The following is a 230686-nucleotide window of genomic DNA, read 5'->3' as shown; positions in this document are numbered from 1 at the left end:
GACCATCCGGGGTTCCAATACCGCTCCGCCGTTTCCGAGCAGGGCGATGGAATCGCCGTCCTTGATGTACTCGGCGGCCTGCGGGCCACTGAGGAACTGCACCATGTACTACTCCTTTGTCTTGCTGAGATTGACAGCGTCGTCCGGCAGCAGGACAGGCCACGCTGCCTTGGCTCCAGCCGGTCCGGTCGGACGACGTCTGGGCCAGGCGGCGTGGCCTGTGGTCGGCGGGGTGTGGGTCAGCGTGCGGTGACCTTTCCGCCGATCGAGGCGATCGGTTGCAGGAACATCGGACGGGCGAGCACCCAGCCGATCACAACGACCACCATGGATGCTGCGAAGTACCAGAATCCCGTCCAGCTGACGTCGTCGGTCCCGGTATACATGTGATTCAGGTTGCGCAGCGCGCCGGTAGCCATGACCAGCGTCACGTGCACCACGATGAACAAGAGGTAATACACCATTACACCGACGTGGATCTTCCGGGTCACCTCGAGCGGCAGGAGCTTTCCTGCCCGGGTCCAACGCGTTGACCACGATGGCGACATCCGGAAGCCGCTGATGAGGCTCAACGGTGCGGCGATGAAGATCGTGATGAAGTAGGTCAGCAGCTGCAGCGCGTTGTAGTGGGCCCAGCTGTGTTCGGTGGGCCAGTCGAGCGACAGGTACTGCAGGCCTACGGACACCGCGTTGGGGAAGACATCCCAGTTGGTCGGCACCACCCTCATCCACTGGCCGGTGACGAACAGCAAGATGATGAAGATAACCCCATTCAGCACCCAGAAGACATCGAAGGCGAGGTGAATCCACAGGTTGAAGCTGATCTTCGTCGGCTCTCCCGCGGTCTTGATGAACTTCGTGTTGTCGCGGGTCCAAAACGCCTTGGGACGCTGAGTCGTGCGGACCAGCCACCCCGCCCGGATGATCATGATCATGAAGAACATGTTCAGGAAGTGCTGCCATCGCAGCCATCCGGGCAGGCCTACCGGAGAAGACTCCGGAGCAGTGGCGACCCCCGGATAGCGCTCGATGAACGCTGCAACCGTGGGCAGGCTGATCAAGAAGCGGGCGAGCAGCACCGCAAGCGCAAGGGCGGCCACAGCGGCGACCGACCAGATAGTGACCTTGCGCCAGCTGACACCTTCAGGCAAGACAGCCATGACAGTCCCTCAAATTCTTGTCTCGGAGCGGAAATACCGGATATGACGTGGGCACATGCGCCGGTCAGTCGCCCTGGGACGCGTTCCGCGCGCTGACCTGGCTGATGAGTTCGGGCAGGATGGTCCGCAGATCGCCGACCACGCCGAGATCGGCGACCTCGAAGATGGGAGCATCGGCGTCCTTGTTGATCGCGATGATCGTCTTCGCGGACTGCATGCCGGCCAGGTGCTGCATGGCACCGGAGATGCCCAGCGCGATGTACACGTCGGGTGTCACGGTCACGCCGGTCTGCCCGACCTGAAGCCGGTGGTCGCAGTAGCCGGAGTCGACGGCTGCACGCGAGGCGCCAACGGCGGCGCCGAGCGAATCGGCGAGCTGCTCGACCAGCTGGAAGCCCTGGGCCGACCCGAGCCCACGTCCACCGGACACGACCACCTTGGCGGTCTGCAGATTCGGCCGGTCGGAGCTGGCCTGCACGTGGTTGCGAGCAGTGACGCGAGCGGAACGGGCCGAGACCGGCTGGGGCGCCAGATCCACGATCGCCGGGGAAGCCACGGCGGGGGCGGCAGCGTCGCGGACCGTCAGGGTCACGCCGATGACCGGGATGCCCGCAGCGCCGGCAGTGGAGGTGATCGTGTAGTCGCCGCCGAGCACCACCTGAGTAGCGACCAGCTGGCCGTCCACTCGCTGCACGTCGCTGGCGTCGGTGATCAGGCCCGATCCGAGCCGGACGGCCAGCCGTGCGCCGGCTTCCCGAGCCTCGAGGCTTGCCGGCAGAATCACTGCGCCCACCTCGCCGGCCGCGGATACGGCCGCCTGCAGCGCATCGACCAGCGGCGTGACCAGGACATCGTCAGCGGTGGCAACGTAGACCCGGGATGCTCCGAGCGCGCCCAGCTTCGCGGCCAGCGGTGCTGCGTCTGCGGCCGAGTTGACGACCAGGACTGCGGCCGCTTCGCCGAGTTCGCTGGCGACGCTCAGGGCAGGTCCGACAGTGGGGTTGATCTCTCCGGCAGCGTGTTCGGCCGGGACAAGAATGATAGACATGGCGCTCACTTCCCGATGATTTGGAGATTGGCGAGGTAGTCGGTGATCTGCTGGGCGGCGGTGCCGTCATCGGTGATGGTGTGGCCCTTACCGCGGGGCGGCTTCGGCGTCACGGAAGTGATCGTCCAGCCGCCGCCGGCAAGCGAGGAGGCATCGAGACCGAGATCGGACAGCTGCAGAGTGCGGCGAGGCTTGCGCTTGGCCGTCATGATGCCCTTGAAGCCCGGCACCTTCGGCTCGGCGATCTTTTCGGTGACCGATACCACGGCGGGCAGATCAGCGGTGAGTTCGTAGCTGACGTCGCCACCGTCTCGGGTGGCGGTGATGGTCTGCCCGGCGACGCTCGCAGCCGTGACATAGGTGAGGTGGGGGACACCGAGGCGCTCGGCCAGCATGGCGGGCACGGCGCCGGTGCTGCCATCGGTGGACGCGTCGCCTGCGACGACCAAGTCGAATCCGATCTGCTTGATCGCGGCCGCCAGCACGGCGGAACTCGCAATCGCATCTGGGCCCGGCTGCGCATCGTCGATGATGTGCACGGCCTCGTTCGCGCCGATGGCGAGCGCTGCGCGCAGGCTCTCGGTGGCCGCCTTGGGCCCCATCGTGAGCGCAATCACCTCGCCACCTGCGGCGTTGCGCAGATCAAGAGCCCAGGTCAGCGCCCGGGAGTTGATCTCATCCAGGACATTGTCCCCGGACATGTCGATGGCCCCAGTCGCGGTGTCCAGGTGACGGGGTAGCTCGGTGTCGGGAACATGCTTCACCAGCACTATCGTTCTCATGGCTCTCCTCGGTTGGCGCTCACATCCTTGAGAAAGCGCTTTCTGAAACGAGATTAGCTGGAATTCTGAGCTTGCGCAAGACGGCCAGCATCGATGCCGAAGCAGTTACAGTTTGTCGCGGATGTAGCGTGTCGAATCAGGTGGAGGGAGTGTAATGGTCAGGCAGGTCACCATTGGCGACGTCGCGAAGGAGGCCGGAGTGTCCATCGCGACCGTGTCGCGTGTCCTCAATGGTCAGTCCACCGTCAACCAGGCCATGGTGGACGATGTCCGGGCTGCGGCCGGTCGTCTGGGCTATCGGCCGAATGCTGCTGCCAGGGGTCTGGCCTCGGGCGCGTACCGGGTGATCGGCGTGGTCGTTCCCGACCTGCGCAACCCGTATTTCACCGACATCTTGGAATCGATCGTCGCGCAGAGCAAAGGCGACGGATATCGAGTTCTCGTCTCCGATTCCGGCGGTGACGTCAAGGAAGAACTCGATGCCTGCCGGCGTCTGCGCACCAGCGTCGATGGTCTGATTCTGGTTTCGCCGCGGATGCCTGGTGACGACCTTCGGGCGCTGTCCGCGGATGGGTTCCCCATGGTGCTGATCAATCGGCAGGAACCGAGCATCGCGTTGCCCATGGCGCTTGCGGACACCCGCTCGGCGACCTTGGAGCTGTGCCGGCATCTGAGTGGTCTCGGTCACTCGCGGGTTGTGTATATGGCGGGTTCGGCCTTGTCGTGGCAGAATCGCGAACGACTACGCGGGATCCACGACGCGCGGGAGTTCGGCTTCGAGGCGGCAGTCGTGGAGGGAGAGCCCACCATCGAGGCCGGCTATCGCGCCGCCTCGGCCGCTCTGGATTTCGAGCCGACCGCAATCATGGCCTACAACGATTTGGCGGCCCTGGGGGTCATCGCCCGGCTCCGGGAAATCGGATTCAAGGTGCCGAATGACATCTCGGTGACCGGATTCGACGATATCGAGATGGCGCGATATGTCCGCCCGACGTTGACGACCGCGGTCAGTCTCAAGACCCAGTTGGGAGAGCACGCCTGGAATGCTCTCAGGCAGGTGCTTCGAGGTCAGCCGCCGATCGCCGCGAGCCTGATCCCCTCGCCGGTAGTGGTCCGCGAATCGACTGGGCCGGCCCTCCGAGAGGCGACGCCGATCAGCTGACATGGACTTGCGCTGAGGACCGCAGGCGGGCAAGATGTGAGAAAACGCTTTCTGGGCGTCCAATGCCAACATGGAGGTTCACAATGGACCAAGCAGACACTACGCGGAAGGAAGAACTCGCCGCGTTGACCGCTATGGTGCGGGAGTTCGCGGCCGACAACATCGCACCGATCGTGGCGGATCTCGACGAGACCGAGCGGTTCCCGGCTGAGATCTATGCACAGCTGGGTGAGCTGGGGCTGCTCGGCATCACCGTGCCGGAAGAAGACGGTGGCGTCGGTGGTTGCGTGGCCGACTACGTGACCGTGATGGAAGAGCTGGCCTATGGCTATGCCAGCGTTGCCGATCAGTGCGGGCTCGTCGAGCTCGTGAGTTCGCTGCTGGTCAAGCATGGGACCAGCGAGCAGAAGGCACGTTATCTCCCCGGGTTGCTCGCCGGCACGCAGCGCTGCAGCTATGCCCTGACCGAGGCCGACGCCGGCTCGGATCTGGGTGGCCTGAAGACCAATGCGCACCGCGACGGCAGCGACTGGATTCTCAACGGCGAGAAGATCTTCATTCACAATGCACCGATCGCCGACTTCGCCATGGTGCTCGCCTTGACCGATCCCGAAAAGCGTACCCACGGTGGCATGACGATGTTCCTGGTGCCCGTCGACACCCCAGGTGTTGAGCGTGCCTACCACGAGCACAAGATGGGCCAGCGCGCATCCCAGGTCGGCGGGTTCGTCTTCACCGATGTCCGGCTGCCTGCCGACGCGGTGCTCGGGGCCGAAGGCGCCGGCTTTGCGGCGGTCATGTCCGTTCTGGAGAAGGGCCGCCTCGGCATCGGTGCTTTGGCAAACGGGATTTCGCACGCGGCTCTGGACACTGCCACTGAGCACGCGAAGACTCGCCGCCAGTTCAAGAAGCCCATCGGCGCCTTCCAGACGATCGCGTTCACGCTGGCCGATATGGCGACCGACTACCGCGCCGCTCGCCTGCTGCTCGACGCGGGCGCCGAGCTGCTCGACACCGGACAGGACGCCGGCACCGCCTGCTCGATGGCCAAGCTGTTTGCCAGTGAGGCTGCGATCCGCAATACCGGCAAGGCGGTTCAGATCCTCGGTGGCTCCGGCTACATCCGCGGCGTCGTTGCCGAGCGTCTCTACCGTGATGCTCGCATCACCACCATCTACGAGGGCACCAGCGAGGTGCAGCGCCTGATCATCAGCAGGAGCCTGCTCGGCAGGCTGTGAGTCCGGTCTCCTTACCGCGCTGATGCCGGCGGCACCGCCATGGGACGGGGCCGCCGGCATCAGCCTTATCCGGCTATCTGTGCAGGGCCGCCGGCCGGTGGGTCACTGCGTGCTGCTCCGGGACGACCCGGTCGGGGTGTTGCTCAGAGGGGATCGTGGCTGGGAGCCCGCGAATCCACTGGCCGCATCCGGGCCACGATGCCGGGTAGTCCTCCGCGATCCGTGGTCGCCAGGAGGGCGACGATGCCGGCCGCCGCGAAGACCCAATCCAGGGGCGAGGCGAACGCGACGAGCAACTGCCAGCCGCCGACTCCGCACAGATAGCGCAGCAGACGGGCGAGAAGTCGCGGACGGATTCGGCTCTGCCAGCAGATGAGCACTGCCAGATCGCCCGCACTTCGTCCGGTGGCCAGTGTGAGCGCTGCCGTCAGGACCAGGGGGACTGCCACTGTGACTGCCGATGTCACGCTCTGATTGAGATCGGTGGCCGGGATCGCGAGCACATACAGCTGCCAAGCATTCGAGATCACGCCGGCAAGTGCGCTGGTGAGCCAGACGACCATCGCATCGCACAGCATGCCCAGCAGGCGCCGCCAGACGGTAATCGGTGTCGGCTTGCCCGGCAGGACGGTCGCATCGCGACGGGCGAGCCAGGGGCGCAGCGCCAGGGAGCACAGCCCGCCGAGCAGGGCTCCCGCGGTATTGGCGAGTAGGTCATCGACATCGAAGATCCGGTACGCGCAGGGGTAGATGCCCCAGACGCCGGTCAACTGCGTGGTCTCGATGAGCAGCGAGATCACAAATCCGATGGCTGTGGTCGCCACGACTCCGCGGCGCAGTGTGAATCTGAGAAAGAAACCGAGCGGGAAGAACAGCAGCACATTGAGCGCCACCTGCATGATCGCTGGATTCCGGAGGATCTCGCCGATCGATCCGATCGGATAGCCGAGGACATCGTCGATGAACTGGAGCGGGCGCAGCTGCTTCGGCGCGCAGCGGATCTCCTCCGGCACCGGCAGCGGCAAAAGGGTATAGGTCCACAGCGCCAGCCCGTAGACCAGAAAGCCCGCCCACACCACGGTCTGCGTCACGGTCAGCCGTCCCTGGCGGCGGTATTGAATCGCGACGAACGGGACGAACAACAGCACCCCGGCAAGGATGCCGAGCAGGATCGCCATCAGGGCGGGTAGCAGCTGGCCGGTCACGGGAGCCCACGATACACAGCGACCGGGCGCCGGACTGTCGTGCAGATCAACTGTCCAGAAGCGGGCCGACCAGCAAATTCACCGACCGTTCGACGCTCGATTCCAGATCGGCGATGCTCGCATGTCCGATACCGACCTTGACGAGGTCGAGATACAAGACGGCATAGATGATGTGTGCGATATCGCCGAGCTGTGCGGAGGGGTCGCGGGGGAGCGCCTGGTGCAGCTGCAGGACCTCGAGGATGGCCTCTTCGACGCGCGAGACGCTCGCGGTGGCTGAATCGCGGTGCTCGGCGCTGCCGAAAAGCGCCTCGCGTTCATAGGCGATCATGTTCTCGGGATGAGTCATGGACTCTTCGCTGAGCGGACGCAGGATGGCCAGAATCGACTCGGTGATCGTCCGGCCACCTTTGGCCTCGGCGAGACCCGCCTCGATGCCTTCGGCGAGCCGGTCATTCATCACCGAAACCAGCAACTCGGCCTTCGACCCGGCATAACGGAACAGGGTGCCCACTCCGACATCGGCCGCTGCGGCGATCTCCGAGGTGGTCACAGCGGCATAGCCCTTCTCGGCGAACAGCCGGGCGGCCGCGTCCAGGATTCTGCTCTGCTTCGCTGTCTTCTTGCGCTCACGTAATGAGCGCACCGGCGCCGAGGACAGCTCCTGCGCATCCATCATCTCACCTCGTTCTTCCGCAGGGGTTTCCCCGAAAGATCCCTATGTGCGGCATAGTAGCATTTCGGACTGCACTCTAAATAGAGTACAGTCAGTTTTGTTAGTCCGCAAAGGACGTCGCTGCTAGTGAAAGTTGAGACAACTCGCATGACTCGCAACGCATACATGATCGGGACGGGGATCGGGAACCTCGCGGCCGCTGTCTACTTGATTCGCGACGGTGGCTGGGACGGCCACCAGATCACGATGCTGGGGCTCGATACCCACGGCGCGAACGATGGCGCCGCGACCAAGGACTTCGAAACGGAATACGGCTATGGCCCACTGAGCAATTCCCGGGGCTACCTCAACCGCGGTGGGCGCATGCTCAACGAGGAGACCTACGAGAACTTCTGGGATGTCCTGGGCAGCGTGCCCTCGCTTGACCACCCCGGCAAATCGGTCACCGAGGAGATTCTTGATTTTGACCATGCCCATCCGACCAAGGACATCGGTCGGCTGATTGACTCGAACGGGCTGCGGGTGAGCGGACCGAACGGATACCGGCACATGCAGTTCACCAACAAGCAGCGCTATCTGCTGACCAAGCTCATGATGCTGCCCGAGTCGCGCGAGCATGAACTCGACGACATCTCGATTCGCGAGTGGTTCGCCGAGACCCCGGAGTTCTTCGAGACGAACTTCTGGTGGATGTGGCAGACCACGTTCGCGTTCAAGGATGTCTCCTCGGTAGCCGAACTGCGCCGCTACATGAACCGGATGATCCTGGAGTTCTCGCGGATCAACACGCTGGAAGGCGTCACCCGAACCCCGTACAACCAGTACGAATCGGTCATCTTGCCGATGCGCAGCTACCTGCAGGGACAGGGTGTCACTTTCATCAACAACCGGAAGGTGACCGAGTTCGTCTTCGCCGACACCCCGCTGCGCGACGACATCATCGTGACCGGCCTCAAGTACGTCGAGGTCCACAACGCCGACGCCGAGGCCATGATCGAGGTCGGCCCCGACGATCTGGTCTTCGACACCAATGGCTCGATCACCGATTCCACCTCGATCGGCGATCTGGACACCGCAATCGTCGAGGACCAGCGGTATGCACCGTCGGCTCTGCTGTGGAAGCAGGCCGCGGAGCGCTTCTACAATCTGGGCAACCCCGACAAGTTCTTCAACGATCGCACTCAGTCGGAGTGGACGAGCTTCACCGTCACGACCTCCGACCACCGGCTGATCAACGAGATCTCCCGGTTGACCCGGCAGCTGCCCGGCAATGCGCTGAATACCTTCGTCGACTCGACTCCGCTGATCTCGCTGGTCGTGCATCACCAGCCGCACTACCATGCGCAGAAGCCGGAGGAAGGCGTCTTCTGGGGCTACGCGCTGTACCCGCGCCGCCACGGCGACTTCATCGACAAGCCGTTCATCGAGATGACCGGGCGGGAGATGCTGCTGGAGACCCTCGGACATCTGGGGCGCATCGACACCACGGCTGATCCGATCTCGAACCGCACCGATGAGTTGATGGCGACGGTCGTCAATGTGGTGCCGGCCCACATGCCGTACGCGTCAGCCTTGTTCAACCAGCGCACGACGCTCGATCGTCCGCTCGTCGTACCGGCCGGCTCCAAGAACCTGGCCTTCATCAGCCAGTTCGCCGAGATGCCGTTCGACATGGTCTTCACCGAGCAGTACTCGGTGCGCTGCGCACAGGTCGCCGTCTACACACTGCTCGGACTCGATCTGCCGCTGACCAAGCTTCACCACTACGAGAAGGATCCACGGGTGCTCGCCAAGGCCACCCGCGTGATGTTCCGCTGAGCCGATCGACGCGCCTACTGCAGGGCGGAGGTGAGCCGGGCCAGGCCGTCCAGCACCTTTCCGCCCAGCGGTCGGCGCGCCCATTCGTCCGCGTCGAGACGAAAGCTCTGCGCCCGGTAGTGGTCTTCGACGATGCGCATGCGGTCGGTGAACTCGCGGCTGCTGACCAGTACCGACACCTCCATGTTCAGGCTGAACGACCGGATGTCCATATTGCTCGACCCGATCACGGCGATGTCGTCGTCGATGGTGAAGTGCTTGGAGTGCAGGACGGTTGGCGCGCGGTAGAGCCAGATCGCCACGCCGGCATCGAGAAGTTCGGCGTAGTACGAGCGCTGCGCGTGGGCCACCAGGAGCTGATCGGCGATCTCCGAGACGAACAGCTCGACATCGAGGCCGCGTGAGGCCGCGGTGACCAGTGCCATCATCGTCGACTCGTCGGGGACGAAATATGGGCTGGTGATGCTGATCCGTTTGCGGGCGTTGTGGATCAGCATGATGAACAACTTGAGGTTGTTGTCGTTCTCGAAGCTCGGGCCGCTCGGAATGACCTGCGCATCGACGCTTCGGACCAGCTCGGCGCTGCCCGAGCCCGAGGGTGCGTCTTCGGATGCGCCGGACGCGTGGGTTTCCAAGGACAGCAGCTCTTCGGTCTCGGAATACCAGTCGGTGACGAAGACGGCGTCGAGTTCGCCGACGATCGGACCCTCCAGACGCACCATGAGTTCGAGCCAATGCAGCCCGCGCTTGACGTTCTTGGGTTTGAGGTAGGTCTCGTCGATGAGGTTCTGCGATCCGGTGTAGCCCACCCGTCCGTCCACCACCACGAGCTTGCGGTGATTGCGCAGATCGGGGCGCTGCCACTGGCCTCGCCAGGGACGCAGCGGCAACATCGGATGCCACTGCGCTCCCATCTCGCGCAGCGCCCGGATGGTCTCCTTTCGCCGGGGGAACATCAGCCCCGAGACAAAATCCGACAGCACCCGGACGGCGACGCCGCGCTCAACTGCGCGGGCGAGCGCATCGAACAGCGGGCGCGTGGTCTGATCGCGGACGAGGATGTAGAACTCGACGTGGACGAACTCCTGCGCCGCATCGATGTCGGCGATCATCGCATCGAGGGAACCCTGGTAGTCCTCGATGAGGATCGTGCTGCTGCCGGTCACCATGGGCAGCGCGCCCAGCCGCTGGTTGAGCACGACGGCGGTATCGAGCCAATCAGGGACGCCCGGCCCGGCGACGTGGTCCGACACGCCGGAGCGCTCGAGCATCCGGGTGCTCACCGCGCGCTGCTTGTCGCGGCGCGCTTTGGGAAGCCTGCCGAAGCCGACCAGGAAGAAGGCGACCGCGCCCAGAATCGGGATGAACACGATCGTCAGGATCCAGGCGATCGCTGTGGCGGGCTTGCGTCGCAAAGAGATGACCACCGCGGCGACGAATCCGAAGATGATGTGTGCGCACAGTGCAAGCAGCCTGATGATCTCCGCCGTGGTCATTGCCGTTCCTCTTCCGCTTGCCTGTGCAGGACCCTACCGCACCTTTGATGTCGTCCTCGGCACGGCCGAGGCGGTGGTTGATCTCTGGTGGTTCACAGCCGACGGGGTTCTTGACCGGTTCGACAGGGTCGAAATGTCTCACCGATGTATGTCAATCGATTGGCAGTTTCAGCTATAGTAACCACCGTGATAGGAGTTACTGACGACTCGCCTGGTTTGCCAGTGATGCTGACCAGCACCGATCCTGATTATCCATGCTTTCACCTCGCGCCGGCGCGGGGGCGGCTGAACGATCCCAATGGCCTGGTGGTGGCCGACGGCGTCTACCACGCCTTCTTCCAGTACGGACCCGGCTTCCCGCAGGACAAGCTGGTGCACTGGGGACACGCCTCGTCCGAAGACCTGGTGCATTGGCGCCATCATCGGCCGGCGATCTATCCGGACAGCTGGTACGACCGCTGCGGCGCCTATTCCGGGGGCGCGATCGTCCACGATGGTGACGTCTGGTTTCACTACACCGGCAATGTGAAGACCGACGCCGGGGAGCGAGAAAGCTACCAGTGCCTGGTGACCAGCTCCGACCTGGTGACTTTCGTCAAGGACGCGGACAATCCGCTGATCGCCGGACCGCCGCCCGGCTACACCGCTCACTTCCGTGATCCCCAGGTGGTCGCCGAAGGCGACCACTGGCGGATGTGCATCGGTGCCCAGCGGGACGATCTCACCGGCTGTGTCCTGGTGTATCACTCGCACGATCTGCGGGCCTGGGACCTGGTGGGCGAGCTGGAGCTGCCCGACGCCGATGGCCGCTTCGACAGCTTCGGATACATGTGGGAGTGCCCGAACCTGCTGCGCATTCCCGACGAGGTCACCGGCAAGTACTGGGACGTGCTCATCTTCTGCCCTCAGGGCGTCGGACCGATCGGCGACAGTTTCCGGAACATCTTCCCTTGTGGCTACATCATCGGGGAGTGGGATGGCCGGGCCTTGCGGGGCGCCGGTGAGTTCGTGGAACTCGATCATGGTTTCGAGTTCTATGCGCCGCAGACGTTTGCCCGGGCCGGCCACGAGGACGCTGCGCCGGTGCTGCTCGGCTGGCTCGGCAATGCCTCGGAGGATGACCAGCCGTCGCTGAGTGAGCACGGCTGGGTGCACACGCTGAGTGTCCCGCGCAGGCTGACCGTGCGTGATGGCCGGCTGCGTCAGCGGATTGCCGCGCCGGACCTCGATCCGTCGAGCGCCACGACCGCACAGAGGCTGGCTGTCGCAGGCTCGACGATGCGTGACTGTGCGGTCGAGATCGCGGAGCTGACCGATCAGCGATCCTTCGTGCTCGATCTGGAGGTCGATCAGTCGGCTGCGTCCGGCTGGCAGCTGCAACTCGCGAGCGGCGCGAGCGAGGTGACCTGCCACTTCGAGAAGGGCCGGTTGACTGTCGACCGCAGCGCCACCCGCTACCCGCACGGTGGGACGAGGACGATCAGCGTGCCGGGCGATGACCGGCTGCGCGTCCAACTGGTGCATGACCGTTCCGTCACCGAACTGTTCGTCGGCGACGGCCAGGCCGTCTTCAGCCTGCGCAGCTACCTGGAGCCCGGCGAGTTCACGGTGTCCGTCGCTACCAGTGGGACGCTCGCCGTGGGTTCCGCTGCTGCGATCACCGTGAGCTGACGAGACCGATTTCGGAAGAGACGTTGACAAGTATATCAATCGATTGACATACTTCTTCCCAAGAAGCAATCCACGTGATTCATCGATGGGTGCACTGTTCGAGGAGGAACATATTCCATGGACCACGCCAGAGTCGCCCAGACCGTTCTCCAAGCGGTCGGCGGTCCCGACAACATCACAGCGGCAGCGCACTGCGCTACGCGGCTGAGGCTCGTCCTCAGAGACGATCAACTCATTGACACCGCAACCCTCGACGAGGACCCCGACATCAAGGGCACGTTCTCCGCGGGTGGCATGTTTCAGATCATCATCGGCCCAGGTGACGTCGACACCGTCTACGAGAACCTGACCAAGTCCGGCGTCCGGGAGGTGAGCAAGGACGAGGCCAAGCAAGAGGGCGGGCAGAAGTCCAACGTGGTCATCCGGTTCATCAAGGTGCTGGCCGACGTCTTCGTGCCGATTCTGCCGGCATTGATCGCCGGTGGCCTGATGATGGCGTTGAACAACGTGCTGACAGCCCCGGGGCTGGTCGGACCGCAATCGGTCGTGGAGATGGTTCCCGCCATCACCGATGTGGCGGCGATGATCAACCTGTTCGCGAGCGCACCGTTCGCATTCCTGCCCGTGCTGATCGGCTTCTCCGCCACCAAACGCTTCGGCGGCAACCCCTACCTCGGTGCTGCGATGGGCGCGGCAATGGTGATGCCTTCTTTGGTGAACGGCTGGAACGTCGCCGCCGCCGTCAACGACGGAACGATGACCTACTGGAATCTCTTCGGCTTGCAGGTCGCTCAGGCTGGCTATCAGGGCCAGGTCGTCCCGACACTGGCGATCAGCTTCCTGCTCGCCACCACCGAGAAGTGGTTGCACCGCAGGCTCAAGGGCACCGTCGATTTCTTGCTGACCCCGCTGATCACCATGATCGTGACCGGCTTCCTGGCGTTCGTCATCGTGGGCCCGCTGACCCGGTCCCTCGGCGACGGGATCACCTTCGGATTGCAGTGGCTGTATGACTCCACCGGCTTCCTGGGCGGGCTGTTGTTCGGCTTGGTTTACTCGCCGATCGTGGTCACCTGCTTGCATCAGAGCTTCCCGGCCGTCGAGCTGTCCCTGATCGCTCAGGGCGGTTCCTTCATCTTCGCGATCGCCTCGATGGCCAACGTCGCCCAAGGCGCGGCAACGCTGGCGGTCTTCCTCTGCGCTCACGAAGGCAAGCTGAAGGGCCTGGCCGGTGCATCCGCCGCCTCGGCGTTGATGGGCATCACGGAGCCCGCGATCTTCGGCGTGAACCTGCGACTGCGCTGGCCGTTCTTCATCGGTATCGGTTCGGCCGCCGTCGGAGGCGCCTTGGTCAGCATCTTCAATGTGAAGGCGATTGCGCTCGGCGCAGCCGGGCTCCTCGGCTTCGTCTCGATCAGAGCCTCGGACATCCCGATGTTCCTGGTGGCCCTCGGGGTGACCTTCGCGCTCTCGTTCGGCATCACCTTCACCTATGCCCGCTCTCGTGGCAAGGCCTCGCTCGCCGGTACCCATGTCGATGAGACTGTTGAGGAGGAGGAAGCAGAGCAGGCTGCCTCCGAAGCGGCTCTGGAGACGGCGGCGATCTCGCAGGTGCCCATCGGTGGCCCGGTCGACCTGAAGATCACGGCACCCATCAAGGGCCGGCTCGTCGGGCTGACCGACGTCAAGGATCCGACATTTGCCCGTGGACTGCTCGGCCCAGGTGCTGCAGTGGTTCCTGAGGGCGGACCCGTGGTTTCCCCGGTGGACGGAGTGGTGATCGTTGCCTTCCCGACCGGTCATGCGGTGGGCCTGCGGGCTGACAGCGGTGTGGAACTACTGATCCACATCGGCATGGACACGGTTCAACTGAAGGGCGAGCACTTCGCGTCCAAGGTCAAGGTGGGCACCCGCGTGCACCGCGGACAGGTGCTCGTGGAACCGGAATGGGACGCAATTGCTGCTGCCGGCTACGACCTCACCACCCCCGTGGTCGTCACCAACGCGCAGAAGTTCGGTGGCGTGACAGCAGCCGCTTCCCGGCCGGTTGAGGCGGGCGACGAGATGCTCGAGGTCACGCAGAAGGATCTCGCGCTGGTCTAGCAGCCAGCATCAGACGCCTCTGTCCGGCCGATGGCGAGGACTCACCTTCGGGTGTGAGCCCTCGCCATCGGCTTTTGTCCGGTCATCGGCGCGTCTTCGCTCGATCTCGCCGCCGTGTACACAGTCGGGAGTCCGGAACATGGCTAGGTCGTTCGTCCCTCGAAAAGACTGACCGGGAACTCCAGGGGTTTGATTCGCTGTTGGTCGCCCGCGCTGAACGCGTGGTTGTCGATCTGGGAAAGCAGGAGATCGGTCGCCCCGCGACAGATGAGGCGGATCGGCTGGCGCACTGTGGACAGTCCCGGCAAGGCCCGCCGGATCGCCTCGGTGCCATCGAAGCCGACCACGCGGAGCTGATCGGGGACCGCGACGCCCGATTGCGCGGCCCATTCCAGCACGGTCCCGGCCATCAGATCGTCGGTGGCGAACACCCCGTCGACGTTCGGCAACCAACGGCTGAGCCAGGCGTCGATCTGCTGGGTTCGGCGCGGCTCGGGCGTGTGAAAGTTGACGGTGCCGACGATCGGTTCGATGCCGGCCTCCGCAAGCACCGCGCGGTATCCGGCTTCGCGCATGTTCCGCGGTGACGAGGTCGATGTCAACAAGGCGGGATGCCGGCACCCGCGACGAAGCAGCAACTCCGTGGCCATGCGTCCGCCGGCTTCGTTGTCGCAGCGGACGTTGGGAATCTGCGGGGCGAGTTGCCGGTCAATGGTCACCAGGGGCAGCTTGATGTCGGCGTACTCGGGAATCGCGTCATTGTGGGCACCCGAGATGATGCCGTCCACCCTGTTGCTGATCAGTAGATCGAGGTATTCGCGCTCAAGGTCGGCCCGTCCGAGGCTGTTGCACAACAAGAGCCGGTACCCGTGTTGCTCCAGCGCATGCTCCAGCGAGACCACAACCTCGCCGAAGAAGGGCAGCGCCACGGTCGGGACGATGACCCCGATCATCTTCGTTCGCTGACCCAACAGGGCCCGGGCGACTTCATTCGGTCGGTAGTTGAGTTCCTCGATGGCCTGGGCCACCCGATCCTTGGTGCGCTGACTGAGATAGCCGCGGTTGTTCAGCACCCGGGACACGGTCGTGGGGGAGACGCCGGCCCGCGCGGCCACGTCAACCAGACTGGGCGTCTGGTTCGGTTCAGCCACTGTCCGACCTCCCTCAAGCTCTGTGCCAGTTTATCCTGCCCGCTCGCCGGGCCGGTGCCCAGTTTGATCTTGTGGGGATCAGGCGATCTGCTCCGACAGTTCGAGCCAGCGTTCCTCCAGTTGCTCGACCTCCGACTCGAGTTCTCGAACCTCATCGGCGCGTTGCTGCAGTCGCTCGTAGTCGCTCGGATCGTCCTCGGCCATCTGCTGATGGACGGCCTCAATGGTGGCCGTCAACTTGTCCAGGCGGCGCTCGATCGAGGAGATCTCCTTCTGCGCGGCGTGGCGTTGCGCGCCCGACACGGCTCCGGTGGGCTGCTCGCTGCCGGGCTGCGAGGCCACATCCGGACGATCGGTGGCGTGCGCGGCATCCTGCTCGCTACGAAGCCGGAGGTACTCGTCCACGCCACCGGGGACGTGGCGTAGGCGTCCGTCCAGAATCGCATACTGCTGATCGGTCACGCGCTCCAGCAGGTATCGGTCGTGCGAGACCACGATCAGCGTCCCCGGCCACGAATCGAGCAGGTCCTCCATGGCCGTGAGCATCTCCGAATCGACGTCATTGGTGGGTTCGTCCAGGATGATCAGGTTGGGCTCGCTCAACAGCAACAGGAGCAGCTGCAGCCGTCGCTTCTGGCCGCCGGACAGCTCGTCCACCCGAGCAGCGAGATGCTCACGGGCGAAGCCAAGGCGTTCGAGAAGTTGCGCCGGGGTGTGGTCCCTGCCGTCTATCGTGAAGGTCGTCTTGGTCTGGGCCAAGACGTCGCGGACGCGCTCGGCGCCGATTTGGGACAGCTGCGAGAACTGCTGATCGAGAGTCCCGATCCGCACCGTCTTGCCGCGCTTGACGCGTCCGCTGGTCGGCTTGAGCGCGCCGCTGATCAGTCCGAGCAGGGTCGATTTGCCGGCGCCGTTGGCGCCGAGGATGCCGGTGCGTTCACCCGGGCCGATGCGCCAGGTGACTTCTCGTAGCACTTCGTGCTCACCGAAGCGCATCCCGACGCCTTCGAGATCGACCACGTCCTTGCCGAGTCTGGCCACCGCGAGGCGCTGGAGTTCGATGGGGTTGCGGATCGGCGGCACGTCCTCGATGAGCAGGTTCGCGGCATCGATGCGGAACCGCGGCTTCGAGGTGCGTGCCGGGGCGCCCCGGCGTAACCAGGCCAGCTCCTTGCGCAGCAGGTTCTGGCGCTTGGCTTCGCTGGCGGCAGCCATCCGGTCCCGCTCGACGCGCTGCAGGACGTAAGCGGCGTAGCCGCCTTCGAACGGCTCGACGACCTCGTCATGGACCTCCCAGGTCTGGGTACAGACCTCGTCCAGGAACCAGCGATCGTGGGTGATCACCAACAGACCACCAGAATCCTTCGGCCAGCGATGTTTCAGATGGTCGGCCAGCCAGGCGATTCCCTCGACATCGAGATGGTTGGTCGGCTCGTCCAGCGCGATCAGGTCCCAGTCGCCCACCAGCAGGGCGGCCAGCGCCACCCGGCGACGCTGCCCACCGCTGAGCTCGCCGATTCGTGCCTGCCAGGGGATGTCGGAGACAAGTCCGCCGATCACGTCGCGGATCGCCGGGTCGCCGGCCCACTCATGCTCGGCACGCTCGCCGACGATGACCTGAGCCACCGCGGCAGCCGGGTCAAGATCATCACCTTGGCCCAGCACACCGAACCGGACGCCGCCGCGGCGCGTCACACGCCCGGATTGTGGTTCGATTCGCCCCGCCAGCATCCCGAGCAGCGAGGTCTTGCCGTCGCCGTTGCGGCCGACGATGCCGATGCGGTCGCCTTCGTTGATACCGAGGGTCACCGAGTCGAAGACAACGCGAGTCGGATATTCCAGATGAAGGGCTTCAGCCCCGAGAAGATGCGCCATCCGGTCAGCGGCCGCGCATTGCCTTGCGGGAGCCCTTCATGTTGGTCGGCATCGGACCCTTCGGGATCGGAATGCGCGATTTCATCGCGTCCAGAGCCTTCAGCCGGCTCTGCACCTCGGCGATCTCCACCTTGTCGAGCTTGGCCGGGAGCTTTTCGATCTGTTTCTGCACCTTCTCCATGGGTACCTGGCCGGCGCCGTCGCCCATCATGATGGTGGACACCTCAATCCCGTAAAGCACCTGCTGATGCCGTTTGACTTCGGTGTTCAGCAACGGCTTCAGACGTCCGGGATCGCCGTCGGCGACCAGCACGACACCAGGAGCGCCCACCACGCGATGGATGCAATCCTGCTGACGGGTCACCGCGATGGCCGGCTGGACGGTCCACTTCTTCTTGTTGAGCATGCTGAGCGGAACCTCGCCTGCGCCAGGTACTCCCTTGTAGCGGGTGTAGCTGGCCTTCTTGGTCCGCCAGGTGAGGGTGTAGAGGGCGGCGGTGACGCCGAGCAGTATGCCCATCACCAGACCCCAGATCCACTGACTCATTGCCAGACCCACCCCGAGGCCGACCAGGGTGGCCAGCAGGAAGGCGCCGACCAGCCAGTAGATCAGCTGGGGATCGACTTCGCGGGTGATCTTGAACGATTCGCGGATCTGCCTGAAGGTGCTCCAGTCGCGCGGATTGTCGGAGTTGCGCTTCTTCTCGCGCAGCGCCTTGGCCTCCGCCTTCTGCTTCGCAGCCAGCTCCTTGGCCCGCTCGCTCTTCGCCATGATGCTCCGTTGTTCGTCAATCAAGTAATGAGCCGGACGCACGACCGTGCAGCGTCCGGAGTTCCATGTTACCGGCTGTGTGTGGCCACGAATAAACGGACGCCCACCAGCCGAGGCTCGTGGGCGTCCGTCTTGGTCGGTCTACCGGCTACTCAGATCACAGGCCGAACTCGCCGCCGAAGGCGCCCTCCTCGAGACGGGCCTTGATCGCCGACAGGAAGCGGGCCGCCACGGCGCCGTCGATCAGCCGGTGGTCGTAGGTCAGCGAGATGTACATCATGTCGCGGATCGCGATGGTGTCGTTGCCGAACTGATCGGACACGACGACCGGGCGCTTCACCAGTGCGCCGGTACCGAGGATGCCGGAGTTCGGTTGGTTGATCACCGGGGTGTCGAACAGGGTGCCTGCCGAACCGTAGTTGGTGATGGTGAAGGTCGCGCCGGACAGCTCATCGGGACCGAGCTTGTTGTCGCGTCCACGCGCTGCCAGATCGGAGATCTGCTTGGCGATGCCACCGACGTTCAGATCGCCGGCGTTCTTGATGACCGGGACGATCAGGCCGCGCGGGGTGTCGACCGCAATGCCCAGGTGCTCGGCATCGTGGTAGACGACATTGCCACCATCGATGGACGCGTTGATGGCCGGGAAGGCCTTCAGCGCCTCGGTGGCGGCCTTCGAGATGAACGCCAGGTAGGTCAGGCCGGTGCCTTCGCGGCGACGGAACTCGTCCTTGACCTTGCCGCGCAGCTTGCTGATCGCGGTCAGGTCGACCTCGACGGTGGCAGTCAGCTGTGCAGCGGTCTGCAACGACTCGACCATGCGACCGGCAATGATCGAGCGCAGCCGGCTCATCTTCTCGGTGGTACCGCGTTTGCCGGACTCGTCGGGGGCCGGCTTCGCTGCCGGAGCGGCAGGTGCGGCCGGTGCGGGCGCCGGAGCCGGCGGCTCGGCGGCCTTACGGGCGGCTTCCTTGGCGGCTTCGGCGGCAGCCAGCACATCCTGCTTGCGGATGCGTCCGCCAACGCCGGTGCCGGTGATCGAACTCAGGTCGACACCGTTGTCGGCGGCCATCTTGCGGACCAGGGGAGTGACATACGGGCCGTCCTCGCCGGTCGCGCGCGGGGCGACAGCAGCGGGTTCGGCGGGCTTTGCGGCGGGAGCGGCCGGTGCCGCGGGAGTCGGTGCGGCCGGAGCGGCAGGTGCGGCCGGAGCGGCAGGTGCGGCCGGAGCGGCAGGTGCGGCCGGAGCGGCAGGTGCGGGTGCCGGTGCAGCGGCGGGCGAACCCACCAGGCCGAGCACGGAGCCAACGGCAGCGACCTCGTCCTCATGGACGCGGATCTCCAGCAGTACACCGGACGCCGGGGAGGGGATCTCGGTGTCGACCTTGTCGGTGCTGACCTCGAGCAGCGGCTCGTCGGCATCGACCTGCTCGCCGACCTCTTTCAGCCAGCGTGAAACGGTGCCCTCGGTCACCGACTCGCCCAGAGCCGGGAGCACGACCTCGGTGGCGTCGCCCGCCGATGCCGGCTTGCTCGTGGGAGCGGGCTCGCTGGGAGTCGGGGCTTCCTCAGCCTGCTCCACCGCACCAGGGGCCGCGGTCTGCTCGACGCCCTCGGTTGCCGGAGCGGTCGACTGCTCGGATGCATCGCCGATGACGGCCAGCACAGCGCCGACCGGGGCGACATCGTCCTCGTCGTATTTGATCTCCAGCAGGACGCCGGATGCTGGTGAGGGGATCTCCGTGTCGACCTTGTCCGTGCTGACCTCCAGCAAGGGTTCGTCGGCATCGACATGCTCGCCGACTTCCTTGAGCCAACGTGAGACGGTTCCTTCTGTGACGCTCTCTCCCAGGGCGGGCAGGGTGACTTCAGTCGACATGGGTAAGGCTCTCCTTCGAAATGCCGGTGGTACCTCTTTGTAGCCTAGCCCGATTGGCTCATCCGTGCGGTGGGCGTGAACCCGCGATAGCCGGATTTGTTCGCCGCAAGCTGACCCCGTGCAGGACGCGCCCAGATCCCGCCGGTCGCGGCCGGCGGCACAGCGGGTGATGCGTGTGGGCAGTCGATCAGGTCGCCCACGCAATAATGGACAGCGTGAATGCGATCGGACGGTTCTTCTCGCGGACGCGCCGCCGAGCGTCCACCGCCAAACAGGACCGCGGGCTGGACGATGCCACCCGCTCGGTACTGGGCGACTTCATCAAGCAGCGCCGCGGGGTCGAGGGCTGGGTCGAATCGGCTACCCGGTTCAACAAACCGTCGCTGTTGCTGATTGCCTACGACGGTGAATGGATCCGCCGCAGCATCCCGTCGGCGGCCTGGGCCTTCGACTTCTGCGCCAAACACGACATTCCCGCCTATCAGGCCGGCGTGGTCCCGTACCCGCAACGCAAACGCGACTGGGACGCCAGGCACCGCTGAGCGGTCGGAGCGCACGCAGCAACGCCCAAGACGCAATCAGCCGGCCATCGACGCCGCCAAGGCGATCAGCGTCCGCACGCCCATGCCGGTCGCCTGCGCGGGTACGTAGTCGTGCGCCGTATCACGGTTCCATGCCGGTCCGGCGACATCCAGATGAGCCCAGCTGGTCTGATCGGCCACGAAATGCTGCAGAAATGCCCCCGCGAACAGTGCGCCGCCATACCGGTCGGCTTTCGACCGAAGATCGGCCACCTCGGAGGGCAATTGGCTGCGGACATGCTCGGTGATCGGCAACTGCCAGAACTCTTCGCCCGCGGTCTCCGCCGCATCCAGGAGCCGGTCGGCGGCGGCATCATCGCTGGCCATCAACCCGGCCACCCGGGTGCCCAGCGCGACCATGCAGGCACCGGTTAGCGTCGCGATATCGACGACCATGTCTGCCTGATCGGCATTCGCCCTGGCCAGCGCATCGGCCAAGACGATGCGTCCTTCACAGTCCGAATCGATGTTCTCGACGGTGGTGCCGTCGAAGATCGTCAGCACGTCGCCGGGACGATAGGCGCTGCCCGAGATCATCGACTCGGCCAGCGGGGCATAGGCGGTGACGCGAACCGACAAGCCCAGATCGGCGATCGCGCGGGTGGCGACGATCACCGAGGCAGCACCGGCCATGTCGCATTTCATCGTCTTGAGGCTTTCGGCCGGTTTCAGGTTGTAGCCGCCGGAATCGTAGGTGATGCCCTTGCCGATCAGCACCAGATGCCGGTTCGCGCCGCGCGGACGGTAGTCCAGACGGAGCAGTCGCGGCGGTCTGGCCGAGCCGGCGCCCACCGCCAGGATCCCGCCATAGCCGGCCTTCTCCAAGGCTCGTTCGTCGAGGACCTCGATCTCGACCCGGGTGTCCTTCAGGTAGCCGCGCGCCTGCTCGGCCAGATCGTTCGGTCCCAGCAGATTGGCGGGCAGATTCGTCCAATCGCGGGCCGTGCACACGGCCTGGGCAGTGACGCGTGCGGTCGCCAGAGCCTGCTGGGACGACCGTGACGAGCCGACGATGCCGATCGACTCGATGGCCGGCGGCGCGGGCCGATGGGTGAGCTTGCGGAAGCCATCGGCGGCGAGCAGGGCGCCCTCGGCCACCGCCTGCACCTGGGCGTCGGTGCCGGCGTCCAGACTGATCACGATCCGGCGCTGGCCGGCAGCATCGGCGCGCAACGCTCGGCGCACACCCAGGCCGGCGGCGCGGCGCAGGTCCTCGGGCTGCAGATCCAGATCGGCACCGATGCCCACCGCGAGAACCCGCAATCCCGGCAGATTGAGCTCGGTCACCTGGTCGATCGCGTGACCCGGCCCCTGGTTGAGCAATCCCAGCAGCGCGCCGCCGGCCTTGCCCGCCTTGCTCTCCAGTTCGGAGCCTGCACCCACCAAAGTGGTGCGGCCATTCGATTCGGCCACCCCGATCACCACGTCGGTGGCCTTGCCCAGGCCGCGCACCAGTTCGATGTCAGGGAGCACCACCCGTCCCGGATCGAAGCGGGTCGGGTCGAACAAAGGCTGCGTCGCCATCGATGTGAACCTCCGGGTGCGATCGAAACTCTGTCCCTCAGGCTAAACCCAGCGGCGCCTTGCAGTAGCCTGACGCTCAACCTGCAGAAAGGAACGACAATGCTCGTCGAGGCCCTGCAACACTCCCCGCTGTACGACTGGCATCTGGCCGCCGGCGCGAAAATGGCCCCGTTCGGCGGCTGGGAAATGCCCGTTGAATATGCCGGGGCGGGTGTCTTGGCCGAACATGCCGCGGTACGCGAACGCATCGGGATCTTCGATGTATCGCATCTCGGCAAGCTCCAGGTCAGTGGTCCGGGCGCCGTCGACTACCTCGATTCCAGACTTGCCAATGATCTCGCCAAGGTCGCCCCCGGCCATGCGCAATACACCCTCTTGTGCAACGAGGCCGGGGGAGTGATCGACGATCTAATCGCCTACGTGTTCGGCCCCGACGAGGTGCTGTTGATCCCGAACGCGGCCAACGCGACGACGGTGGCGGCGGTCCTGGCCGAAGGTGCACCGGCCGGGGTCGAGATCGCCGATCTCCACCATGACCGCGCGGTGATCGCGGTTGCCGGGCCCCGATCCGATGAACTGCTGGCTGCGGTCGGCCTGCCGATCCGGCTCGACTACATGGCCTTCCTGCCAGTCGGTGAGCAGACGATCATCTGCCGCACCGGTTACACCGGCGAACGCGGATGCGAACTGGTGATCTCCAGCGGGCTGGCCGAACAGTGGTGGGGACGACTCCTCAAGGCGGGTGCGCAGCTGGGTGTTCAGGCCTGCGGGCTCGGCGCCCGCGACACGCTTCGGACCGAGATGGGGTACTCGTTGCATGGCCATGAGCTGTCACCGGAGATCGATCCAGTGAGCGCGGGGTTGAGTTGGGCGATCGGCTGGAAGAAGGCCGCCTTCGACGGGCGCGAGGCCCTGCTGGCGATCAGACAGGCCGGGCCCATCCGCCGGTCATGGGGAATCAAGGCTCGTGGACGCGGGATTCCGCGTCCGGGCATGGATGTCGTCGATGCCGAGAGCGGCCAGGTCATCGGGACAGTGACCTCCGGCACCTTTTCACCCACGCTGCACACCGGGATCGGCATGGCGCTGGTGGACGCAAGCCATGGCGCAGGCGAGCTGGTCGGTGTCCAGGTGCGGCGGCGCGTCGAACAGTTCGACCTTATCAAACCGCCTTTTGTGGCCCCGCGGTTACGCTGAGGCCGGGCGGGTCGTTCGAGCGGAGGCGGCTCTGATCTGTGTCGTCAGGCCTGGTCCAGACTCATCGGGCCGTACACCTTCGTATCGTCGTCGAACAGCGTGACCGACACCACGCCCAGGTCAGCCAACTCGAGGTAGTTGTCGCTCAGCCACTCCTCGGCGTCGATCTGATCGTCGAAGCGCGACGACAGGCCGGCCGCAGCCAGGTCATCGTCGGTTGCGGTGGCATCGGATGCGAGTTCGGGTTCCCACCAGAAGCTCATCAGTACTCAGCTCCCCGATCGATGGCGGTAGGCGGACGGCGGAAGCGCCGCGGCGTGATCGTACGGGAGATCATGTACATCATCAGGCCCTTGCGGTAGGCGTCGGGCAGGCGCTGATCGAGCACTTTGCGGAAGCGGCTCCACAGGTAGGTCGCCTCGAGCAGGATCGCCACGATGAGCCCCCACATTCCGTAGGTTGCCCATACGGACAGCTGCGGCCAGAAGGCGCCGGCGATGAAGACCGCGAAGCTGACCAGCAGGATCGGCCAGACGAACTCACCGAAGGTCCAGCGGGCGTCGATGAAATTGCGCAGCAGCACCCGTTCCGGGCGCATCTCGGTCTGCTGGTAGGCGCGGTCGTCGTTCTGTCGCTTGATTTCGCGTTCGCGGGCCTTGTGTTCCTTCTTTGTGAGAGTAGGACGAACGCGCTCGCGGCGGGCCAGTTCGGCTTCCTTGCGGCTGGGTGTGGGAGCGGACTTGCGATTCACGCCGCCGCTCTTGGGTTCTTCGGAGTGGGCGAGATCGTCGGAGGTCTCGGCGGCGTCGTTGCGCTGGTACGGGCGAAAGAGTCCCACGGGTGTCCTTCTCGGTTGTAGCTGCTGGCCCACATCCTAGTTGCCGCGGCCGCTGAAGCCACCTCGTGGGTCAGCCGATTGTATTCGCCACGCCGAAGCCGAGACCACAGACCTCGCTGTGGAGCCTCTAGACTGTGGGGATCAGATATGGGAAGGACCCCGAGGCTCATGCCAGGCATCATTGACCGCATAGCACGGGCATTCGGATCGCAGAGTGATGATTCGAAGCCGGCTGGCGACACCCGCAGTGAGCTGGAAGACGCATACGCGCAGCAGACCGAGCTGCTGCAGCAGGTCCGCCGAGGCGCGGCCGGCGTTGCGTCCAGTCGCCGCCAGCTTGCCGCCCAGCAAGCCGATCTCGCCGCCGAGATCGACTCACTGACCGCTACCGCGCACCGTCTCCTGGACCAGGGACAGGACTCTTTGGCGCACGAAGCGCTCGTCCGCAAGCAGGCGCTGCTGCAACAACTGGCCGGCCTGGAGACCCAGCACGCGCAACTGCAACGCGAAGAGGAGAACCTGATTCTCACTGCCACGCGGCTGCAGGCCAAGGTCGATTCGATCCGGACGAAGCAGAGCACTGTCTGGGCGCAATACTCCGCGGCCGAGGCCTCGGCCAGAGTGACCGCCGCCCTGGGTGGCATCGACCTCGGCGCGGCCGGCGCGGTCGTACAGCGTGCCGATGAGCTATTGCACGCCACCGCGGTGCCTGAACCCCTGGCAGCCGACGAGTTGCGGGCGGCAGCTGCTGACGAACTCGCAGCCATCAGGGCCGCACTGGCTGACCGCGCTCCGGCTGCCCCGGGCGAGGGAAGCTACCAGCAGCCCGGAGGGTATCCTTCGACGGGCGTAACTGATTCGACTGGCGAACGCGCCTAGGGGTAGTAAGAAGATGATTGTAAGAATCATGGGCGAGGGTCAATGGCAGACTCCCGGCCGGCTGGTACAACGCCTGAATGTCCTGGATGACCTGGTGATGGGGGCGGTCAACACCCGGGACAGTGACTTACTGGCTGAGTTGCTGGAGGAGATGGCCGACACGGTCAAGAAGGCGGGCACCAAGCTACCGAGCGAACCGGTGGTGCTGTCCGACCTGATCGTGCCGGACCCCAGGACTCCTCTCGACGAGGTCGCGGACTGGCTGCAGGAGAGCCGGACCGACGACGGCCTGATTCCCGGCTGAGCCCCGCCGGTAGCGGGCTATCGGCGCACCCCGGTGTCGGCGCATCGCCTGCGGTGAAACGGCTTGGCCGGTTCTTGAGCAGGAACGTAAGCTGAACCTAGCCCGGGTATGTACGGGCGCACGGCAGATGACTGAGGAGCCCGAGAGATGACCGATACCACCGTGGGCGCCACTGGCGTCACTCTCACCGAAGCAGCCGCGGCGAAGGCCGCGTCTCTGCTCGCCATTGAGGGACGCGATGATTTGGCGTTGCGCATCGCAGTGCAGCCTGGCGGCTGCTCGGGGCTGCGCTACCAGTTGATGTTTGATGATCGCGAGCTTGAGGGCGATCTCGTGGACCCCTACGAGGGCGTCAGCCTGGTAGTCGACCGGATGAGCGCGCCTTACCTCGGCGGCGCCACCATCGACTTCGTCGACACCATCGAGGCGCAAGGCTTCACCATCGACAACCCGAATGCCACCAGCTCCTGCGCGTGTGGCGATTCGTTCCACTGATCACCAACCTCTGAACGACCAACGAAGGTCGCCGGCTTGATAGCTCGGCGACCTTCGTGGCGTTCCGGGCAGCTGGCGTGAATCACGACCAACTGGTGACCAGCGGACGACCCTCGTCGTAACCGGAGGAGGACTGGACGCCGATCACTGCACGGTCGGCGAACTCGTCCAGATTGCGGGCGCCTGCGTAGGTGCACGACGAGCGCACGCCCGAGGTGATCCAGTCGACAAGGTCTTCGACGCCGGGACGTTGCGGGTCGAGGTACATCTTGGAGCCGCTGATCCCCTCCTCGAAGAGCGCTGCTTTCGCGCGGTCGAAGCTCGACTGGCCCCGGGTGCGGCTGCGCACTGCGCGGGCACTGGCCATGCCGAAGCTCTCCTTGTAGGCCCGGCCATCGGGATCATGCAGCATGTCACCGGTCGACTCGTAGGTGCCGGCGAACCAGCTGCCGATCATCACATTTCCGGCTCCGGCGGCCAGCGCCAGGGCGACATCGCGCGGATAGCGGACCCCGCCATCGGCCCAGATCGCGCCGCCATGATTGCGGGCGGCCTGAGCGCATTCCATTACAGCGCTGAACTGCGGGCGCCCGACCCCGGTCTGCATGCGCGTGGTGCACATCGCGCCCGGGCCGACACCCACCTTGACCACATCGGCACCCGCCTCCAGCAGGTCGAGTGTGCCCTCGGCGGTCACCACGTTGCCGGCAACGAGTGGGGCCCGGCGGCCGGTCTCGGCCTCGAACTTGTCGCGGACCGGGACGACCGATGCCAAGGCGTCGATCATCCGCTGCTGGTGACCATGAGCGGTGTCGAGCACCAGCACGTCGGCGCCGGCCTTCAGCAGGGCATCGGCGCGCCCGGCCGAATCGCCGCTGATGCCGATCGCCACCGCGGCCCGCAGACGGCCCTCGGCATCCAGCGCAGGATGGTAGATCGCCGAGCGCAGTGCGCCCTTCGCCGACATCACACCGACCAGCGAGCCGTCCTCAGCGACGGCGACCGCCAGCCGCTGGCGACTCGCCGTCAGCGTGTCGAAAACCTCCTGAGGAGTGGATTCGGGGCTGACCAGAGCGAATCCGGTGGTCATCACCTCGTGCACCTGGGCGTACCGGTCGACGCCTACCGTGTCGGATTTGTTGGTCAGACCGATCGGAACACGGTTCTCATCGAGCACCACGACCGCGCCGTGGGCACGCTTGGGCATCAGATTGAGGGCCTCGCCGACCGTGGTGGTCGGGGTCACGGTGATCGGTGTTTCGAAGACGGTCGGTGCCGCCTTGACCCTGGCGATCGCCTGGGCGAGCACATCGACGGGAATGTCTTGCGGCAGCACCGCAAGGCCACCGCGACGGGCGATCGTTTCGGCCATCCGGCGTCCCGAGATGGCGGTCATGTTCGCAACGACCAGGGGCAGCGGCAGATTGATGCCATCGGTGGAGGTCAGGTCGACATCGAGTCGGGAGGTTACCGTGCTGCGGGTCGGCGCCATGAAGACGTCGTGATACGTGAGGTCGTAGGCGGGCCTGTTGGTGAGAAAACGCACGTGTCCATTGTCCAAGCCGGGCCCAAATGGCGGTGAGGGTGTCCACGGGCGGCAGCCCTCCGACCGGGTTCGACCGCCCAAGCAGGCATAGCGGTGTGACCTGGGCGGGTCAACGCGATAGCATCACCATGACCAGACATGCCGCGACCAACGTCGAGCGGCCGGCGAGGTGAGGAAGAATCATGAGTGCGAACGCTTCGGCACCGTCCACGTCCGACGACGTGCTTAAGGTGGTCATCTACTCGGACGACCGACTGGTGCGCAACCAGATCAAGCTTGCCTTGGGTCGCAAGATCGCCTCCGACCTGCCCGAGATCGAGATCACCGAGTTCGCGACTGCTGATGCCCTGCTCAGGGCGCTGGACAAGGAGAAGTTCGACGCGGCCGTCTTCGACGCCGAAGCCCGCCCCGGCGGAATGGGAGTCTCGCATCAGATGCGCGACGAGATCGCCGATTGCCCGCCGGTGGTGCTGCTGATCGCCCGGGCCGCCGACGCCTGGATGGCCACCTGGTCGCGGGCCGAAAGCATCTCCCCGTATCCCGTCGATCCGATCCGGCTGCCCGACGACGTGGCGAACGTGGTGCGCAACGCCCGCACCGGCCGCAAGAACGCGCTTTCGTCGTCCCTGGTGGAGCCTGGCGTCGGTAGCCGTCACCCGATCGCGGACTAGCCGGCACATTCCGGCACGCAGGCTGAGACCCCGGGTCAATCCGGACGCCTGCGCGCGCCCAGGTAGCACAGGGATAATGTGGCAAATATGAATCACACGTGGCCCGATGTCTTAACCAGTCTCGTCCGTGGCGAGGATATGGACACTGAGACGACCCGATGGGCGATGAGTGAGATCCTCTCGGGGAACGCCAGCGCGGCCCAGATGGCCGCATTCATGGTGGCGTTGCGGGCCAAGGGTGAGACGGTCACCGAGATCGATGCCTTGGCCTCGGGGATGCTCGACAAGGCGACACCGATTGAACTGCCCACCGACGCCGTCGACGTGGTGGGCTCCGGTGGTGATCGCGCCAACACCGTCAACATCTCGACGATGGCTGCCATCGTTGCCGCCGCAGCGGGCGCGAAGGTGGTCAAGCACGGCAACCGGGCGGCCAGTTCCATGAGTGGCACCGCCGACTGCCTGGAGGCGCTCGGTGTGGCATTGAACGTGCCCCCGGAGCGCCAGGGCGGCATCTTTGACGAATGCGGCCTGGTTTTCCTGTTCGCCCCGCTGTACCACTCCTCGTTGCGGCACACCGCTCCGGTGCGCAAGGAACTGGGCATCCAGACCACCTTCAACTTCTTGGGTCCGCTGGCCAATCCCGCTCGCCCGCAGGCGCAGGCAATTGGCGTGGCCAACCTGGAGCTGGCCGACCTGGTCGCCGGTGTGCTGGCCGCGCGGGGCAACCGCGGCATGGTCTTCCATGGTGAAGACGGCCTGGACGAGCTGACCACCACGACAAGCTCCGACATCTGGTTGATCAGTGACGGACAGGTCGTGCGCACGGAACTGGACCCCAACGACCTGGGTGTGACCCCGTCGCTGCCCACGGATCTGGTCGGTGGCAAGCCGGAGCACAATGCGCAGGTCGTACGAGACGTCTTCGCCGGCGCCACCGGGCCAGTACGCGACATCGTGCTGGTCAACGCGGCTGCGGCACTACTGGCCTTCGACGGCCCGAGTCTGATGACACCGGTCGCCGAGCAGCTGCGCAGCAAGCTCGGCCGGGCGGCTGCCGCGATCGATGAAGGCAAGGCGACGGCGCTGTTGGACAGCTGGATCGAGGCCACCCAGCGGGCGGTAGCTGCCGGGCGCTGAAGCACTTCGGTGTGACGGGCCATCTCGGCCCCGGCCACGCCTTGTGCTATCCGGCTGCCACCGGGATGCTGCCGGTGGCAGCGAGCCATGCCCAGGCCAGCCATGGCCCCAGCCACAGGCCAGGACCATAGGGGAAAGCGCGTCCGTAGGGTGATGGATGTCGGCGACGCCACAGCGCGGTGATCAGACCCCAGCAGGCGGACGCGACAGATCCGGCGAAGATCGCCAGGAACCACCACTGCACCGAACCCAGTGCCGCCAGTGCGCCGGTCATCGCCGCCAACCGCACATCGCCGAATCCGAGGGAATTGCTCAGCCGCCACGGCAGCCAGAACAGTCCGCCGGCCGCCGCGGCGCCACCTATCGCACGCAGCGCAGCGGCGGGCCACCCGGCGGGATCGATGATCAGACCTGCCGCGACAGCCGCGATCAGGCAGGCTGCGGCGAAGTGATTGGCGCGTATCGGCAGCCAGGTCGTCCGCGCATCGACGTAGACGAGCACCAGAACCGCGCTGGTCCACACGACCCACGCCGGACGTACCGCCGGCGGCGCGGCGGCGATCGGCAGGCAGCCTGTCACGGCCAGTACCAGGAGCACACTCACGCCACCGGGCCGCACGAGATCGGCATACCGGGGCTTGAGGTGAGCGTCCGGTTCATCATCGCCGGGTTCCGGGTGAGTGGCCACGATGATCGCCTGGGCAACCACGAGTGGGATGGCCACCGCTGAGAGCAGCAGCCACTGGGTCACCGGCGCGCTCATCGACCGATCCTGGCTGCCGGAGCTCTCTTGCGCACCACCATGTCCGGATTGATCCCCCAGGCCTCGCAGGCGGCCTCGGCGCGCACCTGCTGCAGACGCGAACACCAGGCTCTGTCGCCGGTCATCAGGACGCGGACGGTGAGGGTGTCGATGCCGCTGAACTCGGCAATCTGGCGGTTGCTGCAGCCTGCCATCGCCAGCGACAAGAGCAGCAGCCGCACCTGTTGCGGGTCGGCGGGCTCCTGTTGCAGGTAGGCCAGACGGTGATGATCGAGCCGGAACAACCGTTCCGCCTCCAGCTGGGGGAGGGTCGCCATGCTGCGCTGATCCTGGCCGCGGAGCAGCGCATAGACGGTCGCCGAGGGCACCCGGGAGGCCCGTGCGATGACCCGCCAGGGCAGCCCGGTATCGCTCATCAGTTGCCGCACCCAGGCGCGGAACGGTTCGGCGTTCACCCGGCAGTCGGCGCTCGTGCAGGGTGCGGCAGTCGTGCTTGAGGTCCGGGTAGTCCTGCGAGCCGGTGCCGGAGCCGGCGGAGCGAGAATCGTCATGGTGTCTCCTGAGGGTGAGCCGGACGCAGACTTCGCGTCCTCTTGACACCACTTCAGCCCAACCCAATGGACTGTGACAAGCAGGTGAGCAGTAACGGACAACACCGGGGGCAAAACGGACAACACCGACCGGGGTACGGACAACACCGGTGGGCCCTCGGACAACACCGGCGAGTCCCACGGGCGGCTGCGATGCCGGCTCCGCCGATGCGGCGCCACCATCACAAGGAGCGGGGCCGGTCACTGCTCACGCACTGACCGGCCCCGTTCGTTCAAGCTGTGTTACAGAATCAACGCTGGGCCTTGGTGAACCCGGCCGCGACAGCCGCCTCCTCGCTGTTGAACCAGATGTCGGCGTTGGTGCGCTCGTATCCCGCAGCCTGGGGAGTGTGGTACTTCATGGAGCGCTCGTTGCCCTTGATGACGTAACCGGCCGGGGGCTCGGTACCGACGTAGGCGCCCTCCAGGGCACCGAGGCCGGCTTCCGGCTCAGTGGCCGGGCTGCCCTCGGCGATCATGTCTTCCTCGGCGGCTGCTTCGTCATCCAAGACGGTCTCGTCCTCGTCGGCGAACGGGCTCTCGCCCCACGAGTCGTCCTCGACGTCCTGATCCGGGCGCATCGGCTGCTGCGGCGACCAACCATCGTCGTCATTGCCCAGCACCGCGCGTACCACCACCACGATCGCGGCTACCGCGGCGGCAATACCGAGAATGGTGAAGAGCCGACCGAGCACACGGTGCTTACGTGGCTTGTCGACGACCACCTCGGGTACTGCCACGGCCTCGGGGAGCTGAAGATCGCCACGCAGCGCGGCAACGACCGAGCGCCCACGCTTCGAAGCCTCGATCACCGACGGATTCTCGTTGGCCTCGTCCCAGAACTCTTGGAGCTTCGGGTACCACTCATGCTGGACCTTGTCCGAAACGGTCTCATAGGCCTGAGTGACGGCCGGCTGGAGCCGCTCGACGACCTCTTCAACCTTGGGCGTGATGCGCTCACGAGCATCTTCGAAGGCCGGGACGACGTAGTCGGCGGCCTGGCGACCGAGATCGGCGGCCTGATGACTCAGATCGGCGACCTGGCGGCTGGCTTGTTTGGCGATCGGCGTCACGTGGCTGACGGCTTCGTCGAAGGCGTTGGTGCCTTGCTCAAGCGCCTCTTCGGCGGCCTTGTGGGCGGCCGTGCGGGCTTTCTTGTACTTGCAGGACATAATCTCTCCGTTTCGTTGCTGGGCTCGTACTCGAGCTGCTCGTGATCGAGCTGAGAGGTTCCGCTGCAGACGGTGCCTGCGCTACGGAAGCTCTGCATCATCAACGCTACGTGGTCGGGTGGTACATATCCGGTGAACCCACTGAATCCCGCAGCCCATTCAGGGCGTCTGCAAAGATGGAGACGACAAGCCTCAACAAAGCATCTCCGAAAGGTGGGTTCGCATGACCCAAGCCACCCTGCACACCACCAAGGGCGACATCGTTGTCGAGTTGTTCGACGACTACGCCCCGAAGACGGTCGCCAACTTCGTCGGCCTGGCCGGCGGCACGCGCGAGTACCGTGATCCGAAGGACGGCCAGACCAAGCAAGGCCCCTACTACGACGGCACGATCTTTCACCGCGTCATCGACGGCTTCATGATCCAGGGCGGTGACCCCACCGGCACCGGACGCGGCGGTCCCGGCTACACCTTTGCCGATGAGTTCTACCCGGATCTGGTCTTCAACCGCCCGTATCTGCTCGCGATGGCAAATGCCGGCGCCGGCACCAACGGCAGCCAGTTCTTCATCACCTTGGGCCCCCAGCCGCATCTGAACCGTCGGCATTCGATCTTCGGAGAGGTCACCGATCCGGCCAGCCAGCAGGTCGTGGACGCTATCGGGTCCACTCCCACCGGCCGGGCCGATCGTCCGCTGGAAGATGTGGTGATCACTTCGGTCGACATCGCCTGACCTCGACATCGCCCGACCACTACGCGACCTCGAACGCTCGCCGTAGAGTCATTCGCTCCCATTGCAGCAGAAGCGGACTGATCCTGCGGCGAGGGTTCTGGGGACCGGTCGAAGCGGCTGGGTCAGTCGCTGATGCCGATGGAGAACGTGGCGTCCAGATCGTGGCGGCTGTAGGCGCGGAAGGCCAGATGAGTCTCGGTCTGCCGCACCCCCGGCACCTTCGCCAGCGCGTCGGCGACCACCGGGGCGACGTCGTCGAAGGACGCCACCCGCACGATGGCGATCAGATCGATTCGTCCGGTCACCGAATAGACCTCGCTGATGCCGTCGATGGCTGCGATCTGCTCAGCCACCTCCGGGATACGGTCGTTGTCGACATGGACGAAGACGATGGCGGTGATCATGGCATGAGTCTAGTGCCCCACTGCTGCGGGCAACGCTGACCGAGCTTTCAGGCGACCGCCGGCGCCGGGGAGGACGTCCCCAGCGCCAGCCGCGGGAGATCAGCGCCGTCGATTCCGCTGTGCAGCGGCATCGACCACTCGCCGTCGATATCCATCAAGCGGACTCCTGGACGCTCCAGCCAGGCTGCGATTCGCTCGGCCTCTTCCACCGAGCACGACGGCAGGCCGTGCGGGGAGGGCAGCACGGATTCGGCGAGCCGGATCGCCTGGTCTGCTGTGGCCATGGGGTCCTGCCCGGGGGCTGCGGTTGCGGCTGCGGCGAGCCTGCCGTAGCGGATCACGTGAATCTGCCAGCCGGGATTGGCGGAGGGGCCCGGAACCCACTGAGCAGCCACAATCTGCCGACAGCGCGAGAACCCCACCAGCCGGTGGAAGCGCTGTGTCGTGGCAACATAGCTGCGCAATCTGGCGGTGAGCACGTCGGCTTGTTCGTAGCGCTGCTGGGCCGACAGCTGACCGATGCGCTGCCCGACCCGTGCCACGGTGGGACGCAGATCAGTGGTCAGGGCTTCGCGAACCTGCTCCACGACTTCGTGGTAGCCGTCCGGATCGATGCCCTGGCATGGAGCCAGGCACTTGCCGAGTTCGCTGAGGACGCAGCCTGCGCCCGCGGCCTTCCTGCCGATCCGCATCGTGCACTGCCGCAGCGGATAGCTGTCGTAGATCACCTCGCAGGCCTCCTGGGCGGCCGACCGCGAACTGAACGGGCCCCAGTAGGTGGCCTGGTCGTCGCCCGGCGAAGTGACGATCGACAAGCGCGGATATCGGTCACAGGTGAGCTTGACCCATGCCACCTTGTCCTGGCGGCGGGAGCGCCGGTTGTAGCGGGGGGAGTGGGCCGCGATCGTGCGCAGCTCTCGCACCTCGGCCTCGAGTTCGGTGGCGCAGACCACAGCCTCCACCCCGGTCGCCACGCGGACCATCTCGTCCATCCGTGGCCGGGTCTCCGACGACGTGAAGTACGTGCGTACCCTGCGGCGGATGTTGGTGGCCTTGCCCACGTAGAGCACCTGCCGTTGCTGCCCGGGGCGGCGCGCATAGAAGATGTAGATGCCTGGTGCCTCGGGCAGGTCGGTGGCCCAGGTTCGCTTGGCACGCCGTTGCGGCGACACCCGATGCTCGAACTCCTTGAGGTCATCGACGGTCAACAAGCCCAGATTCCCGACCCGCTCCAGCAATCCGTGCAGCACATCGACTGTCGCGCGCGCATCCGAGAGGGCTCGATGGTTGGGTTGCGTGGAGGCATGGAAGTGATCGGCCAAGGTATGCAGCTTGACGTTGGGCACCTCGCCGGGCAGCAGCGCCTGACGCGCCAACCCGACCGTATCGACGACCATCTGGCCGGGCCAGGGGTAGTCGAACTGCTCGCAGGCCCGCTTCAAGAAGCCGATGTCGAAGCGGGCGTTGTGGGCCACCAGGACGGTGCCTCGCGAGAACTCGAGCCAGCTCGGCAGCACCTGGCTCAGTGTGGGCGCATCGACCACCATCTGGTTGGTGATGCCGGTGAGCACAGCGATGAATCCGGGAATGTGTGTACCCGGGTTCACCAGCGTGCTGAACTCGCCGAGCACCTCGCCGCCGCGGACCTTGACCGCGCCGAACTCGGTGATCGTCGCCTCCGGGCCCGAGCCGGTGGTCTCCAGATCGACAACGCAAAAGGTGGCCTCGGCGAGCGGGGTTCCGAGATCGTCCAAGCTGGGCTGCAGCGTGGCATTTCGCGATGTGTGGATCATGCAGGTGACGCTAGCGACCGGGTCTGACGTTTTCGTTCGCGGGGAGCATCCGGGCGCGATGGCGGGCGGACGGGGTCCCGACGGTGGTCGAAACCGTGCTGAAACCGGGCTCGAGGGCTGACCTGCGGATGAGATACGGGTGAAAATCCGTGGTGAATCTCTCCAAATGATTTGGCGATCAGTGGGCGAACCCTTAGAGTCTCTTAGGAAGTCTTAATAATCTCTCATCAGATTCCCTGTACGAAGGTGGCTGAATGTCCCTCTCGCGTCGAATGCTGACGACAGTGATCGGATCGGTTGCGGCGATCGCACTGACCATCGGGCTGGTACCCGCCGCGCACGCTGAAGACGCGGTAGGTGCGGCTCAGAAAGATCTGACGCAACTCCAGATCGAGGCGGCCGAGGTTCAGCGGAACCTCGAAGCGTCCAAGCAGGCGCAGGTGAACTCGCAGCGCCAGTACGACCTGACCACCGAGGACCTGGCCGATCAGCGGACGCTGGTCGAAGCCATGCGTACTCAGGTCGGACGAGTGGCCGTGGCGGCCCATCAGCAGGCGGCCGGACTCGGCACCGCCAAGCTGCTGTTCACGTCGGACTCCGAGGACAGTTTCCTGGCAGATATCGCCGTGATGCAATCGATTACCTCGATCACCGACGAGCAGATGATCCGGCTGGCCGCCGAGCAGTCGCGTCTCACCGAACTCGAGACCACCCAGGCTGCCGCTTTGCAGAAGGTCACCGATGAGGTTGCACAGCAGACCGAGCTGGCTGCCGAATACGACAAGAAGGTGGCGAGCGCCCAGCAGGTCGTCAATCGGCTGACCGAAGCCCAGAAGGCTGCGCTGGCCGATGCCCAGAACGCGGCGATCCTGGCCGCAAGCGCTGCACTTTTCTCCAGTGGCGACAGCGGCGTCAGCCGATCCGGCCTGGACCTGCCGACCGGATCGGGCCAGGGTGTCTGGCCGGCCACGGGGCCGATCACCTCACCGTTCGGATACCGCACCAACCCGATCGGTGGCTACTCCGAACTGCACGACGGTACCGATGTCGGTGCTGCCTGCGGCACCCCGGTAGTCGCGTCCTGGACCGGTGTGGTCACCAGCGCGCGCTTCGAGAGCGGCTGGGGCAACCGGATCGTCGTCGACAGCGGTATCTACAAGGCCGCCTACAACCACTTGCAGTCCATGTCGGTCGTGGCCGGACAGACCGTGACGGCCGGTCAGGTGATCGGCGCGGTCGGCACCACCGGGTACTCGACCGGATGCCATCTGCACTTCAGCACCTGGGTCAACGGGCAGATCACCGATCCGATGTCGATCTTCTGATCGCATCGCTCACTCGCTTGGTGACCGCGGGGCAGCGCCGTTCGACAAATTGTCAGGGGACCGCGCTTTGATGTGTTCATGGGGACAATGCGAATCGACTGCAACCGCTGCGTTGTGCGTGGAGACGCCTGCGGCAGCTGTGTGATCTCGGTGCTGTGCGGGCCGCCGGAAACCGTCGACTTCAGCTCGGACGAGCAGACGGCCATCGTTTGGCTGGCCGCCGCCGGCCTGGTCCCACCGTTGCGCATGCAGACCGGGAATCAGGCCAGTGGCACCGAAGGCTAGAGCGCACCGCCCGCACCTGTTGAGTTCGGTGCTGGCTGTTGCCGGTGTGCTGCTCAGCGTCGTCACCGGCTGCTCAGCCACGGCTTCGCAGGCTTCCCCCGACACGGCGACCACGGCGGGCCACATCCTCGCTGCGTTGAGTGCTGCCGATGAGGCCGCATTCGACCGCGTGTTCGCCACCAGCGCCGACGCCGCGCGCGTTGGGCTCTGGTGGGACAACCTGCGACAGATCGAGCTGCTGAGCATCGTCGATGGTGCCGGCGGGTCCTGGCAGATCGGCTGGCGAGTGCCCGGAGAACAAGGCGTGGCGACCAACCTCATCGTCCCCCAGTGGCAATGCGATGCCCAGCAGTGCCTGCTCGGCGATATCGAGCAGCGGCCCGATTCGCCGGCCCCGATCTGGCTGACGGAGGCCATCAGTGTCGAGCAGGACGAAGCAGTCACACTCATCGGCGGAGGTGATCTGGATTCCTGGCGCCAGGCCGCCGAGCAGTCAGCCGAGTTCGTGCGGTCCACCGAGGCCGCCGGGCTGATCCGTCCATCGAGCCGCCAAGTCATCGAGGTCCCGGGCAACAGCCAGGCATTCGAACAGGTGATGGCCGCATCGGCGTTCGATTTCATCGGAACCGGAGCCATCACCTGGACTGCTGACAGCGGCGGCCCCGGCCCGACAGGCCAGCCGGCCCCCGCCCGTATCGTGATCAACCCCGACGCGACCAGCGACGCCGGCACCGAATCCCGTTATCTGCTGCTGGTCCATGAACAGACCCACGCGGCGACGAACTGGCTGGGGCACCCGGCGGCCGGACAGCTGTGGGTCAGCGAGGGTCTGGCCGAGTGGGTGATGCTGCAGGCATCGCCCCAAGCTCAACAAGGCAGTACCCAGACCCTGATCGATGCCTGTCCGGCGGCGTCCACACCGCCGGCCGATGCCGACTTCACCGATCCGGACGATCTCGAGCTTGCCTACGCCTGGAGCGCTGCGGCGCTGGATCGGCTGATCACCGGACGCGATGCTGCGTCAACCATCAGCACGCTGTGGCAGACTCCGGGCGCCCAACCGGATCTGGAGTCACCGCTGGTCGCCTGCGGGTGAACGGTGCCCTGCACCGACGTGCCCAGCCGATCGTGCCGGCACCTCGTGAGGACGTGCTTGCCCGGATCGGACCGCGGCGACGAACCGGACTCATCGGCGGTCCGAGGTTAGAGCTGCGCGCCGTCCGAGCCGATCTCGGGCTGCCGAGGAAGGCTGCTCAGTAGCACCGCCAGGCCAGCGCCGGCACAGACCAGGGTCAGGACTCCGACCCACAGATCAGGACGCCAGCCCGCCAGCACCATGATGCCGACGACCAGCGCAGCAACGATCAAACCGGTGCCGAGCACATGCCGGTATTCCGGCCGTCCGACGGCCGGAGGCTCCGGAGGGGTCCAGTGCTCGACGTCGTCGTCGTTCAACTCGACCTCTTCGATCGCACGCTGCAGATCGAAATAGCCGTCGATCACCGGGCGGGAGGCGGGTGCGGATCGAGGCGGCCGTGGCAAACCAGTCATCCGGGTGCCGAAAAGCTCCGGTCCATCCGAGTTTCCGAACTCGGCCTTGATCAGCTCGGCAAACCGCTGATCGGTATCGTCTGAATGATCGCTGTCGGTCATCGTGGGGCTCACAACCTGTCAAGCACCAAACTCCTTGGTACGCGCCCACACTAGTCGCGGTGGGCCCAAGATCACCAGACACGGCGCGGGTTGCCCGGGGTACAACCAAATCCGTCATGACTAGAGTGGTGCGGGTAGTTCTAGCCCAAGGAGGATCCCGTGACCGCGTGGTACAGCTTCTTCAAGGCGACTTTGGTGCGTCCAGCGGTCAAATGGTGGTTTCGCGTCAAGATCGAGGGCACCGAGAAGATTCCCGACGGCGGCTGTGTGCTGGCCGCCAACCATTTGGACGCCGGCGACACCTTCAGCCTGCCCTCACTGATCAAGCCGAAGGTCACCTTCCCCGCCAAGAAGGAACTGTTCATGGGCAAGAGCCTCAAGGGTCGAGTGGTCGCCTGGTTCCTGACAGCTGTCGGGCAGGCCCCGATCGACCGTTCCGGCGGACGCGCCAGTGTGGCTGGTCTGGGATCGGTCGAGGATGTGCTCGACGCGGGCGGCGTCGTGGCGATCTTCCCGGAGGGCACCCGCAGCCCGGACGGCCGGCTGTACAAGGGGCACACCGGCGTCGCGAGACTGGCCCTGACCAGCGGCCGGCCGGTGTTGCCCGTGGCGATGATCAACACCCGGATGGTCAAGTCGAAGGTGGGGATTCCCACCATGCGGGATGCTCGCATCATCATCGGTGATCCGATGGATTTCAGTGAGTACCGCGATCAGGTCAATGATCTGCATGTGCTGCGCTGGGTCACCAATGAGGTGATGGGCGCCATCCAGCAGATGACCGGGCAAACCTATGTCGATGTGTATGCCTCGCGGGTCAAGCGTGGCGAGCTGAAGGGCACCGAACTGAGCAAGCAGTTGCTCGCCTATCCGAACCAGAACCAGACCCGGCCCGTCCCGGCCACGCAGTTTCCCGCCGGCGCCCCGGTTCTCGATGACCCGACCGTGAGGGAGTGACCGGCAGTGCCCGATCTACCCCGTGATCTGACAGGCTTCCGGCAGTTGGCCGACCGGCTGCGGCACCCGTGGAGAATCGACGCCGACGACATCGACAAGCTGCCCGAAGGCGCCTGCATCGTCGCGGTCAACAGGGTCAGTCCGTTCGATCATCTGAATGTCGCGGCGTCCCTGGGACGCGAGGCCACCGTCGTTTTCGAACCAGACAGCGGACGCCACCTCGTTCCCGGTATCCGGCACACCCGCTGGCTTGCCGATCCGGATTCCGGGAACAGCCCGGCTGCGGTGCTCGACCGAGGCGAAATCCTGATCGTTTTTCCGGAGGGCGCCACTGATGGTGACGGCACCCTGCACAAGGGGCACGCACAGTTCGCCGCACTTGCCTTGTCAACGGGGGTGCCGATCGTGCCTGCCGCACTGATACCGCTGAGCGTCAACGACCTGCTCCCCGAATTGCGCTACCGGTTGCGCATCGGTGAACCTATCGAGACCGGGCGCTTCGCCGAGGCTCAGCTGTCCAGCAACGTGCTGGACGGGTTCATGCTGCGTGGCCTGACAGATCTGGTGATGACCAGGATCGGCCAGCTCGCCGGACGTCGCTACGTCGACTCGTACACCGGTACGGCGAAGAAGGTGCGTATCCCCGGGGAGCCGGTCAAGATCTCCGAGTGGCGCGATCAGCGGGCCGAACGCCGCGCGGCCGAAGAACAGCGTCGCGCCTCCGAAGCAGAGCTGGCTCGGCTGCTCGACGAGCAGGATGCGGCGATCATCGACGAGGCGGTCGAGGCCGCCCGGCAGCAGGCCGAACGTGCCGCGCTGGCCGAACAGCGGGCACGCGCGCAACGACGCCGGACGAACAAGCAACCGCCGGACAGTGATGAGTAGCGCCCAGACCTTTCCACGCGATCCCAACCTGCTGCGCACGATCTATCGCGCGGCCGGCTGGGCGCGGATGGCGTTGGTGGTGCACATGATCGTCGTTAACTGCATGCGGCTGTCCCAGGTGCAGCGTCCGGTGCTACTGGTGGTGGTCTGTGTGGTGGTGGCAGGCTGGTCGGTCATTGCCTGCCTGCTCAATGTGCGGTCGAGATGGCGCACCAGCGGGCTGATGATCCTCGACATGGCCATCACGCTCGCCGTGGTCGGCAGCTCCCGCTACATCCTCGGCATCGACGTCTTGCGCGAGAGCTATCTCGGTGTCGCCTGCTACTGGATGCTGGCCGCCCCGGCGGTCCTGGGGATCTGGCGAGGAGCGGTGGCCGGGCTGGTCGGTGGGATACTGGTCGGCACCGCGCAGTTCTTGCAGGCCCCCTCGGTCGCGCCCCGGGCCTGGGGTGACGTACTGCTGATGGCGGCGATCCCGTACTTCATCGGTCTGCTCGTCGAGCAGCTGAGCGCGACGATCGCTGAACGTGACCGCAACCTGTCCACCTTGGCAGCGCTTGAGGAGCGTGAGCGGCTGAACCGGATCGTCCATGACGGCGTCCTTCAGGTGCTGGCGATGGTTGCCCGTGAGGGCAACGAACTCGGCCCGCGTGGCAGACTGCTGGCCTCGCTGGCCCTGCGGCAAGAAGATCAATTGCGTGCCACCTTGCAGGACCGCAGTGTTGACCTTGTGGGCGGCGGACTTCTGGACACCGACAAGACCGACGTCACCATCATGCTGGAAAAGCACCAGAGCGACACCGTGACGGTCTCCACGATGGCCGGCCAGCTCAACATGGCGGCGTCTCGTGCCGACGAACTGGACCGCGTGATCAGCGAGGTGCTGGCCAATGTCGGCAAGCATGCGGGTCCGGGCGCGCACGCCTGGATCCTGCTGGAGCAGGAGGGCAACGAGCTGATCGTCTCGGTGCGCGACGACGGAGTCGGGGCGACCCAGGAACAGCTGGACGCGGCCGCCGCCGCCGGTCGGCTCGGAGTGAAGGAGTCGATCGTCGGACGCGTCCTCGACCTGGGCGGCGGCTCCAAACTGACCACATCACCCGGATCGGGTGTTGAGTGGGAGTTTCGTATTCCGCTTGAGTGAACCTGTGTCAGCTTGTCAACAGTTACAGGCTCGCGGCAGCCAGGAGTGGCCCCGCGGCGAGCCACAATGGGGAAGCCGTCATCGTCGGTCAGCAAGTCCAGGAGGCGTCTGATGCCCACCGGTCCCGTCCCGACCAGCATCCGCGTCATGCTGGTGGACGACCACCCGTTCTGGATCGATGCGTTGGGCGAAGACCTGACCGAAATGGGCTGTGAGGTGGTAGCGGTCGCGCACGAGGGCAAGCAGGTGATGGTCCGGGCCACCGCGACGCGTCCCGATGTGGTGGTGATGGATCTCAACATCCCCCAGCCCGACGGAGCGACCTGCACCCAGCTGCTGACCAGCGAGTTCCCGGATCTCAAGGTGCTCGTGATGTCGGCGTCCGGGGAACGCGACGATGTACTGCGGGCGGTCAAGGCCGGCGCCAGCGGCTATGTGCTGAAGTCAGCCACGAAACAGGAGCTTCTGGATGCGGTGCGCAAGACCGCCGAGGGCGAGGCCGTCTTCACTGCCACCCTCGCGGGTCTCGTGCTCGGGGAATACCGCCGGATGGCCAACAATCCGGCATCGGCCGACGACAGCCCGGCCCTGACCCCCCGCGAAGCCGAAGTACTGCGGCTGGTCGCCAAGGGCCTGAGTTACCGCGACATCGCTGAGCTGTTGTTCGTCAGCCACCGAACCGTGCAGAACCATGTGCAGAACGTGCTGCGCAAACTCCAGCTGCACAACCGCGTCGAACTCACCCGGTATGCGATTCAACAGGGCCTGGACACCTGAAACGGTCACTGACCCCGACATTGGGCATGACGGATTATCCTTGGCTGCGTGTCTGAGCTGATCCCGTCCTTAGCCGAGTTGCATGCGATGCCGCAGGTGCAGCAGCCCACCTATGAGGATGCCGACCGGCTGAACTGGGTGGTGAACCGGCTGCGCGAACTACCGCCGCTTGTTTTTGCGGGCGAATGCGACGATCTGCGCGACAAGATCGCCCGGGTCGCCAATAGCCAGGCATTCATTCTGCAGGGCGGCGACTGTGCTGAGACCTTCGACGGCGTGCGCGCAGACAACATCAAATCCAAGCTTCGGGTCTTGTTGTCCATGAGCGTGGTGCTGACGTACGCCGCGCAGGTTCCGGTCGTCAAGGTCGGACGCATCGCCGGCCAGTACGCCAAGCCCCGCTCCAAGGACACCGAAACGCGCGGGGCCATCACACTGCCCGCCTACCGCGGCGATGCCGTCAACGGCTTCGACTTCACCCCCAAATCGCGCCGCCACGATCCCGATCGCCTGATACAGATGTACAACGCGTCTGCCGCCACCCTGAACCTGGTGCGGGCCTTCGTCACCGGCGGTTTCGCCGACATCCGGCAGCTGCACGCCTGGAATGCCAGCTTCGTGCAGGATTCGCGCATCGAGCATCGCTACGAGCAGATGGCCGGTGAGATTGAGCGGGCGCTCGGCTTCATGCTGGCCTGCGGCGTGAAGGACGACACCTTGTCGGTCGTCGACTTCTACGCCTCCCATGAGGCGTTGTTGCTCGACTACGAGTACGCCATGACCCGCATCGACTCCCGCAGCCACCGGCCCTACGACACGTCCGGCCATATGGTCTGGATCGGGGAGCGCACCCGTCAGCCGAACGGCGCCCAGGTGGAGTTGCTGCGCCGGGTGTCCAACCCGCTCGGCATCAAGCTCGGTCCGAACACTGCCGGCACGGATGCGATCGAGCTGGCTGACCGGCTCGACCCGAACCGGGTGCCCGGCCGCATCACCTTCATCGCCCGAATGGGCGCCGACAAGGTGCGTGAGAAGCTGCCGTCGATCATCGAGGCCGTCGAGCAGACCGGGCGCAAGGTCGCCTGGGTGTGCGATCCGATGCATGGCAACACCTTCGAGACCGCCAACGGCTACAAGACCCGCAGCTACGCGGCCGTGGTGGAGGAACTGAACGGCTTCTTCGACGTACACGATCAACTGGGCACCTGGCCCGGCGGCGTGCATGTCGAACTGACCGGCGAGGATGTCACCGAGTGCCTGGGCGGAGCCTTCCAGCTTTCGGAGACCGACCTGGACGCGCGCTACGAGACGGCCTGCGATCCGCGGCTGAACCGCAGCCAGAGCCTGGAGTTGGCCTTCATGATCGCTGAGCGGCTCAACCAGAGCAGGCTGCTGCGCCGGGTGCCGCAGCGGGTGCCTGACTGGAACGAATGAGAGTGATGATCGATCTGAGGTCTGACACCGTCACCCGGCCGACCGCTCAGATGAGGCAGGCGATGGCCACGGCGCCCGTCGGCGACGATGTCTACGGCGAGGACCCGTCGATCAACGAACTCGAAGCGCGCACCGCAGAACTGCTCGGCCACGAGGCCGGACTGTTCTGCCCGAGCGGTTCGATGGCGAACATGCTGGGCGTCTGGTCGCTGGTGCCGGTCGGACGCGAGATCCTCTGCGATCGGCGGGCCCACATCGTCCGTGCCGAGATGGGCGCCCATGCCGCACTCAACGGCATCACCATGCGTACCTGGACGTCCAGTTCCGGCACGCCAGGCATCGCACGGACCAGCGACATCACCGACCTGCTGGAGCTCGGCTGCGGCCCCTACCTGGTGGAGACCGCCGCGATCGAGATCGAGAACACCCACAACTTCGGTGGGGGCACCATTCATCCCATCGAGACGCTGCGCGAGATCCGCGAGATCTGCCGGCAGGGTGGGGTGGCCATGCACCTGGACGGTGCCCGGCTGTGGAACGCGCACGTCGCCACCGGCGTCCCGATGCGCGAGTACGGGTCGTTGTTCGACACCGTGAGCGTCTGCTACTCCAAGGGCATGGGCGCGCCGGTGGGCTCGGTGCTGGTATCGAGCGCACAACGAATCGCGGAAGCCCGAGTGCAGCGCAAACGCCTGGGCGGTGGCATGCGGCAGGCCGGCATCCTGGCCGCGGCCGCGCTGTACGCCCTGGATCACCACATCGACCGGCTGGCCGATGACCACGCCAACGCCCGGCTGTTCGCCGAACAGGTCACGGCTGCGGTACCGGCAGCGATCGATCTCGAGCATCTGGCGACCAACATCGTGGTGATGGACGCCGGTGAGCGGCTGGCGGCCGACGTCATCGCTGCCGCGGCAGACCGGGGTGTGCGGATCAGCAAGGTGGGCGCCCATCAGCTTCGTGCGGTGACCCATCTGGGCATCGACGCCGACCAGTGCCGCGAAGCCGGCCGGATCGTCGGCGAACTACTCGCGTCCTGACAGCGGGCGCGATTTCCGGGAGCCGCTGGGCTGTGACTGCCATAGTGGAGACATGCAGATCACCCATCTCGGACATTCCTGCGTACTCATCGAAACCGCCGGCCAGCGGGTGCTGGTCGATCCCGGAGACTTCAGCACGGCCTGGCGTGGCCTGACCGACCTGGACGCGGTACTGGTCACTCATCAGCATCCCGATCACGCCGATCCCGTCTGGCTGCCGAGGCTGCTGGACGCGAATCCGAATGCCATGGTGGCGGTGGAGTCGAGCGTGGTCGACATCGTCGACCTGCCAGATCGGACCCGGCGGCTCGGTCCCGGCGAGACGATCGACATCGGATCACTGACGGTCGAGACCATCGGCGGTCAGCATGCGGTGATTCACCGTGACTATCCGCGGATCGGCAATGTCGGCTTCGTCTTCCGCGCGGAGTCAGAGCCCAGCGTGCTGCATCCCGGCGACAGTCTGGACGCGGTCGCCGAGGGCATCGATATCGCGCTGATTCCGGCGTTCGGCCCGTGGGCGGCGACCAGGGAGACCATCGACTTCGCCCGCGCCGTGGCCGCACCTCGGGGCTTCCTCATCCATGACGGATTGCTCAATGAGCGGGGTCTGGGTCTGATCGATAAGCATGTGTCAGCGCTGAGTTCGACCCAGCTGATCGACGTCCGCGATACCCGGCCCTGGGCGGTGTGACGGTTTGTGCCGGCACAACGACGGGCTCGCGCATCATGGACCGATCCGGCAATGACGACAGGATCATCGCGATCACCATCGCTGTGCCGCCCAGCAGGGTGCGCATGCTAAAGGGCTCCTGGCCGGCCATGATCGCGAAGGTGGCGGCCCAGATCGGTTCGGTGCTCATGATCACCGCGGCCCTGGTGGGGGAGACCTTCGACTGCGCCCACACCTGCAAGACGGCGGTGAGCGCGCCGCACAACAGTGCCATGTAGAGCACCGCCCACCAGTCGGACGCCCGCTGAGGCAGCCCGATGCCACCCGGCAGCGCGGCGATCGTGCAGACCACCGCCACACCGGCAGTCTGCACGACGGCCAGGGTCACGGCCTTGTCCTGGGTGGCGACCCGGCCCGTGTAGATGATGTGTATCGCGTAGACCAGCGCGCTGGCCACCGTCAGCGCCTCACCGATGCCGAACTTTGTCGTCCCCGCGCCGGGGACGATGGTCAACGCGGCCAGACCGACCGTGGCCAGCGCCACCGCCAGCCAGACCCGCTGACGCACCCGGGCCTTCAACAGCACACCCTCGAGAATGGGGGTGACCACGACATAGAGCCCAGTCAGGAATCCCGAGATGGACGCGCTGGTGTGCGCCAGGCCGTAGGTCTGCAACAGCTGCGCCGAGCCGAAGATCAGGCCGAGGATGGCGCCCTGCCGGACCGTGGTGCGCGACCAGAGCAGCTTGCGGTGCACCACCGCGCCGAAGACGACCGCGGCGATCGTGAACCGGACCGCCAGCAGATCGGCGGCATCGATGCGATCGAGCATGTCGTGCAGCACGAAGAAGGTCGAACCCCACAGCACGGCCATGAACAGCAGACTGAGCGGGGCAAGCCGGTCTGCTGGGCTGTAGAACAAGCGGTCGCGGCTGGTAATCACAAAGAAACGTACACCTTGACTTTGGCGCCTTCAGGCAGCTCGGAATCGGCGGTCAGCACGTTATCGTCCTCGTCGGTGACCTTGGCGATCTTGCCGACATTCGGACCCAGGTTGGCGCCGCTGTAGACCAGTTCGGGCGCGAACTTCGCCGCCGTCAGCCGGTCGTAGTAGGTGGCCGGCTTCTCGTTGGTGGCAGGGGCCGGCACCTTGGTCAGGTTCGCTCCCTTGCTGATCACCAGGGTGATGGTGTCCGAGCGGTAGCCGGTGCCGGACGCAGGGTTCTGGCTGATGACCGAGCCCGCGGGCACCGTCGCGCTGACCTGTTCGTCCCCGTAGGCGACCTGGAATCCCAGATCGGTGAGGGTCTTGGCGGCCTCATCCTTCGGCTTGCCGACCACGCTCGGGATGGTCAGCGGTTCGCGTCCGATCGACACCGCCAGATCTACTGGCGTATCACGTTTCAGCTGCTCGCCCGCGGTGTAGCCGGCCGAGATCACCAGTCCGGTGGCGACGGTCTCGCTCCACTGCTCGGTGATCGTCCCGGTCGCCAGGTTGGCCTCACTGAGGGCCTGCTTCGCATCGTTCAGGGTCATCCCGGCCACTTGCGGGACCGCGAAGCGTTCGGGGCCCTTGGAGATCACGGCGCTCATCTGGGAGCCGCGGACGATCCGGTCACCAGGTACCGGGTCGGAGCTGATCACCAGATCGGTCGGAACGGTCTCGGAGTACTCCTGGGCGAACGTGATGGTCAGCCCTGCCTGGTCGGCGACACCCTGGGCCTCGGCCTGGGTGAGATTGATCACCGAAGGGGCCGCGACATATCGCCCGGAGGTGAACCACCAACTGGTGAGTCCGACGACCAGCGTGAGCAGCACCACCAGGATGGTTGCGGTGAAGGCGCGGCGCCGACGATAGGTGGCCGTGCGCGACAGGCTCGGGTAACGCTGGCTGGCGGGCATCGGCACATCCTCGGTCGGCGGCAGGGGCGGTGGAGCGGGCGGCCCAGCCGGATGAGTCGGCGCGGAGGAGTAGGTGCTGGCCGTCGCCGGGCGCGCGGTCACCTGCTGATCGGTCATCGCCGGCATGACACGAGTGGACCGGACGGGATCCGGCCGGAAGGCCGTTGGCGGGCTCGGCTGCGCCTGGGGCTGCGGCGTGAGGGTCGGCTGGGAGGGGGCAGACGCGGTTGCGGCCAGCACCGAGGTCGCCATGGAGTCGGGATCCAGTGCCGTTGTCACCTCCTGCGCCCAGGGCAGTGCCGAGGCCGGGAAAACCAGGGCACACAAGGCCTCGTCGGACCGCACGCCGCGTTCGAGTGCCCGGCGGACGCGGCGGATCCGGCGCAGCAGTTCGCGGCCGTCGACCGGCCGGGATTTCGGGTTGCGGCGGGTGCAGGAGGCCACCAGCGCGTCCACATAGTCGGGTATCGGGTCGCGGCGGGCCTGCCCGGGGTGTCTGGCTGTCAGTACCTGCGATGGCAGGGGGACATCCTCGTTGACGTGCTTGTAGGCGACGGTGATCGGGGCGTCGCCGGTGTACGGCTTGGTGCCAGTCAGCATCTCGAACAGCACGATGCCGGTGGAGTAGACATCGGACCACGAATGCGCGCGCCCGGTGGTGAGCAATTCGGGTGGCAGGTAGCTGACCGTGCCGATCAGCAGCCCCTGCGTGCTGGTGGATGTCTGCGAGCTGACGGTACGAGCCAGGCCGAAGTCGGCAACCTTGACCGCGCCGCGATCGCTGATCAGCACGTTCTCGGGTTTGACATCACGGTGCACCAGGCCGGCATCGTGCGCGACGGCGAGGGCAGCCGCCACCGGTTCGATCATCTGGATGGCACGCAGCGGGGTCATCGGGGCGTCGCGGGTGATGATGGAGCGCAGCGTCGAGCCCTCGACGAACTCCATGACGATGTAGGGGCGGCCGTGATCGTAGCCCTGATCGAAGATCGAAACGACATTCTGGTCACACAGCCGGGCGGCGGCACGGGCCTCCCGGTCGAACTTCGCCACGAAATCGGCATCGTCACCCAGGCCGTCGTGCATCACCTTGATGGCGACGATGCGTTCGAGGCGGCGGTCCCAGGCACGGTAGACGGTGGCCATCCCGCCTCGTGCGAGCCGCTGCAAGACCTCGTAGCGCCCGTCCAGCACATCACCAACGAGTCTGTCGGTGGTGGTCCTGGTCACAATGGCTCCATCTGTCGGTCAGGGAAGTTGACGGTTCCGCGCGGCGGACGTTATTCAGTGTAGGTGGCCCCCGGATCGGGCCAGTGCACCAGGGCTACTCGGCGGGTCGTGTCGGGCGAGCGCCCGTTGTGCTGATCCGGCAGATCGTAACCCCGCGCCTGGCTAGGGTTGGGGCGTGAGTGCGCGGATGGGATTGACGACACGGCTTGCACTGGCTCGCACGCTGGTCTGGACGGGCCTGCAGAATGAGCCGAAGACACTGGCCGAACGGGTGCGGCAGCTGTGCAGTCAGCGCGCCGACCTGATCGTCATCTCGCAGCCCGACGCGATCGGGGACGATCTGCTGATCGGCTACCGGGCAGCACGACAGGCGGCCGACGGCCGCGCGATCCTCGGCATCCGGGCGGACGCCCGACTCGCAGCAAGGTCAACCGCCGACCTGGTCGTCTCCGACGCGGGAACGCGGATCGCTCCCGGACATCCCCACGGCCTGGTGATGGCGGTAGCGGAAGGAACGCAGGCCGCGCGCCAAGCGCTGGCCGATGCCCGCGTCGATGCAGTGGTGCTGCCCGCCGGCGCGGTGACCGAGGCGGCGCGGCTGGCGCCGCCGGCCGACCCCGGCTCCAAGCCGTGGTTCGCCGCCGTGGATTCGGTGAGTAGTGGCCGCACGGTCGTCGAGGCCGGAGCCCGACGGCTGGCCTTCCCGCTGCCCGGCGAGACCGGCGTCCGGGCCTACCGCCAGCTCCTGGACGCAGCCTGGCGTGACGAGATGGAGCAGGTCAGCCTCGCCGCCTTCGCGAAGCGGTAGCTCAGAAGGCGCGAAGCACTAGCTCAGAAGGTGCGTTCCACGCACTGGCGGGCCAGCTCGGTCAGCGCGAGATAGCCGGGCTCGGTCAGTTCGCACTCGGAAAGCGCCGCCGCGGCAGCGGCATAGTCCGCATCGATCAGCGATTCGACCTGGTCGACGGCCCCGGACGAGCTGATCAGCGCGCGCGCCTCGGCGATCTGATCGTCGGTCAGCGGTGTGCCGATCAGGGATTCGAGGCGCCGCCGGGCGGCTTGATTCAAGCCGTCCAGGGCGCGAGCCAGCAACACGGTGCGCTTGCCCTCGATCAGGTCACCGGCCGCCGGTTTGCCGGACTGCTCCTGATCGGCGAAGACCCCGAGCAGGTCGTCTCGCAGCTGGAATGCCCGGCCCAGGACCAGCCCGAAGCGTCCGAGCGCCGCCAGCGCGTCATCGCCGGCTCCGCCGGCGGCCGCGCCGAACTGCACCGGACGTTGCACGGTGTAGCGCGAGGTCTTCTCCTCCAGCACCTTCGCCGCGATCTGTTCGGCGCCGAGGGTGTCGTCCGAGCCGACCTGGTACTGCGCCCACAGGTCGAGCACCTGACCGCTGTTCACCTCCGTGCGCACCCGATGCCAGTACGGGCTGGCCCGCCGCCAGCTTTCGGGATCCAGCCCGGCGCCACAGGCCAGCTCGTCCGACCAGACGAGCAACTGGTCGCCGAGTAGCACAGCCATCGCCCGGCCGAACTCGGCGGCATCTCCGTGGCCACCGGACGAGCGGTGCCAGGCCTCGAACCGGCGGTGCACCGTGGGGCGTCCGCGGCGCGAATCGGCCTGGTCCAAGACGTCGTCATGGATCAGGACACCGGCGTGCAGCAGTTCGAAGGCGCTGATCACCGGCCAGATCGCGGCAGGGACGTCGTGATCGCCGGCCGCGCCGACATAGCCCCAGTAGGCGAACGCCGGACGCAGCCGCTTGCCTCCCGAGGCGAAGTCTGCGGCCACCTCGGTGAGTTCGGTCAGCGCGGGGCTGACGTCGGCCAGCGCCGCGCTCTTGGCGCTCAGGAAGGCGGCGAGCTCGGCGGTGATGGCGTCGCGAAAGCTGCGCGAGGTGGGATCAGACGGATCAAGACGCATGGTGCTCAGGCTACCGGTCGACGCCGCCGCACGGCGGCGGCGAGGCACGCTGCGGCGCACCGTTAGAATCGCAGGCATGTCTTCGCACGAATCGATCGGTGAGCTGCTGGCGAACACCTCACAGGCGACCTTCAGCTTCGAGTTCTTCCCCCCCAAGGACGAGGCCGGCCAGGAGTTGCTCACCCGCACGATCGCCGAACTGAAGCCGTTGAAGCCGGACTGGGTGTCGGTGACCTACGGCGCCAACGGGTCGAGCCGGCAGCGCACCCTCAACGCGACGATGGCGATTCTTGCGACGACCGATTTCCGGGTGATGGGCCACCTCACCTGCACCGGGCAGACCGTCGACGAGATCAAGGCCGTCATCGATGCCTACGGGGACGCCGGCGTGACCAACATCCTGGCGATCCGCGGCGACATGCCGGGCGGCGCCTCGGAGCCGTGGCGGGCCCATCCGGGCGGACTGCACAATGCCACCGAGTTGGTCGAACTGATCGCCTCCCGCGGTGATTTCAGCATCGGCGTGGCGGCGTTCCCCGATGGTCACGCCACCTCGACGCCCGAACTGGACGCCCAGATCTTGCTCGGCAAGCAGCAGGCCGGTGCATCGTTCGCGGTCACCCAGCTCTTCTTCGAGCTGGGCCACTATTTCGAGATGGTCGGACGCGCCCGCAGTGCGGGCTGCACGATACCGATCGTGCCGGGCATCATGCCGGTGACCAGCGTCAAACAACTCGGACGCTTCGCGGAGATGTCCGGGGCCGACATCCCCGCCGAAGTCGCCAGGCGACTGCTGAGCGTCGCCGACGACCCCGACCAGGTCCGTCACACGGGTGCGCAGATCGCCGCCGAGCTGTGCGAGCGGCTGCTGGCCGGATGCGCACCCGGCCTGCACTTCTTCACTCAGAACCGTTCGCGGGCAACTCGAGAGATTCTCGCCATGCTCCGGGCCGACCGTCCGTCAGGTCGAGGGTGACCAGCCGCTGAGTCGCGCGCGTGAGTGCGACGTACAGTACGCGCACCCCACCCGCGGTCTGCTGAACGATCTCGTCGGGGGCGAGGACGATCGTGGCGTCGAACTCCAGGCCCTTGACCTGTAGGGCGGTCAGCACCGTCAGCCGATTCCGGAGTTCGTCGGGTAACGGCATGGAGGCGATGGTGTCACGTACCGAGGCGAGACGTCCGGCGGCGCAGATCACCGCGATCGAGCCGTCGACCTCAGCGGCCAGCCGGGTGAGGACGCGGCCCAGCCGTTCCCCTCTGGGCGCGTCGGGCAATGCCAGCAGTTCTGGCTGGACGCCCGTCCGGCGCACCGACGCCGGCACATCGGCGTCCGGGTAGACCGAGGTGATCACCCGTCCCGCGAGGTCCATGATCTCCGCCGGAGAACGGTAGTTGGTCGACAGCCGGAAGGTGCGCGAGGCTCCGCGTCCGATCAGATCGCGCATCGCGCGGCGGGTTTCGTCGTCGCTCGGATAGGAACTCTGGGCGGGGTCGCCGACCAGGGTCCAGGACGCCTGCGGGCCGCGGCGGCGCAGCATCCGCCACTGCATCGGCGTGATGTCCTGTGCCTCATCGACCAGGACATGAGCATGGGTCACCACGCCGTCGTCGTCCGGGTCGATCTCACGGGTGGTGGTCAGCGTGTCGGCCAGAGTGACCAGTTCGGCAACCTCGGTGCCGTCGTCGAGGAAGAGGGTCGGATCGACCTCGCGCTCGATCGGTGCTGGGCCGATCATCGCCGCCAGTTCGTCGAGCAGCGCGATGTCGCTGATCGACCAGTCGGGATGCTGCCGTTCGCCGCCGGGGACGAAGCCGCGCGCGTGCGCGAGACTGTCTGCCAGTACGTGGCGTTCGTCGGCGTCCAGCACGTCATGGCCGAACTTGCGCAGCAGGGCCGGGTCGGCCAGCCGCGCGAGCACCAGTTCGGGAGTCAGCGTCGGCCACCAGGCGTTGAGGAACATCGCGTAACTGGCCTGTGAGGTGACGATCTCGTCGAAGACCTCCCGCGACAGATCGAGCAGCGCAGCGATGTCGGTCGGCAGCTTCTTCCACAGCGCATCGGTGAGCGCCTTCTCGGTGGCAGGACGGGCGCGGTTGGCCTTCTGGGAAGCCAGTACCTCGCGCCGGATCGCGCCGAGCTCCGGTGCTTCGAGGGTGAGGATCTCGCCCTTGACGCTGACTCGCAGCCGGATGTTCTCCGGAGTCATCGGCTCATGCACGGCGCGACGCAGCACCGGGAGCATCCGCAGGCTGCCCTTGACCAGGGTTGCCTCGGCTTCGTCCACCCGCTGGCTGCCGAATCCGAGCACGTCGGTGGCCAGCTCGCCCACCGACTTCAAGGTCACCGAATCCTCGCCGAGCCCGGGTAGCACACGTTCGATGTAGCTCATGAACAGATCGGTCGGGCCGACCACGAGCACACCGCCGGCCTCCATGCGCTTGCGGTAGGTGTACAGCAAGAACGCGGCCCGGTGCAGTGCCACGACGGTCTTGCCGGTACCCGGGCCTCCCGAGATGATGGTCACGCCCTGGTGAGGGGCGCGGATGGCCATGTCCTGCTCGGCCTGGATGGTGGCGACGATGTCGCGCATCCTGGGGCCGCGGGCGCGCTGCAGTGCGGCCAGCAGGGCGCCCTCGCCGATCACCACGAGGTCGGAGCTGCCCGCCTCGTCGAGCAGATCGTCTTCGATTCCGATGACCTTGTCATCGCGGCAGCGCAGTACCCGGCGGCGGGAGACGCCCATCGGATCGGCGGCGGTTGCGCGATAGAAGGCCTCGGCGGCGGGGGCGCGCCAGTCGATCACCAGCGGCTCGTAGTCGTCGTCGCGCACGCCGAGGCGTCCGATGTAGCGCTTGTCCTCGTCGTCGATGAAGTCCAGGCGCCCGAAGACCAGGCCTTCGTGTTCGGCATCCAGGACGGCGAGCCGTTTGGCGGCCTGGTAGGCGAAGGCGTCGCGCTCGAACAAAGCGGTGCCGTCTTCTTCGCGCATCCAATCGGCGCGATCGGTCAGGTATTTGGCGCGGCTCTCGGCCTGCACGTTGCGTGCTGCCGCGGTCGCTGACGCGAGATAGCGGTAGACCGTGTCCACATGAGCCTGCTCGACGGCCAGCTCATGAGCCAGGATCTCGTTTGCACTGGGGGAGTGTTCTTCGGTCAAGTGGGTCCATCCTCAGAAAAGCCGGAAGAGCAATCTTACTCCGCCGCGATGAGTGTCTCCCGATCGTCCGGGGTGGAAAAAGAGGCGCTTGCATTCAGGCTAAATACTCAATTAGAGTAAAAGCATGAACCAGATCACAGCGGCCGAGGCCATCGAGCGGATTACACAGGCCGGATCGGCCCGCGACCTGTTCGCCGGTGACTACACCCAGCCGGCCGCGGCGCGCCGTGCGCGGCGCACCTACCGGCTGCTGATCGCGCTCATTCATCCCGATCTGGCCACCAGGAACGGCATTGATCCCGCTCGGGCCGGCGAGGCGGCAGCGAAGCTCAACGATCTCTACCTGCACTGGTGGGCCGGCACCGAGCGACAGGACACCACCCGGACTCCGCACGTCGTCGGCGAGTACGACCGCTACCTGCTGGGCGCCCGGATTCGCCGGACCTCCCAGATCAGCACTTACGCCACCGGCCAGCAGGGCCTGTTCGTCGCCATCTCTCGGACGCAGGTCGCCGACACCGATCGGCTGATCGCTGCTTCCCGCGCGCTAGCCGCTCGCGGGCTGGCCGCTTTCGGGCCCGAGCCCGTCGATCACGGTCTCGTGAGCGGCCGGTCCTGGGTGGCCTACCGGTTGCCCGCAGGGCTGTACTGCCTGCGCGAGGTGCGCACGGGTTATCCCGAAGGTCTGGATGGACGCGACTGGGCGTGGATGGCCCGGCGCATCCTGATGGCGCTGAACGGTGCAGATCAGCCGCGGGCCGGACTGAGTCTCGACGCCGTACTCGTCCACCCCGGCGAGCACGGCATCGTCCTCACCGGATGGGGCAGCCAACCCGCCCGGCCGATGCCGGCCGAGTCGCGCACAGATCCCGACGGCGACGATCTTGCCCGTCTTTTCGACCAGATGCTCGACCACCGGCCCGATGCCCGCAGACAGCGGGCGTGGGCCACGGCGGCCGCGCAGACCGCCATCGGCGGCCCCCGCGGGTGGCTGGCCGAATACGACCTCCTGCTGCGCCGTATCTACGGCGAACGCAGGTATCGCCCGTTCGCGATTCCGCAAACGGCGTAAAACACGGGCCGTGGAGCGGCCCACAACCGAAAGGAGCCCATCATGGGCCGAGGATATTGGGACACCAGCGCATACACGCAGGCAGCGGCGGCGCGCCGCGCGGCCGGGCGGCAGGACTTCGGCTACACCGCGGCCATGCGCAATCTGCCCCGTAACCAGCGCAGGGCGGCGGCGAGCCTCGACGCATACGGTGCGGCGGCCCGCGAGGCCTGCGACAGCGCCGAGCACCCGGCGTCCACCCCGATCGCGGTCATGTTCGACGTGACCGGTTCCATGGGCCAGGTGCCCGTCACCTTGCAGAAGCGGCTTCCCGACCTGTTGGGACTGCTGACCCGTGGCGGTTACGCGACCGATCCGCAGATCCTGGTCGGCGCGATCGGGGACGACCGGTACGACACGGTGCCGCTGCAGGTCGGGCAGTTCGAGTCCGACAACCGCATCGATGAGCAACTGCGGGATATCTACCTCGAACGCGGAGGCGGCGGCGACCGGATGGAGGGCTATGCGCTGGCGGCGTACTTCCTCGCCACTCGTGCTCGCCTGGACAGCCTGGACAATCGCGGGCGCAAGGGCTACCTCTTCATCGTCGGCGACGAGATGAACAAACCGCAGCTGTATGCGGAGTCGGTCCGCCGCTTCATCGGCGATGAGGTCCGCCAGGACATGGCTGTCGACGAGGTCTACCGGATGCTGGACGAGAAGTTCTTCACGTACTACATCGTCCCGAGGCTGACCTCGTACTACAACGAGCCCTGGCTGGAGGACCACTGGCGCCGGATCGTCGGCGAACGTTTCCTGCGGCTGGAGGATCCGCAGGCGGTCTGCGAGTTGATCGCACTCACCGTGGGCCTGATGGAGGATTCCATCAGCCTCGAGGAGGGGCTGGACGATCTCCAGCGAATCGGCTCGACCGGTACGGCAGCGGTCGGCAAGGCCCTGGCGAGGATCAATCGCGGCGCAGCGGTCGCCGTGGCCACCGGCGGCGTGCTTCCCGCCGATCTGTGAGCGCTGGCATCCGAAAGGAGTCCGGATCATGACACTGACCACCGCACCGCGGCAGACCATCATCGTCGCCGGCTTGGGGTACGGCGACGAGTCCAAGGGTGCGACCGTGGACTATCTGGCCGCGGCCCTGCCCGATGTGGTCGCCGTGGTGCGGTGGTCGGGAGGCGCTCAGGCCGCGCACAACGTCCGGCACGGCCACCGCCATCACACCTTCAGCCAGTTCGGCTCGGGCACCTTCTGCGATGTGCGCACCATCCTGCGGGCTCCGATGCTGGTCAATCCCATCCTGCTGGTCGCCGAGGCCGACGCCCTGGAGTCCCAAGGGGTCGTCGACCCGCTGGGGCTGGTCACCGCGGACGCGAACTGCCTGGTCACCACGCCCATTCATATCGCGATGAACCGTGCCCGTGAGATCGCGCGTGGCGCGGCCAGGCACGGGTCGACCGGCCTGGGCATCGGAGAGACCGTCGCCTACGATCTCGCGGTGCGTGCCCACGCGAAGGCCGGCGAGACGATCGGCAACTTCGCCGCACCCGCGGACGCGCCCAGTGTGCCCGCGCTCAGGGTCGGGGATCTGCGCGACCAGGCGGCGACCGTCCGGGCACTGGACGCGCTGGCCCGCTATGCAGATCCGCTGCTGCAGGCCGTCGACGACCCGGACGCAGTCTGCGGGACGGTCCAACAGCTGGCGGACGAGCTGTGCGCGAGCGCCGAAGACATCGCGATCGTCGACGACCTGGCTGGTGTGCTCGGGGCGGCCATGGACGCCGGCACGGTGATCTTCGAGGGCAGCCAGGGCGTGCTGCTGGACGAGTGGCACGGCTTTCATCCGCACACGACCTGGTCGACGATCACCCCGCGGCATCTGGTCGGCGAGCTCGAGGCGGCCGGGCGCCGGCCCTTCGTCCTCGGGCTGACGCGTGCCTACTCGAACCGGCACGGCGCCGGACCGATGCCCACCGAGGACCGCCGGCTGCAGCTGCCGGAACCCGACAACCGTGAGGGCCGTTACCAGGGCGGCTGGCGCACCGGGCATCTCGATCTCCCGGCACTGCGCTATGCAGCGAAGGTGGCCGGACGCGTGGACGGGGTGGCGCTGAGCCACGTCGATATGCTCCCGTTCGCATCGCGGTCAGGTGTGCCGCTGCTGGTCGCCGACAGCTGGAACAGCCGGCGTGAGCCGCTCGGGTCGCCGACCCACCATGACCTGGCAGGCCTGCAGGCCCTCACGCGCACAGCGCAGCATGCCCGTCCCGATCTCATGCCGCTTTCCACCGACCCCTGCGAAGTGGCTAGGCTCATCGATGCAGCGGTGGGCGCACCCGTGGTGCTCATCGCTGACGGGCCGCAGCGCAGCAATCGGGTGCTGGTGGGCGAGATGGGGAGCAACAGGAGGGCCGGATGAACGACGCCAGCATTTTCAGCGTTGTCTCTGTCGACGTCGTCGCGCTGGCCTACGAGCGGGAGAACCGGCAGATCCTGCTGGGTGTACACCACCGCGCGGCACCACCGTTCGAGGGCGAGCTGGCGCTGCCCGGGGTCGTGCTGCGCAGCGGCGAGCGCCTTGAGCGCGCCGCCTCGCGTGCGATCGCGAAGCTGGGCCTGCCGTCGCCCGGCCAGGCGCTGGGCCAGCTGCGCACCTTCGATGAGCCCTCCCGGGATCCCAGAGGTCCGTCGCTGTCGGTGGCGATGTGGGCGGCCTATCCTCCGGAGACCCTCGCCCATCCCGGGCCGGTCTGGCTCCCGCTGGACTCAACCGACCACCTCGCATTCGATCATGATGAGATCGTCGCCGACGGACGCCGGATTCTGGCCGGAATGCTCTGGCGTGATCTGACCTTCACCCGCGCACTGACCGGTGACCAGTTCACCGCCACGGATGCGGTCGCGATCACCGCGCAGCTCACCGACCGCAGTGTGCACCGAGCGAACCTCAACCGCGAGCTCGGCAAGCTGGACGGACTCACCGAGGCCGGCCTGGCGCCGGCGTCGGGTGGTCGTCCGCCGAAGATCTGGCGTTGGGCAAGCTAGCGTAAGCCTGTCGGCCGAGGAAGGACGTCAACGTGACCACTGTCAGCATCATCGGATTGGGAGCGATCGGTGCGGCGCATGCAGCGCGCATCGCCGAGGCGGCACCACTCACACAGATCCGCGTGATCGCCACCGAACCGCGCGCCGAACGGCTACGCGCCGAGGGCGTGACCGTGAACGGGATTCGATACGACTTCCCGGTGGTCGAGCCCGCAGAGCCGGTCGAGCCGGCCGATCTGATCATCGTCGCGGTGAAACACCATGATCTGGCCGAGGCGATCGGACAGCTGGCCGGCCACGTCGGCCCGCAGACGGTCATCTGCAGCCTGCTCAACGGGATCACCAGCGAGGAGGAGCTGTCGGCGGCCTATCCGCAGGCGAGTGTCCCGCTGGCGGTGAGCGTCGGCATCGATGCCGTGCGTGACGCCGACGGAGTGCGCTTCACGACGGTGGGCCGCATCGAGTTCGGTGACGCGGTGCCCGGCGAGCCGAGCGAGGGAGTCCGGCGTCTGGATGAATTGCTCACCACTTTCGAGATTCCCCATCGGATCAGCTCTGATGCGCCACGCACGCTGTGGTGGAAGCTGTTGCTCAACGTCGGTGCCAACCAGGTCTCGGCGCTGCTCGAGGCGCCCTACGGGCTCTTCCAATCCGACGGTCCGGCCCGCGATCTGATGGTCTCGGCTCAGCGGGAGGTGGTGGCGGTCGCGCGGGCTCGCGGGGTGAATCTCAGCGAGGACGACATCGATCAGATGATCGGCATCATCGGCACTCTCGGGCCGTCCAACTACACGTCGATGGCTCAAGATGCGCTGGCACACCGCCGCACCGAGGTCGACCAGTTCGCCGGCACGGTGGTTGCTCTGGGCGAGCAGTACGGTATCGACACCCCGGTCAACCGTGTCCTGTTGCAGGCGTTCGAGGCCAAGCATCAGCTGTGGGGCGTGGCCTGATCGCTACTTCGCGACGAACACCGGCCAGCCGAACTGCAGGGTGACTCCGAAGCCGTGGCCCACGATGATCCCGATCCCGGCCAAGATGGCGAGCACGACCACCGCGAAGCAGGCGCCGGCGAAGACCTTGGCCACCGGGTGCGGATGATGCTCGACGACGTCGTCCACACCGCGCGCGCCGAACGACAACGCCCAGACCCCGACGGCGAACAGCGCCGGCAGGCCGGCCCCCAGAATCACCGCATAGACCAGGACCTCCCCGGCGCCTTCCATCAGCTGCGCGAGAATCTGCATCGTCCTACCTCGCCTCCGCCAGTTCCAATTCGGTGTGCGGTTCGAGCTTTTCCAGCTCGGCGAAGGCGTCCTGTGCTGCGGCGTGGGCTGCGACCGGCAGCGGCTCAGCAGGCTGCGGCGCAGTCACCGAGCCGTTGTCGGACCATTCCTCGTTGACGTTGTTGTGGTCGACCCGGGTGCGCAACGAATGCCGGTACATCCAGATCGCGGAGGCCACCAGCAGGGCCGAGATGACCAGCGCCCCGGCTAGCCCGCCGATGGTGTGCCCGATGAGCCACATCAGTGCTCCCATCAGTGCCGCAGAGGGCAAGGTGATGCACCAAGCGGCCATCATCTTGGCGGCGACCCACCAGTTGACCTTCGCGCCCTTCTTACCGACTCCCGAGCCGAGGATCGAGCCGGTCGCCACATGCGTGGTTGACAGGGCGAAACCCATATGACTGGAGATCAGGATCACCGAGGCGGTGGAGAACTCGGCGGCCATGCCCTGGGGTGGGGTGAGTTCTACGAGGCCCTTGCCCATCGTCCTGATGATGCGCCAGCCGCCGGTATAGGTGCCCAGCGTAATGGCCAGCGCGCAGGCGACTTTCACCCAGAGGGGCACCTGCTGCAGGTCGGTCCACCGCCCGGACGCGATCAGCGCCAGGGTGATGATGCCCATCGTCTTCTGGGCATCGTTGGTTCCGTGCGCCAGGGCCACCAGGGACGCCGAGCCGATCTGCCCCCAGCGGAATCCCGTGTCGCGGTAGCGCGCCAGTACGTGCCGGGTGATGCAGTGCACCAGCCAGGTGCCCACGGTGGCGACGACGATGGCGATGAGCGGGGACATCAGGGCCGGAAGCACGACCCGGCCGATGACCCCATCCGGTTTGGTTCCGTCTCCGAGCCAGTTGACGCCGCTGGCACCAAGCCCCACCAAGGTGGCGCCGATCAATCCCCCGAAGAGTGCGTGTGAGGAGCTGGACGGCAACCCCAGCAGCCAGGTGATGAGATTCCAGATGATCGCGCCCACCAGACCGGCGAGCACGATCAGCAGGAGCTCCTGTCCTCCGTCCTGCAGGAGTTCGGGCCGCGGTGCACCAGAGGAATCCTGGATATTGACCACAGAGTTCGTGACGGTCAGCGCGACTTCGACGGAAAGGAAGGCGCCGACGAGATTGAGGATCGCCGACAAGGTGACAGCCGTTTTCGGCTTGAACGCCTTGGTGGCGATGGACGTGGCCATGGCATTGGCCGTGTCGTGAAACCCGTTGGTGAAATCGAATGCGAGAGAGGTTACGACCACCAACGACAAGATGACGAGCTCTGGAGGCACGACTCAAGTTTGCCTCTTTCCCGTGCTCAGACGGTAATTGAGGGCAACACCTAGACAACTTCACAGCTGAGAAATGCGACCGTTGATTCGGTCCACGGATGCGCTGCGCCTAGTCGCTCGCGTGTCGAATCCGCGACCGCTGAGACCCGCGAATCGACCGCCGAAACCAACGGTTCACAACTTGCGGCGCAACCCGGCCAGCATTCGCTCGTGATTGACTGCCGCAACAGCCGCCAATGGCACCTTGGCCGGGCAGGCACGCGCGCATTCGCCGTAATACGAACATGGCCCGAAGATCTCGTCGGTCACCCGGATCATGGACCGGGCTCGCTGCTCCCGTTCGTCCGCCGGAATCGGCAGCATCGACAGGTGCGCCAGCTTCGCCCCGGCGAACAGGTGCGCCGAGCCGTTCGGACAGGCCGCCACGCAGGCGCCGCAGCCGATGCAGGCCGCGAAGTCCAGGGCGGTCTCTGCCACCTGCTCGGTGATCGGAAGCGCATCCGCATCCGGGGCGGTGCCTGCGCTGATCGAGACGTAGCCACCGGCCCGGATCAGCTCGTCCAATCCCGACCGGTCGACGATCAGATCGCGCACGACCGGGAAGCAGGCCGACCGTAGCGGTTCGAGATGGATGGTGGCGCCGTCGTTCAGCCCCACCAGCCGCTGGTGGCAGGCCGGCAGATTGTCCTCGGGGCCGTGCACCTGACCGTCCACCGTGATGCCGCAGGCGCCGCAGATGCCCTCCCGGCAGTCCGACTCGAACGCGACCGGCTCCTGACCGGCGTCGATGAGTTGTTCGTTGAGCGCGTCGAGCATCTCCAGCACCGACAGATGCGGCTCCAGCCCGTCCACCTCATGGGTCTCGAAATGGCCTTCGGTATCGGGGCCGGCCTGCCGCCAGACTTCGACTCGCAGTTTCACTTGTAGCTCCTCGTGGCCAGCTGGACGGCTTCGAAGTGCAATGGCTCGGCATGCCGGACGAAGCTCAGCGCGTGGTCGGCGGCGCCCTGGGGAGCTCCGTCGACCTCCCAGGCGGAGACGAAAGCCCAGTGCGCATCGTCACGTTGCGCTTCTCCGCTGTCCTGATACTCGGTGCGGAAATGGGCGCCGCAGGACTCCTGGCGGTCCAGTGCATCGACACACATCAACTCGGCCAGTTCCAAGAAGTCGGCGACCCGCCCGGCCCGTTCCAGTCCCTGATTGAGCTGTGCACCGGATCCCGGTACCGACAGATCGTCCCAGAATTCGGCGCGCAGGTCTGCGATGTCCGCTATCGCCTGTGTCAGGGACGCCGCCGACCGCTCCACCCCGCAGCCGCGGTACATGATCTCGCCCAGTCTGCGGTGGAACTTCGATGCGGCCTGGCTACCTCCGACGCCGAGCAGAGCCGCAGTGCGCCGCTCAACGCGAGCCACGGCGTCCCGCACGCACGCGTCCCCGGCGCCCGGCAACGGCTGCCCGAGCAGCGGATTGAGATAGTTTGGCAGCGAGAACGGCAGCGTGAACCAGCCGTCCACACAGGCCGACAGCAACGAGTTGGCACCGAGCCGGTTCGCGCCGTGATAGGCCCAACCGACCTCCCCGCCGACGAAAAGCCCGGGCAGCGCGGTCATCTGGTTGAAATCGCTCCACAGGCCACCCATGGTGAAATGTGCACCAGGAGCAATGCGCATCGGCACGACATACGGGTCTTCGCCGGTCGCCCGTTCATACATCTCGAAAAGATTGCCGTAGCGCTGCGCGATCGCCTCGCGTCCGAGGGAATGCAGTGCATCGGAGAAATCCAGGTAGACCGAGTTCGACAGCGGGCCGACGCCATGACCGGAATCGATCTGCTCCTTCGCGGCGCGCGACGAGATATCGCGAGGCGCCAGATTTCCGAACGCCGGATACTTGCGTTCCAGATAGTAATCCCGGTCCTTGTCGGGGATCTTGCCGGCCGGACGGGAATCGCCCGGGGTTTTCGGCACCCAGATGCGTCCGTCGTTGCGCAGCGATTCGGACATCAGAATGGTCTTGGATTGCCAGTGGCTCGAGATCGGCAGGGCGGTCGGATGGAACTGCACGAACGACGGATTCGCCAGGAAGGCGCCGTGCCGACAGGCCCGCCATGATGCCGATGCGTTGCAGTTCATCGCCAGCGTCGAGTGGAAGTAGACCGATCCGTAGCCGCCGCTGGCCAAGATGACGGCATGCGCCGGTTGCGCCCACACCTGGCCGGAGACCAGATCACGCACCACCACGCCCCGGCAGACGCCGGCATCGACGATCAGGTCGAGCATCTCGGTGCGAGTGTGCAGCTTGACCGTGCCGCGGGCGACCTGGCGCTGCAGGGCCTGGGCGCCGGCGACCTGCAACTGCTGGCCGGTCTGGCCGCGGGTGTAGTAGGTCCGCGAGACCTGCACGCCGCCGAACGACCGGGTGGCCAGGGTGCCCCCGTATTCGCGGGCGAACGGCGCGCCGATGGCATTCATGTGGTCGATCACCCGCACCGACTGGGCGCCGAGCCGGAACGCGTCGGCCTCACGTGCCCGGAAATCGCCACCCTTGACGGTGTCGGTGACGAATCGCTGCAGCGAGTCACCGTCCACCTTCTTGGCACGGGCCGAGTTGATGCCACCTTGCGCGGCCACCGAGTGTGCGCGGCGAGCGGCGTCGTGGTAAGTGAAGGCGTGCACGTCGTAACCGAGTTCGCCCAGGGCGGCCGCCGCGCCCGAACCGGCCAATCCGGTGCCCACCACCACGACGGTCATCTTCTTGGTGTTGAGGGGGCTGACCAGCTTGTACTCGGCTCGCCGCCGGTCCCAGGCGGTCGACGGATCGCCGGCGGGAACCCGGCCGTCGAGGTCGTATCCGACTCGCGCCCCGGGGACCGTGCTCGCGGGTGCGACGAAGACGGACGTGTCGGCGGGGGTGCGGCTGGTGATTCGTCCGAGCTGGTCGCGGACCCTATTGCCCAACGTCATGAGATCACTCCCGTCAGCACCAGCACCGGTATTGCTCCGTTGCCGATCAGGATCGCCACTGCCAGCAGTCCGCCGATGACGGCGAGCGTCGCTCGCCAGCGGTGACCCATGGCACCCAGATCGGAGGCCACCGTGGTAAATCCCTTCGCCACATGGATGGCCAGCACCGCCATCAGCGCGCTGTAGAAGATCGCCATCTGCGGACGCTGGAAGCTCGCCACCAGGTTCTGATAGGCGAAGCTCTCGTCTGCGGTGGCTTGGCTGAAGCCGGACGACTGCACGCCCCAGCCGAGCGTGAGATCGAGCACATGCAGCGCGATGAAGCACAAAATGAGGATGCCGGTGACCGGCATCAACCGGGCACCCCAGGCCCGCGGCCCGCGAATCTTCACCCGGTGAGTGCCACGGGCCTGGCGTCCACGCCGCCAGATGATGGCTGCGCAGCCCACATGCATCAGCAGGGCGGCCCCGAGCACAGCACGCATGGCCAGCAGCACCGACTGCTTGGGCATCAGCGGATAGAACGCCTCGCGCAACCAGTGCGCGTAGTGGTTGTAGGCCTCAGGGCCCTGGAAGATCTTGAGATTGCCGAACAGATGAATAGCGACGAAGGCCGCCCAGACGACACCGGTGACCGCCATGGTGACCTTCAGCGCCCACGACGGCAGCCGATGACGGTGCCGGGGGCTGCTCGTGGCGGGCGGCGGTCCCACCTGGATCGCGCCTCGGCCTGGCTGCGCAACCGTGTCCACTCGAGCGCGGGCTGACATCATCGTCCTCCTGGTCGCGTTGCCTCTAGGCGTGGCTGTGTGCCCACTGAGAAGACTAGTCAGCTGTCTGAGCCCAGGAGCGGATCCGAGGGAAAAGGTCAGGCCATACGGTCGCGGGCCGGCGTCCCCGGTCAGCTGATCCGGAGCAGCGCGCGGATGAGTTGTGCCGAACGCTCGGCGATCAGAGGCTCGAAGCTGTTCTCACCGGTGAGCATGGCGCTGGTTGCCAGCGCCTCCTGATAGGCGGTCAGCAAGATGACCAGTTGCCCGGGCGGCACGGTCATGACGACTCCATGCCGGTCCACCACGGCCTGGATCGCCTCGATCAGCAGTTCGTCCAGGCTGCTGTCGACCAGCCGGACGGCCTGGCGCACCGAGGGGTTGCGCAGGGCATGCAGCCGGATCTCGCTGCGGGCGAGCAGCCATTGCTCGTCGATCGGATGGGTTGCCTGGAAGATCAGCAGCGCCTGCTTGATGATCTCGTCCAGCGTCTGCGGCTCGATGGGCTCGTCGGGAATCGAATCGATGGCGTCGGTGGCCGCTTTCAGGATCGCCTCACGCTTGCGCTGCACGACGGCGAGCAGGAGTTCGTCCTTGGATTCGAAGTTGGAATAGAACGCTCCCCGGGTGAATCCCGCCCGCTCGCAGATCTCCTCGACCGAGGCAGCGAGCACACCCTTCTCGGCGAACAGGGCAGTGGCGGCGTCCATCAGCCTGTCCTGCGTCTGGGCGCGCTTGGTGCTCATCGGTGCCGTTGCCGTCATGGTTCCTCCGCTGGTTGGCCCCATCAGTCTATCGGACGCCGCGGCGCGCGGATACAAAGATGTATCGGATACACTTCCGTATCGGAGCTCGGTCGATGGGAGAGCATCAGTGTCAGCATTCTTGTACCGCCTGGGACGCGCCTGTTTCCGGCTCGGAGGCCGCGTGCTGGCGATCTGGCTCGCACTGCTGGCACTGTTCGGCGTTCTCGCGCTGACCATCGGCGGTGCCTTCGACGACACTTTCACCATTCCCGGATCGAGTTCGGGGCGCGCCCTCGAGATGCTGTCGGTCACCTTCCCCGAAGCCGCCGATGCTTCGGCCACGATCGTCGTCGGGGCGCCGGACGGTACCCGGATCGACTCGGACCAAGCACGTCAGGCGATGGAGTCGTACGTCGACTTCCTCGACAGCGATCTCGACTTCGTCAAGGGTGTCCAACTCCCGTACAGCGACTACGTCAAGGGCCTCGTCTCGGACGACGGCTCGCACGCCCTGGTGCGCGTGCTGGTGGAAGGTTCGACCTCCACGTTCACCGACGAGCAGCGCGCCGAACTCACCGATGCCGCCCAGAAGATCACCGAGTTGCTGCCCGGTTCGACCGTGGCGGTGGGCGGCGACGTCTTCTCGGTCGAGATGCCTCACATCTCCGTGGTCGACGGGCTCGGCGTGCTGGTGGCGATCATCGTGCTGACCGCTGTCCTGGGGCTGCTGGCCGCCTTCATGCCGATCGTCTCGGCGCTGATCGGGGTGGGCATCGCGGTGTGCATCGTGATGATCGCGGCGGGCATCACCACGGTGAGTTCGACCGCGCTGATCCTCGTGGTGATGCTGTGCCTCGCGGTCGGCATCGACTACTCCTTGTTCATCATCTCCAGGCACCGCGACCAGCTGCTCAAGGGCATGGACGCCCAGGAGTCCGCTGCCCGGGCCGTCGCGACCAGTGGGTCCGCGGTGGTCTTCGCCGGCCTGACCGTCATCATCGCCCTGGTCGGCCTGAGTATCGTCGGACTGCCGTTCCTGTCGGTCATGGGCATGTTCACCGCGGTCGGTGTGGGGATCGAGGTCTGTCTCGCGCTCACCCTGCTGCCTGCGCTGCTCGGACTCCTCGGCGACCGGCTGCGCCCCGGCGCCCGCAAGGCACGTCGGCTGGAAAATCGCAGGCCCGGACGGCTGGCACGGTGGTGGGTGCGCGTGGTCACCAGATGGCCGCTGGTAACGGTTCTGATCGTCGTGGTGGGCCTGGGTACGCTCGCTCTGCCCGCCCGCAATATCGAAATGGCGCTGCCCAACTCCGGCCGTTCGTCGGTAGGCGCGCCCGACCGGGTAGCGTTCGACCTGGTCAGCCGGGAGTTCGGGATCGGATTCAATGGCCCGCTGGTGATCACCGGATCGATCGTCGAATCCAATGACCCGATGGCGATCCTCGACGGCATGCGCGCCGAGGTGGAGGCGATGGACGGCGTCGAGATGGTGGCGGCGGCCGTACCCAACGCCAACGCCGACACCGCCATGATCCAGGTCATCCCGACCACCGGGCCCGATGACCCCGCTACGGCCGATCTGGTGCACAATCTGCGCAACCAGCACCAGCACTGGCTGGACGAGTACGGTGTCGATACCGCGGTCACCGGACTGGTCGCCGTGCAGATCGACATCACGGCCAAGCTGGGTGCCGCGTTGCTGCCCTTCGGTCTGTTCGTGGTCGGCCTGTCGCTGATCCTGCTGATGATGGCCTTCCGATCCATCGTGGTGCCGATCAAGGCCGCGGTCGGCTACCTGCTCAGCGTGCTGGCCGCGTTCGGGCTGGTCACCGTGGTTTTCAATGACGGTGTCGGGGCTTCGTTGATCAATCTCAGCGAACCCGGACCGATCATCAGTTTTCTGCCGATCATTCTGATGGGCATTCTGTTCGGCCTTGCCATGGACTACGAGGTCTTCCTGACCTCCCGGATGCGCGAGGAGTACATGCACGGCAACCGCAGCTGGATCGAGGACGGCTTCGTCCACTCGTCCAAAGTCGTGATCGCCGCGGCGCTGATCATGGTGTCGGTCTTCATTTTCTTCGTGCCCACCGGCATCGGTGCCATCAAACCGATTGCGCTCGGCCTGGCTCTCGGTGTCGCCATCGACGCCTTCTTGGTGAGGATGACGCTCGGCCCCGCCCTGATGAAGCTGGCCGGTTCCCGGGTCTGGTGGCTGCCGGCCTGGCTGGACCGCAGGCTGCCGGTGATCGATGTCGAGGGCGAGGCGCTCGCCCACCAGACCAAACTCGCGGCGTGGCCTTCGTCCGACGATGCCTCGGCGATCCACGCCGAGCGGCTGCTGGCTGCGAGCGGTGACCGGGTGCTCTTCTCGAACCTCGACATCAGCGTCGACCCGGGCGAGCTGCTGGTCATCGAGGGCGACCGATCGGCGCGACTCGCGTTGATGTTCGGTTTGTCGGGCCGCGCAAGGTTCAGCGACGGCGAAGCCAAGGTGCTGGGTCATGTCCTTCCGGAGGAGGGCTCCCTGGTGCGCACCCGTGCGCCGCTGCTGCTGGCCACGACCGCCGACCCTGCCGGTGAACTCGACTGTGGCAAGGGCGGAATCGTTTTCGTCCCGGCGCTCGACGAATTGCCACGGGCGGTGCTTTCGGCGCTGTCCGAGGCCCTCGCGGTGCCCATCGACAAGGATGCGCCGCCGACTACCTGGGTGCTGGGTGTGGGGCCCGGGACCGACCCCGAGAGCTATCTGCCGGGCGACTACCGCGTGCTGCGGCTCAGCCCACAACTCGCGGCGCTTGCTGGAGGAGTAGTGCGATGACCATCGAACGAGTGAACGCCGCCAAACCGAGCCGCTGGACGACCTGGCTGGGCCTGATCCTGGTTCCGGTGCTGGTGCTCGGCGGACTGCTGTGGGCGACCTGGAGCAGCGACCAGCGGCTCGACACCGTACGGGCAGCGGTGGTGAATCAGGACGAGGCGGTCGAGCTGGCCGGGCAGATCGTTCCGATGGGACGCCAGCTCACCGCAGCACTGGTCGACTCGGACCGAGTGCAGAACCTGGCCTGGGAGCAGGCGACGCTGGACGGCGCCCGGGCCGGCCTCAAGACCGGCAAGTACGCGGCGATGGTGGTCATCCCGCAGGAGTTCTCGGCGGCCGCAACCTCATATGCAGGGCCCGCGGCCGACGCACACCAAGCGACGATCCAGGTGGAGACCTCGCCGGTCGCCGGCATCGCCGATGCCACGCTGGGCAAGGTGGTCGCTCAGGAAGCGGCCCGGGTGCTCAATGGAACGCTGACGACGGCCTATCTCGATCAGATCTACATCGGCTTCAATCAGATGGGGGAGCAGTTCGTCACGATGGCCGATGCTGCCTCTCAACTGGCCGAGGGCAGTGCGCAGCTGGCCGATGGTCTCAACCAGAGCGCCGGCGGCGCGGGGCAGCTCGCCGCCGGCGTCGGGCAGGCGGCGGACGGCGCGGCACAGCTTTCCGGCGGAACATCCCAGCTGGCCGGCGGCCTGAACACCATGGCCGGTTCGGTGGCGGCCCTGCCCGATGGTGCCGCTCAGCTGGCCGACGGCTCAGCGCAACTGTCCGACGGTGTCGGGCAGTATGTCGATGGAATCAATCAGATCGTCGACCCCGCGATCGATGTGCTCGCCGACTACCCGCAGCTGGTGGAGATCGTCCAGCGGATCTCGGGCGACCAGGAGGGCCTGGACCAGGCGGTCGCGACGATGCGGCAGGTGCAGGACGGTGTCGCCCAGTTGGAGGCCCTCAATGACATGAGCAGGGACGAACTCGCGCGGCGATTCCCCTGCCCGCCGGACCTGCAGGCCGTGGAAGGTGGCTGCGATTCGTACTACGAGGCGATCCGGCTCGGTATCGGCAGTGCCAACGACACAATGAACCAGGTGCGCGCCGACGACACCCTCGGTCCGGTTATCGAGACACTGGACGCGCTGCCGGATCAACTGGCCGGCGTCCAGCTTCCCGAAGGCGGTATCAACGTCTTGGATACCTTGACTCAGTTGCGCGACGGTGGCGAGGAGCTGAAGACGGGCGCCCAACAGCTGTCGGGTGGGGTGAGCGAGTTCGCGGCGGGAATGGCACCGCTGGTGGACGGCATCCAGCAGAGTGCTGATGGTGCGAGCCAGTTGGCCGATGGTGCCGCGCAGCTCAGCGATGGCATGACGCAGCTGAACGACGGTGCCGGACAACTGGCGGACGGTATGGCTCAACTCGCCGACGGCGGGGCACAGCTGGCCGATGGCACCAGCCAGTTCGCCGATGGACTTGCCGCGGGCAAGGACCAGATCCCGTCCTACAGCGATTCGGATCGCCAGAACCTGTCGGAGGTGGTCTCCTCGCCGGTGGCCACGGGCAATCTGCTGGGTACCGCGACCGTGGGCACCGGTTGGGCGACGGCGCTGATGGTGCTCGCGCTGTGGGCAGGGGCGATGGCCACCTTCGTGGTGGTGCGGGCGCTGAGCAAGCAGCTGCTGAGCTCGGCGCGTCCATCGGCCTATCTGGTCGCCGAGGCGATGCTGCCGGGGGTGATCGTGGTCGGCATCCAGGCAGTGGCAGTCACCGCGATCGGTCAGATCGCGATGGGTCTGCCGTTCGGCACGCTGATAGGACTGCTTGGGATCACGCTGCTTGCCGGGCTTGCTTTTGTGGCGGTCAACCATGCGTTGGTCGCATGGCTCGGCAGCGCCGGACGATTCGTCTCGCTAGGCCTGGTGATCGTGGCCATGGCGCCGATGATCACCAATGCGATACCGGGGGTCTTCGCCACTGTGAGAGCGATCTCCCCGATGGCGCCCGCCCTGGACGCGATGCGCTCCTTGATCACTGGGTCCAGCGGCACGGTTGTCAGTGTCTTCCAGCTGGTGTTCTGGCTGCTCGTCGGTCTGGCAGCGAGCGCGGTAGCCATCATCAGACGCCGGACGACCACCATTGCCGAGCTGATAGATCCCTAGCCGCGCGGCAACGAAGCTCGGCAAATCGTGGGATCACTGACAGGTCACGGTGCAAATAACACGATCGACGGGGCCGCTCAGAGTGATACCCGGCTCAGAACGTAGGCTCCCGCTGGATTGGGCTAGGGTGACGCCATGAGCAGTGTGCTGGTCGGAGATAGCGCACTCAGCGAGCTTCGTCGACGCGAACTACGTGCTCTCACAGCATCCCTGCTTTTATCAGTGGTGCTGGCGATCGCCGCGCTGGCCGTGGGCGTCGTGAGCGGCATACGCATCATCGTGTTCGACGGCGCCTATATGGCGGTCGGGCTGATCCTCTCGTGGGCGTCCCTGCAAGCCGCTCGCCGCAACGGCGGGGCCCACTCGCCGCTTCCCGTTCGGCCGCGACGCGCTTGCCCCGCTGATGGTCGTGATTCAAGGGCTCGCGCTGGCCGGGACGCTCGTACTGGCGCTCGGAGATGCACTCGTGGTCATCCGCGACGGCGGAAGCGAGGTGAACGTTGTCGTCATATCCTTGTACGGACTTGTCACCGGGCTGGTCGGATTCGGCGTCGCACGGTGGCTGCGCAGGTCGGCTCCGGGATCCGACCTGATTGCCGCCGAGGCGTCGCAATGGCAGGCGGGATCAGTGCTCAGCGTCGTCATGTTCGTGGGTGCGATCGCGGTAGCCATCCTCCTCACAACGCCACTACGCGATGTCGCCCGTTTCGCGGACCCGATCCTTGTCATCATTGCCTGCCTGGTGCTCGCCGCGGTGCCGGTGCGACTCATCCGGTCGGGGATGAACGAACTGCTCGAGGGCGCACCGCCGCCAGAGTTGGCAGCCCGCATCATCACCGTGATCGAGACCGTTCGTGCCGAGTTCGGCCTCCCCAGCCCGATTACTCGAGCCGGTAAGGTGGGGCAGAAGATCTACGTCGAAGTGGACTTCGTCGTCGCGCCGGACACCTGGAGCATCGCGCAGGAAGACGAGGTCCGCCGCGCCGTCATCAACGGGCTCTCTCCGCTCGGGTTGGACGTGTGGGCATACGTGGCCGTGACGTCAGATCCGGTCCTCGCCGACTGATCCACGAGTCGGTGCGTGGCGCGCCTGATACGCGTTCCGGACATCTCGCAAGGCAGTGCGGGATGTCGTACGCGGATTGGCCCGGGCGTCCGGGTGTCTGCGGGGCTTTCGTCCGCTACCTCAGGGGAGGTCAGGGACCGCCGCAACCACTGCGCGGGTGGGCGGTGGTCACCTCTTGGTAACAAGCCGTCGTGAGAGCGACCTTCGGGCCTCTACACTTATAAGACCATCTACACTTATAACAAGACGTTTGGTGACCGCACAGGTGGTCACCGCGGCGAGGCAAAGGAGGGGAGGAAATGGCGCTTTCAGAAGAGGAGCAGCGGCTCCTAGAACAGCTCGAAGCTTCCTTGGCTGCGGACGATCCGAAACTCGCTCAGACCCTCGGTTCATCCAGCACCCCTCGTCAAATACATGGGCGCCGGGCAACATTGGCTGGCGTGCTTTTTGTGGTTGGCCTGGTCTTGCTGGTTGTGGGTATGCAGACGAGCTGGGCTGTCAGCGTGATCGGTTTCATCGCCATGCTGGTTGCCACCGTGATCGCCTTGGGCTCGTGGCGCAAAGCCACGGATTCGGATGCGCGCGGTAAGCGCACTCCGCCACCCAATTCTGAGCCCTTCATGGGCAAGATGGAGGACCGTTGGCGTCGTCGCCAAGAGGGCGGCTTCTGACAATCTGAGGCAAGCAAGTAGGTAGCGTCGCAGATCGTCTGACGACACAGGTCCGCAAGGGTGCGGAGATAACGGGTAACAAGAATGAAAGTTGTTGTGGCGCCGGACTCGTTCAAGGAATCGATGACCGCAGCCGAAGCGGCGGCAGCGATCTCTGCAGGCGTACGTACGGTGTTTCCGGATGCGCAGTGCGTCGAAGTCCCGATGGCCGATGGCGGCGAGGGAACCACCGACGCACTGGTCTCCGCATTGGACGGCCGGTGGCGGATGATCTCGACGCACGACGCGCTCGGCCGCCCCATTGAGGCTGGCTATGGCCTGACACCCGACGGTCTGGTCATCATCGAAGTCGCCAGTGCGGTCGGGATCGGGCAGATCAACCCGGACGAACGAGATGTGCTGCACAGTAGCTCATTGGGTGTGGCCGATCTGGTCCGTGACGCCTTGGACAACGCGGCCAACCGCTTCATCATCGGGCTCGGTGGCAGCGCGACCACCGACTGCGGGGCGGGCATGCTGGCCGGCCTGGGAGTGAAATGGCTGGCGGCCGACGGCAGCGAGCTGGCCCCGAACCCGGCCGCTCTGGCCGATCTTGACCGAGCTGATCTCAGCGGGCTGGATCCTCGGCTGGCCGATGTCGAGATCGACCTCGCGTGCGACGTCACCAACCCGCTGCTCGGCCCGCATGGGTCGGCGGCGGTTTTCGGTCCGCAGAAGGGGGCCGGCCCCGACGATGTCCGCTACCTCGACGGGATTCTCGAGAAAGTGGCCGAGGCGCTGGTGGCCGCTGGAGCTCCCGATGTGCGTGAGGAACCGGGAGCCGGTGCGGCCGGGGGCCTGGGCGCGGCATTCTTGGCCATCGGCGCCCGGATGCGTCGCGGGGCCGAGGTCGTCGCGGAGGCCGCTCACCTCGCGGAGGCGATCGACGGCGCCGACTTCGTGCTGACCGGTGAAGGCGGCATGGACTTCCAGACGCTGTCGGGCAAGACTCCGGCCGGGGTTGCCGATGTCGCCGGACGCTACGGCGTCCCCGTCATCGCCTTCGCCGGCACGCTGGGTCGTGGCGCCGACGACCTGGTCGGCCGGGGTTTCGAAGCGGTCGTCCCGATCATGCCCGGGCCAGGGACTCTGGCGGATGCACTGGCCGACGGCCCCAACAATCTGGAACGGGCCGCGGCGACCGCGATGCGCCTGATCAAGCTCGGTGCGGCTGGCTGAAGCCGCCGACCGGCCGCTCAGACGCGCCTCTTGCGTCCGAGAAACAGCGATCTGGGCAACATGCGGGCGGCCAGCCGCCTGCCCTTGCTGACCGACGAATACCACTGCGCGCTGATCAGGCCCACATCGGTGGCCACCTCGGCCACCGGCGGCGGGGCAGCGGCGTAGCGTCGTCGTTCCACCAGTAGGGCGATGCGGCGCAAAGCGGCTCGTCCCTCGGCATCCAACCCGGGCCACGCCATGGCGGCCACCTGCCGCGGGGTCGCCGCGGGCCAGGGCATGCCCAGATCCACCGCAGTTGCCTGCAGTTCACGCCAGGCGCCGGCCACCCGGTCGCCGGCGTCGCTGGACGCCAGCCGCTTGCGCCGGATGCCCATCCGCGCCAGCGCTGGGCTTGCCAGGGCCACCAGGCCGGCCAGTATGCCAGCGAGCACCCGCGGATCGATCGATATTCGCGCGACCGGCGAGGGCAGCGGGGCCGGCACATCGGGAGCGGGAGTGTCTTCGGGGTTCTCCGGCGCCTGCGGAGTCGGCTCGGCCTCGGGGGTCTGCGGAGTGGGCTCGGTCTGCGGCGGCTGCTGGCTGCCCAGCGAGACCGTCGGTTCGAAACCGACCCAGCCGAGGCCGGCGAAGTAGAGCTCCGGCCAGGCATGCATATTGTGCGAGGTTACCAGCCAGGAGCCGTCCGCCTGCTGGGTGCCCGCGGTGAACCCGACCGCGACTCGGGCCGGGATTCCCACGGCTTTGGCCATCAGCGCCATCGACGAAGCGAAATGGATGCAGTATCCGCGACGGTCGTTGAACAAGAAGTTCACCAGCACCTCGTAGCCGGTGCCCTCCGGCGCGTTCAGATCGTAGGTGAACCGAGCGGGATCGTTCAGCCAGTTCTGCAGCGCCAGCGCCTTCGCGCCGTCGCTTTGCGCGCCGTCGGTGATCTGATGGGCGAGGTCGATGATCTCGGAAGGCACGTCGTCGTCCAGGCCGGTGTCATCGATGCTGTCCGCCGTCGCATTCGCCAATTCGTCGGCGTCGGGCTGGGCCAGCAGGCTGTCGACCGAGTACGAGAGTCCGGCCACGGCCTGATTGTTGCGGCGCCGGTCGACATTGAGCACGGTGAGGGTGCGCGGATCGTAGCTCCACGATCCATCGACATCCCAGCTCAGCGGGAGATAGGGGGCCGGGAGATAGTTCGACTGGAAATCGCCGATCGCGATCTGCGTGGTGACAGGGGTCTGTGTGCCACTCAATGAGGGTGCCTCCGGGGTGCCCGGCAGCAGGTCCATCTGTTGCAGCTGCCAGCCATCGGCATTCATCGCGGTCAACGCGGTGCTGCGCAGCCGCACGCCGTCCGGGGCCGAGGTGGTGTACGACAGTACCGGTCGTTCGTCGGGACGATGCAGGTTCTCGTTGAGCTGGATCGTGGGGTCGATCAGATCGATCGACTGATTGTTGCCCACGTTGCCCCGGGGCAGCCAGCTCTGGCCATCGGGCGGTATCGCCAAGCCCGCAACCACTGCGGTGGCGATCGAGACGATCCCCAGGCCGGCGGCAAGCCCGGTGAAGCCGCGCGCATTGAACTTCGCGTCGTCCTTGCTGCTGAGTCCGCGTGGCCAGCGCTGCTCGTGATCGATCGTGCGGGAGGCCAGCAGTAGCAGCCAGCCTGAGCAGACCGCCACGATCGAACCGATGCCCACGGCCTCGTCCAGCACGATCATCGAGGTGAGATAGCCGCCCAGCAGCGGCAGTGCCGCCAGCAGAACGCTGCGCACTGCGATGAAGGCCAGATCGATCGCGATCGTGAGCACGCCGACGCCGGTCAACAGCAGCACGAGAGTGGCGTCGTCGGCGGCCATCGGGACCGACTGGCCGTAGATGTGCGCGCCGGCCTGATTCCAGGTCAGAGCGAAGACCTGCCAGGGCCGGGTCTGGCCGGCCGCGCCGGACGCGGACGCCGATCCGATCCACACCATGATGAAGCCCGCCAGCAGCTGTGCCACTGTGCCCGGCCAGGTCAGGCGGGACAGCCGGCGAGCCAGCCAGCCCAGCCCGGTCAGGACGACCACCACCACAGCCGCGCCGGGCAACAGCCGGGGGTCGGCACTCAGCTGGACCAGGGGAACCGCGCCCAGAAAAGCAGCGACAGCCGTGGCGATCGAGTTGCGCAGCGAGCCGATCATGCCAGCACCTCGGTGGCCTCGTGCAGGGCCGTCCAGGCCTGCGGCACCGTCGTTGAACCGGTCACCAGAGTGACCATCCAGCCGCGGTTGGCCAACTCGACGGCGTATCGGGCCTGCGCCGAGCGGCTGCTGCCTCCCGCGAACGACTGCACGTCCAGCAACAGGGCGTGTGCCGAGCCCGATCGTGGCGTCGCCTCGATCAGGGTCGCCAGATCCGCATCGGTCAGCTGACCGAGCACTGCCAGCACCGATGAGCTCGGCAGCCGGTTCTCGCCGCCGGCGAACAGTCCGGCGGCCAGCGACTCTGCGCTGGTCAGGGTGATATCTGTCAGTTCGTACAGCAATTGCTGCGAGCGGACGCTGCGATCCGAATCCGGGCTGAGGCTCAGCCCGTCGGCATCGGCCAGTTCCAGGATGGAACCGGCGCCGAGCAGCGCGAGCCCGGCCGACGCGGCAGCCGACACCGCCCATTCGAACGAACTGTCGGGACCGCCACCCACATGAGCGCAGCGCCGGTTGTCGACCAGCAGCCGGGTGGTGGGCTGCCACGATTGTTCCTCGCGGCGCACCATCAGTTCTCCCGCCCGCGCCGTCGAACGCCAGTGCACCCGCCGCACGTCATCGCCGCGCCGGTATTCGCGGACCAGCACGTCGTCTTGACCGACCAGCCCGGCACGCGCACTGCGGGCTTCGGCCGACGAGCCCGAACTGCCCGCCCGCAAGCCGCCCAGCTCGTAGATCTTGGGAGTCACGGCGATCTCGGTGGTGGTCACGAACGCCATGTCATTGCGCGCCAAGCCGAACGGATCAAGGCTGCGCACCAGCAACGGGCCGATCCGGAAGCGGCCGCGCTGGGCTCCGGTGAGCCGGTAGCCGACTCGGTAGCCGTCCGATGGAATCCCACCCGATAAGGCGAAACGCGGACGAATACCCATCGATGGCGGCACCACGTCCTCGAAATGCAGCATTCTCGGCAGGCCGCCACCCGAACTGGTCAGCGTGAGCCAGACTCCGAACTCGGTGCCGACCGGGACACTGGTCACCGCGAGACGGCGTTCGTGGCGCAGCCCCTTGACCGGCCAGGAGACCATCAACAGCGCACCGATCACCACCGCGAAGGCGAAAGCCCCCAGCCAGAACAGATCGCGCTGGGTGAACACCACCCCGGCCAGACCGGCCAGCAGGCCGAAGACGCCGACGATGCGTCCGCGCGGGGTGAGGCGGCGCCAGGCCTGCACGATCAGATGCTCCGCGGCAGCGCCACGGTAGCTGCGGCCGCGGTCACCGCGTCCGCACCCGAGCGTCCGGCCAGCCGGGCCGCTGAGGTCAGCAGCACGCGATGCGAAAGCACTGAGGCGAGCAGCGCCTGCACATCGTCGGGAATGACATAGTCGCGGCCGGTCACTGCGGCCCGCACCCGCACCGCACGCAGCAGCTGCAGCCCAGCGCGCGGAGAGGCACCCAGCCGCAGATCGCTGCTGGAGCGGGTGGCGTCCACGATGTCGACGATGTATTCCTTGACGGCCTGCGAGACGTGGACCTCGCCGATGCCCGCCGCAAGTTTGGTCAGCGTGGCGCCGTCGGTGACTGGCTGCAGGCTGGCCAGCGGATTGGCCGCGCCGTGGGCGCTGAGCATCTCGAGTTCGGCGCCGCGGGTGGGGTAACCCATCTCGATGCGGGCCATGAACCGGTCGCGCTGGGCCTCGGGGAGCGGATAGGTGCCTTCCATCTCGATCGGATTCTGGGTGGCGACCACCATGAACGGCGGACGAAGCCGGTGCGTCTGGCCGTCGACGCTGACCTGACGTTCCTCCATGGCCTCCAGCAACGCCGATTGGGTCTTGGGTGAGGCGCGGTTGATCTCGTCGCCCACCACGATGTTCGCGAAGACGCCGCCCGGTTTGAATTCGAACTCGCGGGTCTCCTGGTTGTACACCGAGACGCCGGTGATGTCGGAGGGCAGCAGGTCGGGGGTGAACTGGATCCGGCGCACCCGGCAGTCGATGGCACGTCCCAGGGCCTTCGCCAACATGGTCTTGCCGACTCCCGGCACGTCCTCGATGAGCAGGTGACCGCCGGCGAACAGCACCAGGATCGCCAGATCGATCTGTTCGGTCTTGCCCTCGATGACACTCGCGATGGCCGTCCGCATGGCCTCAGCGGTCCGCTGCACCTGCGGGACGTCGAGTTTTGGGGTCAAGACACGTTGAGCTGTCACGGAACCGGGATCCCCTCGGTAGATGAGTTGGCGGTCACGCAGCGGACTTTCGGTCCTGCCTGCGGAACCTGCCAGGCCGCCAATCATCGTACCCGCGCCCGCCCAACGTCCCCGCGTCGTGCGGCGGCCGCGGCCGGTCGTGGTGGTGAAACAGCCGAGATTGTGGCAGCGAGTTGGATGCAGGTGGAGCTAAATGGAGTAAGGTGGGGCCAAGTGGAGGACGAGGTCCCGATGTGGAGCTGGGGGTGGTGCCGATGTTTCTCGGAACGCACACTCCCAAGCTCGACGACAAGGGCCGATTCTTCCTGCCTGCGAAGTTCCGGGACGAGCTGGCCGAGGGGCTGGTGGTGACCAGGGGACAGGATCGCTGTCTGGCGATCTATCCCATGGCCACGTTCGTCGCGAAGACTCAGCAGATGGCCTCAGCTCCGGCCACGGTGCGTCAGGTGCGTGATTTTCAGCGCATGCTGGCGTCCTCGGCCAGCGATGAAGTGCCGGACAAGCAGGGCCGCATCTCGGTGCCGGCCGTGCTGCGTGACTACGCGGGTCTGGACAAGGACATCGTCGTGGTGGGGGCCATCGATCGGGTCGAGGTCTGGAACCCGCAGGCATGGGAGGAATACTCCGCTGCGCAGGAGGCCTCCTTCGCCGAGCTGAACGAAGAGATCTTCCCGATCCTGTGATCGGGTCGCTTCGTCCAGAACGGAGAAAGGCAATGACACTGCTGTGTCGTCCGGCTTCAATCCGGGCTCACAGCTTCCTGGCATCACTTCCCCGATGCCAGGCGGCTCTGGGTTCTGGAGTCCGGATTGAAACCAGGCGGCACAGCCGACGACTACTGCTCGGGAGGAACGATGGATGTGAGCGAGCCCGTCGCCGCCCGTAACCCGCCCGATCCTGCACCGCTGGCCGTCGATGACCACGGGGCAGTCGTGCACACCCCGGTGATGCGCGAACGCATCACCGCACTGCTCGGACCTGCTCTCCAGACGCCCGGAGCCATCCACGTGGATGTCACTCTCGGCATGGCCGGCCACGCCAGCGCGATCCTCGCCGACTGCCCGAATGCCCGGCTGATCGGCATCGATCAGGACGCCGACGCTCTGGCGATCGCAGAGCGCACCCTGCACCGGTTCGCCGGACGCTTTGAGCTGGTGCAGGCCCGCTTCGACGAACTCGCCGACGTGCTGGACGATCTGGGCATCGCCGAGATCAATTCGCTGCTGGCAGACCTCGGACTGTCGAGCCTGCAGATCGATCAGCGTGATCGCGGCTTCGCCTATGCGGCCGATGCGCCGCTGGACATGCGGATGGACGCCCGCAACCCGCGGACCGCCGCTCAGGTGCTCAACACCTCCAGCCAGGCCGAACTCGTGCGGATCCTGCGTCGCTACGGGGAGGAACCGCATGCCGAGCGGATCGCCCGGGCCATCGTCACCGAACGCGCCCGCGAGCCGTTCAGCAGATCGGCCCGTCTGGTCGACGTGATCTCCGCTGCGCTGCCGGCCGCCGTCCGGCACGGCGGGGGACATCCGGCCAAGCGCACCTTCCAGGCCCTGCGCATCGAAGTCAACGGTGAATTGGACGCCCTGGCCGGGCTGCTGCCCGATGCCCTCGGCAGGCTCGCGGTCGGCGGACGCATAGCCGTGCTGGCCTACCACTCGCTGGAGGACCGCCTGGTCAAGCAGACCTTCGCCGCGGCCATCAGCGACGCCGCGCCGCCGCGGTTGCCGGTGGTTCCCGAGCCGCTGCTGGCCCGATTCGAGCCGCTCACCCGGGGAGCCGAGAAGCCTACCGCCGACGAGATCGCGAGCAACCCGAGGGCCGCATCGGCCCGGCTGCGCGTGGTGAAGCGCATCCGTCCCGGTCATGTGCCCATCCTCAAGGAGGCCCGATGAGCGCTTTGCACGCACCGATCACGCCCGGATCGGACAGCCAGCCGACAGTGCTGCGGGCCGTGCCCAGGCAGTCTCATCAGCTGGCTCAGTTGCCGTTCATTCTGTTCATCGCAGTGCTGCTCGGCGGAGGACTCACCGGAGTGCTGGTGCTGTCGACCACGATTCAGACCCAGTCGGGTGAGCTGGCGGCGCTACAGAGTCAGGAAGCCGAGCTGCGCTACCAGGAAGCCGCTCTGGTCGCGCAGGCGCAGGATCTGCGCTCGTCCCAGAATCTGGCCGACCAGGCGTGGGCACTGGGCATGCGGCCCAACCCGAATCCGGCGTTCATCAAGATGCCGAGTGGCGAGATCCTCGGGGTGCCCACCGAGGTGAGCGGTAACGAGTTGCCGGGCATGGTGCCGCCGGCGCCGGTCAGCGTGCCCGTCACGACGCCCGCGCCCGAGCCGACCTCCACCACCGAGCCCTCCACCGAGCCCTCCACCGAGTCCTCGACCGAACACACGACCGAACCCACGACGACGGCTGGCGATCAGGACGGCACCGAGCAGACCGACGAGTCCACGAACTCCGAGACCACTCAGCCGGCGGCGGGGGAGGTAAACCCGTGAGTAGCCCACGCAATACCCGATCCTCCGCTGCCAGCCGCTCGTCGACAGCCGGCAGGTCCCGCACGGCGACACCGATGGGCAAGAACTCCCGGCGCCGCGCGCGTCCCGGATTGCCCATCGCTTCCACCAACAAGCGGATCACGATCTTCTTCGTTTTCGTTGCGATCATGATCAGCCTGGCGTCGGGTCGCGCCCTGCTGCTGCAGGGCATCGATGCGGACGCCAATGCCCAGGCTGCGGCCGCCCAGCTGAGCCAATCGCAGGTGCTGAAGGCCGATCGCGGGGTGATCTACGACCGCAACGGTGAGGTGCTGGCCGAGACGCAGCCGGCGTTCTCGGTGATTGCCGATCCGTACTCGATCTCGTCCAATGGGTATGACCCGGACCACATGACCAGTGACCAGCGCGCCAAGGCCGACAAGGCACCTGCAGCGATCGCGGAGATCCTGGTCAAGTATCTGGGCGGGAACAAGGACGATTACCTCACGCAGCTGACCGACACCCGTACCGCCGACGGCGGACCCAACCAGTACGAGCTGATCGCCCGCAAGGTCTCGGCCGCGGTCTACCAGCAGATGGCAGCCGAGCTGACCGCCGGTGGCTGGTACGGGATCTATTCCGCGCCCGACCCGGTGCGCTACTACCCGAATGGGACGCTGGCCTCCAATGTGCTCGGCTTCGTCAACTACGACGATGAGGGCGCCGCGGGTCTGGAGTACGGCCAGAACCAGTACCTGAGCGGCACGGATGGCAAGCAGACCTACCAGTCGTCGCGCTACGGCACCATTCCACTGGGCGACAGCACCCTGATCGAGCCGGTCAACGGCGCCACCTACACCTTGACGATCGACTCCGAACTGCAGTGGATGGCCGAGACCAGCCTCGCCAACGCGGTGGCCAGTGCGCAGGCCAAGAGCGGCACCATCGTGGTCCAGGCTGTCGACACCGGAGAGATCCTCGCGATGGCCACGGTGCCCACCTTCGACTCCAACAATCCGGGCTCGGCCGACGCGGACGATCTGGGCAACCGCGTGGTCACCGACGCCTACGAACCGGGTTCGGTGCAGAAGGTGCTCACCATGGCCGCCCTGCTCGATGCCGGCTTGATCACTCCCGACACCAAGGTGCAGGTGCCCGAGCAGATCCTGTCCGGTGATGCCCCGATCCGGGATGCCTGGTCGCACGGCACCCTCGATCTCACGGCTCGCGGTGTGCTCGCGCAATCGTCCAACATCGGCACCGTCGAGTTGGCGCGCCAGATGGACAAGGCGACCCTGTCGAACTACCTGGCGTCGTTCGGGCTGGGTACCTCCACCGGTATCGAACTGCCCGGCGAGACCGGCGGCGCGCTGGGCATCCTTCCCGGCACCGATATGGCCGACTACACCCGCGACCAGATCTCCTTCGGCCAGGGCCTGTCGGTGACCGCTCTGCAGGAAGCGTCGGCCATCTCCGCGATCGTCAACGGTGGCGTCTATCACCAGCCGACGGTCATCGCCTCCGCCACCACGGCGGCCGGAGACGCTATCAGCTTCGACCGCGCCGAGCCTCGCAGAGTCATCAGTCCGGAGGCATCGGCGGCCGTGGTCAACATGATGGAGGCCAGCGTGGCTTCGCCCGAGATGACTACGGCGGATTCGAAGACGATCGACGGTTACCGGATGGCCGGCAAATCCGGAACCGCGCAGAAGGCCGATCAGTACGGCAACTACAACGGCGGCTACACGGGTTCTTATGTCGCGGTCGCCCCTGCGGAGGATCCGCAGATTCTGGTCTACGTCGTGATCGACGAACCGGTCAATGGCTACTACGGTGGCACCGTGGCCTTTCCAACCGCACGCCAGATGATGATGCAGGCATTGCCCCGATACGGCATCGCTCCGTCGACCGATGTGCCCGCCTACACCGACCCCCTCACCTACTGACCGTGGCAAGCGAAGAACAGCACAGCCAGGCGCAGCCGGCACCGCAGACCTTCCCGCAGCCGCTCTCGCAGCTACTGGCGGGGCTGCCGGTGCAGCTGCCGGACGCCGATCCGATCGTCAGCAGGGTCAGTTTCGACTCCCGCCGGGTTCGTCCTGGCGACCTCTATGTCGGCCTTCCCGGCACCCGCAGCCACGGCGCGTTGTTCGCCGAGGCGGCCCGCAGCGCCGGTGCGGTCGCGTTGCTGAGCGACCCCGCCGGCGCCCGGCTCGCCGACGGTCAGCACCTGCCGGTGGTGGTCTGCGACGATCCTCGCTACGTGATGGCGATCGCCTCGGCCAGGGTGTGGGGCCACCCCGCGCGCAATATGACCAGCTTCGGAGTGACCGGAACCAACGGCAAGTCCACGACGGTGCTGATGCTGGCCTCGGCGCTGGACGCGGCTGCGCACCGGGTGGGCAGCATCGGAACGCTGGGGTTCCTGGTCGGCGGGGAGCCGGTCCAGATCGACCATTCGACGATCACCACTCCCGAGGCGCCCGATCTGCAGGCGATCATCGCGACGCTGGCGGCTCGCGGTGCCGATGTGATGGCCATGGAGGTCAGTTCGCATGCCCTGGCGCTCAACCGGGTGGCAGGCATCCAGTTCGACGTCGCCGGATTCACCAATCTCGGCCGCGATCACCTGGATTTCCACCACACGATGGAGGCCTACTACCAGGCCAAGGCTCAGCTGTTCACCCCTGGTTACGCCAAGCGCGCGGTCATCAACGGCGACGACGAGGCCGGACGCAGGCTGATGAGACAGGCGGCCGAACTCGGGCTGCCGGCGGTCAGCGTCGGGCTGAGTGACGGTTGCGACTACCGGGTGGTGGCCTGGCAGCCGCACGGTCCGGGATCTCGTTTCACGTTGGCCCACGACGGCGCGCAACTCGACGCGTTCACCTGCCTGCCCGGCGAGTACAACGTGCGCAATGCGGCGACCGCGCTGGCCATGATCGATCAGGCCGGCTACGACATGACCGCCGCACTGCCCGGACTGGCCGCCGCGGTCATCCCCGGACGCATGCAGCCGGTGCCGCTGGACGGCGAGGCGGCGCCGCACGTCTATGTCGACTTCGCCCACACCCCCCAGGCGATCGCCTCGGCATTGTCCGCATTCAGCCATCCGGGCTTCACCGGCCGGCGAGTGATAGCGGTCTTCGGCGCCGGCGGTGACCGCGATCCCGACAAACGCGAACCGATGGGGGCGGTCGGGGTACACGGCGCCGACATCGTGCTGGTGACCGATGACAATCCGCGCTCCGAAGACCCGGCCGCCATCCGCGCCCGGGTGCTGGCCGGCGCCCGCGAGGCCATCGCGTCCGCCGCACCCGGCAGCCATGATGCCCGGGTCGAGGCCTACGACGGCGGTGACCGGGCCACGGCCATCGAGCAGGCACTGCGGCTGGCCCGGGCGGGAGATGTCGTCGTCATACTCGGCAAAGGCCACGAACGCAGCCAGCAGTTCGCTGATCGGACGATCGACTTCGACGACGTCGCAGTCACGCAGGATAGGTGGGCGCAGATCAGCCAAGCCCCAGGAGGCCCATCATGAGGACGCGCAGCGCAGCAGAGTTGGCTGCACTCATCGAAGCAGGCGGTGAGCCGTGCACCGTGACCGCAGACCCCGACACGGTCGTTGGCCCCGCTGTCGTGATCGACAGCCGCCAGGCCACCTCAGGAGCACTGTTCGTCGCGTTGCCCGGCGAGAACGTCGACGGCCATGACTATGTGGCTGCAGCCGCCGCGCTCGGAGCAACCGCGGCCATCGTGACCCACCAGGTCGATGCCCCGCTGGCCGAACTGGTCTGCGAGGACGCCCAGCAAGGCCTCACCGCATTGGCCCGTAGCCTGCACGCGGAGGCCCGGGCCGCCGGTCTACAGACGGTCGCGATCACCGGCAGCGCCGGCAAGACCAGCACCAAAGACCTCCTGGCCCAGATCCTGGCCGCCGTCGGCCCAACGGTCAGCCCGGCCGGTTCCCACAACAACGAGCTGGGCAATCCGCTCACCGTCTGCCAGATCGACGAGCGGACCCGCTATCTGGTCAGCGAGATGGGCGCCCGGGCGATCGGCGACGTCGCCTACCTCTGCTCGATCGTGCACCCCAGCGTGTCCATCGTGCTGAACATCGGCACCGCGCACCTCGGCGAGTTCGGCAGCAAGGCGAGGACCGCCGAAGCCAAGGGGGAGATCGTCGAGGCGCTCGACCCGGACGGCTGGGCCGTTCTCAATGCCGGCGACCCGTTCGTCGATGCCATGGCGCCACGCACCCAAGCCCGCATCGCCCGCTTCATGGTCGGCGGCACAGAACCCGTCGACGCCGAACTGTTCGTCCGGGCCACGGATCTGAAGCCGGACGATCTCGACCGCTACTCCTTCGTGCTGACCGTCACCGGACCCGGAGCGACCGCACACAGCGCCAAGGTGCAGCTGCGGTTGATCGGCGAGCACCAGGTCGCCGATGCCACGGCCGCAGCCACCGCCGCGCTCGTCCTGGGGGTGCCACTCGAAACGGTGGCCGCGGCACTCAACCAGGCCACCGCCCGTGCGCGGTGGCGGATGGAACTGCACGAACTGCCGAATGGGGCAGCGGTCATCAACGATGCGTACAACGCCAATCCGGAATCCATGGCGGCTGCCCTGCGTGCGGTTGCCGCGATCGGCGAGCGGCGCCGGGCTTCCCGGCCGCAGGCGCGCACGATCGCGGTCATCGGCGACATGCTCGAGCTGGGGGAGACCTCGCCCGAGCTGCATGCCGGCATCGGTCAGCTGGCCGCAGAGCTGGGCTACGACGAGATCGTCGCGCTGGGCGAGCACGCGCAGGATATCGTCGGCGGCGCCGAGCGCGTCGGTGCTCGCGCCCGGATCGCGGAAGTGCAGACCGTGGCCGGCTCGCTGGAGTTGCAGCCCGGAGACGTTGTGCTGGTGAAAGCAAGCCGAGGCCTCAGTCTGGACGAGGTGGCCGACCAGCTGGTGGGCGGAGAGGAATAGATGATGAAACTGATCATCGTTGCCGGGGTCGTCGCTCTGGCCGGGACACTGATCGGCACGCGGGCCTTCATCGGCTTCCTGGTGCGCCGCGGCTACGGCCAGTTCGTCCGCGACGACGGGCCGGCCACCCACAGCGCCAAACGTGGCACCCCGACCATGGGTGGGCTGGCCATCGTTCTCGCGGTGGTGCTGGCCTATGCGCTGGCTCATCTGGTGAACCTGGAACTCCCGTCGTATTCGGGCCTGCTGCTGCTCGGCCTGCTGGTCGCCTGCGGGCTGCTCGGCTTCATCGACGATTGGACGAAGATCAGCCACAAGCGTTCGCTGGGGCTGACCTCCCGGGGGAAACTCCTGGGCCAGTTGGTGATCGGCGCCGCCTTCGGTACCGCAGCACTGTTCGGGCCGAATGCCTACGGCGACACCCCCGCCAGCACCGCCATCTCCTTCACCCGCGACATCGAATGGTTGCGGCTGCCGCTGGTGGCGGCGATCGTGTGGATGACCTTCATGGTGATCGCGTCCTCGAACGCCGTGAATCTCACCGACGGTGTCGACGGGCTCGCCACCGGCGCGCTGACCATGGTTTTCGGCGCCTACACCCTGATCAACATCTGGCAGCGCAACCAGTGGTGCCGGCCCGGCTCGACCGCCGGCCCGATGTGCTACCAGGTCCGCGATCCCTGGGATCTGGCGGTCATCTCGGCAGCCTTGGCCGCAGCCTGTTTCGGATTCCTGTGGTGGAATGCGAAACCGGCCAAGATCTTCATGGGCGACACCGGGTCGCTGGCCCTCGGCGGCGCCGTGGGTGGCCTGGCGATCCTCACCCGCACCGAACTGCTGCTGATCATCATCGGCCTGCTCTTCGTTCTCGAGGCGTCCTCGGTGGCGATCCAGGTCAGCTACTTCAAACTGACCCACGGCAAGCGGGTCTTCAAGATGGCGCCGCTGCACCACCATTTCGAGCTGCTCGGCTGGGACGAGGTGACCGTGGTGATCCGATTCTGGATCATCTGCGGCGTGTCGGTCGTCACGGGGCTTTCGGTCTTCTATGCCCAGTGGATACTGGGCCAATAGCCGGTCCGAGAAGACCGCTGACAGACGTTTGAACAGATCCGTTCCTACTTCCCCAGGAGGACGAAGATGACAACCGACAGGCCCCTGGCGTGGCTTCGGATCGCCGACCGCTACTCGCCGTGGCGCGAGGCCGCGGTGGTGGTGGCCGGGCTGGGCACCTCCGGCTTCGCGGCAGCCGACGCGCTGCTCGAACTGGGTGCCCGGGTGATCGTGCTCGACGATCTCGACTCCGACGAGAACCGCGAGAAAGCCACCCTGCTCGAGCACCTCGACGCGACCGTGCGGCTCGGTCCCGGCTCCTCGGCAACCCTGCCGGACGATATCGATCTGGTCATCACCTCGCCGGGCTGGCGCCCCGACTACCCGCTGCTGGCTGCCGCCGCGGCGGCCGGCGTGCCGATCTGGGGCGACGTCGAACTCGCCTGGCGGCTGATGCACCCCGACCGCATCGTCCCCTGGCTGGGCGTGACCGGCACCAACGGCAAGACCACGACGGTCCAGATGCTCGATTCGATGCTGCGCGCGGCAGGCCTGAAGTCGGCCGCTGTCGGCAACATCGGGCGCCCGATCATCGAGGCGATCAACGACGAGATCCCCTATGACGTCTTCGCCGTGGAGCTGTCCAGCTTCGAGTTGCACTGGACCCATTCGCTCGAACTCCATTCGGCGGCGGTGCTGAATCTGCACGCCGACCACCTGGAGTGGTACGGGCCATGGCTCGGCGATCCCGATGCCGCCATGGACGGCTACCGCGCCGACAAGGCTCGCATCTATCACAACGTCAGGCACTCCTGCGTCTACAACGTCGCCGAGCCGGTCACCGAGAAGATGGTGGCCGATGCCGAGGTGATCGAGGGAGCACGGGCGATCGGTTTCACGCTCGGCATCCCGTCGATCTCGATGCTCGGCATCGTGGACGATCTGCTGGTCGACCGCGCGTTCGTCGCGCAGCGTCACGATTCGGCGCTGCCGCTGGCCAACGTCGCCGACGTGCACCCGAACGCCCCGCACAACATCGAGAACGCCCTGGCCGCGGCCACGCTCGCCCGCAGCTTCGGCGTGCCCGGGCCCGCCGTGGCCGCGGGTCTGCGCAACCTGAAACTGGGCGGCCATCGCATCGCCACCGTCGCGACGATCGACGGGGTCACCTGGGTGGACGACTCGAAGGCCACCAATCCGCACGCGGCCAACTCGTCCATGCGGGCCTTCGATTCGATCGTGTGGATCGCCGGCGGACAGACGAAGGGCACCAGCTTCGACGACCTGGTGACCGCCCACGCATCGAAACTGCGGGCGGCGATCGTGCTGGGTGTCGACCGGCAGGTGGTGGCCGACGCCTTGGCCCGGCACGCTCCTGGTGTGCCCGTGGTGGTCATCGACCGCCACGATGCGAAGGGCGCGATGACCGAGGCCGTGCAGGCCGCAGCCGCCTTCGCCGAGCGAGGAGACACCGTGCTGCTGGCACCCGGAGGCGCCAGCAAGGACATGTGGCCCGGTTACGCCGCACGCGGCGACGACTTCGCCGCAGCCGTCCGCGGGCTGCCCGGCGGTGGAGTGCGGCAATGAGCGTCGCGTCCGAGGTCCGCAAGCCCGGCCGGCCGGCAGGCCCGGCCGCCGCGAGCCGCCCGGCAGCCGCCAAGCGCCGCAAGCGCGGGCTGGAGGGCGGGCTGGCCGACTTCGGGAGCCATGGCGAGGGGAACCTCGCCCGCGTGCTGTCCCAGCCGCTCGCCGACTACTACCTGGTGCTCGTCTCGTCTGCGCTGTTGGTCGGACTCGGCGTGCTGATGGTGCTCTCGGCCTCCTCGGTGTGGTCGTCGGTCACCAATCAGGGCGACGCCTACTACTACCTGGTGCGACAGCTGGTCTTCTTGGCCATGGGCATACCAGCGGCCTGGTGGCTGTCGCGGCGCAGCGCATCGGCATATGCAGTGCTCGGCTGGCTGGGCATGATCTTCAGCATCGTGCTGCTGGCCCTGGTCTTCACTCCGCTGGGCGAGGACGCCTACGGTAACCGTTCCTGGCTACGGCTCGGTCCCCTGGGGACGATCCAGCCGTCCGAGTTCGCCAAAGCGGCCCTGATTCTCTGGTCGGCGGCCGTGCTGGCCAACCGGACGAAGACACTCAGCGACCCCAGGCGGCTGTTGTTCCCCTTCCTGCTCGGTTTCCTCGTAATCGAAGGCATGGTGCTGTTGCAGAAGGATCTCGGCACCGCGGTGATCATCGCCTTGATCATGTTCGCGGTGCTGTGGTTCGTCGGGGCCCCGATGCGGGTGATCGCTGCGCTCGGTTCGGTCGGCGCCGTGGTGATCGGACTGATGGTGGTGACCGATCCCGAGCGTATGCACCGGCTCTTCAGCTTCGTGAACCCCAGCGATGCCGTCAGCGATCAGCCGATGAATGCCATCTATGCGCTGGCTTCGGGTGGCTGGTGGGGCGTCGGCCTGGGCCATTCCCGCCAGAAATGGGGCGGCCTGTACAACGGTGCCCAGACCGACTACGTGCTCGCGGTGCTCGGCGAGGAGATGGGCCTGGTCGGGACGCTGATCGTACTCTGCCTGTTCTTCGTCCTGGCGTTCACCGGGCTTCGAATCGCGGCCCGGTCGTCCAACAGGCTGCTCGCCTACGCTGCGAGCGGCATGACGGCGTGGATCGTCATTCAGGCGCTGGTCAACATCTTCGTCGTGATGCGGCTGCTGCCGGTGGTCGGCGTCCCGCTGCCGTTCCTGAGTCAGGGCGGCTCGGCCCTGCTGGCCAACCTGGTAGCCGTCGGCATTTTGCTGGGAGCCGCCCGACAAGAGCCCGAGGCAGCCAGACTGCTGGCTGCCGGGCGCAAAACCCGTCAGCCTAGAATGACCAGCGTTGTCGACACCCGCCGATGAGATCACCGGCTGAATCAGACGATCGGAGAAACAGATGGTGAACGTCATTCTGGCCGGCGGTGGTACCGCGGGCCACACGTCACCGCTGATCGCGACCGCGCAGGCCATCACAGCGATAGCACCGGACACCCAGATCACCTGCATCGGCACGGCGCGTGGCCTGGAGACCCGCGTCGTCCCCGAAGCCGGACTCGATCTCGAACTGGTCCCGGCGGTTCCGCTGCCACGCAAGATCAACCTGGACCTGTTCAGGGTCCCGGGACGGCTGGCCGGGGCGGTTCGCCAGGCCAAGAAGATCCTGCGCGCACATGACGCCGATGTGGTCTGCGGGTTCGGTGGGTACGCATCGCTGCCCGCCTATCTGGCCGCCCGCCGCCTCAAGATTCCCGTGGTGATTCATGAGCAGAACGCGCTGCCGGGGCTGGCCAACAAGATCGCCAGCCGTTTCGCGGTGGCGGTGCTGACGTCGTTCCCCGGCACCGAGCTGAAGGGCGCACGCTTCGAGGGCCTGCCGGTGCGCCGGGCGATCACCGACCTGGCGGAGGCCGGACGCACCGCTGCGGCGGCTTCGGCCCGGCAGTCGTTCGGCCTGGCCCCCGATCTGCCGGTGTTGCTGGTCAGCGGGGGATCACAGGGGGCCCGTAGCCTGAACGATGCCACCGTGGACGCCGCCGACCGGCTGCTCGCCGCGGGCATCCAGGTGCTGCATGTGTGGGGCCCGAAGAACTACCATGACGGATTGACCGAACGTGTCGACCAGACCACCGGTGCTCGTTACGTTCCGGTCGGCTATGTGGACGCCATGGAGCGTGCCTACGCGGCCGCCGATCTGATGCTGGCCCGCTCGGGTGCCGGCACCGTGGTCGAGGTCGCCACCGTCGGATTACCTGCCATCATGGTGCCGCTGCCCATCGGCAACGGCGAGCAGGCCCGAAACGCCAAACCGCTGGTGGACGCTTCGGCAGCCATCTGCATCGACGACGCCGAGCTGACCGCCGACCGGCTGGTCAGCGAAGTCACGGCGCTGTTCGCGGCACCCGGCAAGCTCGCGGCGATGTCGGCCGCAGCCCAGAAACTCATGCGTCCTGATGCGGCGGCCAGAGTCGCCCATGTGGTCCTCGACGCCGCACAGGCAGGAGAACGGTGATGTTGCGCCAGATCATTGAGGTGTTGCCCGCAGCCGAGGCGGGGGCGATCCATTTCATCGCCATCGGCGGTGCCGGCATGAGCGGAATCGCCGAGGTGTACAACGAGCTAGGCATGCCGGTCTCCGGCTGTGACCGCTCCGACTCGCCGGTCCTGCATCAGCTTTCGGAGCTCGGCATCGCGACCGCGGTCGGCCACGACGTTGCTCACCTGAACGGCATCGACACGGTGGTGGTCTCCTCGGCCATCCGCCAGAACAACTCCGAAGTGGTCGCCGCCAAAGCGGCCGGACTGCGCCTGTGGCACCGCAGCGCCGCGCTGGCGGCACTGATGATCGGACGCCGCGGGGTATCGGTCGCGGGCACCCACGGCAAGACCACCACCAGCGCCATGACGGCCACGATGCTCGCTCACGCCGGGGCCGATCCGAGCTACGTCATCGGTTCGCCGCTGGCCGCGACCGGCCGCAGCGCCCACCTCGGTTCCGGCGACGTGCTGGTGATCGAGGCCGACGAATCCGACGGCAGTTTCTTGCAGTACCCCACCGAGATCGCCGTCATCACCAACATCGAGGCAGATCATCTCGACAACTGGGGCACCGCCAAGGCCTACCACGAAGGATTCCGCGATTTCGCGCACGGCCCGACCGTGCGCTCGGTGGTCATCAACGCCGATGACCCGGGGTCGCGCGATCTGGCGTCCGAGTTGCGCAAGGCCGGGGTGGTGAAGGTGATCACCTACGGTGAGGCGGCCGACGCCGACTACCGGCTGTCCGATCTGCGTTTCAAGGACACCGCCTCGTCGGCTCGGCTGCACGCCGAGGGACGGACCCACCAACTCGATCTTCAGGTGCCGGGACGCTTCAACCTGGCCAACGCTGCCGCGGCCTTCGCGGTCGGACGCCTGCTCGGAATCGACGCCGCCGATCTGCTGGCCGCCGCTGCGCAGTTCACCGGCACGCTGCGCCGCTTCCAGCTGATCGCCAGCCAGCCGCTGAGCGATGACCCGGACGCCGCGCCGGTGCGCATCTACGACGACTATGCCCACCATCCGACCGAACTACGTGCCTCGCTGGGGGCCGCGCTCCGGGCCCGGGGCTCCGGACGCCTGGTCGCCTGCTTCCAGCCACATCTGTACAGCCGTACCCGCGATTTCGCCGAGGAGTTCGGCCGGGCGCTTTGCCTGGCCGATATCGCGATCGTCACCGACGTCTACGGCGCCCGCGAAGAACCGATGCCGGGTGTCAGTGGGGCGCTGATCGCCAACGCCGCGAAAGCCCACGCCGGATCGACGACCGAGGTGCACTACGTCCCCGACAAGGCCGAATTGCCGCGGGTGCTGGCTGACCTGGTGCGTCCGGGCGACCTGGTGATGACGCTGGGCGCGGGCGATGTCACGCTGGTCGGTCCGCTGCTCGTCGATCAGCTGAAAAAGCGAGTCAGTCGGGGATGACGGCCAACGGGACCAGCGGACGCACCGACCTGGGGCCTCGGCTCGACCTGCGCCGCAAGACCCAGCAGCGCGCCCGGCGCAAGCGGGCCATCATCATCGGCGCCGCATTGGTGGTCCTCGCGGTGCTGGCCTGGGTGGCGCTCTTCTCGTCCGCCCTGGCCACCCGTGAGGTCACCGTCACCGGTACCCAGCTGACCACCACCGACGAGATCGTCCAGACCGCGCGAGTGCCCCTCGGCACGCCGCTCACGCGCATCCCGGCCGACGCCATCCGCCAGCGGCTGCTGGCATTGCCCGAGGTGGCCGACGTGGTGTTGCACCGCAATTGGCCGCATGAATTGGGCATCGAGGTGATCGAACGCACGATGGTTTATCAGCGCATCAATGCGGGCAGCTATCAATGGGTGGATGCTAGCGGGAAGATTTTCCACACCGCATCGGAGCCTGTCGAGGGCGTGGTCGCCGATACCGCCGGTGACGAACAGCGGATGCTGGCCGACGTCGCCACCGTGGTCTCGGCGCTGCCCGCCGATGTGGTCGCGCAGACCACCCAGGTGACGGCCTCCACCATCGACCACATCGTGATCGAGCTGGCCGACGGACGGCAGATCGTCTGGGGCAACGCCAGCCTCTCGGACGAGAAGGCGGCCCTGCTGCCGGTGCTGCTGGCCCAGCCGGGCACGGTTTTCGATGTATCGGCGCCCGGGCATCCGGCAATCCGCTGAACTCGGGTCCCAAAGCCTCGACCTGTACTTGAGGTTATCGAGGTTTGAGCGTGTCCCGGTGTGGACAGCACTTTGGCTGCTTTCGTACTGTGAGTTTCGCGTGTCTGAGCGGGTGAGCATGTCATTGCCTGCCTCAAAAGGCCATCTGCCGACGAACCGGCCGCGGATTTGGTCGCTCACTTGGCGGAATTGCTTCGATCGGCAGTGCAGAATGGGTGCAGCCACGGGGCCGGAAGGATCGGAACCGGGGCGCGGACGAGCCGAACGAGCGAACAGACGAATCGGTGCTTTGAGCACTGGCAGGGAATGGGGCGGACTGGTGGCCACTGCATCGCAGAATTACTTGGCAGTCATCAAGGTGGTCGGCGTCGGTGGCGGTGGTGTCAATGCCGTCAACCGGATGATCGAGTCGGGCCTCAAGGGTGTTGAGTTCATCGCGATCAATACCGATGCCCAGGCGCTGCTGATGAGCGACGCCGATGTCAAGCTCGACATCGGCCGGGACCTGACCCGCGGTCTGGGTGCCGGTGCTGATCCCGAGAAGGGCCGCCAGGCGGCCGAGGATCACTCCGACCAGATCGAGGACGCGCTGAAGGGCGCCGACATGGTTTTCGTCACCGCCGGCGAGGGCGGTGGCACCGGTACCGGTGGGGCCCCGGTGGTGGCCAAGATCGCCCGTTCGCTGGGTGCACTGACCATAGGGGTGGTGACCCGGCCGTTCTCCTTCGAGGGACGCCGCCGAGCCAATCAGGCGGACTCGGGCATCGCGAACCTGGCCGACGAGGTCGACACCCTGATCGTCATCCCCAATGACAAGCTGCTCGAGATGACCGATGTGCGGGTCGCCATCCTGGACGCCTTCAAGCAGGCCGACCAGGTACTGATGCAAGGCGTGTCGGGTATCACCGACCTCATCACGACACCCGGCCTGATCAATCTCGACTTCGCCGACGTCAAGTCGGTCATGAGCAACGCCGGGTCGGCCTTGATGGGCATCGGTTCGGCCCGTGGTGACGACCGGGCGCGCGAGGCGGCCGAGCAGGCCATCTCCAGCCCGTTGCTGGAGGCCAGCATCGACGGAGCGCGCGGCGTGCTGCTGTCGATTGCGGGCGGTTCGGATCTGGGCCTGTTCGAAGTCAGCGAGGCCGCGAACCTCATTGAGGAAGCCGCACACGACGAGGCGAATATCATCTTCGGCACGGTCATCGACGATGCGCTCGGCGATGAGGTGCGCGTCACTGTCATCGCGGCAGGCTTCGATTCCGGCCAGCCGACACCCAAGGCGAAGCCCGCAGCCGCCGCTCAGCAGCCGGAGACTCGTCCGCAGCCCAAGGCCGAGCCGATGATCAATCGGTCCGACGAGCAGCGTCGGTTCACACCGAACTTCTCGGCGTCCGACGACGGCCACAACGAACCGACGCACATGACCAAGCGTCCTGTAGTGGCTCCGGTCGCCGACGATGATGACGACCTGGACATCCCCGATTTCATGAAGTGAGCGCGGCGTGTTCGCCGAGTTCATCGACCCCGCCGGCAACGGTGGAGTAGGCGTCGCATTCACCGATCGGCTGGGTGGCGTGTCCGAGGGTGCGCTGGGCCGCCTCAATCTCGGACGCAGCGACCTGGACGAGATCGACCATCTGCGCACGAATATGAGCCGGGTGCGACAGGCCGCCGGGATCACCCCGATCGTGGCCGTTCACCAGATCCACGGCACCGCCGTGCATCTGGCAGACGATGACGGACGCGATTGGTCGTCCGACGGCTGGATCGGCAACGGCGCGCCAGGTGTGGCGCGGCTGCCGGTGGCGGACGCCATCGTGTCCACCACGCCGGGATTGGCGGTGATGATCCGGGTCGCCGACTGTGTTCCGGTGATCCTGGCCGATCCGGCCCGGCGCATCGTCGCCGGGGCCCATGCCGGGCGCGTGGGCCTGCTCGAGGGTGTGCTGCCTGCAGCGGTCGCAGCGATGGGCGATGCGGGCGCTCGCCGGATCACGGCGTGGATCGGCCCGCACATCTGCGGCGACTGCTACGAAGTGCCTGCTCAGATGGCTGCTGATGCTGCCGAACGGATTCCCGAGTGTGCAGCGGTCACGAGCTGGGGGAGTCCGGCCATTGATCTGGGCGCCGGTGCCGAGGCACAACTCGAACATCTGGGGGTGGAGGTTCATCGCGCGGATCCGTGCACGCTGACCAGCACGAGCCTGTTCTCCCACCGCGGTGACGGTCCCGGTGCCGGCCGCCAGATCGGTCTGGTCTGGCTCGCTGAATAGCGGGCGTGTCGCGTGGCGATCTTCGCGGCCTTCACGCCTTGTCCAGGTAGGCTCGACTCGGTTGCGGGATACTCCTCAGTCGAGCGTGAAAGGGTTCACAATGGCGCAGACGATTCGGAAAGCGGCGGCGTGGCTCGGATTGGTCCGGGATGAGGAGGACGAGCGCTACGGCGACGACGTCGAGCAGTTCAGCGAACCGATCTATGGCTACGAGCGCAGCGAGGAGGTATCGGCCGTGACACCCATCAACCGCCGCCCGGCGCAGCAGGACCACTACCGTGATGCCGCAGATGTCGAAACTCGCGTTTCCGATCCGGTCAAGGCCGACCTCGGCCGCATCATCACCGTCCATCCGCGGGCCTTCAACGAGGCTCGGACGATCGGTGAGCACTTCCGCGACGGCGTGCCCGTGATCATGAACCTGACCGACATGGAGGACGCCGACGCGCGGCGTCTCATCGACTTCGGGGCTGGGCTGATCTTTGGACTTCGTGGCACGATTGAACGTGTAACGAGTAAGGTCTTCCTGCTCTCGCCGAACAATGTCAACGTGACCGCCGAAGATAAGGAACGCATCAAGGGCGGTTTCTACAACCAGAGTTGAGGTTTCCTACCGATGCAGACTGCCGGCTGGCTCTTGTACATGCTGCTCCAGGTCTACATCTGGCTGCTGCTCGCGCGAATGATCATCAGCTGGATTCCGATGTTCGCTCCGCGCTGGCGTCCCCGAGGTATCCTCGCTTCGCTGTTCGAGATCATCTATACGTTGACCGATCCTCCTATCCGCGCGCTGCGCAAGATCATCCCCCCGCTCAATCTCGGCGGCGTAAGTCTCGACATAGCCTTTATGGCAGTTTTCATCGGCGTCTACGTGCTACAGCGCGTGATCGTCCAGGTTTTCTTCTGATTCAGGCCCAGTCGGGCACGCATTGTGCGTCGTGGTCAGGCGTATCAGAGCCCCATGGAGTAACCTGAACAGGTCATAAGTGCGCCACGGCGCACTCGAAGACGAACACAAAAGGGTCGGGCTACCTGGCTCGTCCGGATAATTGAGCCTGCTGATCTGGAGTAAGAGATGACTCTGTCCCTCGATGAGGTCCGCAATATTCGCTTCCCGATGGCGCGTAAGCCAAGCGAGGACGGATATCGGGCCAGCGCGGTAGACAACTTCATGGACAAGCTGGAAATCAGTTATGCCCAGCTGACCGAGGAACTGGAGCAGTTACGTGCCGGTGGCTCTGGTGGCGAGGCTGCCTCCAGTGAAGCTGATGATGCCCTGCGCAACGAGTTGAAGAACGCGCAAGCCGCGTCCAGCCGCCTGGCTGGCGAGTTGGATGCCCTGCGCAACGAGCACGCTTCGCTGCAAACGGCGAGCAGCCAGCTTCACCAGGAGAACGAGCGGCTGAGCAGTGAGGTCGCTCAGCTGCGCGGACAGCTGGACGAGCTGCGGGCCAGCAGCGACCTGTCGAAGACCGGCGGCGAGCAGTTGCGCGCCGAGAACGAGAACCTGCACCGTCAGCTCGAGGAACTGCGTGGCCAGCTGAACAACAGCCAGCAGGAATTGGCGGCGGCCCAGCAGCGCGCGGAGGCCGCCCAGCAGGCGCCGGCCCCGGCGCCGCGGCAGGTGCTGGACGGCTCCGACGGCGATGTCCGCCAGATTCGGGTCACCACGAGTTCCGAGGCCAGCTCGGCGGTTGTCCGGTTGGTCGAACTGGCCACCGAGCAGGCCGAGACCCTGCTGGCCGACGCCGATGCCGAGGCTCACCGCCGGATCACCGAGGCTGTGGGTCAGGCCGAGCGCACCACCGCCGAAGCCCGGGCCCGCGCCGAGCAACTCGATCACGAGTCGCGTTCGCGCGCCGATCAGCTGGACCGTGAGTCCAAGGCGCGCGCCGAGCAGCTGGACACCGAGACCCGCCAGCAGGCAGACCGCATTCTGGGTGAGGCCCGCGGACGCGCCGACCGGCTGGACGCCGAGGTTCGCGAGCGCCGTGCCGAGCTGTTCACCGGTTTGGAGAACGATCGCGACGTCTTGGTTGATCGTGTCAATCAGCTGCGCGACTACGAGGAGAATTACCGTCGCACCTTCAACGGATTCCTCCAGTCGCAGATCGACCAGCTGGGCCAGACATCGATCAGCCCGAGTCAGCGTCCCGACACCGATGCGATGTACGGGTTGGGTCAGCCGCATGTCTCGACCCCGCGGCTGGACGCCCTGGTCGATGAGAGCCGCCAAGAACTGAACTGAACCTCTACTCTCCGGCGTCCCCGCACCCTTACAGGTGTCGGGGGCGTCGGCGTATCCGCTCAGTTGCATGGCGCGTAGTGAGGTGTACACTGCCCGCTAAACGTACGAGGAGAATTGATGGCAACCACCAAACCTGACGAGGCGGTGCTTACCGCTCTGCCGGTTCTCGATGGCGAGGATCCCTGGACCGCCGAAGAGGTGGCTGCGGTTCGTGCGGAGCTGATCGAGGAACGTGACCGGCTGCGGGCCGCTGTCGCCCATGCCCAGGCCGAGTTGGCCGAGTTGATGACCGAGGGCAGCGACGGGGCCGGCCGCGATCCGGCCGATGTCGGCTCGTCCAATTTCGAACGCGACCAGGAGCTGTCGCTGCACAACAATCAGCGGAACATGCTCGACCAGACCGAGCAGGCCGTCAAGGCACTCGAGGCCGGCACCTACGGGTACTGCGAGAACTGCGGCAAGCCGATCGGCAAAGCCCGGCTGGAGGCCTTCCCGCGCGCCACGATGTGCGTGACCTGCAAGCAGCGCCAGGAGAGGCGATAGCCGCTTCGACTCCCCAGCCGAGTGAGGTGGATGGGGAGAGCGCGCCAGTCCGGGTGCCGACAGGTGCTACCAGCACCTCGCCGACACCCCGAAGATTCCGCATCCTGATGGCTGTTATGGTGCCGCTGCTGTATGCGCTCGATCAGTTCACCAAGCATCTGGCGGTCGACAGGCTGACCGTGGGCCAGCCTGTCGAGGTGATCCCCGGCCTGTTGTGGTTCTCGCTGCATTTCAATCCGGGCGCGGCGTTCAGCATGGGCACCCAGTTCACCGTCGTGCTCTCTGTGCTCGCCTTGGGTGTGCTCGCAGGGTTGCTGGCGTTCGCTGCACCCAGGGTACGCAGCTGGCTGGCCGCGGTGGGCATCGGCTGGCTGATAGCCGGTGTCGCGGGCAACCTCACCGATCGGCTCTTCCGCGATCCGGGTCCTTTTCTCGGTCACGTCGTCGACTTCATTGCCATACGCGGCTTCGCCATTTTCAATGTGGCCGATATGTGCATCACCGGTGCTGCGATCTTGTTGATCATCTGGTCGTTCCGCTCGGAGCGTCGCTGATGGCGCTGCTGCTGGTGCCCGATGGCCTGGACGATGAGCGCATCGATGTGGCCGCTGCCCGGATGACCGGGCTGAGCCGTTCGCGGATCGCTGACCTCATCGACGCGGGGGCCGTGCAGCTGGCCGGCTCGGTGGTCACCCGGGCATCGGGACGAGTGCATGCCGGGGATCTGCTGGAGGTCGACATCAGCGAGCCGGTGCGCCAGGCCAAGGTCGTTCCGGTGCTCGCCGACGGGCTGCGCATCGTTCACGAGGATTCCGAACTGGTCGTCGTCGACAAGCCGGCCGGGGTCGCTGCTCACCCGTCGCTGGGCTGGACCGGGCCCGACGTGGTCTCTCATCTGGCCGCCGCCGGAGTCCAGGTGTCCACCTCGGGGGCGGCTGAGCGCCAAGGCATCGTCCAACGCCTCGATGTCGGCACCTCGGGGCTGATGGTCGTGGCTAAGAGTGAGCACGCGTATTCGGTGCTCAAGCAAGCCTTCCGTGACCGCAGCGTCGACAAGACTTATCTGGCGTTGGCCCAGGGCCACCCCGATCCGTTCAGCGGAACCATCGACGCCCCGATCGCACGGCACCCGGGCCATGACTGGAAGTTCGCGGTAATCGCCGGGGGGCGGCATTCGGTCACCCATTACGAGGCGGTGGAAGTGCTGCGCGCGGCGACCCTGCTCGAGGTGCACCTGGAGACCGGCCGCACCCATCAGATCCGGGTGCATCTGTCGGCGATCGGCCATCCGTGTGTCGCAGACCCGCTCTATGGCGCCGACCCGGTGCTGGCTGCCCGCCTCGGCTTGCAGCGGCAGTGGTTGCACGCCGTGCGGCTCGGTTTCATTCATCCGGGTAGCGGCGAGTACGTGACCTTCAGTTCCGAACCGAGTCCTGATCTGCTCTCCGCGCTTCGGCTGCTGCGCGCCGAGTCGTGATCCCCGGCATTGTCGGTTGGCAATAGGTTTACTGCTGTTTTCTGGTTTCACTGGCGATCTCAGCTAGGGTAGTGCCGTGCGTAGAGCAAAGATCGTGTGTACGCTCGGGCCGGCGACGTCGACCCAGGAGCGGATGGAAGAGCTGATCACAGCGGGTTTGGACGTAGCCCGTTTCAACATGAGCCACGGCGACCATGCCGAGCACAAGAAGCGTTTGGACGAGACCCGCGCTGCGGCGCAGGCGGTGGGCAAGACGGTCGGCCTGTTGGCCGATCTGCAGGGTCCGAAGATCCGCCTGGGCAACTTCGTGGAAGGCAAGGTGAACCTGACCTACGGCCAGGAATTCACCATCACAACCGACGATATCGACGGGGACGCCCATCGGGCATCCACCACCTTCAAGGGCCTGCCCGGTGACGTCAAGCCGGGCGATACGATCTTGATCGATGACGGACGCGTCGGCCTGGAGGCCGTTTCAGTCACCGACAATGACGTTGTCACGAAGGTCACGGTCGCGGGCCCGGTCAGCAACCACAAGGGCATCAATCTGCCCGGCGTTGCTGTCAATGTGCCCGCTCTGAGTGACAAGGATGAGGCCGATCTGCGCTGGGCGTTGCAGAACGGTTTCGACATGATCGCATTGTCATTCGTGCGCCGAGCCGATGACATCAACCGCGTGCACGAGATCATGGACGAGGAGGGCGTCCGCCTCCCGGTGATCGCCAAGATCGAGAAGCCGCAGGCGGTGGAGAACCTCAACGAAATCGTGGACGCCTTCGACGGCTTCATGGTGGCTCGCGGTGATCTGGGTGTCGAACTGCCGCTGGAAGAAGTTCCGCTGGTGCAGAAGCGGATCATCCGCAAGGCCCGCAAGTGGGCCAAGCCGGTGATCGTTGCGACCCAGATGCTTGATTCGATGATCAGTGCGCCACGCCCGACTCGCGCGGAGACTTCCGATGTCGCCAACGCGGTGCTGGACGGCGCGGACGCGGTCATGCTGTCGGGTGAGACCTCTGTTGGGGCCTACCCGGTCGAGACCGTCCTGACGATGGCCCGCATCGTGGAGAACACCGAACGACACGGCATCAAGGAGATCAGCAAGATCAAGTGGGATCCCCACACCACCGGTGGCGTGATCGCCATGTCTGCCGCCCAGGCTGCGCAGCAGTTGGGAGCGAAGTACATGGTGGCATTCACCCAGTCGGGTGATACCGCTCGCCGGATGTCCCGGCTCCGTGCCGAGATTCCGCTGGTGGTCTTCACCCCGGAGGAAAAGACGGCCCACTGGCTGACGTTGTGCTGGGGCGCCCAGGTCTTCACCACGCCGTCCTATCCGAGCAATGAGGACATGGTGGTCGCGGTCAACGAGATCATGCAGGACCTGGGCCTGGCGAAGGTCGGCGATCCTGTGGTGATCGTCTTCGGTTCACCGATCGGCGTGATCGGCAAGACGAATACCCTGCGGGTGCACCGCATCAAGGAACGCGACTGACCCGGGACCACAACTCACGTCCTGACCAACAGAGAACTCCCGCAGCCGGACCGGAAGGTCACGGCTGCGGGAGTTCGTCATTCGGTGCTCGTCGGGCTGGTGCCTGGTGGCCCGATCATCAGTGCCCGGGAGGGGAGTCGAACCCCTACAGCCTTTCAGCCAGACGGGTTTGAGCCGTCCGCGTATACCATTCCGCCACCCGGGCTGATGTCAACCCGCACTATTGTGGCACATCAGCTACGGGAGTGCCATCCGGCACCACGAACGCCCCGATCAGAGCGTGTTGCCGCAATTTCATGATCATGGGCGCCCGGCTATGGCGTTCAGTGCGATAGGCTCTGAAGCGCGCTGGGCAATGGCGCCGTCCTCGGCTGCCCAGGCAAAGAAGCGATGGATGGATCGTCCGGAACGCCCGGACCTGCGGATATGAGGGATCACTGTGAGTGACAGCAAGAAGGCAAGTGCGGCCAAGCATCCGCGCGTGCTGGTCGCCGAGGACGAGGCGTTGATCCGTTTCGATCTTGTCGAACTGCTCAATGACGAGGGGTACGAGGTCGTCGGACAGGCCGGAGACGGCGAGAAGGCAGTTGAACTGGCTCGTGAGCTCGAGCCGGATCTTGTGGTGATGGATGTCAAGATGCCGAAGATGGACGGCATCGCTGCGGCTGAAATCATCGCATCCGAGCGCATCGCGCCGGTGGTCATGCTGACGGCGTTCAGCCAGCGCGACCTGGTCGAGCAGGCCCGTGAAGCCGGCGCAATGGCCTATGTTGTGAAGCCGTTCGATGCTTCCGATGTGGTGCCGGCGATCGAGATCGCCATGGCGCGTTTCGCCGAGATCCGGGCGCTCGACGATGAGATCGAGGACCTCGAAGAGCGTCTTGCGTCCCGCAAGATCGTCGATCAGGCGAAGGGTCTGCTCCAGGAGAGCCTCGGCCTGACCGAGCCGGAGGCGTTCCGCTGGATCCAGAAGACAGCCATGGATCTTCGCAAGTCGATGCGCGAAGTGGCCGAAGGGGTCATCGACCACGCCAAAGCGAGCCGCTCGTAGGCCGCTGGCCCTCAGTCGAGGATCCGGCAGCTGAGTCTGCCGGAGGCCAGCAGACGTCCGTCGTCGTCGGTGAGTTCCACCTGGTAGACGGCGCTGGTGGCGCCGAGATACAGAGCGGTCGCCACCCCGTGCACCCAGCCTGATCGTGCGCTACGCAGATGGCTGATGTTCAGTTCGGTGCCGACCGCGCGGCGGCCCGCACCGGCATGCGCCGCCCCGCCCAGCGATCCCAGCGTCTCCACCATCACTGCGGACGCGCCACCGTGCCACAGGCCGTAGGGCTGCGTATTGCCCGCCACGGGAGCACGTCCGCACACCCGCTCGGCGCTGCGCTCGGTGATCTCCAACCCCAGCTTGGTGTCGAAGGGGCTGTCGGGAACGTCGAACTGGGCGATTTCGGATTCGGTCATGGGGTTCACTGTGGCACAACTGCGGCACTTCGCGCCTGCCCCGGCGCCCGTGGTCTCCGGGTCGCCAAGACTCCCGGCTACAGTCGGACAGGTGAACTCTCCAGTGACCAGCGCACAGCCCAAGGTGATGCTCATTGACGGCCACTCGATGGCCTACCGGGCGTATTACGCCCTGCCGGTCGACAGCTTCGCGACGGCGACCGGGCAGCACACCAACGCGGTCTTCGGGTTCACCTCGATGCTCATCAACATCCTCAGAGATGAGCGGCCCACTCATGTGGCGGTGGCTTTCGATGTCTCCCGGAGCACCTTCCGCACTGTCGAATACCAGGATTACAAGGCGACCCGCTCCAAGAGCCCGGACGAGTTCAATGGCCAGGTGGCGCTGATCTGTGAGGTGCTGGACGCGCTCAACATCCCGCACCTGTCGCTGGACGGCTACGAGGCCGATGACATCATCGCCACACTCAGCCGGCAGGCCGATGAACGTGGCTGGGAGAACATCATCGTCACCGGCGACCGTGACTCGTTCCAGCTCGTGGATGACAACACGACGGTTCTCTACCCGGTGCGCGGCGTCAGTGAACTGGCCCGGATGACCCCCGAGGCCATCGAAGCCAAGTACGGCGTCGGCCCCCAGCGCTATCCCGAACTGGCCGCTCTGGTGGGGGAGACCAGCGACAACCTGCCCGGAGTCCCCGGAGTGGGGGTGAAGACCGCCGCGAAATGGCTGGCGAGCTTCAGCGGGCTGGAGAACCTGCTGGCCCGCGCCGACCAGGTGCCGGGTAAAGCAGGCGCATCCTTCAGGGAACACATCGAGGATGTGCGCCGCAACCGGCACCTGAACCGCCTGGTCAACGATCTGACGCTGGATCTGGGGCTGACGGATCTCGAGCTGCACGGCTGGGACCGCACTGCCGTCCACCAGCTTTTCGATGCCCTGGAATTCCGGGTGCTGCGGGAGCGGCTGCTCGAGGCCTTCCCCGATGACGACAACGTCGCCGAGCAGTCCGGATTCGAGCTTGCCGGGGAGCGGTTGGCGGCCGGGCAGCTGGCCGGCTGGCTGGCCGAGCACGCGCATGGCCCGCTGACCGGCGTGGACCCCTCCGGCCGCTGGGGGTCGGGACGCGGCGAGATCACTGCCTTGGCGCTGGCGGGCTCCGACGGGACAGCCTGCTGGATCGATGTCGCCGATCTGGATGCCCCCGACGAGCAGGCGCTGGCGCATTGGCTGGCCGACCCGGCCTACCCGAAGGCGCTGCACTCGGCCAAGGGACCGATGCTGGCCGTCTGGGAACAGGGCTGGCAGCTGAACGGACTGGTCTGTGATACCGAACTGGTCGCGTACCTGTTGCGTCCCGATCAGCGCAGCTACGACCTGGCCGACCTGTCCATCAGGTACCTCAAGCGTGAACTGCGGGTCGATTCGTCCGGTGAGGGAGCGGTCGGCCAGCAGACCCTCGACTTCGGCGACAGCTCCGACGATGACGAGTCCCAGGCGGCGATGCTGCGAGCCCGGGCGGTCGTCGACCTGAGCACGACGATGACCGCCGAACTCGACAGTCTCGGTCAGTTGCGGCTGCTCAACGACCTCGAGCTGCCGCTGCAACGGATCCTGGCTCGCATGGAACGCACCGGCATCGCGTTGGACTGCGAGGTGCTCGACCAGCTGTACCACGAATTCGACGCCCGGGTGCGTTCGGCCGAGCAGGCCGCCTGGGATCTGGTAGGCCAGCAGGTCAATCTCGGATCGCCGAAGCAGCTGCAGGCCGTCTTGTTCGACCAGTTCGACCTGCCGCGGACCAAGAAGATCAAGTCCGGATACACCACCGACGCGGAGGCGCTCGAGGGCCTCTACGCCCGCACGGGGCATCCCTTCCTGGAGCATCTGCTGGCACACCGCGATGCCACCAAGCTGCGTCAGGCGGTGGAGGGGCTACGCAAGTCGGTAGCCGACGACGGCCGGGTGCACACCACGTATCTGCAGACCATCGCAGCGACCGGACGACTCAGTTCCGCTGATCCGAACCTGCAGAACATCCCGATCCGCACCGAGGCCGGGCGCCGAATCCGCTCGGCGTTTTGCGTCGGTGAGGGCTACGAGGCGTTGATGAGCGCCGACTACTCGCAGATCGAGATGCGGGTGATGGCCGACGCCTCGGGCGACGAGGACCTCATCGAGGCCTTCCGCAGTGGTGTCGACTTCCACACCGTCACGGCCTCGAAGGTCTTCGGGGTGCCTGCCGACCAGGTCACCGGCGTCCAGCGGGCCAGCGTGAAGCAGATGAACTACGGACTCGCCTACGGGCTGTCCGCCTACGGGTTGTCCACCCGGCTGGGGGTCTCGGTGGCCGAGGCCCGCGAACTGATGGACGACTACTTCACCACCTTCGGAGGGGTGCGTGACTACCTCAACGACGTCGTCGCGCAGGCCCGCCGCACCGGATTCACCGAGACCCTGGCCGGCCGCCGCCGCTACCTGCCGGATCTGATCTCGTCCAACCGGCAGCGTCGTGAGATGGCCGAGCGGATGGCGCTCAATGCGCCGATCCAGGGATCGGCGGCCGACATCATCAAGATCGCCATGATCGGGCTGGACACCGCCTTGACGTCGTCCGGCCTGAAATCACGGGTGTTGCTGCAGATTCACGATGAACTGGTGCTGGAGGTCGGTCCGGGCGAACGCGAACAGGTCACCGAGTTGGTACGTGAGCAGATGGCCGGCGCTGCCAACCTGATGGTTCCGCTGGACGTGTCGATCGGATACGGCCCGACCTGGTTGGACGCCGCACACTAGGAGCATCCCGGCGGGCGGAAGAGTCCTGGAGGCGCAGAATCAGCTGCCGCCGCCGACCTGGGCGGCCTCATCGCCGCCGATCAGGTCACCGTAGTAGATCATGCGGCCCAGCGCGTCACCGCCGGACGTGTAGTCCGAGCAGACGATGAGGGCGAATTTCGGGTCGCCGTAGTAGTCGTAGAGGATGTCGGAGGTGGGGTCGTAGTCGGCGACCATGACATGTGTGCTGCCGGAGTACCGGTAGCAGGCCGCCGAGCCGTCCGACCCGCTGATCTTGACGATGTCGCCGAGACTCAGCAGGCCGTTGTTGAGCTGGTTGCCCAGCGCACCGCCGTACTGGAAGGTGTGGCTGCTGAGCACTGCCTTGCCCTCGGACGATCCGACCAGCGGGCCCTGATTGAACCAAGCGACGGTGTAGCCCTCGTTGCCGGGAGGAGCTTCGGGCGCCGCCCCTGAGGCATCCATGCCGAGGCTGAGCATCGGCAGTTCCATACCGTGCCCGATCAGCGTCATCTGCACGGGGCTGGCGATCGGTTGCGGGTCGGAGGGACAGCTCTCCGGCACGGCACTGGTGGAGGTGGCCGGTTCGGTCGTCTCGGAGGCCTGGGATGTCTCGGGGCCGGCAGCGATCTGGCTGGGCTCGCCGAGCGCCACCTGGTTCGTGTCACCAGGCTGGTGAAGCCGGACGCCCACCATGATCGCCAGTCCAGCAATGAGGACGATCACCACGATGACGATCGCGATCCTGGTATTCCGATGAGGCATCTGAACGCTTCCCTACTTCGAGCGAGACGATATGCTTATCGAACCTATCAAAGCTCCCATCACCAGCCGACAGACCGAGGTTGCATCATCGGTCAAGATGCTGCGACCGGTGTCGGACCCCGGATTGACCCCCTTTGTTGCGCGCGCCTAGTATTAAAAGGCATTGCGGCCTGTGTCGTCTCGGACCGAGTAGGCGGCGCGTGCAGCAGAAGCTGCGTGGTCGTGGTGCGTCCAACCGAACATATAAACCAGCAATCGGAGCCCTACTACATGACCTCCTCCACTGAGGCCTCGAACAAGGTCGCAATCGACGACATCGGCACGCCAGAAGCCTTCGAGGCCGCGGTCGATTCCACTATTAAATACTTCAACGACGGAGACATCGTCACTGGCACCGTCGTCAAGGTCGATCGCGACGAGGTCCTCCTCGACATCGGCTACAAGACTGAAGGCGTCATCCCCTCCAAAGAGCTGTCCATCAAGCACGATGTCGATCCGTTCGACGTTGTCAAGGTGGGCGACGAGGTCGAAGCCCTCGTCCAGCAGAAGGAGGACAAGGAAGGTCGCTTGATCCTGTCCAAGAAGCGCGCCCAGTACGAGCGCGCCTGGGGCACCATCGAGAAGATCAAGGAATCCGACGGCGTGGTCACCGGCTCCGTCATCGAGGTGGTCAAGGGTGGTCTTATCGTCGACATCGGGCTGCGCGGCTTCCTGCCTGCCTCCCTGGTCGAGATGCGCCGGGTCCGCGACCTGCAGCCCTACGTGGGCCAGGAACTCGAGGCCAAGATCATCGAGCTCGACAAGAACCGCAACAACGTGGTGCTGAGCCGTCGCGCCTGGCTGGAGCAGACTCAGTCGGAGGTCCGTCAGTCGTTCCTGCACCAGCTGCAGAAGGGCCAGATCCGCAAGGGCGTCGTCTCGTCCATCGTCAACTTCGGCGCGTTCGTCGACCTTGGTGGTGTGGATGGCCTGGTGCACGTCTCCGAGCTGTCCTGGAAGCACATCGACCATCCGAGCGAGGTCGTCGAGGTCGGCCAGCAGGTCACCGTCGAGGTCAAGGACGTCGAGCTCGACCGCGAGCGGGTTTCGCTGTCGCTGCGCGCCACCCAGGAAGACCCGTGGCAGACCTTCGCCCGCACCCACCAGATCGGTGAGATCGTGCCCGGCAAGGTCACCAAGCTGGTTCCGTTCGGTGCGTTCGTGCGGGTCGAGGACGGTATCGAGGGCCTGGTGCACGTCTCCGAGCTGGCCGAGCGTCACGTGGAGATCCCGGAGCAGGTCGTCGCGGTCGGCGACGAGGTCATGGTGAAGATCATCGACATCGATCTGGAACGCCGCCGCATCTCGCTCTCGCTGAAGCAGGCGAACCAGGGCGTCGACATCGCTGCGGACGATTTCGATCCGTCGCTGTACGGCATGACCGCCAGCTACGACGAGAACGGCAACTACATCTACCCCGAGGGCTTCGATCCGGAGACCAACGAGTGGAAGCCGGGCTTCGAGGAGCAGCAGGCGGCCTGGGAGGCCCAATACGCCGAAGCACAGGCCCGTTGGCTCGCGCTGAAGAAGCAGGCGGCCGACGCCGAGGAGTCGGCTGTTGCCGCCGCCCGCGCCGAGGCCACCGAGTACACCTCCGATGCCACTCCGGTGGAGGGCTCGCTGGCTTCCGATGAGGCTCTGCAGGCTCTGCGCAACAAGCTGACCAGCGGTAGCTGAAGCAACTGACTGATCGACTCACTGATCAAGCGGAGCGGCCCCGGACCTGTTGGTCCGGGGCCGCTGCGTTGTGTGCATCTGCTGGATGGGCGCTCAGCCGTGCCACCAGGACGCCGAGCGCCTGCCGCAGTCAGCCAACGGGCTGAGCGTCGGCTGGCTGTGCGGTTGCCTGCATGGCCTCGGCATAGCGATGGTTCGGCTGGTAGGGGCACATCGGATCGGTCTCCAGTGGATCCCCGGTACGCGCCCAGGCGCGGGCTCGCGAACCGCCGCACCAGCGGTGGAACTCGCAGACGCCACAGCGTCCCTTGAACTGCTCGGGGCGGCGCAGCTGACGCATCAGCGGAGCGTCCCGGTAGATCTCGACCAGGCTCTGTTCGCGCACCGAACCGACCTCGATCGGCAGGAATCCCGACGGTGTCACCTTGCCCAGATGCGAGATGAACACCACACCATTGCCGTCGCGGATGCCGAAGCCCGCGGACGCCCGGCTGGCCTCGATCTGTTCGCGGGTCTTCCCCTCGGCGAACATGCGCTGGGCCAGAATCCGGCGGTACTGCATGGCCTCGGTGGTCTTGATGCGGAACGGGGCGGTCGCCGAGCGTGCTCCCCAGTGCATCAGCAGCCGCTCGGCCTCGCCGGGATCGAGCTCGGTGAGCTGGGTGCCACGTCCGACCGAGATCAGGAAGAAGAGCGACCACTGCATGAGCTTCTCGGCGCTCAACAGCTGGTACATCGCTTCGAGATCGTCCGCATTGTCCGCACTGACCAGCGTGTTCACCTGCACCGGCAGCTGAACCGCAGCCGCCTGCCGAAGCGCTTCCAAGGTGGCGTCGAAGGTGCCGGCCACCTGCCGCAAGCCGTCATGGGCGAGCGCGTTGGAGGCGTCCAGCGACAGCGAGATCGCCCCGACTCCCAGATCTTTCATCCAAGCAATCCGCTCGGCGGTGAGCAGTGGTGTGACCGCGGGCGCCAGCGAGACACCCACACCGCGGTCGATTGCGGCCTTGATGAGGATCTCCAGATCCGGTCGGCGCAGGGGGTCACCGCCGGTCATTACGATGTGCGGCAGCGGCGACCCGAAGCCGGCGATCGTGTCGAGCACCTGGAGGCACTCCTCGGTGGTCAGTTCGCCCGGCGCCGGTTCGGGCATTGCGGTGGCCCGGCAGTGCTTGCAGGCCAGCCCGCAGGCATTGGTCAGCTCCCAATAGATGATCATCGGTGCGCGGTCATACGCCCAGTTGACCGGTTTCACCGAACCGATACCACTTGGATGCCCAGCCATGGGCCCTCGCCTTCTTCCATCCTTGGTGAATCAACCAGATGACCCTAACCCACAGCCATTGGGATTCGCACACTAGGCTCGGGTTCATGCTCGCTGCTGGCCTTTACCACGGGATCATGCTCGTATCCTTCGGGGGTCCTCGTGTCCCGGACGACGTCATGCCGTTCCTGCGGAATGTGACTCGCGGACGCGCAATCCCGTCCGAGCGCCTGGAGCTGGTGGCTGAGCACTACTACCACTTCGGGGGCGCCAGCCCGATCAACGCCCAGAACGATGCGCTGGCCGCTGCGCTGGGCGCAGAGCTGGCTGCCCGCGGCCACCGGTTGCCGATCTGGGTGGGCAATCGCAACTGGTCCCCGTATCTGACCGACGCCGTTCAGCAGGCGCACCAAAGCGGATGCCAGCGGATTCTGGCGGTGCTGACCAGCGGCTATGCATCGTATTCGTCGTGTCGGCAGTATCGCGACGATCTTGATGCGGCGCTGGTGCAGACCGGGCTGACCGGCGAGCTGAAGGTCGACAAGGTCCGGCAGTTCTTCAATCACCCGGGCTTCGTGACGCCATTCGCGGACGGCCTGGTGGCTGCCCTCGGCCGGCTGAGCAGCCACGATCCGACCCTGACCAGTGCTGACGTGGAGGTCATCTTCACCGGACACTCGCTGCCGATCGGAGCCGCCATGAGTTCCGGTTTCGGTGCCTGGCGCGAGGCGACCGGTGGGGCTTATCTTGCGCAACACCGGCAGGTTGCCGAGCAGGTCGTGCAGGCGGTGAATCTTCTCCAGCGCGCCGCGGGCGGACCGGAAGTGACGCATTGGCAGCTCGCCTGGCAGTCTCGGTCGGGGCCGGCCGCCCAGCCCTGGCTGGAGCCGGACGTCAATGACGCGATCGCCGGACTGCCGGGCCTGGGCCGCAAGGCAGTCGTGACGGTTCCGATCAGTTTCATCTCCGACCATATGGAAGTCATCTGGGATCTCGATATCGAGGCCGCAGCCACCGCCGCCGGGCTCGGGCTCGGGTACGCCCGGGCGGCCACACCGGGCACGCACCCGAAGTTCGTAACCGCATTGGCGGACATGATCGAGGAACGCCAGAGCGGTCGCGGCGATCGTGCCCACATCGGCCGCTACGGTGCCTGGCCGGACAGCTGCCCGCCGGACTGCTGCCCCGCGCCGGTCCGCCCGCATCACCAGGGGGCGCGGCCATGAGCGTGCTCAGTGTCGCGCTGACCGGCGGCATCGGCGCCGGGAAGACCACCGTCGCCCGTCTCCTGGCTCAGCGGGGTGCGATCCTCATCGATTCGGACGTGCTGTCCCGAGAGGTCGTCGAACCGGGCACGCCCGGTCTGGAGGCGATCGTCGAGCGTTTCGGCCCTGCGGTGCTGGCCGCCGATGGCAGCCTGGATCGGCAGGCGCTCGGGACGATCATCTTCGCCGACGCCCAGGCGCGGGCTGATCTCAACGGCATCGTCCACCCCGAGGTGCGCCGCCGTCGCGCAGAACTGATCGCCTCCGCGCCCGACGGGTCCATCGTCATCTCGGTCATTCCATTACTGGTCGAGGGCGGCCTGCAGGATGGCTTCGACGGGGTGATCGTCGTCGACGTTCCGATCGATACCCAGGTCGACCGGCTGAAGGCGCGCAGCGATCTGGACGATCAGCAGGCGCGGGCGCGGGTGAACGCGCAAGCCAGCCGCGACGAGCGGCTCGAGGTGGCCGACTGGGTGATCGAGAACTCCGGTTCGTACGACCAATTGCGGCAGCAGGTCGAGGTCGTCTGGGACGCATTGAACAAAAAGGTCAGAAGCTTATAGCGTGTGATATAAGGTGTCAGGCTAAACTAGTGTCATGACGAAACATGGCGGGCATCCGGTGGCGGTGATCAATGTCGACCAGCACGCCTCCCGCCGGCGGCCTGATCTGGTGCCCGACGCGTTGGCCGAGCTGGCCGGTGTCGACGGGCTGGTCTTCCAGTTCGAGCGCACCGCCGGTGACGAGGTGCAGGGAGTGTGTGCTGCGCCGCAGGCCGTGGTCGATGTCGTGCTCCGCCTGACCCGGATGGGCGGTTGGCGGATCGGTATCGGCATCGGAGCGATCGACGAACCCCTGCCTGCCTCCACCCGGCAGGCGCGGGGCCCGGCCTACCTAGTGGCACGAGAGGCCATCGAAGCCCGGCGAGCCACCCAGTCGCTGCGGCTGCTGAGCGCCCTTCCCGACCAAGGCCGCGGAAATGTCGGCGTGGCCACTTATGGTGGTTTCCAGAAGGCAGCCTGGTATGCCGAATCGGCGCTGATTGCGCTGCGGGCGCTGGCCGGGCGACGCACGGCCGAGGGCTGGGAGGTGGTCGATTTGATCGAGCGGGGGAGCACGCAGCGTGTCGTGGCGCAGCAACTGGGCATCACGCAGGCCGCGGTCTCGCAGCGTCTGACCGCGGCCGGACATGACGAACTCAATCGTCTTGCCGGCCTGGCCACGATCACTCTGGCGGCGGCAATGGCGTGGTCACAATGAACGCGGCCGTGCTGGCGATCATTCAGGCCGCGATCGTGCTTGTCGCGGGCGCGACCGCGGTCTGGTGGGGTGGCGTCGCGGTGACCTGGGTCTTCGGGAGGCTGAGCCCGGCCGCCGAGACCGCGGTCTTGCGGGGAGGGGAGTGGATCGGTCGTGTCGAGCGGACGGCGGTCTTCGCCACGGTGCTGACCGGCTTCCCCGAAGGCATCGCGATCGCGCTGGCGCTCAAGGGCATCGGACGCTATCCCGAGCTGAAGACCGGCAGCAAGGTCGCGTCCGAACGTTTCATCATCGGCACTTTTGTCAGCCTGCTGGTCGCTGCGGGATTGGGCGGTCTGAGCCGCTGGGCTCTCCAGGTGATCTGAGCGCGGGTGGTCTGAGTGGACGAGTTGGTGATGCGCTGGAATCGGCGCTTTCCACGATTGCACGGTCTGGGTGCCGAGCTGCTGATCCGCTGGCAGGAGCCGCATCGCTGCTACCACGATCCGCGCCATCTGGCCGAGTGCCTGCAAGCCTTGGATCGGCTGGACGGCGGTGATGTCGAGGAACTGGCGCTGTGGTTCCACGATGCCGTCTATCAGGGGCGGCGGGGCAGTGACGAGCGGTCATCGGCGCGGCTGGCCCGGCAACTGCTCGGCGAGGAAGGCGAGCGCGCGGGCGTGGTCGATGAGGTGGCGCGGCTGGTCCGGGTGACCGAGCACCACCGGCCATGGCCGAGCGATTCGGCCGCTCAGCGGGTCTCGGACGCGGATCTGGCGATCTTCGGGGCGCGCGCCGAGCGTTACCGTGAGTCCGTGGCCGATCTGCGCCGGGAGAACGCGGGCGTGCCCGACGACCAGTGGCGATTGATCCGCTTGTGGCACTTGCGAGGGCTGCAGCGCCGTGGCGTGATCTATGCCACACCACGGGCGCGGGCGCTGTGGCAGGCCCGAGCGGAGGCCAACATCGCGGCCGAGCTGCGCGCCATCACCAGAGGCTGATCGCCATCAGCTGATCCCCCGGGAGCCGACAGCAGCGAAAACGTCAGTACCGCCGCCTAGCCTTGAGGGTATGCGTCCGGTAGAAGAGATCACCCGTCGGCTGGCACCGTTCAAGGTGCACTCCGAGTTTCAGCCGGCCGGCGACCAGCCGGCCGCGATAGACGAGCTCGAACGCCGGCTCAAGGCCGGCGAGAACGATGTCATCCTGCTCGGTGCGACCGGCACCGGGAAGACCGCGACCATCGCCTGGCTCGCCGAGCGGCTGCAGCGTCCGATGTTGGTGATGCAGCCCAACAAGACGCTGGCCGCGCAGTACACGGCAGAGCTGCGGCAGTTCTTTCCCGAGAATGCGGTGGAGTACTTCGTCAGCTACTACGACTACTACCAGCCCGAGGCGTACGTGCCGCAGACCGATACCTTCATCGAGAAGGACTCCAGCCTCAACGAGGAGGTCGAGCGGCTCCGCTATTCGGCGACGAACTCCCTGTTGACCAGGCGCGACGTCATCGTGGTGGCGACCGTTTCGGCCATCTATGGCCTGGGTACCCCGCAGGAGTACGTCGATTCGATGCTCAGCCTGCATGTCGGCGACGAGATCGACCGGACCTCGCTGCTGCACAAGCTGGTCGAGATGCAGTACGTGCGCAACGACCTCGCGGGCACTCGTGGCACGTTCCGGGTGCGCGGCGACACGCTGGAGATCTTCCCGATGTACGAATCCAATGCCGTGCGTGTCGAGCTGTTCGGCGACGAGATCGATGCGCTGTCGACGATGCACCCGACCACCGGTGAGCTGCTCAGCACCGACGACGAGATGTACGTCTTCCCGGCATCGCACTATGTTGCCGGGCCGGAGCGGATGGAGCGGGCGATAGCCGGCATCGAGGCCGAGTTGGAGGTGCGGCTCAAAGAGCTGGAGTCGCAGAACAAGCTCCTCGAGGCACAGCGGCTGCAGATGCGCACCGGCTACGACATCGAGATGATGCGCCAGATCGGCACCTGCGCGGGCATCGAGAACTACTCGCGGCATATCGACGGGCGCGCTCCCGGCAGCGCCCCCAACTGTCTGCTCGACTACTTCCCCGAGGACTTCGTTCTCGTCATCGACGAGTCTCACGTCACCGTCCCGCAGATTGGTGGCATGTACGAGGGTGACATGAGCCGCAAACGCACCCTGGTGGAGCATGGATTCCGGCTGCCCAGCGCGATGGACAACCGGCCGCTGCGCTTCGAGGAATTCACCGAGCGCATCGGGCAGACCGTCTACTCGTCGGCCACCCCCGGACCCTACGAGGTCGCCAGGAGCAATGGGGTCGTCGAGCAGATCATCCGCCCGACCGGGCTGATCGACCCCGAGGTCATCGTCAAGCCGACCAAGGGCCAGATCGACGATCTGCTGGGCGAGATCCGAATACGCGCCGAACGCGATGAGCGGGTGCTGGTCACCACGCTGACCAAGAAGATGGCCGAGGACCTGACCGACTACCTGATGGAGCGCGGTGTTCGCACCCGTTATCTGCACTCCGAGGTCGACACGCTGCGCCGGGTCGAGTTGCTGCGCGAGTTGCGGCTCGGGGAGTACGACGTGCTGGTCGGCATCAACCTGCTGCGTGAGGGTCTCGACCTGCCGGAGGTCTCGCTGGTCGCGATCCTGGACGCCGACAAGGAGGGTTTCCTGCGCTCCGAGCGCTCGCTGATCCAGACCATCGGACGAGCCGCCCGCAACGTGTCCGGTCAGGTGCACATGTATGCCGACAAGATCACGCCATCGATGAGCAGCGCGATCGACGAGACCAACCGCCGCCGCGCCAAGCAGGTGGCCTACAACACCGAACACGGGCTCGATCCGCAGCCACTGCGCAAACGCATCGCCGACATCACCGATCTGATGGCCCGTGAGGACGCCGACACCCAGTACTGGGTCTCCGGGGCACAGAACAGAGGCAGGCGTGGCGGCGCCTCCCCGGTGTTGGCCGATCAGCTGCGCGATCTGGACACCGCCGGCCTGCCTGCGGCAGAACTGGCCAACCTGATTCAAGAGCTCACCGAGCAGATGCATCAGGCGGCGGCCGAGCTGCAGTTCGAGCTGGCGGCGCGGCTGCGTGACGAGGTGGCCGATCTGAAGAAGGAATTGCGTCAGATGGTAGAGGCGGCACGCTGATCGCGGCGCCGGCTGCACTGGCCCCAGATCTTTTGCAGAATTTGCTGCATTGTTTGCAGAATCTTCTGTGCAACTGTCTCCCAGATGCCCTCGATGCTATAGTCACCTGGGTCGGCAGGCAGGCGCCGCAAGGTGTTCGTCGACTCCTACAAGTCCACATGGAGGTTGGTACCCCCGTAGGGAATCTTCGACGCCTTAGCCTTACCCGCGAATGTCGCAGTTCGTATGATCTGGAAGATCAGTGGTGAGACCTCCAGACGTCCCTCTAATCGGAAGGTAACCCGATGCACGTAACACCGGTGGCATGGATCGTCACTCTGACTGTCCTGACCGCTGTCCTGGCACTTGATGTCCGGCACATGATGAAGCATCCCCATGAGCCTTCCATGAAGGAATGCGCCCTTACCATCACGGGCTTCGTCTCAGCTGCGATCCTGTTCGGCGTCGGCATCGGCTTGTTTGCCCACCCCTTGCCCGAATCCGGCAAGACGAGCTGGCACTATGCCGTCGAGTTCTTCTCGGGATACCTGACCGAGTACTCGTTGTCGATCGACAACCTCTTCGTCTTCATCATCATCCTCGGCAGCATGGGCGTGCCCCGCAAGTACCAGCAGTTCGCCTTGATGTGCGGCATCATCTTGGCGCTGGTCTTCCGCGGCATCTTCATCCTGGCCGGCGCGGCATTGATCGAGCGGTTCGCCTGGGTCTTCTTCATCTTCGGTGCGTTCCTGCTCTACACCGGCATCAAGCTGGTGATCGACTACCGCAAACATGACAGCGAAGAAGACTCGCACAACGAAGCCGACACCGCACTCATGCGATTCGTGAAGCGTGTCGTGCCCTCCACGGAGGAGTACCACGGGACCCACCTGTCGGTGAAGATCGACGGCAAACGACTGTTCACACCCCTGTTCTTCGTGATCGCGACCCTGGGCAGCGTCGACATCATGTTCGCGCTCGACTCGATTCCCGCGATCTTCGGCCTCACGCAAGAGCCCTATCTGGTTTTCACGGCCAACTTCTTCGCTCTGATGGGCCTGCGCCAGCTCTACTTCTTGCTGGGCAATCTGCTGCAGCGGCTGGTCTACCTGTCACTGGGTCTGGCGTTCATCCTCTGCTTCATCGCGGTGAAGCTGGTACTGCACGCCATGCACCACTACCACTGGATCGGCTTCGAGGTCCCGACGCTGCTCTCGCTGCTGGTCATCGTCCTGACGATCGCGATAACCGCGGTGCTGTCGCTGCTCAAGACCAAGCGCAAGAACGACGACACCCCGATCGAGGCCTGACCAGCCGGATCATTACAGACTGCGGGCGACCGGATTCCCCATCCGGTCGCCCGCAGTCCTGTGTCTGCTGAGGTCGCCTGCCGCTACCAGCCCCGGGCACGCCACTGCGCCAGCTGAGGGCGCTCCACCCCGATGGTGGTCGAATCGCCGTGACCCGGATGGATGATCGTCTCATCGTCGAAACGGTCGAAGATCTTGGTGCTCACGTCTGCCAGCAGCGAGTTGAACTGCTGTGCCGAACCGGTCGCGCCAACCCCGCCGGGGAACAGCGAATCGCCGGTGAAGATGTTCACGGGCTCGTCCGCACGACCTGAGCGCAGCACCAGAGCGATCGATCCGGGAGTGTGCCCCACCAAACCGATCACCTCGAGCCGGATGCCGCCTGCCTCGATCAGGTCGCCGGTCCACACCGGTATCGAGCGCACTCCGGTCTGCTGCTCGATTGCCTCGACGTCGGGGGCCCCCGTCCATGCCTGCGCACCGGTGGTGCGCACAACTTCGGCCAGAGCGCCCACGTGATCGTGATGGCGGTGGGTGGTGATCACCGCCGCGAGTCCGCCGTCACCGATCAGCTCCAACAGCCGTGGGGCGTCATCGGCGGCATCAATGAGGACGACAGGGCCACCGGCGTCGAGCAGGTAGGCGTTGTTGTCCATCGGACCCACACTGACCTTCGTGCAACTCACGTTTCCGGCATCGAAGCGGACGGGGGAATCGTGCGCTGAGGTATGGAACAGTCCGGTCATCGGTACTCCTCGGTGGAATCGTGTCGGCTTCCGGCAATGATCGTGGCTGGCTCAGATCAGCGGCGGCTGAGCAGGAAGATGGAGTGCTTCGGCCGCGCTCAGCCGTCCGGTCAGCCAGCCGAGCAGCACCGCATCGGGTCCGCTGATCACGGTCTCCGAATTGCTGGCGCCCAGCACCGCCGTGAAACCCGACGTCGAGACCAGCCGCACCGCCATGCCGTAGGGCGCTTGGTAGGACAGCACGCTCCACTCCAGCAGCCAGCGCGCGGTCAGCGGGTTGATCTGGCTGACCTCGAAACCGCAATCCAGATCGACGTGGTGAATGATCACCTCGTACAGTCTGGCCAGCGGCAGCAGATCGGAGCGCAAGAAGGTTCCGGGACTGAGCTCGACGGTCAGTCTGCCGGGCACCGAGTCCAGCAGGTCCAGGCGCTCACTGAGATTGCCGGCACTGGTGTCCAGGTCGATCTGAAGTTCCAGGCCGCTGCGTTCCGAGCCGCGTTCGATGGCCAACTCGCGGTCGTCGTCCGAGTCGTACATCAGGCCGCGGCGTCCGGTCAGCACCGAGTCGATCGCGCGGACGAAAGCGTCGGCGTTGCGCGCCAGGTGCGTTGCCACATGAGCGCGCGTCCAGCCGGGCAGCCGTCCGGGCTCCTGCCATGCGCGTTCGCTCAGCGAGATCGTGTCACCCAGCAACCGCTGGGTGGCCTCCAACTTGATCTTGCGCACCTCGGCCACCGGGGCGAACGTGCTGAGTGCCTCCTGTCGGGCAAGATCCCAAGCCACCCCATCACCCCGATTCGTCCCTGACCTGCGTTTGCAAGTCGATCATCTTTCAGTATGGTTGTCCAGCCGGGCGGCATGGAAGCGTTGCCGTACGCTTGGCGCGGAAAACTGTCAGACCCGGCGCATACGATGAATTGCGTGAAAGATCGACTCGTCATCTCGGGCGCCCGGGAACACAACCTGCGCGACATCTCGCTGGATCTGCCGCGCGATGCCATGATCGTGTTCACCGGATTGTCGGGGTCCGGCAAGTCATCGCTGGCCTTCGACACGATCTTCGCCGAGGGCCAGCGCCGATATGTCGAGTCGCTTTCGGCCTACGCGCGGCAGTTCCTCGGTCAGATGGACAAACCGCAGGTCGACTTCATCGAGGGGCTCTCTCCGGCGGTCGCCATCGACCAGAAGTCGACGAGCCGCAATCCCCGGTCGACGGTCGGCACCGTGACCGAGATCTACGACTATCTGCGGCTGCTGTTCGCCCGCGTCGGGCACCCGCACTGTCTGGTCTGTGGCGCTCCGATCGACAAGCAGACTCCCCAGCAGATCGTCGATCAGGTGCTGGCACAGCCCGAAGGCACCCGCTTTCAGGTGCTCGCCCCGATGGTGCGTGGCCGCAAGGGCGAATACGGCGAACTGTTCCGCAATCTGAGCACCCAGGGCTACGCCCGGGTGCTGGTCGATGGGCAGATCTTCCGGCTGCCCGAGGTGCCAGGCCTCGACAAGCAGCGCAAACACGACATCGATGTGGTCGTCGACCGGGTGGCCGTGAAGCCGACCGCGAAGCAGCGCATCACCGATTCGGTCGAGACTGCGCTCGGTCTGGCGTCCGGACTTGTCATCTTGGATTTCGTGGATCTCGATGAGGACGATCCGGCCCGCCGGCGAAGCTACTCCGAGCGGCTGGCCTGCCCGAACGGGCACGATATCTCGCTGGACGAGATGGAGCCCCGCCAGTTCTCCTTCAACAGCCCGTGGGGTGCCTGTCCCGAATGCGCCGGGTTGGGGACCACGCTGGAGGTGGACCCCGATCTGGTGGTGCCCGACCAGATGAAGAGCCTTGCTCAGGGTGCGATCGCTCCGTGGGCAAGCCCGATGGTCGCCGCGCACTATTCGCACGTCTTCGAGTCGATGGCCGAGAAGTACGGCTTTTCGGTCGACACACCGTGGGAAGATCTCGAACCGGCCGTCCGCAAGTACATTCTGATGGGCGCCGAGGACCCGGTCCTGGTGCGCTACCGCAATCGTTTCGGGCGGGTGCGTACCTACAGTCAGAAGTACGAGGGCGCACTGCCGCAGGTCCGCCGCCGCTACGACGAAGCCGAAACCGATGCCGCGCGGGACCGCTGGGGCGCCTATCTGAGGGAGATCCCCTGTGCGGTCTGTCACGGAGCCCGCCTGAAACCGTCGACGTTGGCCGTCACGATCGCCGACAAGAACATCGACGAGGTGTCCCGGCTGTCGATCGACGAACTCGCCGGCTATCTGGGCGAGTTGACGCTGAGCGACCGCGAGCGGGCCATCGCGGGTCAGGTGCTCAAGGAGATCAACCAGCGGCTGCGATTCCTGTTGGACGTGGGCCTCGACTATCTGACCTTGTCGCGCAGCGCGGGATCGCTGTCGGGCGGTGAGGCGCAGCGCATCCGGCTGGCCACCCAGATCGGGTCCGGGCTGACCGGCGTGCTGTACGTGCTGGACGAGCCGTCCATCGGATTGCACCAACGCGACAACCGGCGGCTGATCGAGACACTCCTCAAACTGCGAGACCTGGGCAACACGCTGATCGTCGTCGAGCACGACGAGGACACCATCCGATCAGCCGACCATGTCGTCGACATCGGTCCGGGGGCCGGTGAGCACGGCGGCCGGGTCGTGGTGAGCGGCACCCTCGACGATCTGCTCGCCAGTGACGAGTCGCTGACCGGCGCCTATCTGACCGGACGTCGCTCGATAGCGCTGCCGGCGCAGCGCCGGCTGGGCAACGGGCACGAGATGGTCGTGCATGCCGCGGCCGAGAACAACCTGAAGAATGTCACCGTCGGTTTTCCACTCGGGCGTTTCATTGCGGTCACCGGGGTGTCCGGTTCGGGAAAGTCCTCCCTGGTGAACGCGATCGTCTACCGGTCGCTGGCCAAGCGGATCTACGGCGCCAAAGACGTGCCCGGGCGCCACAAGGGCATCACCGGAGTCGAATCGATCAACAAGGTGGTGCACGTTGATCAATCGCCGATCGGGCGTTCACCGCGCTCCAATCCGGCCACCTACACCGGGGTCTTCGACAAGATCCGCACCCTGTTCAGCCAGACCCCGGAGGCCAAGGCGCGCGGCTATCAGCCCGGGCGCTTCAGCTTCAACGTGAAGGGCGGGCGCTGCGAGAACTGCATGGGTGACGGCACGATCCGCATCGAGATGAACTTCCTCCCCGATGTCTACGTGCCCTGCGAGGTCTGTCACGGCGCTCGCTACAACCGGGAGACCCTCGAGGTGCGCTACAAGGGCAAGACCATCGCCGAGGTGCTGGACATGCCCATCGAACAGGCCGCGGAGTTCTTCGCCCCGATCTCGGCCATCTCGCGGCATCTGAAGACGCTGGTCGAGGTGGGGCTCGGATACGTGCGGCTGGGGCAACCCGCGACGACACTGTCGGGGGGTGAGGCACAGCGGGTCAAGCTGGCGTCCGAACTGCAGCGGCGCTCCACCGGCAATACGGTCTACGTACTCGACGAGCCGACCACCGGCCTGCATTTCGAGGACATCCGCAGACTCCTCGACGTGCTCGGCCGGTTGGTCGACGGCGGTAACACCGTGGTGGTCATCGAGCACAACCTCGACGTCATCAAGACCGCCGACTGGGTGATCGATATGGGTCCCGAAGGTGGGTTCCGCGGGGGACAGGTCGTGGCCACCGGCACCCCGGAGGATGTCGCCCGCGTGCCGGAGTCGCACACCGGGCACTTCCTCGCCGAGATCCTGCGCGGACGCGAGGTGCCGCTGGCCCAGCCCGAGCCCGAACCACTGCTGGCCGTCCAGCCGGCGCCGGCGAAGAAGCGCGGCCGCAAGCCGGCGGACGCGGCCGGCACGTCCAAGACATCGGCCACCAAGACCAAGCGCACCACGACCCGCCGGACGCCGGCAGCCTGAGATGGCAGACCCAGCCAGTTACCGGCCCGCACCCGGATCCATCCCGACCGAGCCGGGCGTGTACCGGTTCAGCGACCCCAACGGGCAGGTCATCTACGTCGGCAAGGCCATTAACCTGCGCAACCGGCTGAACTCCTACTTCGCCGACCCTGCAAGCCTGCATTTCCGGACGCAGACGATGGTGCGCACCGCCAGCAAGGTCGAGTGGACGGTGGTGCACAACGAGGTCGAGGCGCTGCAACTCGAATACACCTGGATCAAGCAGTACGATCCCCGGTTCAACATCAAGTACCGCGACGACAAGAGCTATCCGTGGTTGTGCGTGACCTGGAGCGAGGAGTTTCCGCGGGTCTTCGTCGGTCGCGGCGCCAAACGCAAGGGCTACCGGTATTTCGGGCCTTTCGGACAGGCCTGGGCGGTGCGGGAGTCCGTCGATCTGCTGCTGCGCGTCTTTCCCATGCGATCGTGCACCAATGGTGTCTTCCGGGATGCACACGCCTCCGGACGACCCTGCCTGCTCGGGCACATCGGCAAATGCGCGGCGCCGTGTGTCGGACGGGTGACCGCGGCCGAGCATCGGGAGATCGCCGCCGACTTCTGTGCCTTCTGGTCGGGCAACAGCCGCGGGCTGGAACGCAAACTGACCAAACAGATGGAGGAGGCGGCGGCCTCGATGGAGTACGAGCGAGCCGCCGTCTTGCGTGATGCCCGGGACGCGCTGCGGCAGGCCACCGAGAAGAGTGCCATCGTGCTGCCCGACGGCACCGATGCCGACGTTTTCGCGGTGGCGGCGGATCCGCTCGAAGTGGCCGTGCAGATTTTCCACGTGCGTTCCGGCAGGGTGCACGGCGAGCGTGGCTGGGTCGCCGACCGGGCGGACGAGACCGACCTTGCCGAACTCATGGAAGGCTTCCTGTTCACCTTCTATGCCGACAATCAGGGTTCCGAGACCCGCACCGGGGGCACCATTCCGCCCGAGATCATCGTCCCGGTCGCGCCCGCGTCGGTCGATCTGCTGGCCGAACTGCTGAGCGAACAGCGCGGCGCACGGGTGAACATCCACGTCCCGCAGCGCGGCGACAAGAAGACGCTGCTCGAGACCGTCACCCGCAACGCCGAGCAGGCGCTCATCCTGCACAAGACCAAGCGCGCATCCGATCTGGCGACCCGCAGCGAGGCGATGGCCGAACTGCAGGAGGCCCTGGGCATGGCTCTGCCCCCGCTGCGCATCGAGGGTTTCGACATCAGCCACCTGCAGGGCACCGAAGTGGTCGGTTCGATGGTCGTCTTCGAGGACGGCATGGCCCGCAAGTCGGAGTACCGGAGATTCGTCATCAAGAGTTTCGAGGGCTCCAACGATGTCGCCGCCATGGACGAGGTGCTGCGGCGCCGGTTCAACCGGCTGCTGGCCGACCGTGCCGAGATGGCCGAGGCCGCCGCGGGCAGCGACGACGGCCCCAGCCTGATCGACGCCAACACCGGCGCGCCGCGCAAGTTCGCCTACGCGCCGGCGCTGGTGGTGGTCGACGGTGGCCTGCCGCAGGTGAACGCTGCCCAGCAGGTGCTCGATGATCTGGGACTGGCCGACGAGGTCCTGCTGATCGGCCTGGCCAAGCGGCTGGAAGAGATCTGGATCCCCGGTGAGGACTTCCCGCTGATCCTGCCGCGCACCTCCGAGGCCCTCTACCTGTTGCAGCGGGTCCGTGACGAATCGCACCGTTTCGCCATCACCCACCATCGCAACCGTCGTTCCAAGGCGATGGTCGAGTCGGTCCTGGATGCCGTTCCCGGACTGGGGGAGGTGCGGCGCAAGACCCTGCTCACGCAGTTCAGCAGCCTCAAGAAGCTGCGGGCGGCCAGCCTGGACGATCTGCTCGCACTGCCCGGTTTCGGCCCGTCAACCGCACAGGCCGTGCTGGATGCTCTCGCCCAGGAAGTTGCCGGCGAAGCCATCAATACCGCCACCGGCGAGGTCACCGAAGTCTGACGATCACCCAAGCCGAACCCGGGTCGCTCACAGACAGGCAATAATGGGACTTGTGAGCGAGCCGCAGACCTCCAGCCAGCCGGAATCCGCGTCCCCGCGCGTTGTCATCATCACCGGGATGTCCGGAGCGGGGCGCCGTACCGCCGCCCACGCGATGGAAGACCTCGGCTGGTTCGTCGTCGACAACCTGCCGCCCAGTATGCTCTCCCAGCTCGTCGAGACCGCCCGCCGCGGCGGACAGAACAGAGTCGCCGTCGGCCTGGACGTGCGATCTCGCGAGATGTTCGATCAGCTGCCCCGCAGTCTCGCCCAGCTCGAGGTGCAGGGCATCCGCTGCGAGATCTGCTATCTCGAGGCCAGCGATGTCGCGATCGTGCGTCGGCAGGAGTCGTCGCGGCGCCCGCTGCCGCTGCAGGGCGGCGGCAGCATCATCCAGGCCGTCGCCAAGGAACGGCGGATGCTGCGCAACCTGCGCGCCGATGCCGACGTGGTCATCGACACCTCCAACCTCAACGTGCACCAACTCGCTCACCGGGTCGGGCACATCTACGGTTCGGGCGACGACCAGGCAACCCGGTTCCAGATCATGAGCTTCGGTTTCAAGAACGGCGTTCCCGTGGACGCGGACATGGTCTTCGACGTGCGTTTCCTGCCCAACCCGCACTGGGTTCCCTATCTGCGCCCGCAGACCGGGCTGTCTCGAGAGGTCAGCGAGTACGTGCTGGCCCAGCCGGGCGCCGCCGAGTTCCTCGATCAGCTGGTCAGCCTCATCGACATCATCGGCCCAGGCTATTTCCGGGAGGGCAAGCGCCAGGCGACCATCGCGATCGGATGCACGGGGGGTAAGCACCGCAGCACCGCCATGAGCGAGGCTTTCGCAGCACGACTGCGGGCCGAGGGGGTGCAGGTTTCGGTTCTCCACCGTGATTTGGGGCGGGAATGAGTCCTCCCAAGGTGACCGCTTTGGGCGGCGGGCACGGACTGTCCGCGTCCCTGCAGGCCCTGCGGCAGATCACCGACGAGCTGGTGGCCGTGGTGACGGTGGCGGACAACGGGGGATCGTCCGGGCGGCTGCGCCGCGAACTGGGCGGGCTGCCCCCGGGTGATCTGCGGATGGCCCTGGCGGCGCTGTGCGGCGATGATCCGCTCGGACGCCAGTGGGCCTCGGTCTTGCAGTCGCGTTTTCACAGTTCGGGTCCGCTGAACGGGCATGCCATCGGCAATCTGCTCATCGAGGGCATCTGGCAGCAGTTCGACGCCGTGCAGGGACTCGATATGGTCGCCGGACTGCTCAATGTCTGCGGACGGGTGCTGCCGATGTCACTCGAATCCCTCACCATCGAAGCCGATGTCATCGGTGCCGATCCGCTGCACCCGGATGAACCGGTGGTGGTGCAGGGTCAACATGAGGTGGCCGTCACCTCGGGCGATGTGGCCGCCGTGCGGCTGGTGCCGGCCAATCCGCCCGCCTGCCCCGAAGCTATCGCCTCGGTGCACGATGCCGACTACATCGTCTTGGGCCCCGGGTCGTGGTTCACGTCGGTGCTGCCGCACCTGTTGGTGCCCGAGCTTGCCGAGGCAATCGTCAGCTCGTCGGCCCACCGGATACTGACCCTCAACATCGAGCCGGAGGAAGAGACCAAAGGCATCGGTGCCGCCCAGCATCTGGAGATCCTGGCCGAACACGCTCCGCGATTGCGCTTCGACGCCGTGGTCGCCGATAGCAGTTTCGGGGCCGACGACCGGAATCTGCGTACCTTCGCCGGGGTGCTCGGTGCTGAGCTGGTGGTGGCGGATCTGCGCTGCTGTGACGGCAGCGCCCGGCACGATCCCCAGCGGTTGGCGGCGGTGTTCCGCCAGGTCATGGGCAGTTGACCGCAGGACGTGCGCACGGGCTCCGTTCGCTCCACCCTTTCGACCAGATGATTGTGGGATGATGCCAAAGTGGCTTTGACGCAGCAGGTGAAATCAGAATTGGCGACCGTGCGTGTCCAGAAGCCCGAGACCCGCGCTGCCGAACTGGCCACCATGCTCCGGTTTTCGGGCGGTCTGCATGTGGTGAGCGGGCACATCGTGATCGAGGCCGAGCTTGACAGCGGCGCCGCCGCGCGCCGGCTGCGCCAGGCCATCACCGACCTGTTCGGTTACGACTGCGAGGTGCTGGTGCTTGCCAGTTCCGGCATCCACCGCACCACCCGCTACGTGCTCCGCCTGACACGCCAGGGGGAGGCCCTGGCCCGCCAAACCGGCCTGATCGACTCCCGTGGGCATCCCGCCCGCGGGCTGCCCGCTCAGGTCGTCGGTGCCGGCATCAGCGAACAGGTCGCAGTATGGCGCGGCGCGTTCTTGGCCCGCGGCTCATTGACCGAACCCGGACGGTCCATGGCTCTCGAGATCACCTGCCCCAGCTCGGAAGCCGCGTTGGCGCTGGTCGGGTCGGCCCGCCGGCTCGATATCGCGGCGAAAGCACGTGAGGTGCGCCAGGTCGACCGGGTCGTCGTCCGTGATGGGGACGCGATCGCCGCGCTGCTCACCCGGATGGGCGCCCACGCCTCCGTGCTGGCCTGGGAGGAGAGCCGGGTGCGCCGCGAGGTGCGGGCATCGGCGACCCGGCTGGCCAACTTCGACGACGCGAACCTGCGGCGTTCCGCCCGGGCTGCGGTGGCTGCCGGTGCACGTGTCGAGCGCGCGCTGGAGATCCTCGGCGACGAGGTGCCCGACCATCTGAGGCAGGCCGGGCTGTTGCGGCTCGAACACAAGCAGGCCAGCCTTGAAGAGCTCGGGCAGCTACACGATCCGCCGCTGACCAAGGACGCGATCGCCGGGCGTATCCGCCGGCTGCTGGCGATGGCCGACAAAGCTGCTGCTGAGCAAGATATCCCGTCCACTCAGGCAGCTTTGACCCCGGAAATGCTGGACGAAGAGTAGTCATCGCAATATCGTTGAAGCACCATCCCCGGGCCGTTACTTCAAACGCTGACGTTCGGTACGATAGATGGCGACCATTCAGTCTGAAATAGTGCCCCGGCACAGTATCTCTGAAGGAGATCGAATATATGACCGTCAAGGTTGGCATCAATGGCTTCGGCCGCATTGGCCGCAACTTCTACCGCGCTGCCAAGGAGCAGGGCGCGGATCTGGAGATCGTGGCAGTCAATGACCTGACTGACACCAAGACTCTGGCTCACCTCCTCAAGTACGACTCGATTCTTGGCCGCTACAAGGGCACCGTTGAGCACGACGACTCCTCGATCATCGTTGATGGCAAGGCCATCAAGGTTCTCGCCGAGCGTGACCCCGCCAACCTGCCGTGGGGTGACCTGGGTGTTGAGATCGTCGTCGAGTCGACCGGTTTCTTCACTGACGGCACCAAGGCGAAGGCCCACATCGATGGCGGCGCCAAGAAGGTCGTTATCTCCGCCCCCGGCAAGAACGTTGACGGCACCTTCGTCATCGGCGTGAACGATGACAAGTACGACCCGGAGACCGACAACATCATCTCCAACGCCTCCTGCACCACCAACTGCCTCGCGCCGCTGGCCAAGGTCCTGCAGGATGCCTTCGGCATCGAGCGTGGCATCATGACCACGATCCACTCCTACACCGGTGATCAGCGTCTGCTGGACGCCCCGCACAGCGACCTGCGTCGCGCTCGCGCCGCGGCCCTCAACATGATCCCCACCAAGACCGGTGCCGCTCAGGCTGTTGCTTTGGTCATCCCGGAACTCAAGGGCAAGTTCGATGGTCTGGCCGTTCGCGTGCCGACCCCGACCGGTTCGCTCACCGACCTGACCTTCATCCCCGGCCGCGAGGTCACCGTTGAAGAGGTCAACGCCGCTGTCAAGGCTGCCGCCGAGGGCCCGCTCGAGGGCATCCTGGCTTACACCGAGGATCCGATCGTCTCGACCGACATCGTCGGCGACCCGCACTCGAGCATCTTCGATGCCTCCGAGACCAAGGCCATCGGCAACCTGGTCAAGGTGCTGAGCTGGTACGACAACGAGTGGGGCTACTCCAACCGCCTGGTCGACCTCACCGAACTGGTCGCCAGCAAGCTCTGATCGGGCCTACAACCTAGGTCGTGAATAGCAAGGGGGGCGTGTCGGCAGTCTGCTGGCACGCCCCCGTTTTCTTCCCACCCGTCATCACCACAAAGAAGAGGATCCACTGTGCGATCAGTGAATGAACTGCTGGACAATGTTCGCGGCAAGCGTGTCGTCATCCGCTGTGACTTCAACGTGCCGCTCGACGGCGACGTCATCACCGATGATGGCCGCATCAAGGCTGCCCTGCCGACCCTGACCAAGCTTCGTGACGCCGGTGCACGCGTCACCGTGCTCGCCCACCTGGGGCGCCCGAAGGGTCAGGTCAACCCCAAGTACTCGCTGGCCCCTGTGGCCAAGCGGCTCGGCGAACTTCTCGGTGCCGAGGTCAAGCTGGCAGCCGACGTGGTGGGTCCGTCGGCTCAGGAGCTGTCGGCCTCGCTCACCGATGGCCAGATCTGCCTTGCGCAGAACGTCCGCTATGAGCCGGGCGAAGAGTCCAAGATCGATGCCGAGCGGGCCGCGCTGGCCGCTCAGTACGCCAAGCTCGGCGATATCTACGTTTCAGACGGCTTCGGTGTCGTGCACCGCAAGCAGGCGTCGGTCTACGACATCGCCAAGCTGCTGCCCGCCTATGCCGGCGAACTGGTCGCCAAAGAGGTCGAGGTGCTGAGCAAGCTCACCACCAACCCCGATCGTCCGTTCACCGTCGTGCTGGGCGGCGCCAAGGTCGCCGACAAGCTCGCGGTGATCGACAACCTGCTCAAGGTCGCCGACGCGCTGGTGATCGGTGGCGGCATGGCCTACACCTTCCTGGCCGCTAAGGGCTACCCGGTCGGCAATTCGATCCTCGATGCGTCCAAGGTCGAGGTCTGCGCCGAGTACCTCAAGACGGCGTCCGCCGAGGGCAAGAAGATCGTGCTCCCGGTCGACGTCCGGGTGTCCGACGGCATGGATTTCGCCGCCCGCAAGGTGATCGGTGAGGTCGAGGTCGTCCCGGCCGACCAGATTCCGGCCGGCAAGGAAGGCCTGGACATCGGTCCCGAATCCGAGAAGCTGTTCGCCGACACCGTGCGCTCGTCCCACACGGTCTTCTGGAACGGTCCGGCCGGTGTCGCCGAGATCCCCGCCTTCGCCGAAGGCACGGCCGCTGTCGCCAAGGCGCTGACCGAGGTCGATGGCCTGACCGTGATCGGTGGCGGCGACTCGGCCGCAGTGGTCCGCGAACTAGGTTACGCGGACGATCAGTTCGGCTGGATCTCCACCGGCGGCGGTGCCTCGCTGGAGTACCTCGAGGGCAAGGAACTGCCCGGCCTGGCCGTTCTCGAAGAATCCGCGAAGGGGGAGTGACCATCATGAGCCGTACTCCGATCATGGCTGGCAACTGGAAGATGAACCTCAACCACATCGATGCAGTCGGGCTCGTCCAGAAGCTGGCGTGGACATTGGCCGACGAGCGCTACGACACCGCTCAGTGCGAGGCCGTGGTGATCCCGCCGTTCACCGGCATCCGCAGCGTTCAAACACTGATCGACGGCGACAAGCTGCCGCTCAAGCACGGTGCGCAGGATCTGTCTCCCCACGACGATGGCGCCTACACCGGTGACATCTCGGCCGACATGCTGGTCAAGCTCGACTGCAGCTATGTGGTCGTCGGACACAGCGAACGCCGCGAATACCACGCCGAGACCGATGAGATCGTCAACGCCAAGGCCGCCAAGGCGCTGTCGAAGGGCCTGATCCCGATCATCTGCGTCGGTGAGGGTCTCGATGTGCGTAAGGCAGGCAGGCAGGTCGCCCACACGGTTGCTCAGGTGACCGGGGCCCTGGCAGGTCTGTCGGCTGCAGATGTGGCGAGCCTGGTGATCGCCTACGAGCCCATCTGGGCGATCGGCACCGGCGAGGTAGCCACTCCCGCCGATGCTCAGGAGGTCTGTGGGGCGATCCGCAAGGCTGTCGCCGAGCTCTACGACGAGGCGACCGCCGAGGCCGTCCGCATCCAGTACGGCGGCTCGGTGAAGTCGTCCAATGTCGTCGACATCATGGCCCAGCCCGATGTCGATGGCTGCCTGGTGGGCGGCGCCAGTCTGAAGGCCGAGGAGTTCGCCAAGATCGTGCTCTTCTACCAGAAGGCCTGACCGAACCCGGCAATCAACGCTACGGCGGTGGTGGTGGTAGCTGTGATGGCGCCACCGCCACCGCCGTTTGGCATGCATGATCATCGTGGTGGTTGTCGTTGCACTGCTGATTCGGGTGCCAGGCGGTGGTGAGATACAATCTCCCCCGTGACTCTTGTACCGCTGATGGCGTGGCCGGTGTTGACTCTGTCGATCGTGCTGAGCGTTCTGAGCGTGATCCTGACCGGCTTCATCTTGCTGCACAAGGGGCGTGGTGGTGGATTGTCGGATCTGTTCGGCGGCGGAATGACCACCGGCATGAGCGGCACTTCGGTAGCCGAGCGCAATCTCGACAGGTTGACGATCATCGTCGCCGGGCTTTGGCTGTTGTGCATCGCCGGGTTGCTGGTCTTGTACAGCACCGGAGCCGGTGCCTGATCCGGACGCCGTCCATTTACTCGTTGGTTAGGGGAACAAAGCTGTGAGTGGTGGCAACGCCATAAGGGGTAGCCGTATCGGTGCCGGTCCGATGGGAGAGGCCGAGCGGGGCGATTCAGCGCCGCGCACCCGGGTGAGCTTCTACTGCGCCAACGGTCATGAGACACGTCCTGCGTTCGCCATGGACGCCGAGATTCCCGAGCAGTGGGAGTGCATTCGCTGCGGGCTACCGGCCAGCACCGATCAGCAGAACCCGCCGCCCCCGCCGAAGAACCTGCCCTACAAGACGCATCTGGCCTACGTGAAGGAGCGTCGCAGCGACGAGGAGGCCGTGGCGATTCTGGCCGAGGCCCTCGACGGTCTGCGTAGCCGCCGCGCCCGGGGCGAAGTCATCTACTGAGCCATCGGCGGCGGCGGTTGCTGATTCAGAAACGGCAGTGGTAGTACGGCAGTTTCGACGCAGCGCCGCGGTCGAGGAACCAGTACGTCGCCGAGGCGCCATGCACCAGCCCGGCCGGTAACAGCGGGTCGTGATGCACCACGGCCCGCGCCACCACATCGGCCTTCTCCTCACCCGAGGCCAGCAGCCAGATCTCATTCGATTTGTTGAACGTCTTCAGTGTGAGCGTGATTCGCTCGCTCGGCTCGATCGGGGCATTCGTCACACCGACCACGCTCAGGTTCGTCTCCGACTGCACCTGAAGACTGGGATGGTTCGGATAGATCGACGCGACATGCCCGTCGACGCCCAGACCCAGCAGGCAGATGTCGAAGGTGACGTCGGCCAGCTCCTTGGAATAGGCATACGCGGCCTCGTCGGAGTCCATCGTCCCTGTGCTGCTCGGCATCGGGTGCACCTGCGAGGGGACGAACGGTAGTGTTCTGGCCAGCACGGTCAGAGCTCTGGTCGCGTTGCGCATCTGGTCGGTGGTCGGCACATAGCGTTCGCTGGTCCACCACAGTTCGAGGCGGCTGGGATCCAGCGGGTTCGCCTGCGCCAACCTCGCCAGGGACTCGTAGAGAGCCAGGGCGGTCGTGCCACCGGTCAGGGCCAGGTGGACGCGCTCCTTCTGCTGCTGCAGTTCCGAGAGCCGCTTGGCGAGCCGTCCAGCCATGCTGACGGTCAGTTCGTCCAAGCTGCGGTATCGGTAGATGCGTTGCAGGCTCACGGCTTAACTCTGCTCCTCGGTGGCCATGAATGCCATCAAATGATCGAAGGCCTCGTCTCCGCTCAATCGGGAAAGCTCCTCGGAAAGCAACTGCGGCACGGTGCGCCGGGCCAGCGCCACTCGCCGGTCGGGCTGGCCGGGCAGCGAAAGCGACGCCTCGATCGGGGAGAACCGCTGCAAGACGACATCGCCTGCCTCGGTGACCAGTTTGACCATGTGCAGGCCGGGATAGCTACTCACCGCATCGGGACGCAGCACCGGCACCTGGAGGCGCATCCTCAGCCACGCTGCGAGAAGCTCGCTTGGGGCCGATGACAGCGGACCGACGACTTCGGCTGACGTCACCGTTGAGCGGACCTGATTGAGCGCGGCGACCAGCAGAGCACGCCAGCGGGTCAGCCGTGTCCAGCTCAGATCGGTGGTTCCGGGCTGATGACTGCGGGCGAGCTCATAGACCGTGGCCATGGGATCATCGGTGGTCATCGAGTCCACGATCTTCCGGTGGGCGAGCGCGGACAGATCGCAGCGTGCCGGATCGCCGGGCACCAGATCGCGCGACCAGATCACCACGGGCAGTTCCGATAGCAGCAGCGGCAGCAGCACCGAGTCGGCGTGCTGGTCGACCTCTCCGGCGAATTCCAGCGTGATGACCTCGGCCGCGGATTGCTCGGTCTGGATCTCGGCGTTCAATCCGACATCGTTGTGCATGCCGCGAATGGCCACCAGGATCCGCGATGGATGCAACTCGCCGGCGGCCTGGGCGCCCTCCATGGCCTGCTCGTAGCCCTCGGCCGTGGTATTGACGACCAGCGTCAGCACCAGGCCCGACTTGGCCGGGGCCTTGCCTTCCATCCGGAGCCGGTACAGCGTCTCGTTGATTTCGTGGGCATCGGTGTTCTCAAGTCTGATACTCATCTGCACTCCTAAGGACGCCGCCAGGCGAACCCATCGCGGGCCAGCATCTCCTGGGATCCGTGCGGACCCCACGTGCCGGCCGGATACTGCTCGGGCTGGCCGGCCTGCGCCCAAAGCTCCAGCACCGGATCCAGGATCTGCCAGGACAACTCCACCTCGCGCTGGCGCGGGAACAGCGGCGGATCGCCCAGCAGCACGTCCAGAATCAGCCTTTCGTAGGCCTCCGGGCTCGACTCGGTGAACGAACCGGAATAGGAGAAGTCCATGCTGACCTGCCGGATCTCCATCTGGGTGCCCGGCACCTTGGCGCCGAAATTCATCTCGATGCCCTCATTGGGCTGAATCCGCAGCACCAGCGAGTTCACCCCGAGCGCCTCGATATCGGGCTGGCTGAATGGCATGTGCGGTGTGCGCTTGAAGTTCAGTGCGATCTCGGTGACCCGCCGCGGCGCTCGCTTCACCGTGCGCAGATAGAACGGAACTCCGGCCCAGCGCCGCGAGTCGATGTCGATCCGCATGGCGGCATAGGTTTCGGTTCGCGACTCCGGGTTGATGCCGTCCTCTTCCAAGAAGCCGCGGACCAGTCGTCCGCCCTGCCAGCCGGCCGCGTACTGGCCGTTCGCGCTGTGCACGTCGAGGCGATCGGGCACCTTCGCGGCCTCCAGCACCTTCTCCTTCTCACGCCGCAGGTCATGGGGGTCGAAGGTGTTCGGCTCCTCCATGGCGGTGAGTGCCATCAGCTGGAAGAGGTGGTTCTGGATGACGTCGCGCGCCGCGCCCACCCCGTCGTAGTAGCCGGCCCGGCCGCCGATACCGAAGTCCTCGGCCATGGTGATCTGCACGTCGGAGACGAAGTTCCGGTTCCACACCGGCTCGTACATCATGTTGGCGAAGCGGAACGCCAACAGATTCTGCACCGTCTCCTTGCCCAGGTAGTGATCGATGCGGAAGACCGATTCGGCGGGGAACGCTGCCGAAACCACCCGGCTCAACTCGGTCGAGCTCGCCAGATCGTGCCCGAACGGCTTCTCGATGATCGCCCGTTTCCAGCCGTGGGTCTGGTCGGTCATGCCGTGCGCGTTCAGTTGCTCGATGACCTGTTCGAAGTTCTTCGGCGGGATCGACAGGTAGAAGGCGTGATTGCCGTCGGTGCCGTGCTCGCGATCGAACCGATCAAGAGTCTTCTTGAGCCGGATGAAGGCATTCGCGTCGTCGAAGGTGCCCTGGACGAAGTCGATGCCGCCCACCAGCTGGCGCCAGACCTCGGCGCGGAACGGCGTGCGGGAGTTCTGCCGAACGCTGGTGGCCAGCTGCTCGATGAACTGCTCTTTCGTCCAGTCGCGGCGGGCGAAACCGACCAGTCCGAAGCCCGGGGGGAGCGCGCCGTGATTGGCGAGGTCGTAGATGGCCGGGATGAGCTTCTTACGCGCGAGATCGCCGGTGACTCCGAAGAGCACGAGCACACTCGGACCGGCCAATCGCGGCAGCCGCCTGTCCGCACTGTCGAGCAGCGGATTCGTCCACGTTGCGTCCACAACACCTCCAGGAGTTGCCCATCGTCCAGCCGTTTCCATGAAGCCACGCATGGCCCGTGGGGCGAACCCACTCTACCGGTCGCGGCGGCTCCGGCCGCGGGTATTCAGCCCACCGCAGATTGCGCCGATCGGACGACCGCTTCATAGAGCCGGTCGAGCTGCAGCTGACGGCGATCGTAGAACTCCACGCAATGGGGGTCAGGACGCAGCGCTGCTGCGGTCTGCACGGCGGTGCGCTCGATGCCGGGCGCCACCACATCCAGTGCGATGCGGGCATTGCCGAGCAGGGTCGACCGTTTGATATTGACCGCCACCAGCTCGAGGCTCAGCCCGTCGGCCATCACCGTCAACAGCCCGGGCGCCTCGGCGGCCACCCGGCCGCCCACCCGGGCGCTCGCGATCGGCCCACCGACCTGGACCAGCTGATCGATGATGCGCTGGAACGACCAGACGATGCCCTCCAGGACACCGCGGTACAGCTCGAGTGCCGAGGTGGAGAAATCGACCTCGTGCAGCGTCGCCCGTGCCGAACCCACCCAGCCGGTGGAGCGTTCACCGGTGAAGAACGGCAGCACCAGCGGGGTGATGGCACTCGGCGGCTCATGCAGCTGCGCCGCCACGATCGCATCGTCGGGCAGTCGCAACTCACGCATCATCCACTCGGTGGCGCGGCCGACATCGTTGACTGCACCGCCGATCAGGGAGTGCTGCGAATCGACCCGATAGCTCCACAGGCCGCGCGGCAGGTCCAGGCCGCCGGTGCCCACAGGATCGTCCACCAGCATTCGCATCGCGCCCGAGGTGGCCAGCGAGATCACCGGGCTGCCGGACGCGTCGCCGATGCCACAGGTGGCCGCATAACCGTCACCGATGGGGGCACACCAATGCGCCTGCTTGAGACTCGGCCACAGCTTGCGTGCCTTCGAGCCCTTCTGTGGGCTCAGGCCGTCGGCAGGATCGGCGATCCGGTTGAGTTGATCCTCGGTGATGCCGGCGAGCTCCAGCATGGCAGGCGCCCACTGCCCGGTGTGCCGGTTGAGCAGACCGCCCCAGGCAGCCACCGAGGTGCCGGCGGCGGTGTCGCCGAGCAGCCGCAGCCAGACGTATTCGCCGAGTGACATCCAGCGGGTCACCGTGGCGACGGTGGCCGGTTCGGTGCGAGCCAGCCAGCGCAGCCGGGCGGGCAGGTAGCTCGCGTGGAAACGGCAGCCGGTGAGCGCCTGAATCCGGTCCTCGTCCACCTCGGCGCGCAGCAGTGCCACCTCGTCGGCGCACCGGTTGTCGTTGTAGTTGAAACAAGGAGTGACCGCTGCGCCCTGAGCGTCCACCCCCACCAGCGAGGATGCGAAGGTATCCAGCGACACCGCGGCGACCGGATGACCCACCGTCAGATCCACCAGCTGGTCGATCAGCTGGGTGACCTCGCGGACGATCTGGTCGGGGTCGATGATCGACGTGCCGTCGGCCCGGGTGGTGAAGGCATGCGGGACCTTGGCCCGCGGACGCACCGGAGAACCGTTGGCGTCATAGATGGCGCCTCTGCTGGCGGTCGAGCCCACGTCCAGGGCGAGCACCAGTGGGTGCCGAGCACGTCCGAGCATGATCTCGAAGCTAGGGCTTGCCATGGTGGTGAGCTTAGGGCCTGGACGCGGTGCCACGATCGGGCGTAAAGCTCGTGGACAGTACGCCGGCAGTGAAAACGATCCCGAAGTTTGGTTAGGAAGCCCTAAGGCGATTCAAGACAGTTTGGTTTTCTGATCATATTTAGACAACATGGAACGCGTGGAAATCGAAAACCGTGCCGAGATGACCAGCCAGCCTGGCAGCCAGGCTGCGGCCACTGATGCCTCCACTCGCCAGCGGGTGCTGGACCTGCTGCTTGAGCGCGGGACGATGACAGCCGCGGAGTTTGCCGATGCGCTGTCGCTGACCGCCGCCGGAGTACGCCGTCATCTGATCGCGTTGGTTGACAGCGGTGAGATCACGACCATTGAACAGAGCGGACCTCGCGGTCGCGGGCGTCCAGCAAGTGTCTACCAGCTGACCGCGGACGGGCGCAAAGGCTTCGGCCAGGCCTACGACGATCTGGCGCTGAGCGCGCTGGCCGAACTCGTAGCCATCGCCGGGCCGGATGCGATCGGCCGCTTCGCCGAACGGCGGCTGGCAGATCTTGAGGACGACTACCGCCGTCGCCGGGGAACCGACCCCGACAAGGACCCGATGGAAGTACTGGCCGAGGCGCTCAGCGCGGCCGGCTATTTCGCCGAGACCGCGGCCGGCGGCGAACTCTGCCAGCACCACTGCCCGGTAGTCGATGTGGCTACCGAGTACCCACAGCTTTGTGATGCCGAGACCAGCGTTTTCGCCCGTCTGCTCGGCTCCGATGTTTCCCGGTCGGCCACGATCGCCCATGGCGCTCAGGCCTGCCGTCTTCACGTTGGCGGCCCAACGCCGCTGCCGAACCCCGTTTCTGCCCTAGCAGATCGAAAGGTGAACGCATGACGACCGATATCAAGCCCCAGGCATCCGAGCAGCCGACCCAGTCCGAACAGATCGAGGCCCTGTCGCAGTACCGCTTCGGCTGGCATGATTCCGATGCGGCCGGCGCGACAGCCAAGCGCGGGTTGGACGATTCCGTGGTCCGCGGCATCTCTGCCCTGAAGAACGAGCCCGAATGGATGCTGCAGCGCCGGCTGAAGGCACTCAAGCTGTTCGAGCGTAAGCCGATGCCCACCTGGGGTGCCGATCTCAGCGAGATCAATTTCGACACGATCAAGTACTACGTGCGCTCCACCGAGCGCCAGGCCAACAGCTGGGAAGAACTGCCCGCCGACATCAAGAACACCTACGACCGCCTCGGCATCCCCGAGGCCGAGAAGGCACGTCTGGTCGCCGGTGTGGCGGCCCAGTACGAGTCCGAAGTCGTCTACCACAAGATCAACGAGGAGCTGGAGCGCCAGGGCGTCATCTTCCTGGACACCGATACCGGCCTGAAGGAATACCCGGAGATCTTCGAGGAGTACTTCGGCTCGGTTATCCCGGCCGGCGACAACAAATTCGCCGCGCTGAACACGGCGGTCTGGTCGGGCGGCTCGTTCATCTACGTGCCGAAGGGCGTGCACGTCCAGATTCCGTTGCAGGCCTACTTCCGGATCAACACCGAGAACATGGGCCAGTTCGAGCGCACGCTGATCATCGCCGACGAGGGCTCCTTCGTCCACTATGTCGAGGGCTGCACGGCGCCGATCTACAAGACCGACTCGCTGCACGCCGCAGTCGTCGAGATCATCGTGAAGAAGCACGCCCGGGTGCGGTACACGACCATCCAGAACTGGTCGAACAATGTGTACAACCTGGTCACCAAGCGTTCGACGGTCGACGAGGGCGGCACCATGGAGTGGATCGACGGCAACATCGGGTCCAAGGTCTCCATGAAGTACCCGGCGGTCTGGCTGATGGGTCCCCACGCCAAGGGCGAGACCTTGTCGATCGCATTCGCCGGTGAGGGCCAGCATCAGGACACCGGCTCGAAGATGGTGCACTGTGCGCCCTACACCTCGTCGACCATCGTGTCGAAGTCGGTCTCGCGCAGCGGTGGGCGTTCGTCCTACCGAGGCCTGGTGGAGGTGCAGCCGGGTGCCCGGCACTCCTCGTCCAGCGTCAAGTGCGATGCGTTGCTGGTCGACAACATCTCCCGCACCGACACCTACCCGTATGTCGATGTCAAGGAAGAAGACGTCTCGATGGCACACGAGGCCACGGTCTCGAAGATCAGCGAGGACCAGCTCTTCTACCTGATGCAGCGTGGGCTGAGCGAGGACGAGGCCGCCGCGATGGTCGTGCGCGGATTCGTCGAGCCGATCGCCCGCGAACTGCCGATGGAATACGCACTTGAGCTCAACCGGCTGATTGAGCTGCAGATGGAGGGTGCAGTCGGCTGATGGCAGCCGCCGCAATCCACCAGGAACAGAACCAGGAGGCTTTCATCAGTTGAGCACCACCATCACCCGCTCCGAACCCCGCGTCGTCAGTGTCAGCGGCGCGTTCACCTCACACCTGCACCCGACCCCGTCGTGGCAGTTGACCGATCACACCGTGCCCACCGGGCGCGAGGAGAACTGGCGATTCACCCCGGTCAAGCGGTTCAAGCCGCTGATGACCGACGGGCCGTTCGGCCAGATCTCCGTCACCACGACGCTGCCCGAAGGCGTCACCAGCCGGACGATCGACGCGGCGGCCGCCAAGGATCTCTCGTTCGACCCGCCGGTCGACCTGGTGGCGGCCAAGGCCGTCCAGGCCGAGCAGGCGCTGCTGATCGAGGTGGCCCCGCAGGCCGTGCTTGATGCACCGGTGGTCATCACCACCGACGGCAGCGACGAACTGGCCGCCTCCCACATGATCATCACCGTCGGTCATCACGCCGAGGCCACGATCGTGCTGCAACGCACCGGGGTATCCCGGCTGGCGTCGAAGGTCGAGGTACAGGTCGACGAAGGCGCCCGCGTCGATGTCATCACCGTCCAGGACTGGGCGACCGGCGCAGTCCACGGCGGTCAGTACTCGATCCGGATCGGCCGGGACGCCAAGGTGCGCTCCTTCCAGGCCACCATCGGGCAAGGCGATGTGCGGCTGGTGGAGCGGGTCGAGTACGCCGGGCCCGGCGGCGAGCTCAACCAGCTCGGCATCTACTTCGTCCAGTCGGAGCAGCACGTCGAACACCGGCTGCTGGTCGACCACAACCACCCGAACACTGTCAGCCTGGTCGACTACCGCGGCGCCCTGCAGGGTGCGGGTGCGCATTCGGTGTGGATCGGCGATGCGCTGATCCGCAAGACCGCGGTCGACATCAACACCTATGAGACCAACAAGAACCTCATGCTCACCGAGGGTTGCCGGGCCGACTCGGTCCCGAACCTGGAGATCGAGACCGGCGAGATCCGCGGCGCCGGCCACTCGAGTTCCACCGGGCGCTTCGACGCGAACCAGCTGTTCTATCTGCGCAGCCGTGGCATCCCCGAGGAGCAGGCCCGCCGCCTGATCGTCGAGGGCTTCTTCCTCGACATCATCCGCCGCATCGGCTTGCCCGAGATCGAGGCGCGTCTGGTCGAGGCACTGAACGTCCAGCTGGCCAGCATCGAGGATCTCTCGCACGACGCATTGCTCAGCGAGGACGACCAAGCATGAGCCCGGTAGCCGTCGCCACGCTCGACGAGCTCTCGGATGTACCGCTGGGAGTTGACGTGCCCGGCAGCGATCTGGAGCTCGCGATCGTGCGCATCGGCGACGAGGTCTTCGCTATCGCCGACGAATGCAGTCATGGCAATGTCCGGCTCAGCGAAGGCGATGTCGACGCCGAGCACTGCACGATCGAATGCTATCTGCACGGTTCGATGTTCGATCTACGCACCGGTGCTGCACTCAATCTGCCGGCCGTACTGCCGGTGCCCGTCTATCCCTGTGTCATCGACGGCGATCAGATCCTCGTCGACATCGACCACCCGTCCACTCACCAGGAGAACTGAATCACCATGGCAGACCTTGTCATCACCGACCTGCATGTCGATGTCGAGACCGAATCGGGTCCCAAGCCGATCCTGCACGGGGTGAACCTGACCATCAAGACCGGTGAGATTCACGCCATCATGGGCCCCAACGGCTCCGGCAAATCGACCATGGCCTACGCGCTGGCGGGCCACCCCAAGTACACGATCACCTCGGGTTCGGCCACCCTCGACGGCGTCGAGCTCACCGGACTGAGCGTGGACGAGCGGGCCAAGGCCGGGCTCTTCTTGGCCATGCAGTATCCGGTCGAGGTTCCCGGCGTGTCCACCAGCAACTTCCTGCGCACCGCCAAGACCGCCCTGGACGGACAAGCGCCCAAGGTCCGCACCTGGCCGAAGGTCGTCAGCGGCGCGCTCACCCGGCTGGAGATGGACCCCGACTTCGCGACCCGTTCGGTCAACGAAGGCTTCTCCGGTGGCGAGAAGAAGCGCGGCGAGATCGTCCAGCTCGATGTGCTGAACCCGAAGGTCGCGGTGCTGGACGAGATCGACTCCGGCCTGGATATCGACGCCGTGCGTATCGTTGCCGACGGCATCAACCGCTACGCCGCCCAAGGCGACCGCGGCGTGCTGCTGATCACCCACTACACGCGCATCCTGCGCTACATCGAGCCGACCCACGTGCACGTCTTCGTGAATGGGCAGATCGTCGAGTCCGGTGGCAAGGAACTGGCCGATGAGCTGGAGATCTCCGGCTACGACAAGTACGTGAAAGCCGTTCACGCCTGATGTGGAACTCCGCCGCTATCCGTGCTGATTTCCCGATTCTCGACAGGGAAATCAACGGGCACCCGCTGGTCTATCTCGACTCGGCGAACACCTCGCAGAAACCCCGCGAGGTCGTCGAGGCTGTGGAGGCGCACTACCTGCGTCACAACGCCAACGTCGCCCGCGCCATGCACACGCTGGGGGCCGAGGCCACGGCAGCATTCGAAGGTGCCCGGGTGAAGGTGGCGGAGTTCGTCCACGCTCGCTCGTCCGATGAGATCATCTTCACCAAGAACGCCTCCGAGGCGCTCAACCTGGCCGCCTATACCCTCGGCCGCCGGCTGAAGCCCGGCGATGAGGTCGTCATCTCGGTGATGGAGCACCATTCGAATCTGGTGCCCTGGCAGCTGGCTTGCCAGGCGAGCGGGGCGACCCTGCGCTGGTTCGACATCACCGACGACGGCCGGCTCGATCTGGAAGCGGCACAGCGCGACGGGCTGATCAACGAACGGACGAAAGTCGTCTCGGTCGCCTGGGTCAGCAACGTACTGGGCACTATCAACCCGATCCGCCAGATCGCCGACTGGGCCCACTCGGTCGGCGCGATCATGGTGGCGGACGGTTCGCAAGGCGTTCCGCAGCGGGCCACCGACGTGACGGCTCTCGGGGTGGATCTGCTGGCCTTCACCGGTCACAAACTCTGCGGTCCCACCGGCATCGGTGTGCTGTGGGGTCACTACGACCTGCTCGAGCAGCTGCCGCCCTTCCTCGGCGGCGGCGAGATGATCGAGGTCGTCCGGATGGAGGGCTCGACCTATGCGCCTCCGCCGCATCGCTTCGAGGCCGGCACACCGCCGATCGCTCAGGCGGTCGGGCTGGGAGCGGCCATCGACTATCTGAACCGCATCGGGATGGATGCTCTCGCCGCTCACGAGACCGAGATCACCGCGCACATGCTGGACGGTCTCGGCGCGCTGGACGGGGTCCACATTCTCGGCCCCGCCGAGGCGGTGGACCGTGGCGGCGCGGTGTCGTTCGTCGTCGACGGCGTGCACCCGCACGATCTGATGCAGTTGCTCGACAGCCGCGGCGTGGCCGTGCGCGGCGGGCATCACTGCGCGGCTCCGCTGCACAAGCGGCTGGCGGTGCAGAGTTCTTCACGTGCGTCCGGCTATCTCTACACCACCCCAGAGGAAGTGGATGCGCTGGTGGAGGCCGTCGCTTGGGGCTATGACTTCTTCAACTCCCGCGCCAGGAGGTCACTGTGAGCGTTGAACAGCTGTATCAAGACATCATCATCGATCACTATCGGGAGAAGCATCATTCAGGGCTGCGTGCCCCGTTCGGCGCCGAGGTCCATCACGTCAATCCCAGCTGCGGTGACGAGGTCACGCTACGGGTGAGCATGGACGGCGACACGATCGGTGATGTCTCCTACGACGCGGAGGGATGCTCGATCTCGCAGGCATCCACCTCGGTGATGTGCGATCTGGTGATCGGACGCGACGTCGCCGACTCGATGGCATTGTTCGACGAGTTCCGCGACATGATGGAGAGCCAGGGGCGGATCGAGCCCGACGAGGACCGGCTGGAGGACGGCATCGCATTCGCCGGTGTCGCGCAGTTCCCGGCGCGCGTCAAGTGCGCCATGCTCGGCTGGTCGGCACTGCGCGATGCGCTGATCCGGGCCGGCGTCGAGCTGCCCGCTTCGCGCGATGACAAGGAGTGACATGACCAATCCGTCTGATCTGGTGAGAGACGAGTTGCCCGGCGACCCGGTGCCCGCCACCTGGGCGACGGCCACCGCGGAGCAGAAGAAGCTCGTCATCCTCGAGGCGCTGAAAGAGGTCGTCGACCCCGAACTGATGGTGAACGTCGTTGACCTGGGGCTGATCTACGACGTGCTCATCGACGACGATCTCAATGTCACGCTTGAGATGACGCTGACCAGCCCGGCCTGCCCACTGACCGATCAGATCGAGTGGGAAGCCCAGGCGGTGCTCGGCCAACTCGCCCGCAGTGTCACCATCAACTGGGTGTGGATGCCGCCGTGGTCGATCGACCTGATCACCGACGACGGACGCGAGCAACTCCAGGCACTCGGCTTCATGATCTGAGTCCGGGTCGGGCACTCAGTAGCTCGACAGCGGGTATCTTTCGCGCACGACATAACGCACGCTCCCGTCGTCACCTTGCCCGAGCAGAGACTCGATCAGGACGATTTCGGTGACCGGCCAGGGTTCGATCGTGGTCGCGTCCAGCGCATCGATCTGTGGACGAGCATCGGCCGGGTGCCGGTAGCGCGCGATCGTCAGATGGCCGACGAAAGGTTCATCGGCAACGCTGATTCCTGCCCGCCGTGCGGCCGTGCGGCAGCCGCGGGCCAAGGCAGCGAGTTCGCCGCCCGGATCGTCGGCCCCCAGCCACAATGCCTTCGCCAGGCCTGGGGCCGGGAATGCGCCCGCGCCGGCCAGGCCCAGCCCGAATCGGGCAGTGGCAGCGGCGAGGTCGGTCAACAGCTCGTCCAGCCGGGTGTAGCCGGCGGCGTCGACTCGCGCCATGAAGGCGCAGGTCAGATGCCAGCCGGACGGCTTCGTCCAGCGGAGCTGGGGCCACCGGAGCCTGCCCGGTTCGAGCAGATCTTCCAGCCGGGCGACGGCTTGCGGCGGTGGTGTCACTGCGGTGAACATCCGCCGGACCGGATTCGAGGATGTGGTGCTACGAGATGCCATTGCCGACAGTCTAGGCAACTCGGTCATCGCAGGCCCGGGCCTCAGGCATTCTGCTGCCGATTGAGCGACGCGGCCCCCGTCGGCTGGCCACTGTGGTGCGGGGGAAAGCCGACGTGCCTCGTCCGGGGGTCTTGTTGCCGATGGTTTTTTGCTCACAGGATCAAGGCGAGACACAATGGGCACGACTATGTTGCAGGCTACTGATCTTGAGGTCCGTGCGGGTGCACGGCTGTTGCTCGAACCCACGACCTTCCGGGTGAACCCCGGCGACAAGATCGGTCTGGTGGGTCGTAACGGCGCGGGCAAGACGACGATGATGCGGATCCTGGCCGGTGAAGGTATCCCCGCCGCCGGTCAGGTGACCCGGCGCGGCGAGATCGGTTATCTGCCGCAAGATCCCCGTGAGACCGATGTGGCGATGCTCGCCCGCGATCGGATCCTGTCGGCCAGGGGACTGGACACCATCTTGGTGCGCCTACGCAACTACGAGAAGCAGATGGCCGCCACCAGCGGCGATGAACAGCAGCAGGCGATGGCGTCCTACGCCCGCGCCGAAGCCGAGCTGATGGCCGCTGGCGGCTACGGAGCCGAAGCCGAAGCGGCACGCATCGCCGCGAACCTGGGGCTACCCGAGCGGGTGCTCGGCCAGCCGCTGCACGAGTTGTCCGGTGGTCAGCGCCGCCGCATCGAACTGGCGCGCATTCTGTTCAGCGCCGCCGACACGCTGCTGCTCGACGAGCCGACCAACCACTTGGATGCCGACTCGATCGTCTGGTTGCGCGACTTCGTCAAGACCTACGACGGCGGTGTGATGATGATCAGCCACGATGTCGGGCTGCTCGACCAGACCGTCACCAAGGTCTTCCACCTGGACGCCAACCGCACCACCCTCGATCAGTATTCGATGGGCTGGTCCACTTATCTTCAGCAGCGCCAGCTGGACGAGAAGCGTCGCAAGCGCGAACGCCAGAATGCCGAGCGCAAGGCCGCCCAGCTGCGGCTGCAGGCCGAGAAGCTCGGCGCCAAGGCGACCAAGGCGACGGCTGCGCAGAACATGGCCCGGCGCGCCGAGAAGCTGCTCGCCGCCACCGAGGGCGAGCGGGCTGTCGACAAGGTGGCCAAGATCACCTTCCCGAGCCCCGCGCCGTGCGGCAAGACACCGCTGATGGCCAAGGATCTCACCAAGAACTACGGCTCCCTGGAGGTCTTCACCGGCGTCGACCTGGCGGTCGACAAGGGCTCGCGGGTGGTCATCCTCGGGCTCAACGGTGCAGGCAAGACAACCCTGCTGCGGCTGCTGACCGGCATCGAGACACCCGACACCGGCGAAGTCGTGCCGGGCCATGGCCTCAAGCTCGGCTATTTCGCGCAGGAACACGACCTGCTGGACCCGCAGGCCAGCGTCCTGCAGAACATGATGCAGGCAGCGCCCGATCTCAATGAGACCGAGGCGCGCCGGGTGCTGGGCGGATTCCTGTTCTCCGGGGACGATGACCACAAGCCCGCCGGCGTGCTGTCGGGTGGCGAGAAGACCAGGCTCGCCCTGGCGACCCTGGTCGTTTCATCGGCCAACGTCCTGCTGCTCGACGAGCCCACGAACAACCTGGACCCGGCATCCCGCAAGGAGGTGCTGGACGCGATCCGTCGCTATGAGGGGGCGATCGTCCTGGTCACCCACGATGAGGGCGCGGTCGAGGCGCTGGAGCCGGACCGGGTGATCGTGCTGCCCGACGGGACCGAGGATCTGTGGAGTGAGGACTACGCCGAGCTGATCTCGCTGGCCTGACGCAACGTTGGTGCAGGCCGTGGAGGCGGTGTTCGTGGGGGCCGACCGGCCCTGCGCGCGGTGCCCGATGACCGCGTCAGAGGCTGTTCCCAACTGATCGGCACCAAGATCATTGATTCGTTCCCAGCGTCGTTTAGCGCCGCTATTCTGAGATTCAGACCCTGCTTGAGAAAGGGGCGGGCCGATGAATCGTCTGAGTAAGGGCAAGCGCGTCAGCGGAGAATTGCGCAATGAAGTCCAGCAGTCGTTTGTCGAACGCTACGAGGCGGGCGAGTCGATCCGCTCGTTGGCAGCAGAATGCGGCCGTTCCTATGGCTTCGTTCAAGGACTGCTGAAGGACGCCGGTGTCACCTTCCGCCAGCGCGGGGGGGCCCGAAGTCCGAAGAAGGATACGGATGGCGAATCGGCGGCCGCTTCCATGGCAGCCAGTTGACGGTGCGGTCGGCGAGTTCGGATCACTCGAATTAGTATTGCCTAATTCGTTATCGTCAATCGGATTCATAGCTGCTGATTGCCACCGCCACTGTGGTGGTTAGTGCCCTGGGGAAATCACGGGCACCGTCATGAAATGCGTTCGGTCCCATACCCACCAGATCCGCAGTTGCGGCAGCGTCCAGATCGATGTCGAAGGTCAGTTCCTGTCGGGACACGAGTTCCAGTCCGGCGGCCGCGAAACTGGCGTCCAGGCGGGCCAACTTGTCGTCCTCGACATTGAGCAGCCCGAGGCGTGCCCGCAGTTGCGCCAGGTGCTGTGGCCGGGGCGCGACCACGACGACCTGCCCGCCGGTGGCCAGCACCCGAGCGAACTCCGGGGGATTGCGCGGAGCGAAGATACAGAGCAGCCGATCCAGGCTGCCGCTGCCGATCGGAAGCGTCTGCCAGGTGTCGGCCACTGCGCAGGCCATCATCCGGCGGGCGGCCCGCCGTGCGGCCGCCACCGAGATGTCCAGCCCCAGATGAGCCGGTGGGTGTGTCGCTGCCACGGCCGCGCCCAGGTAGTATCCCGGGCCGACCCCGACCTCAGCCAGCCGCCCGCCGGGCTCGCAGGCCGAACAGACCGCCTCCCGGATCGGCTGGTAGTAGCCGGCGGACAAGAACCGCTCACGAGCGGCGACCATCTCGGCTGTGTCGGCGTTGGCCGGCGCCGGGCCGCGCAGGAGATTGACATAGCCTTGCCGCGCGATGTCGAAGCTGTGGCCCCGTCCGCAGCGCAGCTGCCGGTGTTCGCGGGTCAGGGCATCCGCGCAGACCGGGCAGGTCAGCAATCCGATGGCGGCATCAATGGCTGGCATGGGTTCCATCTTGGCCCGCAGCCCAGGCACGAACCAGCAGGCGCGGACGAAACAGACAACGATGGCTGGCTGTTTTTGTGCCACTCACACCACCAACAACGGCAGCCGAACGATAGATTCACTGGAGTGAGCGAAACTGCCAATACTTCAAGCGGCCGTGTAGCCGTCATCACCGGCGCCGGACGAGGCATCGGTGCAGCGATCGCCGAGACCCTGCGGGACGCCGGATACCGCGTCGCCAGCTTCGATATCTCGGACGCCGCGCCTGAGGGTGTACTGGGCGTGGCCTGCAATGTCACCAACACCGAGTCGGTCGACGAGGCCTTCAAGAAGGTGGAGGCCGAGTACGGCCCGGTCGAGATCCTGGTCGCCAACGCCGGCATCACCCGTGACACCTTGCTGATGCGGATGAGCGACGAGGACTGGGAGAAGGTTCTCGACGTCAACCTGACCGGGGCCTACCGCGTCGTCCGCCGGGCTGTGCGCGGCATGGTCAAGCAGCGCTTCGGACGCATCGTCGCCACCAGCTCGGTGGTTGCGCTGCTCGGTTCGGCCGGGCAGGTGAACTATGCGTCCACCAAGGCCGGTCTCATCGGCATGGCCCGCAGCGTGGCCCGCGAGGTCGGCGGGCGCGGGATCACCTTCAACGTCGTCGCTCCCGGATTCATTCAGACCGCGATGACCGACGTGCTGGATGAGGCGACCCAGAAGTCGTACGCCGAGCGCATCCCGGTCGGCCGGATGGGCACCATCGCCGATGTCGCGCATGCGGTGAAATTCCTTGTCGAAGACGAAACCGGGTACATCACCGGGGCTGTGATCCCGGTTGACGGCGGCCTGGGAATGGGGCACTGACATGGGCATTCTCGAAGGCAAGAAGATCCTGGTCACCGGTGTGACCCTCAACACCTCCATCGCCTACTCGGTGGCGCGGATCGCCCAGCAAGAAGGCGCCGAGATCGTCGTCTCCAATTTCGGCCGCGGCATGGGGCTGACCCGCCGCGTGGTCAAGAAGCTCGACCCGGTGCCCGAGGTGCTCGACCTCAACGTGACCGACGCCGAACAGCTGGCCGCGCTGCCCGGTCAACTGCGCGAACTCGGCTTCGATCATCTGGACGGCGTGGTGCATTCGATTGCTTACGCGCACCCGGAGCGGGCGCTCGGTGGGGCTTTCCTGACCACCGAATGGGACGACGTGGCGATGGCGGTCCAGACCTCCGCATACTCGCTGCAGTCGCTCACCATGGCGGTGCGCGAGCTGCTGGGACGCGGCTCGTCCATCGTCGGCCTGACCTTCGATGCCACCGTGAGCTGGCCGTCGTACGACTGGATGGGTGTCGCCAAGGCGGCCCTGGAGTCCACCAACAGGTACCTGGCCCGCTATCTCGGGCCGGACGGCATCCGCAGCAATCTGGTTGCCGCGGGCCCGGTCGACACCATTGCCAAGAAGGCGATCCCCGGTGCGAGCTCGTTCAACGACATCTGGGACGGGCGTGCCCCGCTCGGTTGGGACGCCTCGGACGCCACGCCGGTCGGCAAGGCCGTGGTGGCTTTGCTGAGCGACTGGTTCCCGGCAACCACCGGCACCATGGTGCACGTGGACGGCGGCCTGCACTCCACGGGAGCCTGATCTTGACAGCAGACGTCCTGGTCACCGTCATCACCGGCGTGCTGGTGGTGATCGGTGTGCTCGGGACGATCTTCCCGATCCTGCCCGGCAGCATCCTGGTGATCGCCGGGCTGCTGCTGTGGGCGATCGTGATCGGCGGGCCGATCGGCTGGACGGTCTTCGGGCTCGGCCTACTGCTGTGCGGGGTGGGCATGACCGCCTCGACGCTGCTGACCGGCAAACGCCTGAAGGGCCGTCAGATCCCCAACCGGTCGATCCTGATCGGCGCCGTGGTGGGCGTCATCGGTGCTTTCGTGATACCTGTGGTCGGGCTGTTCGTGGGCTTCATCGTGGGGCTCTTCGGCAGCGAGTGGTACCGGTTGCGTGAGCCGCGGCAGGCCTGGGATGCCTCAGTGGTGGCGATGAAATCAGTGGGGCTGGGCATGCTGATCGAGTTCAGCTGCGCCGGGTTGGCGGTCGCCTGCTGGACGGTCGGGATCTTCCTCTATTTCTGAGCGGGCAGGTTGAGCATCGATGACGATGAAACGGTAAGGTCGGGGGCATGGTTGCAGTAGCCGAATTGGCCGGAGTCAGCGTGCGGCGCGGAACCGCCCTTCTGCTACACGATGTGAACTTCAAAGTCGAGGAGGGCGACCGCTGGGTGATCATCGGCCCCAACGGAGCAGGCAAGACCACTCTGCTCGCTCTGCTCAGCACACAGATGCATCCGACCACCGGTGTTGTCGAGGTGCTGGGCGAATATCTCGGCGCTGTCGATGTCTTCGAACTTCGTCCGCGTATCGGCGTGGCTTCCTCCTCGATCGCACACCGCATTCCCAACCGGGAGAAGGTCGCCGATGTCATCGTCTCGGCGTCCTACGGCGTGATGGGACGCTGGCGCGAGACCTATGAGGAGATGGACCACGCTCGGGCTCTCGAACTGATGCGGTTGATGCATGTGGAGGATCTGGCCGGGCGCACCTACGGCACCTTGTCGGAAGGCGAGCGCAAACGCGTCGAGATCGCCCGGGCGCTGATGACCGATCCCGAACTGCTGCTGCTCGACGAGCCCGGCGCCGGGCTTGATCTGCGCGGGCGTGAGATCCTGGTCAAGACATTGTCCGAGCTGTGCGAGGATCCGGACGCACCGACGATGGTGCTCGTCACTCACCACGTGGAGGAGATCCCCGAGGGCATCAGCCACGCGATGCTGATGGCGCACGGATCGGTGGTGGCCGCCGGCCCGATCGACGAGGTGCTCACCGACGAGAAGCTGACCGCAGCTTTCGGTATGCCTCTGCATATCACCAAGATCGACGGACGCTGGACCGCCCGGGCCGCCTAACCGATATCACACCCGATCAGCGGTTGGTCTCGTCCAGCCATTCCTCGGGCTTGCGCGCATAGCGGCTGGCCAGCGAACTGCACACCATCAGTTGCGCCTGGTGGAAGATCATCAGGGGCAGCACGATCATGCCGACCTGGGCCGCCGGGAACATCACCGAAGCCATCGGGACTCCGGTGGCCAAGGACTTCTTGGTGCCGCAGAACTGGATCGCGATCTGGTCGCGGCGGTTGAATCCCAGCCAACCGGCCACCATCCAGGTCAGCCACAGCATCAGCGGGAGTATCACCGCGATGGCCACGCAGATCATCGCGATGTCGCTGAGGCCGGTGCGCTGCCACAGTCCTTCGCGCACGCCCTGGCCGAAGGCACGGTAGACGACCAGCACGATCGATGCCTGATCGAACAGCTTGAGCTTGGGGTGGGCCATCACGAAGTCGGCCGTCCAGCGCCGTGAGAGCTGACCGAGCACGAACGGCAGCAGAATCTGCGCGGCGATGTCGAGAATGGAACTGGGGTCGAGGTGCATCCCCGTGGTGCTCATCAGCGAGATGGCCAGCAGCGGAGTGATGAAGACCCCGAGCAGGTTCGACATCGAGGCACTGATGATCGCGGCGGCGACGTTACCCCGGGCTATCGAGGTGAAGTTGATCGAGCTCTGCACGGTGGACGGCAGCAGGCAGATGTACAGCAGACCACGGTAGACGTCCTCGTTGATCAGCCCGGGCACCGCAACCCGTAACGCCAGCCCGACGATCGGGAAGGCGACGAAGGTGAACGCGAGGATCACCGTGTGCAGTCGCCAGTGCTTCAGCCCGGCCAGCGTCTCGGCGGGCTGGAGCCGGACACCGTAGAGGAAGAACAAGATGGCGATGGTGATCTTGGACGCCCAGTCGACGACCTCGACCCCGGCGCCGCGGGCCGGTAGGAAGGTGGCGAGCACAGCCGCGCTGACGATGGCGACCATGAAGTAATCGATGCGCCGCCACCAAGGCCTGCGCGTGAGGGCGGTCGGAGTCATGGATCTCACCATACGACGACACGGCCGCGCGCGATTCCCATGCCCATCCCGACGGCTACGATCGGTCCCCGTGGCCAACCTCGTTCCGATCACCGATCCCACCGATGAGCGTCTGGACGATTACGTCAGGCTGCGTGAGACCAGCCTGCGTCGCAAGTTGGAGACCGACGGCGGCCTGTTCATTGCCGAGGGAGCAAAGATCATCCGCCGTGCGGTCGAGGCAGGCTACCGGCCCCGGTCTTTTCTGCTGGCCGAGCGATGGCTGCCCGAACTGACCGACCTGCTGGACGACAGCGCCGCCCCGGTCTACCTCGTCACCGAGGAACTGGCTGAGCAGGTGACCGGATTCCATGTGCACCGCGGCGCCCTCGCGTCCATGCACCGCACGGTCGGCCTCCGGATGAGCGACCTGTTGGACGCCCGGCGGCTGGTGGTCTGCGAGGACATCGTCGACCACACCAATCTCGGCGCGATCATCCGCAGCGCGGCCGGACTGGGCTGGGACGGTGTGCTGCTCGCCCCGCGCGCCACCGATCCGCTCTATCGGCGGGCGATCAAGACATCGATGGGAACAGTCTTCGAGATGCCATGGGCCCGGATGGCCAATTGGGCCTCCGATCTACGAAAGCTGCAGGAGGCCGGCTTCGAGATCGTGGCGATGGCGCTGCGCGACGACGCGGTACCGCTGGCGGAGTTCGCCGGCCAGCTGCGGCAGGCCCCGCGAAAGATCGCGTTGCTGCTCGGTACCGAAGGTGACGGACTCAGCGCGCACTGGCTTGATCAGGCCGACGCCGTGGTGCGCATCACGATGCACCACGGCGTCGACTCGCTCAATGTCGCGGCTGCGGCGGCAGTCGCCTGTTTCGCGCTAGCCGAGTAGCCGGATGGCCTCAGCAAGCCCGGATCAGATGACTTCCACCTCCGGATACACCGGCTGCCACATGGCGTCGTAGACCTGCTGGATCGGATTGTCCAGGTGACGCTGGGCCAGGCCCTCACGCCGGGCCTGCTCGGCCACCGCCACCGCCACCCGTGCCGAAATACTGCGCAGCTGAGTCATGGCGGGCAACAGTGAGGCACCCGGACTGCGATCGGTCACTGCGGACGCCACCGCCTGGGCCGCGGCCCCGATCATCGTGTCGCTCACCCGGCTGGCCCGGCAGCTGATGACTCCCAGACCGATACCCGGGAAGATCAGTGCGTTGTTGGCCTGCGCGATCTCGTAACGGGTGTCGTTGAGCTCGACCGGGTCGAACGGCGAGCCGGTGGCGATCAGCGCACGCCCGCCGGTCCACTCCAAGACGTCGGACGGCAGCGCTTCGGCTTTCGTCGTCGGATTCGACAACGGCATGATGATCGGTTGGTCGGTGTGGGAGGCCATGTCGCGCACGATCTCCTCGGTGAAGGTACCCGGCTGCGCCGAGGTGCCGATGAGGATGGTGGGGTGCACATTGCGTACCACATCGGCCAGTTCGTAATGTCCGAGCGTGTCGAGCTTCCAGCCGGCCACCTCGTCGGCGGGACGAGCGAACGGAGCCTGGAAGTCGCGCAGCTTGCCGCCCTCGATCAACAGGCCCCGGCTGGACAGCCCCCAGAACTGGCGGATGGCCTGATCGCGGTCGATGCCTTGGGAGACCATGATGTCGAGCAGCAGATGGGCGATACCCACCCCGGCGGTTCCGGCGCCATGGATGACGATGCGCTGATCGGCGAGTCGGGTGTGCGAGGTGCGGATGGCGGCCAATACTGCTGCCACCACGACACCGGCGGTGCCCTGGATGTCATCGTTGAAGGTGCAGATCTCGTCGCGGTAGCGGTTGAGGATGCGATGGGCGTTGCCGGCGGCGAAGTCCTCCCAGTGCAGCAGTGCTTGTGGGAAGCGTTCGGTGACCTCACCGACGAACTTCTCGATGAACGCGTCATAGCGTTCGCCGCGCACCCGGGCATGCCGGACGCCCAGGTAGGCGGGATCGTTCAGCAGGTCGAGATTGTCGGTGCCCGTGTCGAGAACCACGGGCAGGACCCGATTGGGATGGATGCCGGCGGCCGCCACGTAGACCGACAGTTTGCCGACGGTGATGGCCACGCCTCCGACGCCCTGATCACCGATGCCGAGGATGCCTTCGGAGTCGGTGACGACGACCAGATCGATGTCGTCGGGACCCTTGCCGGAGGCCTGCAACGCGGCCTGAATGCCATCGGGGTTGTCGATGTCGAGGTAGATGCCGCGTGGCTTGTGGAACCAGTGGCTGTATTCCTGAATAGCCAGCCCGATCGTCGGAGTGTAGATGATCGGCAGCATCTCTTGGATGTTGTCGGTGAGCACTCGGTAGAACAGCGTCTCATTGCGGTCCTGCATGGCCGTCAGATAGTTGTACTTGGCCAGATCGGACGGCTCGTGCCGATATTGCTTGTAGACGCGACGCACCTGGGCGTCCAGGCTGATGACAGCATTCGGGAGCAACCCGGTCAATCCGAGCGCTTCGCGCTGCTCCTTGGTGAACGCCGTGCCGTAGTTGATCATCGGGTTGTGCAGCACATCGCGCCCACGGCAGGCGATGCGGGCAATGTCGCGTCCATTGGTGTGGACGATCTCGTAATCCTTGGACACGGCAGCAGCCTACTGCCCGGCGGCGCCGGGAGCGTAGCCGCGGGCGTTCACGGACGCCGGCAGGCCGATACAACAGTGCCGGCGGAGCCGACGCTCACAGATCGGCGGGCGCGCGTTTGCGGCTGACCGGCCAGTCGGCGGGGTAGAGCGCCGCCATCGAATCATGCTGCTCGTTGAGCAGCCGGCGGGAACGCTTCGACAGCCGATCGCCGAAGACGGTGCCGGAAAGGTGGTCGGTCTCATGCTGCAGGCAGCGAGCCAGCAGCCCGGTGCCCTCGATGCGGATCGGCTCACCGTTCTCGTTCTGGCCCTCACAGACGGCGACGTCGGGCCTGGCCAGCGGCTGATAGGCGCCCGGCCAACTCAGGCAGCCCTCCTCGGTGGCATCGAGCCGGCGGTCCTTGCCCTCCGGCAGGGTCACGACAGGATTGCAAACCACCCCGTACTGCAGGTGGTCGTCCTTGTCCGGGCAGTAGAAGACGAACAGCGCGAGATCGACATCGACCTGTGGGGCGGCCAGCCCCACGCCGTCGGCGGCAGCCATGGTGGCGAACATGTCAGCTACGAGTTGATGCAGGTCTTCACCGAACTGCGTAACCGGCCGGGTCGGGTTTCGCATCACCGGCTCAGTCCAACGAGTCACGCGTAAGACCTTGCCTTTGGCGGCCCATTCCTGGGGAGTCGGCATCCTGCTCGTCCTTCACTCTCTGCTGATGTTCACCGGGACATGACCCGTCCAACTCATCCAACTTATACGACTCGCGGCGGCTGATCCGACACGGGTTGCCCGATGTGCGCAATGCTGTGAACGACCGTGATAGCTGGAGGTGCCCGATGAGCGTGGACGCTGACGCGAGCGCTCCGATCCCGGCCGCGCTGCAGGACGCGTTCGACGCATTCGCCGATTACCAGCGGCTGCAGCTGAATCGGTCACAGCACACCGTGCGGGCCTACAGCGGTGATCTTGAGCAGTTGGGGCAGTGGCTCGCAGACGCGGGCATCGCGCGCCTCGACCAGGTGCAGTTGCCCGATCTGCGTTCGTGGCTGGCTTCGCAGCACGACGCGGGTTTGGCCGCCGCAAGCCTGCAGCGGCGCAGCGGCGCGGTGCGGGTCTTCTTCCGATGGGCGAAACGGCAGGGTCTGGTCGACGAGGATCCGGCGGCCGCGCTGAAATCGCCCAAGATTCCTCACCGGTTGCCCGAGACGCTGACTCAGACCGATGCCGCGACCCTGATGGACGCGGTCCTCGCGGCGGCCGCAGAAGATCCGTCGCCGTTGGGGGTTCGCAACCTGGCGATTTTGGAGGTGCTCTACGGGTCGGGCATCCGGGTGTCGGAGCTGTGCGGGTTGGACGTGGCCGATATCGACCGGGAGCGCGGCGTCATCCGGGTGCTGGGCAAGGGCAACAAGCAGCGCACCGTCCCGCTGAGCGACCCCGCCCGGCGCGCGGTGGAGTCGTGGCTGGCCCGGCGTGCGGAGTGGCTGACCGCTTCGTCGGCGCAGGCTGTCTTTTTGGGACGCCAGGGTGGCCGACTGGATCCGCGGGTCGCGCGGCGGGTGGTGCATCAGGCCATGCACGCCATCCCGCAGGCACCCGATGTCGGCCCGCACGGCCTGCGGCATGCGATGGCCACCCATCTGCTGGAAGGCGGAGCCGACCTGCGCAGCGTCCAGGAGATGCTCGGCCATGCCTCGTTGGCGACCACGCAGATCTACACCCATGTGAGCAATGAGCGGCTCAAGCAGGCCTTCCGGCAGGCTCATCCGCGGGCCTGACTACTCAGCCGATGGTTCTGGGGTCCACGAGCGCCCCATTGCGCACACCGGAGTAGTGCAGGTGACAGCCGGTCGAGTAGCCGGTGCTGCCGACCTGGCCGATCACGGTTCCGGCGGCGACGTGCTGACCGGCGGACACCCCGAACCCCGACAGATGCGAATACGAGGTCCGGGTCTGGACGCCGCCGATCACACCGTGATCGATCTCGACGCGCTGCCCGTAGCCGCCCGCAGTTCCGGCGAAGACGACCGTGCCCGGCCACAGCACCTGCACCGGCGCGCCGCAGGCGGCCCCGATGTCGATGCCGTCGTGGAACTCGGCGAGACCACTGATCGGGTTCACCCGCGAACCGAAACCCGACGTCAAGGGCCCCGCCACCGGGAGATCCCCGGTCAGCGGCAAGACATCGGTGGCCTCGACGGCGCCGGGCGGGGGTTGTTGACGGGGCACCGCGGAGCGGGGCAGCAGACGCACCTCGGCTTCCCCCCAGCCGCCCAGCCACAGCAGCGGATCGAGATAGTCGTCGCCGTCGCGCAGCCCCCAGTGCAGACATGCCTGTTGTGCGCAATGACCCGCGGTGAGCACCCCGATCGGCTGACCAGCGGCCACCCGCTGGCCGGCGGCGACGCTCGCCTCCACCGGCTGGTAGGTGGTGCGCAGCCCGTCAGGATGCTGAACCGTCATCATGGGCACGCCGTCGATGACGCCGACCCAGCTGATCGTCCCGGCGGCAGCCGCCGTCACCAGATCGCCGGCCGTGCCCGCCAGGTCGACGCCGCGATGCCCGGGCAGCCAGTTGTATTCGGCGATCTGGAATCCGCGCAGCACGGGGCCGGGCAGTGGGGCGACTCGTCCGGACGCATCAGCCGATGCCGCCGCAGTCGGACCCAGCATCAGCCAGACGGCCAGGATGAGCGCAAGGCCCGGCGAGTGCCGCTGCGCCGTCCGGACGAGAAGGACTCCAGGGTTCATGTGGTGATGATTGGTGACTGGCCCTCCGGATCGTTCAAACTGGGTACCGGCTGTGGATGATCTCGGCGAATTGAGATGATTCGCCCAGCCGGGCGCAGCCCACACCGTCCGAATTGACGGGTGTGTTGGGCGGCAACGTAGAATAGCCCCGCAGCCCGCATGAGCGAGCTGACAACGCATGCGCAGAACCGGGTGGTCCCCGGATCTGATCCCGAGGTCCTTGGCTGGTGAAGCCTGCCAGGGCGGGTTCGGAAAGCGCATCAGGCGGTAGCAGCAGCCCTGCTGCCGGACAACCGAGTGAGCCCACATCCGGTGGGTCCACGCACAACGGGACGTCTTTGCGCGGTCATCGCATCGCGGGCGTCCGGATGAAAGGACCGATCATGGCCGTCATTACCACGCGCCAGCTGCTCGAGAGCGGTGTGCATTTCGGGCACCAGACTCGCCGCTGGAACCCGAAGATGAAGCGGTTCATCTTCAACGAGCGCAACGGCATCTACATCATCGACCTGCGCCAGTCGCTGACCTACATCGACAAGGCCTACAGCTACATCTCGGGTGTCGTTGCCCGCGGTGGCCAGGTGCTGTTCGTCGGCACCAAGAAGCAGGCTCAGGAGACCATCGCCGAGCAGGCCACCCGCGTCGGCATGCCCTACGTCAACCAGCGTTGGCTGGGTGGCATGCTCACCAACTTCCAGACCATCAACAAGCGGATCACCCGCCTGAAGGAACTGGAATCGATGGACCTCGAGAATGTCGTTCCCGGTGGCCTGCCCAAGAAGGAACTGCTGGGTCTTCGCCGCGAGATGGGCAAGCTCGACAAGTCCCTCGGTGGTATCCGCGACATGGGACGGCTGCCGCAGGCCGTCTGGATCGTCGACACCAAGAAGGAGCACCTCGCCATCGACGAGGCCCGCAAGCTGCACATCCCGGTTGTCGCCATCCTCGACACGAACTGCGATCCCGACGAGGTCGACTTCCCGATCCCGGGCAATGACGACGCCATCCGTTCGGTCTCGCTGCTGACCCGCATTATCGCCGACGCCGTCGCCGATGGTCTGCTGAAGCGGTCGAATGCCGATTCGCCGCAGGCCACCGAGGCCGAGCCGATGCCCGATTGGGAGCGTGAGCTGCTCGCCGGTGGCGAGGCCGCGCAGGCCGAGGCAGCCGAGGCCGAGGAGGAGGCCACCGAGGCTGCTGAGGTTCTCGCTGAGGCCGCTCCCGTGGTGGAAGAGGTCGCCGAGGCCGCTGAGGCTCTCGCCGAGGTCGTCGCCGCCGAGGCGGCTGCGCCGGCCGAGCCTGCCAACTGACCCCAGTCAATCCAGATCAAAAGAGGATCACATACATGGCTATTACTGCCGCTGACGTGAAGAAGCTGCGTGACCAGACCGGTGCGGGCATGATGGACGCGAAGAAGGCCCTCACCGAGGCCGACGGCGACTTCGAGCGCGCCACCGAACTGCTGCGTGTCTCGGGTGCCTCCAAGGTGGCCAAGCGCAGCGATCGCTCGGCCAACAACGGTCTGGTCGCCGCTACCGGTTCTTCGCTGATCCAGTTCGGCTCGGAGACCGACTTCGTCGCCAAGAACCAGGAATTCGTTGCGCTCGCCGAGGCGATCGTTGCTGCCGTCGAGGCCGGCGAGGCCGTCGACGTCGAGTCCGCACGGGCCCTGCCGCTGGATGATGGCACGGTGGGCGAGGCGATCGGCGCGCTCGAGGCGAAGATCGGCGAGAAGCTCGAACTGGCCCATGTGGCCCGGTTCGACGGTGCGGTGCACACCTACCTGCATCGCCGCAGCCAGGACCTGCCGCCCCAGGTGGGCGTGCTGGTCGAGTACGAGGGTGACGACGAGGAGTTCGTGCACGCTGTCGCGTTGCAGATCGCGTCGATGCGTCCCGATTACGTCTCCCGTGAGGATGTGCCGGACGAAGTCGTGGAGCGCGAGAAGCGCATCGCCACCGAGACCGCCATCGAAGAGGGCAAGCCGGAGAAGATCATCCCGAGGATCGTCGAGGGTCGGGTGAATGCCTTCTACAAGGAGGCCTGCCTGCTCGAGCAGCAGTCCATCACTGATGACAAGAAGACGGTCGGACAGCTGGCCAAGGAGGCTGGCGTGACGATCACCCGGTTCGTGCGTTTCGTGGTCGGAGCCTGAGCTCCGGTCTGAGCTGAACAGCCGCAGGCGGTGGCCCTCACGGGCTGCCGCCTGCAGTGTTTTCTCAGGCCGCATCGGCCGCGCGTGGCCGGTGGGCGTGCCCAGCCACTAGAGTGGACGAGAACTCGCCTGCACCTGGAGGAAATCTGATGACCGAGCCCTATCGCCGCGTGCTACTCAAGTTGTCAGGGGAGGCTTTCGGGGGTGGCAAGCTCGGCGTCGACCCGCTGATCGTCCGCTCGGTGGCCCGCCAGATCGCTCACCTCGTGGCCGCGGGTACCCAGGTCGCGGTCGTGGTCGGCGGCGGCAACTATTTCCGCGGTGTGGAGCTGCAGCGCGGCGGTATGGACCGTGACCGCGCCGACTACATGGGCATGCTCGGCACGGTGATGAACTCGTTGGCCCTGCAGGACTTCTTGGAGAAGGAAGGGGTGCCCACCCGCGTCCAGTCGGCCATCACCATGGGGCAGGTGGCCGAGCCCTACATTCCGCGCCGCGCCGAGCGCCACATGGAGAAGGGCCGAGTCGTCATCTTCAGCGCCGGCTCGGGTATGCCGTACTTCTCCACCGACACGGTCGCCGCTCAGCGTGCCCTGGAGGTCAAGGCGGAGATCTTGTTGATGGGCAAGAACGGCGTCGACGCGGTCTATGACTGCGACCCCAACACCCATCCGGAGGCCAATCGCTACGATGAGCTCACCTACGATGAGTTCCTCGCCAAGGGCCTGAAAGTGGCCGACGCCACCGCGATCAGCCTGGCCCGCGACAACAATCTCGATATGCTCTTCTTCGGGCTCGATGACGAGTCCAATATCGGACGTGCCGTCGCCGGCGAACGCATCGGCACGTGGGTGCACGCCTGAGTCTGCCCCGGCCAACGCCAGCTTCATCACTCACATACTTACGGAAGGACCAGCCGTGATCGACGACATCATCAAGGACACAGTCAAGAAGATGGCCGGAGCCATCGATTTCGCCCGGCAGGATTTCGCGACCGTGCGAACCGGCCGCGCCAACCCGGCGATGTTCAACAAGCTGGAGGCCGAGTACTACGGCACCCCGACCCCGCTGCAGCAGCTGGCGACGTTCCAGTCGCCGGAGCCGCGGGTGATGCTGATCAGCCCATTCGATGCGAGTGCGCTGAACGCCATCGAGAAGGCGATCCGCAACTCCGACCTCGGCGTCAACCCGGCCAGCGACGGCAAGGCGATCCGCGTCGTGCTCCCCGAGCTCACCGAGGAGCGCCGCAAGGAGTACATCAAGATCGTGCGGGCCAAGGCCGAGGAAGGACGCGTCGCGGTGCGCAACATCCGCCGGCATGCGGTCGATCAGGTCAAGAAGGCCGAGAAGGACAAGGCGATCGGCGAGGACGAAGCCAAGCGCGCCGAGAAGCGTCTCGATGACGAAACCAAGAAGTCGGTCGACACGATCGACCAGTTGCTGAAGGCCAAAGAGACCGAATTGATGGCGGTCTAACAGTGAGCGGGCAGGATCCGGGCGAGGTCTCGCCGCCCGCTGAGGCAGTGGCCAAGCCGGCCACCAAGAAGCGCAGCGCGGGACGCAACCTGCCCGTGGCGATTGCCTCAGGGGTCGTTCTCTACGCCTGGATCCTCGGCTCGCTGTTGTGGTGGCAGTGGGGCTTCATCGTCTTCCTGATCGCGGGCATCGTGGTCGGCGCCTTCGAGATCTGGCGTGCGCTCACCGGAATCGGTATGCACGTCGTCTACACACCGATCGCCGTGGGCACGCCGCTGACGCTGGTCACCGCGCACTACCTGGCCCAGCACAACGGCCAGCTCACCGGAGCGGGAGTCCTGCTGGCCGGGCTGGCCCTCATGGTGATCGCCTGCCTGCTCGGACGGCTGCGCGGGCCGGTGCGGGGGTTCATCACCGACGCGGCGGCAAGCGTATTCACCATCGGATATGTCCCGTTGCTGTTGTCTCCGCTGGTGTTGCTGCTCGCCCAACCGGACGGAAACCTGCGCGTCATCTACTACTTCATTCTGGTGCCCTGCTCGGACACCGGCGCGTACGCGGTCGGTTCGCTGTTCGGCAAGCACAAGATGGCCCCCCACATCAGTCCCGGGAAGACCTGGGAGGGGCTGGCGGGGGCCGTGGCGCTGACCTGCATCATCGGTGCGGTGCTCGGACCGGTGATGATCGGTGCGTCCTGGTGGGCCGGAGCGATCATCGGGGTGGTGCTGTCGCTGGCCGCGACGGTCGGCGATCTCATCGAGTCGATGATCAAGCGCGACACCGGCATCAAGGACATGGGCAGGATCATTCCCGGCCACGGCGGAGCCATGGACCGGCTGGACTCCCTGCTGGTGGCGGCACCGCTGGCATGGCTGACGATGCTCGTGCTCGTCTAGTCACCCCTTGTTGCCATCGGGCACCGGCGGAATCGTCCGGCTTTGCCTACGTGCGGCAGACTCGTCCATATGACTACTGCCACCGGACCCATCGATCTCACCGGAAGGTTCATCCCGAATCCCCGCAAGCCACCGGTGCATTGGATGGATCTGACCCCCGAACAGCGCGTCGAGGCGGTGCGCTCGGCCGGGCTGCCGGCATTTCGCGCCAAGCAGATCTCGAATCAGTGGTTCACCAGGCTGGACGCCGACCCGGCGAGCTGGACCGATCTGCCGGCCGGGCTCCGCGAGCAGGTTCACCAGGCCTGGTTCCCGACGATGCTGACCCCGGTGGGGGAGCAGTCCGCAGATCATGGCACCACGATCAAGACTGCGTGGCGCGCATTCGATCACGCGATCATCGAGTCGGTGATCATGCGGTACCGCGACCGCACCACGATCTGCATCTCCTCGGAGGCCGGCTGCGGAATGGCCTGCCCCTTCTGTGCCACCGGTCAGGGCGGCTTGCAGCGCAACCTGACGGCATCCGAGATCGTCTGGCAGGTGCATGACGCGGCCCGGCGGCTCGCGGCAGGCGAACTGCCGGGCGGGCCCGGACACATCAACAATGTCGTATTCATGGGCATGGGCGAGCCGATGGCCAACTACAAGGCGGTGCTGGCGGCCGTCCGCCAGATCCATGCCCCCAACCCGGACGGCCTGGGCATCAGCGCACGCGGACTCACGGTATCGACTGTCGGCATGGTGCCCCGGATGAGGCAGCTGGCCGACGAGGACCTGCCGGTGACGCTCGCCGTGTCGCTGCATGCCCCGGACGATGAGCTGCGCGACGAGATCGTCCCGCTCAACAAGCATTTCAATGTGGATGCGGTGCTGGACGCCGCCTGGGATTACGCCGCGGCCACCAGACGCCGGGTGAGTATCGAATACATCTTGATCAAGGACATCAACGACCAGGCCTGGCGGGCCGACCTGCTGGCCAGACGGCTGAAGGCCCGCGGCGATTGGGGCTGGTTCCACGTCAATCTGATCCCGCTGAATCCGACCCCGGGCAGCAAGTGGACGGCGTCGCGCCGCGAGGACGAGCAGGCGTTCGTCGAGCATCTGGAGCATGCCGGGGTGCCGGTGACCGTCCGCGACACCCGCGGCCGGGACATCGACGGAGCCTGCGGGCAACTGGCGGCCAACCTGGACGCTCGGGCAGCCAAGTAACCATCGTCGGACAACGAGAAGACACAGATGAGCAAGATCACCGTCTACGGTGCGACCGGAATGGTCGGCAGCGCGATCGTGCGGGAGGCCGTTGCGCGCGGGCATTCGGTTGTCGGCGTCTCGCGCGGAGGCACTCCGAAGACACCGGTCGAGGGGGTCCGTTACGTGAGGGGCGAGATCGGTGACGCCGCGGACGTCGTGAGCAAGGCGCAGGACTGCGACATCGTCGTCTTCGCCGTCCCCGGACCGCGCGATGGCAGCCCGGTGCAGCCGATCATTGACGCGCACGCGGCAATCGTCGATGCGCTGGCCAAGGCCGGAGTCACCGCACGCATCTTCGTCGTCGGCGGCGCCGGCGCCACGCTGGCCGCCGATGGCACCAGGCTGCTCGACACCCCAGGGTTCCCCGACGCCTACAAGCCCGAGGCACGCAGCTTCGCCGAGATCTTGGAGATCTACCGCGAGGCTCCCGAATCGCTCGACTGGGTCATGCTGGCTCCTGCTCCCCAGATCGCTCCCGGGCCGGCGGCCGCCCGCTATCAACTCGGCGACGACCACCCGGCCGGCAGTTTCGTCTCGGCGGGCACCTTCGCGAAGGCGGCGCTGGACGAGCTGGAGCATCCCGCGCATCACCGCGTCCGCTTCACGGTCGCCGAGCGGTAGTTCCCCGGTCAACGGCTCTCAGCCGGCAGCTGCCGTTGAGAGCCGGCTGACCAGATGGGAGGCGGCGTCGTCGACGTCGTCGACCAGCAGCAGACGATCGCCCATGCCGCGGCCGTCACCGAGTGCGCTGATCAGCGGCCAGACCGGCAGGGTTTCGGTCCAGTACTCCAGGCCGACGAAGATCATCGGGCTGATCAGGTCGTGCTGGGCGGCGTAGTAGTTGCCGGTGGCCGCCTGGAAGACCTCCTGCACCGTGCCGGCGGCACCCGGCATGTAGATGAGTCCGCCGCGGCAGTGCCGCAGCAAGACATCCTCGCGCAGGGCGTTGCTGAAGTATTTGGCGATCGCCGACGCGAAGACATTGGTCGGCTCATATCCGTAGAACCAGGTGGGGATCCCGATCGAACGTCCGGTCGGGTGGGTCTGGGCGCGGACCTCCATTCCCGTCGCCACCCACATCGTCTCGTTGCCCTGGTAGGTGGGAGCCGATGCCAGATGGTCGATGGCGTGCACGAGCGCGGCGGGCTGACCGGCCAGGTGCGCGCCCAGGTTCGCGGCTTCCATGGCACCCGGTCCGCCTCCGGTGACGACGGTGAATCCGGCAAGGGTCAGCTGGGAGGCCAGCCGGGCCGCGCCGATGTAATCGTCCGAACCACGCCGAACGGCGTGCCCGCCGAGAATGCCGACGGTTCGTTCCGGCGGGCTGGCCTCGAGCAGTTCTTCCAGCGCGTCGGAGATCGCATGGTCGTGCAGGGTCATCGCCAAGGACGCGGACAGATCGTCGGGGGTCGGCAGTGACGTGGCCCAGGAGTAGATCCGTGAATCGGTGGTCTGCGTGTACAACTCGCCAGCGAGGATCGCATCGTAGAGCTCACTGGGGCTGTACAAGCCCGAGCGGTAGACGTGGAAGGGGACATGCGGCAGCGGGGGGAAGATGAGCGCGCCGCGTTCTCTCAGCTCGTCGGTGAGATCCGGCGGCAACGAGCATCCCAGGAAGGCCGCGCCGTGCGGGTCCACCCGGCGCAGGTCATCGGCGCGCCCGGACAGGTCGATCGCCTGCATCACCCAACCCGCGATCTTGTCGGCCGATCCGATCCGGGCGTCCCAGTCGCGCAGCGACTCGATCTCGAGGGTGGGCACATGCGCGGTGTTCATCTGGTCCCTTCCGAACGGACGATCATCGACGATGCTACCGACCCGAACACCACGGCGGGCCTGCCACAGTGCACCGTGTGCGAGCCGTGAGGGATAAGGGCGTGCTTGCCGGGATCGGTTACGGCCCGCGGTTAGGATTGTCAGCAGACGATTTCGAGAAAGCTGGTTAATGTCCATCAATCTGGGAACTCCGCCGACCAAGCCCATGGTGCTCGCGCCGCGGCGTCCGACCCGCAAGATCAAGGTCGGCACGACATACATCGGGGGAGATGCCCCGATCGCTGTTCAGTCGATGACCACGACGCTCACCTCCAACATCAACGCCACCCTGCAGCAGATCGCCGAGCTCACGGCAGCCGGTTGCGACATCGTGCGCGTGGCTGTGCCGAGCCAAGACGATGCGGACGCGTTGCCCGCGATCGCGGCCAAATCGAAGATCCCGGTGGTGGCCGATATCCACTTCCAGCCGCGCTACGTCTTCGCCGCCATCGAAGCCGGTTGCGCGAAGGTGCGGGTCAATCCGGGCAACATCAAGGCGTTCGACGACAAGATCGCCGACATCGCCCGGGCGGCCACCGACCACGGCACCTCGATCCGCATCGGCGTGAACGCCGGTTCGCTCGACCAGCGGCTGCGTCCCATGTACGAGGCCGATCCGGCCGGCGCGCTGGTGCAGTCCGCGCTCAACGAGGCGGCCCTGTTCGAGGAGGTCGGTTTCTTCGACTTCGCGATCTCGGTCAAACACCACGATCCCGTCATCATGGTGGACGCCTATCGCCGCCTGTCACAGGCCTGCGACTATCCGCTGCATCTCGGCGTGACCGAGGCAGGCCCGGCCTTCCAGGGCACCATCAAGTCGGCGACCGCGTTCGGTGCCCTGCTCGCCGAGGGCATCGGCGACACCATCCGGGTGTCCTTGTCGGCACCCCCGGTCGAAGAGGTCAAGGTCGGCATCAAGATCCTTGAATCGCTGAATCTGCGGCCACGACAGTTCGAGATCGTCAGCTGCCCCAGCTGCGGACGCGCTCAGGTCGATGTCTACAAGCTGGCCAACGACGTCACCGAGGGCCTCAAGGAGATCACCGCTCCGATCCGAGTCGCGGTGATGGGCTGTGTGGTCAACGGCCCGGGGGAGGCTCGCGAAGCCGACCTGGGGGTCGCATCCGGAAACGGGCGCGGCCAGATCTTCGTCCACGGCGAGGTCATCGCTACCGTGCCCGAGGACGAGATCGTGCAGACCTTGATCGCCGAGGCCAACCGGATCGCCGCAGAGATCACCGAGTCGGGCTCGCCCGAAGTCCTGGTCAGCTGAGAGCCACCGGCAGTTGAGCGGCTCGCTGCGCATCTTGGACGATGAGGACCTCCCCGAGTTCCTCGCGTTGCTGGGCCAGGATCCGCTCAGCAACCTGTTCGTCGCGTCGCGGGTCGCCACCTTCGGGTTGGCGCCCGAATCCTTGGGCTGCGCGGTCTACGGCTATCACGTGCACGGCGAACTCATCGGCGCCTGTCATGTCGGCTCAAATCTGGTTCCGGTCGGCGAACTTCCCGAGGCCCTGGATGCCTTCGTCCAGGCCATCGGAACCCGCAGACACGTCGCCTCGATCGTCGGGCCGGCCGCGGCGGTGGCCCGCCTGCACGCTGGACTGTGCGAACGCTGGGGGTCCAGTTGGACGCGTCCCCGGGAGATCCGGTCTCATCAGCCGTTGATGGTCATCCGGGTGCCACCGCTGGTCGAACCCGATCGGCGGATCCAGCGCGTCGACACCTCCCACTTTGATGCCTATGTGAAGGCCGCGGTGGCGATGTACACCGAGGAGGTGGGGGTCAGCCCGCTGGATTCGTCCGGCAGCTATCCCCGCTATGTGCGGCTGCTGATGCAGCTGGGCAGGGCGATCGGTGGCGTGGTACCCGCAGACGATGCCCGCCGGCAGCCCGAGCGAGTCTGGTTCAAGTCCGACATCGGCTCGGTGTGGCGCCACTACTGCCAGGTGCAAGGAGTCTGGCTCGACCCGCAGCTGCGGGGACGCGGCCTGTCGATACCGGCCATGGCTCAAGTCGTCGTGCTCTGCCAGCAGCAGTATCCGGTGGTCTCGCTTTACGTCAACGACTTCAACACCCGGGCCCGCCGGCTGTACACCGAGATCGGTTTCGACACGGTCGGTGAACTGGCAACAGTGCTCTACTGAGCTGCGCGATCAGGCAGAGACGAGCCGGCCGGCATCCAAGCGGACGACCTGATCGGCTCGCACCGCGTCCAGCAGATGCGTCGATTCGATGATCGTGACCCTCGGACGCGCAGCGCGCAGCCCCTCCCGCACCCGATCGGCGAGGTCGCGATTCAGATGCGAGGTGAACTCGTCGAGCAAGAAGACATCGGCAGGGGTGAGCAGTGCCCGGGCAAGCGCGAGCCGCTGCTGCTGGCCTCCCGACAGCCGCTGGCCCTGCTCGCCGATCGGGGCACCCAGACCTCCTGGCATGGCCTCGACCTCCTCGTCGAGCTGGGCGATGCGCAACACCTCGTGGAGTTGGTCGTCGGTGGCGTCCGGGCTGGCCACCCGCAGGTTGTCGGCGATCGAACCGTGGAAAAGGAAGGGCGATTGACTGACCAGAGCGACCCGTGAGCGCAACTGAGCCGCCTCGAGCCGGCGCACATCGACGCCGCCGACCAGCACCCGCCCCGACTGCGGATCGTCGAAGCGCAAAGCGAGTTGCAGCAGCGTCGACTTGCCGCAACCCGAGTGGCCGATCAGGCAGCAGTGCGTTCCGGCGGGCACGTCGATCGTCACGTCCTTGACCGCTGGTTCGCGGGCGATGCCTTCGGACGGATAGCTGTAGCTGACCTGGTTCCAGGCCACGGCAAGGGGACCGTCGGGCAGCTGCGCCGACGATTCGGGATCGGTGATGAGCGGCGCCACGGTAACGATTCGGTGGACCCGCTCGGCGGCGGCCATCGACACGTCCAGGCTCGACATGAAGTCTTTAACCGCGGCGGTCGAATCGAACAACCGCCAGATCAGGGCGATCGTCACGGCGGTGGGCACCAGCCCCAACCCCTGGCCGACGGCCACGATTGTTGCGACCAGGGTGGTGGCACCCATCGCGATGACCTGCAGCCCGTTCCGGGCCGCCTGGAAGCGGCTGCGGCTGCGCTGGGCGGCGGCGACCTGGGCGTCCAGGCCGACCAACTCGTCCAAGCGCCGGGTGACGTGCCCGTAGCCGGTGACCTCGGCCATGCCCTGCACCGAATCGGTGACGTGCTGGCTGATCCGCCCTCGCAACCCGGCCACCCGATGCGAGACCGCCAGGTTCGCGCCCGAACCCAGCCATGCGGTCGCGAGGCTTACCACCAGCCCGGCCGCCGCCACCAGCGCCACCGGCCAGGAGGCGATGCCGCCGATGGCGAGCACCCCGATCACCGGCACGGTCACCGCGGTGACCGCCGGTGGGAAGGTGTGCGCAAAGAAGACCTCGATCCGGTCGATGTCCTTGGTGGCCCGCACCAGCAGGTCACCCGAGGTGGAGCGCTGCATCAGCGCCGGGGTCTGCGGGACGAGCGCCTGATAGAGCCGCACCCGCAACAGCTCGAGGGCCTTGAAGGCGACCAGGTGCCCGAAGAAATGCTCCAGGTAGCGAGCCAGGCCCTTGACCAACGAGACCGTGACGAGCACGACGGCGAGCATCGCGGCCGTGTTCGGCAGCCAGGCCGTCTCGGATGCCGGGGCCCCGAGCGCGTTGCCGGCGACCTTGGTGACGGCTCCCGCGCTGATCGCCAGCAGCGCCAGCCCGGCGAGCTGATCGACATGCCGGAAGACGATGGACGCGCCGAGGGGTTTGAGGACGGGACGGGCGACCGAGATCAGCCAGCGCCGCAGCTGCTTGGTGGTGGTCATCGGTTCAGCTCCAGGATCTGGTCGGCACGCTCGGTTGCGGTCAGCCGATGGGAAACCATGACGATGGTGTGCCGGCCGGCGATCTCGTCGATGGCGTCCAGGATGACGCGCTCGGATTCCTGATCGACCTGCGAGGTCGGTTCATCCAGCAGCAACAGGTCGCGTCCCGACAGCATCGCGCGGGCCAAGGCGATGCGCTGGGCCTGACCCCCCGAGACTGCGAGCCCGTGCTCGCCCACCTGGGTGTCCAAGCCGTCGGGCAACGAGCCGACCCAGTCGTCCAGGGCGACCTTGGTCAACGCCTGGTGCAGTTCGTCGTCGGTGGCCTGCGGCCTGGCGATCCGCAGATTCTCGGCCAGCGTCCCGTAGAACAGCCAGCTGCGCTGACGGACCATCGCCGAGGCGGCGCGCACCTGATCGCGGCTGGCTGCCGTCAGCGCGATACCGCCCACGTAGCACTGCCCGGCATCGGGCAGCAGGTCGCCGGCGAGCATCGACATCAGCGTCGACTTGCCTGATCCGGAGGGCCCCACGATCACCGTCGTGGAACGCGGCGGAACCCGCAGGTCGAGTCCGCTGAAGACGGGACGGTCGGGGGCATAGCCGAAGCCCGCCTGCCTCAGCTCGACGGCCAGATCGCTGCCGGATCCCGCTACCTGGACCTGACTGGGGGTGTCTCGTCCGAGAAAGGCCCGGATCTGGCGCTGGGCGGCCATCCCGGCCATGCCGACGTAGAAGAAGCTGCCGATCTGCTCCATGGGGGCGCACAGCAGAGCGGAGACCAGTACGAGCCCGAGGGCTTGCGCAGCGTTGATGGCGCCCACGTCGAGCCGCCACCAGGCCACCAGGGCGGCCGCGGTCAGCATGAAAAGCGAGAAGGCCGCGTCGGTGACCAGCAGGATCAGCTGATTGCGGGCCAGCAGCGCCATGGTCGCCTTCCGGTTCTCCTCACCGGTGTCGGCGAGCTGATCGCCCACCCGCCCGGCCGCGCCCAGCAGCACCAGCGTCGTCAGTCCTTGGATGGCCTCGAGGAACTGGTTGGCGAGCTTGCCGCGGGCCTGACGCGAGGCAGCCGACACCTTGCGGAAGGCCCGCTGAAAGCCACCCACCGCCAGCGGGATGAACGGCACGCTGATCAACAGCACCGCAGCCGCGATCGGATCGATGGCGATCGCCACGCTCACCAGGATCAGCACAGGGCTCACCATCGCCCCGATCATCGGGCCGATGAAGGTCTGCCGGTATCCGGCGACGCGCTCGGTCTGATCGGTGAGCATCGCGGTGATCGCACCGGTCTGGCGTCCGGTGAACATCGCCGGACCCAGATCGAACGCGTGCTGCAGGACGCGGCGATGCAGCCCGGCCTCGGCCTCCGCCGCGCTACGACCCTGGACGATGTCGCTGGCTGCCTGGGCCGCGCCGGCCACCACGATCAGCACAGCCGCCGCCCAGATCTGCCCCACGGGCAGCGAGGACGAGCCGAACACGTTCGCGGCCAGCCGTGCGACGATGATCAGGAACCAGGCCAGCGCCTGGCTGCCGACGATCGCCAAGACGATCTGGATGCTGATGGCCCGCTTGCCCGCCGGGGTTGCCACAGATGGTTGCGCATTCATATTGGAACCCCATTGTGGCCGAAACCTCTGCACCCGTGGTCGCTGGTCATCAGACGGCCCGGCGCGTCGGATACCCTTGTTCGGGCAAGTATGTGAGGAGCACCTGTGATCACCCGAATGAGCCACCTTTTCGTGCGGACCCTGCGTGAGGATCCGGCCGACGCCGAAGTGCCAAGCCACCGCTGGCTGGTGCGCGCCGGATACATCCGCCGCGTGGCGCCGGGCATCTACTCCTGGCTGCCGCTGGGACTGCGGGTGCTGCACCGGGTCGAAGAGATCGTCCGCGAAGAGATGAACGCGATCGGCGCCCAGGAAGTCCTCTTCCCGGCGTTGCTGCCCGCCGAGCCCTACAAGGCGACCAACCGCTGGACCGAGTACGGCGACACCTTGTTCCGGCTGGTCGACCGCAAAGGCTCCGACATGCTGCTCGGGCCCACCCATGAAGAGATGTTCACCCTGATGGCGAAGGACCAGTGCAGCTCCTACAAGGAGCTGCCGCTGACGCTGTATCAGATCCAGATCAAGTACCGGGACGAGGCGCGCCCGCGGGCGGGCATTCTGCGTGGCCGCGAGTTCGTGATGAAGGACTCCTATTCGTTCGACATCGACAAGGCCGGACTGGACGCCTCGTACCAGGCGCACCGCGCGGCCTACATCCGGGTCTTCGACCGGCTGGGCTTCGACTATGTGATCGTGCAGGCCAATTCCGGCGCGATGGGCGGTTCGGCATCGGAGGAGTTCCTGGCGGTCTCGCCCAACGGGGAGGACACCTTCGTTCGTTCGCCCGGCGGCTACGCGGCCAACGTCGAGGCCGTGCAGCGTCCGTTGGCCGCTGAGGTGGACGCCTCGGATGTGCCCGCCGCGCAGAAGCATGCCACCCCCGATTCGCCGACCATCGACACGCTCGTGGCCCAGGCCAATGCGCTGTTCCCGCGGGCCGATCGTCAGTGGGTGGCGCACGACACGCTGAAGAATGTGATCTTCAACCTGCGCCAGCCCGACGGCACGGTCGAGCCGCTGGCCATCGGTCTGCCCGGCGATCGCGAGGTCGATGACACGCGCCTGGCGGCGGCCGTGTCGCCGGCCGAGGTGGAGGCGTTCAGCGAGGAGGACTTCGAGAAGTTCCCGCAGCTGGCCAAGGGTTACATCGGACCGGCGGGCCTGAAGGCTGCCGGCGTGCGCTACCTGCTGGATCCCGAGGTCGTGCCCGGGACGGCCTGGCTGACCGGCGCCGACACCGCGGGATACCACGTGATCAACCTGGTGGCCGGACGCGATTTCCAGATCGACGGCCACCTGGATGTCGCCGTGCTGCGCGATGGCGACCAGGCGCCGGACGGATCAGGTCCGTTGAGCCTGGCCCGCGGCATCGAGATGGGCCACATCTTCGAGTTGGGCACCAAGTATGCCGAGGCTCTCGGGCTGAAGGTGCTGGACGCCGACGGCAAGCTGCAGACCGTCACGATGGGCTCCTACGGCATCGGCGTGTCTCGTGCTGTCGCCGTGGTAGCCGAGGCCACCTGCGATGACAAGGGACTGTGCTGGCCGCGTTCGCTGGCCCCGTTCGACGTGATGGTGGTGGCCACCGGCAAGGGTGACGAGATCGCCGAGGCAGCCGAGAAGCTGGCCGCCGATCTGGATGCGTCGGGGGTCAGCGTGCTGCTGGACGACCGCAAGGCGTCACCTGGCGTGAAGTTCAAGGACTCCGAAATCCTGGGCACTCCCACCTGCGTTGTGGTCGGGCGGGCACTGGCCCAGGGCAACGTCGAGATCCGCGATCGCAGGTCGGGCCGGGCACGGCTCGTTCCCCTCGCGGACGCGCTGCCGGAGGTTCTCACCGAGATCGAGATCTGAGGTCCCGACTCACACCCAGCCGGGCCAGAAGGGCAGCGCGGTTCCCAGATCGCGGGCTCGTCCGGCCTGGGTGAGCGCCTGCTGGCTGGCGTCGGCACGACCGGCCGCGTCGACGGCGGCCAGCCGGGCCCACGCGTTCATCACGGCCAACTCCAGGGCGCCCCAGATCTGGGCCGTCTGACTGGGGTCAGTGACGTCTCCGGGCATCGCGTACTCGGGCGGCTGCGGTTCGGGTGTCGCTCCGCCGGCGGTAATGGCGGCGGCGGTGGCGTCGCGTTCGCGCATCGCCTCGCTGAGCCGCGCTGCCAGCTGGCCGTCGATCGGCTGGGTGTAGTCGGCGCGTCCGTAGAGCGCCTGCAGCCCGAAGACCAACGCCCGTTGATGGCTCAGCACGACCTGCCGGGCCTGCGCAGCGTCTCCCATCTCGGTGCGGGCGGGCACCGCCTCGCCCTGCACCGGGGCGGGACTCAACGCCGCGGCATCTCCGGAGCCGAACGCTGTGGCAGCCACTTGCGCACAGAGCCACTGCGAGATCCACAGCAGCGCCATGCCGGCAGTCTGGTCGGCATCGGATCCACCGCTCTGGGTGGCCGCCACCGACGAAGTCAGCTCGGCCAACTCGGCGTGGCGTTGCGCCAGCACCTGCATGGCCTCGGCCTGCGCGGCCGGCACTGCCGGCGTGGCTGCCGTGATCTGCTCAATAGGAGTCGGATCCGCCAGTACCCCACCCAGCGGATCGGCCTGGCACAGCACGCTCAGATGCGCCTGATGCTGCGCGGCCAGCGCGGTGCACCAAGCCGCGAAGGCCTCGTCGGCGTCCTCCAGCCCAGCACACGCCGTTGCCAGGGCAGCAAGGTCGGCAGCGCTCTGCGCCGTCTGCCGCCGGGCGTCGTCCAAGGTCGGCTGAGGCTTGGGACTCTGATCGGCGGTGATCAGCGGGTTGGGGGCGCACGCGGCCAGCGTGACCGCGGCCGAACCGGCAAGGGCTAACCGCATGAACTCGCGCCGCCGCAAGCCGCGATGGTGGTCAGGGGGGATCATGGGGTCACCCTAGCGTGCTCTCGGCGTGCAGGTCGCGAGACGATGGCCTAGACTGGCAGATCAGCGTCATGCTGACCAACAACTGGCTCAACTCACAAAAGGATCGTCCATGAAGCACACCGGGCTCGAAGAGGAGTTGGCGGCTGTGCTCGCTGGTCACCAACTCGAACTCGATGACCTCGAGGTTCAGGCCGCGGGAAAGCGGCGGGTCGTCCGCGTCACAGTGGACGGAGACGGACCGTCGGGAACCGGGCCGGACCTCGATCAGATCGCAGACGCGACCAGAGCGATTTCCCAGGCATTGGACGACACCGATGCGCTCGGCGACGCCCCCTACACCCTTGAGGTCAGCACCCGCGGAGTCTCGCGGCCGCTCACCAAGCCGGCGCACTATCGCCGCAATCTGACCCGTCTGGTCACGCTGACCCTTGCCGACGGGACCTCGCTGACCGGGCGCATCAGCGCCGCCGATGAGCGGTCCGTCACCGTCGATGTCGACGGTGAGGAGCGCACGATCGGGTTCGATCAGATTTCCAAGGCCGTGATCCAGGTGGAGATGAACCGCCGCCTGACCGATGACCACGACGAAGCGGGGGAGTGAACGGGATGGATATCGATCTGTCGGCTTTGCGGGCGATTGAACGGGACAAGGAGATCCCGCTCGAGTACCTACTGAAGGCGCTCGAGGATGCCTTGCTGAACGCGTACCTGAAGACGGACGGCGCCAAGCCGGGGGCTCGGGTCGTGCTCGACCGCAAGCTCGGAACCGTCGCCGTGATGGTGCCTGATCTCAACGAGGACGGTGAACAGGTCGGCGAGTACGACGACACGCCGGCCGACTTCGGCAGGGTCGCCGCCGCCACCGCCCGGCAGGTGATCTTCCAACGGCTGCGTGAACATGAGGACGAACAGAAGTACGGGCGCTTCGCCGCGTCCGAGGGTGACATTCTGACCGGTGTCATCCAGCAGGATCGCGACACCCGCTCGGTGCGGGTCGATCTCGGACAGATCGAGGCGATCATGCCGCTGGCCGAGCAGGCTCCCGGCGAGGAATACACCCACGGCAAGCGCATGCGCGTCTACGTGGTCAGTGTCCGCAAAGAACTGCGCGGCCCGCAGGTGATCGTCAGCCGCACCCATCCGAATCTGGTGAAGAAGCTCTTCGCGCTGGAGGTGCCCGAGATCGAGCAGGGCATCGTCGAGATCAAGGAGATCGCCCGCGAGGCCGGTCACCGCAGCAAGATCGCGGTGCATTCGAACAATCCGGAGGTCAACGCGAAGGGCGCCTGCATCGGCCCGATGGGGCAGCGGGTGCGCGCGGTCATGCACGAGCTCAACGAGGAGAAGATCGACATCGTCGACTGGGATGCCGACCCGGCCAAGTTCGTCGCGAACGCGCTCAGCCCGGCCAAGGTTAACCAGGTGATCGTGCTCGACCCGGCCGCGCGGGCCGCCCGGGTCATCGTCCCCGACTATCAGCTCAGCCTCGCCATCGGACGCGAGGGCCAGAATGCTCGGCTCGCCGCCCGGCTGACCGGATGGCGCATCGACATCCAGCCCGACACAGCCGTTGAGGGTGCCTGATCGGGCATCGCGGCGGCCGGCGCGCACCTGCGTGGGCTGCCGCGAGAGCTGCGATCCGGCGGGCATGACCCGATTCGTCCTGGACGGGTCGGTCCTGCGGGTCGACGCGTCCGGGCACGCGCCCGGTCGGGGAGCGTGGCTGCACGCCGACCCGCACTGTGCTGACACGGCCCGCCGCAGGGGCGCTTTCGCGCGTAGTTTCCGTCGCAAAGTCGACGATGCCGTGCTCGCGGACTGGCCCGCTTCGTCCTCGCCCGACCAAGCCTGTCACGACTCGGATGAAGCCCTGCCCGACTGAAGCCGGCAACGACCCTGGCAACACAACGAGACGGTTGGCGTCTCGTGGTTGGGCATCCGGGGATCAAGCGCGATACACTGGCTAGCGCGTGTCTTCGGGGAAGGTTCCGAAGAACTCGGCAAAGCTCCCGTCAATGATGGCGCCCCATGGCGCGGTCAGGCGCGGCTGGGGCCGGGTATCGCGGTGATCACGCAGAGCCAGAAGGTGGGCGACAGCTCATGACGACTCGATGAGTACTCACCAATGAGCACCGAAAACAACTAGGTGGTTCTGGCCCGGGGCCTGGACCACGAAGGAGATCAGTGGCCAAGGTCCGTGTCTACGAGCTTGCTAAAGAGCTCGGTTTGGAAAGTAAGGAGCTTCTCAGCACTCTGAACGAGATGGGCGAATTCGTCCGTTCGGCGTCCTCGACGATCGAGGCACCCGTGGTTCGCAGAGTGACCGAGAAGGTGAAGGGCGTTCATAAGGACGCGAAGTCGGGGGCTGTCGATCATGCCCCCGCACCCAAGAAGAGTGGCGCGCCGGCACCCAAGCCGAAGACATCCGCCACACCCCAGACTCCACAGCCCGACGCGCCGCAGGCCGCGGCCGGTGCCAAGGTCGGTCCGCGCGCGACGCCGGGCCCGCACCCGGTACCCGGTCCGCGCGCCGTTCCCGGTCCACGTCCGACGCCCGGCCAGCACGCAGCGCCTGGTCCGCGGCAGAGCAATGGCAACGGCCAAGGTGGACAGGCGTCCCAGAGCAAGCCCGCTCAGCAGCGGCCGCATCCCAAGCCCGGTGTCAGTAGCCAGCCGCAGTCGCGCCCCGCATCGCCGCAATCCCAGGGCGGTCCCCGTCCGACTCCGGGACCGCGCCGGACTCCGGCTCCCGGTGGTACCGGCTCCGGTAAGGCCGCTTCGGGTCCACGTCCGGGTCCGACACCGGCGAACGTGCGTCGTCCGGGAGCTCCGCGTCCGGGCAACAACCCGTTCTCGTCGTCGCAGGGGATGGGCCAGGCCCGTCGTCCCTCCCAGCCGCGTACCGGTAGCCGCGATGGTGGCGCTCCCCGTTCGGGTGAGGGCCGTCCGCCGCGTCCCGGCGGCGGCGACCGGATGCCGCGTCCGAATCCCGCGATGATGCCCAAGCACGCCAACCCCTCGCTCGGCACCCAGCAGGGCGCCGGCGGTGGCGGTGGTGGCCGGGGTGGACGCCCCGGTGGTCCGAGCCGTGGTCGCGGCGGCCCCTCGATGGGCGGCGCACCCGGCGGCGGCATGGCCGGAGGCCCCGGTGGCCGTGGTGGCCGCGGTGGCCGCGGCGGAACCCAGGGTGCCTTCGGGCGCGCCGGATCCAATCGGCGGGGCCGCAAGTCGAAGAAGCAGCGTCGTCAAGAGTTCGATGAGATGCAGGCGCCGTCGATCGGTGGCGTGCGCATCCGTGGTGGGGACGGCCAGATCGTCCGTCTTCGCCGTGGTTCATCGCTGACCGATCTTGCCGAGAAGATCAACGCCGAGCCGGCGCAGCTCGTGCAGGTGCTGTTCAACCTCGGCGAGATGATCACCGCGACTCAGTCGGTTCCCGACGAGACGCTGGAGATCCTCGGCGCGGAGTTGAACTACAAGATTCAGGTCGTCAGCCCCGAGGACGAAGACCGCGAGCTGCTCGAAAGCTTCGACCTCGAGTTCGGTGAGAATGAAGGCGGCGAGCACGATCTCGAGGCCCGTCCGCCGGTCGTCACCGTCATGGGTCACGTCGACCATGGCAAGACGAAGCTGCTGGATGCGCTGCGCGACACCAATGTGCAGGGTAAAGAGGCCGGTGGTATCACCCAGTCGATCGGTGCCTACCAGATCGAGACCGAGGTGGACGGCGAGGAACGTGCCATCACCTTCATCGATACCCCCGGCCATGAGGCCTTCACCGCGATGCGTGCGCGTGGCGCCAAGTCGACCGACATCGCCGTTCTGGTGGTGGCGGCCGATGACGGCGTGATGCCGCAGACGATTGAGGCCCTCAACCATGCCACGGCAGCCGATGTGCCGATCGTGGTCGCGGTCAACAAGATCGACAAGCCCGGCGCCGATCCGGCGAAGGTGCGAGGTCAGCTCATGGAGTTCGGCCTGGTGCCTGAGGAATACGGCGGCCAGACCATGTTCGTGGATGTCTCCGCGGTCACCCGGGTCGGCCTGGACAATCTGCTGGAGGCGATCATCCTGACCGCCGACGCAGCTCTTGATCTGCGCGCCAATCCGACCATGGACGCCCAGGGCGTGGCGATCGAGGCCCACCTCGATCAGGGCCGTGGCCCGGTGGCCACCGTGCTCATTCAGCGCGGCACGCTGCACCGGGGCGACTCGATCGTGGCGGGTGCGGCTCACGGCCGCGTTCGCGCGATGATCAACGACCGTGGTGACACGATCGACGAGGCTCCGCCGTCCATGCCGGTTCAGGTGCTCGGCCTGACCAGCGTGCCGGGAGCCGGCGACAACTTCCTGGTCGTCGAGGACGACCGGATGGCTCGCCAGATCGCCGCGAAGCGGGACGCCAACCGTCGTGCCGCGCTGCAGGCTCAGTCCTCGCGCCGCAAGACCCTGGAAGAGCTGTTCGAGCAGCTCGAAAAGGGCGAGACGAGCGAGCTGACCCTGATCCTGAAGGGCGACGGCGCAGGTTCGGTCGAAGCCCTGGAAGATGCCCTGTCGAAGATCGAGGTGTCCGACGAGGTCGGCCTGCGCGTCATCGACCGTGGTGTCGGTGCCATCACCGAGACCAACGTGTCGCTGGCGGCTGCGTCCACCCCGCACGCGGTCATCATCGGTTTCAACGTCCGCCCGACCGTGCAGGCAGCCCGCCTGGCCGATCAGGAGAACGTCGATATCCGGTACTACTCGGTCATCTACGACGCGATCGACGAAATCGAGGCTGCCCTCAAGGGCATGCTCAAGCCGATCTACGAGGAGAAGACTCAGGGCACCGCGGAGATCCGGGAGATCTTCCGCAGCTCCAAGTTCGGCAACATCGCCGGTTGTATGGTCACCGACGGTCACATCAGGCGCAATGCCAAGGCGCGCCTGCTGCGCGATGGTGTGGTGGTCGCCGAAACCTCGATCGCCTCGCTGCGCCGGGAGAAGGACGATGTCACCGAGGTCCGCGAGGGCTTCGAATGCGGTCTGACATTGGCCAACTACTCTGATATTCAGATCGGCGACGTTATCGAGACCTACGAGATGATCGAGAAGGCTCGCGACTGATCCACTGAATCACTAACGGTTGCGGGCGGAAGACATAGCGTCTTCCGCCCGCAATCCGCATCATCTTATCGGGAGGGAAAATGGCAAATCCACGAATCGCCAAGCTTGAGGATCAAATCCAGCGGATCATCGCCGAGATGCTGGGGCGCCGTGTCAAGGATCCGCGACTCGGATTCGTCACCATCACCGATGTGCGGCTCACCGGCGATGGCCGCGAGGCGACCGTCTTCTACACCGATCTCGGGCGTTCGCTGGACGGCCGCGAGGCCGATGCCGCAGGCGGGGTGAGCGACACCGCGACCGCGCTGGAATCGGCCAAGGGCCTGCTGCGCACCACCATCGGGCAGCAACTCGGGCTGAAGTTCACTCCCACACTGACCTTCGTCCCGGACGCCAGCGAGAAGACCGCCCAGGAGATGGAAGACCTGCTCGCCCGCGTGCAGGCGGCCGACGCCGAGCTGGCCAAGGAGCGCGAGGGCTCCGCATTCGCCGGCGAGGCCGACCCCTACAAGAAGCCGGTAGAACCTGCCGACGAGTAATACCCCTGGCGTAGGCCCCGCCCGATGCCCGGTTCTGGCCGGGAGAAGGCCGCAGGAGGTTCCGCAGCGCGACGATGCTCCGCTGCGGAACCTCTTGACTTGATGAGACACGACCTCACCCCCACCGAGCTGAGAAGGGATCCGATGACCACCTTCGTCTACATTTCCCCCGCATATCCGCCGACGAACGTTTATTTCTGCGAGCGGCTGGCCGCCTCCGGGGTCACCGTGTTGGCGATCGGCGACGCGCCCTACGACGAACTCCCGAACGGGCTGACGGCGGCGCTGACCGAGTACTACCGGGTGGATTCCCTGGAGGACTACAACCGGGTCTATCGGGCGATGGCGCATCTGATCGCCCGCCATGGTCGTGTCGACTGGGTGGAGTCGAACAACGAGTACTGGCTGCAACTCGACGCCAGGCTGCGCACCGACTTCAATATCCACACCGGACGCCGGGCCGAGAAGGTCAATGAGATCCGCTCCAAGGTCGACATGAAGCAGGTCTATCTGCGTGCCGGGGTTCCCACGGCCAGACAGATCAGGATCACGACCCTGGAGGCGGCGCAGGAGTTCGTTGCCCAGGTCGGCTACCCGGTCATCGTGAAACCCGAATTCGGAATGGGTGCGACCCACACCTACCAGCTGCGCGATGACGCCGAGCTGGCCGGTTTCTGTTCCGAGCCGGCCGATGGGCCGATGGTGATGGAGGAGTTCGTCACCGGCGACATCATCAGCTACGACGGTATCGTCGACCACGACTCGGTGCCGGTCTTCGAGGCCGCGACGCTGTGGCCGCCGTCCATCATGGACATCGTGCTGAACGACCTCGACCTGGCCTATCAGGTGCTCGACGAGATGCCGGACAGACTGCGGGAACTCGGACAGCGCGTGCTGAAGGCTTTCGGGGTGCGCAACCGCTGGTTCCACCTCGAGTTCTTCCGGCTGTCGGATGCCAAGCCTGGTCTGGGTGAGGTCGGCGACTTCGTCGCGCTGGAGGTGAACATGCGTCCGGCAGGCGGAGTGACGGTCGACATGTACAACTACGCGCGCAACGCCGATGTCTATCAGATCTATGCCGACGTGGTGAGTGGTCACGACACCGGGGCGGCCCGGCAGGCCACGCAGGACCCCGCGCGCTGTGTCTATGCATCGCGGCGCGACCATCGCGACTACCAGCTGAGCTCCGATCGGCTGGCCGAGATCTACGGCGATGCGATCGTTGCCCACCAGCGCAATCTCGAGCTCTTCGTTCCGCAGATGGGCAACGAGTACTACCTGCTGCGCACCACCGATGCCGGCCGGGCGACCGCATTCATCGACGACGTCCTGCGCCGGGCATGAGCGTCGGCCGAATGGCAAGGCGATGCAGGTTCACGAGCGCCGTCACAGCAGTCCTGCCCGTAGAGGAGAGATGAGTTCAAGGTGAACGCCACCGCTTCCGGCCTGCTGATCATCGACAAGCCCACCGGATGGACCTCTCATCAGGTGGTCGGACGGGTCCGCCGTGTCTTCGGGACGCGAAAGGTCGGCCACGCGGGCACCTTGGACCCGATGGCCACCGGAGTGCTGATCGTCGGGCTCAACCGGGCCACCAGGCTGTTGGGCCATCTGGCTCTGCATGACAAGGCGTACTCGGCAACCATCCGGCTGGGCGCGTCCACCACGACCGATGATGCTGAGGGGGAACCGACCGGGGGAGCAGACGCATCCAGTCTGTCGCTGCCTCAGGTGGCAGTCGCCATGGGTGCCTTCCGGGGTGCGATCATGCAGCGTCCGAGCACGGTTTCGGCGATCAAGGTGGACGGCAAGCGTGCCTACGCCCGGGCACGCGCCGGTGAGAACGTGCAGCTGGCCACCCGTGAGGTGACCGTCGGCCGGTTCGAAGTGCTCGCGGCGCGCCCGGTGGCCGGCTACCTCGATGTGGATGTCGAGGTCGAGTGTTCCTCGGGCACCTATGTGCGGGCGCTGGCCCGCGATCTCGGCGATGCGCTGGGGGTGGGCGGGCATCTGACGATGTTGCGGCGCACCCGGATCGGACGCTATCTGCTGGACGACGCCGTCGCACTGGACTCGCTGACCGCCGAAACCCCGCTGATGAGCATGGCCGAGGCGACAAGGCTGAGCTTTCCGGTGGTCGAGATCGACGAAGCCGGTGCGCGCGATGTCGGTTTTGGACGAGCGTTGGACACCCAGGTACCCGCCGCGGTAACCGGTATTATCGGGCCGTCGGGGGAATTATTGGCGCTCTATCGTCCGGATGGGGAATGCAGCCGACCGGTCGCGGTGTTTGTCTGAGTGTCAGCGTTCAGCCGCCGGCAGAAAAACACCGCGGACGAGCGCCACCTCATCAAAGGAGTTGCAATGGAATTGCTGGGAAAGCAAGCAGCGTGGGTGTTGATCGGGCAGGGGGCGCTCGCCATCGTCCTGGGGGCGATCGTGCTCACCTGGCCAGGACTGACTGTCGCAGCATTCGCCCTCGTTTGGGGCATCTATGCGCTGGTGGACGGCATCGGAGAGCTGGCATTGGGCGCCACATCGGCTGGGGTCCAGGGCCGCGGATGGCTGATTTTCTCCGGCATCCTCGGAATTGTCGCCGGAATCATCGTGGTCTTCAATCCGTTCATGTCGGCCGCCGTGCTCACCTGGGTACTGGGGATTTGGCTGATCGTCCACGGCGTCTTCGTTTTCGCCGGTGGCTTCTCGTTGCCCGGTAACCATAAGTGGTGGGTCGTGGTTTCCGGCGTGCTGCTGGTCATCGCCGGTGCGATCTTCGTGGCGAATCCCGCCGAAGCGGCGCTGTCGCTGGCGTTCCTGCTGGGTTGGCTCGCCATCGTCTGGGGTATCTTCTGCACCGTGGCCGGAATCGCTTTGATGATCGGCGCCCGGCGCGTGGGTAGCCAACTGTAGTTTGCAGATCGACCGGTTGATGGTTGGGTGCCGAGCCGAGAATGCGGTTCGGCACCCACCGGCCGGTCGGTCAGCGGACGATCTGGAAGAATTCGGCCACTCCTTCGAGTGTCATCTGAGTGGCCACGATGACCAGCACCATGCCCATCAGCCGTTCCACGGCCAGCAATGTCTTGGGGCCGAGCACCCGGTTCAGGCCGTGGCTGAAGTAGAGCACCAGAGCCGAGCCCAGCCAGGCCAGTACCAGTGCGACCAGGTAACTCGGCAGCGCATCCGGATTGCCTGAGACCAGCACGATCACCATGGCCAGCAACGACGGCCCTGCCACATAGGGGATCGCCAGCGGGACGATGAACGGCTCATCGTCGGGCGCTTTCTCGCGCAGATTGCGTTCGGGAGTCGGGAAGACCATGCGCAGCGCGATCAGCATCAAGATGACTCCGCCGGCCACCGTCAACGCCGGCGCATCGATATGGAAGACCCTCATGAAGGCCTGACCGCCGAAAAGGAAAGCCAGCATGATGCCCAAAGCGATCAGCAGTTCGCGGACGATCACCCGCCTGCGGCGCTCGGGCGCGGTATGGGCGAGCGCGGCCAGAAACAGCGGCACATTGCCGAAGGGATCCATGATCAAGATGAAGACCATGGCGGACGAAACGATCAGCTCCACAGCTAGATAGCCTAGCGAGACGCTGTGTGCTCGCGAAACGGGCTGTCAGATGCGGTATGGACGCAAGATTCTTCGGCGTGTTGCGAATTGGGCAGCTGATCCTTCGATCAGTCAGCTGGGAATGCGTCCAAGCGGTCCCATTGAGGCATTAAGCTGGACCGCGGTCCTGCAGTCGCCGGACCATCGGTGCGAGCAGGAGCGGGTATGCGACGAAGTGTGGTAGCCATCGGAAACTTCGATGGTGTACATACGGGGCACCAACAGCTGCTGCGCACGGCCGTGGAGCACGCCCAGGAACTGGGCACCGAGCGCGAACCGCTGCAGGTCATCGTCGTCACCTTCTGGCCGCACCCCATGAGCGTGGTGGCCCCCGGTCATCAGCCGTTGCTGCTGACCTCACTGTCGGACCGCATCGACCTGCTTCGCCGCTACGGCGCCGACGAGGTCCGAGTCGTTCAGTTCACCCGTGATGTCGCGGCCTGGTCACCGCAGAAGTTCGTGGACACCATCTTGGGACCGCTCGACCCCGCGGTCGTCGTGGTGGGGGAGAACTTCACCTTCGGCAACCGTGCCGCAGGTACCCCCCAAATGATGCGCGAGTTCGGCAAGGGTCGCTTCGATGTCGACATCATTCATCTGGTCAGCATCGACTCCGAGCGCACCTGCTCATCGTTCGTGCGTTCGGCACTGGCGACCGGCGACGTTGCTGCTGCAGCTCGTCATCTGGGCAGACTCTTCCGGCTGAGCGGGGTGGTGGTGGTCGGTGATCAGCGCGGCCGCGAGCTCGGCTTCCCGACCGCGAATCTTCCGGTCGCTGCAGACCTGGCCACACCCGCCGATGGCGTCTACGCGGGCTGGTTGCGCAGGCTCGACCAGCCGTCGGCAATACGGATGCCGGCCGCGATCAGCGTTGGCACCAACCCGACCTTCGACGGCGTCGAGCGGCGCGTCGAATCCTATGTGTTGGACCGCACCGATCTCGAGCTCTACGGCATCAACATCGCGGTGGAGTTCGTCGAGCATCTGCGTGGTCAGGTGCGTTTTGGTTCGATCGATGAGCTGATCGAGCAGATGAACAAGGACGTAGCCGCCACCCGGGCGGTGCTAGGGATCGACTGAGCCCGGTTCGAGATCGCCGGTCCGGCTGTGCTACCCTTGCCAGGTTGCCGTTAGATCGGCCGCGGATGTCCAAGAGCCCCCACTCGCAACCTGCACCGGGGGCACCGCGCAACGAGCTGGAGAGGCTGATTATGGACGCTGAGACCAAAAAGAAGATTATCGAAGAGTACGCCACGCATCCTGGTGACACCGGCTCTCCGGACGTGCAGATTGCGCTGCTGACTGCCCGCATCGCCCATCTGACCGAACACCTCAAGATTCACAAGGGTGACCACCACAGCCGCCGGGGTCTGATGCTGATGGTTGGTCAGCGTCGCCGGCTGCTGAACTACGTGGCCAAGGAAGACATCGACCATTACCGCGCACTCATCGCGCGTCTCGGCCTTCGCCGGTGACGTCGTAGCGGGACACACGGGGAGAAGCCCACAGCGGCGACTCCCCGTTTTGTCATCTTCAAGCGCGGCGGCGGACGTGCATTCCTTGTCCCATCCCGGCATCATTGAATCTGGAGAAAACTTCACATTCCCGCTGCTCGAAGGGCAGCACCACGACGCGAGAAGACCAGGGATTGTTGGTCCTCGGTAGTGGTCATCGGGCCGCCGAATGGGTGATCCCGATGACCTCGATCGAAGACCGGCAGTCGAGACCGGAATCCTCCGGTGGTTTCTTGCGTCCTTACCGAAGACGCGCCCGCGCGACGTGGGCAGCGTCTGCCTGAACATAGGAGAGGACACAATTTCATGGAGGGTGAAAACCTCAAATTCGCTGAGGCGATCATCGACAACGGGACGTTCGGCAAACATGTCGTGCGTTTCGAGGCCGGTGTGCTGGCTCAGCAGGCCGACGGCGCTGCCGCGGTCTACCTGGATGGCGACACGATGCTGCTGTCGGCCACCGCTGCGCAGAAATCTCCGCGCGAGTCCATTGACTTCTTCCCGCTGACCGTTGACGTCGAAGAGAAGATGTACGCCGTGGGACGCATCCCCGGTTCGTTCTTCCGCCGCGAGGGCCGTCCCAGCGAGAACGCGATCCTGGCCTGCCGCCTGATCGATCGGCCGCTGCGTCCGGCGTTCGTCAAGGGTCTGCGCAACGAGGTCCAGGTCGTGGTGACCGTGCTGGCACTCAACCCGCAGGTCGAGTACGACGTGGTGGCGATCAATGCCGCATCCATGTCCACCCAGATCGCCGGCCTTCCGTTCCACGGCCCGATCGGTGCCGTGCGCGTCGCGTTGATCGACGAGCAGTGGGTCTGTTTCCCGACCGTCGAGCAGGAGCAGGGCGCTACCTTCTCGATGGTGGTCGCCGGACGAGTGCTGGCCGACGGCGACGTGGCCATCATGATGGTCGAGGCCGGCGGTACTGAGGCGACCTGGAACCTGGTGCGCTCGGGCAAGACCGCCCCCACCGAAGACGTGGTGGCCGGTGGCCTGGAAGCTGCCAAGCCGTTCATCAAGGTGCTGTGCGACGCTCAGGCCGAGCTGGCCCAGCAGATCGACAAGGAGACCTACCCCTACCCGGTCTTCAAGGAGTACGAGGACGACGTCTACGAGCAGGTTCTGGTCTTGGGCCAGGAAGAGCTCGATCGCATCGAACAGATCGCCGACAAGCTCGATCGTCAGGCTGCTGAGAAGGACCTCAAGCATTCGATCCTCGATCAGATGAACAACAACGAGGCGTTCGAGGGCCGCGAGGGCGAGATCTCGGCGGCCTTCAAGTCGATGCAGAAGAAGATCGTCCGTGGTCGTGTGCTGCGCGACGGCAAGCGCATCGACGGCCGTGGCCCCAAGGACATCCGCCCCTTGTCGAGCGAGGTCGGCATCATTCCGCGGGTCCACGGCAGCTCGCTGTTCCAGCGCGGTGAGACCCAGGTGCTGGGCATCACCACCTTGAACATGCTCGACATGGAGCAGAAGCTTGACACCTTGAGCGCTGTCACCTCGAAGCGCTACATGCACCAGTACGACATGCCGCCGTACTCGACCGGTGAGACCGGCCGCGTCGGTTCGCCGAAGCGCCGCGAGATCGGCCACGGCGCACTTGCCGAGCGGGCCATCGTTCCGGTGCTGCCGAGCCGCGAGGAGTTCCCCTACGCGATTCGCGAGGTTTCCGAGGCCATCGGCTCCAACGGATCGACCTCGATGGGCTCGGTCTGCGCGTCCACGCTGGCTCTGCTCAATGCCGGTGTGCCGCTGCGCGCGTCGGTGGCCGGCATCGCCATGGGCTTGATGAGCGAGACCGACGAGTCCGGTCAGACTCACTACCTGGCGCTGACCGACATCCTGGGCGCTGAGGATGCCCTGGGCGATATGGACTTCAAGGTCGCGGGTACGTCGGAGTTCATCACTGCGCTGCAGCTCGATACCAAGCTCGATGGCATTCCTTCGGACGTGCTGGCCGCAGCGCTGCTGCAGGCCAAGGACGCTCGCACCACCATCCTCGGCGTGATGAATGAAGCCATTGACACACCCGACGAGATGAGCGTCAACGCGCCGCGGATCATCACCGTGCACATCCCGGTCGAGAAGATCGGCGAGGTCATCGGCCCCAAGGGCAAGGTCATCAACCAGATCCAGGACGACACCGGCGCCAACATCTCCATCGAGGAGGACGGCACCATCTTCATCGGTGCCACCAGCGGTGAGGCCGCCGAGCTGGCCCGCCAGATGATCAATGCGATCGCCAACCCGACCATGCCGGAGAAGGGCGAGCGTTACCTCGGCACCGTGGTCAAGCTGACCACCTTCGGCGCGTTCGTCTCGCTGCTGCCCGGCAAGGACGGCCTGCTGCACATCTCGAAGATGCGCCAGCTGAACGGCGGCCAGCGCGTGGAGAACGTGGAGGACGTGGTGAGCGTCGGCCAGAAGCTCCAGGTCGAGATCAGCGACATCGATGACCGTGGCAAGCTCTCGCTCGTCCCGGTGATCGAGGAATCCGAGGAGAAGACCTCCGAGCAGAACTGAGCTCGCTTCCTCTGAGTTACCGAACGGCGGCCCGCAGGCATTGCGCTTGCGGGCCGCCGCTTCTCCCTACCGCTGGACGCGATTGCGCTGTTCGATTGCGAACCTCATCCGATCGGGAGTCTCGTAGCAGTCCGATGCTTGCAGCTGCCCGGGATCCAGGATCGGCTTCACAATGACATTCGACTCCGCCAGGAACTGGGGGAGTCGCTCGGTCAGCAATGGTCCCCAACCTTCGACCCGCGCGACGCCGGTGGCCGGCGCAGGCGTTCCGGTGTTCTCGGTGGCAGCCCGCGCATTCTCAGAGGTGCTGATGGCCGGGCTGAGCGCGGGATCGTCGGCATTGATGTGGACGACCAGGGTGTGGCTGGGCAGCGCGTCCTGACCGAAGGCTTGTCTCGCCAGGATTCCGACGGCAGCGGCGCGACGACGATCCAAGTCGCTGCCGAACAGCGGATCGGGCTGGGTCGGCAGGGTCTTGGCGATTCCGGTCAGCGCACGATCGAAGGCGATCCCGTCGGCGGGGTCGACCTTGCCCCAGATCGTCACATGTCCGTCCTCGATTCGGGAGACCTGAACCTTGCGGCTTTGCCGTTGGGCCGCGGCTCGCTTGCGAGCCAGGTCTTCATCGGCTGCGGTGATCCAGCCGGGCAGCGCCGCCATGATCCTCGGGAGTGGCATCATCGACAGCCCGTTGGCGACCGTCTTGTCGAGTTCTGCCACACAGCTGCAGCGGACAGGTGCGCAGCCTCCCGGCAGATCTTCATTGCCTGCCATACCCGCACCTTGCCCGCCAGCACAGCAGTCCATAGCGCCGGATGCCGGTGGCGCAGATCGAGGGCATCACCGATGTGGAAAAGGGCGGATTGAGGTGACATGCCCAGCAGGGCGCCAACTTCCAAGGCGAGGAACTCGCCGACCTTCGGCGTACCGTCGTGTCCGGGTTGCATGAGCCGCTCGATGCCCTCACAGACGGCATCATCATCGATTCTCCACAGGTCGGCGGCGTGGGTGATCGTGATCAGTTCGGCTATCTCAGCAGCGATCAACTGCTGATGCGCATGATCGAGGGCTTTGAACGCCTCGGTGCTGCTCGCGGGCGGGACCAGGTTTCTGGGGTCGCAGGTGGGGTCTTCCATGACACCAGTTTAATCGAACAAACGTACGAATACAAGACCTGGGGGCCGATCCTCTAGTCTGGACTCACACGAACGCGAGAGGTGAGCAGCAGATGATCAAGGTGGCGGTTTTCGGAGCCAAGGGGCGCATGGGGCGAGAGATCTGCAAGGCCGTCGACGAAGCTGTCGACCTGCAGCTGGTGGCGGGTGTCGATGCCGGCGATGATCGCACCGAGGTCGAAAAAGCGCAGGTCGTGATCGATTTCACTCACCCCGATGCCGTGATGGACAACATCAAATGGTGCATCGATCATGGCATCAATGCTGTCGTCGGCACCACCGGCTTCAGCCCCGCCAAATATGACGAGGTGCGCGGCTGGCTGGCCGCCAAGCCGGGTGTCAACGTACTCATCGCGTCCAACTTCTCCATCGCCGCAGTGCTGCTGATGCACTTCGCGGCGAAGGCTGCCCCGTTCTTCGAATCCGTCGAGGTCATCGAGCTGCATCATCCTCGCAAGGTGGATGCCCCCTCGGGCACCGCGATCACCACCGCGAACGTGATCGCCGGAGCGCGGGCCGATGCCGATTGCCCGCCGATGCCCGACGCCACCGTCAAGGAGCTGGACGGTGCCCGCGGCGCCGTCGTCGACGGAGTCCACGTGCATTCGGTGCGGTTGCAGGGCCTGTTCGCGCACGAGGAAGTCGTCTTCGGCAATCCCGGCGAGATGCTCACCATTCGAGATGACTCCTTCCACCGCAGCAGCTACATGCCGGGTGTGCTGGGCGCGGTACGGGCCGTGGGGAAGCGTCCCGGCCTGACCATCGGCATCGACGATCTTCTCGGCATCGCCTGACCCAGCGCTGGTCGGGTACCGCACATGAAAAGGTCCTGGATCGCGGTTGTGGTGGTGGTCGCTCTTGCTGCCGCCGTCATCGGTGGCGACCAACTGCTGCGCATTCACGTCGAGAGCCAGATCGGTCAGCAGATCGAGAGCCAGCACGGCGGAGCTGCGGATGTCCGGCTGGGCGGCTGGCCGTTTGCCCTGGTCGGCCTCACCAAGAGGCTGCCGGACGCTCAGGTGAGCGTGGTGGACGCAGAAGTCGCCAACGAGGCCAGGAAGGCGACCGTCGAACGCGTCGACATCGCGGTGACCGGGCTGAGTCCGATCGACGACCTCGGTCGGGCCAATGCAGAACGGTTGGACGCCACAGCCTCCATCACCTGGAATCAACTGAGCGTGCTGCTCGGCTTCCCGATAAGTCGCGTGCACGATGACCGCATTTCGGCGAAAACCTCGGTGGAGATCATGCAAAGAGTCATCCCGATCGAGCTTCAGGCCGAACTGTCGCTGCAGGCCGACGGTGCCCTGGTGCTCGACAATCCCAGCGTCGCGCTGGCCGACTACACCCTGCCGCTGCCGTCCACCATCGTTCAGCTGGCTCTCGACCAGCTGGCCCCGGACCTGCAGCTGCCCACCCCAGCCGGGCTGAGTTATCAGGGCCTCAGCATCGGTGCAGATACCATCAGCGTGCGGCTGACCGGCCAGAACGTGGCGGTCGGCGATTTCATGTGAGCGGGCACACCGGCGAACCAGAGACGACTAGACCAGTGCGGTGTGCAGTCGCACCTGTTTGATGCGAACGTGATCGTCCTCGTCGCCGATCTCTTGATGAGCGCCATCGGGTGCCCAGCCGGACGCGTCCAGCAGCTCACGGGTCGAGTCATCATCGGCGTTCGCCCACCAGGTCGCCCGCGCGAAGCCATCGGCCCGTAGCGTGTCGGCGATCGCGTGCATCAGTCGGTCCTCGTGACCCTGGCCCAGCGCATCGGGGTGGATGCAGAACTGGGCGACCACTGCATCGGTCGGTTCGGCATCGGGATCATCGCTGGGCCCCACGGCAGCGAAACCGACGATCGCGTTCGACTGGTCGAGCGCGACCAGCACCCGATAGGTGGCCAGCGGTGGACGCAGAATCGCGCTGACCCAGGCCTGGGCCATCGTTTCGGCGTCCAGCTCATCCAAGACGGCGGCCAACCGGGGTTGGCCGGCCAGCCAAGCCCGCTGGACCTCGACGATACCGAGGGCCTCAGCAGGCATCGCCAGCCGGACGCTGTCGGGGTGCAATTCATGAGTCACCCCGCCATCCTAGGAGCTGTCGTCTCAGGCCCGGTTGGGGCGGACCGGGATGACCGCCGGCCCGCTGTCGCGCGCCAGTACCTCGACTCTGGCGCCATAGGTGCGATTGAGCTGAACCGACTGAAGCACATCGCTGGGCCGACCGCTGTCGACCAGGCGTCCCCGCTCCACCAGCAGCATCTGGTCGGCATACTGCGCGGCCAGTGTGAGGTCGTGCATGGCGGCGAGCACGGTGATCCCGCGCTCTCGGCGCAGCTGATCCACCAGTTCCAGGACGGTCTGCTGATGACCGATGTCCAAGGCGCTGGTGGGCTCGTCCAACAGCAGCAGCCGGGGTTCTTGAACCAAGGCCCGGGCAAGGATCACTCGCTGCAGTTCCCCTCCCGACAGCTGATCGACCGGCCGATCGGCGAACTCGGTCAAGCCCAGCCGAATGATCTCGGTGTCCACGGCCCGCCGGTCGTCGGACGACTCGGTGCCGAAGCGGTGCAGAAAGGGAGTGCGTCCCAATGCGATCAGTTCGCGGACGCTCATACCCGCAGGCACGGCCGGCTGTTGAGGCATCAGCGCGACGATACGCGCGTATTGGCGGCGAGTGAGCGTCGCCGGATTTTGCCCGGCCAGCCGGAGTTCGCCGGACAAGGGGATGAGACCGGCGATCGCATGCAGCAGCGAGGTCTTGCCCGCACCGTTGGGGCCGACCACCGCCAGCCATTCCCCTTGCCGGACGCTCAGCGTCAGGTCGCTCACCACCTGCGCCTGGCCGCGGGTGATGCACAGGTCGCGGCATTCCAGGATGCTCACGAGATCGCCCTTCCGCGGCGCAGCACGACCAGGAAGAAAGGTGCGCCCAGCAGAGCCGTCACCACGCCGATGGGCAACTCGGCGGGTGCGATCAGGCTGCGGGCCGCGACGTCGGTCAGTACCAGGAATGCCGCGCCGAACAGCATCGACAGCGGCAGCAGCAGCCGATATGAGCTGCCGAAGATCAGCCGCATCGCGTGCGGGACCACGATTCCGACGAAGCCGATCAGGCCGCTCACCGAGACGACTGCGGTGGTGCCCAAGGTCGCAGTGAGGACGAGAACGAGCCGCACCCGGGGGACATTGATGCCCAGGCTGGCGGCCTCGACGTCGCCGAGCGCCAGAACGTCCAGGACCCGGCGATGCAACAGCAAGACGACCCAGCTGAGCACGACGTAGGGCGCGATCGTGACGATATCCGACCAGCCGTTGGTGCTGAGACGGCCGAGGATCCAGGTGTAGACGGCGAGCAGCGAATCGTCGAATCGCTGCTGGACGAAGGTCTGAATGGCACTGAAGAAGGCCGCCACTGCCACACCGGCCAAGATGATGACCGTCGAGGTTCGCCCGCCGCCGACCGTTGCGCCCAGCGCATAGGTGGCGCCGACGGCCAGCAGGCCACCCGCAAAGGCGAATGCCGGCACGCCGAATGCGCCGATGCCGCCACCGGCGGTGATCGCGATGGTGGCGCCCAGCCCGGCACCGGCCGAAACACCCAGCAGGTAGGGGTCAGCGAGTGGGTTGCGGAAGACGCCCTGGTAGGCGGCGCCCGAAACGGCCAGCGTGGCGCCGACGATGCTGCCGAGTATCACCCGGGGAAGTCGGATCTGCCACAAGATGGCCTGCTGCTGAGTCGTCAGCCCGGAATCGATGTCGACGCCGGGCAGTGCGTTGGCCAATTCGGCCAGCACGCTTGCCGGAGTCAGCCCGGCCGGCCCAACCAGGGCGCCGGCAAGCAGAGCTGCCAGCAGGACGACGACGGCGAGCACCCAGCGCAGGGCCCGCCGAGCCCGGCGTGGGGCGCTTGGCACGACCGCAGGAGCGGTGCTGGGCATCGTGCCCGTCACCGTTCCTGCGGTACGCGTGGTGGTCATGCGTGTTCGAGATTCAGCTGGGATGCGTAGGAGGAGATGGACTCAACGAAGTCGACGACGCGCGGACCCCAGCGGCTGACGATATCGGCGTTCAGGACGAAGACCTGGTTCTGCTGGACGGCGCGCACCTCGGCCCAGCCGGGACGCTGGGCGACCGATTCGGGAGTGACCCCACAGCATTGGGCGTCCGCAAGCAGGATCACATCGGGGTTGGCATCGACCACGAACTCCTCGGACAGCTGGGGGAATGCGTCACCGCCCGGGGCGGCGTCCGCGATGCTCTTCATGCCGAACAGCCCGTAGATCTCGCCGATGAAACTGCTGCTGGACACGGTGTACAACGTTGGGTCCAACTCGTGGAAGTAGCTGACACCGCTCAGGTCGGGAGCGGCAGACACGGCCTGTTCGATCCGGGACTTCATGTCCGCCACGAGTGCTGCGGCCTGATCGGTATTGCCGGTGGCCTGGCCGAGACGGGCGAGCTGATCGTAGGCCTCGTCCAGGGTGCTCGCAGGGGGCAACGCCAGAGTGGGGACGCCCGCGGCTGCCAGACTGGCGACGGTGTCGGGATCGGGCATCGCCGTGATGACCAGATCGGGGGAGTAGTTGAGGATCGCCTCGACGTTGGGCGTGTATCCCGACAGCTGCGTGACGGGAGCCTCGGCGGGATAGTTCGACTGCTCGTCCACAGCGACGACCTGGGCGCCGGCGTCGATGGCGAACAGCGACTCGGTCGCCGTGGGGCTGAGCGAGACGATCGCCTCCGGACGCTGGTCGACAGTAATCGTGTCGGTCGACCCGGTGGCACCGCTGACCACGTCGACGGGGAATCCGGACGCGCCGGGGCTTTGGGCGGGCTGGGACGAGGCCGAATCGTTCGGCGCTCCACACGCCGCCAGCATCGCCGCGAGCAGCAGCGCGCCCACGATGGCACGCGGTGATCGCGCAGAAGAAGAATGAGTCACAGTGGGAAATCCTCCGGTTTCTGACGGAGGACGAGGCAGTCGGGCGAGCCGGGTGGGCGAGACCCTGACGCACGAACCGTCCTTCGTCCGAGGAACAGAACGTGGTCGTGGACAGATGTCCTGGCTTGTCCGAAAGTATCGGCTTCACAGTTGCGGCACAGCACCGGACTCTCACCGGATTTCACTGCGACCCACGACACTTTCACGGGCGTGAAAGCAGCTTCAGTTTATCATCGGCGGCAGAATCCGCCTTCTGTTGCACTGTCAATTCGCGCCGGAATGCAGGAACGAGGGGGGCGTCCGGTTAGGATTGCCGCGATATGAGTGCACTTCAGACGCCGCCCAGGCTGGCCCCCGACACCTTGCGCATCATCCCACTCGGTGGGCTCGGCGACATCGGCCGAAACATGACCGTCTTCGAGATCAACGGCAAACTGCTGGTGGTGGACTGTGGGGTCCTGTTCCCCGAGGACGACCAGCCCGGCGTCGATCTGATCCTGCCCGGGCTGGATTACCTCGACGATCGGCTGGACGACATCGTCGGCCTCGTGCTCACCCACGGCCACGAGGATCACATCGGCGCGGTGCCCTACCTGCTGCGCCGCCGCCAGGACATCCCGCTTTACGGCAGCAAGCTGACCTTGGCGTTCGTGGACGGCAAGCTGCGCGAACACCGGCTGCGCGATACCGCCATGTATCACCAGGTGGTCGAGGGTGACACGGTGGTCGCCGGCCCGTTCGAGCTGGAGTTCTTCGCGGTCAACCATTCGATCCCGGATGCGCTGGCCGTCGCGATCAAGACCAGCGCCGGCGTGGTGTTGCATACCGGCGACTTCAAGATGGATCAGCTGCCGCTCGACAAGCGGATCACTGACCTGCGCGGGTTCGCGCGGCTGTCCAGTGATGAGCGGGGGGTCGACCTGCTGATGGCCGACTCCACCAACGCCGATGTGGCCGGCTTCACCCTTCCCGAGAAGGACATCGAGCCCGCACTGGAGCGGGTCTTCGGCCAGGCTCCCCAGAAACTCGTGGTGGCCTGCTTCGCCTCGCACGTGCACCGTGTGCAGCAGATCCTCAATCTGGCCGTGCGGCATGGCCGCAAGGTGGTCTATGTCGGGCGCTCCATGGTTCGCAATATGACCACTGCGCAAGAACTCGGCTACCTGAAGGTGCCCGGCGGCACGCTGATCGAGCTGAACGACATCGAGCAATACCCCGAAGACCAGGTGGTGGTCATCTCGACCGGTTCGCAGGGTGAGCCGCTCTCGGCTCTGGCGCGGATGGCCAATCGGGAACACCCGATCGTCCAGGTCGGCTCCGGCGACACGGTGCTGCTGGCGTCCTCGCTGATTCCGGGTAACGAGAACGCGGTCTACCGGGTGATCAACGGGCTGACCAGGCTGGGCGTGACGGTGGTGCACAAGGGCAATGCGCTCGTCCACACCTCGGGGCACGCCAGCGCAGGTGAACTGCTCTACACCTACAACGTCGTCAAGCCGCGCAATGCGTTGCCGGTTCATGGCGAAGCCCGGCACCTGGTGGCCAATGCCAAGCTTGCTCAGGCGACTGGTATCCCCGCCGATCACACGATCGTGGCCGAAGACGGCGATGTCATCGACCTGGCTGATGGCATTGCCAGGCGCACCGGGCGGGTGGATGCGTCCTATATCTTCGTCGACGGCACGACCGTTGGCGATGTCACCGAGACTTCGCTGACCGACCGCCGGATTCTCGGTGAGGAAGGCTTCATCTCGGTCATCGCGGCCGTCGATCTGCGCTCCCAGACCATCGTCGCCGGACCCGATATCAACGCCCGGGGGTTCCTGGAGGATCCGACGATCTTCGATTCCATCACCGAGGACATCCGGGGTGCGCTGAACGATGCCCTGGAAGAAGGCGTGGACGATCCGCATCGGCTGCAGCAGCTGGTGCGCCGGGTGATCGGACGCTGGGTCTCGCGCACCTACCGCAAGCGTCCGATGATCGTGCCCGTGGTGATCGCGGTCTGATCTGCATTCGTCGCGGTCGTGGCGGCGGCGGCGCGGGCTGCGGTCGCCTGACGGCGCCTGCCGAGCAGATTTGGCAGTGTCACCATCCATTGGCTAAGCTTGCGTGGTTGCGTCTCGACGGCGCGCTGCGAAAGAAACAGAACGTTATCCAGAACGAGGAGTGCTCCCATGGCTGCCGTGTGTGAGGTTTGCGGTAAGGGCCCAGGCTTCGGGCACAACGTCCCCTGGTCGAAGAAGAAGACCAACCGGCGCTGGAACCCGAACATCCAGCGGGTGCGTGCAGTCGTGAATGGTGCTCCCCAGCGCCTGAATGTGTGCACCGGCTGCCTGAAGGCCGGCCGCGTCACTCGCTGACGCTGCCTTTTCCGCTCGATGCCCGTTGTCCTGTCGGACAGCGGGCATTTTGCTTGCCGTTGAGTGTCGGTCGGCGCCGGTAGTCTGCTGAGGTGGCTGAAAAGAGGGCATCCGCACAGCAGACCTCACGCGCACCCAGCGGGCGGCGAGTGAGCGGGCCGTGGCGCACCGAGGCTTTCCGGCAGCTGGCCACGCCATTGGCCGAGGTGCTGGGTGCTCCGACCAGCAAGGCGCTTGCTGCCCTCAAGCTGGTCACGGTGGCCGATCTGATGGGCCACCTGCCCCGGCGCTACCTCTCGGGCACCGAGACCACCGAACTGGGTGGCTTGGAGCCGGGGGAGGATGTCGCTCTGGTCGCGAAGGTGGCCGAGATGATCGCCTATCCCGCACATACTCCGAACGGTCGCGGCCGGCTGGAGGTCAAGCTCACCGACGGCACCGGCTTCTTGAGGGCAACCTTCTTCGGCAAGGACCGCTACACGAAGTTCTGGCAGGCGCAGCTCAGCAAGGGGGTCAAAGGGATCTTCGTCGGTAAGGTCGGAGCCTTCAACTATCAGATGCAGATGAGCCACCCGAACTTCGTGATGCTCGATGCGCAGGGCAACATCGTGGGCCGCGCCGATCAGGCGAAGACGTCGATGGCCCATCAGGTGAGCCGCTCCGGATTGGTGGGCATCTATCCGGCGACCAGCAAGATGCCCACCTGGCAGATCGCGGAATGCGCCGATCTTGTGCTCGACATCGTGAAGGGGATCGATGATCCGATGCCCGCCGAGCTGCGCTCTCGGCTCGGGCTGCCACAGCTGTACGAGGCCTACCGGTCGATTCATCGTCCGGACTCGATCGAGGCGGCCGAGCGCGGAGTCGACCGGCTCAAGTTCGATGAGGCGCTGGCCTTGCAGGTGACCATGGCCTACCGCCGGGCGGATGCTGCCGGCCATACCGCGGCCCCGGTGCTGCCATCTGACGATGGCCTGCTCGCCGCTTTCGACCAGCGGCTGCCCTTCGTGCTGACCGCCGGTCAGGTGGAGGTGAGCGAGGAGATTTTCGCGGACATGGCGCGGACGCGTCCGATGCAGCGGCTGCTGCAGGGAGAGGTCGGCTCCGGCAAGACGGTCGTGGCCTTGCGGGCCATGCTCGCCGAGGTCGATTCCGGACGCCAGGCCGTCCTACTGGCGCCGACGGAGGTACTGGCAGGCCAGCACTTCGAGTCGCTGCGGTCCCTGCTGGGCGACCTGGGCGCAGGGCAGGTGCTGGGTGCACCGGAGAACGCTACTGAGATTGTCTTACTGACGGGCTCGCAGGGCGCTGCGCAGCGTCGGGCCGCGTTGGACGCCATCGCCGGTGGCGGGGCAGGCATCGTCGTGGGTACCCATGCGTTGTTGTCGGAGACGGTGTCGTTCGCCGATCTCGGACTGATCGTGATCGATGAGCAGCACCGTTTCGGTGTCGAGCAGCGTGCGGTGCTGCAGGGCAGGGCCGAACTGATGCCGCACCTGCTGGTGATGACTGCGACCCCGATTCCGCGCTCGATCGCGATGACCGTCTTCGGGGATCTGGAGGTCTCCACGCTGCGCGAGATACCTGCCGGACGTCAGGATGTGCAGACGACGATCGTCCATGCCCTGGTACGTCCCGCGTGGCTGGAGCGAGCGTGGCAGCGGATCGGCGAGGAGGTGGCGATCGGACGCCAGGTCTTCGTCGTCTGCCCGCGGATCAGCGCGAATGACGAGGTCGTCCCCGGCGACCTGCCCAATCCGAGCGTCGAGGAGCTGTCGGGCTATCTGGCGGACGGGCCGCTGCAGGGGCTGCGGATCGGAGTGCTGCACGGCCGGCTTGCGGCAGGTGAGAAGGACTCAGTAATGGCGGCGTTCGCTGCCGGTGAGCTCGATGTGCTGGTGGCCACCACCGTCATCGAGGTCGGTGTGGACGTGCCCAACGCGTCCATGATGGTGATCATGGACGCCGACCATTTCGGCATCAGCCAGCTGCATCAGCTGCGTGGACGAGTGGGCCGCGGCGCCTTTCCCGGGGTCTGCCTGCTGGTCACCTACACCGATGGCACGACCCCGGCCGATCAGCGTCTGGCAGCCGTGGCGGCCACCCGTGATGGGTTCGAACTGGCAGAGGTCGACCTGGAACAGCGCCGCGAGGGCGATGTGCTGGGTGCCTCCCAGGCCGGTGGCCGCACCACCCTGAAGCTGCTGCGAGTGCTGGACGATGCCGAGATGCTCGCCGAATCCCGCGAGATCGCCGAGATGCTGGTCGGGCGTGATCCGGACAAGTCCAGCGACTGGCTGGCCGATCTGGTCACCGAAACCGAGTTGCGGGCCGATGCCGACTTCCTGGAGCGGTCCTAGCAGCTCGGCGCGGACACCGTCTGGTATAACGGCCACAGCCCGCATCCGGCCCACCGAGCGATACCGAGGAGACCGATGACCCAGATCGCCTACACCCAACGCGCCTGCCACGACCAGGAGCGCATCACCGACTTCCTGCGCACCCAGCGCGTGGGGGTGCTCGGCCTGCACACCGATGACTATCCGTACCCGGTGCCGGTGAACTACGTCTGGCATAACGATGCCGTGTACTTCCACGGCGTGGGTTCGGGCCGCAAAGGCGAGTTGCTGCAACAGGCGCCCAAGGTCGGCTTCACGGTCTTCGTGGAGCACGGGACGGTGACCGCCCGCGTGGCCTGCCACGCCGACACCGCCTACCTGTGCGTGATGGTCTTCGGGACTGCGCAACAGGTCACCGATCCGGCGGAGGCGGCCGACGCTTTGCAGGCGCTGGTCGACAAGTTGACGCCGGGCTATTACCGCAGCACCATCACCGCCCGGATGATCGAGCGCTACCGCTCGGGCACCGGCGGAAACCCGGTCGCAGTCTTCCGGATCACTCCCGATCTCGTGACGGCCAAAGAGAACACCGCCACGGCCGACGAACTCTTCACGATCTGATTCCAGCCACGAACGCGACACCCCATGCGGGCCCGGCTGCGCAATCGGGTGACCGGCCTATGCGCGCGTCGGGAAGCGTCCCTCGGCCTCGATCAGCTTGTTCAGCTCGGCCAGGTAGAGATCGTCGTCGAAGGTCGTCAGATCGATGTCCTGCCCGGTCCATGCCGACAGGTGCATCGCATTGGCCAGCCGGACGCTGGTGAGCCCTTCCTCGGCGGGGGCGATCAGCGGCGTGCCGTCGAGAATGTGCTTGCCGAAGTTGTCGAGCAGCAGCGAATGCTGCTCACCCCAGGCACTGGTGTATTCCCGGGTCTCGCTGCTGAAGAAGACCGACCGATCGAAGGCGCCGGAAGGCACCAGTGCGGCGTCCTCGGCAGAAATGCTGCGGGCGATCTCGCGCTCGTCATCGACGAAGCGGTGAATCGTCATCCGCAGGCTGTCCTCGACGAGCACCCGCGCCTTGTCGAAGCTCAACTCCAGCCGATCGGTGCCCACCAGGTCGTTCGTGCAGGTCACGAAGACGCCGGACGCCTCGCCCGGGAACTCCAGCGAGGCACTCACCTCGTCCTCGGCCGGGATGTCGCGGCGGAAACCGAACCGGAGCCTGGCGAAGCAGCGCAACGGTGCTCCGCACAGCCACTGCCACAGGTCGAGCTGGTGGGGCGCCTGATTCACCAGCACGCCACCGCCCTCGCCGCCCCAGCTCGCCCGCCACGATGAGGAGGCATAGTAGGCATCCGGGCGCCACCAGTGCGTCAGCAGCCAGGAGGTCCGCCGCAGCGCCCCGAACTCACCGGAGTCGATCATGGATTTCAGATCTACGAACAGCGGGTTGGCGCGCTGGTTGAACATCATCGCCAAGGTGGTCTGCGGATGCTCGGCAGCAACGTCGAGCATCCGGGTCACCTGCTTGCCGTAGATGCCCGCTGGCTTCTCCAGCAGCACATGCACGCCTCGTTCGATGGCCTCGGCGGCAAATCGTGGATGCTCGAAGTGCGGGACGGTGATCACCACAGCGTCCACCTCACCCGAGTCGAGCATCTCGATGTAGTCGGTGAACAGCGGCACACCCAGCCCGGCAGCGGTGGCGGCGTGATCCTGGTGTGATCTGCTCTTCGGGTTGGCGCTGCACAGTGCGCTCAACCGTAGCGACGGCGCCCGTCCGGTTGAAACCAACTCGGCATACAGCCGGCCTTGGACGCCGACACCCACCACACCCAGGCGAACTTGGTCGTTCATTCTCACTCTTTCTACGAATAGGGAACATCCGCTGCGCTGAGCAGCCGGATCAAGGACTCGTGCGCCCGCGTCCAGGCATCGGCCCCGCTGAAGCCTCCGAAGGCTTCCTGCCTGGCCAAATGTGGTTCTACCGACAGAAATCCGTCGTATCCGTCGTTCTTCAGAGCAGCGAGCAATTCTGGCCACTGCCCATCGCCTTCGCCGGCGACACAGATCGTCCCATCGGACAGATGGGCGTCCTTGACATGAACATAGCGGGTGGCCTGCTGCACGACCGGGTAGGCATCAGAATATGGACGCACGTTCGCCTGTACGTAGTTGGCCGGGTCCAGGATCAGTCCGAAGCCCAGCCGGGGCATCTGGGACGCCAGGTCGGCGCAGCGCTGCGGGGTGGCACCCCAGACATCGGACTCGTTCTCATGCAGATAGCGGATCTGCGCCTCATCGAGGATGGCTACCAGCTGGCCGATCCGGTCGATCACCTCATCGCGGCAGGCCTGCGGGTCGTCGTCACCGTCCATGAAAAACGAGAAACCGCGCACGTCCGAGGTCTCCAGGTACCACGCGATATCTGCGGCCCGGCGAGCGCGATCCAGCTGCGCGCCGAAATCGTCGTCCAGTCGGATCTTTCCCAGATCTGTGCCCAGCGCGCTTACCGCGATACCGCTGTCGTCCAACATCTGTTTGATGCGGTGCACCTGGGTGTCGTTCAGGTCACAGACCCGCACGCCCCAGGCACTACGCAATTCGGTGAACCGGATACCTCGTTGATTGAGAAATTCGAGCTGCGCTGCGAAGTCATCTGCTACTTCATCGGCGAAGCCGCTGATGGTCCACAACGCTGATCAGGCCTGCTTTGGTTCGGGGCCGAAGACGAAATGGCGTCCGCTGATGCCGATCGTCGGGGTGACCCGCACGAAGATCGTCTTCACGGTGGGAATCCACGGCAGCAGAGGAGCCTTGCGAGCCCTGGCGAGTTCGTCCTCGTCGGTGATGCGTTCGGCGATGCCCTTCACCATGACGCTCCAACCGCCCTCATCGGTCCAGCCATCGACCTCGAAGACGACATTCTTGTTGAGCGCGAGCAGGTCCATCTTGCTGCCCTCGGCCGACCGGAAAATGACCGATTCGCCGTCGACGTAGTAGTTGATCGGGAAGATCTCAGGCACGTCGTGGGAGCTCACACCGAGCCGCCCGACCTCTTGCGAGGCGAGGTATCCCCAGCAGGATTCTTCCGGAATGATGGTCACCGGGCTGTTGTTGTCAGACATAGATCCATTCAACCGCACCCGCGCCTGCGCTGTCACAAAGAACGACCGCCGGGGTGTTCGCTCAGGGGCAAATGGTTCAGGCGGCCGGTGCACATGGTCGAGTCCGCGGGATGGCGGGTAGTGATCGATAAGCTGGCGCGGTGACCAGGATCATCGCCGGCTCGGCTCGCGGCAATCCGTTGCGAGTGCCACCGGGGGAGCGCACGCGTCCCACGACCGACCGCGTGCGGGAGGCGTTCTTCTCTGCGCTGGCGACCTGGGCCGGGGGCAGCGGGGCACCGGCCGATCAGCAATTGGCGGGCATCCGGCTGCTCGATCTGTACGCAGGTTCCGGCGCGATCGGTCTGGAAGCAGCCAGCCGTGGTGCGCGCGACGTCGTGCTGGTCGACAGCTTCCGGCCGGCGGTCGAGATCATCAGGCGTAATGCTGCCGCCACGAAGTTGGCCGACCGGGTCAGCGTGCGCGCCTCCGACGTCGGTGCGTTCCTCGGGGTGCCTCCGGCGGCACCATTCGATGTGATCTGGCTCGATCCTCCCTACGCGTTGGCAGGCCGCGAGTTGGACGAGGTGCTCTCCCGGCTCGCCGATGGTTGGCTGGCCCGCGACGGGCTGGTTGTGGTGGAGCGCGCCCGCCGCGATCCGGCTCCGGCCTGGCCGCCGGAACTGGCTGATCGCTGGTCGCGGCACTACGGTGAGACAGAACTGTACTTCGCACGTCCCGCACCAGTGTCCGTTGAGGAGGGCCAATGACCACCAGCGATGCCGTACCGGTTCGTGCCGTATGTCCCGGATCATTCGACCCCATCACCCGCGGACATCTGGACATCATCCATCGCGCCGCGAGTGTCTTCTCCGAAGTGATTGTGGCGGTCGGACTCAATACCACGAAGAATTACATGTTCGACTTCGACGAGCGGCTGGCGTTGACCGCTGACGCGGTGGCCGATATGGACAATGTGCGGGTGGCGCCGATCGAAGGGCTGTTGGTCGATTTCTGCAAGAAGCAGGGCGCCAAGGTCATCGTCAAGGGCGTCCGGTTCGGCTCCGATTTCGACTATGAACTGCAGATGTCGCAGCTCAACCGGCAACTGTCGGGGATCGAGACGGTGCTGCTGCCGGCCGGGCGCGAGTTCGGCACGGTCTCCAGCTCCATGCTGCGCGAGGTCGCCCACAACGGTGCCGACATCAGCGCCTTCGTGACTGACGCAGTCAACCGCGCGGTACTCGCCAAGGTTGGTCGCTGAGCCGACAGGTCTGCGCGTGGTGGGTCCGCCTCGGGCACCCTCTGTGACCTGGAACTGCCGGGCCCCGAGGCGACAGCGGGCCGTCGATTCGCTTGTTACGCCCTGAGCCCACGCCGTGCGGATGGCGTTTTGACGATTCGTGCGGCGCTATAGGCTGGCCGCGTGAACGAGCACCAGACCCTTGATCTGCGGTCGCCGTGGGTCATCAGCATCCATGAGCTGGTCCGCCGCCCCGGTGAACTGAAGGAATTCCATCGCGAGATCCCGGCTCCGGCGAACGTGGGAATCGAAATGATCGGAGTGCCGGAAGGCAGCCCCGTCGATGTCGACCTGCGGTTGGAGTCGGTGAGCGAGGGCGTGCTGGCGACCGGCGTGGTGAGCGCCGAGCTGGTGGGGGAATGCTCCCGCTGCCTGGGCGAGGTGCGCGAGGAGCGGGACTTCGACCTGCAGGAGCTCTACTACTACCCGGGCCGCGACGCCGAAGAGGATGCCCTGTTCGTCGTGGACGAATACATCGATCTCGATCCGCCGATGCGCGATGCGATCGTCCTCGAATTGCCCTTCACGCCGTTGTGCCGTGAGGACTGCCTGGGACTGTGCCCCATCTGCGGTTTCAATCTGAATGATGATCCCGAGCACAACCACGGCGAACAGATCGATCCCCGCTGGGAGGGCCTGGAACTTTTCAAGGCCGACTGACGCCCCGCCCAGCCCAGAACGCTTGCCATCACGACAAGACGTTGGCCGTCCGTACAAGAACGCTCGCCGCAAGTGTGGGTTCGCGTGGAACGCGAGCGAACCTACTTACGGCGAGCGTTTGGGTTGGGGATGCCGCAATCAGCCGGGGCTGCGGCAATCAGCTGGCGATGGTGACGGCAGCGTCGGCAGCCGTCATTCGCCGGCGGGTTCCTCCCGGCGGTCGAAGACCAGGCCCCCGGGCACCTGGAAGGTGGGCAGGATCTCCATCATCGAGACGTTCATATGGCGCGGCGCGGCGATCGCGAAATCGACGGCCGAGACGATGTCCGCGGTGGTGAGCGACTCATAGCCCTCGTAGTAGGTCTCCCACGCCTCTTGCAGGGCCTCGGGAGTGCCGCCCATATTGCGTCCGAAGATCTCGGTCTCGACGCGGCCGGGGCAGATCTCGGTCACCCGGATGCGGCGTCCGACCGTATCGTTGCGCAGCTGGCGGCTGAGCTGATGCACGGCAGCCTTCGTCGCATGGTAGGCGGTGTGCCCGTAGAAGTTGTAGATGCCGGCGATCGAACTGATGTTGATGACATGGCCGAGGTCGCGCTCGACCATCCCCGGCACGAGGATCCTGGCCAGCTGCAATATCGCGCGCAGGTTCACGTCGACCAGCGCATCCAGGTCGTCAGCGCTGGAATCCAGGACATTGCCCGGACGAGACACCCCGGCGCAGTTGACCAGAATGTCGATCTCCAGGCCCGACAGCTGCTCAGCGACGGCGTCGAGGTCGCGCAGATCGAGTGCGTGCGGGATGACCCCCAGCTCGGCGGCCAGCTTCTGCAGGCTGCTCTCGTTTCTCGCCACGGCGTGAACGGTGATGTCATGGGCAACCAAGCAACGGGTGATGGCCTCTCCCATGCCCGTCGAGGCTCCGGTGACCAGCGCTGTGCGGTAATCGTTATAGGGCATGCGTGTTCTCCTTCATCGGTTGTTACTTGTGGGAGTGGCCGACCAGCGCGGATCGCCGCTGGCGTTGTCGAACAGGCCGAGGGCCTCGAAGGCCTGGCCGACGGTATTCTGCAGGCGGTCGATCTGCGCCCGGCGCTGCCGCGCGTTCTGGGTGGCCCGCGCCAGGCTCACCCGACGGAAGCTCATCTGGTCACCGGGACGCAGTTGCGCCATCAGGTCCAGACCGGGTTCGGTGACCACTGACAGCACCGGATAACCGGCGGTCACGCCACGCCCGCGGTGCAGGACGAGCAGCTGATCGCCGGCCGGGGCCTCGACGGCTCCGACGGGAACGCCGCGGGACAGCACCTCAGCGGTGGTCTGCCGGACGGGCATCGGCCCACCGAGCCGCAGTCCGACGTGGTTGCTCTGGACACCGACGACATAGGGGGCCTCGAAGATGCGGTCCGCGGTGTCGCCGAACTCGCTGATATCGGGCCCATCGACCACATCGATAACGACCTGGCCGGGCAGCCGGGATATCTGGACCGGAATCCTGAAGAAGGGCACGCCGAGGCAGGGATTGGCCACGGATCGCACCTGCCGCACCAGATCGATCTCGTCGCCGTCGTTCAGCCGCAGGCCGAAGCCGAGCACCGTGTCGGGTGCGCAGCTGCCCAGCAGGCCGTGTCGATGACTGTCGCCCCGAGGTTCCGCATGGTCGCCTTGCGTTCCGGGCTGGTGTTCTCGGGCATCACCAAGGTGGTGCCGATGCCCAGCGCCGCACCGATCATGGCCAACGCGATTCCGGTGTTCCCGCTGGTCGCATCAATGATCGTGGGCAGCTGCTGCTGCGGCTCGTCGGGCGAGGGCAGACGCAGCAGACCGCGTTCGATCCCGTCCAGCACCATCGCGGCCGCGGCACGATCCTTGATCGACCCGCCCGGGTTCATGAACTCCGCCTTGGCGAACAGCCGGACTCCGTGAGGCAGCCCGCCGATGCGGCTGAGTTCGACTAGGGGAGTGTTGCCGATCGCTGCGAACAGAGGATGCAGGGTCGCGACTGGTCTGAGCGTTCGGGACGCGAGGCGGCTGGGCATAGGTGCGGGCTCCTAGGTGATGGTGATTCGGTCAGTCTCGGGAGGAGGCGGTTCGGATGCGGACGATGAGGCCGTAGATCTCGCAGCCGAGGCAGAATCCGATGGATGCGTTGAGGAAAGCGGCGACGAACGCGAAGCCGGCGGCGATCGGAACGGCCAGCTGGATGCCGGCCAGACCTCCGATCAGTCCGATGCCGGTGATGATCAACCCGACCAGCAGCGCGAAACGCGGCGGGGCGGCGTCTTCGGTCTGGGCCGGTGGTGCCAGGCGGGGCCGGATGAGCTTCGTGAAGACCAGGCTCCAGGGGTAGGCGGGCGACCCGGCGGCGCCCAGAGCGAACAGCACCACGATCACGGCGAGCAGGATCAGCGCCGCGACGTTCTGACCCGTGAGGGCCACCACGATGGTGACCGCGAGCAGGATGCTGGTGAATGCGGCGGCGACGCGTGGCCCGCGCGGATCGATCTGCTTGGGCTTATGGGTGGGGACAGCGGTTTCAGGCGTGGACATCGACGGCTCCTGGCTGGTTGGTGTCATTGGCCGGTGCGAGGGACTCGACGTGGTGGACGAGTTCATCCGGGTGTGGCAGTCCGCTGATGCGGACCCGGATGTTCCCGTGGGAGTCGAGCAGGAAGGTGGTGGGGGCACTCACGATCTTGAGCTTGCTGGCAAGGTCGGGATGTTGTGAGATGTCGAACTCGATGTGGCGAACGCCGGAGTTCTCGGCCGCAAATGCCTGGATCCGGCGAGCCGTCGCCCGGCAGGGTGCGCAGGACTGCATCCCGAATTGGACGAAGGTTGCAGTGTCACCCAGCTCGGCGTCGGCGATCGGCAGCTCGGGCAGCGAGCCGGCTCGGCTCGGCCGGACGACTCGTCCCCGGCCCCTGGTGCGGGCGAGCACGGCGGCGAGCGCCAGGCTCACGGCGATCAGGCCGGCGAGTACGGCGAAGGCTGCGGCGACTGACATGGACGTCTCCCTCGGGAGGATCTGATGCGCGGAACGTGAATGTGGACAGCCGGCCCGGTCAGTTGTGGATATGCGAAAACGACCTCATCGAGGTGAGGTCAGATCGCGGGAGGCTGCTGGTGTCCGGTCTTGGGGCTACGGTTTCAGCGCATTCGACAACAGGGCATGAAGACGGCCTTCGTGGTCGTCGGCATGAAGACCTGCTGCTCAGTCATGGCAGGGACAGTACAGTGCTCAAGCACCGCGATCAATTCGGCCGTGGGGGGCGTCTCAGGTAGTGAGACACGGAGGTTTGGTTGCCTTTTGCATCGGCTACTCCCGGCGGAGTAAAGTGTGCAGGCGTGCGTCCTCACGGATGCCACTGTACTTTGCCCACGATGGGCAGCCTCCGGCATCGGGGGCACAACGATTGAAGGAGAAACACCGTGGCTGTTCCGAAGCGGAAGATGTCCCGCAGCAACACGCGGTCTCGTCGGTCCCAGTGGAAGACGACCGCGGTGCAGACCGTGACCTGTGCCAACCCGGCCTGCCGTGCGCAGCACCTGCCGCACACCGCCTGCCCGTCGTGCGGCCAGTACGGTCCCCGCGGCGACCGCCGTCAGGTTCTTGAGGGCTGACCTGCCGAGTGCGCGCCGATAACGGCGGCAGTGCCGCGTCGCTGCCATTCTTATCGCTGATCGAGGAGCTTGACGTCCCATTGGACGCCGACCTCCTCGATCTTGCGTTGACACACCGCTCGTATGCCTATGAGCACGGCCAGATTCCGACCAATGAGCGTCTGGAGTTCCTCGGCGACTCGGTGCTCGGGGTCATCGTCACCGAGTACCTCTACCGCAGCTATCCCGACCACGCCGAGGGCCAGCTGGCCAAGCTGCGCGCCAGCGTGGTCAGCGCGGTCAGTTTGGCGATGGTCGCCCGCAAGCTGAACATCGGGCCGATGATCAAGCTCGGCAAGGGTGAGATCAGCACCGGCGGTTCGGACAAGAGCTCGATCTTGGCCGACACCACCGAGGCGCTGATCGGGGCCGTTTTCCTCTCCGGTGGCCGTGAGGCGGCCGAGAGGCTGGTCCATCACATCTTCGACCCGTTGGTCGATCACGCTGCCACGCTGGGCGCGGGCCTCGACTGGAAGACCTCGCTGCAAGAAGTCGCCGCGTCCTTGGGACTGGGCCCGACCGTCTTCGACATCGAAGAATCCGGTCCCGACCACGACAAGCGCTTCGCGGCGTGGGCGGTCTTCGGTGATCGCCGCTTCGGGCCCGGCAAGGGCCACAACAAGAAGCACGCCGAGCAGGAGGCAGCCGCCGCCGCCTACAAGGCACTGACGGCCGAACCCGCGTCGGCCGGGCCCGCCGGCGGCGATGCCTGAACTGCCCGAAGTCGAGGTGGTCCGCGCCGGGCTCGCCTCATCGGTCGGCGGCCGCACGATCGGTGCGGTGCGTGTTCTGCACCCCAGGCCGGTGCGCTATCACCTGTCCGGTCCGGACGCCTTCGCCTCCGATCTTGTTGGACGCCGGGTCGGTGTTGCCCGTCGCCGCGGGAAGTACCTCTGGCTGCCCTTGGACGACACCGATGCGCTGCTCGTCCATCTGGGCATGAGCGGCCAGTTCCGCATCGACGATGCGGACGCACCGCTGCTGCCCAATACACGGGTGCTGTTCGACTTCACCGACGGTGGTCCGCAACTCCGATTCGTCGACCAGCGCATGTTCGGCGGGTTGCAGCTCGCGCCGGGCGGCGCCGAGCTGCCGCGGCAGATCCAGCACATCGCCCTCGATCCGTTCGATGACGGTTTCGATCCCGACCGGGTTGCGGCGTTCCTGCGAGCGCGCCGCAGCACGGTGAAGCGGGCGCTGCTCGACCAAACCATGGTCAGCGGCGTCGGCAATATCTACGCGGACGAATCGCTGTGGCGTGCCCGGCTGCACTACAACCGTGCGACCGAGGGTCTCAGCCAGCGCAAAGCCGTCGAGCTACTGAACGCCGCCAAGCTCGTCATGCTCGAATCCCTCGACCAGGGCGGCACCAGCTTCGACGCCCTCTACGTCCATGTCAACGGGAACTCCGGCTACTTCAGCCGCAGTCTCCAGGTCTACGGCCGCGCCGGCCAGCCCTGCCCCCGCTGCGCTACGACCATCATCCGGGAGCCGTTCATGAGCCGGTCGAGCTATCGCTGCCCGCGGTGTCAGCGGCGTCCACCCATGTCATCTGCCGAACACGCGCGATAGGTTGTGTGCTCATGAGCGAAGAACCCCAACCCTCGCGGTCACGATTGCTGTCCACCGCGGTCCAGTTCATCAAGTTCGGCATCGTCGGCGGATCCGGCATCGTGGTGAACCTCATCGTGACGTACATCATGACCCAGCTCCACGGGGGTGTCGGCAACGACAACGCTGTCATCATCGACCTGCCCGGACGGTTCGCGTTCCGTTTCACCGTCTTGGTGTGGATCGTCGCTTTCATCGTGGCCAACACCTGGAACTTCCAACTCAACCGCTCGTGGACGTTCAAGCGGGCCCAGACGCGTAGTTGGTGGGCAGAGTTCTGGCCGTTCTTCCTGGTCGGCGCGGTCGCGGCCGCGATCGGTGCGCTGATCAAGGTGGCGCTCACCAACCCCACATCGCCGGTCTACCTGCCCAGCCCGATCTTCAATGACCACGAAGGCTTGCGCGCCCGTGCTTACTGGGCGCAGCTGTTCACTATTGTGCTCACCATGCCCATCAACTACCTGATCAACAAGGTATGGACCTTCCGGGCGGTCAAGGACGCCAAACCGGAGCCCGCGTCCGAGCCCTCGGAACACGAGGTCGTGTGAGGTGTACCTCAAGGGCCTGACTCTGAAGGGATTCAAGTCGTTCGCCTCGGCGACGAGCCTGAACTTCGAGCCCGGCATCACCGCCATCGTGGGGCCCAACGGTTCGGGAAAATCGAATGTGGTGGACGCGCTGGCCTGGGTCATGGGCGAGCAGGGCGCCAAGTCGTTGCGTGGCGCAAAGATGGAGGACGTCATCTTCGCGGGCACCTCCGGACGCGCACCCCTCGGCCGCGCCGAAGTGTCGCTGACAATCGACAACACCGACGGTGTACTGCCGATCGACTACACCGAGGTCACTATCAGCCGCACACTTTTCCGCAGCGGCGGTTCCGAGTACGCAATAAACGGCCACGCCGCGAGACTGCTGGACGTCCAGGAGCTGCTCAGCGACACGGGCATGGGCCGGGAGATGCACGTCATCGTCGGGCAGGGCCAACTCGACCAGATCTTGCAGGCCACCCCCGAAGCCCGCCGCGGATTCATCGAAGAGGCCGCCGGCGTGCTCAAACACCGTCGCCGCAAGGACAAAGCCGTCCGCAAGCTCGAATCGACCCAGGCCAACCTGGCCAGGCTCACCGATCTGATCGCCGAAATCCGCCGTCAGCTCAAACCGCTGGGACGCCAGGCGGCGGTTGCCCGCAAGGCCGCCACCGTCCAAGCCGAACTCCGCGACGCCAAGGCCAGACTGCTGGCCGACGACCTCACCCAGGCACGCCTGGCGCTGGCCGGCGATCAGGCAGCCGAACTCGAGTTGCAGGCCCGCAAGCAGGCAGCCGAGGCACAGCTGGCAGCTGCGCACGAAGCCGAACGGGCTGCGGAGCTGGCACTCGACGAACTCAAGCCCAGGCTCGCACAGGCTCAGGAGAACTGGTATGCGCTGGCCGCACTGGCCGAACGAGTGACCAGCACGCAGCAGGTCGCTGCCGAACGGATGCGGCACGGCGACGCCCAGCCGGCCACGACCAGTGGACGAGATCCCGACGCGCTCGAACAAGAGGCTGTCAAGATCGGCGAACAAGAGGCCGAACTGGTCGAGCAGGTGGCGGCAGCCGAGCAGGTACTGGCAGCGGCCACCAGCCGCCGCGAGGAGGCTGAGCTAGCCGAAGCCGCTGAGGCTCGCAGCTATGCAGCGCAATTGCGGGCGGTCGCCGACCGCCGCGAGGGCCTGGCCAGACTCACCGGGCAGGTCAACTCGCTGCAGTCCCGGCTGCAGACCCTCGGTGAAGAGGAGGCGCGGCTGCAGGCGCGGCTCGCCGAGGCCCTCGCTCGCGCAGAGGATGCCGAACACCAGTACGCCCTCCTGGAGATGCGTCTTGGCGGGGTGAGCGACGGCGAACTTGGTCTGGACGAACGATACGAATCGGCGGCTGCCGCCCAGGCGGCGGTGAGCGAGGAGATCTCGGCGTTGCGCAGCCGCGAGCAGGACGCGGAACGGTTGTGTGCCACGCTGGCCGCTCGTATCGACGCCCTGAAGCTGGGCCTGCAGCGCCGTGATGCGTCCGGCGCGCTGCTCGCAGGAGAGCTGGCGGATGGTTTGCTCGGCTCGTTGTCGGGCATGGTCAAGGTCGATCCCGCCTGGCAGCAGGCTGTCTCGGCTGCGCTGGGGACGGCGACCGAGGCGCTGGTGGTGACCGATCTGGTCACGGCTCTCGACACGTTCGACCGGCTGAAGACCGAAGACCTCGGCCGGGCGGGCCTGCTGCTCGGCGATGCCCCTGGCCAGAACCCTGCAGAATGGCCTGAGCTGCCCGACGGGATCGGCTGGGCGGTTGATGCGATCCAGGCTGATCCCCGGATCGTGCCCGGACTGTGGCAGTTGCTCGACAAAGTGGCGCTGGTGCCCGATCTGGAGGCGGCCCGGGCGCTGGTGAGTGCGCTTCCGCAGGTGCGGGCTGCTACCGCCGAGGGCGATCTGGTGACATCGTGGTTCGCCAGTGGTGGGTCGAGCGCGCAACCCTCGGTGATCGAGGTACAGGCCCGTATCGACGAAGCCCAGACCCAGTTCGACGCGGCCCGCCACGAGACCGAACAGATTCGGTTTGCGCTGTCTGCCGCGAATGAACGCCTGCGGCAGGCCGAGCAGCAGACCGCAATCGCTGCTGAGCAGCTGAATGAATCGGACGCTCAGATGTCGGCGTTGACCGAACAGCTGAGCACGCTGGGGCAGGCCGGGCGTGGCGCGCGTGCTGACGCTGCCAGGTTGCAGGCCGCGATCGAGCAGGCCGGACGTAATCAGGCGTCCAATCGGGAGAAACTGGCCGAACTCGAAGACCGGCTGGCTGCCGCCGGTAGCGAGCACGATCTGGCCGAGCCGGACGCCGCACAGCGTGATCGGCTGGCGGGCCTCGCCCGTCAGGCCCGCGAGACCGAGATGCAAGCCAGGCTGGCCTTGCGCACGGCCGAGGAGCGGGCCCGCTCGCTGGCCGGACGTGCAGACTCCCTGCACCGCGCCGCGCAGGCCGAGCGCTTGGCCAGGCAGCAGGCCCAGGCCAGAGCTGATCAGCTTCGGCGCGAAGCCGCCGCCGCCGGCGCCGTCTTCCAGGGCGCGCAGTGGCTGGCGGCCCGGGTCCAGCTGGCCAAGGCTGCTGCCGGTGCCGAACGGCAGGCGGTTGAGGTGGCACGACAGGAGGCTGAGGCCGCGCTCGGCCATCACCGCGCCGCCGCCCGCGCCAGCGCGAAGCAACTCGAAACGCTGGTTGAAGGCGAGCACCGCGATCAGATGGCCCGCATCGAACTCACCATGCAGCTGGAACGTCTCACCGAGCGTGCGCTCACCGAACTCGGTCTGGAGGCTGACGTGCTGGTCGACGAGTACGGTCCCGATCAGCTGATTCCGGTGCTGGTCAACCCGGACGGCAGCGCAATCGACCCCGAGGACGACGATCTTCCCGAACCGGTGCCCTTCGTCCGGGCGAAGCAGGAAGCCCGGCTGCGGGCAGCACAACGCAACCTGGATGCGCTCGGCAAGGTCAATCCGCTGGCACTCGAAGAGTTCGAGGCGATGAACGAACGTCACCAGTTCCTTGCCGAGCAGCTGGACGACTTGAAGAAGACACGCAAAGACCTGCTCGACATCATCGACCAGGTCGACAAGCGGGTTCAGGAGGTGTTCGCGGCGGCCTACGACGATGTGGCCAAGACCTTCTCCGAAGTCTTCAGTAGGCTTTTTCCCGGTGGCGAGGGACGCCTGGTGCTGACCGATCCGTCCGACATGCTCGCTACCGGTATCGAGGTCGAAGCTCGCCCGGCAGGCAAGAAGATCCGGCGGCTATCCCTGCTGTCCGGCGGCGAACGCTCACTGGTGGCCGTCGGGTTCCTGATCAGCTTGTTCATCGCGCGACCGAGCCCGTTCTACATCCTCGATGAGGTCGAGGCCGCGCTCGACGACATCAACCTGAGCCGCCTGCTGTCGATCTACGAAGAGCTCCGGGAGAACTCGCAGTTACTGGTGATCACTCATCAGAAACGCACGATGGAGATCGCCGACGCGCTCTACGGTGTCACGATGCGCGGTGATGGAGTATCCACGGTGATCTCCCAGCGGCTCAGCGAACGCTGAGCCGCACCGATGCTGTGACTTCGGTCGCGTGAAGGTGTGCGTCCGGCGTGGCGGCAGCGTCAATGTGCGCGGTGTGGCCCACACTGAGGGTGGACCTTCCTCTTCCCAGTTGCACCGGAGGCTCGCAATGGCTGTCTTCTTCGTGATGTTGTTCCTTGTCGTCATTTTCGGCTTGGCCGTCCTCTTCCTGGTGGCAGTGGACGCTGCCGGACGCGCCGGGGGTGATCAGACCCAATTGGCTGCCAGGCTGCGCAGAGTACTTCGTCATCTCAACGGGGAGGCCCAGCCACCGGCGGCGATCGCGACTGCGTTGACGCCTCAGGCCGCTGTTGCCTCCGCAGTTCAGCCGGAGCCGCACCATGCCGATCCTGCGGAACAGCAGGTCGTCGCGGCCAACGAACCCCCCGTTCAGGAGCCTCTCGCCGCGGCGACCGAGGGCGATGACGAGCCGCAAGAAGGACGGCATCTGGCCGCCTGATCTGGGTGTCGGGGCGGCGCCGCCCGGGCCGCGGCTGTTTGGTTTGGCTACCGAACCGGTAGTCTGACGTCGTGGAATGGATTCCCTGGACAGTCATTATCGGTGTTCTCCTGGTAGCCGCCATCGCGGGGCTGTCGATCGTCATCAGCAAGAAGCGGGCCGAGGCACGCGGTGAGCTGCCCAAGAAGGAGGCCCCGGCCGTCGAGGGAGTCGCCTCGGCCGAACTGGTCGAGACCGCTCCGCCTGTCGAGGTCGAGGCCGTTGAGGCCGAGGTCGTCGAACCTCAGATCGCGGCTCCCCTCGAGGAGACGGCGCTTGTCGAACCGATCGCGCCGGTCGTCCCCGAGATCGAAGAGCCGGAGAAGGCAGCATCTCGCCTTGCGAGATTGCGTCGCAAGCTGGCCGACAGCAACAACGCCCTGGCTCGGGCGCTTGCCGATCTGCTGTCGAGCGACCGCATCGACGACGAGACCTGGGACGATTTCGAAACTACGCTGATCACCTCCGATCTCGGTGTGGGCCCGACCGGTGAACTGGTCGGCGCGCTTCGCCAGCAGCTGCGCATCGATGGGATAGCCGATCCTGAGCAAGCCAAAGACTTGTTGCGCAGCGAGCTGATCAAGCTTGTCAATCCGGATCTGGACCGCACTCTCAAGCTGGAGCATGCTGACGGTGCGCCCGCGGTGCTGCTGGTGGTCGGCGTCAATGGCACCGGCAAGACCACGACCGTTGGCAAGCTAGGGCGGATGCTGGTGGCCGAGGACAAAACGGTGCTGTTCGGTGCGGCCGATACCTTCCGCGCTGCCGCCGCCGAGCAGCTGACCACCTGGGGCGAGCGCGTCGGGGTTGAGACCATTCGTTCGGACGAGGGCGCGGATCCGGCGTCGGTGGCGTTCAACGCTGTCGAGGAGGGCATCAATCGGGGTGTCGATGTGGTGCTGGTCGATACCGCTGGTCGGCTGCACACCAAGGTTGGCCTGATGGACGAGCTGGGCAAGGTCAAGCGTGTCATCGAGAAAAAGGCCCCGGTCAACGAGGTGCTTCTCGTGCTGGACGCCACCACCGGCCAGAACGGTCTCACCCAGGCCCGCATCTTTGCCGAGGTGGTCGACGTCACCGGCATCGTGTTGACCAAACTCGACGGTTCGGCCAAGGGTGGCATCGTCGTCCAGGTACAGCGCGAACTCGGCGTGCCGGTGAAGTTCATCGGACTGGGGGAGGGCGCCGACGATCTGGCCCCCTTCGACGCCGAACAGTTCGTTGACGGCCTGCTCGGTAACTGAGCGCCGAGTGATCGAGCCCGTCCCACTAGCGCCTGGGCGGGTGGCGCGGGGTAGACGGTATCGTTGGACATTGATATCCGCCACTTTTCGAGGACGCCCGTGTTCGACACCCTTCAAGATCGCCTTGCCGCGACCTTCAAGTCACTTCGTAGCAAGGGTCGGCTCACCGATGCCGACATCGACGCCACCGCCCGGGAGATCCGCATCGCGCTGCTCGAAGCCGATGTCAATCTCTCGGTGGTCAAGGAGTTCGTCTCACGCATCAAGGAGCGTGCGAGCGGAGCAGAACTGTCGCGGGCGCTCAACCCGAGCCAGCAGATCATCAAGATCGTCAATGACGAACTCGTCTCCATCCTCGGCGGCGAGACCCGGCTGCTGCGTTACGCCAAGCAGCCGCCAACGATCATCATGCTCGCAGGCCTCCAGGGCGCCGGCAAGACCACGCTGGCCGGCAAGCTGGGTGCTTGGCTGAAGGAGCAGGGCCATTCGCCGCTGCTGGTGGCCGCCGACCTGCAGCGCCCGCAGGCCGTCGAGCAGTTGCGGGTGATGGCAGAGCGGGCCAAGGCCGGCATCTACGCTCCCCAGCCCGGCAATGGTGTCGGCGATCCGATCCAGGTCGCCCAGAACTCCATCGACTATGCCAAGCATCACCTATTCGACGTCGTGATCATCGACACCGCCGGTCGGCTGGGTGTGGACACCGAGATGATGCGCCAGGCGCAGATGATCAAGGCGCTCACCAAGCCGGACGAGACCCTGTTCGTGGTGGACGCAATGATCGGCCAGGACGCGGTCAACACCGCGCTGGCATTCGAGCAGGGCGTCGGCATCGACGGTGTGGTGCTCACCAAGCTGGACGGCGATGCGCGTGGTGGCGCGGCGCTGTCGATCGCCCGGGTGATCGGCAAGCCGATCATGTTCGCCTCCAATGGTGAGAAGCTCACCGACTTCGACATCTTCCATCCCGACCGGATGGCCAGCCGCATCCTCGGCATGGGCGACATGCTCACCCTCATCGAGCAGGCCGAGAAGGCCTTCGATGCGGAGGAGTCGGCGAAGGCCGCCGAGAAGCTGATGGGCGGGGGCGGCCAGTTCGGGCTGGACGATTTCCTCGCGCAGATGCAACAGATTCGCAAGATGGGCCCGCTGTCCAAGGTCTTCGGCATGTTGCCCGGCGCCTCCAACATGAAGGCGATCTCCGAGATCGACGAGAAGCAGGTCGATCGGGTCGAGGCGATCATCCGGTCGATGACGCCTGCCGAGCGCGCCGACGTGGGCATCCTCAATGGTTCGCGGCGCGCGCGTATTGCCCGAGGCGCCGGCGTTGAGGTACGCGACGTCAACGAGCTGGTGAACCGGTTCGTCGAGGCTCGCAAGATGATGCAGTCGATGGGCCAGATGATGCCGGGCATGCCCGGCATGGGCGGTGGCCGCCGGCAGCCACCCAGGCAGCAGGCGAAGAAGGGGAAGGGCGGCAAGAAGGTCTCGGGCAATCCCGCCAAGCGGGCTGCGGAGGCGAAGGCCAAGGCCGACCCGGCCTTGCGTGCCCCGTCGGTGCCGGAGGCACTGCCTACTCAGGCCGAGACTCAGGCCGCCATGAAGGATTTCTCGCTGCCTCCGGAGCTGCAGCAGATGCTCAACCAGCAGAACAAGGGGCCGCGCTGAGCGCTGCGGCTGCAGGAGGAGGTGGCGATGGCCAGCTGGCATCTGAACGGTGTCGTTCTTCCGGGGACCGAGCCGGTCGATCTGTGGATCGACGACGGTCTGATCAGCGCCGAACCGGTGGCCGGGGCTGAGACCCTCGGCTCGGGATGGTGGATCATGCCCGGCCTGGTGGACGCCCACAGCCATATCGGGCTCGGTGCCGGCGGGGCCGTCGATCGGGTGACCGCCGAGCAGCAGGCCATCACCGATCGTGATTCGGGCGTCCTGCTGATCCGCGATGCCGGAGCCCCGGTGGACACCCACTGGGTCGACGATCGGGCCGATCTTCCGCGCATCATCAGGGCTGGACGCCATATCGCACGTCCTGGGCGCTACATCCGCAACTTCGCCGTTGAGGTCGAACCGACCGAGTTGGTGGCCGAGGTGGAACGCCAGGCGTTGGCCGGTGACGGCTGGGTGAAGCTGGTGGGGGACTGGATCGATCGTGCCGCAGGCGACCTGCGTCCGCTGTGGCCGGCCGATGATGCCCGTCGGGCGATTGCCCGGGTGCACGAGCTCGGCGCGCGGGTGACCGCACATTGTTTCGCCGAGCAATCGGTGACGGAGCTGGTCGCCGCGGGCATTGACTGCATCGAGCACGGCACCGGCATGAGCGCGGAGGTCATCGAGCAGATGGCCGCGCAGGGAACTGCTCTGGTGCCGACGATGACCAACCTCGAGTACTTTCCCAGCTTCGCGACCGCCGGAGAAGCGAAGTTCCCTCGATACGCTGCGCATATGCGGGCCCTGCATGCCTCGCGCTACGAGGTGCTCGGGGCGGCATTGGAGGCCGGAGTGCCGATCTACGCCGGCACCGATGCCGGCGGTTCGCTCGGCCATGGCCGCATCGCGCAGGAGACTGAACTGCTCGCCCGGCTCGGGGGCGTCGAGTTCGCGTTGGGCGCAGCCTCGTGGCGGGCCCGCGAGTGGTTGGGAGCTGAGGGTCTGGAGCCGGGTGCCCCGGCAGACCTCGTGGCCTACCGGGACGACCCGCGCGTCCATCTTCAGACACTGCGCGAACCGGCGCTGGTGATGTTGCGCGGGCAGTGCTATCCGCGTTAGCCGAATATCACAGCGCGGGCGCCCGCCGAATCACAGCGCGGACGCCTGCCGTCCGCGCTCGCCGAATCACAGCGCGGCTGCGACCTCGGCAGATGCCACCGGCTCGGAGAACATCGGGTAGTCGAAGGCGATCGCGTTCTCTTGCTCCGCGGTCGAGGTGGCTGCGGTGCAGTCGGTCAGCGTGATCACCCGGTAGCCGTTCTCGTACCCCGAGCGCATGGTCGATTCCACGCAGCAGTTGGTCAGGAAACCGGCCAGGATGATCGTGTCGATTCCCTTGCTGCGGAGAATGAAGTCGAGGTTCGTGGACGCGAAGGTGTCCAGGCCGCGCTTGCCCTCGATGAGAATGTCGCCGGCGACCGGAGTGAGGTCGTCGACTATCGCGGCGCCCCAGGTGCCCTTGACGAAGGCGTTTCCATCGACGACCCCCTTGAGGATGCCGTACGGATGCCGGGTCAGTTCGCAGTAGCCGGGCGCGAAGGTGATCGGAGCATGCATGATCGTCACGCCTGCCTCGCGTGCCTTGTCCACCAGGGCGGTCGTGTTGTCGAGCATCCCGGTGGAATCCATCACCTCCGCGACGGCGTCGTGCAGGACGCCCCCGGGCGAGGTGAACTCGTTCTGGAATTCGATGAGCACCAATGCGGTGGTTGCTGGGTTGATCGTCAGTGATTCAGCCATGTCATCATTGTGGGCCCGAACGCCCGCCTAGGACAGTGTTCTGTTCAGACGATTCTGCTGCGGAGCTCTGCGCGGTCGGTCGGGGCATCGGCCAGCACCTTGCGGGCCTTGTCGATCGAGTCCCATACGCCCAGCAGCAGCACCCCGACCGGACGCGATTGCTCGTCCAGGTAGTAGACGACATCGCGTCCTTCACCCAACTCGACCACCTCGGTGTCCAGCCGGGCATCCAGGCGTCCGATCGCCTCCCAGCCGAGCTCGAAGGCGTCCGACCAGAAGTACGGGGTGTGGTCGTAGGTCTCGTCGCTGCCTGCCATGGAGCGTCCAGCGGTGGCGCCGGAGTTCTGCGCATGGTCGACGTGCTCGATTCTGGTGCGTCCCAAAATCACGTCGGGGTATTCGGCGATGTCCCCGGCCGCCCAGATATCGGGGTCCGAGGTCTTCAGATGAGCGTCCACGACGACCCCGCGGTTGACCTCCAGCCCGGCCTCGGATGCCAGATCGAGTACCGGTTTGGCGCTCAGTCCCGCAACCACCACACCGGCGAAGTACTCGCTGCCATCGTCCAGGAGGACACCCGGACGCTGGTCAGCACCGACCAGCGCGCCCTTTGCCAACCTCCCGGGAACCAGTGTCACGCCGTGGTCGAGATACAGCTGGTGGAATCTGTCGGCGAGCTTCCCTGGGAAAACCGTTGAACCCAGGACCTGCTGGGGAAAGATCAGCGTCACTGCCACCCCGTTGGCTGCCAGCGCGGCCGCGATCTCGGTGCCGATGAATCCGCCGCCGACCACGACCGCGGTCGGGTCGTCGGTGACCAGTTCGCGCACCTTGCGGTAGTTCGCCAGCGAGCGCATGGCGATGATCCGCTCATCGCTGGCCCCGGCCAGCTGTGTTGGTGCCGAACCCGTCGCCAGCAGCAGCTTCTGGTAGCCGACGCTTTCTCCCCCGCTGATGGTGACCTCGTGGGTTGCGCGGTGGATGGCGCGCACCGGCGTGTCGAGCAAGATTGTGGCACCGGTGTCGGACGCGGTGTTCTCCGAAATGGTCTGCTCGTTGACCTCCGGATCTAGCCAGAGTGCCTTCGTCAGGGCAGTGCGGTCGTAAGGTGCGTCGGTGTCGGCGCTGATGATGCCGATCGATCCGGACGAGTCGAGCTCGCGGATGCCGTGCGCCGCTGCGTTGGCGGCCTCGCCGCCACCCACGATCAAGTAGTCGTATTCGCTCATCGTGATCAACCTCCTTGGAGGCCACGCTAGCCCGCATTTCGTGGTGGCTACAGTGATCTGGCACAATAGAGGATGCGTCTGGCGTCCAGGTGCCCTCTCATCACTGGCGACGCAGTCCACCGGCTCAAGCGAACGTGCCCCACACGTGAGTGAGCGCCACCCGAACTACCGGGAACCACCCGGGTTTTTCTACAGGAGATACCACACAAGTGGCCACCAAGATTCGTCTGAAGCGGCTCGGCAAGATCCGCTCACCGCACTACCGCGTTGTCGTCATGGACTCCCGTACCCGTCGGGACGGCCAGGCCATCGAGGAAATCGGGATCTACCACCCGAAGAACGAGCCGTCGCTGATCCGCATTGATTCCGAGCGGGCTCAGTACTGGCTGGGCGTCGGCGCTCAGCCGACCGAGGCCGTCGTCGCCCTGTTGAAGCGCACCGGCGACTGGCAGAAGTTCACCGGCGACGATTCGCCTGCCGGCATCGATCCTCAGCCGGAGCCCACCGACAAGCTGGCCCGTTTCAATGCCGCGCTCGCCGAAGCCGATGGAGAGCCGGCGGCCGAGGCTATCAGCCGCAAGTCGAAGAAGGCCGAGGCCGAAGAAGCTGCTGAGGCTACCGAGGAGGCCTGAGCATGCTGGCCGAAGCGCTCGAGCATCTGGTGCAGGGCATCGTTACCCATCCTGAGGACGTCCGCATCCGCGACAAGGAATTGCGTCACGGTCGGATGCTGGAGGTACGCGTTCATCCCGACGACGTTGGCAAAGTCATCGGTCGTCAGGGACGTACCGCCTCGGCGTTGCGGACTGTGGTGCAGGCGCTCGCCGGACGCGAGCAGGTCCGTGTCGACTTCGTCGACGTGGATCGCAAGCCCGGACGCGGCCGCCGCTGAAGAAGTCATCGCCGCAGACGCCCCACGCATCGTCAGATGGTGGGGCGTTTGCCATTGTGAGAGGAAGAACCAGATGAGTGAGACGGTCGAGGTGACTGTCGGAGTGATCTCGCGGGCGCACGGCGTGCGCGGTGAGGTCTATGTCGAACCCCGCACCGACGAGATCAAGCGGCGCTTCACCGCCGGGGCGCAGCTGCGCACCAACCAGGGCGGCACACTGACTGTGCAAACGGTCAAACAGCCGTCCGGGCGCCTGGTCGTTTCCTTCCGCGAGATCACCGACCGGACCGCCGCAGAGCAGCAGCGCGGATGCGTGCTCAGCGCGGTGGTGCCGGCCGATGAGCGGCCCAGCGGTCAGGAGGAGTACTTCGATCGTCAGCTGACCGGATTGACGGTGCTGCGCGCCGACGGCACCGCCTCGGGAACGATCAAGGAAATCGTCCATGGGCCCGCCCAGGATCTGCTGGTCATCGACCTCAACGGCAGCGAGTATCTCGTGCCGTTCGTCAAGGCGTTGGTGCCCGATGTCGACCTGGACGCCGGCAGCGTGCGGTTGGCCGATGTCCCCGGATTGCTGGACGACGGGGCGGAGGAAGGCTGATGCGCATTGACGTGTTCACGATCTTTCCCGACTACCTTGCCCCGCTACAACTCAGCCTGATCGGCAAGGCGATCGAAGACGGATTGCTCGAGGTGCACGTCCATGATCTGAGGCAGTGGACGCATGACCGGCACCGCACGGTGGACGACACTCCGTATGGCGGGGGAGCGGGCATGGTCATGAAGCCGGAACCCTGGGGTGAAGCCCTTGACGCGCTACTGGCGAGCTACGGCCCGATCACCGATGGCCCTCGCCCGGTGCTGCTGGTGCCCACGCCGTCGGGGCGTCCGTTCACGCAGGCGATGGCCGACGAGTTGGCGGCAGCGCCGCGGATCGCGTTCGCCTGCGGACGCTACGAGGGCATCGATCACCGGGTGATCGATTGGGCGCGCCAGTACTTTGATGTTAGTGAGGTTAGCCTTGGCGACTACGTCCTGAATGGCGGAGAGGTCGCTGCGCTGGCTATGATCGAGGCGACTGTGCGTCTGGTTCCAGGCGTGATCGGTAATTCGCTGTCCTTGGTCGAAGAGTCGTATTCTGCGGCGTCCGACCATCTGCTTGAGTATCCCGTGTACACCAAACCCGCTAGTTGGCGTGGCTTTGATGTGCCCGAAGTGTTGCTCAGCGGTCACCACGGTAAGGTCGCCCAATGGCGTCATGAGCAGTCGGTGGAGATTACCTCCCGGCGCAGGCCGGATCTGATTACCTAAGTTTGGCTAGCCCAAGGATGGCGGGGTCTGCCCATCGCCGCCGATGCGCACCCATTAGACTGCTGCCCGTGGCAACCAAACTCGTTACTCGCGATTCGAGCCGGACAGCCAACAACAGGGCAGTTCATTCGACGGTCTTCCGCAAGGTGCTGATGTCCGTCACAGGTCTGTTCCTCGTTCTGTTCCTGCTCATGCACATGTTCGGCAACCTAAAGCTCCTGATCCCCAATGTTGGGCTGCAGGAGTTCGATGAGTACTCGCACTTCCTTCGGACGTTCCTGTACCCCATGCTCCCCGAGAGATTCTTCTTGATGCTCTTCCGCGGTGTGCTGCTGCTGGCCGCAGTCGTGCACATCGAGGCAGCCGTGCGCCTGACCTTCCGTGACTACGATGCCCGGATGGGCATGGGTCGCTACCTGAAGCAGCGTTACCTGGCCGGCAGCTTCGCCGCCCGCACCATGATCTGGAGCGGCGTGATCATCATTCTCGGCGTGATCTTCCACCTGCTGCAGTTCACCACTCAGACGATCACGGTGGGTTACACCGGCACGGTCGAACCCCACATGCGCGTGATCCTCGGCTTCCAGCAGTGGTGGCTCGTGCTCGCCTACGCGATCTTCGTGGGCGCGGTCTGCCTGCACATCTACCACGGGTTCTACAGCGCTTTCTGTACCCTCGGCGCTCGCGTCGGTGCCTTCAGTGAGAAGGTCATCAGCGTCTGTTCTTGGATCGTGTGCCTGCTGGTCTTCTTCGGCTTCATGGCGAGCCCGCTGGCTATCTTCTTTGGATTGGTGACTGCGTGATGACTGAGACGACGACTCCCAAGTTTGCTTTCAGCGACGATGCCGATTACTTCATCGTCGGCGACGAGATTCACGACACCAAGGCCGACACCGCTCAGCCGATCGACAAGGTTTGGCCCGATCGTCAGTTCCGCGCCAAGCTGGTGAACCCCGCCAACCGGCGCAAGATCACCATCATCGTGGTCGGCACCGGCCTGGCCGGTGGCGCTGCCGCCGCGTCCCTGGGCGAGGCCGGCTACAACGTGCTGAACTTCTGCTACCAGGACTCACCACGCCGGGCCCACTCGATTGCCGCCCAGGGTGGTATCAACGCAGCGAAGAACTACAAGAACGACAACGACTCGGTCTACCGGCTGTTCTACGACACGGTCAAGGGTGGCGACTATCGCGCCCGCGAAACCAACGTCTACCGGCTGGCCAGCGTTTCGGGCAACATCATCGACCAGTGCGTCGCCCAGGGCGTTCCGTTCGCCCGTGAATACGGCGGTCTGCTCGATACCCGTTCCTTCGGTGGTGTGCAGGTGCAGCGCACCTTCTACGCTCGTGGCCAAACGGGTCAGCAGTTGCTGATCGGCGCCTACCAGGCGCTGGAGCGTCAGGTCGCGGCGGGCACTGTGGAGATGTTCCCCCGTCACGAGATGCTGGAGCTGATCGTCAAGGATGGCATCGCCCGCGGCATCGTCGCTCGCGACATGGTCACCGGTGATGTCGCTCCGTACACCGCCGACGCGGTGATTCTGGCGACCGGTGGTTACGGCAACGTCTTCTTCCTGTCGACCAACGCGATGGGCTGCAATGTGACCGCCGGCTGGCGGGCGCACCGCAAGGGCGCCTACTTCGGAAACCCCTGCTACACGCAGATCCACCCGACCTGCATCCCGGTGCACGGCGACAACCAGTCGAAACTGACCCTGATGTCGGAGTCGCTGCGTAACGATGGACGCATCTGGGTGCCCAAGAAGGCCGAGGACTGCACCAAGGACCCGCGCGAGATTCCCGAGGAAGACCGCGACTACTACCTGGAGCGGATCTACCCGTCCTTCGGCAACCTGGTGCCGCGTGATATCGCATCGCGGCAGGCGAAAAACATGTGCGACGAAGGTCGCGGTGTCGGCCCGCTGGTCAAGGAGAAGGACGCCAACGGCGTCGAGCACGAGGTGCGCCGCGGCGTCTACCTTGATTTCTCGGACGCCATCAGCCGTCTGGGCAAGCACGGTGTTGAGGTCAAGTACGGCAACTTGTTCGACATGTACAAGCAGATCACCGCTGAGGATCCCTACGAGCTTCCGATGCGCATCTACCCGGCCGTGCACTACACCATGGGTGGTGTCTGGGTCGATTACGATCTGGAGACCACCATCCCGGGTCTGTTCGTCGCTGGTGAGGCGAACTTCTCCGATCACGGTGCCAACCGGCTGGGCGCCTCGGCGCTGATGCAGGGCTTGGCGGACGGCTACTTCGTCCTGCCGAACACCATCAATGATTACCTTGCCGGTCATCACCTGGGCGGGTTGCCCGATGATGATCCGGCCGTGGTCGAGGCCGTGACAGCCACCAAGGTGCAGATCGACAAGCTGCTGAGCATCAAGGGCAACCGCACTGTTGACTCGTTCCACAAGGAGCTGGGCCACATCATGTGGGAGTACTGCGGTATGGCCCGCAGCGAGGAAGGCCTGAAGAAGGCCATCGGCATGATCCGCGACCTGCGGGCAGAGTTCTGGCGCGATGTCAACGTCACTGGCACCGCTGAGGATCTCAACCAGACCCTGGAGCGCGCCGGCCGGTTGGTCGACTTCTTCGAGCTGGGCGAACTGATGTGCATCGACGCCCTGCATCGTCGTGAATCCTGCGGTGGTCACTTCCGCGTCGAATACCAGACCGAGGAAGGCGAGGCGCTGCGTCACGACGAAGAGTTCGCCTATGTCGCGGCCTGGGAGTACACCGGTGCGGGCAATAAGCCCATCCTGCACAAGGAACCACTGGTCTACAAGGCAATCGAGCTGAAGCAACGGAGTTACAAGTGAAACTCACACTGAAGATCTGGCGCCAGCCTCGTGGCGCGCAGCAGGGCAAGCTTGTCGAGTACCAGATCGACAACATTTCGGAGGACACGAGTTTCCTCGAGATGCTTGACCAGCTGAATGAGGAGCTGACCGCCGCCGGTGAAGAGCCCGTGGCTTTCGACTCGGACTGTCGCGAGGGCATCTGCGGCATGTGCGGCGTGGTCATCAATGGCACTGCGCACGGACGCGGGAACTCTCCGGTTCCGACGACCACCTGCCAGCTGCACATGCGCTCGTTCAACGATGGCGACACCATCACGATCGAGCCGTGGAAGGCTCAAGCATTCCCGGTGATCAAGGACTTGGTCGTCGACCGCACCGCGATGGACCGTATCATCCAGGCCGGCGGCTTCATCTCGGTCAACACCGGTTCGGCTCCGGACGCGCACGCCAACCTCGCTCCTAAGTTGCAGGCTGACAGGGCCTTCGACAACGCGACCTGCATCGGCTGCGGTGCCTGCGTGGCGGCTTGCCCGAACGCGTCGGCGATGCTGTTCACCTCGGCGAAGATCACCCACCTGGGCAACCTGCCGCAGGGCCAGCCGGAGCGCTTCCTGCGCATCAAGAACATGGTCGGTCAGCACGATTCCGAGGGCTTCGGCAACTGCACCAACATCGGTGAGTGCGCTGCGGTCTGCCCGAAGGGTATTCCGCTGGAGTCCATCAGCGCGCTGAACCGCGACCTGGTGTGGTCGCTGTTCCGCAAGGACGGCTTCACCGCGTAAGTCAGTCAGCCACACTTCGCGAGTAACAGACGGCGCCGGGGTCTTACCCGGCGCCGTTTCGCGTGCTGGCCTGCGTGCCCGCCCAGATGCCCGCCGCGGGCCCTGCGCGCGTCCGGTCTCAGACGCCCGACGCAGGTCAGTCTGCTGCTCTGTTGGAAGGCGAGCGAACTCGTCAATGGCGAGCGTTTGCGGGCTGGCTGCGGCGATTACCGCCAATGGGCGTGGCTGTGGCATGATTGTCAGGTTGCTCTGCCGAATCGGCTCCTGCCACAGGGGGATTGATCGGAACGGCTGGGCCCGCGTACACGCTCTACCGCGAGGTGACCTGTGGCACCGACGAGGAAACATTATGAATCCGATCATTGCTGAGTTCGACAAGGCCTCGGTCCGCAGTGACATCCCCGAATTCCGTCCAGGCGATTCGGTGCGGGTGCACGTGAAGGTTGTTGAAGGCAACAAGTCCCGTATCCAGGTTTTCGCCGGCGTTGTGATCGCCCGCACCGGTTCGGGTGTGCAGGAAGCCTTCGTCGTCCGCAAGGTCTCCTACGGAACCGGCGTGGAACGTACCTTCCCGCTGCACTCGCCGATCATCGACCACATCGAGGTCGAGCGTCGTGGCGATGTGCGCCGCGCCAAGCTGTACTACCTGCGCGGTCTGCGCGGCAAGGCTGCCAAGATCAAGGAGCGCCGCGACTGACAGTCGCACACGTCTCACCGCAGTCCCGGCCATCCTCACTGGTGGCCGGGACTTCGCTTCGTCAGGCCATAAGATAGGACGCGGTCGTTGAGCGAGGAGTCGAGGCATGGGTCGTAGACGCAAGGGTGACGAACAGGTCGCCGAAGTGGACGACCTGGATGCACCTCCGGCTCGCAGACCCTCGAAGTTCAATCAGGTTGTGACGTTCGCGGGCGAGACCCTGCTGGCGATCCTGGTGACTCTGGTGATCACGGCACTGCTGAGGGTCTTCGTCTTTCAGGTCTTTCAGGTTCCCAGCGGCTCGATGGAAGAGACCCTTGAACTCAAGGACCGGATCGTCGCCATGCGTGTGTCGGATTTCGAACGGGGTGACATCGTCGTCTTCGAGGATCCGGACGCCATGTGGATGGGTGTGCAGCCGGCTTCGACCAACCCGGTTCGTGAGGTGCTCGAGGCGCTCTATCTGCTGCCTGACAGCAGCCAGGGCTATCTGGTGAAGCGGGTCATCGGCATGCCGGGCGACCATGTGGCTTGCTGCGATCAGCAGGGCCGAGTGACGATCAACGATGTGGCCATCGACGAGAGTTCGTACCTCTACAAGGACGCCAGTGGCTTGAGCGTGGCGCCATCCGATACGCCGTTCGACGTGATCGTTCCGGCCGATCGCATCTTCGTCCTGGGCGACCATCGCGACCGTTCGGGTGATTCCCGGCTTCACATGTGCGAAGCGACCCACAACGGGGTACCCGCAGGTATGTATGGTTTCATCCCGATCGGCAACGTCGTGGGTCCGGTGGTCGCCGTTGTGGCGCCGCTGAATCGCATCACGACCTTCTCAGTTCCGCAGACATTCGCCGGCGTGCCCGACGCGGTGGATGATCCGCCGGCCGCGCCGGTGCTGGGAGAGGGGTCCTGCGGAGGCTGATGTCCACTATTCGTCCCGGTAAGGGGATCTTCGGTTACGAGCGCGCGTTGTGGCGGGCCGGTTTCGATCTGGTGGCCGGTGCCGACGAGGCCGGGCGGGGCGCCTGCGCGGGCCCGCTGGTGGCGGGGGCAGTCATCCTGGACGAGCGTGCGGTGCGTCATCTGGACGGGCTGAACGACTCGAAGTTGCTCAGCGCCGCAACGCGCGAGCGCTTGTACGACGAGATCGTGGCCTGCGCGCTGGCCTGGTCTGCGGTTGAGGTTTCGCCGTCGGAATGCGACCAGCTCGGCATGCACGAGGCCGACCTGCAGGGCCTGCGGCGGGCACTGCTGCGGCTTGATCCGCAGCCGGGGTTCGCCCTGACCGACGGTTTCGCGGTGAGCGGCCTGGCCTGCCCAGGCCTGGCCGTGTGGAAAGGCGATCAGGTGGCGGCGTGCGTTGCGGCCGCGTCCATCATCGCCAAGGTCACCAGAGACCGCATCATGATCGACTATGACGCCCAGTACGAGGGCTACGGTTTCGCCGAGCACAAGGGCTACTGCACTGCCGAACACCAGCGGCGATTGGAAGACCTGGGGCCGTGCCCGATACACCGGCTGCGGTATGAGAACGTTCAGGCAGCGGCTAGAGTGGCTTCACAATGAGCAGTGACGATCTGGAAGCCTACGAGGCCAAGCTGGAACTCGACCTGTACCGCGAGTACAAGGACGTGGTCGACATCTTCACCTACGCGGTGGAGACGGAGCGGCGTTTCTACTTGTGCAACCAGGTCGATCTCAAGGTGCGCACCGAGGGTGGCGACGTCTACTACGAGGTCTCCATGGGTGATGCCTGGGTGTGGGACATGTACCGTCCGGCGCGATTCGTGAAGTCGGCGAAGGTGCTCACCTTCCGCGACGTTTCGATCGAAGAGATCCAGCACCGCGAGCTTGAGGTCCCCGACCAGGAGTGAACCTCGTCCGGGACCGATCCCGCGCAGCCCCTGAGATGGCCCGCCGAGATTTTCCTGTGGATAACTGAACGATCGGTGACACGGTTACCAATCATTCATCTCGAAGGAGAGGTGGATGATGCGACGTTCGGATTCGGCACTCGACAACAGAAAACAACTCGGCGGCTGGGGCGAAGACCTCGCGGCTGATTACCTGATGAGTCTCGGCTGGGTGGTCACCGACCGCAACTGGCGCTGCTCGGTCGGCGAGATCGACCTGGCATGCCTTGAGCCCTGCAGTGGGGACCTGCCCAACGGAGTCATCGTCGAGGTCAAATGCCGTAGCGGAACAGGTTTTGGTGATCCGCTGGAGGCAATCACCTACGCCAAACGACAACGGCTGCGCCAGCTCGCTACCAGCTGGCGGCGGGCCAGTGGCCTTGCGGTCTCGAGTCTGCGGGTCGACGCCGTCGGCATCCTCAAACTGCCGGGTTCGGCTCCGCTGATCAGGCATGTGCGAGGTGTGGCATGAGCACCGCAAGCGCCTGGTCGGTGGCGCTGCTGGGGATGGAAGGCACGCTGGTCGAGGTCGAGGCCGCGATCGGCGGTGGGCTGCCCCGTACAGTGCTGGTGGGCCTGCCGGATACTGCGCTCTACGAGGCGAGGGACCGCTGCCGGGCGGCAGTGGCCGGTGCTGGTCTGGCCTGGCCGAACCAGCTGCTGACCATCAATCTGACTCCCGCAAGCCTGCCGAAGGCCGGCTCGCACTATGACCTGGCGATCGTCGCTGCGATCCTGGCGGCCAGCGACGTGGTGCCGCGTCGCATAGCGGCGTCCAGCGTGCTGGTCGGCGAACTGGGCCTGGATGGGCGAGTGCGCGAAGTCCGCGGCGTGTTGCCCGCGCTGCTGGCCGCCCGCGAAGTCGGTTTCGGGACGGCCATCGTACCTGCCGGGCAGGTGGCAGAGGCGCAGCTGGTTGCTGGGATCACGGTTTGGGGGGTCGGTTGCCTGGCCGATCTGATCGAGGTGCTGCACGGGCGTCCGGTGCTGGGCGCCGGGCCGGAGCCCGCCCCAGCCGAGCCGCGGCCGTGCGCCTACGCTCCCGACCTGGCCGATGTGCGGGGTCAACGGGAGGCCTGTTGGGCGATGGAGGTGGCCGCGGCCGGAGGACACCACATCCTCCTGCACGGGGCGCCGGGGGTCGGCAAGTCGATGCTGGCCGAACGGCTGCCGGGCCTGCTGCCCGACCTGAGCATTGAAGAGGCGCTGGAGGTTTCGGCGGTGCACTCCCTTGCCGGGCACTCGTTGAATGATGGCTTGATCAGGCGTCCGCCTTATTCAAGTCCGCACCACAATGCGTCGATGGCCGCGATGGTGGGCGGCGGGGCGCGGGTGGCTCGTCCGGGAGCCATCTCATTGGCTCACCGCGGGGTGCTCTTCCTCGACGAGGCGCCGGAATTCAGTGTCCGGGTACTCGATGCATTGCGCACGCCCATGGAGACGGGGAAGGTGACGATCGCCCGCTCGGGCAGCCAGGTCTGCTACCCCGCGCGCTTCCAGCTGGTGATGGCCGCCAACCCGTGCCAGTGCGGCATGCTCGGGGTGCCGGGAGCAAACTGCAGCTGCACCCCGATGAGCCTGCGCCGCTACAACGAGCGGCTGAGCGGGCCCATCCTCGATCGGATCGACATTCATCACCGGTTGTTGCCGTCGCTGGTTGTGTCGAGCGACGTGACGGCGGGGGAGGCGAGTGCGACAGTCGCCGCGCGGGTGGCGGTGGCCCGCGAGCGGCAGTCGTCGCGATTGCGGGAGCTGCCTTGGCGGTTGAACGGCGACCTCCCCGGGGCCGAACTACGCAAGCTGCCGCACCCGCAGGGTATGTCGCTGCTGGACGATGCGGTGCGTTCGGGACGACTGAGCGCACGAGGGGTCGACAAGGTGCTGCGCATCGCCTGGACGCTGGCGGACCTGGATGCCCGCGACCGGATCACGCGGGCACATCTGGCGGCGGCGCTGGGGCTGCGGCAAGACAGCTGGAGGTGTGCGGCATGACTGACTGGGATGACGAGCGGCTCGCCCGGGCGGTGCTGACTCTGGTCTGCGAGCCGGGGCATCTCAAGCTGTCTCGACTGATCTCGGCGCATGGTGCGGCGGCGACGGTGGATGCGCTGCGACGAAGCGGAGACGAATCGGCCTGGGCGCAGCGCGCAAAGAAGGCCGACGAAGCGGCGCTGAGGCGCAACGCCGAGGCCGCGGGACTGCGATTCCTGATCCCAGGCGACCCGGAGTGGCCGGCCCGGCTGGACGATCTCGGAAACGCAGTCGAGGTGCAGGGGCTCGGCGGGATACCGGTGGGTTTGTGGGCGGCCGGGCCGCTGCGGGTGAACGAGGCGGCGGCACGCAGCGTTGCCGTTGTTGGTGCCAGGGCAGCGACCCGCTATGGCGAGGCAGTGGCCGGTGACCTGGCCGCGGGGCTGGCACGCGAATCCAATGGCTACGTCGTGGTCTCCGGTGGTGCCTACGGGATTGATGCTGCCGCGCACCGGGGTGCGCTCGCCAGCCAAGGTGAGTCGATCGGGATCTATGCGGGTGGGCTCGACGAGGCGTATCCGCGAGGCAACGGCAGGCTCTTCGAGGAGCTGAAGGCCGAGCATCTGGTGATCTCGGAGATGGCGCCGGGGATCAGGGTGACCAGGGCTGCGTTCTTGGCCAGGAATCGGCTGATCGCCGCACTCACGATAGGAACGGTAGTGGTCGAGGCGGCTGCCAGGTCGGGCGCGCGCAACACTGCGAGTTGGGCGAGCGAGCTTGGACGCGAGGTGATGGCGGTGCCCGGATCGGTGCATTCGGCGATGTCGGCCGGCTGTCACCGGCTCATCCGTGACGGTCAGGCGACGCTGGTTTCCGATGTGGACGATGTGCGGGCATTGCTCGCGCCGATGGGGCTCGGACCGGCCCTCGCCGACCGCGGCCCCGATCGGATGCTGGATTCGGTTGATCCCGAACTGCTGGCTGTGCGGGAGTCGATGCCGGCCAGGTCGGGGATCAGTGTGCCCGAACTGGCCGCGAAGTGCGGGCAGCCCGTGCCGCGAATCGTCGGGGCTTTGGTTGAGCTCGAGGTATTGGGATTGGTGGCACAAGACCAGACGGGCGCATGGCGGCTCAAGCGGTCGGCGCGCGCGTCCTGAATCCCGAAGGGGGCTCAGTTGGACCGGCGCGCTGGAATGGGAGCCATGAAGCTCACTGTTCCGATCGACGAAGACGGCCAGGTGGACTCCCGTTTCGGGAGGGCAGCTCGAATGGCTGTCGGCACCGTGACTGATGGCGGCCAACTGGCAGACTGGCAGGTATACGACGTCGGCTGGGATGTACTGCACGACCAGAGCGCGCATGGCCAGCATCATGCGCGAGTCGTGCGCTTTCTCAAGGACAACGAGATCGATCGGGTCGTCTTCGTCCAGGCAGGCCAGTCGATGTTGCACACCATCGACAAGATGGGTCTGCTGCTGGTTCAGGCTCCCGTGATGGACGCGAAAGACGCCATTCTGCAGGCGGCGGCTCTTCAGGAGGGCTGAGCGAGTTGGGGTCATGGGCCGGTCGGCGCCCGGCGAACGGATGAGGCATGCCGTGGAGCTGGCCCACGGACGGTCGTCGGACGCCGTGGGGCCGCGTGACGTGCCCGATCTTCGCTGGCGGGTTATCCACAGATGCGTGCGGGTGGCTTGACGCTGGCAGTGGGGTAGCTGAGACTGATGGTGCCTTGTCGTTTTGGTTTTCACCCCCGGGAGATCAGATGCACCGCTCCGTTTTCGCCGTCGTCGCTTTGGCGGTGTCGCTCGTGCTGGCGGGTTGTTCGCCGGGTGGGGTGGACGAGAGCCCCGATTCGCCTTCACCTTCGGTCTCTGTGCCGGCGCCGCCGAGTTCGGTCAATGCCGAGACGGAGGCGTTGTATGCCGAGGCGGAGTACGTGTTCCTGCAATCCATGGAGTTTCGGTATCGATTCGAACGGGATGGCGACTACACCAGTTTCCCGGAAGAGCTAGGCGACTTGTTGGCTGATCCCTTCTTGGCGTCGGTCCGTCAGCTCTATGACTATGGCCAACAACATGGCCTACATGGTCAGGCGGGAACACAACCGAAGCTGGCGATAAGACCGTATCCAGGCGCCAGCAAGGATGGTTCGGAAGTCGCATTGAGGGTCTGCCTAGACACGACGGAGGCTCCTGCGCTGGATGCCGACGGCCAGGTGTTCTCGGAGGGCGGGCTGTTCTTCATGGAGTTGTTCTTCAAGCATGTCGACGGCAGGTTGAAGCTCTTCAGCGGAACCACGACGGAGATCGAGCAATGCCCATTCGACTGAGTTACGGGTTTGCGACGCTTCTGTGTGCGGCGGCCTTGAGTGCCCTGCCGGTCGCGGTGGCTCACGCTGACTGCGTCAGCGCGCAGGGTGCCTACGGGAGTATTCAGACTTGCTCGGGTGGCTCGTCGCTGGACGTCAGTGCCGGAGCCACGGCCCCGGGTTCTTCGTCTGGTTCTTCTGGTGGTGTGGCGCCGGCGTCGTCGGTGCCGGTTCCGGAGGGTGCTGTGGTGGTGGGTGGGGTGGTGGTGTGTGTGCCGAATCCGGGTGAGGCGTGTTTGACGCCGATTCCGGTTGCTCCGGGGGCTGGTGGTGTTGATGTGGCGGCTTCGGCTCGGTCGGCGGCTGCGTCGTTGGGTGTTCCTGTTCCGGTGATTGGGTTGTCTCCGGAGCCGTCGGGTAACCGGTGGGGTGCGTTGGGTGTGGGTCTGCCGATTTGGGCGTGGGTGGATGATCCGGGTTCGTTGAGTGCGTCGGCTAGTCAGGATGGCATTGATGTTTCGTTGAGTGCGTCGCGGGGGTCGGTGGTCTTTGATTGGGGTGATGGGACGTCGTCGACGTGTACTCAGATGGTGCAGCGTCCGGTTGGGGTGGATCCGTTGATGCCGTCGCCTGTGTGTGGGCATGCCTATCTGAAGGCGGGGGATTACACGATTACGGCGACGTCGTCGTGGGATGTGTTGTGGCAGGCGTTGGGTCAGCAGGGTCGGGTGGGGTTGTCGTCGTCGGCGACGTATCAGATGCCGATCCGAGAGTTCGTCACCGTCGTCATCGGCTGAAGCCCGCGTGGACCCGTAAGGGGCGCGATGCACGGGTCGGCGGGATCGCCTTGCCTTCCGTCATTCGGTAGTGCGGCGTGCTCCCGGATGGCGCGATTTCTTGTAGGCCTCAACGGCTTTGCGCGTGCTGAGCCACTGGCCGTCGCTGCGTTGGTGAGCGTCGAGTCGTCCACGTTTGGCCGCAGCGCGCAGCGCGACGAGACTGAGGTCATGCTCGACGAGCGAGGCCAGAGGCACAAGCTTCGCAGGCCCGGCGACGTTGGGGAGGATGAAGCGGTTGAGGTTGTCGATCATCCCTCTGGCCAAGATCTCACCAAGGGGACCGAAGTCGCCCCCGTCGGCGCGCTGCATGGCCCGCAGATATGCGGCGCGTTGCTCCTTGAGGACTACGACCGGCGGATAGCCGAGACGGACCAGCACCAAGTTCAATGCGAGTCTGCCGGCACGGCCGTTGCCGTCAATGAAGGGGTGGATTCGCTCGAAGTGATTGTGGGCTTCGGCCAGGAGTTCGGGCAAATTGGCGCCGCCGCTGAGCCGAGTGGGGATCTCATTGATGGTGGTGACCCATTCGTCCAACAGGGAGGGCACCAGCGGCCATGACGGTGGTGTCATGCCTTCCTCAAAGGGGTGGATGTCATGGCGTCGGAAGTTGCCGGGCGATTCGGCGTCGGTTGCATCCGGATGTGGGGAAACTTGCCATACCAGTGTCATGGCCAAGTAGTGGATGTGCCGGACTTCCTGGAGGGTGATCAAGGCGTTGGCGGTTCTGTCGCCTGCACCCAAAGCCTCTCGATAGACCCAGGAGGCGGCGTCTCCGTAACCCTTGACCTCCATGTACTCGCGCAGAGGTTTGGCACCGACGGCCTTGCCCTGGTCAAGTAGGGTCTCGACCTCACGCAGGACGAGGGTGTTGCCCTCGAGGGCGGTGGAGTGGTGCGCCTCCAGATGCCAGATGTCGGCCCACACATAGGCCGATTCCTCAGGGGACGGCAGCCCCCCGAACCGGTTGCGGAGTTCGGTCAGCTGGCTATCGAGCCGGGCATAGACCGTCGCGCGCGACGGGCGTCCTCTCACTGTCGCACCTCCATCTCCTTGTTCATGTGAATGAGTAGCTAAATGAACTAAACAAACTTTATCCCCCGAGGCGCCTTGTTCACCGGTCGATGCAAGAGAGCGAACGGAATCACCTGGATGCGCGCCGTAGCGGGAGCACGCTTTGAGATGGCATTGACCAGCCCCGTTGCGCATCACGGATGTTGTCTGCTGCGAGAGCTCTTCGCTGGCGGGTTATCCACAGATGCGTGCGGGTGGCTTGACGCTTGTTGTGGGGTAGCTGAGACTGATGGTGCCTTGTCGTTTTGGTTTTCACCCCCGGGAGATCAGATGCACCGCTCCGTTTTCGCCGTTGTCGCTTTGGCGGTGTCACTCGTGCTGGCGGGTTGCTCGTCGGATGGGGTGGACGAGAGCCCCGGTTCGCCGTCTCCTTCAGTCTCTGTGCCGGCGCCGCCGAGTTCGGTCGATGCAGAGATGGACGCGTTATACGCTGAGGCGGAGAGCGTGTTCATGAGCTCACTTGAGTTGCGAGATCAATTTGAGTTGCGCGGCGACTACAGCGAGTTCCCAGCGGAACTCCAAGACTTCGTGGCTGACCCGTATCTTTCCTGGCTACGCGAGACCTTCGAATTCATGAAGGAGAAACGGTGGCGCGCGCCAGAAGGCGCGGAGCCAGTGCTCACCTTGCGGCCCTACCCAGGGGTTAGCAGAGACGGATCCGAGGTTGCTCTCCAAGCGTGCATGGATACTCGCGCAACGCCAGCCCTCGATGAGCAGGGGCAGGTCGTGTCGGAGGGTGCGATCGGATACCTGGAGCTCTACTTCAAGCGGTATGACGACAAGCTGAAGCTCTTCTACGGAACAACGAACAAGGTGGAAGTGTGTCCACTTTCTTGAAGTCTGGCCCTGCGATCGCGCTGTGCATGGTCGTCGCAGGTTTGCTCCCGGTAGCTGCTGCGCATGGGTGTGATGGCTCGTACAACATGCTCGGAGGAATAGAGACCTGCACCAATGGATCGGAAGTCGAAGTGAATGCAGGGATCTCGGCCCCGGGTTCGTCGTCTGGTTCTTCTGGTGGTGTGGCGCCGGCGTCGTCGGTGCCGGTTCCGGAGGGTGCTGTGGTGGTGGGTGGGGTGGTGGTGTGTGTGCCGAATCCGGGTGAGGCGTGTTTGACGCCGATTCCGGTTGCTCCGGGGGCTGGTGGTGTTGATGTGGCGGCTTCGGCTCGGTCGGCGGCTGCGTCGTTGGGTGTTCCTGCTCCGGTGATTGGGTTGTCTCCGGAGCCGTCGGGTAACCGGTGGGGTGCGTTGGGTGTGGGTCTGCCGATTTGGGCGTGGGTGGATGATCCGGGTTCGTTGAGTGCGTCGGCTAGTCAGGATGGCATTGATGTTTCGTTGAGTGCGTCGCGGGGGTCGGTGGTCTTTGATTGGGGTGATGGGACGTCGTCGACGTGTACTCAGATGGTGCAGCGTCCGGTTGGGGTGGATCCGTTGATGCCGTCGCCTGTGTGTGGGCATGCCTATCTGAAGGCGGGGGATTACACGATTACGGCGACGTCGTCGTGGGATGTGTTGTGGCAGGCGTTGGGTCAGCAGGGTCGGGTGGGGTTGTCGTCGTCGGCGACGTATCAGATGCCGATCCGAGAGTTCGTCACCGTCGTCATCGGCTGAACCCCTGCTCGCTTGGCGCACCCGGTCGCCGGAGAGCCTCAACGGCACGAGGCGCGATGTTGACCTCGACTGACAGCCCCGGCACCGATGACTTGGCCCAGCCCGGCAGTAAAATGACTGGACAATTGCTGGATGGCAACGTGGCTGAAGGACCCAGCTCGAAGCCAATCACCATTCGTCCTCGATCGCCGCAGCGCTGCTCTTGAGCGGCACTACAGCAACGACGCGATGTCCCGTCCGAGTTCGCGGTCACGCGTTCTTCGACCGGCTGCACGGCGCGCCCAGTCCCGAGCCGATCATCGACATGAGCATCTCGACAGTAGAACCACCTGACACCCGACGGCTCGGTCTCCAGCATCGTCTTCTTCGACGATTGTGGTTAACCACTGATGGGGGAGGAATCCCATGTCAACAGAACAGTCATCTGCTCACTTGCGCAAACTGATCGAGTCGGTGAAGGCCGACTGGCGGGGAACGCACCGGAAGCTACCCGATCCGGCGATCTTCGCGCTTCAGGACGAACGGGTCGTCGCTGCGATCGAGAGCAGGTTCGCCAGCGGCGTGCGGCTTACTGACATCCGCCAGCTCGAGTACAACTTCGCAACCGGACTCAACGCCCTGGTCTTCGACTTCGACCGGGCCGCCGACGATCTCGCGTCGCTGGCCACGGACGCATTCCTCGTCCTGCTCAACGGCGACGGAGCAGTGGTCGCCCTCGTCGATCCTTTCGATCCGGTGCAGCCGAACAAGTACGTCCCACCGCTCCCGACCACCGGGGAACAACCGTTCGTCCTGGAGCGGCCTTCCGCCACCGACACGGTCGCCTTCGAGGATGCCGCGGTGGGCCAGGCCGAGGCCCGGGCACGCGCGTTCATGTCGAGGCTGGGCGTGGTGGACGGCCTGCTCATCAACACCACCTGGTGTGACTACGCGACTCACA

Annotated in this window: 220 protein-coding genes, 1 tRNA gene, 2 pseudogenes and 1 riboswitch (2 of these 224 running past the window's edge); of the genes and pseudogenes, 151 read left to right on the top strand and 72 right to left on the bottom strand. The window is 65.9% G+C overall.

The annotated features are described in order from the left end of the window. The 4 genes from QUE25_RS02950 to QUE25_RS02935 form a co-directional block, all read right to left on the bottom strand. Positions 1 to 105 carry the beginning of an acyl CoA:acetate/3-ketoacid CoA transferase gene (locus QUE25_RS02950; protein ID WP_286267413.1) on the bottom strand. 1458 nt of this gene lie to the left of the window's left edge, so 105 of the gene's 1563 nt are visible here — the first part of the coding sequence; the start codon lies at positions 103 to 105; its stop codon lies off the left edge, out of view. A gap of 134 nt (positions 106 to 239) precedes the next feature. Then, positions 240 to 1160: a cytochrome b/b6 domain-containing protein gene (locus tag QUE25_RS02945; RefSeq protein ID WP_286267412.1), complete on the bottom strand. Its 921-nt coding sequence runs from the start codon at positions 1158 to 1160 to the stop codon at positions 240 to 242. Between the two features lie 64 nt (positions 1161 to 1224). After that, the gene (locus tag QUE25_RS02940; protein ID WP_286268481.1) at positions 1225 to 2208 is read right to left on the bottom strand and encodes an electron transfer flavoprotein subunit alpha/FixB family protein; all 984 of its coding nucleotides are present in this window, start codon (positions 2206 to 2208) and stop codon (positions 1225 to 1227) included. A 5-nt stretch (positions 2209 to 2213) separates the two neighbouring features. Further along, entirely contained in the window at positions 2214 to 2990 is a 777-nt protein-coding gene (locus tag QUE25_RS02935; protein ID WP_286267410.1) for an electron transfer flavoprotein subunit beta/FixA family protein, read from the bottom strand. A 154-nt stretch (positions 2991 to 3144) separates the two neighbouring features. Here QUE25_RS02935 and QUE25_RS02930 point away from each other — a divergent pair, with 154 nt between their 5' ends. Together QUE25_RS02930 and QUE25_RS02925 are read left to right on the top strand one after the other, a co-directional pair. Then, positions 3145 to 4152 (top strand): LacI family DNA-binding transcriptional regulator, encoded by a 1008-nt coding sequence (locus QUE25_RS02930; protein WP_286267408.1) that lies wholly within the window; start codon positions 3145 to 3147, stop codon positions 4150 to 4152. A gap of 83 nt (positions 4153 to 4235) precedes the next feature. Then, the gene (locus QUE25_RS02925; RefSeq protein WP_286267406.1) at positions 4236 to 5390 is read left to right on the top strand and encodes an acyl-CoA dehydrogenase family protein; all 1155 of its coding nucleotides are present in this window, start codon (positions 4236 to 4238) and stop codon (positions 5388 to 5390) included. A 143-nt stretch (positions 5391 to 5533) separates the two neighbouring features. Here QUE25_RS02925 and QUE25_RS02920 read toward each other — a convergent pair whose 3' ends face one another. Beyond that, positions 5534 to 6595 carry a VanZ family protein gene (locus tag QUE25_RS02920; RefSeq protein WP_286267404.1) on the bottom strand — a complete coding sequence of 354 codons (1062 nt, stop codon included), beginning with the start codon at positions 6593 to 6595 and terminating at the stop codon, positions 5534 to 5536. A gap of 46 nt (positions 6596 to 6641) precedes the next feature. Then, entirely contained in the window at positions 6642 to 7271 is a 630-nt protein-coding gene (locus QUE25_RS02915; protein WP_286267403.1) for a TetR/AcrR family transcriptional regulator, read from the bottom strand. Between the two features lie 147 nt (positions 7272 to 7418). Here QUE25_RS02915 and QUE25_RS02910 point away from each other — a divergent pair, with 147 nt between their 5' ends. Beyond that, positions 7419 to 9089, top strand: a complete 1671-nt coding sequence (locus QUE25_RS02910; RefSeq protein WP_286267401.1) for an oleate hydratase — start codon at positions 7419 to 7421, stop codon at positions 9087 to 9089. Positions 9090 to 9103: 14 nt separating this feature from the next. Here the strand turns inward: QUE25_RS02910 and cls are convergent, their stop codons facing one another. Continuing rightward, positions 9104 to 10585, bottom strand: coding sequence for a cardiolipin synthase (gene cls / locus QUE25_RS02905; RefSeq protein ID WP_286267400.1), 1482 nt, complete (start codon positions 10583 to 10585; stop codon positions 9104 to 9106). A 186-nt stretch (positions 10586 to 10771) separates the two neighbouring features. Here cls and QUE25_RS02900 point away from each other — a divergent pair, with 186 nt between their 5' ends. Next, positions 10772 to 12256, top strand: a complete 1485-nt coding sequence (locus QUE25_RS02900; protein ID WP_286267398.1) for a glycoside hydrolase family 32 protein — start codon at positions 10772 to 10774, stop codon at positions 12254 to 12256. A 117-nt stretch (positions 12257 to 12373) separates the two neighbouring features. Then, positions 12374 to 14359 carry a sucrose-specific PTS transporter subunit IIBC gene (locus QUE25_RS02895; protein ID WP_286267396.1) on the top strand — a complete coding sequence of 662 codons (1986 nt, stop codon included), beginning with the start codon at positions 12374 to 12376 and terminating at the stop codon, positions 14357 to 14359. Positions 14360 to 14502: 143 nt separating this feature from the next. On the opposite strand, the gene QUE25_RS02890 is transcribed toward QUE25_RS02895, so the two are convergent. From QUE25_RS02890 to sucB, 4 genes are all read right to left on the bottom strand, one after another. Then, a complete protein-coding gene (locus QUE25_RS02890) occupies positions 14503 to 15510 on the bottom strand; it encodes a LacI family DNA-binding transcriptional regulator (RefSeq protein ID WP_286267394.1) in 1008 nt (335 codons plus the stop codon). A 78-nt stretch (positions 15511 to 15588) separates the two neighbouring features. Next, positions 15589 to 17385, bottom strand: coding sequence for an ABC-F family ATP-binding cassette domain-containing protein (locus tag QUE25_RS02885; RefSeq protein WP_286267392.1), 1797 nt, complete (start codon positions 17383 to 17385; stop codon positions 15589 to 15591). Between the two features lie 4 nt (positions 17386 to 17389). Then, on the bottom strand, positions 17390 to 18157 hold the full coding sequence (locus QUE25_RS02880; protein WP_286267391.1) for a DUF4191 domain-containing protein: 768 nt from the start codon (positions 18155 to 18157) through the stop codon (positions 17390 to 17392). A gap of 157 nt (positions 18158 to 18314) precedes the next feature. Beyond that, on the bottom strand, positions 18315 to 20036 hold the full coding sequence (gene sucB / locus QUE25_RS02875; RefSeq protein ID WP_286267389.1) for a 2-oxoglutarate dehydrogenase, E2 component, dihydrolipoamide succinyltransferase: 1722 nt from the start codon (positions 20034 to 20036) through the stop codon (positions 18315 to 18317). Between the two features lie 215 nt (positions 20037 to 20251). Here sucB and QUE25_RS02870 point away from each other — a divergent pair, with 215 nt between their 5' ends. Then, entirely contained in the window at positions 20252 to 20578 is a 327-nt protein-coding gene (locus tag QUE25_RS02870; RefSeq protein ID WP_286267387.1) for a hypothetical protein, read from the top strand. Positions 20579 to 20614: 36 nt separating this feature from the next. Here QUE25_RS02870 and QUE25_RS02865 read toward each other — a convergent pair whose 3' ends face one another. Continuing rightward, positions 20615 to 22141, bottom strand: coding sequence for a leucyl aminopeptidase (locus QUE25_RS02865; RefSeq protein WP_286267385.1), 1527 nt, complete (start codon positions 22139 to 22141; stop codon positions 20615 to 20617). Positions 22142 to 22240: 99 nt separating this feature from the next. On the opposite strand from QUE25_RS02865, the gene gcvT reads away from it, so the two are divergent. Then, positions 22241 to 23338 carry a glycine cleavage system aminomethyltransferase GcvT gene (gene gcvT, locus QUE25_RS02860; protein ID WP_286267383.1) on the top strand — a complete coding sequence of 366 codons (1098 nt, stop codon included), beginning with the start codon at positions 22241 to 22243 and terminating at the stop codon, positions 23336 to 23338. Positions 23339 to 23382: 44 nt separating this feature from the next. On the opposite strand, the gene QUE25_RS02855 is transcribed toward gcvT, so the two are convergent. Then, positions 23383 to 23601: a hypothetical protein gene (locus tag QUE25_RS02855; protein WP_286267381.1), complete on the bottom strand. Its 219-nt coding sequence runs from the start codon at positions 23599 to 23601 to the stop codon at positions 23383 to 23385. After that, positions 23601 to 24176: a DUF3043 domain-containing protein gene (locus QUE25_RS02850; RefSeq protein ID WP_286267379.1), complete on the bottom strand. Its 576-nt coding sequence runs from the start codon at positions 24174 to 24176 to the stop codon at positions 23601 to 23603. Before QUE25_RS02850 ends, QUE25_RS02855 begins: the two co-directional genes overlap by 1 nt. A 168-nt stretch (positions 24177 to 24344) precedes the next feature. Between QUE25_RS02850 and QUE25_RS02845 the strand changes: the two genes are divergently transcribed. The 3 genes from QUE25_RS02845 (at position 24345) to QUE25_RS02835 (ending at position 25854) form a co-directional block, all read left to right on the top strand. Then, positions 24345 to 25055, top strand: coding sequence for a PspA/IM30 family protein (locus tag QUE25_RS02845; RefSeq protein ID WP_286267378.1), 711 nt, complete (start codon positions 24345 to 24347; stop codon positions 25053 to 25055). A 13-nt stretch (positions 25056 to 25068) separates the two neighbouring features. Then, positions 25069 to 25359: a PspA-associated protein PspAA gene (gene pspAA, locus QUE25_RS02840; protein WP_286267376.1), complete on the top strand. Its 291-nt coding sequence runs from the start codon at positions 25069 to 25071 to the stop codon at positions 25357 to 25359. A gap of 147 nt (positions 25360 to 25506) precedes the next feature. Continuing rightward, positions 25507 to 25854 (top strand): HesB/IscA family protein, encoded by a 348-nt coding sequence (locus QUE25_RS02835; protein ID WP_286267374.1) that lies wholly within the window; start codon positions 25507 to 25509, stop codon positions 25852 to 25854. 82 nt (positions 25855 to 25936) lie between these two features. Here the strand turns inward: QUE25_RS02835 and QUE25_RS02830 are convergent, their stop codons facing one another. Next, positions 25937 to 27400, bottom strand: a complete 1464-nt coding sequence (locus QUE25_RS02830) for a GuaB1 family IMP dehydrogenase-related protein (protein ID WP_286267372.1) — start codon at positions 27398 to 27400, stop codon at positions 25937 to 25939. A gap of 182 nt (positions 27401 to 27582) precedes the next feature. Between QUE25_RS02830 and QUE25_RS02825 the strand changes: the two genes are divergently transcribed. Together QUE25_RS02825 and trpD are read left to right on the top strand one after the other, a co-directional pair. Further along, on the top strand, positions 27583 to 28071 hold the full coding sequence (locus tag QUE25_RS02825) for a UDP-N-acetylmuramoyl-tripeptide--D-alanyl-D-alanine ligase (RefSeq protein ID WP_286267370.1): 489 nt from the start codon (positions 27583 to 27585) through the stop codon (positions 28069 to 28071). 87 nt (positions 28072 to 28158) lie between these two features. Beyond that, entirely contained in the window at positions 28159 to 29211 is a 1053-nt protein-coding gene (gene trpD, locus QUE25_RS02820) for an anthranilate phosphoribosyltransferase (RefSeq protein WP_286267368.1), read from the top strand. Between the two features lie 46 nt (positions 29212 to 29257). Here trpD and QUE25_RS02815 read toward each other — a convergent pair whose 3' ends face one another. The 3 genes from QUE25_RS02815 to QUE25_RS02805 form a co-directional block, all read right to left on the bottom strand. Next, positions 29258 to 29974, bottom strand: a complete 717-nt coding sequence (locus QUE25_RS02815; RefSeq protein WP_286267366.1) for a prepilin peptidase — start codon at positions 29972 to 29974, stop codon at positions 29258 to 29260. Beyond that, a complete protein-coding gene (locus QUE25_RS02810; protein ID WP_286267364.1) occupies positions 29971 to 30525 on the bottom strand; it encodes a hypothetical protein in 555 nt (184 codons plus the stop codon). The genes QUE25_RS02815 and QUE25_RS02810 overlap by 4 nt, the downstream gene beginning before the upstream one ends. 290 nt (positions 30526 to 30815) lie before the next feature. Further along, a complete protein-coding gene (locus QUE25_RS02805) occupies positions 30816 to 31736 on the bottom strand; it encodes a sunset domain-containing protein (RefSeq protein WP_286267362.1) in 921 nt (306 codons plus the stop codon). 223 nt (positions 31737 to 31959) lie between these two features. On the opposite strand from QUE25_RS02805, the gene QUE25_RS02800 reads away from it, so the two are divergent. After that, positions 31960 to 32469, top strand: a complete 510-nt coding sequence (locus QUE25_RS02800) for a peptidylprolyl isomerase (protein ID WP_286267360.1) — start codon at positions 31960 to 31962, stop codon at positions 32467 to 32469. A 122-nt stretch (positions 32470 to 32591) separates the two neighbouring features. On the opposite strand, the gene QUE25_RS02795 is transcribed toward QUE25_RS02800, so the two are convergent. Together QUE25_RS02795 and QUE25_RS02790 are read right to left on the bottom strand one after the other, a co-directional pair. Further along, the gene (locus QUE25_RS02795; protein WP_286267358.1) at positions 32592 to 32873 is read right to left on the bottom strand and encodes an Lrp/AsnC family transcriptional regulator; all 282 of its coding nucleotides are present in this window, start codon (positions 32871 to 32873) and stop codon (positions 32592 to 32594) included. Positions 32874 to 32920: 47 nt separating this feature from the next. Then, the gene (locus QUE25_RS02790) at positions 32921 to 34666 is read right to left on the bottom strand and encodes a DEDD exonuclease domain-containing protein (protein WP_286267355.1); all 1746 of its coding nucleotides are present in this window, start codon (positions 34664 to 34666) and stop codon (positions 32921 to 32923) included. Positions 34667 to 34920: 254 nt separating this feature from the next. Here QUE25_RS02790 and QUE25_RS02785 point away from each other — a divergent pair, with 254 nt between their 5' ends. From QUE25_RS02785 to QUE25_RS02775, 3 genes are all read left to right on the top strand, one after another. Beyond that, a complete protein-coding gene (locus QUE25_RS02785; RefSeq protein WP_286267353.1) occupies positions 34921 to 35991 on the top strand; it encodes a M23 family metallopeptidase in 1071 nt (356 codons plus the stop codon). A 78-nt stretch (positions 35992 to 36069) separates the two neighbouring features. Further along, positions 36070 to 36276 (top strand): hypothetical protein, encoded by a 207-nt coding sequence (locus QUE25_RS02780; RefSeq protein WP_286267351.1) that lies wholly within the window; start codon positions 36070 to 36072, stop codon positions 36274 to 36276. After that, positions 36260 to 37372: a hypothetical protein gene (locus tag QUE25_RS02775; RefSeq protein WP_286267349.1), complete on the top strand. Its 1113-nt coding sequence runs from the start codon at positions 36260 to 36262 to the stop codon at positions 37370 to 37372. Before QUE25_RS02780 ends, QUE25_RS02775 begins: the two co-directional genes overlap by 17 nt. 107 nt (positions 37373 to 37479) lie before the next feature. Here QUE25_RS02775 and QUE25_RS02770 read toward each other — a convergent pair whose 3' ends face one another. Further along, the gene (locus QUE25_RS02770; RefSeq protein ID WP_286267347.1) at positions 37480 to 37929 is read right to left on the bottom strand and encodes a hypothetical protein; all 450 of its coding nucleotides are present in this window, start codon (positions 37927 to 37929) and stop codon (positions 37480 to 37482) included. Positions 37930 to 38088: 159 nt separating this feature from the next. Here QUE25_RS02770 and QUE25_RS02765 point away from each other — a divergent pair, with 159 nt between their 5' ends. The 7 genes from QUE25_RS02765 to QUE25_RS02735 all read left to right on the top strand — a co-directional run bounded on the left by QUE25_RS02765 (position 38089) and on the right by QUE25_RS02735 (position 44860). After that, positions 38089 to 38886: a lysophospholipid acyltransferase family protein gene (locus QUE25_RS02765; protein ID WP_286267345.1), complete on the top strand. Its 798-nt coding sequence runs from the start codon at positions 38089 to 38091 to the stop codon at positions 38884 to 38886. 6 nt (positions 38887 to 38892) lie between these two features. Further along, positions 38893 to 39771, top strand: coding sequence for a lysophospholipid acyltransferase family protein (locus QUE25_RS02760; protein WP_286267343.1), 879 nt, complete (start codon positions 38893 to 38895; stop codon positions 39769 to 39771). After that, on the top strand, positions 39764 to 40915 hold the full coding sequence (locus QUE25_RS02755) for a sensor histidine kinase (RefSeq protein ID WP_286267341.1): 1152 nt from the start codon (positions 39764 to 39766) through the stop codon (positions 40913 to 40915). The genes QUE25_RS02760 and QUE25_RS02755 overlap by 8 nt, the downstream gene beginning before the upstream one ends. Positions 40916 to 41026: 111 nt before the next feature. Further along, entirely contained in the window at positions 41027 to 41692 is a 666-nt protein-coding gene (locus QUE25_RS02750; protein ID WP_286267340.1) for a response regulator, read from the top strand. 48 nt (positions 41693 to 41740) lie between these two features. Further along, on the top strand, positions 41741 to 43126 hold the full coding sequence (locus QUE25_RS02745) for a class II 3-deoxy-7-phosphoheptulonate synthase (RefSeq protein ID WP_340312720.1): 1386 nt from the start codon (positions 41741 to 41743) through the stop codon (positions 43124 to 43126). Beyond that, the gene (locus QUE25_RS02740; protein WP_340312718.1) at positions 43123 to 44166 is read left to right on the top strand and encodes a threonine aldolase family protein; all 1044 of its coding nucleotides are present in this window, start codon (positions 43123 to 43125) and stop codon (positions 44164 to 44166) included. Before QUE25_RS02745 ends, QUE25_RS02740 begins: the two co-directional genes overlap by 4 nt. A 52-nt stretch (positions 44167 to 44218) precedes the next feature. Continuing rightward, positions 44219 to 44860, top strand: a complete 642-nt coding sequence (locus tag QUE25_RS02735; RefSeq protein ID WP_286267338.1) for an MBL fold metallo-hydrolase — start codon at positions 44219 to 44221, stop codon at positions 44858 to 44860. Here QUE25_RS02735 and QUE25_RS02730 read toward each other — a convergent pair. After that, complete coding sequence (locus QUE25_RS02730) at positions 44763 to 45782, bottom strand: DMT family transporter (RefSeq protein ID WP_286267335.1); 1020 nt, start codon at positions 45780 to 45782, stop codon at positions 44763 to 44765. The genes QUE25_RS02735 and QUE25_RS02730 overlap by 98 nt on opposite strands. Beyond that, positions 45779 to 47971, bottom strand: coding sequence for a Stk1 family PASTA domain-containing Ser/Thr kinase (gene pknB / locus QUE25_RS02725; protein WP_286267334.1), 2193 nt, complete (start codon positions 47969 to 47971; stop codon positions 45779 to 45781). Before pknB ends, QUE25_RS02730 begins: the two co-directional genes overlap by 4 nt. 175 nt (positions 47972 to 48146) lie before the next feature. Between pknB and QUE25_RS02720 the strand changes: the two genes are divergently transcribed. Next, on the top strand, positions 48147 to 48779 hold the full coding sequence (locus QUE25_RS02720; RefSeq protein ID WP_286267332.1) for a hypothetical protein: 633 nt from the start codon (positions 48147 to 48149) through the stop codon (positions 48777 to 48779). A gap of 23 nt (positions 48780 to 48802) precedes the next feature. Here the strand turns inward: QUE25_RS02720 and QUE25_RS02715 are convergent, their stop codons facing one another. Then, positions 48803 to 49894: a polyprenyl synthetase family protein gene (locus QUE25_RS02715; RefSeq protein ID WP_286267330.1), complete on the bottom strand. Its 1092-nt coding sequence runs from the start codon at positions 49892 to 49894 to the stop codon at positions 48803 to 48805. A 76-nt stretch (positions 49895 to 49970) separates the two neighbouring features. Between QUE25_RS02715 and QUE25_RS02710 the strand changes: the two genes are divergently transcribed. Then, positions 49971 to 50870 carry a methylenetetrahydrofolate reductase gene (locus tag QUE25_RS02710; protein ID WP_286267328.1) on the top strand — a complete coding sequence of 300 codons (900 nt, stop codon included), beginning with the start codon at positions 49971 to 49973 and terminating at the stop codon, positions 50868 to 50870. Here QUE25_RS02710 and QUE25_RS02705 read toward each other — a convergent pair. Next, complete coding sequence (locus QUE25_RS02705) at positions 50794 to 53055, bottom strand: HelD family protein (protein ID WP_286267326.1); 2262 nt, start codon at positions 53053 to 53055, stop codon at positions 50794 to 50796. The two genes, QUE25_RS02710 and QUE25_RS02705, sit on opposite strands and share 77 nt — an antisense overlap. Positions 53056 to 53179: 124 nt before the next feature. Between QUE25_RS02705 and QUE25_RS02700 the strand changes: the two genes are divergently transcribed. Genes QUE25_RS02700 through QUE25_RS02680 form a run of 5 tightly spaced genes read left to right on the top strand, consistent with a single transcriptional unit; the run spans position 53180 to position 58116 of the window. Continuing rightward, entirely contained in the window at positions 53180 to 54127 is a 948-nt protein-coding gene (locus QUE25_RS02700) for a hypothetical protein (RefSeq protein WP_286267324.1), read from the top strand. 42 nt (positions 54128 to 54169) lie between these two features. Beyond that, a complete protein-coding gene (locus tag QUE25_RS02695; RefSeq protein WP_286267321.1) occupies positions 54170 to 55132 on the top strand; it encodes a hypothetical protein in 963 nt (320 codons plus the stop codon). A gap of 28 nt (positions 55133 to 55160) precedes the next feature. After that, positions 55161 to 56537 carry an adenylosuccinate synthetase gene (locus QUE25_RS02690; RefSeq protein ID WP_286267319.1) on the top strand — a complete coding sequence of 459 codons (1377 nt, stop codon included), beginning with the start codon at positions 55161 to 55163 and terminating at the stop codon, positions 56535 to 56537. Next, complete coding sequence (locus QUE25_RS02685; RefSeq protein ID WP_286267318.1) at positions 56534 to 57163, top strand: NUDIX hydrolase; 630 nt, start codon at positions 56534 to 56536, stop codon at positions 57161 to 57163. Before QUE25_RS02690 ends, QUE25_RS02685 begins: the two co-directional genes overlap by 4 nt. Positions 57164 to 57195: 32 nt before the next feature. Next, positions 57196 to 58116, top strand: a complete 921-nt coding sequence (locus tag QUE25_RS02680) for a ketopantoate reductase family protein (RefSeq protein WP_286267316.1) — start codon at positions 57196 to 57198, stop codon at positions 58114 to 58116. 3 nt (positions 58117 to 58119) lie between these two features. Here QUE25_RS02680 and QUE25_RS02675 read toward each other — a convergent pair whose 3' ends face one another. The 6 genes from QUE25_RS02675 to QUE25_RS02650 form a co-directional block, all read right to left on the bottom strand. Further along, positions 58120 to 58410: a hypothetical protein gene (locus QUE25_RS02675; protein WP_286267314.1), complete on the bottom strand. Its 291-nt coding sequence runs from the start codon at positions 58408 to 58410 to the stop codon at positions 58120 to 58122. Positions 58411 to 58414: 4 nt separating this feature from the next. Beyond that, positions 58415 to 59725: an inorganic phosphate transporter gene (locus QUE25_RS02670; RefSeq protein WP_286267312.1), complete on the bottom strand. Its 1311-nt coding sequence runs from the start codon at positions 59723 to 59725 to the stop codon at positions 58415 to 58417. Between the two features lie 174 nt (positions 59726 to 59899). Beyond that, positions 59900 to 60646: a succinate dehydrogenase/fumarate reductase iron-sulfur subunit gene (locus QUE25_RS02665; RefSeq protein ID WP_286267310.1), complete on the bottom strand. Its 747-nt coding sequence runs from the start codon at positions 60644 to 60646 to the stop codon at positions 59900 to 59902. Further along, positions 60643 to 62691: a fumarate reductase/succinate dehydrogenase flavoprotein subunit gene (locus QUE25_RS02660; protein ID WP_286267308.1), complete on the bottom strand. Its 2049-nt coding sequence runs from the start codon at positions 62689 to 62691 to the stop codon at positions 60643 to 60645. Before QUE25_RS02660 ends, QUE25_RS02665 begins: the two co-directional genes overlap by 4 nt. Beyond that, entirely contained in the window at positions 62688 to 63332 is a 645-nt protein-coding gene (locus QUE25_RS02655; protein WP_286268478.1) for a succinate dehydrogenase cytochrome b subunit, read from the bottom strand. Before QUE25_RS02655 ends, QUE25_RS02660 begins: the two co-directional genes overlap by 4 nt. Positions 63333 to 63592: 260 nt before the next feature. Further along, complete coding sequence (locus QUE25_RS02650; protein WP_286267306.1) at positions 63593 to 64225, bottom strand: TetR/AcrR family transcriptional regulator; 633 nt, start codon at positions 64223 to 64225, stop codon at positions 63593 to 63595. Positions 64226 to 64334: 109 nt separating this feature from the next. Between QUE25_RS02650 and QUE25_RS02645 the strand changes: the two genes are divergently transcribed. From QUE25_RS02645 to QUE25_RS02625, 5 genes and pseudogenes are all read left to right on the top strand, one after another. After that, the gene (locus QUE25_RS02645; protein ID WP_286267304.1) at positions 64335 to 67028 is read left to right on the top strand and encodes an MMPL family transporter; all 2694 of its coding nucleotides are present in this window, start codon (positions 64335 to 64337) and stop codon (positions 67026 to 67028) included. Then, complete coding sequence (locus tag QUE25_RS02640) at positions 67025 to 69193, top strand: YhgE/Pip domain-containing protein (protein ID WP_286267302.1); 2169 nt, start codon at positions 67025 to 67027, stop codon at positions 69191 to 69193. The genes QUE25_RS02645 and QUE25_RS02640 overlap by 4 nt, the downstream gene beginning before the upstream one ends. Positions 69194 to 69554: 361 nt before the next feature. After that, positions 69555 to 70259: pseudogene (locus tag QUE25_RS02635) on the top strand (cation efflux transmembrane domain-containing protein); the annotation flags it as partial. A gap of 299 nt (positions 70260 to 70558) precedes the next feature. After that, positions 70559 to 70930 carry a DUF3040 domain-containing protein gene (locus tag QUE25_RS02630; protein ID WP_286267300.1) on the top strand — a complete coding sequence of 124 codons (372 nt, stop codon included), beginning with the start codon at positions 70559 to 70561 and terminating at the stop codon, positions 70928 to 70930. An 84-nt stretch (positions 70931 to 71014) separates the two neighbouring features. Then, positions 71015 to 72148, top strand: a complete 1134-nt coding sequence (locus QUE25_RS02625) for a glycerate kinase (protein ID WP_286267298.1) — start codon at positions 71015 to 71017, stop codon at positions 72146 to 72148. 17 nt (positions 72149 to 72165) lie between these two features. Here QUE25_RS02625 and QUE25_RS02620 read toward each other — a convergent pair whose 3' ends face one another. The 3 genes from QUE25_RS02620 to QUE25_RS02610 are packed head-to-tail and all read right to left on the bottom strand — an operon-like array spanning position 72166 to position 76477. Next, on the bottom strand, positions 72166 to 74325 hold the full coding sequence (locus QUE25_RS02620) for a transglutaminase TgpA family protein (RefSeq protein WP_286267297.1): 2160 nt from the start codon (positions 74323 to 74325) through the stop codon (positions 72166 to 72168). Beyond that, positions 74322 to 75563 carry a DUF58 domain-containing protein gene (locus QUE25_RS02615; RefSeq protein ID WP_286267295.1) on the bottom strand — a complete coding sequence of 414 codons (1242 nt, stop codon included), beginning with the start codon at positions 75561 to 75563 and terminating at the stop codon, positions 74322 to 74324. The genes QUE25_RS02620 and QUE25_RS02615 overlap by 4 nt, the downstream gene beginning before the upstream one ends. A 2-nt stretch (positions 75564 to 75565) precedes the next feature. Further along, a complete protein-coding gene (locus tag QUE25_RS02610; RefSeq protein WP_286268477.1) occupies positions 75566 to 76477 on the bottom strand; it encodes an AAA family ATPase in 912 nt (303 codons plus the stop codon). Between the two features lie 320 nt (positions 76478 to 76797). Between QUE25_RS02610 and mraZ the strand changes: the two genes are divergently transcribed. The 21 genes and pseudogenes from mraZ to pyk all read left to right on the top strand — a co-directional run bounded on the left by mraZ (position 76798) and on the right by pyk (position 99320). Next, complete coding sequence (gene mraZ, locus QUE25_RS02605; RefSeq protein WP_286267293.1) at positions 76798 to 77226, top strand: division/cell wall cluster transcriptional repressor MraZ; 429 nt, start codon at positions 76798 to 76800, stop codon at positions 77224 to 77226. A gap of 222 nt (positions 77227 to 77448) precedes the next feature. Then, positions 77449 to 78441 (top strand): 16S rRNA (cytosine(1402)-N(4))-methyltransferase RsmH, encoded by a 993-nt coding sequence (gene rsmH, locus QUE25_RS02600; protein ID WP_286268476.1) that lies wholly within the window; start codon positions 77449 to 77451, stop codon positions 78439 to 78441. Then, positions 78438 to 79049 (top strand): cell division protein FtsL, encoded by a 612-nt coding sequence (ftsL, locus tag QUE25_RS02595; protein WP_286267290.1) that lies wholly within the window; start codon positions 78438 to 78440, stop codon positions 79047 to 79049. Before rsmH ends, ftsL begins: the two co-directional genes overlap by 4 nt. 116 nt (positions 79050 to 79165) lie before the next feature. Continuing rightward, positions 79166 to 80974 (top strand): peptidoglycan D,D-transpeptidase FtsI family protein, encoded by a 1809-nt coding sequence (locus QUE25_RS02590; protein WP_286268475.1) that lies wholly within the window; start codon positions 79166 to 79168, stop codon positions 80972 to 80974. Positions 80975 to 80976: 2 nt separating this feature from the next. Further along, positions 80977 to 82569, top strand: coding sequence for a UDP-N-acetylmuramoyl-L-alanyl-D-glutamate--2,6-diaminopimelate ligase (locus QUE25_RS02585; RefSeq protein WP_286267288.1), 1593 nt, complete (start codon positions 80977 to 80979; stop codon positions 82567 to 82569). Continuing rightward, positions 82566 to 84008, top strand: coding sequence for a UDP-N-acetylmuramoyl-tripeptide--D-alanyl-D-alanine ligase (locus QUE25_RS02580; protein WP_286267286.1), 1443 nt, complete (start codon positions 82566 to 82568; stop codon positions 84006 to 84008). The genes QUE25_RS02585 and QUE25_RS02580 overlap by 4 nt, the downstream gene beginning before the upstream one ends. 3 nt (positions 84009 to 84011) lie before the next feature. Next, complete coding sequence (mraY, locus tag QUE25_RS02575) at positions 84012 to 85082, top strand: phospho-N-acetylmuramoyl-pentapeptide-transferase (protein WP_286267284.1); 1071 nt, start codon at positions 84012 to 84014, stop codon at positions 85080 to 85082. Positions 85083 to 85148: 66 nt separating this feature from the next. After that, the gene (gene murD, locus QUE25_RS02570; protein WP_286267282.1) at positions 85149 to 86648 is read left to right on the top strand and encodes a UDP-N-acetylmuramoyl-L-alanine--D-glutamate ligase; all 1500 of its coding nucleotides are present in this window, start codon (positions 85149 to 85151) and stop codon (positions 86646 to 86648) included. Then, entirely contained in the window at positions 86645 to 87961 is a 1317-nt protein-coding gene (gene ftsW, locus QUE25_RS02565; protein WP_286267280.1) for a putative lipid II flippase FtsW, read from the top strand. The genes murD and ftsW overlap by 4 nt, the downstream gene beginning before the upstream one ends. Before the next feature lie 34 nt (positions 87962 to 87995). Beyond that, complete coding sequence (gene murG / locus QUE25_RS02560) at positions 87996 to 89108, top strand: undecaprenyldiphospho-muramoylpentapeptide beta-N-acetylglucosaminyltransferase (protein WP_286267278.1); 1113 nt, start codon at positions 87996 to 87998, stop codon at positions 89106 to 89108. After that, entirely contained in the window at positions 89105 to 90559 is a 1455-nt protein-coding gene (gene murC / locus QUE25_RS02555) for a UDP-N-acetylmuramate--L-alanine ligase (protein WP_286267276.1), read from the top strand. Before murG ends, murC begins: the two co-directional genes overlap by 4 nt. Continuing rightward, positions 90556 to 91284, top strand: a complete 729-nt coding sequence (locus QUE25_RS02550; protein ID WP_286267274.1) for a cell division protein FtsQ/DivIB — start codon at positions 90556 to 90558, stop codon at positions 91282 to 91284. The genes murC and QUE25_RS02550 overlap by 4 nt, the downstream gene beginning before the upstream one ends. A gap of 319 nt (positions 91285 to 91603) precedes the next feature. Further along, positions 91604 to 92561, top strand: a pseudogene (gene ftsZ / locus QUE25_RS02545) (cell division protein FtsZ); the annotation flags it as partial. Between the two features lie 228 nt (positions 92562 to 92789). Then, on the top strand, positions 92790 to 93560 hold the full coding sequence (locus QUE25_RS02540) for a purine nucleoside phosphorylase YfiH/LACC1 family protein (protein WP_286267271.1): 771 nt from the start codon (positions 92790 to 92792) through the stop codon (positions 93558 to 93560). Between the two features lie 100 nt (positions 93561 to 93660). Beyond that, the gene (locus tag QUE25_RS02535; protein ID WP_286267269.1) at positions 93661 to 94164 is read left to right on the top strand and encodes a cell division protein SepF; all 504 of its coding nucleotides are present in this window, start codon (positions 93661 to 93663) and stop codon (positions 94162 to 94164) included. A gap of 12 nt (positions 94165 to 94176) precedes the next feature. Next, positions 94177 to 94467 carry a YggT family protein gene (locus tag QUE25_RS02530; protein WP_286267267.1) on the top strand — a complete coding sequence of 97 codons (291 nt, stop codon included), beginning with the start codon at positions 94177 to 94179 and terminating at the stop codon, positions 94465 to 94467. Between the two features lie 168 nt (positions 94468 to 94635). Next, positions 94636 to 95808, top strand: coding sequence for a DivIVA domain-containing protein (locus tag QUE25_RS02525; RefSeq protein WP_286267265.1), 1173 nt, complete (start codon positions 94636 to 94638; stop codon positions 95806 to 95808). A gap of 117 nt (positions 95809 to 95925) precedes the next feature. Continuing rightward, positions 95926 to 96351 (top strand): TraR/DksA family transcriptional regulator, encoded by a 426-nt coding sequence (locus QUE25_RS02520; RefSeq protein ID WP_286267263.1) that lies wholly within the window; start codon positions 95926 to 95928, stop codon positions 96349 to 96351. Positions 96352 to 96458: 107 nt separating this feature from the next. Continuing rightward, complete coding sequence (locus QUE25_RS02515; protein WP_286267261.1) at positions 96459 to 96905, top strand: signal peptidase II; 447 nt, start codon at positions 96459 to 96461, stop codon at positions 96903 to 96905. Then, entirely contained in the window at positions 96905 to 97828 is a 924-nt protein-coding gene (locus tag QUE25_RS02510; protein WP_286267259.1) for an RluA family pseudouridine synthase, read from the top strand. Before QUE25_RS02515 ends, QUE25_RS02510 begins: the two co-directional genes overlap by 1 nt. 76 nt (positions 97829 to 97904) lie before the next feature. Further along, positions 97905 to 99320: a pyruvate kinase gene (pyk, locus tag QUE25_RS02505; RefSeq protein ID WP_286267256.1), complete on the top strand. Its 1416-nt coding sequence runs from the start codon at positions 97905 to 97907 to the stop codon at positions 99318 to 99320. A gap of 122 nt (positions 99321 to 99442) precedes the next feature. Here pyk and QUE25_RS02500 read toward each other — a convergent pair. Beyond that, positions 99443 to 99525 (bottom strand) — tRNA-Leu (locus QUE25_RS02500). A 234-nt stretch (positions 99526 to 99759) separates the two neighbouring features. Here QUE25_RS02500 and QUE25_RS02495 point away from each other — a divergent pair. Continuing rightward, positions 99760 to 100371, top strand: a complete 612-nt coding sequence (locus QUE25_RS02495) for an ANTAR domain-containing response regulator (protein ID WP_286267255.1) — start codon at positions 99760 to 99762, stop codon at positions 100369 to 100371. An 11-nt stretch (positions 100372 to 100382) separates the two neighbouring features. Here the strand turns inward: QUE25_RS02495 and QUE25_RS02490 are convergent, their stop codons facing one another. Then, the gene (locus QUE25_RS02490; RefSeq protein WP_286267253.1) at positions 100383 to 100781 is read right to left on the bottom strand and encodes a PaaI family thioesterase; all 399 of its coding nucleotides are present in this window, start codon (positions 100779 to 100781) and stop codon (positions 100383 to 100385) included. Between the two features lie 127 nt (positions 100782 to 100908). On the opposite strand from QUE25_RS02490, the gene polA reads away from it, so the two are divergent. Beyond that, complete coding sequence (polA, locus tag QUE25_RS02485; protein ID WP_286268474.1) at positions 100909 to 103578, top strand: DNA polymerase I; 2670 nt, start codon at positions 100909 to 100911, stop codon at positions 103576 to 103578. A gap of 39 nt (positions 103579 to 103617) precedes the next feature. Here the strand turns inward: polA and QUE25_RS02480 are convergent, their stop codons facing one another. Further along, positions 103618 to 104343 (bottom strand): class F sortase, encoded by a 726-nt coding sequence (locus QUE25_RS02480; RefSeq protein ID WP_286267250.1) that lies wholly within the window; start codon positions 104341 to 104343, stop codon positions 103618 to 103620. Between the two features lie 270 nt (positions 104344 to 104613). Between QUE25_RS02480 and rpsA the strand changes: the two genes are divergently transcribed. Next, entirely contained in the window at positions 104614 to 106059 is a 1446-nt protein-coding gene (rpsA, locus tag QUE25_RS02475; RefSeq protein WP_286267248.1) for a 30S ribosomal protein S1, read from the top strand. A gap of 130 nt (positions 106060 to 106189) precedes the next feature. On the opposite strand, the gene QUE25_RS02470 is transcribed toward rpsA, so the two are convergent. Beyond that, the gene (locus tag QUE25_RS02470) at positions 106190 to 107344 is read right to left on the bottom strand and encodes a TIGR04053 family radical SAM/SPASM domain-containing protein (RefSeq protein ID WP_286267246.1); all 1155 of its coding nucleotides are present in this window, start codon (positions 107342 to 107344) and stop codon (positions 106190 to 106192) included. An 86-nt stretch (positions 107345 to 107430) separates the two neighbouring features. On the opposite strand from QUE25_RS02470, the gene QUE25_RS02465 reads away from it, so the two are divergent. The 7 genes from QUE25_RS02465 (at position 107431) to QUE25_RS02435 (ending at position 114281) form a co-directional block, all read left to right on the top strand. Further along, positions 107431 to 108549, top strand: a complete 1119-nt coding sequence (locus QUE25_RS02465) for a ferrochelatase (RefSeq protein ID WP_286267244.1) — start codon at positions 107431 to 107433, stop codon at positions 108547 to 108549. Next, positions 108546 to 109154, top strand: coding sequence for a dephospho-CoA kinase (gene coaE / locus QUE25_RS02460; RefSeq protein WP_286267243.1), 609 nt, complete (start codon positions 108546 to 108548; stop codon positions 109152 to 109154). Before QUE25_RS02465 ends, coaE begins: the two co-directional genes overlap by 4 nt. Before the next feature lie 34 nt (positions 109155 to 109188). Beyond that, positions 109189 to 109851: a hypothetical protein gene (locus QUE25_RS02455; protein WP_286267241.1), complete on the top strand. Its 663-nt coding sequence runs from the start codon at positions 109189 to 109191 to the stop codon at positions 109849 to 109851. Then, on the top strand, positions 109848 to 110216 hold the full coding sequence (locus tag QUE25_RS02450) for a hypothetical protein (RefSeq protein WP_286267239.1): 369 nt from the start codon (positions 109848 to 109850) through the stop codon (positions 110214 to 110216). Before QUE25_RS02455 ends, QUE25_RS02450 begins: the two co-directional genes overlap by 4 nt. A gap of 15 nt (positions 110217 to 110231) precedes the next feature. Continuing rightward, entirely contained in the window at positions 110232 to 110831 is a 600-nt protein-coding gene (locus tag QUE25_RS02445; RefSeq protein ID WP_286267237.1) for an HD domain-containing protein, read from the top strand. Positions 110832 to 110901: 70 nt separating this feature from the next. Further along, on the top strand, positions 110902 to 112992 hold the full coding sequence (uvrB, locus tag QUE25_RS02440; RefSeq protein WP_286267235.1) for an excinuclease ABC subunit UvrB: 2091 nt from the start codon (positions 110902 to 110904) through the stop codon (positions 112990 to 112992). 284 nt (positions 112993 to 113276) lie between these two features. Then, positions 113277 to 114281: a TerC family protein gene (locus QUE25_RS02435; RefSeq protein WP_286267233.1), complete on the top strand. Its 1005-nt coding sequence runs from the start codon at positions 113277 to 113279 to the stop codon at positions 114279 to 114281. A gap of 83 nt (positions 114282 to 114364) precedes the next feature. Here QUE25_RS02435 and QUE25_RS02430 read toward each other — a convergent pair whose 3' ends face one another. Next, a complete protein-coding gene (locus QUE25_RS02430; protein WP_286267231.1) occupies positions 114365 to 115027 on the bottom strand; it encodes an MBL fold metallo-hydrolase in 663 nt (220 codons plus the stop codon). Between the two features lie 51 nt (positions 115028 to 115078). After that, the gene (locus QUE25_RS02425; RefSeq protein ID WP_286267228.1) at positions 115079 to 115813 is read right to left on the bottom strand and encodes a maleylpyruvate isomerase family mycothiol-dependent enzyme; all 735 of its coding nucleotides are present in this window, start codon (positions 115811 to 115813) and stop codon (positions 115079 to 115081) included. Between the two features lie 129 nt (positions 115814 to 115942). Between QUE25_RS02425 and uvrA the strand changes: the two genes are divergently transcribed. From uvrA to QUE25_RS02375, 10 genes are all read left to right on the top strand, one after another. Further along, on the top strand, positions 115943 to 118951 hold the full coding sequence (gene uvrA, locus QUE25_RS02420) for an excinuclease ABC subunit UvrA (RefSeq protein ID WP_286267226.1): 3009 nt from the start codon (positions 115943 to 115945) through the stop codon (positions 118949 to 118951). A gap of 1 nt (position 118952) precedes the next feature. Next, positions 118953 to 120938 (top strand): excinuclease ABC subunit UvrC, encoded by a 1986-nt coding sequence (gene uvrC, locus QUE25_RS02415; protein WP_286267224.1) that lies wholly within the window; start codon positions 118953 to 118955, stop codon positions 120936 to 120938. 43 nt (positions 120939 to 120981) lie between these two features. Beyond that, entirely contained in the window at positions 120982 to 121881 is a 900-nt protein-coding gene (rapZ, locus tag QUE25_RS02410; RefSeq protein WP_425332730.1) for an RNase adapter RapZ, read from the top strand. Continuing rightward, complete coding sequence (locus QUE25_RS02405; RefSeq protein WP_286267221.1) at positions 121878 to 122813, top strand: gluconeogenesis factor YvcK family protein; 936 nt, start codon at positions 121878 to 121880, stop codon at positions 122811 to 122813. Before rapZ ends, QUE25_RS02405 begins: the two co-directional genes overlap by 4 nt. A gap of 69 nt (positions 122814 to 122882) precedes the next feature. Further along, positions 122883 to 123866, top strand: a complete 984-nt coding sequence (gene whiA, locus QUE25_RS02400) for a DNA-binding protein WhiA (RefSeq protein WP_286267219.1) — start codon at positions 122883 to 122885, stop codon at positions 123864 to 123866. Positions 123867 to 123994: 128 nt separating this feature from the next. After that, on the top strand, positions 123995 to 124999 hold the full coding sequence (gene gap, locus QUE25_RS02395; RefSeq protein ID WP_286267217.1) for a type I glyceraldehyde-3-phosphate dehydrogenase: 1005 nt from the start codon (positions 123995 to 123997) through the stop codon (positions 124997 to 124999). Between the two features lie 108 nt (positions 125000 to 125107). Further along, the gene (locus QUE25_RS02390) at positions 125108 to 126331 is read left to right on the top strand and encodes a phosphoglycerate kinase (RefSeq protein ID WP_286267215.1); all 1224 of its coding nucleotides are present in this window, start codon (positions 125108 to 125110) and stop codon (positions 126329 to 126331) included. A gap of 5 nt (positions 126332 to 126336) precedes the next feature. Further along, complete coding sequence (gene tpiA, locus QUE25_RS02385; protein ID WP_286267213.1) at positions 126337 to 127119, top strand: triose-phosphate isomerase; 783 nt, start codon at positions 126337 to 126339, stop codon at positions 127117 to 127119. A 165-nt stretch (positions 127120 to 127284) separates the two neighbouring features. Then, entirely contained in the window at positions 127285 to 127536 is a 252-nt protein-coding gene (secG, locus tag QUE25_RS02380) for a preprotein translocase subunit SecG (protein ID WP_286268473.1), read from the top strand. Positions 127537 to 127579: 43 nt separating this feature from the next. Continuing rightward, positions 127580 to 127936, top strand: a complete 357-nt coding sequence (locus QUE25_RS02375) for an RNA polymerase-binding protein RbpA (protein ID WP_286267211.1) — start codon at positions 127580 to 127582, stop codon at positions 127934 to 127936. Positions 127937 to 127961: 25 nt separating this feature from the next. On the opposite strand, the gene pgl is transcribed toward QUE25_RS02375, so the two are convergent. From pgl to QUE25_RS02355, 4 genes are all read right to left on the bottom strand, one after another. Beyond that, on the bottom strand, positions 127962 to 128705 hold the full coding sequence (gene pgl, locus QUE25_RS02370) for a 6-phosphogluconolactonase (protein ID WP_286267209.1): 744 nt from the start codon (positions 128703 to 128705) through the stop codon (positions 127962 to 127964). A gap of 3 nt (positions 128706 to 128708) precedes the next feature. Then, positions 128709 to 129620 carry a glucose-6-phosphate dehydrogenase assembly protein OpcA gene (locus tag QUE25_RS02365; protein ID WP_286267207.1) on the bottom strand — a complete coding sequence of 304 codons (912 nt, stop codon included), beginning with the start codon at positions 129618 to 129620 and terminating at the stop codon, positions 128709 to 128711. Positions 129621 to 129628: 8 nt separating this feature from the next. After that, complete coding sequence (gene zwf / locus QUE25_RS02360) at positions 129629 to 131194, bottom strand: glucose-6-phosphate dehydrogenase (RefSeq protein ID WP_286267205.1); 1566 nt, start codon at positions 131192 to 131194, stop codon at positions 129629 to 129631. A gap of 65 nt (positions 131195 to 131259) precedes the next feature. After that, a complete protein-coding gene (locus tag QUE25_RS02355; RefSeq protein ID WP_286267203.1) occupies positions 131260 to 132780 on the bottom strand; it encodes a gluconokinase in 1521 nt (506 codons plus the stop codon). A 157-nt stretch (positions 132781 to 132937) separates the two neighbouring features. Here QUE25_RS02355 and QUE25_RS02350 point away from each other — a divergent pair, with 157 nt between their 5' ends. From QUE25_RS02350 to QUE25_RS02315, 8 genes are read left to right on the top strand one after another with little or no spacing between them, the layout of a single operon-like run. Further along, positions 132938 to 133657 (top strand): helix-turn-helix transcriptional regulator, encoded by a 720-nt coding sequence (locus QUE25_RS02350; protein ID WP_286267201.1) that lies wholly within the window; start codon positions 132938 to 132940, stop codon positions 133655 to 133657. After that, positions 133654 to 135096, top strand: coding sequence for a Fe-S cluster assembly protein SufB (gene sufB, locus QUE25_RS02345; RefSeq protein ID WP_286267199.1), 1443 nt, complete (start codon positions 133654 to 133656; stop codon positions 135094 to 135096). Before QUE25_RS02350 ends, sufB begins: the two co-directional genes overlap by 4 nt. Positions 135097 to 135145: 49 nt before the next feature. After that, positions 135146 to 136339, top strand: coding sequence for a SufB/SufD family protein (locus QUE25_RS02340; RefSeq protein ID WP_286267197.1), 1194 nt, complete (start codon positions 135146 to 135148; stop codon positions 136337 to 136339). Further along, the gene (locus tag QUE25_RS02335; protein ID WP_286267195.1) at positions 136336 to 136677 is read left to right on the top strand and encodes a non-heme iron oxygenase ferredoxin subunit; all 342 of its coding nucleotides are present in this window, start codon (positions 136336 to 136338) and stop codon (positions 136675 to 136677) included. Before QUE25_RS02340 ends, QUE25_RS02335 begins: the two co-directional genes overlap by 4 nt. Positions 136678 to 136683: 6 nt before the next feature. Then, entirely contained in the window at positions 136684 to 137445 is a 762-nt protein-coding gene (gene sufC / locus QUE25_RS02330) for a Fe-S cluster assembly ATPase SufC (RefSeq protein ID WP_286267193.1), read from the top strand. Then, on the top strand, positions 137442 to 138692 hold the full coding sequence (locus tag QUE25_RS02325) for a cysteine desulfurase (protein WP_425332752.1): 1251 nt from the start codon (positions 137442 to 137444) through the stop codon (positions 138690 to 138692). Before sufC ends, QUE25_RS02325 begins: the two co-directional genes overlap by 4 nt. Continuing rightward, on the top strand, positions 138689 to 139153 hold the full coding sequence (gene sufU / locus QUE25_RS02320) for a Fe-S cluster assembly sulfur transfer protein SufU (protein WP_286267190.1): 465 nt from the start codon (positions 138689 to 138691) through the stop codon (positions 139151 to 139153). Before QUE25_RS02325 ends, sufU begins: the two co-directional genes overlap by 4 nt. Before the next feature lies 1 nt (position 139154). Then, positions 139155 to 139541 carry a metal-sulfur cluster assembly factor gene (locus QUE25_RS02315; RefSeq protein WP_286267188.1) on the top strand — a complete coding sequence of 129 codons (387 nt, stop codon included), beginning with the start codon at positions 139155 to 139157 and terminating at the stop codon, positions 139539 to 139541. A gap of 15 nt (positions 139542 to 139556) precedes the next feature. Here the strand turns inward: QUE25_RS02315 and thpR are convergent, their stop codons facing one another. Then, positions 139557 to 140156 carry an RNA 2',3'-cyclic phosphodiesterase gene (gene thpR, locus QUE25_RS02310; RefSeq protein ID WP_286267186.1) on the bottom strand — a complete coding sequence of 200 codons (600 nt, stop codon included), beginning with the start codon at positions 140154 to 140156 and terminating at the stop codon, positions 139557 to 139559. 187 nt (positions 140157 to 140343) lie between these two features. On the opposite strand from thpR, the gene abc-f reads away from it, so the two are divergent. Next, positions 140344 to 141942, top strand: a complete 1599-nt coding sequence (gene abc-f / locus QUE25_RS02305) for a ribosomal protection-like ABC-F family protein (protein ID WP_286268472.1) — start codon at positions 140344 to 140346, stop codon at positions 141940 to 141942. 184 nt (positions 141943 to 142126) lie between these two features. Next, positions 142127 to 142375, top strand: coding sequence for a helix-turn-helix domain-containing protein (locus tag QUE25_RS02300; RefSeq protein ID WP_425332729.1), 249 nt, complete (start codon positions 142127 to 142129; stop codon positions 142373 to 142375). 55 nt (positions 142376 to 142430) lie between these two features. On the opposite strand, the gene QUE25_RS02295 is transcribed toward QUE25_RS02300, so the two are convergent. Further along, on the bottom strand, positions 142431 to 143234 hold the full coding sequence (locus QUE25_RS02295) for a putative RNA methyltransferase (protein ID WP_286267184.1): 804 nt from the start codon (positions 143232 to 143234) through the stop codon (positions 142431 to 142433). A 126-nt stretch (positions 143235 to 143360) separates the two neighbouring features. On the opposite strand from QUE25_RS02295, the gene fabG reads away from it, so the two are divergent. Genes fabG through QUE25_RS02275 form a run of 4 tightly spaced genes read left to right on the top strand, consistent with a single transcriptional unit; the run spans position 143361 to position 146188 of the window. Next, a complete protein-coding gene (fabG, locus tag QUE25_RS02290) occupies positions 143361 to 144089 on the top strand; it encodes a 3-oxoacyl-ACP reductase FabG (protein ID WP_286267182.1) in 729 nt (242 codons plus the stop codon). 1 nt (position 144090) lies between these two features. After that, a complete protein-coding gene (gene fabI, locus QUE25_RS02285) occupies positions 144091 to 144864 on the top strand; it encodes an enoyl-ACP reductase FabI (RefSeq protein ID WP_286267179.1) in 774 nt (257 codons plus the stop codon). Positions 144865 to 144866: 2 nt separating this feature from the next. Further along, positions 144867 to 145358 carry a DUF456 domain-containing protein gene (locus QUE25_RS02280; RefSeq protein ID WP_286267177.1) on the top strand — a complete coding sequence of 164 codons (492 nt, stop codon included), beginning with the start codon at positions 144867 to 144869 and terminating at the stop codon, positions 145356 to 145358. A 47-nt stretch (positions 145359 to 145405) separates the two neighbouring features. Next, a complete protein-coding gene (locus tag QUE25_RS02275; RefSeq protein WP_286267174.1) occupies positions 145406 to 146188 on the top strand; it encodes an ABC transporter ATP-binding protein in 783 nt (260 codons plus the stop codon). Between the two features lie 16 nt (positions 146189 to 146204). Here QUE25_RS02275 and QUE25_RS02270 read toward each other — a convergent pair whose 3' ends face one another. Next, positions 146205 to 147209: a bile acid:sodium symporter family protein gene (locus QUE25_RS02270; RefSeq protein WP_286267172.1), complete on the bottom strand. Its 1005-nt coding sequence runs from the start codon at positions 147207 to 147209 to the stop codon at positions 146205 to 146207. 70 nt (positions 147210 to 147279) lie between these two features. On the opposite strand from QUE25_RS02270, the gene QUE25_RS02265 reads away from it, so the two are divergent. Then, positions 147280 to 148089 carry a TrmH family RNA methyltransferase gene (locus QUE25_RS02265; RefSeq protein ID WP_286267170.1) on the top strand — a complete coding sequence of 270 codons (810 nt, stop codon included), beginning with the start codon at positions 147280 to 147282 and terminating at the stop codon, positions 148087 to 148089. A gap of 24 nt (positions 148090 to 148113) precedes the next feature. Here the strand turns inward: QUE25_RS02265 and QUE25_RS02260 are convergent, their stop codons facing one another. Beyond that, the gene (locus tag QUE25_RS02260; RefSeq protein WP_286267168.1) at positions 148114 to 149820 is read right to left on the bottom strand and encodes an NAD-dependent malic enzyme; all 1707 of its coding nucleotides are present in this window, start codon (positions 149818 to 149820) and stop codon (positions 148114 to 148116) included. 94 nt (positions 149821 to 149914) lie between these two features. Beyond that, positions 149915 to 150508 (bottom strand): peptide deformylase, encoded by a 594-nt coding sequence (gene def / locus QUE25_RS02255; protein ID WP_286267166.1) that lies wholly within the window; start codon positions 150506 to 150508, stop codon positions 149915 to 149917. A gap of 146 nt (positions 150509 to 150654) precedes the next feature. Between def and QUE25_RS02250 the strand changes: the two genes are divergently transcribed. Next, on the top strand, positions 150655 to 151596 hold the full coding sequence (locus QUE25_RS02250; protein ID WP_286267164.1) for a tyrosine recombinase XerC: 942 nt from the start codon (positions 150655 to 150657) through the stop codon (positions 151594 to 151596). Between the two features lie 4 nt (positions 151597 to 151600). Here the strand turns inward: QUE25_RS02250 and QUE25_RS02245 are convergent, their stop codons facing one another. Further along, entirely contained in the window at positions 151601 to 152569 is a 969-nt protein-coding gene (locus tag QUE25_RS02245; RefSeq protein ID WP_286267162.1) for a peptidoglycan DD-metalloendopeptidase family protein, read from the bottom strand. 383 nt (positions 152570 to 152952) lie between these two features. Here QUE25_RS02245 and rpsB point away from each other — a divergent pair, with 383 nt between their 5' ends. From rpsB to QUE25_RS02210, 7 genes are all read left to right on the top strand, one after another. Next, positions 152953 to 153879, top strand: a complete 927-nt coding sequence (gene rpsB / locus QUE25_RS02240; protein WP_286267160.1) for a 30S ribosomal protein S2 — start codon at positions 152953 to 152955, stop codon at positions 153877 to 153879. A 35-nt stretch (positions 153880 to 153914) separates the two neighbouring features. Next, positions 153915 to 154724 carry a translation elongation factor Ts gene (gene tsf / locus QUE25_RS02235; protein WP_286267159.1) on the top strand — a complete coding sequence of 270 codons (810 nt, stop codon included), beginning with the start codon at positions 153915 to 153917 and terminating at the stop codon, positions 154722 to 154724. A gap of 146 nt (positions 154725 to 154870) precedes the next feature. Next, the gene (pyrH, locus tag QUE25_RS02230) at positions 154871 to 155587 is read left to right on the top strand and encodes a UMP kinase (protein ID WP_286268471.1); all 717 of its coding nucleotides are present in this window, start codon (positions 154871 to 154873) and stop codon (positions 155585 to 155587) included. A gap of 58 nt (positions 155588 to 155645) precedes the next feature. Then, complete coding sequence (gene frr, locus QUE25_RS02225) at positions 155646 to 156200, top strand: ribosome recycling factor (protein ID WP_286268470.1); 555 nt, start codon at positions 155646 to 155648, stop codon at positions 156198 to 156200. Between the two features lie 2 nt (positions 156201 to 156202). Further along, the gene (locus QUE25_RS02220; RefSeq protein ID WP_286267157.1) at positions 156203 to 157096 is read left to right on the top strand and encodes a phosphatidate cytidylyltransferase; all 894 of its coding nucleotides are present in this window, start codon (positions 156203 to 156205) and stop codon (positions 157094 to 157096) included. 69 nt (positions 157097 to 157165) lie between these two features. Further along, a complete protein-coding gene (gene rlmN / locus QUE25_RS02215) occupies positions 157166 to 158308 on the top strand; it encodes a dual-specificity RNA methyltransferase RlmN (RefSeq protein WP_286267155.1) in 1143 nt (380 codons plus the stop codon). 27 nt (positions 158309 to 158335) lie between these two features. Beyond that, complete coding sequence (locus QUE25_RS02210) at positions 158336 to 158971, top strand: NAD(P)-dependent oxidoreductase (protein WP_286267153.1); 636 nt, start codon at positions 158336 to 158338, stop codon at positions 158969 to 158971. A gap of 18 nt (positions 158972 to 158989) precedes the next feature. Here QUE25_RS02210 and QUE25_RS02205 read toward each other — a convergent pair whose 3' ends face one another. Continuing rightward, positions 158990 to 160126 carry an LOG family protein gene (locus QUE25_RS02205; RefSeq protein WP_425332728.1) on the bottom strand — a complete coding sequence of 379 codons (1137 nt, stop codon included), beginning with the start codon at positions 160124 to 160126 and terminating at the stop codon, positions 158990 to 158992. Between the two features lie 169 nt (positions 160127 to 160295). Between QUE25_RS02205 and ispG the strand changes: the two genes are divergently transcribed. Both ispG and QUE25_RS02195 read left to right on the top strand, forming a co-directional pair. Continuing rightward, positions 160296 to 161438, top strand: coding sequence for a flavodoxin-dependent (E)-4-hydroxy-3-methylbut-2-enyl-diphosphate synthase (gene ispG, locus QUE25_RS02200; protein WP_286267152.1), 1143 nt, complete (start codon positions 160296 to 160298; stop codon positions 161436 to 161438). A 13-nt stretch (positions 161439 to 161451) separates the two neighbouring features. Further along, complete coding sequence (locus tag QUE25_RS02195) at positions 161452 to 162312, top strand: GNAT family N-acetyltransferase (RefSeq protein WP_286267151.1); 861 nt, start codon at positions 161452 to 161454, stop codon at positions 162310 to 162312. Between the two features lie 9 nt (positions 162313 to 162321). Here QUE25_RS02195 and QUE25_RS02190 read toward each other — a convergent pair whose 3' ends face one another. Together QUE25_RS02190 and QUE25_RS02185 are read right to left on the bottom strand one after the other, a co-directional pair. Beyond that, complete coding sequence (locus QUE25_RS02190) at positions 162322 to 164016, bottom strand: amino acid ABC transporter ATP-binding/permease protein (RefSeq protein ID WP_286267149.1); 1695 nt, start codon at positions 164014 to 164016, stop codon at positions 162322 to 162324. Beyond that, entirely contained in the window at positions 164013 to 165632 is a 1620-nt protein-coding gene (locus tag QUE25_RS02185) for an ABC transporter ATP-binding protein/permease (RefSeq protein WP_286267146.1), read from the bottom strand. Before QUE25_RS02185 ends, QUE25_RS02190 begins: the two co-directional genes overlap by 4 nt. 117 nt (positions 165633 to 165749) lie before the next feature. On the opposite strand from QUE25_RS02185, the gene QUE25_RS02180 reads away from it, so the two are divergent. Next, positions 165750 to 167486, top strand: coding sequence for a proline--tRNA ligase (locus QUE25_RS02180; protein WP_286267145.1), 1737 nt, complete (start codon positions 165750 to 165752; stop codon positions 167484 to 167486). Positions 167487 to 167495: 9 nt separating this feature from the next. On the opposite strand, the gene QUE25_RS02175 is transcribed toward QUE25_RS02180, so the two are convergent. Then, on the bottom strand, positions 167496 to 168527 hold the full coding sequence (locus tag QUE25_RS02175; protein ID WP_286267143.1) for a DUF4439 domain-containing protein: 1032 nt from the start codon (positions 168525 to 168527) through the stop codon (positions 167496 to 167498). 109 nt (positions 168528 to 168636) lie between these two features. Between QUE25_RS02175 and rimP the strand changes: the two genes are divergently transcribed. From rimP to QUE25_RS02135, 8 genes are all read left to right on the top strand, one after another. Continuing rightward, positions 168637 to 169128, top strand: coding sequence for a ribosome maturation factor RimP (gene rimP / locus QUE25_RS02170; RefSeq protein ID WP_286267140.1), 492 nt, complete (start codon positions 168637 to 168639; stop codon positions 169126 to 169128). Positions 169129 to 169133: 5 nt separating this feature from the next. Beyond that, positions 169134 to 170111, top strand: a complete 978-nt coding sequence (gene nusA, locus QUE25_RS02165) for a transcription termination factor NusA (RefSeq protein ID WP_286267138.1) — start codon at positions 169134 to 169136, stop codon at positions 170109 to 170111. Then, a complete protein-coding gene (locus QUE25_RS02160) occupies positions 170104 to 170409 on the top strand; it encodes a YlxR family protein (protein ID WP_340312717.1) in 306 nt (101 codons plus the stop codon). The genes nusA and QUE25_RS02160 overlap by 8 nt, the downstream gene beginning before the upstream one ends. A 302-nt stretch (positions 170410 to 170711) precedes the next feature. Beyond that, the gene (infB, locus tag QUE25_RS02155; RefSeq protein WP_286267136.1) at positions 170712 to 173633 is read left to right on the top strand and encodes a translation initiation factor IF-2; all 2922 of its coding nucleotides are present in this window, start codon (positions 170712 to 170714) and stop codon (positions 173631 to 173633) included. 80 nt (positions 173634 to 173713) lie between these two features. After that, complete coding sequence (gene rbfA, locus QUE25_RS02150; protein WP_286267134.1) at positions 173714 to 174172, top strand: 30S ribosome-binding factor RbfA; 459 nt, start codon at positions 173714 to 173716, stop codon at positions 174170 to 174172. A gap of 144 nt (positions 174173 to 174316) precedes the next feature. Beyond that, positions 174317 to 175516, top strand: coding sequence for an ATP-grasp domain-containing protein (locus QUE25_RS02145; RefSeq protein ID WP_286267132.1), 1200 nt, complete (start codon positions 174317 to 174319; stop codon positions 175514 to 175516). A gap of 81 nt (positions 175517 to 175597) precedes the next feature. Beyond that, entirely contained in the window at positions 175598 to 176470 is an 873-nt protein-coding gene (gene truB, locus QUE25_RS02140; RefSeq protein WP_286267129.1) for a tRNA pseudouridine(55) synthase TruB, read from the top strand. A 66-nt stretch (positions 176471 to 176536) separates the two neighbouring features. Then, positions 176537 to 177082 carry an HdeD family acid-resistance protein gene (locus QUE25_RS02135; protein WP_286267127.1) on the top strand — a complete coding sequence of 182 codons (546 nt, stop codon included), beginning with the start codon at positions 176537 to 176539 and terminating at the stop codon, positions 177080 to 177082. Positions 177083 to 177152: 70 nt separating this feature from the next. On the opposite strand, the gene QUE25_RS02130 is transcribed toward QUE25_RS02135, so the two are convergent. Further along, the gene (locus tag QUE25_RS02130; protein ID WP_286267125.1) at positions 177153 to 177752 is read right to left on the bottom strand and encodes a MarC family protein; all 600 of its coding nucleotides are present in this window, start codon (positions 177750 to 177752) and stop codon (positions 177153 to 177155) included. Positions 177753 to 177956: 204 nt separating this feature from the next. On the opposite strand from QUE25_RS02130, the gene QUE25_RS02125 reads away from it, so the two are divergent. The 3 genes from QUE25_RS02125 (at position 177957) to QUE25_RS02115 (ending at position 181831) form a co-directional block, all read left to right on the top strand. Continuing rightward, positions 177957 to 178871: a bifunctional riboflavin kinase/FAD synthetase gene (locus QUE25_RS02125; RefSeq protein ID WP_286267123.1), complete on the top strand. Its 915-nt coding sequence runs from the start codon at positions 177957 to 177959 to the stop codon at positions 178869 to 178871. Positions 178872 to 179002: 131 nt separating this feature from the next. After that, on the top strand, positions 179003 to 179266 hold the full coding sequence (rpsO, locus tag QUE25_RS02120) for a 30S ribosomal protein S15 (RefSeq protein ID WP_286267121.1): 264 nt from the start codon (positions 179003 to 179005) through the stop codon (positions 179264 to 179266). Positions 179267 to 179611: 345 nt separating this feature from the next. Next, positions 179612 to 181831, top strand: a complete 2220-nt coding sequence (locus QUE25_RS02115; RefSeq protein WP_286267120.1) for a polyribonucleotide nucleotidyltransferase — start codon at positions 179612 to 179614, stop codon at positions 181829 to 181831. 66 nt (positions 181832 to 181897) lie between these two features. Here QUE25_RS02115 and QUE25_RS02110 read toward each other — a convergent pair whose 3' ends face one another. Together QUE25_RS02110 and QUE25_RS02105 are read right to left on the bottom strand one after the other, a co-directional pair. After that, positions 181898 to 182551, bottom strand: coding sequence for a DUF222 domain-containing protein (locus tag QUE25_RS02110; protein ID WP_286267118.1), 654 nt, complete (start codon positions 182549 to 182551; stop codon positions 181898 to 181900). After that, on the bottom strand, positions 182509 to 182967 hold the full coding sequence (locus QUE25_RS02105) for a hypothetical protein (RefSeq protein WP_286267116.1): 459 nt from the start codon (positions 182965 to 182967) through the stop codon (positions 182509 to 182511). The genes QUE25_RS02110 and QUE25_RS02105 overlap by 43 nt, the downstream gene beginning before the upstream one ends. Before the next feature lie 92 nt (positions 182968 to 183059). On the opposite strand from QUE25_RS02105, the gene dapB reads away from it, so the two are divergent. Together dapB and QUE25_RS02095 are read left to right on the top strand one after the other, a co-directional pair. Further along, positions 183060 to 183800, top strand: coding sequence for a 4-hydroxy-tetrahydrodipicolinate reductase (gene dapB, locus QUE25_RS02100; protein WP_286267114.1), 741 nt, complete (start codon positions 183060 to 183062; stop codon positions 183798 to 183800). Positions 183801 to 183824: 24 nt separating this feature from the next. Further along, a complete protein-coding gene (locus QUE25_RS02095; RefSeq protein WP_286267112.1) occupies positions 183825 to 184520 on the top strand; it encodes an LmeA family phospholipid-binding protein in 696 nt (231 codons plus the stop codon). Positions 184521 to 184547: 27 nt separating this feature from the next. Here the strand turns inward: QUE25_RS02095 and QUE25_RS02090 are convergent, their stop codons facing one another. Genes QUE25_RS02090 through QUE25_RS02075 form a run of 4 tightly spaced genes read right to left on the bottom strand, consistent with a single transcriptional unit; the run spans position 184548 to position 187947 of the window. Next, complete coding sequence (locus QUE25_RS02090; RefSeq protein WP_286267110.1) at positions 184548 to 185084, bottom strand: GNAT family N-acetyltransferase; 537 nt, start codon at positions 185082 to 185084, stop codon at positions 184548 to 184550. A 24-nt stretch (positions 185085 to 185108) separates the two neighbouring features. After that, positions 185109 to 185888: an ABC transporter ATP-binding protein gene (locus QUE25_RS02085; protein WP_286267108.1), complete on the bottom strand. Its 780-nt coding sequence runs from the start codon at positions 185886 to 185888 to the stop codon at positions 185109 to 185111. Then, entirely contained in the window at positions 185885 to 186982 is a 1098-nt protein-coding gene (locus QUE25_RS02080) for a FecCD family ABC transporter permease (protein WP_286267106.1), read from the bottom strand. The genes QUE25_RS02085 and QUE25_RS02080 overlap by 4 nt, the downstream gene beginning before the upstream one ends. Beyond that, positions 186979 to 187947 (bottom strand): ABC transporter substrate-binding protein, encoded by a 969-nt coding sequence (locus tag QUE25_RS02075; RefSeq protein WP_286267105.1) that lies wholly within the window; start codon positions 187945 to 187947, stop codon positions 186979 to 186981. The genes QUE25_RS02080 and QUE25_RS02075 overlap by 4 nt, the downstream gene beginning before the upstream one ends. Before the next feature lie 93 nt (positions 187948 to 188040). After that, a riboswitch (cobalamin riboswitch) is annotated at positions 188041 to 188156 on the bottom strand. 111 nt (positions 188157 to 188267) lie between these two features. Between QUE25_RS02075 and QUE25_RS02070 the strand changes: the two genes are divergently transcribed. The 4 genes from QUE25_RS02070 (at position 188268) to QUE25_RS02055 (ending at position 193270) form a co-directional block, all read left to right on the top strand. Further along, entirely contained in the window at positions 188268 to 189956 is a 1689-nt protein-coding gene (locus QUE25_RS02070; protein ID WP_286267103.1) for a ribonuclease J, read from the top strand. Between the two features lie 168 nt (positions 189957 to 190124). Further along, on the top strand, positions 190125 to 190310 hold the full coding sequence (gene rpmB / locus QUE25_RS02065) for a 50S ribosomal protein L28 (protein ID WP_286267101.1): 186 nt from the start codon (positions 190125 to 190127) through the stop codon (positions 190308 to 190310). A 149-nt stretch (positions 190311 to 190459) separates the two neighbouring features. Further along, a complete protein-coding gene (locus QUE25_RS02060) occupies positions 190460 to 192670 on the top strand; it encodes an ATP-dependent DNA helicase RecG (RefSeq protein ID WP_286268467.1) in 2211 nt (736 codons plus the stop codon). Between the two features lie 75 nt (positions 192671 to 192745). After that, on the top strand, positions 192746 to 193270 hold the full coding sequence (locus tag QUE25_RS02055; protein ID WP_286267099.1) for a pyridoxamine 5'-phosphate oxidase family protein: 525 nt from the start codon (positions 192746 to 192748) through the stop codon (positions 193268 to 193270). Positions 193271 to 193327: 57 nt separating this feature from the next. Here QUE25_RS02055 and QUE25_RS02050 read toward each other — a convergent pair whose 3' ends face one another. The 3 genes from QUE25_RS02050 to QUE25_RS02040 are packed head-to-tail and all read right to left on the bottom strand — an operon-like array spanning position 193328 to position 195780. After that, positions 193328 to 194509 carry a Gfo/Idh/MocA family protein gene (locus QUE25_RS02050; protein ID WP_286267097.1) on the bottom strand — a complete coding sequence of 394 codons (1182 nt, stop codon included), beginning with the start codon at positions 194507 to 194509 and terminating at the stop codon, positions 193328 to 193330. An 11-nt stretch (positions 194510 to 194520) separates the two neighbouring features. Next, the gene (locus tag QUE25_RS02045; RefSeq protein ID WP_286267095.1) at positions 194521 to 195348 is read right to left on the bottom strand and encodes a sugar phosphate isomerase/epimerase family protein; all 828 of its coding nucleotides are present in this window, start codon (positions 195346 to 195348) and stop codon (positions 194521 to 194523) included. A 6-nt stretch (positions 195349 to 195354) separates the two neighbouring features. Continuing rightward, positions 195355 to 195780 carry a pyridoxamine 5'-phosphate oxidase family protein gene (locus QUE25_RS02040; protein ID WP_286267093.1) on the bottom strand — a complete coding sequence of 142 codons (426 nt, stop codon included), beginning with the start codon at positions 195778 to 195780 and terminating at the stop codon, positions 195355 to 195357. Between the two features lie 140 nt (positions 195781 to 195920). Between QUE25_RS02040 and rsmD the strand changes: the two genes are divergently transcribed. From rsmD to QUE25_RS02025, 3 genes are all read left to right on the top strand, one after another. Then, complete coding sequence (gene rsmD, locus QUE25_RS02035) at positions 195921 to 196529, top strand: 16S rRNA (guanine(966)-N(2))-methyltransferase RsmD (RefSeq protein ID WP_286267091.1); 609 nt, start codon at positions 195921 to 195923, stop codon at positions 196527 to 196529. Beyond that, positions 196526 to 197023 carry a pantetheine-phosphate adenylyltransferase gene (gene coaD / locus QUE25_RS02030; protein ID WP_286267090.1) on the top strand — a complete coding sequence of 166 codons (498 nt, stop codon included), beginning with the start codon at positions 196526 to 196528 and terminating at the stop codon, positions 197021 to 197023. The genes rsmD and coaD overlap by 4 nt, the downstream gene beginning before the upstream one ends. Before the next feature lie 162 nt (positions 197024 to 197185). Then, on the top strand, positions 197186 to 197722 hold the full coding sequence (locus QUE25_RS02025) for a YceD family protein (RefSeq protein ID WP_286267088.1): 537 nt from the start codon (positions 197186 to 197188) through the stop codon (positions 197720 to 197722). Between the two features lie 192 nt (positions 197723 to 197914). On the opposite strand, the gene QUE25_RS02020 is transcribed toward QUE25_RS02025, so the two are convergent. From QUE25_RS02020 to QUE25_RS02000, 5 genes are read right to left on the bottom strand one after another with little or no spacing between them, the layout of a single operon-like run. Further along, positions 197915 to 198682: an SDR family oxidoreductase gene (locus QUE25_RS02020; protein WP_286267086.1), complete on the bottom strand. Its 768-nt coding sequence runs from the start codon at positions 198680 to 198682 to the stop codon at positions 197915 to 197917. A 12-nt stretch (positions 198683 to 198694) separates the two neighbouring features. Continuing rightward, positions 198695 to 199318, bottom strand: a complete 624-nt coding sequence (locus tag QUE25_RS02015; protein ID WP_286267084.1) for a 5-oxoprolinase subunit C family protein — start codon at positions 199316 to 199318, stop codon at positions 198695 to 198697. Continuing rightward, positions 199294 to 199761 (bottom strand): pyridoxal-phosphate dependent enzyme, encoded by a 468-nt coding sequence (locus QUE25_RS02010; protein WP_286267082.1) that lies wholly within the window; start codon positions 199759 to 199761, stop codon positions 199294 to 199296. Before QUE25_RS02010 ends, QUE25_RS02015 begins: the two co-directional genes overlap by 25 nt. A 31-nt stretch (positions 199762 to 199792) precedes the next feature. Continuing rightward, positions 199793 to 200272: a DUF4395 domain-containing protein gene (locus tag QUE25_RS02005; protein WP_286267081.1), complete on the bottom strand. Its 480-nt coding sequence runs from the start codon at positions 200270 to 200272 to the stop codon at positions 199793 to 199795. Then, positions 200259 to 200729: a TlpA family protein disulfide reductase gene (locus QUE25_RS02000; RefSeq protein WP_286267079.1), complete on the bottom strand. Its 471-nt coding sequence runs from the start codon at positions 200727 to 200729 to the stop codon at positions 200259 to 200261. The genes QUE25_RS02005 and QUE25_RS02000 overlap by 14 nt, the downstream gene beginning before the upstream one ends. A gap of 425 nt (positions 200730 to 201154) precedes the next feature. On the opposite strand from QUE25_RS02000, the gene rpmF reads away from it, so the two are divergent. From rpmF to QUE25_RS01955, 9 genes are all read left to right on the top strand, one after another. After that, positions 201155 to 201346 (top strand): 50S ribosomal protein L32, encoded by a 192-nt coding sequence (gene rpmF, locus QUE25_RS01995; RefSeq protein WP_286267077.1) that lies wholly within the window; start codon positions 201155 to 201157, stop codon positions 201344 to 201346. A gap of 8 nt (positions 201347 to 201354) precedes the next feature. Further along, entirely contained in the window at positions 201355 to 202098 is a 744-nt protein-coding gene (gene rnc, locus QUE25_RS01990; protein ID WP_286267074.1) for a ribonuclease III, read from the top strand. Then, positions 202091 to 202957, top strand: coding sequence for a bifunctional DNA-formamidopyrimidine glycosylase/DNA-(apurinic or apyrimidinic site) lyase (gene mutM, locus QUE25_RS01985; RefSeq protein ID WP_286267072.1), 867 nt, complete (start codon positions 202091 to 202093; stop codon positions 202955 to 202957). Before rnc ends, mutM begins: the two co-directional genes overlap by 8 nt. Positions 202958 to 202968: 11 nt before the next feature. Then, positions 202969 to 203544, top strand: coding sequence for a GtrA family protein (locus QUE25_RS01980; protein WP_286267070.1), 576 nt, complete (start codon positions 202969 to 202971; stop codon positions 203542 to 203544). Between the two features lies 1 nt (position 203545). Beyond that, on the top strand, positions 203546 to 207103 hold the full coding sequence (gene smc / locus QUE25_RS01975) for a chromosome segregation protein SMC (RefSeq protein WP_286267068.1): 3558 nt from the start codon (positions 203546 to 203548) through the stop codon (positions 207101 to 207103). 127 nt (positions 207104 to 207230) lie between these two features. Beyond that, positions 207231 to 207581: a hypothetical protein gene (locus QUE25_RS01970; protein WP_286267066.1), complete on the top strand. Its 351-nt coding sequence runs from the start codon at positions 207231 to 207233 to the stop codon at positions 207579 to 207581. A 71-nt stretch (positions 207582 to 207652) separates the two neighbouring features. After that, positions 207653 to 208864 carry a signal recognition particle-docking protein FtsY gene (gene ftsY / locus QUE25_RS01965; protein WP_286267064.1) on the top strand — a complete coding sequence of 404 codons (1212 nt, stop codon included), beginning with the start codon at positions 207653 to 207655 and terminating at the stop codon, positions 208862 to 208864. Positions 208865 to 208963: 99 nt separating this feature from the next. Then, complete coding sequence (ffh, locus tag QUE25_RS01960) at positions 208964 to 210529, top strand: signal recognition particle protein (RefSeq protein ID WP_286267062.1); 1566 nt, start codon at positions 208964 to 208966, stop codon at positions 210527 to 210529. 27 nt (positions 210530 to 210556) lie between these two features. Further along, on the top strand, positions 210557 to 211630 hold the full coding sequence (locus QUE25_RS01955) for an amidohydrolase family protein (protein WP_286267060.1): 1074 nt from the start codon (positions 210557 to 210559) through the stop codon (positions 211628 to 211630). 66 nt (positions 211631 to 211696) lie between these two features. Here the strand turns inward: QUE25_RS01955 and QUE25_RS01950 are convergent, their stop codons facing one another. Together QUE25_RS01950 and QUE25_RS01945 are read right to left on the bottom strand one after the other, a co-directional pair. Next, a complete protein-coding gene (locus tag QUE25_RS01950) occupies positions 211697 to 212311 on the bottom strand; it encodes a cysteine hydrolase family protein (protein ID WP_286267058.1) in 615 nt (204 codons plus the stop codon). Between the two features lie 44 nt (positions 212312 to 212355). Beyond that, complete coding sequence (locus QUE25_RS01945) at positions 212356 to 213540, bottom strand: NAD(P)/FAD-dependent oxidoreductase (protein WP_286267056.1); 1185 nt, start codon at positions 213538 to 213540, stop codon at positions 212356 to 212358. A gap of 209 nt (positions 213541 to 213749) precedes the next feature. Between QUE25_RS01945 and rpsP the strand changes: the two genes are divergently transcribed. The 17 genes from rpsP to QUE25_RS01860 all read left to right on the top strand — a co-directional run bounded on the left by rpsP (position 213750) and on the right by QUE25_RS01860 (position 227023). Next, a complete protein-coding gene (rpsP, locus tag QUE25_RS01940; RefSeq protein WP_286267053.1) occupies positions 213750 to 214172 on the top strand; it encodes a 30S ribosomal protein S16 in 423 nt (140 codons plus the stop codon). A 2-nt stretch (positions 214173 to 214174) separates the two neighbouring features. Then, positions 214175 to 214432: an RNA-binding protein gene (locus tag QUE25_RS01935; RefSeq protein ID WP_286267051.1), complete on the top strand. Its 258-nt coding sequence runs from the start codon at positions 214175 to 214177 to the stop codon at positions 214430 to 214432. 73 nt (positions 214433 to 214505) lie between these two features. Then, positions 214506 to 215033 carry a ribosome maturation factor RimM gene (rimM, locus tag QUE25_RS01930; RefSeq protein WP_286267049.1) on the top strand — a complete coding sequence of 176 codons (528 nt, stop codon included), beginning with the start codon at positions 214506 to 214508 and terminating at the stop codon, positions 215031 to 215033. Then, complete coding sequence (gene trmD / locus QUE25_RS01925) at positions 215033 to 215743, top strand: tRNA (guanosine(37)-N1)-methyltransferase TrmD (protein ID WP_286267047.1); 711 nt, start codon at positions 215033 to 215035, stop codon at positions 215741 to 215743. Before rimM ends, trmD begins: the two co-directional genes overlap by 1 nt. 68 nt (positions 215744 to 215811) lie before the next feature. Beyond that, the gene (locus QUE25_RS01920; RefSeq protein ID WP_286267045.1) at positions 215812 to 216546 is read left to right on the top strand and encodes a succinate dehydrogenase cytochrome b subunit; all 735 of its coding nucleotides are present in this window, start codon (positions 215812 to 215814) and stop codon (positions 216544 to 216546) included. Beyond that, positions 216546 to 218570, top strand: coding sequence for a fumarate reductase/succinate dehydrogenase flavoprotein subunit (locus QUE25_RS01915; RefSeq protein WP_286267043.1), 2025 nt, complete (start codon positions 216546 to 216548; stop codon positions 218568 to 218570). Before QUE25_RS01920 ends, QUE25_RS01915 begins: the two co-directional genes overlap by 1 nt. Beyond that, on the top strand, positions 218567 to 219334 hold the full coding sequence (locus tag QUE25_RS01910) for a succinate dehydrogenase/fumarate reductase iron-sulfur subunit (RefSeq protein WP_286267040.1): 768 nt from the start codon (positions 218567 to 218569) through the stop codon (positions 219332 to 219334). The genes QUE25_RS01915 and QUE25_RS01910 overlap by 4 nt, the downstream gene beginning before the upstream one ends. Positions 219335 to 219683: 349 nt before the next feature. After that, a complete protein-coding gene (gene rplS, locus QUE25_RS01905) occupies positions 219684 to 220031 on the top strand; it encodes a 50S ribosomal protein L19 (protein WP_286267038.1) in 348 nt (115 codons plus the stop codon). A gap of 106 nt (positions 220032 to 220137) precedes the next feature. After that, positions 220138 to 220956 carry a signal peptidase I gene (gene lepB / locus QUE25_RS01900; protein WP_286267036.1) on the top strand — a complete coding sequence of 273 codons (819 nt, stop codon included), beginning with the start codon at positions 220138 to 220140 and terminating at the stop codon, positions 220954 to 220956. Further along, positions 220956 to 221600 (top strand): ribonuclease HII, encoded by a 645-nt coding sequence (locus QUE25_RS01895; RefSeq protein ID WP_286267034.1) that lies wholly within the window; start codon positions 220956 to 220958, stop codon positions 221598 to 221600. Before lepB ends, QUE25_RS01895 begins: the two co-directional genes overlap by 1 nt. Next, positions 221597 to 221908, top strand: coding sequence for a DUF2469 domain-containing protein (locus QUE25_RS01890; RefSeq protein WP_286267032.1), 312 nt, complete (start codon positions 221597 to 221599; stop codon positions 221906 to 221908). The genes QUE25_RS01895 and QUE25_RS01890 overlap by 4 nt, the downstream gene beginning before the upstream one ends. 115 nt (positions 221909 to 222023) lie before the next feature. Further along, on the top strand, positions 222024 to 222419 hold the full coding sequence (locus tag QUE25_RS01885) for a YraN family protein (protein ID WP_286267030.1): 396 nt from the start codon (positions 222024 to 222026) through the stop codon (positions 222417 to 222419). Beyond that, entirely contained in the window at positions 222416 to 223939 is a 1524-nt protein-coding gene (locus QUE25_RS01880) for a YifB family Mg chelatase-like AAA ATPase (RefSeq protein WP_483413703.1), read from the top strand. The genes QUE25_RS01885 and QUE25_RS01880 overlap by 4 nt, the downstream gene beginning before the upstream one ends. After that, on the top strand, positions 223936 to 225075 hold the full coding sequence (gene dprA, locus QUE25_RS01875; protein WP_286267028.1) for a DNA-processing protein DprA: 1140 nt from the start codon (positions 223936 to 223938) through the stop codon (positions 225073 to 225075). Before QUE25_RS01880 ends, dprA begins: the two co-directional genes overlap by 4 nt. Before the next feature lie 45 nt (positions 225076 to 225120). After that, positions 225121 to 225462, top strand: coding sequence for a NifB/NifX family molybdenum-iron cluster-binding protein (locus QUE25_RS01870; RefSeq protein WP_286267025.1), 342 nt, complete (start codon positions 225121 to 225123; stop codon positions 225460 to 225462). A 218-nt stretch (positions 225463 to 225680) separates the two neighbouring features. After that, complete coding sequence (locus QUE25_RS01865; protein ID WP_286267023.1) at positions 225681 to 226247, top strand: hypothetical protein; 567 nt, start codon at positions 225681 to 225683, stop codon at positions 226245 to 226247. A gap of 599 nt (positions 226248 to 226846) precedes the next feature. Continuing rightward, the gene (locus tag QUE25_RS01860) at positions 226847 to 227023 is read left to right on the top strand and encodes a hypothetical protein (RefSeq protein ID WP_286267021.1); all 177 of its coding nucleotides are present in this window, start codon (positions 226847 to 226849) and stop codon (positions 227021 to 227023) included. 60 nt (positions 227024 to 227083) lie between these two features. Here QUE25_RS01860 and QUE25_RS01855 read toward each other — a convergent pair whose 3' ends face one another. Then, on the bottom strand, positions 227084 to 228097 hold the full coding sequence (locus tag QUE25_RS01855) for a Fic family protein (RefSeq protein WP_286267020.1): 1014 nt from the start codon (positions 228095 to 228097) through the stop codon (positions 227084 to 227086). 309 nt (positions 228098 to 228406) lie between these two features. Here QUE25_RS01855 and QUE25_RS01850 point away from each other — a divergent pair, with 309 nt between their 5' ends. From QUE25_RS01850 to QUE25_RS01840, 3 genes are all read left to right on the top strand, one after another. Further along, on the top strand, positions 228407 to 228973 hold the full coding sequence (locus tag QUE25_RS01850; protein ID WP_286267018.1) for a hypothetical protein: 567 nt from the start codon (positions 228407 to 228409) through the stop codon (positions 228971 to 228973). After that, the gene (locus QUE25_RS01845; RefSeq protein ID WP_286267016.1) at positions 228958 to 229746 is read left to right on the top strand and encodes a hypothetical protein; all 789 of its coding nucleotides are present in this window, start codon (positions 228958 to 228960) and stop codon (positions 229744 to 229746) included. Before QUE25_RS01850 ends, QUE25_RS01845 begins: the two co-directional genes overlap by 16 nt. A gap of 405 nt (positions 229747 to 230151) precedes the next feature. After that, on the top strand, positions 230152 to 230686 hold the 5' portion of the coding sequence (locus QUE25_RS01840) for a hypothetical protein (protein ID WP_286267014.1). The gene runs 68 nt beyond the window's last position; the window shows 535 of its 603 coding nt (coding positions 1-535); it begins with the start codon at positions 230152 to 230154; its stop codon lies off the right edge, out of view.

Origin of the sequence: Brooklawnia propionicigenes (genome assembly GCF_030297015.1) — a bacterium.
GTDB lineage: Bacteria > Actinomycetota > Actinomycetes > Propionibacteriales > Propionibacteriaceae > Brooklawnia > Brooklawnia propionicigenes.
Note: the sequence above shows the minus strand (reverse complement) of the source record. Positions and strands in the feature narration are given on the sequence as shown.

Coding starts and splice junctions, on each gene's coding strand:
- tsf (WP_286267159.1), top strand. CDS start 153,915: ATGGCTATTACTGCCGCTGACGTGAAGAAGCTGCGTGACCAGACCGGT.
- QUE25_RS02735 (WP_286267338.1), top strand. CDS start 44,219: ATGCAGATCACCCATCTCGGACATTCCTGCGTACTCATCGAAACCGCC.
- QUE25_RS02250 (WP_286267164.1), top strand. CDS start 150,655: ATGAGCGTGGACGCTGACGCGAGCGCTCCGATCCCGGCCGCGCTGCAG.
- rimM (WP_286267049.1), top strand. CDS start 214,506: ATGAGTGAGACGGTCGAGGTGACTGTCGGAGTGATCTCGCGGGCGCAC.
- mutM (WP_286267072.1), top strand. CDS start 202,091: ATGCCTGAACTGCCCGAAGTCGAGGTGGTCCGCGCCGGGCTCGCCTCA.
- rlmN (WP_286267155.1), top strand. CDS start 157,166: ATGACTACTGCCACCGGACCCATCGATCTCACCGGAAGGTTCATCCCG.
- rplS (WP_286267038.1), top strand. CDS start 219,684: ATGAATCCGATCATTGCTGAGTTCGACAAGGCCTCGGTCCGCAGTGAC.
- QUE25_RS02530 (WP_286267267.1), top strand. CDS start 94,177: ATGCAGACTGCCGGCTGGCTCTTGTACATGCTGCTCCAGGTCTACATC.
- QUE25_RS02650 (WP_286267306.1), bottom strand. CDS start 64,225: ATGACGGCAACGGCACCGATGAGCACCAAGCGCGCCCAGACGCAGGAC.
- QUE25_RS02780 (WP_286267351.1), top strand. CDS start 36,070: ATGGGGACAATGCGAATCGACTGCAACCGCTGCGTTGTGCGTGGAGAC.
- QUE25_RS01915 (WP_286267043.1), top strand. CDS start 216,546: ATGACTGAGACGACGACTCCCAAGTTTGCTTTCAGCGACGATGCCGAT.
- QUE25_RS02005 (WP_286267081.1), bottom strand. CDS start 200,272: ATGTCCACGCCTGAAACCGCTGTCCCCACCCATAAGCCCAAGCAGATC.
- QUE25_RS01935 (WP_286267051.1), top strand. CDS start 214,175: ATGCTGGCCGAAGCGCTCGAGCATCTGGTGCAGGGCATCGTTACCCAT.
- QUE25_RS02435 (WP_286267233.1), top strand. CDS start 113,277: ATGCACGTAACACCGGTGGCATGGATCGTCACTCTGACTGTCCTGACC.
- QUE25_RS02455 (WP_286267241.1), top strand. CDS start 109,189: ATGACGAAACATGGCGGGCATCCGGTGGCGGTGATCAATGTCGACCAG.
- QUE25_RS02825 (WP_286267370.1), top strand. CDS start 27,583: ATGAGTGCGAACGCTTCGGCACCGTCCACGTCCGACGACGTGCTTAAG.
- QUE25_RS02070 (WP_286267103.1), top strand. CDS start 188,268: ATGAGTGCACTTCAGACGCCGCCCAGGCTGGCCCCCGACACCTTGCGC.
- QUE25_RS02465 (WP_286267244.1), top strand. CDS start 107,431: ATGCTCGCTGCTGGCCTTTACCACGGGATCATGCTCGTATCCTTCGGG.
- QUE25_RS02855 (WP_286267381.1), bottom strand. CDS start 23,601: ATGAGCTTCTGGTGGGAACCCGAACTCGCATCCGATGCCACCGCAACC.
- QUE25_RS02275 (WP_286267174.1), top strand. CDS start 145,406: ATGGTTGCAGTAGCCGAATTGGCCGGAGTCAGCGTGCGGCGCGGAACC.
- lepB (WP_286267036.1), top strand. CDS start 220,138: ATGGGTCGTAGACGCAAGGGTGACGAACAGGTCGCCGAAGTGGACGAC.
- QUE25_RS02525 (WP_286267265.1), top strand. CDS start 94,636: ATGACTCTGTCCCTCGATGAGGTCCGCAATATTCGCTTCCCGATGGCG.
- QUE25_RS02180 (WP_286267145.1), top strand. CDS start 165,750: ATGAGCCACCTTTTCGTGCGGACCCTGCGTGAGGATCCGGCCGACGCC.
- mraY (WP_286267284.1), top strand. CDS start 84,012: ATGAAACTGATCATCGTTGCCGGGGTCGTCGCTCTGGCCGGGACACTG.
- QUE25_RS02715 (WP_286267330.1), bottom strand. CDS start 49,894: ATGCGTCTTGATCCGTCTGATCCCACCTCGCGCAGCTTTCGCGACGCC.
- QUE25_RS01865 (WP_286267023.1), top strand. CDS start 225,681: ATGCACCGCTCCGTTTTCGCCGTCGTCGCTTTGGCGGTGTCGCTCGTG.
- QUE25_RS02930 (WP_286267408.1), top strand. CDS start 3,145: ATGGTCAGGCAGGTCACCATTGGCGACGTCGCGAAGGAGGCCGGAGTG.
- coaD (WP_286267090.1), top strand. CDS start 196,526: ATGACCACCAGCGATGCCGTACCGGTTCGTGCCGTATGTCCCGGATCA.
- QUE25_RS02550 (WP_286267274.1), top strand. CDS start 90,556: ATGACGGCCAACGGGACCAGCGGACGCACCGACCTGGGGCCTCGGCTC.
- rpsA (WP_286267248.1), top strand. CDS start 104,614: ATGACCTCCTCCACTGAGGCCTCGAACAAGGTCGCAATCGACGACATC.
- QUE25_RS02450 (WP_286267239.1), top strand. CDS start 109,848: ATGAACGCGGCCGTGCTGGCGATCATTCAGGCCGCGATCGTGCTTGTC.
- QUE25_RS02835 (WP_286267374.1), top strand. CDS start 25,507: ATGACCGATACCACCGTGGGCGCCACTGGCGTCACTCTCACCGAAGCA.
- QUE25_RS02750 (WP_286267340.1), top strand. CDS start 41,027: ATGCCCACCGGTCCCGTCCCGACCAGCATCCGCGTCATGCTGGTGGAC.
- QUE25_RS02580 (WP_286267286.1), top strand. CDS start 82,566: ATGAGGACGCGCAGCGCAGCAGAGTTGGCTGCACTCATCGAAGCAGGC.
- QUE25_RS02940 (WP_286268481.1), bottom strand. CDS start 2,208: ATGTCTATCATTCTTGTCCCGGCCGAACACGCTGCCGGAGAGATCAAC.
- QUE25_RS02365 (WP_286267207.1), bottom strand. CDS start 129,620: ATGAGTATCAGACTTGAGAACACCGATGCCCACGAAATCAACGAGACG.
- QUE25_RS02660 (WP_286267308.1), bottom strand. CDS start 62,691: ATGACGTTGGGCAATAGGGTCCGCGACCAGCTCGGACGAATCACCAGC.
- trmD (WP_286267047.1), top strand. CDS start 215,033: ATGCGCATTGACGTGTTCACGATCTTTCCCGACTACCTTGCCCCGCTA.
- mraZ (WP_286267293.1), top strand. CDS start 76,798: ATGTTTCTCGGAACGCACACTCCCAAGCTCGACGACAAGGGCCGATTC.
- QUE25_RS02800 (WP_286267360.1), top strand. CDS start 31,960: ATGACCCAAGCCACCCTGCACACCACCAAGGGCGACATCGTTGTCGAG.
- ftsL (WP_286267290.1), top strand. CDS start 78,438: ATGAGCGCTTTGCACGCACCGATCACGCCCGGATCGGACAGCCAGCCG.
- QUE25_RS01885 (WP_286267030.1), top strand. CDS start 222,024: ATGATGCGACGTTCGGATTCGGCACTCGACAACAGAAAACAACTCGGC.
- uvrA (WP_286267226.1), top strand. CDS start 115,943: ATGAATTGCGTGAAAGATCGACTCGTCATCTCGGGCGCCCGGGAACAC.
- abc-f (WP_286268472.1), top strand. CDS start 140,344: ATGTTGCAGGCTACTGATCTTGAGGTCCGTGCGGGTGCACGGCTGTTG.
- QUE25_RS02685 (WP_286267318.1), top strand. CDS start 56,534: ATGAACGACGCCAGCATTTTCAGCGTTGTCTCTGTCGACGTCGTCGCG.
- ftsW (WP_286267280.1), top strand. CDS start 86,645: ATGAGCGTCGCGTCCGAGGTCCGCAAGCCCGGCCGGCCGGCAGGCCCG.
- rimP (WP_286267140.1), top strand. CDS start 168,637: ATGAAGCACACCGGGCTCGAAGAGGAGTTGGCGGCTGTGCTCGCTGGT.
- QUE25_RS02620 (WP_286267297.1), bottom strand. CDS start 74,325: ATGATCGGCTCGCTGCGCAACTCGATCGCCACGGCTGTCGCTGCTTTT.
- QUE25_RS02655 (WP_286268478.1), bottom strand. CDS start 63,332: ATGGCGGTCACCGGTGTCGTCTGGGCGGCCTTCGTCGCTATTCATCTG.
- QUE25_RS02910 (WP_286267401.1), top strand. CDS start 7,419: ATGACTCGCAACGCATACATGATCGGGACGGGGATCGGGAACCTCGCG.
- QUE25_RS02175 (WP_286267143.1), bottom strand. CDS start 168,527: ATGATCCCCCCTGACCACCATCGCGGCTTGCGGCGGCGCGAGTTCATG.
- rbfA (WP_286267134.1), top strand. CDS start 173,714: ATGGCAAATCCACGAATCGCCAAGCTTGAGGATCAAATCCAGCGGATC.
- QUE25_RS02115 (WP_286267120.1), top strand. CDS start 179,612: ATGGAGGGTGAAAACCTCAAATTCGCTGAGGCGATCATCGACAACGGG.
- gap (WP_286267217.1), top strand. CDS start 123,995: ATGACCGTCAAGGTTGGCATCAATGGCTTCGGCCGCATTGGCCGCAAC.
- QUE25_RS02810 (WP_286267364.1), bottom strand. CDS start 30,525: ATGACGATTCTCGCTCCGCCGGCTCCGGCACCGGCTCGCAGGACTACC.
- QUE25_RS02915 (WP_286267403.1), bottom strand. CDS start 7,271: ATGGATGCGCAGGAGCTGTCCTCGGCGCCGGTGCGCTCATTACGTGAG.
- polA (WP_286268474.1), top strand. CDS start 100,909: ATGCTCATTGACGGCCACTCGATGGCCTACCGGGCGTATTACGCCCTG.
- murG (WP_286267278.1), top strand. CDS start 87,996: ATGGTGAACGTCATTCTGGCCGGCGGTGGTACCGCGGGCCACACGTCA.
- QUE25_RS02535 (WP_286267269.1), top strand. CDS start 93,661: ATGGCGCAGACGATTCGGAAAGCGGCGGCGTGGCTCGGATTGGTCCGG.
- QUE25_RS02700 (WP_286267324.1), top strand. CDS start 53,180: ATGAACCAGATCACAGCGGCCGAGGCCATCGAGCGGATTACACAGGCC.
- QUE25_RS02675 (WP_286267314.1), bottom strand. CDS start 58,410: ATGCAGATTCTCGCGCAGCTGATGGAAGGCGCCGGGGAGGTCCTGGTC.
- QUE25_RS02790 (WP_286267355.1), bottom strand. CDS start 34,666: ATGATCCACACATCGCGAAATGCCACGCTGCAGCCCAGCTTGGACGAT.
- QUE25_RS02185 (WP_286267146.1), bottom strand. CDS start 165,632: ATGAATGCGCAACCATCTGTGGCAACCCCGGCGGGCAAGCGGGCCATC.
- tpiA (WP_286267213.1), top strand. CDS start 126,337: ATGAGCCGTACTCCGATCATGGCTGGCAACTGGAAGATGAACCTCAAC.
- QUE25_RS02690 (WP_286267319.1), top strand. CDS start 55,161: ATGACACTGACCACCGCACCGCGGCAGACCATCATCGTCGCCGGCTTG.
- QUE25_RS02125 (WP_286267123.1), top strand. CDS start 177,957: ATGCGACGAAGTGTGGTAGCCATCGGAAACTTCGATGGTGTACATACG.
- QUE25_RS02105 (WP_286267116.1), bottom strand. CDS start 182,967: ATGGAAGACCCCACCTGCGACCCCAGAAACCTGGTCCCGCCCGCGAGC.
- QUE25_RS02245 (WP_286267162.1), bottom strand. CDS start 152,569: ATGAACCCTGGAGTCCTTCTCGTCCGGACGGCGCAGCGGCACTCGCCG.
- sufC (WP_286267193.1), top strand. CDS start 136,684: ATGGCAGACCTTGTCATCACCGACCTGCATGTCGATGTCGAGACCGAA.
- QUE25_RS02710 (WP_286267328.1), top strand. CDS start 49,971: ATGTCTTCGCACGAATCGATCGGTGAGCTGCTGGCGAACACCTCACAG.
- QUE25_RS02865 (WP_286267385.1), bottom strand. CDS start 22,141: ATGGCGACGCAGCCTTTGTTCGACCCGACCCGCTTCGATCCGGGACGG.
- QUE25_RS02080 (WP_286267106.1), bottom strand. CDS start 186,982: ATGACCACCACGCGTACCGCAGGAACGGTGACGGGCACGATGCCCAGC.
- QUE25_RS02470 (WP_286267246.1), bottom strand. CDS start 107,344: ATGGCTGGGCATCCAAGTGGTATCGGTTCGGTGAAACCGGTCAACTGG.
- QUE25_RS02270 (WP_286267172.1), bottom strand. CDS start 147,209: ATGACTCCGACCGCCCTCACGCGCAGGCCTTGGTGGCGGCGCATCGAT.
- trpD (WP_286267368.1), top strand. CDS start 28,159: ATGAATCACACGTGGCCCGATGTCTTAACCAGTCTCGTCCGTGGCGAG.
- QUE25_RS01980 (WP_286267070.1), top strand. CDS start 202,969: ATGAGCGAAGAACCCCAACCCTCGCGGTCACGATTGCTGTCCACCGCG.
- uvrC (WP_286267224.1), top strand. CDS start 118,953: ATGGCAGACCCAGCCAGTTACCGGCCCGCACCCGGATCCATCCCGACC.
- QUE25_RS02430 (WP_286267231.1), bottom strand. CDS start 115,027: ATGACCGGACTGTTCCATACCTCAGCGCACGATTCCCCCGTCCGCTTC.
- QUE25_RS02055 (WP_286267099.1), top strand. CDS start 192,746: ATGACCCAGATCGCCTACACCCAACGCGCCTGCCACGACCAGGAGCGC.
- QUE25_RS02630 (WP_286267300.1), top strand. CDS start 70,559: ATGGCGCTTTCAGAAGAGGAGCAGCGGCTCCTAGAACAGCTCGAAGCT.
- QUE25_RS01970 (WP_286267066.1), top strand. CDS start 207,231: ATGGCTGTCTTCTTCGTGATGTTGTTCCTTGTCGTCATTTTCGGCTTG.
- QUE25_RS02740 (WP_340312718.1), top strand. CDS start 43,123: ATGAGAGTGATGATCGATCTGAGGTCTGACACCGTCACCCGGCCGACC.
- zwf (WP_286267205.1), bottom strand. CDS start 131,194: ATGGAAACGGCTGGACGATGGGCAACTCCTGGAGGTGTTGTGGACGCA.
- QUE25_RS02205 (WP_425332728.1), bottom strand. CDS start 160,126: ATGAACACCGCGCATGTGCCCACCCTCGAGATCGAGTCGCTGCGCGAC.
- QUE25_RS02785 (WP_286267353.1), top strand. CDS start 34,921: ATGTCCCTCTCGCGTCGAATGCTGACGACAGTGATCGGATCGGTTGCG.
- QUE25_RS02935 (WP_286267410.1), bottom strand. CDS start 2,990: ATGAGAACGATAGTGCTGGTGAAGCATGTTCCCGACACCGAGCTACCC.
- QUE25_RS02315 (WP_286267188.1), top strand. CDS start 139,155: ATGACCAATCCGTCTGATCTGGTGAGAGACGAGTTGCCCGGCGACCCG.
- QUE25_RS02300 (WP_425332729.1), top strand. CDS start 142,127: ATGAATCGTCTGAGTAAGGGCAAGCGCGTCAGCGGAGAATTGCGCAAT.
- QUE25_RS02000 (WP_286267079.1), bottom strand. CDS start 200,729: ATGTCAGTCGCCGCAGCCTTCGCCGTACTCGCCGGCCTGATCGCCGTG.
- QUE25_RS02480 (WP_286267250.1), bottom strand. CDS start 104,343: ATGCCTCATCGGAATACCAGGATCGCGATCGTCATCGTGGTGATCGTC.
- QUE25_RS01870 (WP_286267025.1), top strand. CDS start 225,121: ATGAAGCTCACTGTTCCGATCGACGAAGACGGCCAGGTGGACTCCCGT.
- QUE25_RS02335 (WP_286267195.1), top strand. CDS start 136,336: ATGAGCCCGGTAGCCGTCGCCACGCTCGACGAGCTCTCGGATGTACCG.
- QUE25_RS02770 (WP_286267347.1), bottom strand. CDS start 37,929: ATGACCGACAGCGATCATTCAGACGATACCGATCAGCGGTTTGCCGAG.
- coaE (WP_286267243.1), top strand. CDS start 108,546: ATGAGCGTGCTCAGTGTCGCGCTGACCGGCGGCATCGGCGCCGGGAAG.
- QUE25_RS02490 (WP_286267253.1), bottom strand. CDS start 100,781: ATGACCGAATCCGAAATCGCCCAGTTCGACGTTCCCGACAGCCCCTTC.
- rpmB (WP_286267101.1), top strand. CDS start 190,125: ATGGCTGCCGTGTGTGAGGTTTGCGGTAAGGGCCCAGGCTTCGGGCAC.
- QUE25_RS02695 (WP_286267321.1), top strand. CDS start 54,170: ATGGGCCGAGGATATTGGGACACCAGCGCATACACGCAGGCAGCGGCG.
- QUE25_RS02405 (WP_286267221.1), top strand. CDS start 121,878: ATGAGTCCTCCCAAGGTGACCGCTTTGGGCGGCGGGCACGGACTGTCC.
- QUE25_RS02795 (WP_286267358.1), bottom strand. CDS start 32,873: ATGATCACCGCCATCGTCTTCGTCCATGTCGACAACGACCGTATCCCG.
- QUE25_RS01945 (WP_286267056.1), bottom strand. CDS start 213,540: ATGAGCGAATACGACTACTTGATCGTGGGTGGCGGCGAGGCCGCCAAC.
- def (WP_286267166.1), bottom strand. CDS start 150,508: ATGCCGACTCCCCAGGAATGGGCCGCCAAAGGCAAGGTCTTACGCGTG.
- secG (WP_286268473.1), top strand. CDS start 127,285: ATGGCGTGGCCGGTGTTGACTCTGTCGATCGTGCTGAGCGTTCTGAGC.
- QUE25_RS02210 (WP_286267153.1), top strand. CDS start 158,336: ATGAGCAAGATCACCGTCTACGGTGCGACCGGAATGGTCGGCAGCGCG.
- dprA (WP_286267028.1), top strand. CDS start 223,936: ATGACTGACTGGGATGACGAGCGGCTCGCCCGGGCGGTGCTGACTCTG.
- nusA (WP_286267138.1), top strand. CDS start 169,134: ATGGATATCGATCTGTCGGCTTTGCGGGCGATTGAACGGGACAAGGAG.
- QUE25_RS02515 (WP_286267261.1), top strand. CDS start 96,459: ATGGCTGTTATGGTGCCGCTGCTGTATGCGCTCGATCAGTTCACCAAG.
- QUE25_RS02010 (WP_286267082.1), bottom strand. CDS start 199,761: ATGCCCAGCCGCCTCGCGTCCCGAACGCTCAGACCAGTCGCGACCCTG.
- QUE25_RS01860 (WP_286267021.1), top strand. CDS start 226,847: ATGCCGTCGCCTGTGTGTGGGCATGCCTATCTGAAGGCGGGGGATTAC.
- QUE25_RS02020 (WP_286267086.1), bottom strand. CDS start 198,682: ATGCCCTATAACGATTACCGCACAGCGCTGGTCACCGGAGCCTCGACG.
- QUE25_RS02755 (WP_286267341.1), top strand. CDS start 39,764: ATGAGTAGCGCCCAGACCTTTCCACGCGATCCCAACCTGCTGCGCACG.
- QUE25_RS02190 (WP_286267149.1), bottom strand. CDS start 164,016: ATGACCACCACCAAGCAGCTGCGGCGCTGGCTGATCTCGGTCGCCCGT.
- ispG (WP_286267152.1), top strand. CDS start 160,296: ATGTCCATCAATCTGGGAACTCCGCCGACCAAGCCCATGGTGCTCGCG.
- QUE25_RS02520 (WP_286267263.1), top strand. CDS start 95,926: ATGGCAACCACCAAACCTGACGAGGCGGTGCTTACCGCTCTGCCGGTT.
- QUE25_RS02925 (WP_286267406.1), top strand. CDS start 4,236: ATGGACCAAGCAGACACTACGCGGAAGGAAGAACTCGCCGCGTTGACC.
- QUE25_RS02510 (WP_286267259.1), top strand. CDS start 96,905: ATGGCGCTGCTGCTGGTGCCCGATGGCCTGGACGATGAGCGCATCGAT.
- rpsO (WP_286267121.1), top strand. CDS start 179,003: ATGGACGCTGAGACCAAAAAGAAGATTATCGAAGAGTACGCCACGCAT.
- thpR (WP_286267186.1), bottom strand. CDS start 140,156: ATGGCATCTCGTAGCACCACATCCTCGAATCCGGTCCGGCGGATGTTC.
- QUE25_RS02805 (WP_286267362.1), bottom strand. CDS start 31,736: ATGTCCTGCAAGTACAAGAAAGCCCGCACGGCCGCCCACAAGGCCGCC.
- QUE25_RS01895 (WP_286267034.1), top strand. CDS start 220,956: ATGTCCACTATTCGTCCCGGTAAGGGGATCTTCGGTTACGAGCGCGCG.
- QUE25_RS02895 (WP_286267396.1), top strand. CDS start 12,374: ATGGACCACGCCAGAGTCGCCCAGACCGTTCTCCAAGCGGTCGGCGGT.
- QUE25_RS02040 (WP_286267093.1), bottom strand. CDS start 195,780: ATGTCTGACAACAACAGCCCGGTGACCATCATTCCGGAAGAATCCTGC.
- gcvT (WP_286267383.1), top strand. CDS start 22,241: ATGCTCGTCGAGGCCCTGCAACACTCCCCGCTGTACGACTGGCATCTG.
- QUE25_RS01880 (WP_483413703.1), top strand. CDS start 222,416: ATGAGCACCGCAAGCGCCTGGTCGGTGGCGCTGCTGGGGATGGAAGGC.
- QUE25_RS01850 (WP_286267018.1), top strand. CDS start 228,407: ATGCACCGCTCCGTTTTCGCCGTTGTCGCTTTGGCGGTGTCACTCGTG.
- QUE25_RS02625 (WP_286267298.1), top strand. CDS start 71,015: ATGAAAGTTGTTGTGGCGCCGGACTCGTTCAAGGAATCGATGACCGCA.
- sucB (WP_286267389.1), bottom strand. CDS start 20,036: ATGTCGACTGAAGTCACCCTGCCCGCCCTGGGAGAGAGCGTCACAGAA.
- QUE25_RS01955 (WP_286267060.1), top strand. CDS start 210,557: ATGGCCAGCTGGCATCTGAACGGTGTCGTTCTTCCGGGGACCGAGCCG.
- pspAA (WP_286267376.1), top strand. CDS start 25,069: ATGATTGTAAGAATCATGGGCGAGGGTCAATGGCAGACTCCCGGCCGG.
- QUE25_RS02050 (WP_286267097.1), bottom strand. CDS start 194,509: ATGAACGACCAAGTTCGCCTGGGTGTGGTGGGTGTCGGCGTCCAAGGC.
- cls (WP_286267400.1), bottom strand. CDS start 10,585: ATGACCACGGCGGAGATCATCAGGCTGCTTGCACTGTGCGCACACATC.
- QUE25_RS01890 (WP_286267032.1), top strand. CDS start 221,597: ATGAGCAGTGACGATCTGGAAGCCTACGAGGCCAAGCTGGAACTCGAC.
- QUE25_RS02095 (WP_286267112.1), top strand. CDS start 183,825: ATGAAAAGGTCCTGGATCGCGGTTGTGGTGGTGGTCGCTCTTGCTGCC.
- rpsB (WP_286267160.1), top strand. CDS start 152,953: ATGGCCGTCATTACCACGCGCCAGCTGCTCGAGAGCGGTGTGCATTTC.
- murD (WP_286267282.1), top strand. CDS start 85,149: ATGACAACCGACAGGCCCCTGGCGTGGCTTCGGATCGCCGACCGCTAC.
- QUE25_RS02135 (WP_286267127.1), top strand. CDS start 176,537: ATGGAATTGCTGGGAAAGCAAGCAGCGTGGGTGTTGATCGGGCAGGGG.
- uvrB (WP_286267235.1), top strand. CDS start 110,902: ATGCGTCCGGTAGAAGAGATCACCCGTCGGCTGGCACCGTTCAAGGTG.
- QUE25_RS02295 (WP_286267184.1), bottom strand. CDS start 143,234: ATGCCAGCCATTGATGCCGCCATCGGATTGCTGACCTGCCCGGTCTGC.
- QUE25_RS01950 (WP_286267058.1), bottom strand. CDS start 212,311: ATGGCTGAATCACTGACGATCAACCCAGCAACCACCGCATTGGTGCTC.
- QUE25_RS02145 (WP_286267132.1), top strand. CDS start 174,317: ATGACCACCTTCGTCTACATTTCCCCCGCATATCCGCCGACGAACGTT.
- QUE25_RS02945 (WP_286267412.1), bottom strand. CDS start 1,160: ATGGCTGTCTTGCCTGAAGGTGTCAGCTGGCGCAAGGTCACTATCTGG.
- sufB (WP_286267199.1), top strand. CDS start 133,654: ATGACGACCGATATCAAGCCCCAGGCATCCGAGCAGCCGACCCAGTCC.
- dapB (WP_286267114.1), top strand. CDS start 183,060: ATGATCAAGGTGGCGGTTTTCGGAGCCAAGGGGCGCATGGGGCGAGAG.
- QUE25_RS02355 (WP_286267203.1), bottom strand. CDS start 132,780: ATGGCAAGCCCTAGCTTCGAGATCATGCTCGGACGTGCTCGGCACCCA.
- QUE25_RS02880 (WP_286267391.1), bottom strand. CDS start 18,157: ATGGCGAAGAGCGAGCGGGCCAAGGAGCTGGCTGCGAAGCAGAAGGCG.
- rapZ (WP_425332730.1), top strand. CDS start 120,982: ATGGGACTTGTGAGCGAGCCGCAGACCTCCAGCCAGCCGGAATCCGCG.
- fabI (WP_286267179.1), top strand. CDS start 144,091: ATGGGCATTCTCGAAGGCAAGAAGATCCTGGTCACCGGTGTGACCCTC.
- QUE25_RS02815 (WP_286267366.1), bottom strand. CDS start 29,974: ATGAGCGCGCCGGTGACCCAGTGGCTGCTGCTCTCAGCGGTGGCCATC.
- QUE25_RS02845 (WP_286267378.1), top strand. CDS start 24,345: ATGCCAGGCATCATTGACCGCATAGCACGGGCATTCGGATCGCAGAGT.
- QUE25_RS02610 (WP_286268477.1), bottom strand. CDS start 76,477: ATGCGGACGGCCATCGCGAGTGTCATCGAGGGCAAGACCGAACAGATC.
- QUE25_RS02640 (WP_286267302.1), top strand. CDS start 67,025: ATGACCATCGAACGAGTGAACGCCGCCAAACCGAGCCGCTGGACGACC.
- QUE25_RS02885 (WP_286267392.1), bottom strand. CDS start 17,385: ATGGCGCATCTTCTCGGGGCTGAAGCCCTTCATCTGGAATATCCGACT.